The following is a 200,079-nucleotide window of genomic DNA, read 5'->3' as shown; positions in this document are numbered from 1 at the left end:
TTCCTGAGGTTTTCAAAACAAAACCCATTGTACCGGCATCTGTTCACAGCTTTAAATACAGCGTAACTCCGGCTGCGGATATAGAAGTAAACAGACTTATACTGTTTAAGCTTCTGAGTGCCAGCGGTTCTGAAACCACCGGTTCAAATATTAAATACAGCCGCGTTAATGCCGTGCCGACAACTATAGAAGACGGCACATTCTGGATCACAGATAATTCCGGCAAGGCAATGGTTTCCGGCGAAAGCTTGAAAGCAGGAACTGTTTATGCTGTAAACTTTGCCATCAAGGATGGCGGAAAATATGACCTTGATAAGACTGTAAACGGCGTGATTGAAGATCCTGCAGTTCTCGGAGCTTCTTCCGGTTCAGATGGATCATCCTCCGGTTGTGTGTTCAACCCTGCTCAGAGCATGAGTCTTGAATGGATTCTGCTGCTGCTCGTACCTATGCTTGCTTCTTTCAGAAGTCGTTTCAAAAGATAAGATAAAATAAAGCAACGGTTTATCTAAAGCCTCCTTCCTTCGGGAGGGAGGCTTTTCTTATTTATGATAGACTTTTCATATTCAAAAGTGTTCCATTGTCTTAAAAATGGTTGGGGAATGAAATATATGCGGGGATGAAGTGTCCTTACTGCTTTTTTGAAAGCCTGCAAGTTTTCTCTGTCTTGGGTTTAAGGGCGTTATCTTGACTTTTTTTTAGATTAACAATAGCTACCCTGATGCAGTAATATGCGTAATGCAATCAGTAGAGGAATATAGCAAGTGTCTGAAAATAAATTATTATCCCTAATTGTCCCGGTATATAATGAAGAAAGCGTTCTAAGCATGTTCATGCAACGTGTTTCCGGCGTAGTAGAAAATATAGCAGGTATTGAAGCTGAATATATTTTTATCAACGACGGCAGTACAGATAAAACGCTTATAAATCTGATTGCATTAAAAGAAACATATCCGCAGATCAAAATTATAGATTTCAGCCGCAATTTTGGTAAAGAGGCTGCTCTTACCGCTGGATTGCAATACGCCAAAGGGGATATAACCATTCCCATTGATGCGGATCTGCAGGACCCGCCTGAACTTATCGTCAATATGATTGAAAAATGGCAGCAGGGCTTTGATGTTGTGCTGGCCCATCGCAGCAACAGGGACAGTGACTCTTTCTGCAAACGCTTTTCTGCAAAATGCTTCTATCAGCTGAACAATAAAATTTCATCGCCGCCCATACCCGATAATGTGGGAGACTATAGATTAATGACCCGGCAGGTTGTGGAGGCTCTGAACACTCTTCCTGAATCCAAGCGGTTCATGAAAGGGCTTTTTGCATGGGTCGGGTTCAAAACCACGCAGATCGATTATGTGCGTGAAGAAAGGGTTGCCGGCGAATCGAAATTCAACGGCTGGAAATTATGGAATTTTGCTCTGGAAGGTATGACCAGTTTTGGAACCGTGCCGCTGCGTATCTGGACTTATGTCGGCGCACTGGTGGCCGGTGTGTCCTTTATTTTGACGCTTAAAATTTTGATTCAGGTTCTGTTCATGGGCATAGATGTGCCCGGTTATGCTTCGCTGATGGTGGTCGTATCATTTCTGGGCGGTTTGCAGCTTATCGGCATAGGTACTCTGGGAGAGTATCTGGGGCGTACCTATATGGAATCAAAGAACAGACCTGTTTTTATTGTGCGTGACATTCTATAAGGCTCTTTTCGGGAGATATGATGCGACTTTTTGATTTTACAGCTGAAGATAGAAAATTTTTACTGCTCTTTTCCGGCCTGACTTTATTGTACGTTTTGCCCATGCTTATAGCGAATTGTCCCTATAACGACGACTTCAGCAGACTTTTGATCGGGAATTCATGGGATGATGACGGGCGGCTGCTTCCTTCGCTGATAGTGCGGTTTCTGGTACATGCCACCACTGTTTATGATCCGGCTCCGCTGCCGCTGATATTGTCCGTACCCATTTTTGCATGGGGCGGTTTCATGATCAGGAAGTTGTTTATTGATGATATGAGCCCGTATATTTCTGCCGCAATTGCTATGGGGTTTATATTTAATCCGTATCTGTTGCGCCTTTTTATTTATCAGCTGGATAGTGTGGGGCTTGCTCTTAGTCTGGTACTGCTCATAGTTCCCTTTGCCCTTGATGTTCCTGAAAGCGGAAAGAAAGTTGTTTTGTATCACGCACTATGCGTTTTATGTATTTTCTTCAGTATGAATTCATATCAGGCTTCGCTGGGATTTTTTACATCTTTAGCTGTGATCGAGCTTGTACACAGTGTGTATAAAAAGAAATTTGACGTAATTTTTAAAACTCTACTGAGCCGTGTGATGCAGCTTGTGCTTGCTTTTATAGCTTACAAGCTGTTCTTAAAACTGTTTTTCATTGCCAATATTGCACGCCGGGCAACCAATGCAAAGATGGTCAGTTTGTCAGGTGACGGTCTGCAAGTATTTGTTGCCCATTTCAAGGAGATTCTTTCAGCGATAATTGCTTCATTGAGTCAGCAGCAGTTAATAATTTTTGCAGTGCTGTTTCTGATCAGCTTTGCATTCGGGGTCTACCTTTACAAAAAAAACGTTTTGGGGGCAGATATCAATTCAGCTTCCAAGGCTGCATTATTTCTGGTTGTTCTTGCTCCTCCGGTTATTTTTGCTTTTTCCTTCATTCATATAGCTGCCCTGAAAGATTCATATGATTCGTTGCAGATTTTAACTTCATTCAGCGGCCTTACAGCTTTTCTGCTGCTTGCAGCGGGCTGGGCTGTCAGAAATAAGAAAATATTGTCATGGCTGCTGGCTGTGGTGCTGCTGTCCAATTTCGGATTCAGCTATCTGATGGGTAATCTTATCAAGATAGAATCAGATTTCCACCAGCCCCTTATTACTTCCATTGTTACGGAGATAAATAATACTGATCCTGAAAAAGATACTACGCTGTATTACAGCGGAAGTATGCCTCACTCACCATATTTCTGGCGACTGATTGAAACATTTCCGGTGATAGGTTCTCTGGATACCAACGAGCCGTGGAGTTTTAAGTACAAGATGCCGTACTATGGCTGCGGTGTGCGCAATTATTATGATATTCAGTTCGATACGCAGAAAATGGATATCAGCACTGACGGGCTGCCGATCATTATTGATACTTATTACTACACAATTTATAAGTATAATTCCGACCTGCTGCTTACCTTTAAAGAGTTGTAGGAATTATGCGAAACATATTTGACCGCCATCTGGTTCTGTATATCCTGATCGGTATATGGGGCGCAGTTGTTGATTTCGGCTCGTTTTATATTATTAACTCTATTCTTGATGAACATTACATAGTTGCGAACACCATAAGTTCATGTCTTGGTATATTAAATAACTTTATTTTCAACTATAAATACAATTTCAAAGTAAATAATAACTTTATTAAACGCTGTATTGTTTTTTTCGCAATAGGGTTGTGCGGTATGGTTGTTTCAAATTTTGTCATGTTAATGCTGGTTGAGTACTGTTCTTTATCCAGTATGTTCGCAAAATGCACTGCTTTATGCATTGTCGTTGCTGCGCAATACACGATCAATCGTTTTGTTACATTTAAAAACGAGAGCGCAGTGTTTTCATAAAAAGATTATTTGCCATATGTCTTCATAAGTAAAAAAAGCCGGATTTCCGGCTTTTTTTGCTTTTTGGCTGCTTACACCATTCTTTATATTTGTTTTTCCGATCAATTCATCCTCAGTCGTAACTCAGAATTCTTCAAATTAAGGCCTGATTTCGTAAAATTTATCTGATTTTGTGTTGTAACAGGTATAATTACATTGCTTATAGTTATTTCTTGACAGTTGTATGTTTTATACAATAGTAACTAAATCGTGTTACTTATTTTAAAAATGTGTTTTATGTAAACGCCCAACTGTAAAGTTAACTATGGAGGATATCCTATGTCAGGGTGTACGCCCAAATCGGGCCCGGCGATGGTTCCAGCTGACCTTTCTGCTATTCATCCGCAAGCGGAGGGCAGTATGAGACTTGTCGAAGGTGTCATGTCACGGAATTACGCTCCTAAAGATGGTACCGATCCGGACAAAATCACTTTTGTTCAGGTTGATGCCGACAAATGTGAGGCTTGCGGAGCATGTGAAGAATTTTGTGCTACCGGTGCAATTCAGTCTATCAATGATGACGGAATTCATCAGGTTGTTGATCCTGCTGCCTGCATGAACTGCGGTCAGTGTCTGGTTAACTGTCCTTACGGTGCAATCTACGAAGGTGTTTCTTTTGTTGATGAGCTTTTTGCAAAGCTCAAAGATCCCGACACAGTAGTTGTTTCCATGCCTGCACCTTCTGTCCGTTACGGTCTCGGTGAATGCTTCGGAGCTTCGACCGGAACATATGTCGGTGGTAAAATGCATGCAGCTCTGCGTAAACTCGGATTTGATTATATCTGGGATACTGAATATGCAGCTGACCTTACCATTATGGAAGAGGGTACAGAACTGATTCAGCGTGTGAAAGAGCAGGGTCAGAAGGATGCACGTCCTCTGCCGCAGTTCACTTCCTGCTGTCCGGGCTGGATAAAATTTACTGAAACATTTTATCCTGATCTGATGCCCAATCTCTCCAGCTGTAAATCTCCCATCGGTATGCTTGGCCCGTTAGCTAAAACATACGGCGCAGAAGAAACCGATACCAAGCCTAAAAAGATTTACACCGTATCAATCATGCCTTGTATTGCAAAAAAATACGAAGGCATTCGTCCGGAATTAAATGACAGCGGTTTCAGCGACATCGATGCCACAATCAATACCAGAGAACTGGCATACATGATCAAAGCTGCAGGCATAGACTTTAACAGTCTTCCTGATCAGGACCCAGATCCTGTTTTAGGTGAATCAACCGGTGCTGCCACTATTTTCGGTAACAGCGGTGGGGTTATGGAAGCTGCGCTGCGACTTGCATACGAAGTTCTGTCCGGTGAAAAACTTAATAATCCAGATATCAAAGTTGTTCGTACCCACGAAGGTATTAATACTGCTGATGTCAATGTGCCTAATTTCGGCGTTGTTAAGGTTGCCGTGGCAAGCGGACTGAAAAATGCTGCAAAGCTGTGTGATGAAGTAAGAGCCGGAAAATCTCCGTATCACTTCATTGAAATCATGACCTGTCCCGGCGGCTGTGTGAATGGCGGTGGTCAGCCTCTTGATCCTGAAATTCAGGCTTCATTGTTCAGGAGTACTGTTGCTCAGATTAATAAGCGGTTCAGAGCCCGTAAAATCAAGGCATAAGGAGAACTGAAAATGATAATGAAAAGACGCAGTTTCTTGAAGGCTTGCGGTGTCATGGCCGGTTATGCAGTGCTTACTGTGAATGTTGCATCCGAAGCTTTTGCCGCAGCTATGAGTTTTGTAGCTTTGAGACAGAAGTCTGTTTATGCAGCAGATGCAAATCCTAAAATCTATACGTACAGGAAATCACAGGATAACCCGATGATTGTAAAAATCTACAACCATAAAGACGGTTTTCTGCATGATGGTCCTTGCGGGCATAAATCACATGAGTTGCTTCATACTCATTACATAGACCGCAGTGCAAAGCTGGCCGCCCTAAAAGCCAAAGGGTACAAGCTTAGTATTTAGTTCATATCAAAACAGCGTTTGCCTGCGGCTAGGGTTAATCTGCTCCAAGGGTCAGCGCTACAGCAATATCCTATAATGATATTGTATTCTTTGAATTTATAAAAAATTTCAGCCGAAGAGTCTGCCTGCGGAAAGGGTGTTTCACCTGATCCCGGGGTCGAGTCTTCTGGACTCTGCCTGCTTCAAGCAGTGCCTGTGCCCGGAAAACCCGTCTAACCTGACAATTGCAGATCACTCTTTCGAAAATTATCTACTCACGATTCGCTGATGAACCGGAGAAACTGCATGGATAAACGGTTAGGTATAATCGGGATAACAATTAAAAACAGATTCAAAGCCGCACCGAAAGTCAATCAGACTCTCAGTGAACATGGCGAGATCATTGTAGGGCGAATGGGGCTTCCTTTCCGTGAAAAAGATGTAAACGTCATCGGGCTTATCATAGAAGCCACTACCGATGAAGTCGGCGCTTTGACCGGAAAACTGGGCATGCTTGAAGGCGTTAAAGTTAAATCACTTCTCGTTTAAAAAAAGGACAGAGTCATGAATAAAATCATCAGTTCAGGAACCAGGCAGAAAACTTTTATTAACGAAGATCTTATCTGGTCAGAAATGGAAAAAGCAACCGACCCTGCACCGTCACTGGTTCAGGAAATCCTTCTGAAGGCAAGAGAAAGACAGGGCCTTACACCTTTCGAAGCTGCAGTTCTGCTTAAAAATACTGACAAAGAACTTGATAATGAGATTTTCAATACCGCTATGTATATCAAGAAAAAGATATACGGTAACCGTCTGGTCCTTTTTGCTCCGCTTTATATTTCCAATGAATGTGTAAACCAGTGTGCTTATTGCGGATTCAATGCAAAAAATGAAGATCTTGATCGCAGAACCCTGAGTTCTGATGAAATCCGCAAAGAAGTTGAAGTGCTGGAAGATCTCGGTCACAAACGTCTGCTGCTGGTATACGGCGAACATCCTAAATATAACGCTGAATGGATCGCTCAGACTGTGCGTGACGTTTATGCCGTGACATCCGAAAAAAGCGGCGAAATCCGCCGGGTGAACATCAACTGTGCTCCGCTTGATGTAGCAGGCTTTAAAACACTTCATGACGTAGGTATCGGAACATATCAGTGTTTCCATGAAACCTATCATCAGGAAACATATAATAAAGTTCATCTGGCAGGTAAAAAAACGGATTATGCATACAGACTTTATGCCATGCACCGTGCTCAGGAAGCAGGCATAGATGATGTAGGAATGGGCGCATTGTTCGGTCTGTTTGACCCTATCTTTGAGGTTATGGGACTTCTTTACCATGCGCAGCAGCTTGAAAAGGACTGTGGTGTCGGCCCGCATACTATTTCATTTCCAAGAATTGAGCCTGCACAGAATTCAGAGCTGGCTTTTAATCCTCCTTATCTGTCTTCCGACCATAATTTTAAAAAGATCGTAGCCGTACTTCGTCTTGCTGTGCCTTATACCGGTCTGATTCTGACAACCCGTGAAAATGCAGAGTTCCGTAAAGAACTGCTTGAAGTCGGTGTTTCACAGATTTCCGCAGGTTCCAGAACATACCCCGGAGCATACAGCGATCCAGAATTTGACCGTCCTGATGTTCAGCAGTTCTGTGTCGGTGACAGCCGCAGTCTTGATGAGGTTATCCACAGCCTTATCACTGCCGAGAAGAGTTATGTCCCTTCATGGTGTACGGCCTGTTATCGTCTTGGACGTACCGGTGAACATTTTATGGAGCTTGCAAAAACAGGTTTTATCCAGAAATTCTGCCTGCCTAACGGGCTGCTGACTTTTAAAGAATATCTGGAAGATTACGCTTCCGAAGAAACAAAAAAAGCTGGTAATGAACTTATCCGTAAGGAAATAGCCGGATATCCTGATGCAGACCGTAAGAATCTGCTCACTGAAAGGATGACCCGTATGGAAGCCGGCGAAAGAGACCTTTACCTGTAGAGTTTCGGAGCAGCTATGCCTTGCAAAGTGGCTGATAAAGTGCGCCGTGAAAGTGACGCACTGGGTAAAATGGATATTCCGTCTGATGTCTATTACGGCATTCATACTTTAAGAGCCGTGCGGAATTTTCCGTTTTCCGGTTATTCTATGCATCCGGTTTTCATCCGGTCTTTTGCCATGGTCAAAGAGGCCTGTGCAGTTACCAATGTTGAACTGGGATATATGGATGAAGAAATAGGTACTGCTGTTATCGCCGCCTGCAAGGACATAGCTTCCGGTAACCTGCATGATCAGATCGTTGTTGATCCGTTTCAGGGCGGGGCCGGAACTTCGACCAATATGAACTTTAATGAAGTTATCGCAAACCGTGCGATAGAACTCCTCCCCGTTGAGCGTGGGAATTGTTCACTGGTGCATCCTCTCAAGCATTCAAATATGCATCAGTCCACCAATGACGTTTACCCGACGGCTCTCAAGGTGGCCACGCTCACATTTTTAATTCAGCTGGAAGAGAAAATCACGAATCTTCAGCAGAGTCTGCAAAACAAAGAACATGAGTTCCGTGATGTTGTAAAAGTGGGGCGCACTGAATTAAATGATGCTGTGCCCATGACTTTAGGCATGACTTTCGGGGCCTTTGCCGATGCTGTTGCCCGTGACCGGTGGAGAATCTTCAAGAGCCGGGAACGCATTAAAAAAGTCAATCTCGGCGGAACAGCTATCGGAACCGGTCTCGGTGCTCCCCGGGATTACATTCTGCGCGTTGCTGACAGATTAAAGCAGATAACAGGACTGCCTGTTTCCCGTGCTGAAAATTTAATTGATGCCACCCAGAATATGGATACTTTTGTAGAAGTGTCCGGTCTTCTGAAATCATATGCCGCAAATTTGATGAAAATTTCATCTGATCTGCGTCTTCTTGCCAGCGGGCCGGAAACCGGAATCGGCGAGATAGTACTTCCCGCTCTACAGGTAGGTTCATCGATTATGGCCGGCAAGGTAAATCCGGTCATGCCCGAGGCTGTTACACAGGTTGCCCTCAAGGTTATGGGTAATGATCAGACCGTAACACTTGCTGCGGCCTGCGGACAGCTTGAGCTTAATCACCTGATGCCGTTAATTGCCCACTCCATTCTGGAGTCATTGACTCTGCTGATTAATGCAACCGGGGCATTCGATGAAAAATGCATTGCAGGCATCACCGCTGACCACGCCCGATGCAAAGCTCATGTGGAAAGAAGTTATGCTTTGGCGACTGTTCTGGTTTCCGTGCTTGGTTACGGGCGGGTTGAAGAAATTATTACTGCCGCACGCAAGTCAGGCAGAAGCGTCCGTGAAGAGTTGATTCATCAGAATATCGCTTCGCCAGAAGATATTGACGAGCTTTTGTCTCCCAACAGACTGTGCAAACTTGGTTTCACCCCTGATGACCTAAGCGGGATTAGATAAAAATGAATATTTATGCAGGTACTGACGAACTTAATATTCCTGATCTTTTTTCTGTTGCTTCACGCAGAATAATTCTTAACGCCGCTGTTTACGGTCCTTTTTCAAATTCTGATCAGCACCGGACCGGGCTTGATGCTGCTCTGAATAATCCCGGGTTTCGCCAGCTCGATATCATTGCCGTTGAACCTGAGCTTGATCTTAGTTGGAAGGAATCTTTCCTCGGTGCTCTCCGGTTCGGCATTTCACGTCAGGCCGTTGAGGATGAGCTTGAGTTTTCATATTCCTTTCTGACTGAGCTTACGGAGAAATATCCAGCTAAAGTCAGGCTGCATGCGGCCTGCAAACTGCCGTGTCTGCCTGTTGTTATTGTGGACGATGTAATCTGCTTCGGACAGTATGCGCATGCCGAGTCTCATGCCCCTGAAGGTTTTTGGGGCAGGGTGGAGGCAGATGTTGAAAAACTTATTCAATGGACTGAATCCGGTCGTCCTCCTTCTTCTGCATCCCGTAAGGAGATTGCCGCATTCAGATTGATAAACGAATGCGTGAGGGCAATGAGTTCCAATTTGTAACCGGGGTTAAGGATCACATCATGTATACACTTAGTGAGCAGAAAATTATTTCCTACCTTGAAGGCCGCAATGATGATGAACTCTTTTTACTTGCCGATCAGGTTAAAGAAGAAGTTTTTGACAAAGAGATTTTTCTTCGGGCTATTGTAGAGTTTTCAAATGTCTGCAACAAAAAATGTCTTTATTGCGGTCTTAGAGCTCCTAACTCTGGAATCAACCGCTATCGTCTTGGTATGCCCACAATATTGCAAGCTGCCGAGGCCGCAGCACTCAAAGGGGCACGGACAATTGTTTTACAATCCGGTGATGATTTCAGCTATTCAAAACAACTGATAGGTGAGCTGGTTAAAGAAATAAAAAATAGTCATGATGTGGCCGTAACCCTGTCAGTCGGTGATCGCGGAATTGACGAATATGCCCACTGGTTTGAGTGTGGAGCTGATCGCTGTCTGATTAAAATAGAAACATCAGATCCTGAATCATATCAGCGGATAAGATCAGGTGAGTCATTCAATGAAAGACTCAGCCGTATAAATTATCTGAAACAGATGGGCTACGAAATAGGGTCCGGCACGATTGTCGGGTTGCCCGGTTCAAGCACGCAGTCGATTTTGCAGGATATTCTTTTTCTTACAGATCTTAATCTGCATATGATTGCCGCCGGACCATTTGTGCCCCATCCCGATACTCCTTTTGCCCATGAAGAAGCCGGAGATTTAATGCAATCCTATCGGGTGACCGCCTTATTACGTATTTTAAATCCGCAAGCCAATATTCCGGCAACATCAGCCCTCGATGCCTTTGATCCCTGCGGCAGAGCACAAGGACTCAGCAGAGGATGCAATGTCATAATGCCATCTGTGACACCCTCCGCTCATCGGGCCGATTATAATATTTATCCCGGTAAAAACTCAGTGGCAATGGATGTTTCAGATTCACTCTCGCAGGCTGAAGAAACTATCAGATCACTGAACCTGACCCTCTCAGTATCAAAAGGATTTTCAAAAAGAGCCTGCTGCTCAGGATATATATAATTTAAAGAATATTATTGAATGATTTCGCCTTCGGCGGCTTAAGAATGGGATTGAATGATTTCGCCTCCGGCGGCTTAAGGGGATAATCCCCTTAAGAATCCTTAGTTATTTAGCTTGAAAACCACTTTTTTGTCAGACGGCTATGTGGTTTTGAGAATAGTATTTTTTCTGGCGAAGCCATTTCCAGCCCCCTAAAAGGGAGTGCAGAGGGCCGCGGGCCCTTTGCCCGCCGGAGGCATTTCTTCTGTTTTTTTAGCTTGAAAGCAGATTTTTTTGTCAGACGGCTATATGGCTTTGAGAATAGTATTTTTTCTGGCGAAGCCATTTCTAGCCCCTTAAAAGGGAGTGCAGAGGGCCGCGGGCCCTTTGTCCGCCGGAGGCATTTCTTCCCTCATAAGCTTGAGGCACTGCTTTCGTTATTGGTATTTATATCGTTATAAAGGAGTTTTGATGTCTAATAATGCACCACGCGGGGTACGGCTGGTTATTACTCTGGCAGGCAGGCGCAATGCCGGAAAGTCATCTTTGATCAATGCCATTGTTGATCAGGAGATTTCAATTGTCTCGGATCATCCTGGAACAACGACAGATGCAGTTGCCAAGCATTATGAGCTGCTTCCACTTGGTCCGGTCACATTTTATGATACAGCGGGTCTGGATGATTCCGGTGAGCTGGGTGAACTTCGCATAAAGGCCACCAGAAAAGTTCTTTGGCGTTCTGATGTGGCTGTGGTTGTTGTGGGTGAGGAGGGCATCACTGATTATGAAAAAGAGATCATAAGTTATGTAAAAGATCTTAAAATCCCATGCATGATTGTTTTTAACAAGAGCGATATCAGAGCACCTTTTGAAGAGGATATAACTTATTGCAGGGAAAACGACTTTCCGTTTCTGTCAGTATCTGCGCTTGATGGCTCCAATATTTATGAAACAAAGCAGGCTCTTATAGATCTGGCACCTGCTGAAATGAAATGTGAACCTGTGCTTGCTGGTGATCTTTTCAGTGAAGGGGACTGGGTTGTCTGCGTGGTCCCCATTGATCTGGCTGCTCCTAAAGGGCGGCTTATTTTACCACAGGTTCAGGTGCTGCGTGATGTTCTGGACCGTGACGCTGTGGCGATTACAGTTAAAGAACGTGAAATTGAAGAAACTTTGATGAACCTGAAACGCAAACCTGCACTGGTTATTACAGACTCTCAGGTTGTGCTCAGCGTGGCAGGTGATGTGCCTGATGATATTCCGCTGACCACATTTTCAACTCTGTTTGCAAGGTACAAAGGCGATCTACCCACCCTTGTGGCCGGAGCAGATGCAATTGACAGTCTGGAGGACGGCGATATTGTCCTGACTGGTGAGGCCTGCTCGCACCAGTGCGTTGCAGACGATATAGGACGGGTTAAAATTCCCCGCTGGATCAGTCAGTACACCGGAAAAAATATAAAGTTTGAAGTCTACTCAGGACACGATTTCCCATCAGATCTTGAAAAGTACAAGCTGGTCATTCACTGCGGCGGATGCATGCTTAACCGTACTGAAATGCTGCGCCGTATCAAAGAATGTAAACGCCGTAACGTACCTATCACCAACTACGGGGTAGCCATCTCAAAAGTTCAAGGCGTACTGGAAAGAGTGATAGCGCCATTTAACCTTTACTGAGAATCAGCAGGTCAGATCTTTTGGTATAGGAGTGGTTGCTATTAAAACAACATTAATACTTCGAAGCCTGTTCAATTTCATTGATATACTGATTAGAATACGATATTGAAACGTTCACTTCAGTATGGTTGGGTGAAAATCTTGTGAATATTGCATGATTTTTCAGCTCCTTGCCGGAAGAAGTGTAAGAGATTTAAAAAGCCGTTCTCAGTTAATCCTGTTTTGTTTTTAAGCAGAGACTTAAATTCTTTATGTCCCGCATGGCGAATTTATATGTCTTTCTGTTTAGAGCGCGCCATTTCAGAATTAAGAGGTAAGCGGCAGGTCCGATCTATTTTATTACCACGCCATTAAACCCTTCGGGGTTAAAATGTCTCATGGCCGATACAGTGAGCACCCCCTATTCTATTATAGATTGCAAGGCGTTGCTCCGGCCATAAATCCAGTTCTTCTGTTCTCATAGACGAAATGGGGATTATCCCGCGTAGGCCTTGTTTTATCCAGTACTTCAAGCCCTTGAGCGAAACATTTTAATGGTACAGCATAAAAATGACCGACGGTCAGTTTTTTTAAACTTAGGTGTCTCCTGGTGACGATTATCGCTGAAAATACATTGTATAGGCGATTTTACTTCAACATTTTAAAACGACAAATATATGAAAAAAACTCTCCCTGCTTATCTTGGTATTTCGTTTGTATGGTTCAGCGCGCATTTCGGTGGTGGATTCGCTTCAGGTCGCCAGATTGTGGCATTTTTCCTGAATCATCAGTGGACTTCACTTTTTATGCCTGCATTCTCCATGTTGATTATGGGGCTGACTTTTTATTTTTCAATGGTTATTGCAGCCAAGTTTAATACTTACGATTACAGCACATGGTCGAAAAAGGTCTATGGAAATCTTGCACCTGTTATGGCCCCTGTGTTTGAGATAATGTTCAATGCACTGCTTGTTCTGGTCACGGCGGTTGCCTTTGCCACAGGAGGATCGACTCTGGCTAAGGCTTTCGGCACACCGTATATGCTGAATACAGTTGTACTTGCAGCGGTCATTTTTGTGCTGACAATTTACGGAGCAGATCTGGTAAGGAAATCTGCTACGGTGGTGTCCCTGATTCTGATAGCATGCATATTTATTATATATGTTCCTAATATTATTTATTTCTTTCCGAAAATTATTCATAATTTTGCAGCTGTAAAGAGTGGCGAGATTGTTACCGGAACTCAGAATTCCTTTCTGGATACCATCTGGTGGGCAGCAAAGTACGGGGCACTTCAGTGTTGTGCCATCGGAGCGTACATAGTTCATGCTCAGGCCTGCCCGGATAAAGCCAGTCTCAAAAAGGCCGCAATCGTCGGTTTTTTCATCAATACCGTAGTCATGTACCTGAGTTATTTCGGAATTCTGGCTTTTGTCGATCAGGGAGTGCTTAAAGAAGCTGTCCCTTCTCTGTTTGTTGTTATGAACGGTGTCGGCGGAGCATGGATGACTGTACTTATTTCTCTATGCATTGTTATCGGAGCGGTATCGACCGGTGTTGCTCTGGTATATGGAACCACCAATCGTCTGGCCAACTTTTTCGGTCGCAATATGAGCGAGGAAGAGAGAGCAGCTAAACGCAAGATTCATTGTATCAGCTCTTCAGCTATGCTGGTTATAGCATGCTGGATGGTAGCTCAGCTGGGCCTTATTCCGCTTATCGGTAAAGGGTATGGAAATATCGGCTGGGTTTCTTTGCTGCTACTTACTGTGCCTATCCTCCTGCGTGGTCTGGGACTCTGGCGTTTTGCTGAAGATGTTCCCGGAAAAGTCGCTGCTGAATAAAACGGAGGCAACAGTACTCCAACTGCCTATAAAATAAGGCGGAAAGAAGTCCTTTCCGCCTTATAAACATTTAACTCTTACATCTAATGAAAAAAATAATTCCCGGTTATCTGGCCATTGCGCTTGTGTGGTTCAGTTCTCATTTCGGCGGCGGATTTGCGTCAGGCCGGCAGATTGTCGCCTTTTACCTGAATCACAACTGGACATCTTTGTTCATGCCCGCAGTGTCTATGTTTATCATGGGTATCTGCATGTATTATTCAATGGTTATTGCTGCCAGATTCAGGGCTTATGACTACAGTACATGGTCTAAAAAGCTGTATGGCGAGATCGGATTCTTCGCTGTTCCGGTTTATGAGATATTGGTGAACAGCGTTCTTCTGCTGGCTACAGCTGTGGCTTTTGCTACCGGAGGAACTATTCTGTCGAAGCTTTTCGGCACATCGTACATGATGAATACATTTTTCATTGCGGCGGTTATTTTCGTACTTACTATTTACGGCTCCGAGCTGGTCAGAAAGTCTGCCATTGTGGTTTCTTTTCTGCTGATCGTAAGTATGTTTATTATATACCTGCCCAATATTATACATTATTTCCCGAAAATAGTTCAAAATCTTGCGGCTATCAAAAGCGGTGAGATCGCAACCAGCGGACCGGATTCCTTCTGGGATGCTCTGTGGTGGGGAGTAAAATACGGCACTCTTCATTGTTGTGCAATCGGGGCTTACATTGTTCACGCACAGGTCTGTCCTGATAAATCATGCCTGAAAAAGGCAATTATTATCGGGGTTATTATCAACTCTCTGATTATGTACCTGACCTATTTCGGAATTCTTGCTTTTGTTGATCAGGGCATACTTAAAGAGGCTGTTCCGGCTTTGTTCGTCGTTATGCATGGCCTCGGCGGTTCATGGATGACCTCGCTTATTTCATTTTGCATTGTCATCGGCGCGGTCTCAACAGGGGTTGCACTGGTTTACGGGACTACAAACCGTCTGGTGACTTTTTTCGGGCGTAATCTTGATGATGCAGGCAGGCTTCGCAGGCAGCGTTTTCATTCTATGATTGCTTCCACAATTCTGGTTTCAGCCTGCTGGCTGGTGGCTCAGCTGGGCCTGATTCCGCTTATCGGAAAGGGTTACGGCAGCATGGGCTGGGTAACAATGTTTTTGATCACTATTCCTATTGTTCTTCGTGGTCTTGGAATTTGGCGTTTTCCTGAAGACAGGGTGAAAGGGGAGTCCTGAGGTGCAGAAGTTAATTAAAGATATGCAGGGTATTCTTCCTGCTGAACAGGTTCATGATCATCCGGCACTTGTAGCCACATATGCTGTTGATGCCAGTTATTTCGATCCGAAAGCCCTTCTGGTGGTGGATGTTACTACTCTGGATGAGGTCTGTGCAGTGCTCAGAGTCTGCACAGCTCATAAGATCGGAGTCACCTTTCGCGGAGCAGGAACGTCTGTAAGCGGTCAGGCCTGCGGTGAAGGTGTGCTCGTACGTCTTAAAGGGGCGCTGTGGAGAAGGATCGAAGTCCTTGATGAAGGTAAAATGTTCTGGTCCGGCAGTGCGGTTATCGGCATTGAAGTTAATGCTGCACTTGCACCATATCAGCGTAAAATGGGCGCTGACCCGGCATCCATCGCTTCTGCAACAATGGGCGGCATTATTGTCGACAACTCTGCCGGAATGTGCTGCATGGTTGATCAGAACTGTTACCATGCGGTCAAAGGGATGCGCATGATCCTTGCGGACGGAACATATCTGGATACTACAGACAAGGAAAGCGTTGCAGCTTTCAGAAGTTCACACGCTGCACTGCTTGAAGAGTTATGTGATTTGCGCCGCAATGTCCTTGCCGACCCTGCTGTGGTTGAACGCATTAAACGTAAGTATTCCATCAAGAACACAATCGGATATACCGTTAATTCCTTTGTGGATTATGAAGATCCGGTGGATATCCTCATGCACCTGATGGTCGGTTCCGAGGGAACTCTCGGCTTTTTTCATGAGGTTCTCATGGAAACTATTCCTACACCTCCCATTAGAGCTGTCGGGCTTATGTTTTTCCCCTCTTTAACTGTTGCTACCGATGCAGTTGTCGCCATGAAAGGGGCATGCAGCATCGATGCTGCTGAAATATTGAATTACCATTCACTGATAGCCATGCAGAATATCAAGAATATTCCTGATGTGATGAAAAATCTTCAGGAAGGGGCCTGTGCCATGCTTATTGAAACCAAAGCATGGAATTCAGACGAGCTTGATGAGAATGTCGATTCTATTCTTAAAGTACTCAGCTGTTATCCTTCTCTTTCAGATCAGTCGTTCACCGCTGATGAAGTTGAGTGTGAGAAATTATGGGACATCAGACGCGCACTTTATCCGGCAATTGCAACCTATCGTGAAGCGGATGAATACGTTCTGACTGAGGATATCAATATTCCTGTATCAAGGCTGGCTGAAGGGTGCGAAGCTTTTCAGGAGCTTTTTGACAAGCATGGATATCCGGCGGGTATTATGGGGCACGCTTTTCATGGCAACCTGCATTTTTCAGTTGCGGTAAAGATTGCCGATGCAAAGGAAGTGCAGAGGCTTAAAGATTTTATGGATGATCTGGTTGAACTGATTACCGGCAGGTTTGACGGATCATTGAAGGCCGAGCACGGTACAGGGCGTGCAATGGCACCTTTTGTACGTAGAGAATGGGGTGATTTCCTGTTCGAAGTGATGTGCAGCGTGAAAAAGGTTCTCGATCCTGAATCTATTCTTAATCCCGGGGTCGTTATCAGCGATGACAGCAATGCACACATCAACGGATTAAAAAGTCCTGTGGCGACACATCCCGATGTGGATCTTTGTGTTGAATGCGGTTTTTGTGAGCAGGTCTGCCCTTCACGGAATATAGGACTGACACCCCGGCAGAGGATCAGTCTTGCCAGAGCCATAGTAAAGTTTCGTATGGACGGTCAGGATGATGAGGCCGATGAGTGGGATAAAATTTTCCGTAAATACGGCGAACAGCTTTGTGCCACTGACGGACTGTGCAAACAAAGGTGTCCTTTAGGTGTTGATGTAGCAGGTTTTATCAGAGATATTCGCGGTAAAAATGTTTCGGATAAAACTTTGAAGCTCGCTGACTATGTGACCGGACATATGGGCTCTGTTTTGAAAAATGTTTCAACCGCTCTGAATGTAATGTCAGTTGCCCAGCGTATTGTCGGTGATGCCGCTATGGGCAGTCTGAGCAGTTCGGCGCGTAAATTGTCAAATGACCGTTTGCCGCTCTGGAATAAGGCCATGCCTGCCGGAGCAGTTAAAGCTCTGCCGGAACTTAAAACCGGAACCGGAGCACAGCGTGTTGTTTATTTTTCTTCCTGCGCAGTCCGCACAATGGGCCGGAGCAGGGGAGATAAATCCGAGCCGTTGATGGATGTAACTGTCAGACTGCTTGAAAGGGCCGGATATGAGGTTGTTTTTCCAAAGAACATGGAAAGTCTGTGCTGCGGTAAGGCCATGGAAACAAAAGGACTTGCTGCGCAGGCTGATGAACTTGCTCTTAAGCTCGGCAATGCTCTGCTGGAAGCCAGTGGAAACGGGAAGGATATTATTCTCTGTGATACCAGTCCCTGCCTTGCCCGCATGAAAAAGACTCTGGATAAGCGGCTGACCATGATGGACCCTATTGAGTTCACCATGAAATATGTTGCCGACCGTCTTGATTTCAAGAAGCTGCCCCGTACAGTGGCTCTGCATCCGACCTGTTCAACCCGCACGATGGGGCTGGAAGGTCAGTTCAGAGAACTGGCAGCAAAATGTGTGGAAAACGTAGTTATTCCCAAGGGTGTGAACTGCTGCGGCTTTTCCGGTGACAAGGGATTTCATAATCCTGAACTGAATGCTTCCGCTCTGGAGAATTTGAAAGGCCAGATTGAGCATTGCGATGAGGGGTACAGTGTTTCCAGAACATGCGAAATAGGTCTGACCCTGCACGGTGGAAAAAATTATCGCAATATTCTCTATCTGGTGGAGGAAGCCACCCGCTAGAGCTGTTTAAAAAAAGTAAATTCTCAGGGGTCCTTGTCTCCTTGGTATTCTGTTGTTGCAACATAATGGATGAAATAAGAAAAGGGCCCCTGATACAGTCATTCTAAATATATGCAGGGTACAGGTTTCCGGTGCAAATATGATCTGCCGGCAGTGATACTCCTCGTCAATATTTCAATTGATTATGCGCCCAAAGGGCGCATAATCATGCCTTTTTAAGCAGGCGCACGAGGAAGATCAGAATTATAGCACCGATTGTGGCTACAACAATTGATCCGACAAATCCACCTGCACTGATTCCGATGATTCCGATAAGGTAGCCGCCGATCACAGCCCCGACGATACCGATGACTATATCTCCGAGAATGCCGAACCCGCTGCCCTTCATAAATACTCCGGCAAGCCAGCCTGCAATCAGTCCAATAAAGACAAATACGATAAGTCCATTCATTATACACCCCTATTGGTTAACTGTATTTCTACTTTATTCGTCATATCATGTGTTTTATAAATATACAAAACAAATAAAATAAATATGTATTAAATATGATATTTTATGTTGATTTCTATTTAGTACCACTGGTTATCAGTTGATTTGGTGTTAAATACATAATAGATATTTTTAATGTGAATTAATCACTGGTCAGCTGTTCTCATAAATGGTGATAAATAGCACTTATTGCAATCTTTGCAGTAAAAAATTGGTTTAAGCGCATAAAAAAGTTTCTTTGAGCTGTAAAAATAGAATATTTTATTTGACTCTTAATAAATGACCTGTATAGTTCATTAAAAATTATAACAGGCTGTTAATTGTCGGTATCATTCATGGTTTGGAACATTTTATTTTAGGAGTATTGTTTTGAAGAAACTTCAGGTTGTTCTACTTGTTTTGATGGCGGTTATGGTCCTGGGCTGTTCTAATGAGCCTACTCTTGACGGTTCTTCTGAAGAAGCTTTTAAGGCTTCAGCAGAGAAAATGATAGCAAGTGTAGATGATGCCAAGAAGAAATCTTTGCAAGAAGCCGTTGCTGTAGTTGTCTTTGCACAGCTTAATCTCAAAAAGATGGTTCAGGATATGAGCGCAGGCATAGAACCTAAAGTAGATAAGATTTATAAAGAAATGGACGGCATGACCGCCGATGATATAATCAAGCGTTCCAAAGAAATTATTGCCGAGCGAAAAGCTAAGAAATAATTTTTCAGGATATTTTTTCAGACTGAATAATGGATTTTAGATCAACCTCCCGCAGATATCTATCTGAGGGAGGTTTTTTTTGTTTGGGTATCCTTATTTACTTGATTTTAATACTTAAATTATTACAGTATTGCTTGTATAATGTTGATATAAATATTTATGTCTTGACTTTTTAAATCTTGAAGGGGGCTAATTTGCAAATTGTTACAGGTAAGACAGAGTTACTACGAGTTATCAGGCAGTATCGTAAAAATATTGTTCAGGTTGCCCAGAAATATCCTTCCGCAATAATCGGCTGGCCTAGCGGGTCTGAGGAGAACGAATTGTTGGGGCTTCAGAATCATAATATATGGGCTTTGATCGGAAAAAAGCATGATGATAAAAAAATAATCACGCTTTATGGTCATGGTTCGGTAAACGAATCTGCTGCAAACAGCATTACAGTTCTTTTTTCTTTTTCTATTCTCGGACAGTTCACTACTCAGGCCAATATTCTTAAAAAAGGGGATGAGTACTATATTGCTCACACCGGTTATCTCAATAAGGGGCATGGTGAAAAATTGCAGGTTGAAAGTAGAATTTTTGAAAAAAAAGAATATGCAACCGCTGATGGCAAGACAAGAGAACTATTCCTCATAGCTAAAATACTGGATAAGAATCAGAAAACTAAGTCCGCAGAACTGAATAAACTGGCTCAATTTGTAAGGGAAGTAAGTGAGCTTAAAGGCAATATCGTTACAGAAACAGTAGAGTCTGTAGGTATTGTGGAGGATGAGGAAGGTGGAAAGACTCCTTCGGACAGCTGGGTTTATTCTCGCAGCGCAAAACTGGTAAAGGCAAGAAAAAAGCGCGATAACTATGAATGCCAGATTTGCGGCTTTAATTATGATGAAAAGGTTGTGCACGTTCATCATAAAAATCCGATAGCAAGTCGTAAAGAAGCAGCTATCACTAAAATTAATGATCTCATAACTCTTTGTCCGAACTGCCATGCCTTGGCACATCAGGTGATGCGTGACGGTGAAAGCGAATGGACTGAAATTCATAAGCAGATTTTAAAAATTAATAAGAACATCACAGTCCAATAGACAGTATTACAATTGGCACAGGACATCATAAAAATATTTACCCTGTTCATTGGTTTTTAAGGTCCATAGCCGTCAAGGTAAAAACTTTGCTTCCAATTAAACAACTCCGGTTTCCAAAGGGGATTATTCCCTTTGGCCGCCGGAGGCATTTTTTAATAAATTCTTTCTCCACCATGTCTTGCGCCAGTTAAGTTTTGATTCGTCTGTTCGCAGCGGCAGTACGCATGCTTCATCGATCTCCTGCAACTCTTCGGTATTTTGGTCTTTGAGCCATGCTTCGAATTTTCTTGTAGTATCGGCCTGTTCTTCTTTCTTCTTCCTTTCTTTCGCTACATTTTTAATCTCCAGCAATACTTCAGCTTCCCGTTTGGCATTGGCAAGAGCCTGTTCATTGGGCGTCATAAATCCTACGGGCCTGCGCCATGTCCCTTTGTTTTTCAGGGTGGCGAAAAGGTAGTTACAGATTCCTTTACGGGCCTTGGGAAAGGTTTTGTTTTCCAGTTCAAAATGGGCTGCGTGCAGTGAATTCTCAATATCGAGAATCGTCTCACCGAAACTGATACGGTGTTTAACAATCTGACGGAGCTGATCAGGACCGAAGTGTTCACGATGCAGGCAGGCCCATAGAATCTGAAATTCATCCACGCTGATACTGAGCAGACGGTTCGCCCACCTTTCTTCTTCCGAATTTTCATCAAAAGATAGATTCTTTATCTGTCTATCTAATATAGGCGGCTGCCGATACCGATCAGCATCCGGTGCCGGGCAGCCCGTTGATCCCTGCATATTGCCCGAAAATAAAGGGATTCCAGCTTCACTGTGTATACGCTCAGCATTGGTCACAGCATATCGCTCAGGAGCGGTTTCAGGATTGGTAACATTGCAGGTATGATACGTGTCAGGTCCGCTAACAGAAGCATAACAGCGTTCAGCATCAGTATCAGGCGCGGCTGGATATGCTTTTAAAAGTTCTCGCAAACGGGTTGACTGCGGCTTGTTTTCGGTCAGGATAATGCCGAACCGTGATCCACGGTCATGAGTCTTTTTAGTAAATATTCCAGCTTTATGAGCCTTGCTGATAACTCTTCGTGCGGTGACTTCACTGCACTTTGCCTGCCGTGCAATTGTCTGGATTACCAGCCCTGTTTCATTCTGCCCGCTCTCAGTGAATCTGTCACAGATGATACCGAAGATGCGTTTCCCCTGATCGGAAAGACACTGGAACATCCGGTCCGTTTCATTTTGAGGATTAAGCATAATGCCTGCAACAGCTGGGCTTGCAGCCTTTTTACTGCCCTCAGTGTACAGATACCGTTCAGTTTCAGTTGCATGCTCTTCATACCGACCGCTTTCGGTATCAGCATCATAACAGCTTTTAAATGCAATGCATTTGTCTTTGTGCAGGGTAATGACTGAACCGAACCTGTGACCGGAACGACTTATTCTGCGCTCTAACAGGCCGTATTGCTGTGCCTTTTTAAGGTTACGCAGTACGCTCAGTTTGCTGCAACGGGCTGTAGTTGCAAGGGTGGATATAACAAAAGGGAACGGTTCACCAAATGCCGGAGCACAGTTGATAAGTCCTACGATTATACGTCTGCCCGTATAAGAAAGTTTGTTATAAATTTTATTTTCTTGAGTCATTCTCTGTCACACCGTGGTCTAACGAGTTAAAATTACGTGCTAGCAGGTACTTACACCGCTACAGCTCACCAGTTTTACCGATTGTGGTTAGCTGCACGCCCGGACATGAAACAGGAGACTCGGGTCCGCTTACTAATTAAAATTCATGAATTATTTATTTATGAAAAACTTCTCACATTTTTTTGAACCAGCGTTTGCTATAGTCCTCAGTATGGATTATGATCATGAGTAAGTCTCTTTAGATATGCACCCGTGTCTAGTCGGCTAAGCTTTGCCGATAGCTGGAATTGTAATCTCTTTTCCCACTTTTTCGGGAGGATAAATGGAGCTTCTTGATCTTGGAAAAAAGCCTGTAAGTGATGCAAGCCCAGCCGGAAAAGATGCCCGGTATGAGCCTGAATATGATGAGTTGCAGCAGGAAGTTGATAAACTTACCAGTGTTACTGGCGGGATTATTGACTGGAAACATGTTGCAAAGCTTTGTTCTGCAATTCTTCTGAATAAATCCAAAGATATGAAAGTTGCTTCCTATCTGGGAGCGGCCCTGATTCAATTGAAGGGGGTAGAAGGTCTTTCTGTCAGCACACAGATTCTGCTCGATCTGGTCACTGAATACTGGGATACCATGTATCCTGCTAAAAAACGTATGCGCGGGCGTTTCAGTGCTGTAAAATGGTGGGCGGAAAATGCACAGAAATTTCTTCAAAATTATGATGGTCCTGACTTAAGCAAAGACGATGCTGAACTTCTTACTCAGCGTTTAGTAAATCTGGATCAGGCGTTATCCGAGACATCTGAAGAAGCGCCTGCGCTGCATAATCTGCTGGGTTATGTTGACCGCCTGCCTGTTGAAGCAGGACCGGAGGAAACAGCTGAACCTGACGAACAGTCCGGTTCAGGGGATGCTCCTTCAGGCTCCGTTACAACTTCTACACCATCCACCGGCCCTGCTGCTGTGGGGAATATCAATTCCGCTGACGAATGTTCAGCCGAGCTTAAAAGCGGCCTTTCCTATTTTTCTGCTGTTTCAGCCTATATGCTTGCCAACGATCTTCCTAATTTCGTGGGGTATCGGGTCAGAAGGCTCAGTTCATGGATGCTTATTTCCGTACCTCCTCCTGCGCAGGGTGGTAAAACTATGATTCCTCCTCCTGACAGCTCGGTAAAAAGTTCTATTGAAGCTCAGCTTGCGGCAGGGGATTTCTCCGGCGCAGTGCAGGCTGCCGAATCCAGAGTCGGAGAATTTCTTTTCTGGCTGGATTTAAGCCGTTTCACAGCCGAAGCTCTGGAGGGCATGGGCAGTGATTATGCCGATGCCAAAAAGAGCATTGAACTTGATATTTCACATTTTGTGGGCCGGTTAAACGGCCTTGAAGCTTTATCTTTTTCAGACGGAACGCCATTTGCGGATGCTAAAACAAAAAGCTGGCTGCGTTCTATGGGGAAATCTTCCGGGCAGGATTCTTCCGGCTCTTCAGCTCCTGATTCTGAGAGTGCAAAGGTGCTGTCCAAGGCATCCGAGCTGGTAAATAGTAAAAAATTATTTGACGCAGTCAGCCTTATTCAGGATAGTTATAATAGGACTCCCTCTTTGCGTGACAGCTTTTTATTGCGGCTTGGCCTGATCGGAATTCTTACAGATATGAATCAGAGCGGGCTTGCCCATGTGCATGTTATGGAGGTGCTTGATCATATTGAGCATTTCAACCTTGAAAATTGGGAGCCGGATTTGGCTTTAAATGGTCTGAAGGCTGTCTACGAGGCGCTTATTGCCGAAGGCAGCGAAGATTCTGCGGCTCTGGCAGTTAAGACATTACAGCGTTTAGGCAGGATCAGTCCTGCTGATGCGCTTAAAATAAACGGATTGAATTAAAGGCTACGGCAAGAAATTTCAGAACGATTTACCGGAGGTCGAAAACATGGCGAAAGAAGGCTCAGTAGCCCCTAAAGAAAGAGTGAACATAGTTTACAAACCGGAGACCGGAGATGCGAAAGAAGAAGTTGAACTTCCTCTCAAGCTCCTGGTCATGGGTGATTTCACTCAGAAAGAAGATGAAAGAATGGTTGAAGACCGTGATCCTGTGAACATTGATAAGGACAATTTCAATGATGTTCTTAAAGCGCAGGATCTGGAACTCAATATCGGTGTTGATAACAGGCTCACCGATGAAGCTGATGCTCAGATGGCAGTGAAGCTTAAATTCAACAGTCTCAAGGATTTTGACCCTGATCAGATTATTAATCAGGTTCCTGAACTGCAACAGCTCATGGAGCTTCGCGAAGCTCTCAAGGCCCTTAAGAGTCCTCTGTCAAATGTACCTGAATTCAGGAAAAAGGTGCAGAGTCTGGTGAAGGATACAGGCGCACGTGAACGGCTGCTTAAAGAACTCGGAATTGAGTAAGGGGGCATATAAATGGCTGAAGAAAAACTTGAACAACAGGAACAGGCCGCAGAGAGTACTGCTGAAGGTTCTCTGCTGGATGATATTGTAGAAGCTACTAAACTTAAGCCCAGTGATGAAGCTTATTCCGTTACCAAGGCAGGGTTGCAGGCTTTTCTTGAAGAAATGGTCAAGCCTGAACGTGAAGGAGCCAAGGTTTCCGGCAATCTGGTTGATGACATGCTGGCCCAGATCGACCAGAAGCTTTCTGCACAGATGGATTCTATCATTCATAACAAGGAATTCACGAAGCTTGAGTCTTCATGGCGCTCGCTCAAGTTTCTGGTGGACCGGACAAATTTTCGCGAAAATGTCCGTATCCAGCTCATGAATGTGTCTAAACAGGATCTGCTTGATGACTTTGACGATGCGCCGGAAATTACTAAATCCGGTCTCTACAAGCAGGCCTATACTGCCGAATACGGCCAGTTCGGCGGACAGCCTTTCGGGGCGCTTATCGGTAATTATGATTTCGGTCCCGGCCCGCAGGACATGAAGCTGTTGCAGTACTCCGCCTCGGTTGCAACCATGACTCATGCTCCGTTTATCGCGGCTGCCGGACCGGAGTTTTTCGGCATTGAAAAATGGAGCGAGCTTCCTAATCTCAAGGATCTGAAATCTATTTTTGAAATGCCGCAATATGCCAAGTGGAATTCTTTCCGCGATTCTGACGATGCACGCAATGTGGGCCTGACCCTGCCTAAATTCCTGCTCCGCCTTCCTTATGGTCAGGATACTCTCCCTGCAAAAAGCTTTAATTATCAGGAATCCGTTACAGATGGAGATGATGATTTCTGCTGGGGCAATACTGCTTTTGCCTTTGCATCCAAGCTTACAGATTCATTTGCCAAGTATCGCTGGTGCGCCAATATCATCGGTCCGCAGGGCGGCGGGGCTGTTGAAGATCTGCCTCTCTATCAGTACGAGGCTATGGGCGCAGTCCAGACTAAAATTCCTACTCAGGTGCTGCTCTCAGAACGCAGGGAATACGAACTTGCGGAAGAGGGATTCATCGGCCTGACCATGCGTAAAGGAAGTGATAACGCAGCCTTTTTCTCTGCCAACTCTACCCAGAAACCGAAATTTTTCGGAACCAGCAAGGAAGGAAAAGAAGCAGAGATGAACTACAAGCTGTCCACGCAGCTTCCGTACATGATGATCATGGATCGGCTGGCCCATTACATAAAGGTTATCCAGCGTGAAAACATCGGTACATGGAAAGAGCGTGGCGATCTTGAACGTGAACTCAACACATGGATATCGCAGTATGTGACTGAAATGGATAATCCTGCGCCAAGTGTCCGCAGCCGCAGACCGCTGCGCATGGCCAAGATCGAAGTAAGTGATGTGGAAGGTGATCCGGGCTGGTATTCTGTATCGCTGAAAGCTCGTCCCCATTTCAAGTACATGGGCGCAGCATTCACCCTGTCTCTGGTCGGTAAACTGGAGAAAGAATAGTTCCGTATCCCAATGCCGGCACTGTCTGTGACAGGTTTTCCGGCAGTGAATCAAGCAATTCTAACATGAAATTTGAAGGAGAAGGATCATGGCTTTAACTTCGTACATGAAAGTAACCGGCAAGACTCAGGGACAGATCAAAGGCGATTGCACGCAACTTGGCGATAAAAAAGATACCATGCTCGTTTATTCTATCGATCATAATGTTGAAATTCCAAAGGATACACATACCGGACTGCCCACCGGACAGCGTATTCATAAACCCTTTTCTGTAGTCAAACATGTTGATAACGCCTCACCGAAACTCGCTCAGGCATGCTGCAAAGGCGAACAGCTCACCGTTGAAATCGATCACTACCACATCGACCCCACTGGACTTGAAAAGAAATATTACACAATCAAAATGGAAGAAGCCATTATCGTTAACCTGCACAGCTTCAAACCAATGACCTTTCTAGAAGAAAATAAAGCGTATCACGATATGGAAGAAGTCAGCTTCACCTATTCAAAAATTACCTGGACCTACGCTGATGGAAATATCGAATACACCGACGATTGGAAATCAAGTTAAAGAACTCTCAGATCTCTCCGAGGTCCAGAGAACCCTTTTTAAAGGGTTCTCTGGCCTCTCCTAAACTTTTTATTAAGCTTCGCATTTTGTGATCGGGTAATTTTAAATTTCTAACCCAACTAAAAGTTTTTGGGATTCTCAAACCCTTTTTCCCAAAAGGGTTTAAGCCGCCGGAGGCATTCTTGAACGAGCAGCGGTTGTTGGAGCGTATCAGGTTTATGGAGCAGGACCCTGACAGGCGGGATGTCGCGGAGCCGGGTCAGGTGGTTAAGTCTATTCTGAATTACCTGCGTATGATTCTGAATACGAGGCAGGGCAACGCTCAGATTGCTCCTGATTTCGGTGTACCTGATTTTACGTCTATGATCGGTGCGACTGGTCTGGACGCTGTTCGTGACATTGAGGAATCGATGACGGAGGTCATTCTTAAATATGAGCCGAGACTTGAGAACGTGAAGATAGAGTTTATTCCTGACGAGGACATGCCCTTATCTCTGCAATTCAAGTTGCAGGCCAAGCTTGCGCTGGAGGGTCATGACATGCCTGTAGTTTTTGAGACTGTGCTGGACCCTGACGGCCGTATTAATATTATAGACAGCTGATATTATGATAGAAAAATATTACGAAAGAGAACTGACCCACCTGCGTGAGCTGGCGGTTGAATTTTCGCAGACTCACCCTGCACTGGCTCCTATGCTGACCGGTCCGGGCGCTGATCCTGATGTTGAGCGTCTTCTTGAGGGCTCGGCATTTATGTCCGGCATGATCAATCAGAAGCTTGATGATGAGTTTCCAGAGATCGTGCATGGTCTGGTTCAGCTTGTTTTTCCTCATTATTTAAGACCCATACCATCGACAACTATTATCAAGTTTACCCCTAAAGCGAGTTTGATGGAAACGGTCAAGATCCCCTCCGGTTCGCAGCTGGCATCTATTCCGGTGACTGGAACCCAGTGTACTTTTTCAACCACTTTTGATGTCGATCTGCATCCGCTGACTATCAGCCGGGTGGAGATGACGCAGCGTGCGGGAACATCTGGAACATTAATTATCGGTCTTGAGCTTAAGGGCATGACGCTTGATGAGTGGGATGTCTCAAGTCTCAGATTCCATTTAAGCGGTGATGCGGCGGCAGCTTCAGCACGGTATAAGGTCCTTTTTGACTGCATCAAGGGGATGTATGTGAGTTCTTCTTCCGGCTCGGTAGCCATGCTGGGCCCGGGAAATATTAAGGCTGTGGGTTTTGAAGATGAACAGGCTCTGCTGCCTTATCCTGCACAGTCCTTTCCGGGCTACCGTATTTTGCAGGAGTATTTTATCCTGCCGGAAAAATTTCTTTTTTTTGATGTAACAGGTCTTGAAAACTGGCGTGGACGTGGTGAAGGAGGCAGTTTTGAGATAGTTCTGGAATTCGATAACCTTCCTTCTGATCCTATTCGGGTGAGTAAAGAGCATCTCTGCCTTTTTGCAACTCCGGCGATCAATCTTTTCAAGCGTGATGCCGAACCTGTTTCGCTGGATCATAAGCGTCCTGAATATCAGGTGCGCCCGTCGGGTGAATCCGGCGGGGATTATCAGGTTTATTCCGTTGATTCTGTAGCCGGATATGTACAGGGTACGGTGGAGGAGAGGGCTTATAAACCTTTCCAGATGTTTAATCCGCAAGCCGGTGAAATGCCTGTGTATACGGTACATCACCGCCGTTCTCCTGTGCGGGACAAGACTGATCTTTTTGTTTCGGTGGCCTATCCTTCCAAGGGCAATGAGCCCCGGCTTGAGACTCTTTCCATGTCACTCACCTGCACTAATGGCAATCTGCCTGAAAAGCTTCGTTACGGTGATATTTCAAAGCCGACCGAGACTTCGCCGGAACTGGCTACATTTGAAAATATCCGGCAGCCCACTTCGCCTGTACAGCCTCCGCTCGGGCAGAATCTACTCTGGCGGCTGCTTTCTCATCTTTACATCAATTATCTTTCCGTTGCCGATGTGAACAGTCTGCGGGCAATGGTTAAGCTTTACGTTTTTACCGATACACGTGACCGGGCTTCAGTCGTTGCCAATACTAAACGGGTGGAGGCAATCATGGGTATGGAGGTGAGCGAAGGAGACCGTCTGGTGCGCGGACTGGTTATGCGCGGGCGGGAAATCAAGATGTCCCTGACCGGAGAGGGCTTTGCAAACAGCGGCGACATGTACCTTTTCAGTTCAGTGATGAATCGTTTTTTTGCAGGCTATTCATCGGTGAACTGCTTCACACGCCTCACTGTGGAAGATACTTTAAATAAGGAGATGTACCAGTGGAATGCGATGATCGGAGATCGCCCGCTTCTATAATCGGAAATCTGCTGGAAAACCCCGCAGAATTTTCTTTTTTTCAGGCTATCCGTTTGTTGCGCCTGCACTCCAAGGCGTGCACAGGCAAAGAACTGGAAGAATTTTTCAGCGATCATCTGCGTGTGCGCCCTCAGCTTTCGCTTGGATTTCCCGCAACTGACCTGACTGATATTGAGGAAACCGAGCGTGAAGACGGTGACCGCTACCGCCTTGAAACAACATTCATGGGGCTTTACGGGGCATCATCTCCTCTGCCGGTCTTCTATACGGAAGAGCTTCTAACCGAGGCTTCAGATGATAAAACGGTTACCCGTGATTTCATCGATATCATCAACAACGATGTCTATATTCAATTTTTCAGGGCATGGAGCCGCTCGCGGCTTATGCTTAAAGTTCTCGATGAAGAGGACTGGGCATGGATGGAGCGTCTAAACTGCCTGCTTGGTTTCGGGCACAGGGAATATCTGGATTATGTTCCGGAGGAATGCCGCCAGCATCGTCATATCGGGCTGTTCAGCCAGTATCCGCGAAGTGCGCTGGGCCTTAAAACACTGCTTAAAGATTCACTGAAACATGATGATGTACGGGTTGAACAATGCGTACTGCGAAAGGTCAAACTCCCTGAAGATCAGCGCTTCAGTCTTGGGCTTTCGTCAAATGTTCTGGGTGAATGCACATGGATAGGTGAAGAGGTTGAGGACCGTACCAGTAAATGCGCCATTGTCATTCGTGAACTGGGGGCCACATCGTTTCATCGCATGCTGCCCGGAGATGGTGACGGTGATAAACTTGACAATCTGGTGCGCGGTTATCTGGTGGAGCCTTTTATGTATGATCTTGTTCTGGAAATGCGTCCGGGCGAGGCCAATACCGCTATTTTAGGCGGTGAACAATGGTCTTCTCTGGGCTGTGATACATGGACTTTTTCCGGCGGACACCTTGAACATGCCAAAGCTGTTTTTCCAAATGACGGCGGGCGGGTTCATACGAAAGGTTAAACAATGCAGGGCTGAAAAACAATGAGAGGGTATAAGTTATGATAAATGTTGATATGAAAAATCTGCTTTCAAAACTAGGTACTTACAGCACAAACGCTTTGCACAATGCAGCCGGTTTATGCGTTTCACGCACTCATTATGAAGTTTCAGTCGAGCATTTTTTTCTGAAATGCCTTGAAGATGTGAACAGCGATCTACCTCTTATTCTTCGTCAGTACGGCGTGGAGCCTGCACGGCTCACCGCATCACTTTCCGATGTTCTGGAAGATTTCAAATCCGGTAATTCCGGCAAACCTGTATTTTCGCCCATGCTGATCGAGCTGTTTGAAGATGCATGGCTGATTTCATCGGTGGAACTGGGCGATACCCGTATCCGGTCCGGTGCGGTTCTGCTGGCCTTTCTTGCCAAGCCGAATTTTTATGCATCCGGTTCATATGCAAGCCTGCTTGCCGAGGTCAGCCGTGAATCGCTTTTAAAAGAATTCTGGACCATTACCAAACAAAGCGTTGAGTATAAACTTCCTGCCTCCGCTCCCGGCGCAGGGGCCGGTGTATCTTCCGGTCCTGCAAAAGGAGATGGCGGATTCATTGAACGGTTCTGCATAGATTTTACTGCCAAGGCTAAAGAAGGCGGTATTGATCCCGTCTTCGGGCGTGATCCTGAGATGCGTCAGATGGTCGATATTCTGGCCCGCCGCCGCAAAAATAATCCCATTTTAGTTGGTGAACCCGGCGTTGGTAAAACTGCCGTTATCGAAGGTATGGCCCTGCGTATAACCGAGGGCGATGTGCCTGAAGTTCTGAGCGGTGTAACTCTGCTGGGTCTTGATATGGGGCTTCTGGAAGCCGGAGCGGGTATGAAAGGGGAGTTTGAAAACAGACTTAAAGGGGTCATTGACGAAATCAAGTCCAGCGAAACTCCGATTATCCTTTTTATTGATGAAGCCCATACACTGGTGGGGGCCGGAGGTTCCGCCGGAGGTGCGGACGCAGCCAATCTGCTCAAGCCTGCACTTGCCAGAGGTGAACTTAAGACCTGCGCCGCCACAACATGGACGGAATACAAGAAATATTTTGAAAAAGATCCTGCGCTGGCCCGCCGTTTTCAACTGGTCAAGCTGGCAGAGCCTTCGGTTGATACTTCAACCATAATTCTGCGCGGCCTGCGGGACAGTTATGAAAAATCACATAAAGTAATTATCCGTGACGATGCCTGTGTTGCCGCCGCTGTTTTTTCAGACCGCTATATTGCGGGACGTTTTCTGCCGGATAAAGCAATTGATCTGCTGGATACGACCTGTGCAAGGGTGAAGGTCAATCTTTCGGCCAAACCGGCAGTGCTGGAAGATTGCGAGCGCACAGTTCAGGCGTTGCTGCGGGAGAAAAAGGCCGTTGATCGTGACCGCACCAACGGTGTTGCCGTTGATGAAGCACATTACAAGGAAACAGATGCTCTGATCGAATCCAAAACTAAAGAGGCCGATGCCATCCGTGAACACTGGCTGAAAGAAAAAGAAGCCGCGCACGTTGTCCTTGAAGCACGGGCAAAGCTTCAGGAGGCTGTCACCGGAGAGAGGGCTGCTGAAGCTGATATTGATGCAGCAGTTACCACTGAAGACAGTGCCGAAACATCAGCCGAAGCAACCGCTGAGAAAGGGAACGAAACCGGAAACAGAGCTCCGCTTGAGACTCTTCAGGAGCAACTTGATAAAGCGGATAAGGCTTTAGCTGAGTTGCAGGGCGAAAACCCCATGGTTCAGATTGAGGTTACACCCGACCTGGTGGGACGTGTAGTTTCCGACTGGACCGGAATTCCGGTTGGTAAAATGGCCCGTGATGAGGCTAAAACCGTTGTTGATCTTGATGTCCGGCTTAAAGAGCGGATCAAAGGTCAGGATCATGGACTTGCCGCTATTGCTGAAGTTATCCGTGCCTCCAAGGCCGGAATCAAAAATCCAGATCAGCCTATCGGTGTATTTCTGCTGGTTGGTCCGTCCGGTGTGGGTAAAACAGAGACAGGACTTTCACTGGCTGATCTGCTTTTCGGGGATGAACGATCGGTTGTAACAATCAATATGAGTGAATTTCAGGAAAAACATACCGTATCACGGCTTATCGGTTCGCCTCCGGGCTATGTGGGCTACGGTGAAGGCGGTATGCTTACCGAGGCTGTACGCCGCCAGCCATACAGTGTTGTGCTGCTTGATGAAGTTGAGAAGGCTCATCTGGATGTCATGAATACCTTCTATCAGGTTTTTGACAAAGGTCTGCTTACCGATGGTGAAGGCAAGGATATCAACTTCAAGAATACCATTATCATTCTGACTTCTAATCTGGCGACAGATGTGATTCAGGAAATGACCGGAGAGGGCGACGATATGCCGCTGGATGCCGTGGTTTCTGCGGTGCGGCCTATTTTGTCCCAGCATTTTAAACCGGCTCTGCTGGCCCGTATGAACGTTGTTCCCTACGTGAGCCTCAATCCGGAGGCCATGAAGATGATCACCCGGCTCAAGCTCGGTAAGCTCAGGAAAATGCTGCTGAACAATAATAAAATGACGCTGGAATATGATGAAGCTGTTGTGGATCAGATAGCGGCCCGCTGCACGGAAGTGGAGACCGGAGCCCGTAATATTGAATATATCCTTAACGGCAATGTTCTGCCGCAGATGTCTAAAAAGATTCTCGGACATATGACTGAAGGCGGCATGCCGACCTCGGTGCATTTAGGTGTTGCCGATGACGGTTCATTCAGTATGGAATTCTCCAACGATTAAGGTTCATAGAGGGTAATGATATGGCAGACAGCTCCAAGCCTAAATTCACATTTGAATCCAAAGCAGTAGATAAGAATACTTTCAGTGTCGTGAATTTCAAAGGCACGGAAGGACTTTCCTCCATCTACCGTTTCAGCATCATGCTTCTTTCGGAAAAGAGTGATCTGGACCTTGATTCTATCCTCCAGAATCCGGCCTCACTGACCATTAAACGCAGTGACGGAGATATTCCTTTTCACGGTATGCTTGCGTCATTTGAGCAGCTTCATAAAGCTTCGGGGGTGATTTTCTACCGTGCCGAGCTTGTTCCTAAATTATGGTGGACCACATTAAGTCACTGCAACCAGATTTTCCTTAATGAAACAGCGCAGGATTTTCTGGGGGACGCTCTTAAGAAAGCAGGTCTGAAGCAGGGGCTTAATTTTGATTTCAAGCTTCAGGGGTCCTATCCGTCATGGGAATATATCTGCCAGTATGATGAATCGTATTTCAATTTCATATCCCGCTGGATGGAGCGGGACGGTATGTATTATTATTTTGAACAGTCCGATCAGGGCGAGAAGATGATTATAACTGACACCCATATTTCGCATTCGACAATGCCTGAGGGAACATCATTAATCTATTCTCAGCCCAGTAATCTGGATTATACTAAACGTGAGGAGATAGTTAAAAACTTCATGCTCAAGCAGCAGCCGCTGCCTAAAAAGGTGGTGCTGAAGGATTATAATTACCGCAAACCCAGTCTGGAGATGAAATCCGAGGCCATGGTTTCCCAGCATGGTATGGGTGAGATTTATATTTACGGTGAACATTTTCTGACTCCGGGGGACGGTGATAAACTGGCTGAGATCAGAGCTCAGGAGTTTCTGTGCCGTGAAAAGGTTTTTCATGGAGTATCAACGGTTCCCTATGTGCGAACCGGATACATTTTTGAAATGAAGGATCATTACAGGCAGGATTTTAATCAACGTTATCTGACTACCGAAGTACAGCATGAAGGAAGTCAGGAAGCGTATCTTGTTTCCGGTCTGGGACTGCATCTGAATAAAGATGAGGACCGTCTTTACTACCGCAACTCATTTTCATGCATTCCGGCCCAGACCCAGTTCCGTCCCGAGCGTAAAGCTGTGAAACCGAAATTTTCAGGTTCCATGAATGCCAAGGTTGATGCCGCCGGCAGCGGTAAATATGCCGAGCTGGACAGTGACGGCCGTTACAAAGTGATCCTGCCTTTTGATGAATCAGGGCGTGACAAGGGTAAGGCCACCACATGGCTGCGTATGGCTCAGCCCTATGGAGGAGCTGATCATGGTATGCATTTTCCGCTGCATAAGGGTACGGAGGTTCTGCTTACCTGTGTGGACGGCGACCCAGACCGTCCGATTATTCAGTCCGCAGTGCCGAATCCTGAAACTCCCAGTCTGGTTACCGACAAAACCCAGACCATGTGCCTGCTGACCACCGGAGGGCAGAATCAGATTCATATGCAGGATATGAAGGGCAGTGAAAGCATAAAACTTTATACTCCCGGATCAAAGACAACCTTGCGTATGGGCTCACCGGCTAATGATGCACCCACTGCCACCCCGCCTCCCAAGAGTACTGACAGTGGCGGCGACAGTGGCGGCGACAGTGGCGGCGATAGCGGAGGGGACAGCGGTGGCGACAGCGGAGGGGATGACGAAAAGACCCTCTGGGGATTCAAGTTTGAAACAGCAAATGACTTTCACATTGAAGGCTATAATTCCAGAACTCTTTTTCTGGGTAACGAGTTTAAAACCGTAGCGGGTAGTTCCGAAGAAATTATTCTGGGCAACGATACCAAAGTTTTCGTACTTTTCAAGGATGACCTGCGCATCGGCGGAGCTCTCGGAATCAATGTCGGACCTGCTAAAGAGTTTTCAACCAGTAAGAGTGAACTTGAGCTTGAGGTGGAACATTTAAAAGGAGAACAGACAAAGATAATCGGCGAGCAGACCAGAATGTCCGGCGAAATGACCAATCTGAACGTCACCTGCGCAGATATGAATGAAAATCTGGCTACTGTTCAGGGTGAGTATGATGAGCTTTCCGCTTCTCACAATACCTTGAAGGGCGAAACCTCCAAACTTGCCGGACAGTCAAGCAAACTCGCCGGACAGGTTGACGCTGTCTGGGGTGAAATGGATACCGTGGCAGGTAATCTTACCCATCTGTGTGGAGAGGTCACCGAACTGTCAGGGGATAAATCCTCAGTTATAGGTGTTATGGCTAAAAGTATCGGAGACAGCACCAAGCTTATCGGAACCAGCTCCACCGTTACTGCCGAAACCAGTTCTATCTCAACAGAAATGAATAACATTGCCGGATTAATCAACAATATCTAGCCACGGATGATATGAAAATATTCAAGGAAAAACAGCATTCATTCTTTCCCCGTCCGCTTGGTATCGGCGATAAGTTTTATCTGAGCGTCGGGATCATGGTTTTTTACGACCTTAATGATCCCGATAATCTGCTGACTGAACAGGAGCTGTGGAAAACCGTTCCCGGAGAACTCGGCGCAAAACCTGTGATTGATCAGGGTGTACCCAAGCCCCGAAGCGAGTTTCTGGTGACCGGATCATGCCATGCCCCGCGAGGTACAAGCCGTCCGGCTTCGCAGGTGCGGGTACGGGTCGGGGATGTAGATAAAAAGCTCAATGTTTTCGGCGACAGGTATTGGAAAAACGGGTTGATTACCGAGGCAGAACCTTTTGTGGAGATGCCAGTGGTCTGGCCTAATGCCTACGGCGGTGACGGATTTGCAAAGAATCCGCAGGGCAAGGGCATTCATAAAGTTCCCATGCCCGACGGCGGGGACGCTGTTGTGCTGCCGAATATAGAACTGCCGGATCAGCAGATAGGTTCACCGGGGCAGAAACCTGATCCTGCCGGATTCGGGCCTCTGGACATGATGTGGCCCCAGCGGACCCGAAAGAACGGGACTTATGATGAGAAATGGAAAAATGAACGCTGGCCCTTTTTTCCCGATGACATGAATTATGAATATTTCAACATGGCCTGCGAAGATCAGTATGCACAGGACTTTTTCAAGGGCGGGGAAGCTGTAACTATTGAAAATATGAACGCCGACCTGCTCCGTATTGAAAGTTCATTGCCAACACATAGAATGCGCTGTTTCGTGACTCTGAACAGTAAGTTTAAACCTCATGTTTTTCCGGTGGGACCGCTTCCTTCACATCAATTGAGCGAGACTGATGAGTTTCGTGAAGTCTCAACCCGCCTTGAAACCGCATGGTTTTTCCCGTCCATTATGCGGGGGCTGCTCATTTATCGCGGTACAACTGAAATTGTTGATGAAGAGGGCGCTGATGTTATGCGGGTCCTGATCCGCCATGAAGAGCATGATGCAGATCCGAAATCAATTGAACATTACCGCGACCTTCAGATTCAGCTTCTTGACCGTGGCGTTGATATGGATATGTCCGCCGCTGATGAGGCTATGAAAAAGGCACAGAAAAATCTGCTCAAGGTTAAAAATATTCCTAAGTTCGCCGATGATATCCGCCAGAAAGCTCTGGGAAACAGACCCGTAATGCCTGCTTCAGAACCGGAAGAGATGATGGCGAAAGCAAATGCCATGATTGCCGAGCATAACGCCCTGCTGGATAAACTTGAGGTCATGGCAAAAAAAGCCCATGCCGAACACGGTCATCTGGTGCAGATCAATCTGGGTGTTTTTGATAAATTCCGTGGTAAGCTGACTGCCATAGGCAGTAAGATGGAAGAGACTACAGGTAAGCTTTCAGCCGCTAAAAAAAAACTTGAGGCAAGCCGCAAGGCCGCCATTAAGGATCTGTCCGGCAAGCTGAAAAAAATTAAGCCGGAACATCTCAAAAAGGCCGGACTCGATCCTGTTGAAGATATACCCGAGGATTTTCCTTTTAATAAAAAAGTCAATCCATGGCATGACCGTGGTTTTCCACTGGTGGCGCAGGGTCGCAGAAATCTGGAGAATGACCCGAAAACAGTTCGTAAATTAACGGATCTAGGCCTTGATCGTAAAACTCTGAAAAGAGCGTGGATCGGTGCTCTTGATGAGGAAACTGCTCATCTGCCCGCAGACTGGGGGCTGGAAGGTGATGATGAATTCCGCATTCCGGCCGGAGTAATCATTCCCCGTTTTGACGGTCCGGTCCTTAACCGTATCATGCGCTGCGACGTTGATCCTGATAATCTCAATGAATTTCTGGTTCCAGGATCAAACGAAGAACCATTGTTTCTGCCCAGTTCAACTCTTATTGACCTGCCGTCACTGCCTGCGGCTTCCGGTGCGCCTGTAATTGCCGTGGCTGATGAATTGCAGGCTTTGTTCATGGAGCAGGAGGCCGGGGACTGCTGCTCGGTGATCTGCCTTGCCTCGCCGAAGGATAAACCGGGCAAGGATGCGGCTGAGGCCCTTAAAAATGCACAGGCTTTTCTGATAGTTCAGCCTGAAAAGTGGGCTGAGGACCGTAAGCTTAAAGATGTCTGGGCGCAGTGGAAAGAGACGCACAAAACAGCTGAACCTATTGAACTTGAGCACGGTGTGAATGTTTTTCAGTCTCATAAAAAGGGCAGTGATATCCGGCAGTGGGTTCTTGATCATCTGCCGAAAGAATATGCCGGAGAACACGGCATTGATATGGCAGCCCCTGAAGAGGGCAAGTCTCCCGGAGATGATTTTCTAAAAGGAATTGTACCGCCTTTTCCAGATATAAAAGCCCTTGCTTCCGGCATCAAGGATGAAGTTAAAAAAAGTATGGAGGCCAGATTTGCACCGCTTAAGGCCAAGCGGGAATCCATGCTGGCAGAAGTAAATGAAAAGATTGCCAAGTACTCCAAGTACGATATCAATCCGTCGAAGATTTCAATGGAGACACGTGTCGGCAGTAAGAAATCTCCAACTGCAATCGCCTCTGAAGTTGCTGAAAAAATCAGGAGCAAGGCCGCCGATCTTAAAGCACGTAAAATGATCGACCCGCTCAAGGCGGAAGAGATGGAGGCAGAGGCCGCAAAACTTGACGCCCTCGGAGTAAAGTCCGAGGCAATGCAGGCTGATCTGCTTGGTAAATTCAAGATCAAAAAGCTTGAGCTTAAGGAGGGACTTAAAAAACTTAAAGACCGTGTACCGCCTGAAAAAGCTATTCAGAAACTCAAGGAGCACGGTCTTGATCCCGAGGCCATCCGGCCTTTGACCCGTGAACAGGTGCAGCATATGTATGATCAGGGCAGGCCGTTTGCCGGAGCAATTCTTTCAGGTGTGGACCTTTCCGGCCTTAATCTTTCCGGCGCAGATTTTACCGGCTGTCAGTTTAAAAAAACCAATTTCAAGGAAGCTGATCTTTCCGGCGCAAAGCTGGTGCAGGTCATGGCCGGCGGAGCGGATTTCAGCAAAGCGATACTCAAAGGAACCATTCTTGAGCGGGGGCATTTTGCCAAGGCCGTATTCAAGGGCAGCGATCTCAGTCAGGCGCAGGCCAGACAGGCAGCATTCAAAGGAGCCGACTTTTCAGGAGCCAGCCTTTGCAACGCTGATTTCGACATGTCTATTCTGGAAAAAACCGATTTCACCAAGGCCGATCTTTCCGGTGCCTGCATAAACATGAGCATGGTCAGCGGCAAAGCCGATGAAGCGGATTTCCGTAATGCCCGGATTAAGAAATGTATGTTCAAAGGCAGTTCTTTCAACAAAACTGATTTCAGCAAGGCATCAATAAATGAAACTCTTTTTAATGGTGCCACAGGTGAGAAAGTTAAATTTATTTCTGCCAATCTCGATAAAATAAGGACCGGACGTAATTGTGAATTCAAAGGAGCAGATTTCACCAATGCCAGCCTCAAAGGAGGCGCTTTGCGTGAAACGGACCTGACCGGAGCTGATTTTCGCGGCGCAGATTTTGAGAATGCCATGGTCGATAACAGCATGCTGGTCGAGGCGAACTTAAACGGAGCATCTGCCAAGGGCGCACGCTTTAATAAGAGTAATCTTGAGGGCGCAACCATGCGGGCTTTCAACCTGTTTCAGGGTGGATTTCGTAAAGCCCGGCTGGTTGATACAGATCTGCGCGGCTCCAATCTCTATGCCGTTGATTTTTATAAGGCCGTTGTAGGCAGAACCCGTTTCGAAGGAGCAAATTTGAAACGCAGCCAACTGGATGGAAAACTTGATCTGCTGGATGAAGAATAATGAGCACAATGAACCGTGAACAGATACTGGCAGCCATAGCCGATAATCAGACTTTGAAAGATGTTGATCTCTCAGGGGCGGATCTTTCCGGTGCGGACCTGACCGGAGGGCGTTTTCATTCCGTTGTCATGCAGGGTGTGAATCTATCCGGTGCAAACGTACTCAAGACCGGATTCAAGAACTGCGATTTCAGCGGGGCGGATTTTGAAAATACCGATCTCACCAAGGTAAATCTGCAAGGTATGAGTCTTGCCGGGGCTAATCTTAAAAACGCCAGAATGCACATGGCAACCCTGCAAAAAACCGATTTCTCCGGCGCTGATATGCAAGGGGCTGAGCTTAGCTGGTCCATGGCGCAGCATTCGAATTTTGAAGGAGCAGATATGCGCTCCATGAAAATTGTGAAGTCCGTCATGTCTCATTCAAATCTGGATAAGGTCGATATTCTCGGCTCCAGTCTCGACCGTGTTGTCTTTAACGGGTCAACCTTTAAAGGGGCAAAGTTAAAAGGTGCAACCTGTTTCAAAATCATGATGCGGGGCGCAGACCTTGAGGGGCAGGATATTTCGGGGCAGCTCTTTTCGCAGGTATTGCTGGACAGTGCCAATTTGAAAGGAGCCGATTTCTCCGGCGCTGACATGAGTATGTCCAATTTCATGGGCGCAGATCTCAGCGGTGCAAATTTCCGTGGTGCCACCATGCGCAGCTGCATGTTCAACGGTGCGGTTGTCCGGCAGGCTGATTTTTCCAACGCCGATCTGACCAAAAGCTATTTCGGCGGTGCTGATGCAACCATTGCGGATTTTTCCGGCGCAAATATGGTCCATGCAATTTTTGCCAAAGCCATATGTCAGGCCACTAAATTCAAAGGTGCTCATCTACAGCATTCTGATTTTTCTCACGCTGACCTTACTCACGCAGATTTCAGCAGAGCCTCCATGTATCGGGCCAGGCTGCACTGTATAATTGAAAAAGATACCAGATGGGACGGAGCTTCGCTCATCATGCTGCAAGGCACAGACAAAGATCTCGAAGAAGCTGAAAACTGGTTTCACAAAGCATAATAAAATCCGGAGGAAATATGAATAATCTCGCTAGGCAACAGGAAAATATCAGTCCGCAGCTGGAATATGCAAAAGTCGTGGCTGTCACCGAAACCGTCCGGGTCAGTACCTCTTTCAGCGAACTCGATGCAAGGCGCGCCGTCAGCTGTCTGGTCCGGCCCGAAGCCGGTGATACTGTACTTATATCTATTGATCAGCAGGGCGAAGCATGGGTGCTGTCCGTACTCATCCGTGAAGAACAGACACCTACCGCACTCGAAGTAGAAGGGGATACCCTGCTCAGAGTCAAAGGCGGAAGTCTGACCGTTGCACCGGATACCGGACTTAACTGCATCACCGCAAAAGCCGCCCTGCAATCAGACGACATAGAAGTTGCCGCCGGAAAAATTTCCCTGACCGCCAGGCTGTTCAGCAGCAATATCAGCCGTGTAAAAAAAGTGGCCGGAACCATTGACGATATCAGCCGTGAATTCACCCGTCGGACCATGAACTATTTTCGGTTCACCAAAGAAAACGAAGAGTGTCAGGCCCGGTCCAGCAGGCAGCTGGTCGAGGAAACCATGACCGTTCACAGTAAGAATACCGTCATAGTCTCAGAGGAACACGTAAAAATAGACGGTGAACTTATACATATGGGATAGCTGTATATAAATTGTGTCGGTTGTGTTTTGATTGAAATGAGTAGCCTCCGGCGGGCAAAGGACCCGCGGCCCTCTGCACTTCCGTATTTGATTGAAAGAGTAGCCTCCGGCGGGCAAAGGACCCGCGGCCCTCTGCACTCCCGTATTTGATTGAAAGAGTAGCCTCCGGCGGGCAAAGGGCCCGCGGCCCTCTGCACTCCCGATTAGGGGCTTTTAAAAAAGTAAAATATTCTGACAAAAAGTTGATAGTGTGTTATAAGGGGAATAGTCTGGTTCGCTGTTTTTTTAAAGTTCTTGAATTTTTCTGAGTTATTGAAGTGTTAGATGGTTCCGTCAGCTGTAAATTATTTAATAAAAAGTTTAATAACTGAAACAGCCCCAGTCAGGGATTCCAAAGGGGATTATCCCCTTTGGCCGCCGGAGGCTGAGTCTTACAAATGGTCGCCGGAGGCTGAGTCTTACAAATGGCTGCTGGAAGCTAAACCTTACAAGGACAATATATGTTTGCATTAACAATGGGTGCGGGTATGGACATGGGTTTTCCAGATGTTTGTTTAACGCCGGTTGGACCTGTTCCGGTTCCGGTTCCTTACCCGAACATAGCGGAATCGGCGACTACGGCTCCGGCTGCTTATAATGTTCTGATGGATTGTATGCCTACGTTGAATCAGGTTTCGCTTGGTCTGGTCAGTGAGGGAGATGAACCGGGTGTTGAGATGGGGGTTGTTTCGCATCTGGAATCGGGCCAGACGGAATATATTGTGGGCTGCATAACTATTATGGCGGATGGCCTTCCGGTTCAAAGGCTGACCAGCGTTACGGGCCAGAATTGTCTGGCCGTTTTGCCCAATGCGCCGGGTGTTTGTATCTGTCCCAGCCAGTGTACTGTTCTTACTTTGGGTTAAGTGAGGGTATTTCATGACAAAAAGTGTTTTCATATCCATCCTTGAGAAGGACGAGTCAAAGGGCAAGGGACTTTTTCAGACGGTGAGCAGATATGGTTTAGCGGTTAATGGTCATTTCTGGTCGGACAATCTGGAGAAAATGGAATGGGCCGGACCAGTTGCTGAGATGGAAAAGCCGGAAGTCGGGGTGTGGCTGATCAAAGGCAGTATGGCCAGCTATGAAAATCCTGATATCCGCTTCGGGCTTGGTATGCTGGCTGCTGCGGTTCAGGCTCGCCGTGGATATGGTTTCCCCGTTCTGTGCATCTGCGACGACGGTGAACTTGACGTGCAGACCCTGCCGACAATGCTGAGAAATGCGGAAGTTGTAGATGAGGGTAAGCTGGGAGCAAAGCTTGCGGCAAAGGCTAATATGCCGATTAAAAAGATTGAGCCGGAATATAGATTTGATCTTTATCCGCTGCCGAGTCTGGGACTTTGGCTTGAGGTAGGTCCTGCTCCGGGGCATTCATGGAACGGGGTTATGCTTGGGGTCAGCGGCGGCGAGGTGGTCGCACACGGTGCAGGTCCCGCGGGTATGCTGCCGGAAAAATGTGTGCTGAATTATCCTATGCAAGGTCTCAAGCTGGAGCTTGGCGGCAGGGAATATGTGGCATGGGCGGTGAAAAATGAGCTGGATGAGGGGTCGTCATATTTTGTTAAAATTTCCGGCAATCCGGACAGCCTGCTTTTCGGAGAGTTCTCCGAAGGTTCTGACGCGGAATTGTTTTCGCTTGCTTTAAAGTAGGCTAGTCGGTTTTAAATAAAGCCCCGTTTCGATTTAGAAGCGGGGCAATTTTTTTGCCTTTTAAGTATGTCTTACCAGTTGAATCCAAAGGAAAAACTGGATTGTCCTGATAAAATTTCGGAAGCGGCACTGAAACTTATTTCAAGGGGGATGAATGTTCCGGTGTCTTCTTTGGCTGAGACTTTCAGATCATCCGGCTCCGGCAGTCCCATATTCTGGATAAACAGGGATATTGCAGTCCTGAGGTCTGATTCCAGATTTTCGATTTCATCACGTTTGACGGTTGAGAGGTGGATGAGAAAGTTGATGAGCTGAGAGAGAAACAGCCTGAATCGCAAGGGGCCGCCGTCCATGGTGATATCTGCGGTTACAAATACCTGATCCCGTCCTTTTGTTCCTGCCAGCGCAATAATTCCGGCCTGTTTGAAATCTGCGAGTCTGTCTGTGCCGGGCAGCATTTCAAGGGGGGATGGCTCAGAACCAGCCGTCATGGGACGTTCTTCAAGCCGCACTGAACCTCGATCGGCAAAACGGGTGGGGCGTCTGTGCATTGCAATGCTGCGGACGCAAAGTGCGGCAATGGCCCAGGGAGCATTTATCCATAGCGGATCAGTTTCTGAAAAAGATCTGGGGCTGAATCCTGATTCCGGCTGGTACAGCGGGCGGGCCATAACGGAGTCTACACATGGAACGGTCCAGCCTGCGCCGGACATTTCTACTAATGTTTTCCAGCGTCCGTATTCGGCCCCTTCCAGCAGGCCGGGGATGAATCGCACTGATTTTAATTCCTGCCAGTCTGATATTTCAAAGAACTGCGGGCCGAGTGCAACTGCTGCCGGAGCCATCATGGATTCGGCAAAAGTCATGATCCTTTCCAGTTCGACCATTGAGCGCGGTGAGTTTGAAAGTGATCGGTCGATCACAATTAAATCCGGCGGAGTATCGGCAAGCAGGGTTTCCAGCTGGTCAAATACCGGCAGACAGTTTGCGTCAGATAAAGGAACAAGGATGAGGTTTACAGTGGGAATTGTGCCTGATGGAGCCTGCATGGCAAGAAGCTGAGCTCCACGCCAGGCTGATTCCATGCTTCTGAAAACCGGATTACTGAAAATGGTTTGTAATATTTTTGCGTGCAGTGAATCAATCTGGCTGATGACGCTCTGGTTACCTGATCTGCTGCCCGTTCCTGAGTCCGTACCTGAATCGACCATGGACAGGATATCCTCAATTGCACTTGTTTTGGCGGCTGCTGCGCCGGAAGGAGAAGCCGCAGGAATGTCTATCAGCTGTGCGATACGTGGAAATTTGGAATTAAGGTCTGTGGCAGCCCCTCCTTTCTTGATATAGTCAGCGGCCTTGGTAAGTTCTTTGAGAAAGGCTGTTTTCTTTGAAATGTTTTTGGGCTTGAAATCAGCCATGCTTTTGATGCTGATAGCAATGTTTGCGTCCGGGCAGATGGATTTATCAATCGGAATATCAATATTGGGGGAAAGCTGAGCCACGGCATCATTAAGAGAAAGAGTGTCGGCTCTGATTACCGGCGGGGTGTCTGTTTCAAGGGACGGTGAAAAAGGTGCAAGGGCCAGTACGCAAAAAGGAAGTTGGGTTATATTCATGGAAACTCCTCGGACTTGCCGTCTGATCTATAAAAGTTACACTTTTTTGTCACTTCTTCCTTATTACCGTATAAAATGAAATTTGGGAAACAGAGACCCTTATTTAGTCAATATTTTTTATCAAGCATCGACATTAATTTCTTTTGTGTGTAGATTAAGTAATAGGAGTAGTATTTTTTTATATTTGGGACCCAACTGCATCCGGAGGTCTGTTCATGCGCTTCAAGTACTCTGTATTTTTGATTGTTATGCTGCTGATTTTCGTTGCCGGTTGCGGTGGAAACAATAAACCTGTTGATCCGACTACTGTAACTACACCGGCATCAAGTCCTGATCAGATGAAATGGACCTATCAGGTTAATGCTATTACTTTCAAACTTGTCGCTGATAAGAAACTCAATGAATACAACGGGGTTCCCCATACATTGATGCTTTGCACGTATCAATTGTCCAATCTTAATAAATTCAATGCCCTGGTTTCCAATTCTGCAGGGCTGAGCAAGCTTTACAACTGCACCAGCTTTGATCCCTCTGTAACTCAGGTCCAGCGTACTTTTGTACAGCCGGGACAGAATGCAACCGTTGCCATGGACCGTGCCGAAGGTACCAGGTTTGTCGGCGTGGCGGCTGCTTATTATGATTTGCAGGGCGGCGGAGCTACACGCACATGGCAGATACCCATGAATGTTACCGAAACAGGAATGCTTTTCTGGTCTGATACTTGGTATGCTCCAGCTAAGCTGGATGCGATGATAATTCTTGGTCCACATGAGATTCAAAAAGTCGGAGAGTAATGAGTGCACGCTAATAAACCTCTTTTCTGGCATCAGGGACTGTTTTTACAGCCGCAGCATTTTCAACTGGCTGATCTTCATCAACTGCATCGTTTGCGGGCTATCCGTGAATTCGGGCAGCCTCATTTCTGGGGATTGAGCAGGCTTAAAATTCGTGAAGGCGCACTTGAAAGACGCAATTTTGAAGTCAGTGATGTGGAGATTTTGTTTGATAACGGCGCGTTCGTATCTTTTCCCGGAAACTCCAGATTGGAATCACGCTCTTTTGATAAAGCATGGGAAGACGGCGAAAAGCCTTTTATGGTCTACCTCGGGCTGCGGAGATGGAACCATGAGGGCGGAAATGTTTCCATAGTGGAAAATGACGGAGTTGCGGTCAATACCATGTTCGCAGTCACTCCCGATCCTGAGGAAATTCCTGATATGCTGGGCAGCGGGCCTGCGGCGCAGATCAAGCCCATGAAGTTTGTGCTCCGGTTGTTCTGGGAGACGGAAATCGAGGATCTGGGTTCATACACTATTATTCCTCTGGCCCGGCTGACACTTGATGTACAGAAAGTACGGCTGGATGAAACATTTATTCCTCCGGTAATGACCATGAGGGCTTCCGAACCGCTGACGAATATCTTCAAGGATATCAGCGATCAGGTTGCTTCACGCTGCCGCCGCCTTGAGCAGTACAAAAATCCTGCTGGACTGGGGGCCGGAGAGCTTGATTTTACTTCAACAGTTTTCCTGCTGGCTTTGCGCACATTGAACCGCTATGCGCCGAAACTCAAGCATCTGGCTGATGCACCTCATATCCATCCGTGGAAAGCTTTCGGGCTGCTGCGCCAGATTGTAGGTGAACTGTCTTCTTTCTCACGTGATATTTCCGCTCTTGGAGAAGGGGCAAACGGGGAAAAGCTTCTGCCTGATTATGATCATGAGAAGCTCGGTCCATGTTTTTCCGCAGCAAGGGATATTATAACTCATATTCTGGACAGCCTGACTGCCGGACCGGAATTCATGAGCCAGTTTGTTTTTGATGATCCGTATTATACCGCAGAACTGCCTAACCGTGCTTTTGCGCCGGGCAATACTTTCTGGCTGCTCGTACGCACTGACGAACCTGAAAAGGCCATTGATGAACTGCTCAAAATTGCCAAACTTTCAGCTACAACCGGAATGAGTGCGCTGCTGGCCAGAGCTGTACACGGTATTGCTCTGGAGTATGTGGATAATCCGCCTCCGGGACTGCCGAGGACCAAGGGCGCGCTCTGCTTCCGCATTGATACGGAATCAACTCTATGGGTGGATGTTGAAAGGTCAGGAAGTATGGCTTTGTACTGGGACAGCGCACCCAAAGAAATGACCGCTTATATTGCGGCTATGCGAGGGTAGGAGTCTATGCATCTGTCTGATTGCTTCATGGAAGTATTCACTTATGTCCGGTTGCTGGTCGATTCTCCGGAAATGGCCGATGCCGAGTATGCTGTTGTGCGTGAGGACATGAACAGGCTGATTGAGCGGATGGATGATAAATTTGATGAATCCCCGTTTTCTACGGAAAAGTTTGAACAGGCCAGATTTGCGGTTTTTGCATGGGTGGATGAAACAGTGCTTTGCTCTTCATGGAGCGGAACGAGGCAGTGGCTCGCTAAACCTTTGCAGCGCGAATATTATGGAACCACCAATGCCGGTGAGCAGTTTTTTGAAAGGCTGAGAATGTTGCTTGGCGAAAACATTGATCCTGTTGACGAATCCCTTTTTTCTGATTTCGAAGGGGATGGAGTTAATAATGCCAAGGACAGTTCCTCCGGCAGTGCAGGTGTAAATGATGTTATTGAGGTTTATGCACTGTGTCTGTCTCTTGGTTACACGGGCATGTACTTCAGTGATCAGGATTCAGAGAGGCTTGCAAAGCTCCGCACTGATTGTGTCGCCCGCATAATGGGCAGGCAGCAGAATGGAGAGGAACTTTCAGCTTTTCCTTTGTCATACGGCTCAGGAACCAAGGCGGCGCGTAAATCCGGTTACCGCAGGATTTTAGATCCGGTTTCTCTGATATTTTTTATTCTTCCGGTACTTGTGGTTACCGGTATTTTTTTCGCTTACAGGGGCCTGCTGGAGTACAGCCTTAATTTATGGCTGGGCTAGTTTATTTTTTTGATCGCCGAAGCAAACAAAACGAGACATGAAGAAATTAATTTTTCAAATACTTAAAATTATCTTTATCGTACTGGCCTGTGTCTTGGCTGCTGTAGGGTCTTACGCTCTGGTCACTTATATGAGCTGGCCGTGGTGGGCCGGGGCCTGTCTTTTCGGCGGAATAATGGGACTTGTTATTTCAGTGCTTTTTATCCGTAAATGGTTTTTGCGCCATCGGGAGAGAAAGTTTGTAAAACGTATTGTTGATCAGGATGATTCAGTCATTGCCGCCGCACCTACCCATGAACGGGCGCGCCTGCAGGAGCTTCAGGACCGCTGGATGGCTGCGGTGGAGCTGCTCAGCAATTCACAGCTTCGTAAGCGTGGAAATCCGCTTTATGTGCTGCCGTGGTACATGATTTTCGGTGAATCTGAATCTGGAAAGACTACAGCTGTCACTAACAGCAGGCTGACAACTATTCTGACCGATGTGGGACCGGTTCCGGGTGTTTCGGCAACCAAAAACTGCGACTGGTGGTTTTTTGAAGAAGCCGTCATTATTGATACTGCCGGGCGTTACGCCATTCCTCTGGACGAATCCCGTGATAAAGAGGAATGGGTTAAATTTTTAACTCTGCTTGGTAAATTCCGTAAGAAAGAACCTCTCAACGGTCTGATCATAACTGTTCCGGCTGACCGTCTGCTTGAAGGGGATGAGGATTCGCTGGGCAAATACGGACGCAGTTTAAGGCGGCGCATAAACGAACTTATGCGGATGCTTGGTGTGCGCTTTCCTGTTTATGTTCTGGTTACTAAAATAGATCTTGTTTTCGGGCTTAAAGGGCTGGTTGAAGTTCTGCCTGATTATACCCATTCACAGGCTATGGGGCTGGTTAATGAGGCAATGATTAACGATCCCGAAGCCTTTGTGGATAAGACAATAGAAAGTGTTACCGGAAGATTGCGTGAACTGCGTCTGTTGCTTCTGGACGATGCAGGCCGTTTTGATCCTGCTTTCCTGCTTTTTTCTGATGAACTGAACAGATTGCGTCCTAAATTCAAGGCTTTTGCAGCCGGAGCGTTTGAGGATAATCCGTATCAGGAACAGCCTCTTTTCCGGGGTATGTTCTTTTCCAGCGGTGAGCAGACAGGCGAGCAGAATTCATCTTTTATAAATGAACTTGAATCACTCAAAGTTGTGGCAAAGAAATTGCCCGAAACGAATGAAGGATTGTTTCTGCATGATTTTTTCTCCAAAGTCCTGCCTCGTGACCGCAATTTATTTACGCCTATTTTAGAGTTTTTGAAGTGGAAACTTTTCACCCGTAATCTGGGCATGGCCGTCTGGCTGGTGCTTCTTTTCTTTGTCAGCATCTTTTTCAGTATGTCTTATATTGGTAACCAGCGGGCTATGAATGAAATCTTTGCATCATTTCCGCATAAACCGGTTTTTTCAAAACACATTGATGAACATATTGTTGAAATGGATGCTTTCAGAGAAAAAATTGATCAGCTGCATGTGCTTAACAGCGACTGGTGGGTTCCGCGTGTGGGGCTTGATGTCAGCCGTGACGCTGAACAGGTGATAAAAAAATTTTATTGTGAAAGTTTTAAATCCTCCATTCTCGAACCCATGGATATGGAGCTTAATACCGCAATCAATAAGCTTGATACCAAATCTGCTGATCAGCTTACGAGTGATTTTATCAAACTGCTGGTCTGGCGCATTGATCTGCTCAACACTCGTTTGAATAATAAGAGTATGAAACAGTTCTCGGCTTTTGAGCTTCCGTCAGGAAAAGCCATGACTGACGCGGTGAAAGGATTTAACCCTGATTTGATGAAATATTGGGGAGCAACCTATAATTCATATCTTGAATGGACCAGTGACAGTGAAAGTCTCTATGAACAGAAACTTCTTTTACAGGCCCGGCTGGGCAGGGTTTTCAGTCTTAAAGGTGCAGACTTCAGATGGCTGGTTAACTGGGTGAATGATAATCCGGCACTGGTTCCTGTTACCTTGCAGGATTTCTGGGGTGGACCGCATCTGCAATATGAAAATGAAGTAAGTGTTGTACCTTCCTATACGGTTAAGGGGCGCGAAATGCTTCAGGCTTTTCTGGCTGAGCTTAAGCAGGCAATGCAGGATTCAGGTGAATTTGACAAACGTGAGAAGGCATTCTGGATCTGGTATGCAGGAGAATATTATAAAGAGTGGTTTAATTTTGCCGAGCATTATGCCGAGGGCGAAGGTCAGCTGCTGACCAAGGTTGATTATCAGGATATGGCAATGAAGATGTCGCTGCCGGATAATCCTTATTTTGCCTTGCTGACCCGCATGAAAGATGAATTCAATCCGATCAAGAATATTACCAAGAGGCCGGAGTGGGTTGATCAGGTCTTTCATTTTAATATTATTTTGTCACAATATAAGGCCAGTAAAGCTAAAGGTGTAGAAGAATCATCTGAAAAAGCTGAGGATTCCCTGCGTAAAGCAGTAGCTAATCTGGGTGGCAAAATGGCTTTAGATATTGAAAAGCGCATTGAAGTTGCCAAACACCTTGATGCTTATATCAGTGTCCTTGGTGATGTTGCAGCATATACTACCAGTCAGGAGACAGCTTTTAAGAGTGCAGCCGCATTGTTTCCTGCGACCAGTTCTATGACCGGTTCATCTCAGAGCGCAGCTTCAGGAGCTCCGGGAGTTAAGAAAGACCCTGTAAATGCTGCGGTCCAGGCCATGAAATCACTTAAAGCCCATATGGACAGTGAAGGACAGGGCTCAAACACGTTCTGGAACCTTTTAGCCGGACCGCTTGATTTTATCGTTTACGTGGTAATCAGAGAGGCTTCATGCGAATTGCAGGTTCTCTGGGAAGGTCAGGTACTGGCTGAAACTGCACATGTGCCAAGTGATAAACTGCGGACAACTCTTTTCGGGAAGACCGGTGTTGTTAAAAAATTTATCTCAGGTTCTGCCAAGCCTTTTCTTCTGCGTGATGTCAAAGGGTGGGGCAGCCGTAAATGGTTTGATATGCCGTTTCCGTTCAGAGAAGAGTTTTTTGCTTTTATTGATGACGGAGCGCAAGGCGGTCAGGAAATACAGCCGGAGTATAAGGTCAAGCTGAGCACAATTCCGACTTCCGTTAATGCAAATGCAACGGAAGAGCCTTACGCAACACTGCTTACGGTTGAGTGCGGCAGTGCGCAGCAGACTCTTTCCAATTACAATTATTCTGAAGAAGCTGTTTTCACATGGAAACCTGAAGAGTGCGGAACTACAACACTTAGAATTCAGTTTCCGGGGCTGGAACTTGTTAAAACCTATGAGGGGAAACTCGGTTTTGCCAAGTTTCTCGGTGAATTCAGAAACGGTGTTGTTAATTATACTCCTGCTGATTTTCCTGAACAGTCCAAAGGAATCAGTTCAATGGGAATCAGTACTATCAAGGTCGGCTATACTTTGAACGGAGCCACTCCGGTCATTAATCTGCTGAACCTTAAACCGATTAATATTCCTGATGTAATTACGGATTGCTGGCAGCATTGATGCTGTAATAAAAATGGAGTTATGAAGTGCTGAGCATATTCTACCGCAGATTCTACATTTTGCTTTTCCTGATCTGGATTTCGGGCATTGCAGGACTTTTTGTGTTTTCTGTATGGGGTGATTTCGGTACCTTTATTAATGATTTTAAATCTGTGGTTCAAGACGGCAGCATACCGCCCGTTGTCAACGGTACTGTCGCCGGTTCCGGATTCCGTGCAGCAGCTGCAATTGAAAACGCCACTGATTCAATTGAAGAAGACGCTGAGTCAGCTGAACACACCGTACGCCGTGAAGTTGTGCATGAGGTGAAAGCTGCGCGACGTGAAGCTGCCCATATATTTGAGGGGGAACCGGAAATTTCTGACCCTATAAGTAAGGAAATTGAAGCAGATAAAGCAGAAGAGAAGTCCGGGGCCGGACTTGTTAAAAATACTCAGCCCCCTGAACTGGGTAAGCTTACCGGATTCAGTGCTCTGGAAACTAAAGAAAGATTTATGGCCAGGCTGGTAACAAATAAGCAAACTGATGACGTTACTTATTTCTGGATGAATAAGCCTCTGCAACTGGTTGTAGACTTGCGGGGTAAGTGGATAAATATTACGCCTAATGTCTTCCGTTTTGCAGAAGGATTCATCTCTCATGTTGTTATGGGAATACATCCTGACCGCTTACGGCTGGTGTTTAAATTAAGAAGCCAGAATGGAACGCAGAAAATTCGCCCAGAGCTTTTACCTAATTCTACAGGACTTGATATTGTAATTGTGCGCCCGATGGTTAATCAATAAAATACAATGTGTTATCAAAATAGGCTACATTTCTGTCTGCAACTCGTTTACCAATTTTGTAAACTGAATAAATGGGATTAATTGCTATTTTAGTGCTAATTAGTAGAAAGTTTAACATTATTACTTTTTTTACGAATTTTATTCCGTGTTTTACAATTTTGTATATATAATGGTTTGTCAAAGTGCCTGTTTGTACAATTTTATGCATTCTTTCATGGAGTTATATCTTGTATAAGTACGTAAGTATCTCTGTTGTTGTCTTAACTGCTTGTATTTAAACATTATTATTCCTTATAATCTTTTCTGGCACATAAATTGATTTATGATCCTGCAACTATTTCGGCGGGGTGGATTTCCCACAATTTCATAATCTGCTCCGCCGCCTTTCAAGGGACTGTTCAATGTCCCTAAAAACCTTCACAAAACAATATTTTTATCACGGAGTTAATAACTATGTTTGAAGCACCATATTTACTTTTTCTCGGAGATGCTCCTGACGGATTGGCTGCAAAAATGGCTCAGGGTATTCATGATTGGAGACCTGAAGCAGTAGCAGGTCAGCTGCGTATGGAAAGCTGTAAAGCTGACCTCGGTATTAAAGACCTGACTATTAAAGAAGCCATAGACGCAGGTGTTAAAACATTAGTTATCGGTGTTGTTAACCGTGGTGGACTCATTTCTGAAGCATGGAAACCTTATCTGCTTGAAGCTCTTGAAGCAGGAATGGACATCGCTTCCGGTCTGCATAACCTGCTGCGTGATGAAGCCGACCTTGCTGAAGCTGCTGCTAAATATGGCAGAACTCTGCATGATGTCCGTGTTCCTTCAGTAAAGTACCCTGTTGCTAACGGTCAGAAACGTACCGGTAAAAGATGTCTTGCCGTTGGGACTGACTGCTCCGTAGGTAAAATGTACACCGCACTTGCTATGGACCGTGAAATGAAAAAGCAGGGTGGCAAATCAACTTTCCGTCCTACTGGACAGACCGGTATTCTTATTGAAGGTAACGGCGTTCCTCTTGATGCAGTTGTTGCCGACTTCATGGCCGGTGCTATCGAGTGGCTGACCCCTGATAATGATGCTGATCATTGGGATTTTATTGAAGGTCAGGGCAGTATTTTTCATGCTTCATACTCCGGCGTAACCATGGCTCTGATCCATGGTGGACAGCCCGATGCTCTGATTCTCTGCCACGAGCCTACCCGCGAATTCATGCGCGGTCTGCCCGGATACAAACTTCCTGCTCTTGAAGATCTGCGTGATCTGGCTCTCAGAATTGCTCAGGTTGTTAATCCTGCATGTAAAGTTGCTGCTGTTTCCGTTAACACTCAGCACATGGAAGAAGCAGATGCTCTTGCCTACCTCGCTGAAGTTGAAAAGAAAATGGGTATTCCAGCTGTTGATCCTTTCAGACAGGGCGCAGCCAGACTCGTAGAGGCTCTTGCATGAGAATAACTGTCACCAAAGACGTTTTTCCTTTAGCGCAGGTTTTTACCATTGCGCGTGGCTCCAGAACTGAAGCTGTGGTTCTGCGGGTTGAAATTGAACAGAACGGGTTTAGGGGATGCGGCGAATGCGTCCCCTACGCCCGCTATAATGAAACAGTTGAAAGCGTGACCGCCCAGATCGAAGAGCTGGAAACACCGCTGACCAGAGAGAGTTTGCAGAAGCTGCTGCCCGCAGGGGCTGCCCGTAATGCTGTTGACTGTGCTCTGTGGGACCTTGAGTCCAAGACTTCTGGTGTACCTGTATGGAAAATGGCCGGACTTTCCGAGCCCGGACCTGAAGTTACAGCTTACACTTTGTCACTTGATACTCCTGAAAAAATGGAAGCTCAGGCCGCAAAAAATGCCGGTCGTCCGCTGCTGAAGACAAAACTCGGTGGAGAGGGTGACATTGCCCGTATTGAAGCTGTACGCAGAGGTGCTCCTGATTCCCGTATCATCGTTGATGCAAATGAGGGCTGGACCGCTGAAATGTACAAGGAGATGGCTCCGGTACTGGTTCGTCTGGGAGTTGAAATGGTTGAGCAGCCTCTGCCTGCCGCTGATGACGATGCATTGCTCAGTATTGAGCGTGTCCTGCCTGTCTGTGCGGATGAATCCTGCCATGACCGCACTTCACTTGCCGGACTTAAAGGCAAGTACGATATGGTCAACATCAAGCTGGATAAAACAGGCGGATTGACCGAGGCTCTGGAGCTGCGTAAACAGGCACTTGAACTGGGCTATGATGTTATGGTCGGCTGTATGGTCGGTTCATCACTGGCTATGGCTCCGGCAGTTCTGGTTGCTCAGGGAGCATCCGTGGTTGATCTTGACGGTCCTTTGCTGCTTGCAACTGATCGGGATCACGCTTTGAAATATGATGATAAGAATGTTTATCCGCCTGCAAGTGAGTTGTGGGGATAAATTTCTATTAATATAATTTCTGTCGCATATTGCGGCAGGCCCACTTTAATTTAATGAAGGACTGACATGAGTCGCACAGTATATTTGAACGGTGCATACGTGCCCGAAGAAGAGGCTATGGTTTCTGTTTTTGACCGCGGATTTCTTTTTGCAGACGGTATTTACGAAGTAACTGCTGTTCTGGATGGAAAAATCTGTGAATTCGAAGGACATGTGAAACGTCTGGAGCGTTCTCTTGGTGTTCTTGATATGCCTATGCCCGTTGATAAAGACGAGCTGCTCGAAATCCATCGTGAACTGGTTAAGCGCAACAATCTTGATCAGGGTGCAATTTACCTGCAGGTAACACGCGGCGCAGCTGACCGTGACTTTGTTTACCCTAAGAATGTTAAGCAGACTCTGGTTCTTTTTACTCAGGCTAAAACTCTTACTGACGATAAAGCCGGTATCAAAGTTATTGCTGCTCCTGACATCCGCTGGGGCCGCAGAGACGTTAAGACCGTACAGCTCCTTGCTCCTTCCATGTGCAAAATGATGGCTAAAGCTGCCGGAAAAGATGATGCATGGATGGTTGAAGACGGTTTCGTTACCGAAGGTTCATCCAACAATGCCTACATTGTGACCAAAGAAGGTAAGATCGTTACCCGCAATCTTTCCAATTCCATCCTTCACGGTATCACCCGCTCATCTGTTCTGCGCATTGCTGCTGAAATGGACATGGAAATTGAAGAACGTGCCTTCACAATTGCAGAAGCACAGGATGCTGCGGAAGCATTTATCACTGCCGCAACCACTTTTGTCTGCCCGGTCCTTGAAATTGACGGTGCAACCATTGGCGACGGCAAACCGGGCCCTGTTGCTACACGCCTAAACACTGTATATATTGAAGAAGCACGCAAAGGCGCTATCTAAGGCATTTTTGCACAATCGCTTCCAGTTCTCATTTTCTACATGAGTAAATACAGGGAGTATCCGCTATGGATGCTCCCTTTTTTTGACCATTATGTATATAATGTGAAAAAAAGAATTAATCCATACCTATTGACGAAGTTATTTTTAGGTGTACTCTTAAGGTGACTTTTAAAAAAAAGGAGTGCCCCGTGTCAGTTGAACTGTATTTTGCTTTAGGTGTTTTCTTAATAGCCGCTTTGAAGATGTTTTTCGCCGCTGAAGAGCTGGTAGAGCACCATGTTTTGGGTGGTGTTGATAAATCTTATGAAGTTATACATAACTTTTGCAGCAACCATAAGAAAATTGAACATGACAGTAATGAATTTTACTGTTTCTTCAAGAAAAGTGCATTTGATATTAAATAGCATTTAAGCTGCTTTATTGATCCTGCAATAAAAAGTCCGCCCGGTAATAACCGGGCGGACTTTTTGGTTTTAAGGGCTGTTTTCTCAGCTTGTAGATATTTCCATATATAATGATGAAAGGGGTAAAGATTCTTTAGAGAGTGGATCAGTAGAAGTGAAGGTCAGCCGGAGCTGTGAGAATCTTTTGCGGTGGCCTTGTCCCGCTCTGGCAAGAAGTATGAACCAGAGCGGGCAAAGGCGATGTCTATATGGAGTGAAGCCGAGTATAATCTTATAAAAACAGGTCTACAGCGATAAGTCCGCTGATTGACATGGTGATGGTATAAGGCAGAGCCAGCATAACCATTCTGCCGTATGACAGTCTGATGACCGGAGCAAGGGCACTGGTCAGCAGGAACAGGAATGCAGCCTGGCCGTTCGGAGTTGCAACGGAAGGAATGTTGGTTCCTGTGTTGATAGCTACAGCAAGTTTATCAAACTGGTGCATGATGTTGTGAACCTGCTCACCTGCTGCCTGCGGCAGAGCGGCAATAACGTCTGCACGAGCCATATGTGGATCGGTCAGTTTGTCCATCAGTGCCTGTCCGGTCATGCTTATGCCGGGGATGGAATTCAGCAGATGTACAAAATGTATTTTGGTTTCTGAGATGTAGACTGTTGCAACAAATACGTTATCAGAGATTGAGGAGAGCAGTCCGTTGGCGATGTAATATGCCATGAGCTGATGCTGACCGTGCAGGCTGAGTACGTATTCAATGATTGGTGCAAACAACTGCTGAGAATGAATAACAGCTACAACAGCGAAGAAAACAACCAGCAGAGCAGTGAAGGGCAGAGCCTCTTCAAATGCAGGTCCAAGGCGGCTTTCTTCAATAACACCTGTGAATGATGTCAAAATGACAATAACTGAAAGCCCGATGATACCGACTGCTGCAAGGTGGAAAGCAAGTGCTGCAATGAGCCAGACTCCGGTCAGGGCCTGAATTATGAGTTTCAGTTTTCCGGCCTGTCCCTGTTTCTCTTCAAGGCGCATTGCTTCTTCAAAAAGGAAAGACCGGATGTTGCCAGGCAGGGTTGCGCCGTATCCGAATATTTTGAATTGTTCCACTGCAAGGCAGGTCAGCATGCCGACAAAAAAGACAGGCAGGGTAACCGGCATGACGTTAATCATGAAAGGTACAAAGTGCCAGCCCATTTCACTGCCGATGAGCAGGTTCTGAGGTTCACCCACCAGTGTACAGACTCCGCCGAGAGCGGTTCCAACTGCGCCGTGCATCATCAGGTTGCGCAGGAAGGCGCGGAATTCACGGAGTTCTTCACGATTCTGTTCTTTTAGATGCATGTCAGAACTGAGGTCATGGGATCCTTCCAGACCACCACCTGTGCTGGACACGTATTTATGATAGACACTGTAAAAACCCAGTGCCACTGCCATAATAACCGCTGTAACGGTTAACGCATCAAGAAAGGCTGACAGGAAAGCTCCTGCAAAACAGAACAGCAGGGCGATAATTTTTTTAGAGCGTACATTTACCAGAATACGGGTGAATGTGAACTGCAGAAAGTCCTTCATGAAATAAATACCTGCAACCATAAAGATCAGCAGCAGAATTACCTCAAAGTTTTTGTGTGCTTCGTGGTAAATTATTTCAGGTGTGGTCAGTCCTATGATGACTGCTTCCATTGCCAGCAGGCCGCCGACCGGAAGGGGATAGCATTTCAGTGCCATGGTCAGGGTGAATATGAATTCAGCAATCAGTGCCCATCCGGCAACAAACGGTCCTGCGGTCAGGAGCAGTATCGGGTTAATGATCAGGAAAGCGATAATGGTCAGTTTGTACCATTGGGGTGCTTGCCCAAGAAATGTGTCGACGAAAGTCTTTGCCATAGGTTTTGTCATTGATCTCTCCATTCATCGCAAAATTTGAAACGTTCAAAGTCTGGTAACTGGTTGAATATACGTCTGATTAAAATGTTTATCAGAGTAATTACTATTGAAAATACCACGCAAAACAGCCCGCGCATCCATCCCTGCACAGGCCAAAAAAAAGACCAAGATGGCGGCATGGTCGGTCATCGGACGCACTACTGCCTAAGTTTAAGCAGGAGTCATCAGCTGATAAAAGCGGTTAAAGGGGAACTCCATCCCCGGAGATTTTTTTATATTCCTCTACTGATTAGATGTCCAGTTATGAATTGTAAAATTATGTTTTTATGAGTAATTATCTTTAAAATAACCAGATGTTTCGGTCTGATTTTATGCTGTATGAAATGGGCATAATTCTTATGATTATATTTTTTGCGAATAAACGTAGAATAAAATATTGAATAATTTTATAATCAGCTGGTTTTTATTAATAATAACGAATTTGTTTCAATTTAAATATACGGTTGAATATTCCTAATATTGTATACTTTGTGAGAAGTACTTCCATGAAATTCTCTGCAAGCAGTTACTATTTTCTTGCGTTATTTATTATAGAGTAATCATGACAAGCCCTGTTTCTTCATGTAATAGTGAAGTAAGGATCATAATTTTTAATCTGGCAGGAGGCTTCATGTGCGCAAACAAATCTACTGAGGGCAATAAACCTGTTGAGCAGGTTTTGAGTGAACTGGATGCAACCCGAAAAGGATTGTCGACGCAGGAGGCTCAGAAGCGTCTGGATCAATACGGTCCAAATGCGCTGGTCACGCAGGAAAAAAGCATGCTCATGCGGTTTCTCAGCTTTTTCTGGGGACCGATTCCATGGATGATTGAGATGGCTGCACTTTTGTCTCTTGTAGTACAGGACTGGATGGATTTTTCAATCATCATGACTCTGCTGATTTTTAATGCATTGCTCGGTTTCTGGGAGGAGCACAAGGCGCAAAATGCGCTTGATGCTCTAAAGGGACAGCTTGCTCTGATGGCACGTGCTCTCAGGGATGGTGTGTTTAAAGAGATAGAAGCTGCTGATCTGGTTCCTGGTGATATTGTCCGCGTTCGGCTTGGCGATGTTGTCCCTGCAGATTGCGTGCTTATTGAAGGTGAGTATCTCAGCTGTGATCAGGCTGCACTTACCGGAGAATCTCTGCCTGTTACTAAAAAGATCAGCGACGAAGTTTATTCCGGCTCATCAGTCAAGCAGGGAGAAATGGTTGCAGTTGTTACTTCCACTGGCGAGAATACATTTTTCGGGCGTACTGCAAAACTGGTTGAATCAGCCGGAGCCGAGTCTCATTTTCAGAAAGCAGTCATGCGTGTGGGCGATTTTCTTATTATTATCGCTGTGGCGCTGGCTTTGCTGCTGGTTGTTACCGAAATTCTGCGTGGTCAGGACTGGATAAATCTGATCCAGTTCGTGCTTATTCTGGTTGTAGCCTCTATTCCTGTTGCCATGCCTGCGGTTTTGTCCGTAACCATGGCTCTTGGAGCACTTTCTCTGTCTAAACAGAAGGCAATTGTTTCAAGATTGCAGGCCATTGAAGAAATGGCCGGGATTGATGTGCTTTGTTCGGACAAGACCGGAACTCTGACTCAGAATAAATTGACTCTTGGTGATCCGGAACTTTTTGAAGCAGGGGATAATCAGGAGCTTATTCTCGGTGCAGCTCTGGCATCCAAGGCTGAGGACAAAGATGCCATTGATCTGGCTGTAATCGGCGGACTGGAGGATCAAAGCCTGCTGGAAAAATACGAACGTAAAAATTATATTCCTTTTGATCCAATTTCCAAACGTACTGAAGCAACTATGGCCGGACCAGACGGTGAACAGGTCTTTACCAAGGGCGCACCACAGGTCATTATTGAGCTTTCCGATATGAGTGATGAGCGTAAAAAACATGCTCTGGAAAGTGTTGATATTTTTGCGGCAAATGGATTCAGAGCACTTGGCGTTGCCCGCAAAGAAGGGGACGCATGGAAAATGCTCGGGCTGCTTTCTCTTTATGATCCTCCCCGTGAGGATTCGGCCGAGACTATCCGTAAAGCCAAAGAGCACGGAATCGATGTGAAAATGGTTACGGGTGACGATGTAGCCATAGGTCGGGAAATTGCCCGTGAACTGGGTATGGGGACCAATATTCAGGCCGCAGCTGATTTTTTTGCCAAGGATGTTGATCCTGACAGGCTTAGTGCCGTTCAGGAAGATGAAGTGGAAGAGGCCGAAGGTTTTGCCCGTGTTTTTCCCGAACACAAGTATGCAATTGTTAAGGCATTGCAAAACAAAGGGCATATCGTCGCCATGACCGGTGATGGAGTGAATGATGCTCCTGCGTTAAAACAGGCCGATGCAGGTGTTGCCGTCTCCGGCGCTACCGATGCAGCAAGGGCGGCGGCAGCGTTGATTCTCACTGCACCCGGATTATCTGTGATTATTCAGGCTGTAGAAGAGGCCCGCCGTATTTTCGAGCGGATGATGAGCTACACCATTTACCGTATTGCCATGACCATCGATATTATGGCCTTTGTGGTTCTTGCTATGCTTGTCTTTGATTTTTATCCGCTGACAGCAGTTATGATCATTATGCTTGCGCTTCTGGATGATATCCCCATTATGACTATTGCTTACGATAATACTTATCTTGACCCCAAACCGGTGCGCTGGAACATGCGCAGGGTGCTCTCGGTTTCAAGTCTGCTGGGAGTTCTGGCTGTGGCAGAAACTTTCGGTATGCTCTGGGTTGGTAAGGAAATATTGCATTACGCCGTGCCGCAGCTTCAATCAGCTCTTTTTCTGCAGCTTGTTGCCGGCGGGCATCTGATGCTTTTTGTAACCCGCACCCGTAAGCCTTTTTTTATGCGGCCGTATCCTTCATGGCAATTGTTCTGGGCCATTGTCGGTACTCAGGTTTTTGCCGTCTTTTTGGTCGGATTCGGTTTTCTGGTTCCTAAGCTTCCGGTTATGCACATAGTTTATGTCTGGATATATAATCTGGTCTGGATGTTCGTGCAGGATATATTCAAAATCATGGCTTACAGGCTAATTGATGACAAGGAAAGGCACCGCAAAAGGTTCCTGCATATGAGTAATTTAAGATTGACTCCGTTCGGATCTCTGTACCGCAGGAAAAAACGTTAACGACGGTTGTGTACAGTCTCTCAGTGAGTGAGACTGGAAAAGCCGTTCTTTGAGTGTAGCTGGTTAACTTATAGGCCGGGAGGAATTATGGATTTTGAAAGTCTGATTGGACTGTTGATAATTCTCGGATTCTTTTTTCTATTGATAAAATTTAATAGGAAAAAAAAGAAAAAAAAGGCAAAAGGCGGGTCTAGACGTCGTGACGATAATAGAAATGATGAGTATGAAGATTATGACGGTGACGACGATAGCGATGATAGCTCCGACGGTGGCGGAGATGATGATTAATTTTAATGTTTAAAAAATATTATGCCCGTGCTGCGGTGCGGGCATCTTTTTGGAGATTTATCAGTGTATAGGATTCTTGTTGTTTTATTGCTGACAGTGTTTTGCGCAGCTCCTGCGTACGCAACTTCTCTTGAGGATATATGGGGAGATGTACACCCGTTGCTTTCCAAGGCGGTTGCCGAGCTTGATTTGCGCGGCAATGTGCCTGATTCAACATGGAATCCTTTAAAACCGGATAAGAACAGTGTTGATAGCAAAATAAATGATCTGTTGGATGAATGCATAGAAATTCTGGGCATATCCAACATGTCAGTTACAAAGAAGGCTATCCAGAAGCTGCAGGCTGATTCAAAGGTCTGCCGTGAAAAGGTGGCTGAGCTTAAAACTGAAAGACTTGCCGCACCTAAAAAAGTTAAAAAATGGGAAGTCTGGAAAAATACGGTGGAAAGCATTGATGAAGATATTAAAAAGCTTGAGATCCGTGAAGAAGATAATGGAAATCGAGTAGATGTCCTGGTTGATGAACTGCTTGCCGAAATGAAAAAAATAGGCATGAAGGTTGATCGGGAACAGGTTGAAACTCTGGTCTACAGTGTGACCGGAAACGATGATGTTGAATTGGTTTCGGTTTTTAATAATGTAAAACTTATAACGACTGAACTGCAAAGGCTTACTTCCGAGGCCAATGAAAATATTGAGATGGCAAAGCGGTACTACGGAATGCACACGCTGCTTTTGCGTATTCTGATCAATCTATATCAGCATTACGAGCATAAAATAAATGATGTCTATATGGTCAGAATCAAGGATATCATCACCAAAGAAAATGAGCTTATTGAAAAGACCAAGACTAAGATTGCAGAAGAGCCTGCAAAGTATACGGTTATATACAAGACAAATCTCATTGCACAGGGACTGACTATCCGTACCGCACGTATGTATTCTGATTATCTTGAAAAAAACAGAGACCGCATCGTCCGTGCCCGGCAGGGTGTTGAAGATGAATATGATGTCGCACTTAATACATACGAAACAGTACAGGGAGCGCACAGCCTTATATCTCTGATGCGTAATGCAAACGCTATGCTGGAGAGGATGTCTGAATTGCAGACACCTGAGCTGATTGTATTTCAAAATATTGAGATGAAAAATGAGTTCAGGAAATTAACCGGCAAACTCACGGCAGATACTGATTAAAATGAGGAAAGGCTTCGCAGGATAAATTGCGAAGCCTTTTTTTACGGATTCTATTAATTGCTGATTAGAAGTCGTACTGCAAACGGACACGCACCTGCACTACATCTTTACCGCCCATTGAATTGTCGGCGTCCTGATATTCCCAGCGGTTTATCAGGGACAGTCCATCAAGATAGCCGTCAAAATATCCGTCAAACTTATAGGCCAGATTCAGATCGTATTCATTGCGGTCATATGAAGCGTTTTTGCCGGAGTCAGGAGTGGAGCCGAAGCCAGTTTTCACGTTGGCGGAAAAGCCTTTAACTCCCACGCGGGTGAAATCATACCCTGCAGCAAGGTAGAGAGCTTTTTCGCCGGCCCGGTTGAATCCGCAGGACATGAGGTTGTTAAAAAACGGGTTAACGCCCCATGAGTTGCGTACATCAGCAGAGTCATCAACTATGGTTCCACCCACATCAAAAGTCATACCGTTGTATTTTAATCCAAGGAGCAGCCCTGCTTCGTCGGCAGTATATGTTCCAAGCAGGTCACTGCCGGTATTTCTCTGGTCAACAGCTTGAAATTTTACATGAGTTTCAAGTGCTTCAGAAATATCGTAGCTGTAGTTTGCTTCGATGAAAAATGTATTATCCATGTCCGGTGTGTAGTAGTTCCATGCCCGGAAAGACATCTTGTCAGTTGGTTTCCAGTCCGCACCGAACATTACCAGACCGCCCTGATTACCGCTTACTCCGGCCGATTCAGTCATGCTGATAAACAGGTCCGAGTCCCTGTTTTTCATTTTATCGACCCATGCCACATGCAGTTTCAAGCCATCAATATCAGTTGACTCCACGCCGTATGCTTCAAATGTATTAGGAAGCAGGCGGGAATCATTACCGTTGATGTATGGGGTTTCTATTCTCTGACGCCAGATTTTGGCAATAGTTTTTTCGTAGCGGGCTTTAAAATATGCTTCACCTACGACAGCATATCCCTGGTTTTTATTATCAAGAACTCCTGTTCCTGCGTAGCGGACTTTATTCAGATCATCAAAAAGTGGAGCGGCTAAAAATCCGGTGACAACTCCTCCGAAATGATCAGCTATCCACGGGGTTTCATATTTAAGCTGCCCGCCGATGGCGAATGATTCTTTTGTCTTATCAAAAGACTGTCCGTTTGGGCGGTCTTCCTGCATGAAATAAAACATGCGTACCTGACCGGATATTTTACCGTATTTCCATTCTTCTTTTTTGTCTGTTGCGTTGGTGGCAGCCAGCACTGAACAGGCAGAAGTCAGGACGAATAGCAAGGCAAGCGGTAGTATGAGGTGATTTTTCAGTTTGCAGTTCATTCTCTCTCTCTTGTCAATTTTTAAAATATTGTGTTCGAATATATAATATTACTATCAACTTATTTCAAGAATTGAAGCTATAACTTTTATATTTATTTTTTGTTCTATAAGATTATATATTTAAAAATATAATAGATTTGTGTACCCTTTTATCTATAATTGCAGTGTATTAAACATTCACAAGTGTCATTATATGTAGTTTCCCCCATATTTGGATGTTTTTGTGATTATTTTTTTTAATCTATATTACCAATAAGGCTAACTGGAGTGTCAGAATATAATTTTTCAAGGCGTATGCTGAAGATCAACTCTGCAATAGGCAAAGTTGGCGAGCTTGTTTTTTTTAAAGCTTTGCAGCGCAGTATGTTACTGGCTTTTCCATTGATCATAATAGGTTCCATGAGCTTATGCGTTCTCAACATCCCTATAAATATTTTGCAGGAGTTTATATCACCTGAAATAAGAGAGTTTTTAAGTAATGTAGTCAGCGGAACTTACGGTATTTCTTCACTGGTTGTACTTTGTTGCATGAGTTACAATATGGGAAGCATGTACAACAGTTCAAGCTCGGAAGGTAACGCAAGTCCATGCCTTTACGTTGTAATTGCTCTATCCGGTTTTTTTATTCTGCATGGTGATGGTTCATTTTCTTCTTTTACGCAAGTTATCTCACTTACAAATGGCATGTTTCAGGCTATCTGCATTGCCGGAATTACAGGATTTATCTTTCATAAACTGCTCTTATATAATTTTAGAATCCCCGTATTCGGTGCAGGATATGATCTTTTTTCCATGGAAATTTTTTCGTTGCTTCCGGCAAGTGTTCTGGCGATTCTAACTTTTCCTTTAATACGTTTCGGTATGGAAGTGCTTGGATTCGATTCATTTAATGATCTGTTGTACCGTATCGTTTTATCAGTTGTAAATGTGCCCGGTGATGATTTTTCAACAGGGTTTATGTATGTCTTTATCAGTCAGATACTTTGGTTTTTCGGGGCACATGGGCCTAATGTACTTTATGCCGTTGATACAAATGTATTTGCACCCAATGTTGTTGAAAATGTATGCAACCTCAGTCTTGCCGTTCCTCCTGCTCATATTCTGACCAAAGGTTTTATTGATGCATATTCGGTTATTGGCGGGTCCGGTTTTACTACCAGCCTTTTGATTGCAATACTCTTTAAAAGTCGTGATGCCGGGACCAGACGTATTTCGCAGCTTGCTTTGCTGGCTTGTCTTTTTAATATTAATGAGCCACTTCTTTTCGGTATTCCTCTGATATTTAACCCTGTATATGCTCTTCCGTTTATTTTTGTCCCTGTGATTATGTATTGCATTTCATATGCAGCTACTTTCTTTCACATCATCCCATATACAACGGGATCATTTCACTGGACAACTCCTTTTCTTTTAAGCGGTTATTATGCTTCAGGAGGAATGTCCGGAGTTTTTATGCAAGTGTTTAATATCGCACTTGGTGTTGGGTTATATATGCCTTTTGTCCATCTTTCGGATCATATACTGAAGAACCAGTACGTGCGTGGAATGCAGGTTATTTTAAAGGAAGCAAGACGTAATAAGACATCAAGAGGCAGTAAACGTTTCAATCTTACAGGATTTGAAGGTTTTGTTGTAAGATCACTTGCCAACGATTTTATAAGAGATCTTAAATATGAGCAGCATTTATATATAGTATACCAGCCGCAGGTTAATACTATTGCTGGAAAATCAAGTGGAGCAGAAGCTTTGTTACGCTGGAATCATCCGGTCTTCGGACATATTCCACCTGAAATTACAGTGGCTCTTGCTGAGGATGTAGGGCGTATTGAAGATCTGAGTGTTTTTGTTCTGCGGGAAGCATGCCAGCAGTTTTGCGCATGGAAAACTCAGGTCGATGCTGATTATGTTTCAGTAAATTTTTCACCGTCCCTGCTTAGCGGTAAGATGACTGAAAGAGTCATGAAAACAGTTCGTGAATCAGGTATGCCACTCAATTGTCTTGAAATTGAAATTACCGAATCTGTGGCTATTTCATCGGGTATGAAAGCCATTGAAGTTCTTAAAAATCTGCGTGAAGCTGGAATACGAATTTCAATTGATGATTTCGGAATGGGGCATACATCTCTGCGTTATTTGCGTGAAATGCCGATTGATAAAGTTAAAATAGATCGCTCACTTACCCTTGGCTCAGCAAACGGACTGAATAAACAAATAGTTTCCAGCATTATCGATCTCTGCCGTAATATAAATGTTTCAGTGATTATTGAAGGTGTTGAAAATATTGAGCAGATGAAAAATTTTCAAAAGATGGGCGGGTTTAGCTTTCAGGGCTACTATTTCAGCAAGCCGGTTTCCGGCGAAGATTGCCTTGCATTTATGCAGAACTGGACCTGCTCTTGCGAAGTCTGTTTTATAGAGCTTTAAACTATTATTAAGTATATCTACCTGTTGAAGTCCATCTGCTCAATATATTAAGCTGTTTAATTTTATCAGCAGGGCATTTTCAAAAATTCATGGACACAAATTTCCCGTAATGGCAAAGTTATATGCAAAACCATATCAGCTTTATTAATAACGATAAACGGGAGAAGTTTCATGGCTCAGACAGTTATTCTGCATCTTCTTGAGCGGCTAAAGGAAATCGGCATTAAAGATATTTTCGGCGTGCCCGGTGATTATGCTTTTCCGGTCAATGATGCCATCTGCAATGATTCTGATTTGAAATGGATCGGCTGTTGTAATGAGCTGAACGCCGCATATGCTGCAGACGGATACGCCCGTATCAAAGGTAAATCCGCTCTCTGCACCACCTACGGAGTGGGGGAGCTGAGCGCGATAAACGGTATTGCCGGAAGTTATGCGGAAAATCTGCCTGTTTTTCATATTGTAGGTATGCCTAAATGCTCTTTGCTGCGCAACGGCAATCTCATTCATCACTCCCTTGGTAACGGTGAATTCGACCTTTTTCATAAAATGGTTCAGCCGGTGGTTTGCGCCAGTACTATTCTGACTCCTGAAAATACTGTTGGAGAAGTTGAACGGATTATAAACGCAGCTCTGACCAGAAAACAACCTGTCTATATCGCCATCCCCGCTGATTACGCACTTATGGAACTTGGCTGCACCAGGCCGCATAAACAGATCTCTTTGCAAAGTGATAAAGATACACTGCAAACTGTGCAGAAGCTGATTCTTGAAAAGTTGAATAGCGTTAAAACTGCAACAGTCATGGTCGGGGCTTTGATCGGGAGGTATGAGCTGCATGAACCCATGCGCAGTTTTATTGAGAAATCAGGGCTGCCTTTTACCTCTATGTTCATGGCTAAGGGAACTCTGTCTGAAACCCATCCTAATTTTATAGGCGTCTACAATGGCGGTATTCTGGATAAAGATGTTCAGGAAGTTGTGGAAACAAGTGATCTGGTCATAAGTTTCGGCGCCATCCGTTCAGATATCAATACCGGTGCCAATACAGTAACCATTGATCCGCAAAAAGAAATTAAAATTCATCCAGATCGTGTTTGTATCGGACACGCTGTGTATCACAATGTACAACTTGAAGATGTGCTTATGGGACTTTGTGAAAGGGTACAGAATCTTGGTATAAAAGTTCCTATAGGTCCACAGGGTCTCGGTGAACCAGTTGGTGTGCAGGACGCGGAAATTACTCCGAATTCGCTTTATCCCCGTATTGAAAATTTTATTGCTGAAGGCGATATCATAATGGCTGAAACCGGAACAGCGTCCATGGGACTGGTCAACGCAAAGCTTCCAGACAAGGCTGTATTTTTCAATCAGACTTTATGGGGCTCTATCGGCTGGGCTACTCCTGCATCTTTCGGCGCAGCAATGGCTGCTCCTGAAAGGCGGGTGCTGCTCATAACCGGTGAAGGGTCACACCAGATGACCGTTCAGGAAATCAGTCAGTTTGCACGGCACGGGCTTAAGCCTGTCATCATCTGCCTGAACAATGACGGTTACCTTATTGAACGTATGTTATGCGAAGATCCTTTCATATATTATAATGATCTGGCCCAGTGGAATTACAGCAGACTGCCGGATGCTCTGGGCATGACCGGATGGTTCAGTGCAAAAGTTATGAACAATGCTGAACTGGATGACGCTCTTGCAAAAGCTAAAGCCGCTGAATCCGGGGCTTATATTGAAGTTGTCACAGGAAAAATGGCGGCTTCGGAAATGGCACTTGCTTTGAACCGTATAGTTTTTAAGGGCAAAGGCTGGCAGAGTTAAGTAGATAAAATATGCAACAAAAAGGGGCCGGAGTGCTGAGTTCCGGTCCCTTCTTTTGCGCCGTTTGCCGGAAATAGAACTGGAGTGAGGGGTCTTTGGAGGAGTTCTTGTTTCCGGCAAATATATATGCTGTCTGTTCGAGAAATAAATATGCTTAAATTTCGGAGCTGTGGTAACAGCCGTGTTACAGTTTTGTTGAAAGAATGTGTTCGCTGCTTATTCGGGCAGCTCATCTTTTAATCCCTCAAGCCCGGCAGCCGTCATGGTCGGGATGAACTGGGTCATGCTGTACTCTGCGACTCCGTTAATGTTGAATGGATCTTCTGCAAGCACTGCATCCAGTTCTTCAAGAGAAATGGGCCTGACCAGAATAACACCGCCTGTGCGGGGGACCATGCGTCCAGATGCGATGAATATTCCTTTTTCATATTGTTTTTTAAGGAACTCAACGTGTGCTTCAATTAATGCATCAATTTCATCCAGCGGTTTTACATACTTAAGTGTGATAATGTACATTATTGTTAATCCTCTTTATGTTTTATTATTTTTGATATATGAGAACAGTGTTAACGGAATCTATTTTATTGACACTTATTTACATATGTCCACATTTTTTTACCGGATCAGGGAAAGCTGGGGAGGGTTTTTCCGGGCTGGTCAATGACAGGAGATATTTATGAATCTGATCCGGGAGAGGAATGAAGACTATCTGGTCGTTAAAGTTTGCGTTGACCGATTTATCGGTTCCAATTCCATCGAGTTGAAAGATTTTATTATTTCACTCGTTAAGGAAGGGGAAAATAGATTTGTTATAGACCTTTCCCTTGTTGATTTTATGGATTTCAGCGGTATTGCCGGACTGCTGCCTATTTCAAGATTTCTACCTACGGACAGTTTTTTTCTTTTTGCCGGACTCTCGCCAAAAGTCACCAAGCTTTTTAAATTGACTAAACTTGATGAATTTTTTGAAATTCTACCCTCTGTTGAAGATGCCCTGAGATACGAAAAAAGTGCAATTGCTTCTCCCTCTTGACTCTGCGGTACAGATTGTTAAATAACAGAGCGGGTTTGGATATTAATATTTTGATTGAAAATGATATGGAGGATATAATTTATGCCGTCTTTTGATATTGTAAGCCAGATTGATCCGCAGGAAGTGGACAACGCAGTTAACAACGTGGTCAAAGAAGTTGAAACCCGTTATGATTTCCGCGGTGTGAATACCGAGATTTCATTTAATAAAAAAGTGAACGCAGTAAATATTGTTACCGGTGATGATATGAAGATCAAAGCTGTCCGTGATATGCTGATCACTCATTTCACCCGCCGTAAGGTCGATCCACGGGTTCTGGATTTTGGTAAAGTTGAGCCTACTTCAAACGGTCAGCTTAAGCAGGAAGTCAAACTCAAAGAAGGGATTGATAAAGATACTGCCAAGAAAATTGTGAAAATGATTAAAGCCACCAAAATTAAAGTTCAGGCAGCAATTCAGGATGAACAGGTTCGCGTAACCGGTAAAAAACTTGATGATTTGCAGGAAGTAATTACGCTGATCAGGGAAGCAGACCTTGAGATGCCTTTCCAGTATGTAAATATGAAAAAATAATTTTTTCAGTTATGACGACTGAAAAAACCCGCTCTAAACTTTAGAGCGGGTTTTTTTTATGCTGATTATTCTCTGCACAATATCTTTCATAGCTGGTAACAGTTTCCATGATTTCACGGCAGGTATGCTCTCCCTGTCTTCTGACAATTGCAGGGGCGGCATTTGATGAAATCAGTCTGTCCAGTTCCACCTTTTCAGGATAATCATCCAGACATTCTTCTTCAACGGTGAGTTTGTCGGGAATAAATTCAGTTTTTTCTTGAATGCGGTAGTCTATTGAACTGCAAAGATGGTTAAGCGCTGCAACAACAAGTTCACGTTCCCCTGATTCATCAAGCATGGTAAATAAGAGGTGCAGGCGGTCCAGCGGGTTTCTCTGATGATCTTCATGAATCGGGGAGGAGCAGTAACGGTTGATCTGACTCTGACCTCTGGAAAAAATTTTCTGAAGAGAGGTTGCGCCGAGTGTTTCACGGCAGCTTTGCATCATCTCCCACGTTTCAGTGGCGGTGTTGGTTTTTCTGGATTTCATTGGTTTATTCTCTGCCTTTTCGCTGCTTATTTTTTATATTTATCAGGACAAATCTGATGCGTGGGGTGAAGTGGTTTTTATTTACCCTCGCTTTGCGTGACAAATAGTTCATTATAGAAACCGTAGACAATCATTGTTTGTATGAAAATATACATAAAACAATTTCTTTCTCAATAACAGCCTGATTTATAGAAAAAATTTGAATCGGGTAGGACGGGATAAGTTATGCGCAGAAATAAATATATCAGCTGGGATTGCTTTTATTTTTTAAAAGGAATTTGACCTCCGTTCTGATTAGGCATATCATGCTGAATTGCTTAACTTGTTTTGCCTTTTGGGGTGATAGAAATAAGGGCTTTATGAGATGTAGCAGTTTTTGTTGCTTAAGTTGTATAATATAGTATAAATATACTGATTGATTTGCTAAAAGGTTAAGAAGTTATTTGGGATAAGGCAATGTGCCTTCAATTAAATAACAAAGTAAAAAAATGTCAGGGCAGTTTGTTCTGTCTTTTCAGGGAACAATAAAATTTAAGGAGTTGGAAATGAAAAAAACTATTTTTCTTATGGTGGCTCTGGTCTGCCTGTTTGTGGCACCAACACTTGCAAAGGCCACTGATCTGCCCCGTCTTATGATTGTGGGTGAAGATGCTGATACTGATACTATTCCCCGTGACAGCCGAGTCTTTAAGCGTGTTCTTAATTCTATTTCAAATGAATTGGTCAACAGAGGCTTTGATGTAAAAGATGAAACCGCACTTACTCACCAGACTCATATACAGGGACGTAAACGCCGTAATGATGCAGAACTGATTCAGGTTGCTAAGGATGCCGGTATTGATGTTCTGGTTATTTTCAGTATTTATCCTAACGCAAAGACCAATGCGAACAGCGTACGTGTTACTGCTAGAATCGAAGGACGGCTTCTTTCCGTATGGGACGGCTCAAGACTTGGTAATTTTGAGTCCGAACCTCAGCAGGACCAGCTTGTTCCCAAACCTTACAGCAGAAATGATGTGCTTGAATCTGTAGGTAAACTTTCCAAAATTATCGGTTCCGATGTTGCCGCAGTTCTGGCTGACAGGCTCGAAGGCTACACTTCCGGCAATGATGGTGCCGGACGTCTTGTAGAATGGACTGTTATTTTTGACGGTTTTACTGATGATGATATGCTTGATGTTGAAGACTACATCACCATTTTCACCGGATACGAAAGTCACAGACCTAAAACCAACTCCCTTAATACTTCTTCTCATCACGAATTATGGTACAAATCTACAATTGACTCAGCACACCTGAAGCGCAACATGGTTCGCATGCTCAGAAAGATGAACATGAAAGGCCGTGTTTATGTTTCCGGTAATGAACTGAAGATTGTTAAGCAGCATAGCGTCAAGCAGAAGAGAAAGCAGAGCAATAACGATTGGTAGATCGATTGTTTAATGTTAAAAAAGAGGTCTGTATGTCCTTTTTGAAAGTATATTCTCAGGTGCTCGCAGTTTTCCTTCTAACAGTACTGACCGCCTCCGCAGCTTTTGCTGTAGAGGCTACAGGCGAAGGAATTGATCGCCATCAGGCTTTGAATTCCGCCCTGCGTTTAGCTGTCGAGATGGAAATAGGAACAGCCATTGCTTCTGATTCCATTGTGGAGTCCGGTGTTCTGGTGCGAGATGAGATTGTCAGCCATTCTAAAGGCTATGTCTCCAGTTATAAGGTTATCAGTGAAGGAGCCCTTCCTGATGGCTACACTATTACTGTTGATGCTGCAGTGAACCGTGATCTGCTTCTAAGCGATTATACCACCGTCAGCATTCTGCAGAAAATGTCTAACTCGCCCAGGTTGCTTATCTTTGCTTCAAGCAGTGAATTTAATTCTATTCCGCCAGAAGCAATGAAAAGCCTGATTACCGATGTGGCTAAAGTATTCGGGGAAAAGTTCCAGTTTGAAGTTATCGACTGGCCTGTGTCCCGTGCTTCCTTTCACTCCATTGAAGGGCAGATGAATCTCGATAAGGCTGTGAAATATAATAAGCTTCTGAAAGCTGACTATGTTCTCACTGTTGAGATTGATATGCCCAAAGCAGCCAATCCTGTTTTGAATATGTCCTGCGTTCGTATTTCCGACCGGTTTAAAGTCGGAGAGGTCCGCAGACCTGTAGAGAAGTATGTGGCTCCTGCCGGTGGAGATGTGAAAGGCGCTGGTAAATATGGACCTGCAGTTGAAGCTGCTAAGCCCGAAGTATACTGGGCTTCAGTAAATATTGCAGGCAAAATGCTTGAGTACATGGAAACTGAACTGGATCGCGGTAAAGGATTTCGTTACTCAGTGACTTTTACCGGTTTTCCTGAAGTGGACTCCATTGGAAGAAACCTTGAAGATATTCCCGGATTCGTACGTAAGGAAGTAAAGCGTAAAAACCAGAAGAATATTGAATTGGTTTACTGGTCAACACTTCGTCCTTCGGCTCTTCTCAAGAAAGTTGAAGGAACTTTGAAAGATATAGGTGTTGAAAAGTTTAAAAGCAAAATGGATGGACGTACTATGAAGTTCCGCTGGGAAAACCCTGACGGATTCTAAATATGGATACAAGCGGGCGAGGGGTTTGTTGTAAAACTTTTCCCCTCGCTTGTATTCCAGCATGGCTTATCTTTAAGGTAAATCATGATTGCGGCTGAAAACATCAGCGGCAAGGAGGAAGAACGGATGAAGATGAAAATGAAACAATCCTTAATATTTTTTACAGGCATGCTTTTGATCCTGTCTTTTGTCGGATGTGGAAAGAAAGTTACTCCTCAGTCCATCGAGGATAATCCGGCTCATCATTATCTGATGGGCATGGAGCTGATTGATCAGGGAATGCCGGACAAAGCGTTTGTGCGTTTTGAAAGAGCAGTCGCCCTTGATCCTGAATATGCTCCTGCTATTGCAGGCAAGGCTCTGGTCTATGCCATCCGTGCAGAAGCTGAAAGCGATGAAAAATACAGCGCTGCAGATGCCGAGCGGGCTGTCGATCAGTTTGACAAGGCTGTTTCTGAAGCAAGCAGTGACAGAACATATAAGTTCGGCGTGTATGTGACCGGAATAAGAATCTACACTCGCATTGCTTCCCGAGGATGGCTGGAAAGGGCTGAAGACCTTTATTCTGATGCCAAACTCATGGTCAAGGAAGTAAAGGAGGAAGACCTTCCTTATTATAGAAACATCGAAGCTCTTCATTACTTTATGGGTGAAGCCTACTTCAAGGGCGGAGAATTCCGTAAGGCTGAAGATATACTCGGAATCGTTCTGGCTGCTTCCCCCGGCAAATGGCATGATAAGTCCAACGCTTTATATACCCGTTGTCAGAAAATTCTGCGGGCCATGAGCAATTATACCCTTACCGACGTTGCTAAAAAAATTGCGGTAAAGGATAAGGTTGATCGTGCTGACGTTGCTGCTCTTCTTGTTGACGAGTTGCATATGGACAGACTTTTTGCCGGACGCATTCCTGTTCCCGGTAAGAATATGAAGGCCTCTTTTACTCCTGCCGATGTGGTTGGGCATATGTTTGAGCCTGAAATTATGACCGTGCTCAAATGGAATGTGCGTGGATTGCAACCTATCTACGATGAAACCACACGTGCTGAGCTGTTTTTTCCTAAAAAGCCTATGACCCGCAAGGAGCTGGCTTTTGTTCTGGAAGATGTGCTCATCAAGCTGACCGGAGATAAAACCATGTCCAGCCAGCATCTGGGACAGGACAAATCTCTTTACCCTGATGTGAATCCGACTGACGCATGGTATAATGCGATCGTGACAGTTGTTAACAGAAATCTGATGGAAACCGACCTTTCAGGTGCCTTCAGTCCTGATGGCAACATGGACGGTGCAGATTTGATTCTTTCCCTTATGCGTCTGCGTAATATAATGAATGTTTACTAGAGTGGAGGATAAAGTGAAGAAATTAATACTAGCCGTAACTGCGGTTATGATTTTTGCCGGTACAGCTTTTGCCGGTTCTGCCATGGCCGGAGATAGAATTGTTGAAATAGTCAATCCCGATCAGATTTTTGAAAAAGGATATATTCAGGTTATCGGTGAATCCGAAGCCGGACAGAGCCGTTATCGTGCTAAACGTGCAGCGGAAGTTGTTGCCCAGAGAAGACTGCTGGAAATTTTTCAGGGTCTCAGACTCAGCGGTGAAACCACTGTACGCGACGGAATGCTCAGCAGCGATAAAATTAAAACCCGTGTAGAAGGAACCTTGCGCGGTGCTGTTCCCTGCGGTGAAACATTTGACCGTACTGAAGGCTATGCCCGTGTCTGCCTTAGACTGAACCTGCACGGAAATGATTCTGTATACAGCTCTTTTGAAGATATTATTCTCAAATCACCTCAAGAGTTGAAAGTAAGAGAAATTCCGGCTTTCCAGCCTGTGAATCTTCCTGCTGTCGCTCCCGTTCCTGTAGTAAAACAGCCTGCTCCTAAAGTAGAAACCCCTGCGGCTACAGTAGAAACTCCAGCTGCACAGATTCCTGCTCCTGCGGTAGAAACTCCTGCTGTTAAAGCTCCGGCTGCTGCTGAAACACCTGCAGTTGAAACTCCTGCTGTCGAAGCTCCGGTAGTTGCAATGGCTCCTGAAGCTCCTGCACAGCCTGAAGTAACAGCTCCTACTGCTGAAAACGTAGCTGCTGTTGTTGCTCCTGCTCCGGTTGACGGCATCATCATCGATGTCCGTGACTTCGATTTCAAACCTGCACTGGTTAACCGTATCCTCTCTGCAGACGGTAAAGCCCTGTTTGATCCTTCCAAGGTTCTGAATCAGGTTCTGATTGAAAAGGGTTGCGGCGGTTACACTACTGATGAACAGAAGGCCAAGGCTCTTCTGGAATCATGGGGTTCCAAGTCTCCTCTGGTTATCAAGGGTAAGACTGTTGAGAACGTAACTGATGCGGTTATCAGCAACGAAGACGCAACTCTGGTTTTCGCCAACGACAAGCAGTTTAATATCTTTGCAAATGCAAGAGTTGTATTCGTACTTAAATAAGTAAATTAAAGGTGGTTTCGCGGTGTTACGTAAAAAGGGTATTCTTATTGCCGGACTTGCTGCAATTGTTCTCTTTATAGGATCAGCTGTACTGGTCAGGGTCTATTTTGCGGATGCCGCGCAGAAGCTGCTTTCAGAAATGACTGATATGGGGATAGTAATGGAGGATATAGAAATCCATTACTATCCCATTCCTTCCATACTTATTCATAATCTTGAGGTACAAAACGGTGTAGATACCGTGCGCGTGCCTCTGCTGGAAATCTATCCTGATCTCGGCAGTCTGCTGAGCGGAGATATCAAGTTGCGTCAGGTTATCCTGCAGGGTCCTGATGTTATGGCTGCTGCCCATCGGGATGATTCCGGATCTGATACGAATTTTATTGAACTTCCTGATTCCTTCCCGCAAAAGCTGGACGTTGTTTCCGGTAAATTGCAGCTGACCAACGGTTTTCAGGGAACTCCGCTTACTGTTTCCGCCAGTATGGAAAAAGCAAGCAGCGGATTCGCCTTTAATGTTCGCAGCGCCTCCATTGCAGAGCTTGGGTTTAAATTTTCCGGCAGGGTGGATATGATTTCCACTTCGCCGCTTAAGATGAATTTGCAAGCCGGCGAATGCGTTATTGATCCGGCAGCTTTTTTAGGATTTCTGACCGGATTCGGATATCTCGGGAATAATACGATTCCAGAACTTGCCGAGGCCGGAAAGTTTGAAACAAAAGACCTCGATTTCAGCGTGGACAGTGCTGCGGGAACTATGGCTGTTAAGGTCGGAGGGCTGGTTCTTGATTCCACCAGTGGCAAGAACATGTCCATGCAGCTGGGGCAGGGTGGTTCTTTTCAGGTTTCACTTGATGAAGCTATGGTTGATGCCGGTGAGCTTTTTGCCATGGCTCAGAAAAGTGAACGGGGCAGAAATGCTACAAAAAATCTTTGCGAATCAGCCAAGCTGAAATCCATCAAGCCTAAGGGGACTTTAATCTTTAAGGCTGTTAATCTGACATCTTCAGCCAGCGCAGTTGCTTCCAGCGGTCTTTCCGGTAAAATGACTGTTTCGGCCAAGGATCTTGTTCTGGTACTGGAATCTCTTGAGGGGAAGAAGCAGGAACTTAGTATTTCAGATATTGATGCTGATGTTGAGCTTAAAGACGGCAAACCGATCGTTTCTGTCAAAAGATTGAATGTAGCCTCTTCTGCCGGCGGCGATTGTAACTTGCAGGCATCATTTGCTTTTCCTTTAGATTTGCGGGATGTCCGGTTTAAGGCCAAAGCGGATGATTTTTCGCTTTTTGACTACGTAATTACCTGCGAGGCTGAAAAAAAAAATCCTTTGCAGACCGAGTTTGATACCCAGCTGTCCCATAAGCTGACTAAAATTTCTGCATCCGGCTATTTTAATACCCCCCGCCGTAAAGGGGCCGGGTATGAAGCCCGTCTTAAATCCTTAAGTATCCGCAGTCCTGAGCAGAAAAATGAAGTTGCTGAAAACACAAAGTTTGACTTCGGACCTCTGCTGGACCCCAATTTAAGCGGAAAAGCTTCCATCCGCCGTTTTTACTACAATGACTGGCCATTCAGTGATGTTGCAATCTTTTTGCAGAGCGGTGAATCACGTGCTCTGCTGAAAGCCAGCGGCAAACTTTTTCATCTTAATCTCAATGCTGATGTTGTTTTCGCAGGAGATCAACTTGCGGCGCAGTGTAATGTGAAAGGGCGGGGAACAAGTCTGCCCAGCCTTATTGCCTGCTTTGCCAAGGACCTTTCTGTTTCTTTGCGCGGGAAAATTTATCTAAACGCAAATGTCTTTGTACAGGGCAGTGATGCTGATGAACTTGCTGAATCTGTGCAAGGAGAAGCTACTGCCAAGATTGATAAATTTCATATTTTTAATCTGGCTAATCTTGACCAGCGGCTTGGTTTTTTCCTCGATATGCTGGACGCCGTTTCCATGAGTCCTACAGCCGGAGAGGGGCTTGTTTTTGATACTGCAACTCTTCGTGCGGACATTAGCGGTAAAGATGTTCTGATCAATTCATTTAATTTTAAGGGGCGCCTGTTGCAGGCGTGGGGTGGGGGAGCCTATTCGCTTGCGGATAAACATCTTAAGCTGGATGGGCAGGTGCGTTCCGTGCTTGGAACTGTGAATTCTTTTAATGTGGACAGAAAATTAAAGTCATAGCGTCATGAACAATAAAAATATTTCTCTACTCATCTCAATGTGTTTAGTTACACTGCTCCTTGGCGGTTGTTTTGGAAAAAAAGCACCGCAATCAGTGCAGTATACCGCAGAAGATGCCATCCCGTACCGCATTGCTGTTCTGCCTGCTGAATTTATGATTCATGCGGCAAACTCCACAGTCCATAAGTCTGTTATGGTAACGGACGATGATAAAGTCTTTGTATCCGATATCGCCCGCAGTGCAATTACCAACCAGCTGGCCGGTAAGGGATTTATGCCGTTACAGAAAAGTGTTGTAGATAACACCCTTACCGGACTTGGACCTGATAACGCCTGGAAATCTCTTAGTGATGCAGAGCTTTGTAAGGCTTTAAATGCCGATGGTATTGTAAAAGTGGATATTTCCAGTGCAGACATGATCACAGCTGTGGCTTTTGATTTATTCCAGCTTGATGCACAGGTAAGCATTACCAATTCAGATGGAGATCTTGTCGGTAAATGGAGCGACAGCGCTTCTAAACGAAAGGTCTCAGTACCTACCGGCCTTTTCGGGCTGGCCGGAACTATTGCGGAAGCGGTCTTTTCAGATCCCATCCGCCGCCAGATGCGTATGGTTGTTTACGATTGGGCATGGAATATGGCGCAGATGCTGCCGGACTGCCCAAAGGGACCTAAGCTTCCTGAAGTTATCGCTGTCGATACTAACGTTGATAATAAACTTTTTGGAGTGGGCCGCAGGATTAATGTTCGTGTTGACGCTGAGCCCGGTTTGAACTGTTCTTTTGATATTGGTGAATTTAAAACGAATATTCCACTTTCACAGACTTCACAGGGTGTTTATGAAGGTTTTTATGTAGTGCGCGAGGGTGATAAGGGGGTAGATGAACCTCTCAAGGTCAGAATGCGCAAGTCTAACGGCATAGACAGACTCTGGGTTGAATCAGGTTCACTGGTCACCATTGACGGTATTCTTCCGCCAGCTCCTGAATCTGTCCGGTTCAGAACCGGACGGGAAGGAGTGGAGCTGCGCTGGAATGTTCCCAAGGGTGAAGACCTCGAGGAATTTATTATTGAAAAAGGTGATGATCCGGTCGGTGAATTTGAGGCTGTCACCAAAACTAAGGAAGCAAGTTTTACTGATCCTGATATAATGCAGGGAAGCACTGTTTTTTACAGGGTCCGTTCTGTAGATAAATTCGGCAACCTCTCCCATACTGACGGACTGATTAAAGTCGTTATGCCTCAGTTCGACGAAAGGGAGCTTTTCGGCGAAATGAGCGGAAAGCTGGTTAAAGGTAATTATGTTTTATCCTTTCCCGTAACTGTGCCTGAAGGAGCCAAGTTCAGCCTTCAGCCGGGGACAAAGATCAGATTTAAGTCCGGAGCCAGAATTGATGTTCTGGGTGAATTTGAATCTCTTGGAGATATAAGTGCCCCGGTACGTTTTCTTTCAAACGGTACGGAAGGGGTCAGAGTCATGTTCGGCGGCAAGGCTGTGCTTTCACAGTGTGAATTCAATGGGTTCAGTAACGCTTTCACTGCCGATGGAGGATACTCGGAGATTCGTTCAACCGGATTTCGCGGCGGTAAAAAGTCAATCGTTGTCTCTAAAACAGGGAATTACGATTTCAAAGGATTGCGTATTGTAAATGCCGGAACAGGGATAGTACTCGGAGCCGGAAACGGTACTGTTGTGCGCAGCAGTATCAGTAATTGTACGCAGGGTATTGAATTCTCCGGCGGCAGTGCTGAAATTACGGATAATAATATTTTTAATAATGAAATTAATATCATTTCAAACACAAAGCTTGTTCTTTCCGGCAACTATCTGGGAACTTCATCAGCTGATGCATTCAGGCTGAAAGGTGATGTGCTGGTAAAATCCATTCTGGATGCGCCATATCCACATGGCCGGTTGATTGTGCTGGTGGATGATAAGACTATTACTCCTGAAGTTCTTGAGAAACAATTCAGTGAGCTCAAGGAAAAAGGTATCAGTTCTTTTCATGCTCAGCATTACGGAGATGCCTATGAATCTCTGAGTAAGGCACTTAAGATCAAGGATGATCGTGATATTTATCTTTATTTATCATATACCTTGCTGGCATTAAGTGATGATTTGGCTCTTTCAGAAACGCTTACTGAGGGTATTTCAAAGTATCCATATGATGTGCGGCTCCATCAGCTTTATGTCCGCTATCTGCTGAATAAAGGTGATATCAAACAGGCCCGTCAGGTGCTGAGCAAAGCATTAGCCCTGAGCCCGACTGACAGCACTCTATTGTATTTAAAAGATTATCTGGAACAGATTGCAGCTAAAACCGCACCTGTTATTAAGAGTGAACCTGCTGTAAATGGGACAACTGTTCTTGAAACAGTTAAGTCTTCAGCAACGGAACAGGAAAATTCTGAAACTGAAGCACCTGCTGATCAGGGTAAGGCTACTGAAGTGGCAAGCCCGGACAAAGTGGTAAGCCCTGCCGAAGTGGCAAGCCCTGACGAAGTGAAGAGTAGTGACGAAGTGAAAGATATAATTGAGGATAATGCTGCTGCTGATAATTCTTCAGTTGCTGCCGAGCCTGTTAAGGTTCAGCCTGCTGAGTAGTTTTGTCCTGACAGGAAAAGAGAGTGTTTTATGAGAAAGTCCATTTTGATTAGAAATATTTGCATCAGTACAATGCTTTGTTGCATGGTTCTGATTTCGACAAATGCTATGGCCCGCCAGTATTCCAGTGTCGAAGTGGAGAACCAGGCGCAGGCCCAGTGGCATATAAATTATGCCAGCTATCTCATTGATATCGGTAAATATTTTGAAGCTCTTGAGCAGTATGATACCGCCATTGATTTCTCTCCTGTGGCAAAAACCAAAGTTAATGCCATGTTCGGTAAAGCCATGGTGCTGTCCACTTTTCTTGATGCACCCGACAAAGCAGCTGACCTGTATAGAAAGGTCGGACGCCAATATCCGGATTATGCAGATACTGCTCTCTACCGTCTGGGATTTCTTTATTATCAGATGAATCAGTTTGATAAGTCCCGTGAGGCTTTTAAGCAGTATGCGAAATATTTTCCAGAAGGTAAGTTCAAGTATCAGGCTGAAGCAGTTGTCTCGGCAATGGCTGATAAAGCCGACCCTGCGCCGAAACCTGAGCCTAAACCGGTTCCGGTTCCAACGCCAAAGCCTGAGCCAAAACCGACTCCGGCTCCGAAACCGACTCCCGCACCGGAGGATAAAACTCCCGCTAAACTCGGTGATGAGCCTACGCTGCGTGTTTGTCTCAGTCGTAAAGTTACTTCCGTTATTGTTACCACCTCCTCCAAAAACGATAAAGTCTGCACGGATGATCTTGGTTGCGGCCGTAAATATACGGTCGGTATGTCCGGTAGTAAGCTGACTCTTGATGGTAAAAAGGTCTCCGCCGACAGGATTAAATTCACTTCAAAAGCTCCACTTAAAGTTTCTTACGGTTCTGAAAAGAAAACTGTCCGTGGCATTGTTGATGTAAGCATCCGGAAAGGCAAACTCTTGATTCTTAATCTGATAAATATTGAAGATTATTTACTTTCGGTTGTTCCTGCGGAATCTTATGCTTCATGGCCGGCCGATACACTCAAAGCACAGGCCGTTGCTGCCCGTACTTACGCATATTATCAGAAAAAGCATCGCACACATCTTTTTTATGATGTTTATGCTGATACTTATGACCAGATGTATGCCGGAGTTGAGCGTGAGGACAAACGGGCTGACAAGGCGGTAAAGGCTACACGCGGACAGGTTCTGCTTTATAAAAAGAAACCGATCCTTTCGCAGTACACAGCAAACAGCGGTGGATATACTGCCGATGCAAAAGCTATTTTCGGAGCAGGTAAGGCTTATCTTGTCGCCCACAAAGACCCCGCAAGTCTTAAGGGTAAGATGGCTACATGGACCCGTAAATTCAAGGTCAGCGATGTAGAAGCCAAGTTGAAGAAAATCGGTATTTCGGTTCCGGGGATCAAGTCAATCAAACCTCTTGAGACCGGACCTTCCGGTAGAATCACAAAGGTAAGAGTTAATTATAAAGATGGGCATAGAGATTTACGTACACGTACAACTCTCGGCAGTTCCCGTGTACTGAATCTGCCTGATATCCTTTTGCAGATAGAAAATAAAAATGGACAGTATATCTTCAAAGGTAACGGATGGGGGCATGGCGTAGGTTATTCCCAGTGGGGATCGGCTGAGCTTGGTAAAAAGAAAAAGTATGACTATATTTTAAAGTTTTATTATCCCGGCAGCGAACTTAAACAGCTCTGGTAGAAATAGGCCCAAAGATGAACAAAATAGAACGGATTATATGGATTGTCTGCGTACTTGTAACTCTGAGCTTGATGGTCGGAATTATTGAGTCCCGGGCAGAATCTGATCCACCGCAGGATATTGAGTCTGAACTCTATTGCGGAAGAATGGGACAGGAACTGATTTCTCTTGAAAAATATGATGAGGCTGTTTCAACTCTTGAAGCATGCTTGCGGGTACACCCTGATTCAGACTGGCTCTATAGTATGCTCGGCCGTGCTTATTTCAAGCTTGGCGATCTTGAGCAGGCTGAAGAGCAATTTCGCAAGGCCCTTAATATCAACAAGAATAATCAGGTAGCTAAGCGTCTTATTTATGAAATGCGCAAGACGCAGGATCTGCTGCAAGATCGTGATGTGTCCGAGTGGATTAATATAGCCAAGGAAAGGGTAGCCGATCTTATCACCCTTGTTGTGGGTGTCTGGCTCGGTCTGCTGCTTTCCAGTATATCTGGAAAATTCTATTCACATTTTGTAAAAACGAGTTTTCGAAAAGCATTGGCAAAAAAAGATTTCGATTATGCAACCGATATTCTCGAAGACCTGATCGTTAAGCGCGAGAAAGCACAGCTGAGAACACGGCTTAAAGAACTTTTAGCTGAATATAATGTGGAAGATGCGAAAGAGATGATTATTGAATACGTGGATGACCGTGAGGTTGAAGATAAGCTGGTGCATTTTCTGTTGCAGATTCATAAGAAGTCACAGAATAAGTAAGTCTCTGGCTGTATGAAAAGTATTTGATTGAGGCGTGTTGTTTATTATGAACAGCACGCCTTATTTTTTGAGGGAAAATTGGTTTGCTAGAATAAGTGATGGAGTGAATATTTTTCCTGAATCTATATAGTTAGCTGATAATTAAGTGCAGATTTACTGCTGGTCAGCTAAATGATATATTGAAAGTAATTTATGTATCTTATTGAAATTGCGTTATAATTATCAAAAATTTATTTTAGGTTGTATTTCAAAACGTTAAGGGTTGTTGTTGGAATAATACCTGCATTATGCATCCACATGGAATAACTTTCCTAATTCAGGAGTAAAAATGCAGATTCAATTAACTGCTTATACGCAATCTGTTAAAAATCAGTATTCAGCAAGCGCACAGCCTACAGCCGCCTCGACCACTGCATTACGTTCAGGGGATAAAGTAAGTTTTTCCCCGGAAGCAGAAAAAATGGCTCAGAAAATTAATTCTGAAAAGTCTAAGGATGATCTACCTCTGGAAGAATATCGTATTCCTGCGTGATTTTCTATTAAAGAGTAAAAATTATCCCAGTCCGGCTATAAAACGTGAAGCCTCTTCTGCAACCTGCTGGTGATCTTCAACCATGGGGTGATGCGTTGCAATGTGAGCTGTTACGTGCCCTATGGTGGCGAGAAGTTTTTGAATTTCCGCTTCACGTGCCTGACCGAATCTGGCCTCAATGAGATCTCCCTGACTTTTAACATCGAAACCTTGCGGTTTGAGAGCCATCTCAATAAATCTGATGCGTGAAAGTCGCTGCTGCGGGGTTCCGCTACCACCTTTGAAACGGAAATGGATATGGTTTTTCTCCGTTTCAGGGTCACATACCGCATCAACTTCGGTAAGGTCTTTTTCAGATTTCAGGGTGATGTTCATGTAGGTTCTGGACAGGATAGCATAACCGTCAATGGCATTATCTTCGTTCCAGCCCGATCTTTCTGCGCCGAGTCCGAACCACATGGCCCACATGGGCGCAGATTTAATATCATCAGGTGAAATATCTAGCTTTCCTGCTGCAGTTGTGAAAAGTGCATCGGCAAGGTTCAGCACAGTCAGAGATATAGGCTGGCGTGCCTTTAAGTGCTTGGAACCGTCAAGTCCCAGTCCTTTTTTGCTGACCAGTGAGAACATTTCCTCAATGCCTTTTTCATTGGCAAAACGTACAAGGTCGTAAATGGAACGACTCTTTTCGGGCAGAAACATTTCGTTATTGCGCGGTGAAATATTTAAGTTGGCAATAAAGGGGAGAGTCCGCTTTATGCGGTTAACTTCTTTTATGTTTTTGGGCGGGTGCGGGCTGACAGAAGTGACCATAACTCTGTTACGCATATCGGTTATCCAGCCGCATTTCTGTGGAGATCCGAAAAGTTCTTCTGCCTGTCTTCCCAGAGAGGCTATAGTTTTGACTGAATGTGAAGAAAGCACAGACGAATCCGGTTTGCTGAGCACCCGCTGCTGCTTTCTGCGTGAGATAAGAAATTCTGCTTTATTTTTGTTGCTGATAATTGCTGAACAGCCGATGTCCCGATCTTTCGGGGGTAACTCTGCATCGGTCTGATGCAGTGTCTCCATGAAACCGGAATCGTGAACATCCTTTACAGGCTGAATGAGAACGGCAACAGGTGATTCACGGTCGGCGTAGCCCATTTCAATACGTGCTTTAATTGATTCAGGAGTGAACTTGCAAAGGGCTGCTTTTTTCCATGCTTCAACAATATTCTGTGCGGGAACCGGAGTTATTATACATCTGTTCTCGGGCAGGGGGTAGCTGTTGCCCTCGGGGGTAACCCCTGAAGAAACAGTCAGATTACCACTGCCGCGTGAAGCTTCCAGAGCTGCGATTTCAACTTCGTTGGCAATTGCATCCGGCATTGTTCCACTCATGAAAATTTCTCTAAGCCGGGCAGAAGTAGCTCTGAGGTCAGTCATCTCCAGTGAAGTGACTGATTGAAGAATACTGTCTATTTCAATACGCAGATTATTGGCTTCAATGAAATAGTTATATACATCGGCCCCGATGATCATTGCATCCAGAACCGGAATACCGTCTTCTTTCAGGCGGGCCAGATTGGCTCCGTATGCTCCGGCCTTGGTTTCGAAGTCAACTGCGTCTTCAAGGGCGAAAGTGAACGGCTTGGAAATTTCAGGATCAGGAACTGTTACGGCCATGCGTACGTAAAAGTTGATCTTGTTATAATAGTCCATGATATCCATGAACCGTACAGGATTCATTTCCTGTAGCTGTTCAAGCATAGAGCGGACTTTCAATCCAAGCTCGGTGGAAAGATGTTCAAGATAGGCCCAGTCGGCTTGAACCTGCCCGAAACCTATATCCTCAATGCGGGAGATAATAGTAAGGCATTCCTCTTCCAGCCCTATAAGCGTTTGAAAGGAATTGTACCTGCGGCGCAGCAGTCTGCCCGGGGGAAAAGTTTCGTAAGTCCAATGACTGAACACATGTCTGAATTGCATTATTAATTATTTAGCATATTAAATAGAGTAAGGGGAAGAGTCTTCTTCATCTGAAATTTCATCTAGTGGTAAAACTACTTTAAACATGGTTCCGGGGCCGGAATTTTCAGGCAGGCCGTATTCCCGGAGCATGCATTTGGGCAGCGGACTGAGTGCTTCAATGGAACCTCCATGATCTTTAATAATTCCAAAAGATACGGAAAGTCCAAGTCCAGTTCCCTTGCCCACAGGTTTGGTCGAATAAAACGGGTCGAAGATGGTATTTATGTTTTTAGGCTCAATACCGTGTCCTGTATCGGCAAAAACAGCGGTAATGGTCATTGAATACGTGTCCAGCTTGGTGGTGATATGAATTCCGCCTTTTCCCTCAATAGCTTCCATAGCGTTTGAAAGCAGATTCAACCAGACTTGTTTAAGCTTTTCCGGTGCACCGTGAATAATAGGGAAACGGTCATCAAGTTCTGTAGAAATGTCCACATGTTCAAGCTTAAGAGTGTGGCTTACAAGCTGTACAACTTCCAGAATAGAGTTATTAAAGCACATAGGCATTTTTTCACTCTCGGTCTGGCGGGAGAATCCCAGCAGATCGGCCACAATCTTACGGCAGACTCTGGCCTGCTTTTCAATAATCGCCAGATCTTTTGCCACCTGATCATCAGCATCAAAATCGTCCTGCAGCAATTGGGCATAGCCGAGGATTATTCCAAGAGGGGTATTGATCTCATGCGCTACGCCTCCGGCAAGTTTACCCACAGATTCCATTTTCTGGGACTGGATAAGCTGAGCCTGATAACTTTTTAGCTCGGTAATGTCACGTGCTGTGGAGAGAACTCCGATAATTTTTTTACTTTCAGCATATACAGGAACACGGATAGTGTGAAACCAGCGTGCCGGTGAGTCCTTGTCGTAATCATCACGGTGTTCTTTGTTAATGGTACGGCCTGTTTCAAGCACTTGACGTGCTTCATCCATGCGTACTTTTGCTATCTCCGGTGGGAAAAACTCTTTATCTGTTTTGCCAATGATTTTCTCTTCAGTGCTTCCAAGGTAATTGTAAAGTGGCTGATTCACAGCCAGATAAGTTAACTGCGGCCCGAGCAGTGAAACAAAATCAGGTGAAACATTGATGATAGTTTTGAGCAGCTCTTTCTGCCTGGTCAAGTCCATCTCAGTAATTTGCAAGTCTTCAATATGGCATTCCAGAGACATGGCCATGGCATCAAACGTTTCAGTCAGTTCCTGAACTTCGTCACCGCGTTTTGTCTGCCTGAGGAAACCTATAAATCTGTCAGCACAGCTTTTCGGTTTTTCATCTTTAGTCAGCCCTGGGCCAAGGTACGTGGCTACTATATCCTCGGCGTGTTTCTGCAAGGCCCCAAGCTGTATGGTCATGCTTCGTGCAAAGTGGGTTGAGGCCACAACAGCAAGCAGCAGTACTGCTCCGGTCAAAGCGCATATTGCATAAATCAGGTTGCTGACAATGCTTTGTATACCAACTCGTGAAAGTCCGACCCGCACTGTCCCAAGTCTTTTATCGCTGATGAAAATAGGGGCTGCGAAATCGAAAATACGTTCTTTTCCGGTATCTACAGTTACTTCGTTTATGGCAGTTCCATTATCCGAGTTGACGTATTTCAGATTTACAGGAAAACCTTCGCCGAAAGTGTTGGCGATGACCCGTAACTTATCATCCATGATAAAAGCATAAACGATTTCATCATCGGCTTTTTTAAGTTCATTTACCATAGATTCAAGACGCAGCAGGTCAACGGATAAAAGTGGATCTTCCGCACGCAGAGCGAGATTTCCCGCAAGTACCTGTCCACGTTTACGAGACTGTTCAATCAGAGCGTCAGAGGCCATGCGGATAACAAAAAGAGCAATGATCAGAGAAGTAAAACCAACGATCAGGGTCAGTCCGATATTAATTTTCGTTCGGAAACGCAGTCGGTTGAACAGTCTCATCACTCTGTCCCCCCCTGTTTATTATACAGAGTTGAAAGGCCCAGTTCTTTACTTAATTCTCGGACTGAATCGTAGTCGTTGTCACGGGCTGGAATTATGCCTCGCATCCCTGCCTGAGATAATATCCGTGCCTGTTTAGGGTCGTCCATGGACATTTTAAACATGGCATTTGAAATTTTTTGTATGACTTCTGGGTCCAGACCTTTGCGTGCTGCATAAACCCATCCCGGGTATGGTTTGGTTTCAGCAATTATCCGTATTTTATTTATGTTTATTTTATCTTTTACAATTTCAAGGGTTCCTTCACGGATGGATGCAATATCATATTTTCCGGCATAAACAGCCAGAACTGCTTTTTCCTGTTTTCCGCCGGGACCGGGAGCAAAAGATATTTCCCTGAAATCTGAAGTTGTAATGCCGTTTTCGTAGAAAAGACCCAGCGGGTAGAGGTAGCCGCCGGCAGAGAGGGGATCTACGGCAATCCAGCTTTTACCGATGCAGTCTTTCAGGTTGCGTATTGAGCGGTTATCTTTGCGGGTTATGATCTGTCCTCTGAACGTAGGGCTGCCGGAAGGTTCTATTATGCGTGCAAAAGCTTTTGCCCCTGAATTTGCAATTCGAATGTAGGTCATGGGATTGGAAAATGAAATATCAATTTCACCTCGATCAACCATATTGCGGTGTTCCTCAAATGTGTCTGGAAATACCTGACGAATGCGAAGACCGGTTTCTTTTGCCAGATAGTCGATCAGTCTGCTGTGTCGCAGATAGGAAACTTTGTGGGAATATTGCGGAAGATATGCATAAGTAAGTGCCGGTTCAGGTTCGGGGACAATAAGCTCTTCCTGAACGGACATGTCGACACGCACTATTTTTTCATCATGCGTACCGCCGAAAAAAAATACTGCAACTCCAACAAGAAGCAGAGCAACGGGAAGGGTATATTTCAACCTGAGCATGCTTTCTCCGTAGGGAACGTCAGACACTTCCCTGCACGAGATCTTGCTCAGATAGGGGCTAAGCCTTGCTTTCAGCCGGAGTAATATCTGAAGAAACTTCTGGTTCAACATCTGGTTTGCCTTGCGGGGCAAGTTCGCTCCATGAAGTCATTTCGCCGGATTTTTCTGCGTCTTCCGCTCTCATTATATCAATCTTTTTCATGAATGGTATGAATCCTCTAACCTTAGAGAAGCCAAAGCGTACAATAATATATGATAAAATGAAAACAAAAGGATAGCCCAGTCCGAAATCGATAAATGGAACAGTGTGGATATCAAGTCCGCTGAATCTGCTTTGCATCCAGGCCATGGCAAATGGTACCGGCCAAAGAGATACCGCAAAAAGGGCTGCCTGAGAGAAAAAAACTTTACCGAAATATTCATTGGCCCATTTATTGGCAGACTTGAAAGTTTCTTTTTCCTGATGACGGACAGCTTCCACCGAAATATTATGCATGCGGGTCATTTCACGACTGAGATCAGTATAATAGTCTCTGTTCCATATGTAGACCAGAGACATGCTCAATTCTCCGGCAATAGTACACCAGAGAGCAATGAGAGCAGACCCGAACCAGAAAGCCGCCAATGTAGGCAGACCTATGCGGTAGGGTGCAATCAGCATGGTGTCGATTATCGGGTAAACTGAATCAAAATCAATCATATTATCTCCGCTTAGAGTTTCCTGCGTCCCTCCGCAATGGAGTGCGGGCGAAGGGACGCAGGAGGGTGGTGTCTTTGGTTATCCTGAAGCGGGGTGAGCTTTAAGATAACCCAGTGTGTTGTGTTTTTTTAGAACGGAGGCAGCAGGCTGTATCCGAGGAATCCTTTGGAAGAGTAACGGATACCTACGTAAAGAGCCAGTACTACGAAAAGGCGTTTGAGCCATACATCAGGGATGTATTTGGAAGTACGGGGTCCAATGAAGGAACCTACAAGAATACCGAGGAGTTCTACGCCGATGAGAGGCCAGAAAACCGGAGTATCTTTAACAACCATGTAGGTGAAAACAGATGTTGTCATACCGACCAGAACAGCCAGAGCAGATGTTCCTGCTACGAGGTACATAGGCAGACCTGCAACACTTGTCAGGAAAGGTACGAGCAGGAATCCACCGCCGACTCCGAGGAAAGAAGCCAGAGATGCGATGATAAAACCACCGACTACGGGGATCAGAGGGTTGAAAGAGAATTCAACGCCGTAGAAGGTGAATACACATTTGGTGAGGGAAAAGTTAACAACTTTAACACCAAGTGCAGCTGTATCGACGGTTGCGCCTTCTTTTTCACTCTTGATGGATGCTTCGAAAGCTTTAGCAGCTTCTTTAGCCTGTTTTTTACCAGCCTGACCTTTAGGTGTGGTTTCGTAAAAAAGGTAGCAACCGAGAGCAAGAACGAAAAGACCGAAGAAACCGATGTAGGATTTCAGGGAAATCTTACCAGCGGTGAGCCATGGAACAAGGTAGGAACCTGCAATGGATCCTGCTGCAAGGGAAAGCCCCAGAGGCAGAACCAGACGGCCCATCTTGTAGTAGTTGAAAGAAGACATTGCTGCAGATGTACCAACAAGCCACTGGTTGGATACACGGATGGAGTCAGTTACCAGCTTGTTCATTACAGGAGAGGTCTTCTTGAAAGAAGAAGCGTAGTTACCGAAACCGTAAATGGTGATGTGACCAACACCGGCCATGATTCCGCCGAATGCGCCGACTGTGGAGAAAATCCAACCAACCCAGATCGCCCATACGAAACCGAGAACAAGGTTGACGCTGGGAGCGCCGTTGATGCCCAGAAAACCGGTAGCGAGTTCAGTGTTGATTTCGCCTGCGCCGGCACCTTTAGGGGTTGTGTTGATTGCGTCAGAAAGTCTGTCAGCAAAGGCAGGCTCGAAGAATACTGCCACAGCTAACAACGCGAGAGCCATGATAAGCAGGCTTTTGCGTGATTTAAACATTTTATATCTCCTTAAGTGAAAGTTGGTTTTGCTAAATCTTGCTTTGCTTCCCTTCGGCATCTGAAATGCCAAGGACCCAAATAAGCATTAAGAAAGATTTCGCGCCTCATCCTTGTTAAAGGAGTCCTGTATTGCAGTACAGAACTCCATTTATTTACTATTTTTCTTTTTTGAAGATGATCAGAGGACAGTTCTTACAAACATCCTGTCCGGGGAAACCGTCACCTGGTTTGGTGATGGCGGAACTTGCAAGGTTGATGCGGTCAACCAGTCTCTGAACAACAGATTTAAATTTTTTACCGGGAATCATGACGTTGATTTCGCCGCGTTCGGTTTTACCTGCATTGTAGCTGCCGGAACATGCTGGAACCATGTTGAACTCGCCTTCCAAGTAGGAGAAAACGTTACCTGCACAAGCAGAGGAGTTCATGGTGATGTTCGGACGCAGAGGGTGAGTGTCGGTTGCTGCTGCATAGTCAACTGCAAGGTGGTATGCCTGCATGTTGTCGCAGTAGAAGTGAACTGTGTCCGGTTCGAAAATACCGTCAATGGAACCGAGAGGAGCAACCGCAATACCGATGAGTCCTTCAGGCAGACGTGGTTTGCTTTTAACAAATCTTTCAGCCTGATCAATATCTGTAACGTATTTGGAGTGGCCCTTGATTTCACCTTCATCAAGTTCTTTCCATGCGAATGCGTATTTAGCATTACCGCAGCCGAGACCGTTTACATCAGAGTAGATTGTCTGACCTTTCATACGTGCAGCGATTTCCCACTGGCAGAAAGTCATTGCTTTAATGGGAACGAGGTAATCAGCTTTTTCTTTGAACTGATCTACTTCAGCTTGATCATAAAAATATTTAACAGCTATAGGGTAATGATAGAGTCTCATTTCCTTCATCAGCAGTTCTTGCATTTCTTTGTAAGTCATCATTTCCTCCTCATTTTCCGTTTATTAATTTATTACCCGCCAAACGAGCCTTAACTTTTTTAACTGAGAGCTTTTTTATGCGTGTGTGAAAAAAGAAACAATTGAATTCGACATAAAGAAAAAAATAACTTTTTCACATTGTGAGTCCGTACTCGCGATGTGTATTTGTTAATATTTTGTGATTAATTTCACATAATATTGATTAATTCTAATAAATATAGTGCTTTATATTTATTTTTTAAAATTGAGTATAAAAGCTATTAAATGTTATTTTGAAATAAGTATTTCTAGTATAGCTTATATTGTTTATATTTTCACACATCTAAACAGGTTTTCTGTATTGAATAAATTTACATTTACCTCCTCATTGACCTAAGGTTTCGGTGTTAAACAGCTCTATACATCATTTAAAAGATTTAAGTCCAGTCAGGAGATAAAATGAGTACATATAAAATTCATCCTATTGTGATGGGGACTAAGCGATTTGATAAAGGCATGATGACTTACCAGCATGGATACGGAACTCCGTATATAATACCTATATATTGCTGGTATTTGGAAGGTGGTGATAAAAAGATTCTTGTTGATACCGGAGAAATGAGGCCGATTATTTCAGAGGATCGGGAAGCAGATCTGGGTGGCAGGATTTATACTTTTGAGGATGGTCTGTCCAAATACGGACTTAAACCTGAAGACATCGATATTGTCATTCATACCCATCTGCATAACGATCATTGTGAAAACGATTACAAGTGTACTAATGCTAAATTTTACGTGCATCGCAAGGAACTTGAGCATGTGCATGATCCGCATCCTCTGGATTTTCGCTATCTGGAAGATTACGTGGAGGATGTGGAGGAGAGTGGGCAGATTGAAATTCTGGACGGGGACAAAGAAATCGTACCCGGAATTAAAATGATGCATACGCCTGTCCATACCGAAGGCGGTATGACTGTTCTGGTCGATACTGAAGGCGGGCTGGCAGCGATTACCGGATTTTGCGTGATCATGGAGAATTTCTATCCTCCACTGGATGTTACCGGAATGGAGATGGAGGTTATTCCTCCCGGTACAAGTGTTAATACCTACAATTCATACGATATTATGCTCAAAGTTAAAGATATGGCAGATATTCTCATACCATTGCACGAGCCTATGTTTGCAAAAGTGGATGTTGTGGAAGGGACTTAAATATTAGATATGTGCGGTTTGCGAGTAGAAACTTTCATATTATATAGGATAACCAGATATGCGTTCAATATATTTTAAGGATGGCAACATCACATGGATAGACAGGGAAATGCCGGAACTTGAAAAGGGTGAGGCTTTGCTGCGGGTGGTTGTTGCGGGTATCTGCAATACTGATATTGAGCTTTTCCGTGGCTATTACGGGTTTGAAGGCGTACCGGGCCATGAGTTTGTAGCTGTGGTCGAGCATTGTGTGGAGCGGCCTGAACTTATCGGGAAAAGGGTGGTTGCTGATATTAATGCTCCTGTTGGCGAATATACAGGTGACCGCAGACATGTACCGGACCGTAAGGTGATCGGCATTGTAAATCATGATGGTGCGTTTGCACAGTATCTGAAGGCTCCGGCTGACAATTTATATGTTGTTCCCGACAGCGTTGCGGATAATGACGCTGTTTTTACTGAGCCGCTTGCAGCCGGACTGGAGGTCAGTCAGCAGGTTCATATTACCGGTGATATGCGGATTATGGTGCTTGGAGACGGTAAACTTGGATTGCTGACGGCGCTGGCATTGAAAATGTACAATCCGCAGGTGCTGCTTGTCGGTAAGCATAGGGATAAACTGGCTATTGCTTCTGAACAGGGAGTGAAAACACACTGCATCAAAGAACCAAAGGATCTTGGCCTATTAGCAGATGAATGGGAAAAATTTGATTTGGTTGTGGAAGCGACAGGCAGTGAGGACGGGCTGAATTATGCGATTGACTTTTTGCGGCCTGAAGGAACTGTCGTGGCAAAAACAACTTCTCACAAACCCACTTCGCTTAATCTTGCAAAGGTGGTTGTGGATGAAATTACAATTATAGGTTCCCGTTGCGGTGATATCGGACTGGCCCTTTCTGTGCTTGAACAGGGTCGGATCGATGTGACGGGATTGATCGAAGCAGAATATGATTTTGCCGATTTTGTTGATGCTTTTGATCATGCAATGAAGAAAGGCGCAAAGAAAGTGTTGGTGAAGATGCAGACTCCTGTTTAATTTTTAAAAGTCCTGAACAAATCTAAACTCCCTGTCAGCTGAGCTGGCGGGGAGTTTTTTTATGTCCGGTAAAAGTTTGAAAAAATGAGCAGACCGGACCTGAGTTTTCTGATTCAGGTCCGGTCTGCTCATTAGAGTTCTAAAAAAAGGAGGACAACTGATGAAAGAAATATCAACTGAGACACTGGCTGCGCTCTACCCATTGGAGAGTCGCAGAGTAATTAAAAATTATGCCTCGTTTATTGAGGATAATCCGGACTGGATGGAGCTGGGCAACTCTCTGCTTGATTACAAGAACAGCAAAGCACTGCCTGATTTTACAGTCTGTTCTGCGCCGGACGATAAAAATATGCAAAAGGGGCAGGCATGATCGGTTCAATTCTGGATCTGGGGTCGACCATTATCGACAAAATCTGGCCTGATGCCGGTGAGCGGGAAAAGGCTAAACTTAAACTGATGGAATTGCAGCAGAGCGGTCAACTGGCTGATCTGGAATCACGGGTTAAAATTATGATGGCAGAGATGTCCGGCAATTGGCTGCAACGGTCATGGCGGCCTGTTCTGATGCTGACCATTATTAGCATCGTAGCCAATAATTACCTTCTATATCCGTACCTTGCTCTGTTCTGGGATAAAGCTCCCCATCTGGAACTGCCGCAGCAGTTATGGTCGCTTATGGAGCTGGGGCTGGGTGGATATGTGGTCGGCCGAAGCGCCGAGAAGGTTGCAAAAACATGGAGAAAGGAAAGTGAATGAAGAGAAAAATGATCTGCATGATTTATTGATCCGCATTGATGAGCGGGTCAAATCCATTCAGGAGGATATTTCCGAAATTAACGCAGCCAGACGCTGCCACACCCATGCGGAGAAGTTTCGCAATCTGGAAAGGGCAGTCTGGGGAACCGCAGCGGTTGTGGCCGGAGTCACATCCCGCGCGATTTATGAGGTGTTCAAATGATTACGGCAATGCTGGCGGCTAAGGATTCTGCGTGGACTGGTGGAACATTTGATGGTGAAAGATGCCATTGCTGTGGTCAGATTGAGCAGCTTGGTTCATTTAAAATGGAGGCCGTTTCCTGCGGTAAAAAAATAGTCCATGAGTCCAGATTATGTTCTGAGTGCATGCAGAGTGCAGAAAATATTGTGAGCTTGTTTCTGGAAAGAAAACATGTCCAGTAATTGTAAATGTGAATCAGAGGAGAGTTTGGAGTTAATGAAATGACCAAAAGTGAAGTTGTGAAAAAACAGAAAGAGGAGCTTGACCGCTTCCGGGAGGTTTTTGCTCTGGCGGTGGAAGGGGATGATTCCGATATGGTCAAAGACCTGAAGGCCAAGCTCGATATTATGCATAAGCGCCATGATATGGAGAGAAAAGCATGGGGAATAGGAGAAGTAAAAAAGGAGGCAGGCACGGCAAAAGATAAAAAAATATCACGTACCATCAGTCCTGAACTCAGGGAGAAACTCAATGAAGTTTACGGATCTGGACAGCGCAAATAAATGGTATGCCGATATATTGCGCGCGGCTGAAGATAAAAATGAAGCCCTGCCGGTTATGGCGGAACTGGGCCGGAGCGATCTTTTTTTTCTGCTGACCCGTCTGCTGGGCCGTGCTGACGCAAACCAGAACTGGGTATTTGAGCGCTGCCGTGAAGTGCAGACAGCTCCTGACGGTCGTCTCGATCTGTGGAGCCGGGAGCATTACAAATCAACCATCATTACTTTTGCTCTGACTGTTCAGGATATTTTGCGTGATTCCGAGATTACTGTAGGTATTTTCAGCCATACCCGTCCTGTTGCCAAGGGTTTTCTGCGTCAGATTAAGCAGGAATTCGAACGCAATGAACTGCTCAAACAGTGCTATCCCGAAGTGCTCTGGTCTAATCCCCGCAAGGATTCTCCCAAGTGGTCGGAAGAGGACGGGATTATTGTAAAACGCAAATCAAATCCCAAAGAAGCCACGGTTGAGGCATGGGGACTGGTGGACGGACAGCCCACCGGAAAACATTTCTCTCGGCTTATTTATGATGATGTTGTGACCCGTGAATCAGTTTCATCACCGGATATGATTTTCAAGACTACCGAGGCATGGGCTTTATCCATCAATCTGGGGACCCGTGAGGGCATTAAACGCTACATCGGAACCCGCTATCATTTTAATGATACCTATCGTGACATCATGAAACGTCAGGCCGCTGTTGCAAGGATTTATCCGGCTACATCAGATGGAACCCTTGAAGGTGATCCCGTACTCTTAACCCGCAGCCAGCTTGAAACTAAACGGCGGGAAATGGGACCTTATGTGTTCGGTTGCCAGATGATGCAGGACCCACGGGCCGATGATGTACAGGGATTCAAAGAAGAATGGATCAGCCGCTGGGACCACTGTGACCGCAGTGGAAAACCACGCTGGCAGCAGTATAACCGCTATCTGCTGGTGGACCCTGCCAGCGAGAAAAAAGCCGGAAGCGACTACACTGTCATGCTGGTTATCGGGCTGGGACCGGATCGCAACTATTATCTTATTGATGGAATACGGGACCGCCTGAATCTTACCGAGCGGGCACGGGCTTTGTTCCGTCTGCACCGCATATATTCGCCGCTGGCCGTGGGCTATGAAAAGTATGGACAGCAGGCCGATGTTGAACACATGCAGTACGTCATGGGCGAACAGAACTACCGTTTTAATATTGATCCTCTGGGGGGGAGTATCCCCAAAACCGACCGCATCCGCAAAATGGTTCCGCTTTTTGAGCAGGGACGTTTCTACCTGCCGTGGCAGGCCAGATTTATGGATCATCAGGGACGGGAGCGTGATCTGGTTCGTGAGTTTATTGATGATGAATATCTGGCGTTTCCGGTTTCAGCACATGATGACATGCTGGATTGCATGGCCAGAATACTTGACCCCGCACTGGGAGCCGTTTTTCCGCATCCAACCAGTGTTTTTGAACAGCAGGAATCCATGCAGGGACTTATGGATTACGATATTTTCAGTGGAGGTAGATAGTGTACGGTTTTGAGGTCGAAGGTGGATTTACTTTCTATAAAGTCAGGGATTTTGACGGCACCCTTTCGCTTAGTGACGATCACCTGAAATGGTTCTGGGAAATTATGAAAAATGGCAGGCAGATTCCTGTAATTTTTTATGACGGATCAGTCGACCGTCCTGAAGATTTCATAGAGTTGGCGAAGATGACTGATCAGCACATGTTTTTAGGATTCAAAGATCAGAAACCGTCAGGAATGTTCTGGCTGAACGGTTTCAGTTCCCGATCCTGCTATGCTCATTTTTCTATCATGCCTGATTTTTATGGAAAACAGGCGGAGCAGATGGGAAGTGGGGTGGTGCGACATCTTTTGTCAGTCACTGACGCATCAGGATTATATATATTTGACTGTATAAAGGCACTGATACCTGTAAAGAATCCACTCGCCTGCCGTATGGCAGTCAAATCAGGATTTAATAAAATAGGTATTATGCCGCAGGCTGCCTACTGGGCGGCTGATGATCAAAGTGTGGATGCCGCAATTTTTTGTGCGGTCAGGAATAACGGATATGCACGTCAGGCGTGCCGCTGAAAATTTAATTTTTTAACAAAGGAGAACGTTATGGGAGGCGGAGGCGGAAAATCACCTTCAGCACCGGCAACACCACCACCGGCACCGCCGGTGACAGCAGTACCGGAGCCACCGAAAATTGATGAGGTTGCACAAAGTGAAGAGGCTGCAAAAGCAAAGCAGATGCGTGAAATGGAAAGACTTAAAAAAGGACGCAGCTCCACTGTGCTGACCAGTGGGCAGGGGGATACTGATCAGCTCGCAACAAAGACACAGAATTTGCAAGCCCAGAAAACCAAGCTTGGACAATAAGCGGAGTATTTATATGACAGAACATCGCTGCCCCGTATGCAAAAGGCTGCTCATGAAAGGAAATATTATCGAAGTTCAAGTTAAATGCCCTAAATGCAAAAAACTTGTGGAACTTAAAGCAGCAGCCAAATAACCAGCTATATTTTGTAAGGACCCTTCGGGGACCAGAGAGGGAAACTTTTGAAAAAGTTTCCCTCTCTGGACTCTCCCTTCAAAACTTTTTAACGGGCTTACGCTCTGAGTATAAAAAGATCGTCAAAATCTATAACAAATCTTGCAAAGAAAATTTTCCATAAACAAAGCGAAGCATAATAAAAAAGTTTCTCTGGACCCCGAAGGGAGCCGAAAGGCTTCTAAAATACAGCTGGAGTCATTTTAACAGAACTAATTTTATAACAGGGTAATATATGAATGATGTGAACAGGAATAAATATACATCCCGTTTGCAGTCGCTTCGTCAGGAGCGCAGCAGCTGGGAGGGGAATTGGCAGGAGATCAGTGATTATATTCTGCCCCGCAAGGGTGTTTATGATGGTCAGCGGCCTAATGACGGTCGCAGAAAAGGTTCTAAAATTATTGATTCAACGGCAACACGGGCATTGCGTATACTGGCTGCTGGTCTTCAGGGCGGTTTAACGTCTCCGGCCAGGCCTTGGTTCCGGCTGGGAATCACGGATCGGGACATGTCACGACATAAGGCTGTGCGTGAATGGATTTCGCAGGTGGAGAGCACTATGTACCGTGCTTTGGCCCGCAGTAATTTTTATTCGTGCGTTCATTCTCTTTATACGGAACTGTCCGGTTTCGGGACCGGTATTCTTTACTGTGAGCCTGATACTGATAGGGGTATCCGGTTCCGTACGCTGACGGCAGGGGAATATTGCCTTGCTACCGATGAGCAGGGACGGGTGGATACAGTCTACCGTGAATTCAAGATGACCGCACGACAGCTTGAAAAGAGATTCGGTATAGATGCTCTTCCTGCAAATGTAAGGACGAGCCTTAGTGTAAACAGGGATCACTGGTTTGATGTACTGCATGTGGTACAGCCTCGTGATGAGTTTGATTCACAGAAGATAGATAAACAGAATATGCCGTTTGAGTCTGTTTTTCTGCTCAGTGGACAGGGCGGGCATGTGCTTTCAGAAAGCGGATTTATGGAAAATCCGTATATGGTTCCGCGCTGGGATACATCCGCTATGGATGTTTATGGAAGGTCTCCGGCTATGGATGTGCTGGCTGATGTAAAGATGCTTATGGAGATGAGCAAAAGTCAGATTCAGGCAGTGCATTTGACCTTAAGGCCACCGATGAAAGTGCCTTCCATGTATTCAAGAAGATTGAATCTGCTGCCCGGTGGACAGAATCCGGTGGAGCAGAATCAGCAGGATTCCATTTCGCCTCTTTATCAGGTCCGTCCGGATCTGGCAGGAGTCAGTAATAAAATTTCAGATGTACGTACGGCTATCAGGGAAGGCTTTTATAACGATATCTTCATGATGATGGCCGGTAGTAATCGCAAAGTTATTACAGCAACGGAAGTTGCCGAGCGGCATGAAGAAAAACTGATTCAGCTCGGGCCGGTAATCGAGAGACAGCATACCGAACTTCTTGACCCGTTGATTGAGCGTGTTTTCGGGATTCTCTACCGCTCCGGCAAATTGCCTGAGGCTCCGTCTATGCTGGATGGTATTGATATTAAAGTTGATTATATATCTGTATTGGCGCAGGCCCAGAAAATGGTTGGTACGCAGTCCATACAGGCTTTATCCGAATTTGTGGGTAAGCTTGCTGCGGTTAATCCTGACGTTCTGGATAAGGTTGATATGGACCGTGCTGTTGATGATTTTGCCGAACTTACAGGAGTTCCAAGCGGTATTGTCCGGTCTAGTGAAGAAGTTGAAAAATTCAGGGATTTACGCAGGCAGTCAATATATGAGCAGCAGCAGATACAGCAGGGGTTTGAAGCGGCATCAAAAGGATCAACGATCATAAAAGATCTTGCACAATCCGGCTATAACCCGGCTCAGGTACAGGGGGTTATGAGAGATGCCGGACAGTTGGCGCAGAGTCTATAGCATGTCAGCTTATTATTTAAATGAAGCGGAGTCATAGCGGCTCCGCTTTTTTATTGCAGATTTTGAGATTGAGTGTTTTAAATACCATTCACAATTAGCCTGAAATATAATTTTATTATAGTGTATATATTATTCAGGGTAGTATCTGTTGCTAAAGTTGATATTTTAAGCTTATACGAAGTTTAAAGTTTCAATGAGGTTTATGGTGTAATCTTTATACATATTAAATTGTCAACTTGAATTCCGCTTTTTCGGGCAAAAGGATAGTTTCGATGCTTGTACTTACAGATCTAACTAGATTTAAAGATAGCGATAATGTTTGTATGGCTATGCTTGATGAAGATAATTGTACATGTTTTCGGCCGCTACCTTATGCAACTCGTACTTTTATAGCTGATAAAAAAATTATGCCCGGAATGATTGTTGACGCTACAATTATTCCTGCTGACGGTGCCAGCGTACCTCATATAGAGGATTGTCGTTTTGAAAATGATGTATGGATGAATCAGGTCGATGAGAAAACTTTTATAGATGTTTTGGAGCGAAGCGCAGTTGATTCTGTAAGTGATGCTTTTGAAGGGAAGGTTACCCCCCGGAACAGGTGTGTACCAGTCGATGATCCGTGCAATAGTTCCATCAGAACAATAAGAGTAGATCCTTTGTCATTAAGCCTTTCAGTTATTGATATAGGGGCTGAGCTTAAACTGCGTATAGGGTTTACTGATTTTTCCGGTGAGAGATATCGTCATACTCCCATTTCAGATTTGTATTTTCATACGTCTGCTATGAACTATGTTAAGCAGGACAGGCTTGATGAGCTTAATGCCCTGCTTGCCGGAGGGGAGGTTGTTTACATTCGGGCCGGCCTTAGCAGACTGTACGAAAGTAAAAGTGGCAAGCAGGGGTACTGGATGCAGGCTAACGGGATTTATACTTTTCCCGGTTGCTTTTTGATTTGATTACAGAATTCTTTTTTTCTTTCTCGCGGAAAAGTAAAGAGCGGCCAATGCTATATTGAAGAGAATACTGATCCCGAGAGCCGCACGCATTGTCTGCGACGATTGCAGCAGGCCTTTTTTCTCCAGCTCAGGTTTTTCTTTCCCTTTTTCGTCTATCGGTATTTCGAACATCAGTTTGTGACCGAGTCCTCCATATACTTCCACTTTCCATACTCCGGGACCGTCAGGCAGAAATGAGAACACTCCGTTCTTGTCTGTCCTGCCGTTCTGATATTCTACTTCTGAATTTTCAGGAGAATATATCAGTACTTCGCCATAAGCTATGGGGTCACCAGATGAGAATCCTGAGCGAAATGTAATGGAGGGGGAGTTTTCTATCATTTCGTATGAAACCCCGTGGGCCCACGATGTTCCGCTGAAGATTATAATTCCGGCCGCAACAAAAAGTGCGGCCGGTATGAATTTACTGAACATTTTTACTTCACTTCAAAAATCAGAGTGGTGCGGATAACGTTGCTGTCGTAGTCCGCAGTAGGATGAGGATCAGTATTATCTACGCGAACCATCCATACGCCGGGAGCGGTTATTTTAACTTTGGTGATCCCGTTACCGTAAGGTTCTGTGGAGTATGCATATGAATTAGGGTTAAGTGTGAAACCGTCATAAGTGGCGAGCATGTTTTTAACTGAAACAGGTTTGCCGTTAAGCAGGGTCTGGAATTCGATTTCATCGCCGACTTTTGCCTGAGTAGGATCGGTCAGAGGAACTATTTCGAGTTTATGACCTAAAACTTTATTAAAGCTTCCGTCAGGTTTGCCCACAGTAATGAGTGTCTTACAGAATTTTTCATATTTACCGCTTGAAATAACTCCCTTCAGACCTTTTTTAGAATGCTCTTTCCACCCCTGAGTGGTCTGGGTCCAGATAATACCTTCACGATGTCCGGCGAGGATAGCAGTTCCTTCAACAGAAGGTGTGATCTGACCGTCCAGAGTCATGAGCATTTTATTTTCATCAAGTTTGACCTTAGTGCTTTTATCCTTCTGGATGAGCTGAACATCAACTTTGTTGAGAGGTTCCATTTCTTCACTGATCATGAAAACATGGGCAGATACAACACTAAATGGAATAACATGACCTTTTTCAGCTGTAAGCTGTACAGGTTTGAGAATGAATTCGTGCGCAAATGCATTTCCGCAGCAAAGAACAGCAATAATACAAGATAGAATGAGAGTACTAACTTTGAAATTTTTCATTATGAACTCCTAATGAATAATTAATGAATGATTATTGAGATGTGCTACGTATTTTAAAAAATTGTGTCAATATTAAAATAAAAAATAAATAATGGTTAAAAAGTGGGCACTTAGTTTGAAAATGTACTTGGTCTGAAAAATAAAAATCCCTCCGAACCAAAGTTCAAAGGGCTTTCTAATCTATGCTTTCAGGGCGGAAATAGGCATGTTTCGGCGAAAAGTTTTTGGGACTCTTAAACTCTTTTTCAAAAAGGGGTTAAGCCCCGGAGGGCCGCGGGAGGCAGGATTTAATCCAGAGTACGGCGATAACGTTTAAGACCCACAACGATTACTACCAGCCAGAATACTGCGATGGGCCAGAGGTGGTGCAGCGACTGTTCCCAGCCTGCTCCTTTGAGCAGTACTCCTCTGATCAGCCGCAGATAATGAGTCAGGGGTAGAACTGAACCTATAGTCTGGGCCCATTGGGGCATTCCTCGAAACGGAAACATGAATCCTGATAGCAGTAGTGATGGTAGAAAGAAGAAAATTGACATCTGCACTGCCTGCAGCTGATTGCGGGCGATAGTCGATACTGTGACACCTACTGTGAGGTTGGCAGCAATAAAAACAGCCGAGTAGACGAAGACTATGAGCGGATTTCCGGTGATTGGTACATGGAAAAGAAAAATGGATGCGACCATAATCAGTATAACCTGAATATATCCTACCAGGACATAGGGCAGAATTTTACCCATCATTACTTCGAGCGGGCGTATGGGAGTGGTCAGCAGATTTTCCATGGTTCCGCGCTCGGTTTCACGGGTGATTGCCAGAGAGGTGATCATGACCAGTGTAAGGGTGAGGATAACCCCCATGAGACCGGGAACTATATTATACTGGCTGATGGCCTCCGGATTATAGTCGGCATGCACGCGCAGATCTACTGCGCTTTCTGTGGGCAGCAGATATTCAAGTGATCCTTTAAGCTCTCGTTCAAGAGCTCGGTTAACTATTTCACGCATAGAATTAACTGCATTACCGGTTGCCATTGGATCAGTTGCATCTGCTTCAAGTAATAGTACCGGCCGTTCCCCGCGCTCAATATTCTGTCCAAACTGCTGAGGAATAGTTAAAACAAACTGAACTTCACCAAGTTCAAGGAGTCTGTTGGCTTCAGTTCTTGAATCAATGAAGCGGTCTAAATTAAAATATGTGCTGGTCTGCATTCCGGCGACAATTGCTCTTGAATAGCGGCTGTTATCTCCTGACAGTACAGCCAGAGGCAGGTGCCTTGGATCGGAGTTTATGGCATAGCCGAAAAGGATGAGCTGGATTAGCGGAATGCCGATCATCATGGCAAAGGTGAGTCTGTCGCGGCGCATCTGCACGAATTCTTTGCCAGCCATAGCCATGAACCTACTGAATGAAAAGAAATGTAGCTTTATCATGGTGTTTTACCCCGCATGAGATCAATGAAAACCTCTTCAAGGCTGGTTTCAGACGGTTCAAATCTATTGTCAGGACCTGCCAGTCTGTTGATCACGCTCTTTATCAGATCATTATCACGACCACTGATGTGCAGGGTGTTACCGAAAGCAACCACCTGATCAATGCCGTCGGTTGCCCGAAGTTTTCCTGTAAGTACGCTAAGATCTGGACCTTTAAGGGTCCATGTATGCAGGCCGGAATCATCAATAAGTTCTTCAAGGGTTCCTTTTGCCAGCAGATCACCATAGGCAATATATGCCAGACGGTGACAGCGTTCGGCCTCGTCCATGTAATGGGTACTGATGAGTGCTGTTATGCCCTGAGCCGCCAGATTATGAACCTCGTCCCAGAAATCACGGCGGGCAGAAGGGTCAACTCCGGCGGTAGGTTCATCCAGCAGCAGAAGGCTGGGACTGTGCAGAGTGCATCCTGTGAGTGCCAGGCGTTGTTTCCAGCCGCCGGAAAGACTGTCGGCAAGTTGATTACTGAACCTGCCGAGGTCCATACGTTCAATGGCATCGGCAACCAGTTTTCTGCGGTTAGGAAGCTGATAGGCTTTGGATAGAAAATCGAGATTTTCTTTAACGGTCAGATCTCCGTACAGGCTGAATCTTTGAGCCATGTATCCTACTTTCGGCTTGATTTTATCAGCTTCAGTAATGATATTGTAGCCAAGGCAGGTTCCTGATCCTGAGTCGGGACTCAGCAGTCCGCAAAGCATGCGGATGAAAGTTGTTTTACCGGAACCGTTCGGACCGAGAAAACCGAATATCTCACCTTTGCGGACCTGCATATCCAGCCCGTTAACCACGGTTTTGGTTCCAAAGGTTTTGGTAACTCCCGAAACGTCTATGACGATCTGGTCATTCATTGCTGCTCCTGAAATATGCTTTTACTCTAGAAAGAAAACCGTCATTGTGTATGAAATTTTCAGCAGAACGGCTCACATCAACGGGTTGTCCCGGATTCAGCAGGATTGCTTTATCAAATGGAGGGTACGCCTCAAGCATGAAGACTAGTTTAGCACGGCTCTGGCTGGAATAAATTACCGGTGGCGTATATTCTGCCTGCGGTGATATATAGGTCAGTTTTACGGGGATAGGTTTAGCAATTCCATCAAAGTTGAGCAGTAGATTTTCACCTATGCTGAAGCTGCCGACGATGGTTTCAGGGACATAGAACCGTATTTTGCGATTTTCAGGAGGTAGTATGGAAACGACAGGTTTGCCTGCCGGAACCCATTCTCCTTCATAACGGATAGTATCGAATACCAGACCGGAGCGGGGAGCGGACTGGGCTTTTTGGTTATAATTCCATAGGGCCTGTTCAAGACGGGCTTTTGCAGCCTCAACTGCTGACTCGGCCGCAGCGATTTCATCTGAACGGGAGCCCAGATTTGCGGTTTTAAGTTCAGAGCTGATTTCGTGGACAAGTTGCTTTGCCTGCTCATAATCCGTCCGGGCCTGATCCCGTTCTTCTTCGGAAATTGTGCGTGATCGATATAGATTAGCTCTGCGTTTGTATTCAGTCGCAGCAAGGGTTTCAGCAGCCTTGGCTTTGCGCAGACGGGCCGTAATAGATGCTAACTCTGATGGTCTGCTGCCTTTGCGCTTATTGGCAAGATCACTTAAGGCTTTGGCAAGCTGTTCGTTTGCTTCATCAACTCCGGCTTTTTCATATTCACGTTCAAGAGTGAATAGTGGATTACCAGCAGTGATCTGATCACCTTTTTTCACATATATTTTATCAAGCTGACCGCCCAGCGGGGAGGCTGCGTATACAAACTCTCCCTCCACATAGCCCTGCCAGACTTCAAGTTCCTCATCGACACATCCGCTTAAAGATGTTGCGCAGAGCAGAAGTATTAAAAAAAATGATTTAACAGCACATGATGTACGGTGAGCTGATTGTGGTTTTAAAAATTTCATTATTTCTAAAAAAGATTGTTTCTTTGAAGTCCAAAGAGGGGAACTTATTTTGTAACTTTTTTTAATGTAAAATAAAGGACTGTTCATTTTGTTAATCCTCCGTTCCAGACCTGACTGCATCTTCGAAAAGTCTGAGATTTCGTTCAACCTGCTCACGCGGATCAAATTCACCGCTGGTGATATGGAAGAGGAATGAGGGGGGAACAACTGTACCCAGTAACATAAATACCACATCCACGGCAGAAATATCAGTTCTTATTTCTCCGATCTGCTGCCCTTTTTCAGCAATTACAGCTGCTGCTGCCCGGTATTCATTTATTATAGACTGTAATCCTTTGCGACGCAGCGAGTCTTTATCAAGAGATGCTTCAGAAAATAGAAAGCGCGGTATGCCCGGATGGTCACAAATCAGTTCAGCATGCCGCCTGGCCAGATTTTTCAGCGCAGCTAAAGGACTGCTTTCCTCAGATGCCGCAAGCTGTGCATTTTCAATAAGTTTCTTGCGTATTATCTCTTTAAGGCCGTGAATAATTTCATTTTTATTTTTATAGTGGCGGTACAGGGCAGAAGGAACAATCCCGCAGGCCTTTGAAACATTATCCATAGTAATTGCAGAAATTCCTCTTGCTGCCAGTTTTAAGGCTTCTTCAGCAATTTGTTCACGTCTTGAAATCCGATCCATTCTTTTGCTCAAAACATTCTCCTTCTTTGTGAAAGTGAATTCACATTAACTTCATAGGCTGGTTTGTGTCAACAAATCTCAATGTGAATTGCTTTGTTTATACTTTTCAGGAAGGCAATATTAAAACTTAGAAATCAAGTTCTGATTTTTTTGGGACCTGATTTAGTGTGTAGCAAAAACGGTGCTTTTGGATTTAATTCTTTGTAATCATAATAATAAAGTTTTATAATATTAATGACTTATGTTGTTGTGGTTGCATATATCTTAGTGGATAGACAGAAAATAGAGTGCTCACTTGACAAGATTTTTATTGCAGAATAAGTTTAGTTCAACATTTAGGAATGGAGTCCAGTATTTTGGAAAAAAATAAAATATCTACATTGCAAAGGTCTATGGTGATCTTGGAATACCTTGCCGATCATGGCACGGCTTCGGCATCAGAACTTATTGAAAACTCGGGTATCCCAAAAAGTACAGCATACCTGCTTCTTAAAGAAATGCTGCAATTGCGGCTTATTTCGCAGGACAACAGAGGGCATTACAGGCTTTGGGTAAGACTCATTGCTTTAGGTGAGCGAGCTTCTGAACAACTGGATATCAGGGAAACATCCCGTCCTCACCTTGAAAGACTGATGGAAACGACCGGATTACTATGTCATTTCGGCATATTTGATGGCGATACGGCTTATTATATTCTTAAAATAGAGTCGCAAGGTTCTATCAGTGTACGTTCATATGTAGGTAAAAGATTGTCCTTGTACCGATCCGGCCTGGGGAAATGTCTGCTGGCATGGCAGCCGGAAGATATGCGCGAAAATATTATTTCTAATACTGTTTTTGAGAGAGCTACACCAACCACAATTGTTACTCCCGAAGCACTGCGTGAAGAACTTACTTTGATCCGTACTCAGGGATGGGGTTTCGATAACAGTGAAGATGAACCTTCTGTGCGCTGTGTTGCAGCACCTGTTTTTGATGCAAGAGCACATATTGCAGGAGCAATTTCAGTTGTGGGGACATCAATGCAGGTTAGTGATGCAGTTGTTCCTGTTCTAAAAGAACAGGTAATGGCCTGTGCTCGTGAAATTTCGAGAGATTTGGGTTGGACTGAGCGGTAGGAGCTTTATGACGTATCTATTGTTCTCAGTCTGTAAGATTAATCTGTAACTTTGGAGAGAGGAAATGAATCTTCCTAAAATTAAAGAAATCAGGGCTTATTATTGCGGAGGAGCTACAGCTAAAGCCGCAGGAGGAGGCGGTGATTATCACGATCAGGCAGGCAGCCACTGGATTGATGATCATATTGCCACTCCTATGAGTAAGTACTCAAAATATGAACAATCCCGTCAGTCATTTGGTATCAATGTTCTGGGTACACTTATTGTTGAAGTTGAAGCAGACAATGGAGTTACCGGATTCGCTATCTCAACCGGCGGAGAAATGGGATGCTTTATTGTTGAAAACCATCTTAACAGATTCATCGAAGGACGTTGTGTAAGCGACATCAAATTGATTCACGATCAGATGATTAATTCCACAATGTACTATGCCGGGTCCGGCGGTCTGGTTATGAATACCATCTCATGCATTGATCTGGCATTGTGGGATTTGTACGGCAAAGTTCTTGATATGCCTGTCTTCAAACTGATGGGTGGTGCTGTCCGTGATGAAATCCAGTTCTATGCAACAGGCGCAAGGCCTGATGCAGCTAAGGAAATGGGCTTTATCGGTGGTAAAATGCCGACTCATTGGGGTCCTCACGACGGTGATGAAGGTGTTCGTAAAGATGCTGCAATGGTAGCTGAATACCGTGAGAAATGCGGTCCTGATTTCTGGCTGATGCTTGATTGCTGGATGAGTCAGGATGTAAATTATGCCATCAAACTTGCTCATGCCTGCGCACCTTACAATTTGAAATGGATTGAAGAGTGCTTCCCTCCTCAGCAGTATGACAGCTACCGTGAACTGAAGCGTAACGCTCCTGCCGGTATGATGGTTACAACAGGTGAGCATCACGGAACTATTCAGTCTTTTGCTACTTTGTCTGAAACAGGTGTGGATATCATGCAGCCTGATGTGGGCTGGTGCGGTGGTCTTACTACACTTACTGAAATAGCTGCGATTGCAAAATCACGTGGACAGCTTGTTGTTCCACATGGTTCATCAGTCTACTCTCATCATGCTGTCATTACCTTCACAAACACTCCGTTCAGTGAGTACCTGATGACCAGTCCTGATTGCCTTGAAGTACGTCCGCAGTTTCATCCTTTGTTATTAGGTGAACCTGTTCCTGAGAATGGACGTATTACTAAAGAGACTCTTGATAAACCGGGATTCGGCGTAGAGCTTAACCGTGATTGCGACATCGTCCGCCCGTATAAGCACTAGATGGCCCATGGATTCGTGGCAGGGACCGCTTTTGCGACAGCCTGAAACGAATATGGGCCACCGGGTGGCAGCCCGGCAGCCCTCTCTCCCATAGCTTATTAATGTATCACGCAACAGGAGATTTGTATGTCACCAAACATCGAGCAAGTTGTCAATAAAACTCGCTTACGTCTTATACCTTTTATGCTTACGCTATACATTTTAGCGTTCCTTGATCGCGCCAATATCGGATTTGCTAAAGTATCTTACCAGATGGACACAGGGTTAGGCGATGGAGCATTTGCGCTCGGCGCCGGAATATTCTTTGTTGCATATGCTTTTCTTGGCGTTCCGGCCAACCTGCTTATGCGCAAGTTCGGTGCAAGAGCATGGATTGGAAGCACAACTCTGGTCTGGGGTGTACTTTCCGCCTCAATGGGCTATGCAGATACTGAATGGAAATTTCTGCTGGTTCGCAGCTTACTTGGAGCTGCTGAAGCAGGTTTTTTTCCGGGTATGATTTATCTTACTTCACAGTGGTTTCCGCAAAAAAGCCGTGCCGGTATAATGGGGCTGTTCTATATGGGGGCTCCGCTTGCTCTGACACTGGGGTCACCTCTTTCCGGAGCACTGCTTGAGATGCATGGTTTTATGGGACATCCCGGCTGGTACTGGATGTTCATAATTGAAGGCGCATTGGCTCTTGTGGCCGGTGTTGCGACTTTCTGCTACCTCGATGACCGCCCGTCCGAAGCAAGATTTCTTTCACAGGTAGAGCGGGATTTATTGCAGAAAACCCTTGCAGCTGAGGAAAGTTCAAAATCTACGTCAAAGATAAGTGATGCGGCACGTAACTGGACAGTCTGGCACCTTGCTATCATTTACATGATTATTCAGATCAGTGTATACGGGCTTGTATTTTACCTGCCTTCACAGGTCGCAGCTCTCATGGGTACCAATGTAGGTTTCACGGCATCGCTGGTAACAGCAATTCCGTGGGTTGCCGCGCTTTTTGGTACTTATTATATTCCAAGATATTCTGATCGGACTGGTGAGCGCAGAAATATCGCTGCTCTCACATTGCTGGTGGCTGGTCTCGGTATCGGCATTTCTGCTTTTGCAAGTCCAGTCGTTGCTATTGTTGCACTTTGTTTTGCAGCAGCAGGTTTTATTGCTGTCCAGCCAGTTTTCTGGACTATGCCTACAGGACTTCTGTCCGGCACGGCTCTGGCGGCAGGTATTGGATTCACAAATATGTTTGGAGCATTCGGTGGATTCCTTGCTCCTAATATCAAGGCTCAGGCAGATCTCTTTTTCGGCAATCATTTAGCCGGACTGGTATCTCTTGCAATAATAACTGTTATCGGATCAATTACGATCATGATGCTACCTAAGAAAGAAGCTCCAAGAGTTGTCTTGAGTAACGCCTAACAGCGAAGATTAAGAATAAATAGAGAAAAGTATGATAATTAAAAACAAATTCAAAGAAGCTATTACTAAAGGAGAGGTGCAGATCGGTTTATGGCTGAGCACTGCATCATCTTATATGGCCGAAATGGCGGCGACTTCCGATTATGATTGGCTTCTGATTGACGGAGAACATGCTCCCAATAATGTGCAGAGTCTTCTTGGACAGTTGCAGGCAGTTGCACCTTATCCTGCACACCCAGTGGTTCGTCCTTTAAAAGGTGATACTGCTCTGCTCAAACAGGTTCTTGATATAGGAGCACAAACAGTTTTGGTTCCTATGGTTGATACCGCTGAAGATGCACGGAATATGGTTGCCGCTCTCCGCTATCCACCAAAAGGGAAGCGTGGAGTCGGGGCAAGTATCGCCAGAGCCTCCCGCTGGATGCGTGTGCCGGATTATATGGCGCATGCTGAAGAGAATCTCTGCCTGCTTGTACAGGCTGAGAGTTGTGAAGCACTTGAAAATCTGGATGAAATTCTTGATGTTGATGGTGTTGACGGTGTTTTTATAGGGCCTGCGGATCTTTCCGCTTCTATGGGACATCCTGATGATGCCGGACATCCTGAAGTTCAGGCAGCCATTGAGCATTGTATCCGTCGTATTCGTGAAAAAGGCAAAGCAGCCGGAACTCTGGCTGTAGATCCTGATATGGCGCATAAGTGCATCGAGTGGGGGGCTACTTTTGTTGCCGTTGCTGTAGATACTATGGCTTATATTGATGCTATAGATGCTGCATTGGTTCCGTTTAAAGGTGCCGGTATCGGCTCTGAGAAGAAAAAATCATATTAACCTGAGAAGTTCTCTTATTAAGGTTCCTCAGACTTTGCCGCTGTACATCTGTATGTCAGTGGAAGGCTGGGGAGCCTTTTGGGTTCGATTGAGCTCTCTTTATTATGCCTGAAGGTCTCCTTTTCCATTTTATTTATTTTCTCACCGCACATATTGAATAGAAAATATTACATATATCTATAGCAGGTATATTGTTTTTAATATAGTTAATACAATTTATTACTATTATGGTTTTTGTGCTGCTGTAAAACTGGTTTACAATTTCGCATACTACTGTATATTCTTACTTAAATTATCTAAGTTAAGTTTACAACAATGTTTATTGTTCACTTTTTCGATAATGGTGTTGGGGGGGACTAGCTAAAATTTACTTTTATAGGGGGAGGGGTTGATGTTTAAGAAACTTAAGATAGGGAGTAAGATTGCTCTCAGTATCAGTCTACTGATGGTACTGATATTTGTCGCATTTACAACTTTTGTGGTTACTAAAACCAGAGACTCATCTAGGATGCAGGCCACTCTCATGGCGGAGGAAATGGCAGGAAAGTATGGGACTCAGGTTAAAAACAGCATAGAAAAGGCCTTAGATGCTTCACAGGCCGGAGCTGCCGCTTTCATTGTTTTTTCCAATCATGGTCCGAAACTGGATCGCGAAATGTGTGACGATTTTGTCAAGCAGTTAACTCTTTCAGATCCCATGTTTTTTGGGACTCAGGCTGTGCTTGAACCTAACGCTCTTGACGGGCGCGATTCAGAATATAAAGGGATTGAAAAATATGGTCCTAACGGCGAGTACGGTCCTTATTACTGGCGCGAAGACGGTACACTTAAGGTTGAAGATCTTATCAAGCTTAACCCTGGAACCACCCGCACATGGTATATGGCTCCCCGTGATTCCATGAGGCCTATTCTTACCGAGCCTTACTACACTCAGGTTGCAAAAACCAATATGGCAACTGTCAGTGTTCCGATTATCAAAAATGGAAATTTTATCGGAATTGTCGGTATTGATTTTGTTCTCAGCTCTTTCCAGAAGATGGTGGATGGCATTAAACCAATGAATACCGGATATGCCTTTCTGGTTTCAAATAAAGGATATTGTGTTGCCCATCCTGACAAAGATCTGGTCGGCAAAAATATAAAAGAAGCTTTTTCAGAAGCCGACCGTGATGAAATTCTCAGTGGAATTGAAAAAGGTAAGTCGTTTCATACAGATATTGTTTCACCTCTTGACGGTAAAGAATACTTCTTCCTTTTTGAGCCTATTGTTATATCCGGAACCTCAACTCCGTGGTCTATCGGGCTGGCAATTCCGACAAGTAAAATTTTTGCTGAAGCAAACAGTTTTCTCAAGCTCAGTACTATTCTTTCAGCTTGTGCCATTGCTCTGGTTATTCTCGTTGTTCTTTTGATTGCCCGCAGTATTTCCAAGCCTATCGGCGCTATGGTCGGCTTTGCACAGGAAATAGCTTCAGGTAATCTGGATGCAAGTACTGATAAAAAACTTTTTGGCGGGGAACTTCTTGATCTTTATGATGCTCTTGCGTCGATGGTTAAAAGTCTTGTCGAGCTGATCGGTACAGCTGAAGAAAAAACCAGTGAAGCTGAGCAGCAGACAGAGGCTGCTAATTTGGCACTTGAAGAAGCCAGAGAGGCTAAGGAAGCTGCTGAGATGGCTAAAGCAGACGGCATGCTTCACGCTGCCAGTCAGCTTGAAGAAATTGTCATGCAGGTTACTTCGGCCTCCGATGAGCTTTCTGCCCAGATTCAGGAAGCAAGCCATGGGTCGGATGTACAGCGTGAGCGTACAACCGAGTCAGCAACCGCCATGGAGCAGATGAACGCTTCTGTTCTGGAAGTAGCTCATAATGCTTCCCAGGCTGCTGAAAGTGCTATGGCTGCAAAAGAAAATGCTGAAAATGGTGGAAGAATTGTTGCAAATGTTGTTTCTTCAATTGCTTCTGTCAGTGAAGCTTCATCCAAAATGGTTTCCGGTCTGAGCGAACTTGGTACACAGGCTGACGGTATTTCTCAGGTCATCACGGTAATTACAGATATTGCAGACCAGACAAACCTTCTGGCTCTCAACGCTGCAATTGAAGCAGCAAGAGCAGGTGAAGCAGGACGTGGATTTGCTGTTGTAGCTGATGAAGTCAGGAAACTGGCCGAAAAAACAATGCAGGCCACGCATGAAGTAGGGCAGGCAGTTCATTCAATTCAGTCTGAAACAAAACGAAATATTGATGAGATGAATAACGCCGCTACGATGGTGTCTGAAAGTACTGAATATGCAAATAGTGCAGGAGAAAGCCTGAATACCATTGTACAGATAGTTGAAGAGACAGCAGATCAGGTACGGGCAATAGCAACAGCAAGTGAAGAACAATCTGCCGCAAGTGAACAGATCAATCGCGGAACGGACGAAGTTAACAGGATTGCCGCTGACACTGCCGGAGCAATGTCTGAATCCATGATTGCCGTTTCAGATCTTGCCCGTCTTTCAGGGGAACTGCAAAAACTCATTGAGGAACTCAAAGACGTTTAAATCTGTTAAGTTATATATGAAAAAAGGGCGGAAAATTCCGTCCTTTTAATTTACATTCTATCCCCGTTTTTTAAAAGCGGGGTTTCTTTTTTAAACAATCTCATGTTCATAAATCCAGTAAGTTTTTCGAATTCATTTTGGGACAGTATACAGAAAGCTTTCGGATAACTTCATACTATTTATTGAGGACGTACTTGATAGGGCAGGATAGTAGCCTTAGTCAGTTAAGAAGAGTTACGGTTTATATGTGTGTATAGACAACGAGCATATTTTTATAACTTGAAGCGAGGAAATAGTGATGCCCAAGACAAATAAGTTGCAGGCGTGGAGTAAGACGGCTGATTATCTCTCTTGTGGACGGGATATTGATGAACAGGTTGAAACGATTAAGAAATATGGAAATCATGGCGTAAGTCAGGTTCTAAGGGCTGGAGTACTTGCTGCCCACGGAATTCCAAAGCCAAAGGATAATGCTGAAAATTGTATAATATTTGGATGTTATAGACCTTTCACAACACCTTTTCTTTTGCGTGACTATGTGCATCTTTTAGATTTGTTAAATATTGATTATACCTACCTTGATAATGAGCAGTGTTGTGGTTTTCCATTTGCTATGCAGACTTCTGAAGATCTTGTAGAAGTCTGTAAAGAATTTAATCAAGGCAATATAAATCTTTCCATAGAAAAGGGAGCAGACAGGCTGGTGTACTGCTGCATTGGATGTGTTCACTCTGCAAATAATTCATTTAGGGATAACGCTGATCAGCATGTTTACATAGTTGATCTTATTCTCGATGAATTAGAGAAACTTAAAATTAAGATTCCTGCAACTAAGATAGGTTATTTTGAAGGGTGTCATACCTTTTTCAAAAGTCAGTATCAGGGTGTTGAACTGGACTGGGGCAGATATCGCAGTAGTTTAGGTCAGATAGAAGGAGTCGAGATTATTGATCTGCCCTCTAAAATGTGCTGCAAAGTTGCCCCGGAAAAGATTATTGAGAAAGCAGAGAAAATGGGAATAGAAAAAATACTGTGTCCGTGTAATTTCTGCTATTCTTCTTTAAAAAATGTAGCTGATGGAAAAGTGCAATTAATAAGTATTCCCGAATTTCTTATAGAAAGTCTTGAAACCAATCTTTTGAGTGAATAAGGCAAATGTGAGGTTTTTTTTAGTTTAGATTACTTTCGGTTAATACGAATTAAAAAATCAACCTGATTGGTTGTGCCCCGACACGGCATCTTTTTTGTAGAAACACCATGTAAAGGGGCACAACCTGATTTAACTATGAACGATTATTATCGTCCAGCGTGTATTTTTTTATAAACAATATTTGATTGCAGCAGCCTTTTTTTCTGGAGGTGTTGTTGTTCCATCTAACCAGTCATCCCAGCTCTTAACAAATTTTGCAGCGAGTTTCTTTGCTGCATCTTTGTTCCAGATTGAGCCCTTAAAGGTCAACTCCATAACATTAACAGTTATCTCAGTTTTGTATTGATCCTTAGGTGCTCCTTTGTGGCTCTCATGGCTGCGTTCCATCATCATGAATGTCTGCTGTATTCCAACTACAATATCAGTACCGGTTGCATTCATCGTATTTTGGACGAATAGAGTTTTGGTATTTTTGGTATTTACACGGCTGGTGCAGGCTTTAGCCAGATTCACAATACTATTTTTGATGAGCGGTATGTCGGATTTAGTAATACCGTCATAAAGATCTACCACTTTATCAATGAGGTCGTTATAGTTAGTCTCTTCATAGTGAACAGTGGTTCTTTCTGACTGAGTCACATTAAAAAAAGGAACCTTTAAGATGCTTTTGATAAAATTTTGAAATCCTTCAGCATTTTTATCATTATTCGGGTCTAGAGGATTCCAGTCTGTCCTGCTTTGGGCCAGACCCAATATGCTGGAGACTGCATTACCAGTTGAATTAGTAAGCAATCTTACTATTGCTTCCTCATCGCCTTTACCTATAGCCTCATCTAGCTCTTTTCCTTGAGCTGACTCTTTTTGAGCATTTGACCCTGTTGCTGTTGAGTTTTGTCCTGAAACGTTGCTGTCCCCTGACTCCGGAATATAAAACATGAAAGCAGCGTCAGTCAGTCCCTTTTCCATTGTTATAAGTTGAGGGTTTTCCAGCCATTGGTCGAACTTAGCTTGCACAGTCATCTCATACTCCTGGTTAAGTGTTGTAGCAGCTTATTTAGTGTTACTAAAGTTAAGCAGCCGTGTTTTAACTGCATATGTCTGCAGCTTTATTATTTGTTATATTAAGTATCACGACATTCTAATTATAATCAAGATAAAATAATATTTCTTGAAGTTTTTGTGATAAATATTATAAATATATTAATAAAATTAGATTTACATATATTTTTAAATATAAAAATAGATAAAATTATATTTTAACTGCTAAGTTATATGAATATTTATGTATCTGATGATATGTATTATAGAATAATAGGTAATATGTGAGGCGGGTTAATTCAGCTTAAAAAATAAGATCTCTAAATATTTGCTGTTCAGTGATCAGCAATAATTTCCCTTTAGTCTTTACTTATCTAAATAACGATCTGAAATAGCAATATTTGTTATTTTAATAGAGAAAAGACATTAAATAAGCCCGTTGACATCAGTATAGTCAACGGGCTTTTTTGCTTTTTTATTCAGAAGGAGGCTAATTGGATACGGGCTTACCAATGAAGCGGACAGTTGCAAGTACTGCCAGAATACCAACTGGAAGAACGATGATAGACGGCATTCCAAGTCCGGCAGGAATGTAGCCGAAAACGATGGAAATAATTGCCACTGGTACAGCGTAGAAAAGCTGGGTTCTGGTATGGTCGATGTGGTCACATGCCGACCCCATGGATGACAGAATAGTTGTATCTGAAATAGGGGAGCAATGGTCTCCGAAAATAGCACCGGTCAGTACTGCACCGATGTTCAGGATGACAAAACCCTGTTCAGGGACGAGTGCGAATGCCAGCGGGATACACAGAGGCATAAGTATTCCCATGGTTCCGTATGATGTTCCTGTTGCAAATGATATAACTGATCCCATCATGAAAATAATGGAAGGCAGCAGGAAGGGCGGAATGGTGTCGGAAAGGACACTGACCAGATATGTTGCAGTTCCCAGTTCTTTGATAATTCCTGACAGAGACCATGCCAGCAGCAGAATAACTGCGGTGATGTTTAAAGATTTTACACCCTGCACCCAGGTACCTATTGCATCGTCTACTTTAAGAATCTTTTTACCTATAGCGATAGCAAGAGCTACAATTCCTGCAACAAGTGCTGCCTGAAAAAGAACAACAGAAGCATCAGAAGAACCGAATGCCAGACGGATGGCTGTGAAGCTCATGGGACTGCCTTCGAAAATAGCCTTGTTTGCAGCATCGCTACCGGCCATGATGGCGTGATATCCATTGAAGTAGAATCCTAGAAAAGCTGCGACAATCAGAGTTCCGATGGGAATAATTGCATACCAGATGCTTGGCTCAATACCTTCAACCGGCTCAAGTTCTGTTGCTTCTTCAGCAACCATCGGTTTTGCTGTATCGCTAAGGAGTTTTCCTGTCGTGCGTGCGCGTTGTTCAGCTGTGTACATAGGCCCGAATTCACGCATGAACCAGATTGTTGCAAGAATGAAAACAAGAATAAGGATATTGTAGAATCTGTAGGGGATGGTCTCAACAAAAACGCCGTATGCGTTCATTGTGTAGCCGATACCCTGAAGGCCGTCACGGATAAGACCTACTTCGTAGGCTACCCATGTAGAAATAAGTGCGATGCCTGCAATGGGCGCAGCAGTAGCATCAATAATAAAAGCGAGCTTTTCGCGGGAAACTTTCATTCTATCAGTAACAGGACGCATGATAGGACCGACTGTCAGGGAGTTTGCGTAGTCATCGAAAAAAATAAGAAGGCCGAGTACCCATGTGACAAACTGTGAACTTCTGGGGCTTTGAGCTTTTTTAGCCAGAGAATCGGCAATAGCTTTGGCTCCGCCCATTTTTGATACAAGTGCAATAAGTCCGCCGATGGCCAGACATTGCAGTATGATACCTGCATTCCACGGATCAGCAAGCGAGTTCAGAATTTCTGATGAAAGTCTGAGAAATCCGTCAACAAATGCATTATAGATGTTGAAACCTTTAAGCTCCAGCATGAAAGAACCGGAAAAAACACCGAGCAGCAGTGATAGAACGACGTTCTTTGTAATGAAAGCAAGTACAATTGCTACCAGCGGTGGAATAAGAGTGAGTAAGCCGAATTTTGCAGCATTGGTAATGCCTAGACTTGAATCAGCTGCAAAAGCCGGCTGACTAAATAATAAAACTGAGATTATCAGTAAAAATAATCCTCTCCAGATACGCATTTTAAATTTCCCCCTTGAAATATTGTATATATCGCAAAAATAATGACCTGACGATTTACGTGAATTTTAGCTCAAATGCAAACATGTCTTTGTATTTGCTTAATTTTCCATGAAAAAATTGTGAAATAAAAAAAATTAGCCAGATATTTAAGGTAAGTGTGTAAGTTATTATTGGTATGCTTTTATCTGTAAGAATACTTTTATTCTGTTATTTATGTGAAATGTGGCATTGTCCCTATCGGGAAATTGAGTTAAAGACTTTTGTTGTACAGACTCCATTGATAATACGAAAATGCACAAGCTCAATAAAAGTTAAAGGAAATTATATGTTTTCAAAAAATAAAGCTCTAAAAAGTATATTTGATTCCAGCATTGATGAACTTTGTAAGAGTGAAGGACTCTCCAAAGAAACAATAATTCAGGGTATCGAAAACGGGACTATGGTTCTTCTCGGAAACCCGAATCATAAAGATGTTACACCCACTCTTATCGGGCAGCCCGCTAAAGTTAAGGTTAATGCTAACATAGGAACCTCTCCTTTCAAGAGTGATCGTGAAAAAGAAATGAAAAAGCTGGACGCCGCATGGAAAGCCGGTGCTCATGCTGTCATGGATCTTTCAACTGACGGTGATCTCGACGGTATCAGAAAAGACATGCTTACCCAGTGCCCGCTTCCGCTCGGTACTGTGCCTATTTATGCAATGGCTCAGCAGTATGTAGCGCGTGATGAAGATCCAGCAGGTTTTTCTTTTGATGAACTTCTCAAAGAAATTGAGAAAGAAGCTGAGCAGGGCGTTGATTTTATGACTCTGCATTGTGGACTGACCCGTCGTGGAGCTGACTGGGCTCTTGGCGGAGACCGTCTGCTGGGTATTGTTTCCCGCGGTGGTTCAATTCTGGCTCGCTGGATGCGTGACCATGATGCAGAGAATCCTCTTCTTACAAACTATGACAGAATTCTTGAAGTCTGCCTCAAGCACAACGTGACACTCAGTCTCGGTGACGGCCTGCGCCCAGGTGCCGGTGCTGATGCCGGTGATGCTGCACAGTGGGAAGAAGTCCTCGTACTTGGTAAGCTTGCAAAACGTGCCCGTGAATACGGCGTACAGGCCATGATTGAAGGCCCCGGTCACGTTCCCATGAATCTCGTTGAAGCACAGATTCGCGGAATCAAGGCTGCAACATACAATGCTCCTCTCTACGTTCTTGGACCTCTGGTAACTGACTCTGCTCCCGGTTATGATCATATTGCCGGTGCAATCGGCGGTGCCATCGCAGTTATGAATGGCGTTGACTTTCTCTGCTACCTTACTCCAGCAGAACACCTGACCTTGCCTGAAATTGATGATGTATGGAACGGTGTTAAAGCTTCACTCGTTGCTGCGCAGTGCGGTGAAGTAGGACTTGGACGTGCTGATGCTGTCCAGCGTGACAGAGATATTTCAAAAGCCCGCATGGATCTTGATTGGGATCGTATTGCTGAACTTGCAATTGACCCGGCCCTTGCTTGTAAACGCAGAAAAGATCACAAAGACGAAAAAGAATGCGCTATGTGCGGAAAATTTTGCGCAGTTCGCATGCTTTCTGAGTAAACCTGCATTTTATTCCATAAGATTCTGTACTGAAATATAAATTACGGTCCGTAACACCAACTGGTGTTACGGACTTTTTTTGTGTATATTTAACTGAATGTATTTAAACGAACGTTTAATATGTAAAATTGCGTCCACTTCTTGCATACCTATATTAGTAGATAATTATGGATATGGTCGGGAATGCTGTGTGGGCGTCGTAATCCGTGCTGGCGGATGCGAAATTATTTGCTAAAGCGCGATAGCGCACTAAATACAACAGGTGGTTTGCCATGCTGCAATACGTAAAAGATCCTATGAGCGGACTGACTCATTTTATTGGTTTTTGTCTGGCAATTGCGGGGCTGGTGATGCTTCTTGCTGCTTCCCTTAATCCTGTTAAGGTAATGCACGTAGTCACTTTTTCAGTTTTCGGCGGCGGCATGATTCTGCTCTATCTTGCCAGCACACTTTACCACTGGCTGCCTCTTTCTGAACGAGGTACACTTAATCTGCGTAAATTTGATCACTCAATGATCTACATATACATAGCTGCTACCTATACCCCTATCTGCCTCATTGCGCTGAAGGGGGGATGGGGCTGGTCACTTTTTGCAGCAATCTGGACTATGGCTCTGGCAGGCATTATCTCCAAAATGTTCTGGCTGCATGCGCCGCGCTGGCTGTCTACCGGATTCTATCTCGCAATGGGCTGGTTGGTTATAATTGGTGTCTATCCGTTGGTTCAGGCTTTGCAGACCGGAGCTTTATTATGGTTGCTTATGGGGGGTGTTATGTATTCCATAGGAGCTATAATTTATGCTGTTAAAAAACCTGATCCGTGGCCTAACGTTTTCGGTTTTCATGAGATTTTTCATGTATTTGTTATGGCGGGAAGTTTTTGTCACTTCTGGGTAATGTATGAGTACATCACCCGGCTGGGCTGGTAGATATATTAAAAAATAAAATTCATATTGCATTGCTTTAAAGCCCCCCATTTTAAAAATGGGGGGCTTTTTTTTAAAAAAGCATATGCCGGACCTGACTTGTCTGACTGAGGTCCGGGCTGCCTACTATTATTCATTTTGTCGGAAGCGAGAGACACTTTGGATGTGCTGAATATGACGTTGATTCGTAGAGATCAGCTCTCCGGTTCTGGTTTTCGTAAAAATTGTAGTTGGCTTTGTTGTCAGGAAATTTCAGCACAATCTTACGAGTATGGAGGTCTTTTAGTAAATGATATTGGACTCCGGTTTTCTGGAGGAAGAGCAGCAGGAAGCGAAAGATATAAAGGAAGAGCAGCGCAGAGAGGCTGAGCAGTTTCTTTCTGATGTGCGCAAAACATTCGGCAGTGCGCATGGTAAAAGAATCTTTACATTTCTGCTGGAGCAGGGCGGCGTTAACGCACCTCTTTTTTCAAAAGAAACTGATATTTACCGTAATGTGGCGGTACATGATTTTGTGGTTGAGAATGTCTTATCGGCAGTCATTATGGCGGATGAAGATATTTATCTTTCAATAATCCGTGAACGGGCTGAAAAATTAAGAAATGAGGAGGAAATGAAAAATGAGTGATTTTGCAGGGCAAAATCAGCAGCCGGACGGCGAGGGGAAGCAGGCTGATTTCAAAGCTGATGAGACTCCTGCTGTTCTGGGCGGAGATGATTATTTAAACGGTGCAGATGAGCAAGTAAATGATGAGGATAAACGTTTTCAGGAAGCTGACAAGCTTGTTGAAACTCCTGTCCCGCATGCTCCCGAAGCGTATGAGATTGATTACGGGCAGCCCGGAATTGATCCCTACATTGATCAGCAGTTTAGAAATTTTGCTCATGAAAACGGTATATCGGGACAGCTTGCCCAGAAGCTTGTGGACTTTAATAACAGTCTTGAAGAAGGGCGAATGCAGGAGCATCAGATTCAAACTGATGCATGGGAAAAACAGACCAGATCACTACCGGGCTGGCAGGGAAAAAATTATCGTCAGAATATGGGCGTTGCCAATAAAGCTTTACAGACTTTCGCTTCGCCTGAACTTGCGGAAATGATCCGGGCATCCGGTTTCAGCTGTCATCCTGAAATCGTCAAAGCTTTTTACAATGTGGGTATGCGTCTTTCAGAAGATTCATACGTGGACAGTAAAAAAAATACGTCTCGTGAAAAAACAATTGGCGAGGTTCTTTACCCGAATCAGCCTATCTAAAGATAACAGCATCTTACTGCATAAAAAACTGTTCTGAACGCTTTAAAGTGTCAAAATATCCAGAGCTCCCAGAGAGCCTTATTTTTAAGGAGATTTAATTATGGGAACTCTCGGTACAACTGCACTTACTCTTTCTGAATGGTCCAACCGCACTGATCCGGGCGGACAGGTTGCTAAAATCACAGAAGTTCTGTCTCAGACCAATGAAATTCTTGATGATTCTGCATGGGTTGAAGGCAACCTTCCTACCGGTCACAGAACAACTGTCCGTACTGACCTGCCTTCCGTAAGCTGGCGTAAACTCAACTACGGTATCAAACCCAGCAAATCGCGTACTAAACAAATTGATGATACCTGCGGCATGCTGGAATCATATGCTGAGATGGATAAAGCTCTGGCTGAGCTGAACGGCAACTCTTCCAATTTCAGAACTTCCGAGGAAAGAGCATTTCTTGAAGCCATGAATAAGGAATTTGCAGATACCTTTATTTATGGTGACACTGCTCTTGAACCTGAAAGATATCTCGGTCTTGCACCGCGTTTTAACTCTCTTGAGCATAAGAACGTCATCAATTTCGGCGGAACAGGAAATAATTGTACTTCCATCTGGATCGTCTGCTGGTCTGATCAGACTGTGCACTTCACATTCCCCAAAGGAAGTTCCAGCGGTCTTGCTCATAACGACCTCGGCGAAGTAACCCTCGAAGATCCCAACGGCGGTAGATATCAGGGCGTGCGTACCCATTACAAATGGTCTCCCGGTCTGGTTGTGCGTGACTGGCGTTATGTTGTGCGTATTGCCTCCATTGATCCTGAGAATCTGGGTAATAAATCTCTGCGTCATGCCCTGATTACTGGTCTAAATATGATCCCCAATACCAACATGGGTAAGACCGCTATCTACTGCAATCAGACCATTAAAACCCAGCTGGATATTGAAGCATCAGATAAAGATAATGTCATGCTTAAAACTGAAAACTGGGAAGGCAAACCTGTGACCACCTTCTGGGGATGTCCGGTCCGCCGTGTGGATTCCATTCTCAATACCGAGGCCGCCATTACCGCATAGTTTTAAAGGACCGGCCTGACGTGACTTGTCCAGACGTGTGGACTTGATATTTTTCAGGACAGTAATCAATAAAATTTAAGGAGTAGAAATATGTTTTTGGATAAGGAACTTTGTTTTTGTGAGGAGCAGATTGTAACTGCAAGTGCGGTTTCCCGGGATGTTATCAATGTCGGTGAAGATTGCGGCAGTGGTTCCAGTGTAAAACTTAAGGTCATGGTTGACGGTGAGGATTTCGCAGGCCTGACCAGCCTTCGTGTCGGCGTGCAGGCTTCTTCGACAGAGGATTTCGGTTTTTATGATACTCTTTTTGAATCCGGCTCCATTGCAGTTGCGGATCTTAAGCAGGGCTACAGCTTTCCGCTTCCGGCTCTGCCTGTAAAGCACAAGGCATATATCCGGCTGTCTTTCACCGTTACCGGCGCCAATGCCACTGCAGGAAAACTCAGCGGTTACCTGATTATGGATGACCAGACTAACGTTTAGGGAAAATTGATGAAATATATTTGCAAACGTAATTGTTACGTAAGGAATCCGCAGGGCGTGCTTCAGTATTTTAAAGCTGAAGATGTTGTGGACTACAGTTCCGGCGCTGATGTGCCGGAGCATTTTGAAAGGGCCGGCGGTAAAAAAGATGAGCCGGATGAGCGTGAAATATTGAAAGGCAGATTGAGAGATCTTAAAATTAATTGCCCTGCAAATGCTTCCATTGAGACCATGCGTAAAAAAATCAATGAGGCTGAAGATAAAAATTAACTGGCAAAACAGTCACGTTTAGCCTTGATATTTAAACTGACCCCCGATCACGATCGGGGGTTTCTTTTTAGTAAACAGGCAATCTTACAATCGGTAGGACTGTAAATGCTCAGTCCTTTTGTTCGGCGGTGTCTGAATCACGGGAAAACCGGATATTTCATTTCATATCATACAAATCAAAGAAAATGCTCAACCGGACATGAGCTTGGTTACTCAGGTCCGGCCCGTTAATTATCCAGTTCTTTAAAACAGATGTGAAATGGTTCGCATCTGTAAAAGATACAGGAGAAGAAATGGCAGTTTCAGAAGTAAAAATATGCAACCTTGCACTTAGAAAGCTCGGTGCAAGGCTGATTGAATCGCTTAGTGACAGTTCGCAGGAGGCAGTAACCTGCAATCTTTTTTATGAACAGGTCAGGGACTCTGTGCTGCGGGAGCATCCGTGGAATTTTGCTGCGGCAAGGGGCCGGCTGGCAAAACTGATTGATACTCCTGCATTCGGCTATGCTTTTCAGTATCAGCGTCCGGTTGATTGTCTGCATTTGCGGCAGCTTAACAGCCCTGATGATGAATTCGTGGTTGAAGGGGACAAAATTCTTACCAACCGTGAAAATGCTTCCGCAGTCTACACAATGAAGGTGGTTAATCCGGTTCTATTTGATCCTTCGTTTGTAATGGCTTTGTCAGCCCGTCTGGCTGCTGAAATGGCAGATGACATCACGGGATCGACATCCAAGGCGCAGGAAATGTGGACATTGTATCTTAATGCGATGCAATCGGCCCGTCTGTCGGATTCTTCCGAAGGGCGGGAGGACGAAATTTTAAATGATCCATGGCTTGAGGCGCGTGGTATTCACAACAGCGATTCATTTATCCTGAGAGGTTGATTATGTCTGTATCAATGATCATGACCAACTTCAGCGCCGGTGAACTCTCACCGAGGCTTGGTGGCAGGGTTGACCTTGCAAAATATTCAAATGGACTGTCGCTGCTTGAAAATATGTTCACCCACCCTCATGGCGGAGCATCCAGACGGACTGGTTTCCGCTTCATACAGGAAGTTGTGGGACGGGATCTGATGCCTGCCGGAAGTTTAAATTCACAATCTGGATGGATTGCAGGCACAGGCTGGTCAGTTTCAGCATCTAAGGCCTTATGCAGCGGTGCTCAGAACGGTGAATCTATATTAAGCCGGGATATAGGGCTGGCTGAAGGTAAAGTTTATGAGATCAGTTTTAAGGTTTCAGACTTCAGCGCCGGATCAGTCACGGTAAGCGCTGGAAACGGCACTGTCAGCGAACCTGTGACTGCTGATGGCACATATACTTTCCGGTCAGAATCCGGAGCATCAAAACATATTAATATAATTGCTGATGCTGATTTTAAAGGCGCTGTTGAGAATTTCTATGTGCAGGAAACAAATCCGCAAGTACGGCTTTTCCCTTTTGAATTTTCTACAGAGCAGGCTTACGTGCTCGAATTTACAGATAAGAATATCCGCATTTTTAAAAATGGCGGAATTGTTGTGGACGGAGACGGAAACCCTGTAGAAATCAGCAGTCCCTACACTGAAAAGGATCTGGACCGGATAAGATATACCCAGTCGGCGGATGTCATGTATCTGGTTCATCCTGAAATTCAGCCATACAAGCTTTCCAGAACTTCCCATGTAGACTGGAAAATGGAGCTGATACCGTTTAGCTCACCGCCAAGTGATTGGAACAGCTCCAAGGGATATCCTTCCTGCATTACTTTTTTTGAAGAACGCCTGTGCTTTGCTGCCAGTCCTGAAAAACCTCAGACAGTATGGATGAGTAAAAGCGGATCATATGAAGACTTCGGTGTGTCTGATCCTGTGGTGGATGATGATGCCTGTACCTACACCCTGTCTGCTGATCAGGTAAATGCTATCCGCTGGATGGTAAGTTCCAAGAAACTAATCATGGGAACATCGGGCGGTGAATGGTGGCTTGCCGGTGGCAGTACTGCTGATTCAGTCACTCCTGAGTCTGTTATGGTCCGGCGTGAAACAACCCACGGATCATCCTCAATTTCACCTGTTGTAGTCGGCGGCATAATGATTTTTCTGCAACGGGAGGGCCGGACTATTCGTGAGCTTTCCTATTCTTTCGAGGCTGACGGCTACATTGCTCCTGATCTGACTATTCTTGCAGAACATCTGACCCGCACCAACTCTATTAAAGAATGGGCTTATCAGCAGTCGCCAGACTCTATTATCTGGATGGTACGTGACGACGGTATACTTTTAGGCCTCACCTACCAGCGGGAGCACGAAGTTGTAGGATTTCACAGGCATTTGACTGACGGAAAATTCTGCTCCGTCTGCACCATTCCAGGTCCTACACAGGAAGAGTTCTGGGCTGTTATAGAGCGGGAGGTCGGCGGTATTAAACGCAAGTATGTGGAGCGCATGGATAATCAGTTTTCCAGTGAGAATTCTGTGGATGCTTTTTTCGTTGATTCAGGTTTAAGCTATAATCAGAAGCTTGCAGACACTGTTTTCAGCGGTTTGGATCATCTGGAAGGAAAAACTGTCTCGATTCTGGCTGACGGAGCTGTGCGCCCTGATGTGGTGGTCAAAAACGGCAGCATTACACTGGCATCACCGGCAAAAACAGTTCATGCAGGACTTTCCTACGTTTCAAATCTTAAAACTCTCCGTCTTGAGGGCGGCTCCATGAACGGCGGCACTGCACAGGGACGTATGAAGCGTATTTCCCATGTTACTGTGCGCCTGTTTCAGTCTCTGGGGCTGCTGGTGGGCTATGATGGAGATCATCTGGAGCGTGCTCCGTTTCGAACTTCAGCAGATAAGGTCGGTGGTGCTCCGTCACTTTTCAGCGGGGATTATGAAGTGAAGTTTAATCGCGGTTATGACCGTGACGGGCAGATTTATATACGGCAGGACCAGCCGCTCCCCATGACAGTGCTGGCTCTTATACCTGAAGTTTCGGTGTATTCATGATCCTTCTGTCCAAAGGAGCAAAGCTTACGCTTGGAATTCCCACTCTGGAAGATATCAAAATTATTGCAGCTGAGATTCGTGACAGTGACCGAAAAGATATGGAGGGGCTGCACCCGGGAAGTCAGATTGAAGACATAATTCTGCATGATGTGCGGCATTCAAAGGTTGTTTACGGGCTCTATATGGATGGTGAAATTCGTGGAGCTCTGGGCGTTATCCCTTTGAATACAACAGGGACAGGTACTCCGTGGGTGGTAGGTACAAGTGATGTCGATAAAAGTCCTGTGCCGTTTGTCCGTGCGTCACGAAAAATTCTGAACATGCTGCAAAACAGTTTTCCGGTACTCGATACATGGGTCTGCGCTCAGAACAGCAAAAGTATAAACTGGCATCACTGGTGCGGGTTTACATTTGATAAAGAAAAAGTACGGATAGGCCGGGATGAATATTACCGTGCTGCCCGTTCAGCCGTGATGAAAATAAATAAGGAGATAATATAAATGGCGACAGGAATTTTGATGAATTACGGAACAAGTATGGTTACGGGAGCTTTAGGGAATATGGCAATGGGTTACGGGGCGCGTGCAATTTCCGGACAGGATACCAATGCTGGCGATATGGGAATGGATATGGGAGGTGGCGCATTAGGTATGGGGTCTTTTATGGGTGGTGGAGATCTTTTTTCGGGATCCGGAATGGTTTCATCCTTTGGAAATATGGCCGGTATGATGGGAGGTGGAACAGGAGGTTCAACAGGCTCCGCAACAGGTTCTAGCGGCAGCCTATTGACTGGTGGAACAGGTGGGGCTTCATCTATGGGGATGTTCAGTCAGTTCGGTCAGTCAATTTTTAATAACAGTTCAGAAATAGGTGATGCGCAGTACAATTCAAAAATGACTGAACTGCGTAACTATAACACTATGCAATATGGGGTATATAATCGTGATGTTAGTTATAAGGAGGCGGAACTTGTTAACAAAGAGGCTGAAGTCCGGCTGGCCGCTTTGCGGCGTGAAATGTATCGGCGTGAACATTCTGTAGGTTCACATAAAGGTGTGCGTCTTGATTCCGGTTCTGTTGTTGATGTGAAGGAGGATTTGATTAAGCAGGCAAATTATGATGCGGAAATAGTAAAGTATCAGGCTGAAGTTGATACCGGGCGTTATATGGATCAGGGTAATATGTCGGTCTGGACTGCTGAGAGTACGTCGGTAATGAATAAAAATGTTTCAGATAATGCAAACGAGAAAGTTTTAGGGTCGGCCGGTGATTCTATTATGAGTTCAGGGATGAATGCATTCGGGTCTCTTTTAGGTTCCTGACAGTAGTCTCTTTAAACAGATAATTTTTTAAAACAATTGCTTTTTAAGGGCGGACCTGAGTCGGGTTACTCAGGTCCGTTTTGCATTTTAAAAGTAAACCATAGGCAGGCGGTTTTATGTTTTAACAACCCTAGTTCAGGAGATATTTATGACCGTGGTTTCAAGCAGCAGTACTATTACCTTTGCAGGTGACGGTGTGCAGAATATGTTTGATTTCAATTTTCGCATTTTTAAAGAAAATGACCTCTCAGCAGTTGTCCGCAGCGGCGGTATAGATGAGATAAAACTGGCTCCGGGCAGCGATTTCAAGATTGTTTCCGGTATTGGCAATGAAGCCGGAGGCAGGGTGCAGTATCCTGTTTCCGGTGAACCTCTTCCTTCCGGTGAAAGCATAACCTTTTATCGTACAATTTCTTATTCTCAGGAGCTGGAGCTGGTTGATAATGACCCGTTTTCAGCTTCATTACTGAATGAAGCTTTCGATCGCGGGGTTATGCGTGATCAGCAACTGCAGGAACAGCTTGATCGAGCTCTCAAGTACGATATTTCAACTCCGGCAGAAGAAGTGCTTACTCCGCAGGTTTTTATGCAGAGAGTTACCGACTCCCGTGATTCAGCCGCCTCTGCATTATTCGGAGCTGTGCAGGCTAGAGATGATGCTCTTCTTGCCCAGACAGCAGCGCAAACCGCACAGGCAGGAGCTGAAGCCGCTCAAAATGCGGCAGAATCCGCACGTGATTCAGCTGCCAGAATTGCTTTTGAAGACCTTGCGGCCTTACGCAGCGTTACTCCGATCCTATCCGGTCCGGCTGAAGCTCCACACGGTACACTTGTTACGATTGAGATTACCGACCATATTAATGACGCAGAGACTTCTTATGATCTTAATGTGTCCGGTTTCGGTGAAGCTGCTGTTTCCAGTGGAAGTATAAAGTGGAAACTGGGGAGTCTTGATGCCGATGCTTTTCATATTCTTGAGGTGGTCAGGCGTAGACGGGGTGAAGTCTATTCTGAAACAGCGCAATATCAGATCAATGTAAGATATGTCCCCATTCAGGATGGTCCGACAGCCGTATTTGCTGACACTGCCGAAGGCTGGCCCCATGCTGTTGTTGATACTGATGGGGTACATGCTCCGGCATATTCAGTCGGGGCAGATAACGAAAAGCAGATTGTCAGTGCGCAGATGGAAATTGCACTGGCTGATGCAGAGCGGACCCTGCTTTCAGGCTCCACCGCGGCAGCTCTAAAGCTTGCCGAGGAAGTTCTGCCGGGAGACGTGTTGCTTACTGATCTTGGTGAGTGCGTTGTGGCAGGTGCGTCTGGCAGTGAGGGCAATTACACTGTTACGCTGGTAACTGCACTATCCGGTGTACCGACTGAGGTTTTTAAGAAACCGTCCGGTATTGAGCTGAAACTCGGAGTTGGCGCAGCCGGTGAATACGTTGGGCCTGAAGTCCCGTTAAAGTTTAAGGGAAGCAACATACTGCCTGTAATGACAGGTGAGACGACTGACGGGGTAACAATTACTGCTGAACCAACAGGTTACCCCAATGCTAATCTTGTTGGATGGAAAGTGTCAGACGGTAACATCGTTGGCCGTACCTCTCTTGAAGATTGGTATGATGCCGAGCCTGTGAGTGATACAGGTGTTATCACTTTTGATTTTAATGGAGTGGTGCAGGAAAATGTATTTAAATATGTAATCTACACTTTTACTGATCAGAACTATGTCGATAGTTACCAATTCAGAGACTGGACTCTCGAAGCCTATAATGAAGATGGTCAGTGGGTTACAGTAGATGAACATACAAATGTGAATTCATGGACTCCATCAGAATGTAAAGAGTTTGCAGCTTATTTCCCAAAATTTACCAAGCTGCGCCTGACAATCACGAATACGGCTGTAACAAATAATGCAGTCGGTCTGGTTGAAATTGAGTTTCACAAAGCCGGTAGTTCAACAGAAATCGAGTTAGTATCGGCAGAATCCATCAAAGATAAAATTTTTGTCGAGGGCGGGTTTTACAATAAACTTAATTTTGATGGGAATGAGGTTCCAGTTACGGGAGTGAGTGAGGAGTTTGTCGAGCATCCTGGTACTATTTGGGAGGGTACAGCTACTAGCGGTGTGAGCTCGGGGGTTAATAAAACTAACATACCTTATGAAGCATTATTACCAGTTGGGACTACATTTAACAAACTTGGGGTAATGATGACCTCTGACATGGTAGCCGCTGTGGGAGTAGTTAAACGCACAACTACTTCGTCCCCACCATCGTTCCAAGTTGTAGCTAAGTCAGCTCTAATTCCTCCCGCTGATGGAATGCAATATATTGATTGCAGTTACACTGTTATTGATGATTCTGCTGAGTACTATGCTTGTTGTTTTATTGAGTCTGGTAATATTCCCTATAGGGCTGCAACGTCCTGTTATATGGAAGCTGCGCCAGGTTTAGATGTCGATCTAGAAGTAGGGGATTCATTTAATACAACTATTAATAATGTTAGTGTACAATTGGCGTACAAGACAGAATTAAACTATTTTCAAACCACCGCCACCCTCGCCACCCCGCTTGCACAGGCTCCGATAACGGCCTCTATCCCTGACAGGTGTACTTTAAGTCCAGCTGTTTTAACTGCGCAGATAGACAGCGGAGAGCTTAAAATCACTGCTGATATGATTGAGCTGGCTGAAGAGCCGAATTTGAAACGGCTGGCAATGGCGGTGATCGGGGCGGAGGATATGCGTTTCAAGTCAGGTAAAATTTATATTAAGGAGAAACCGTAATGAGTGAAGTGAATCATATAGTCGTTCAGCAGCAAGGAGTTTCAATTCACAAAGAAGTTCCGGCAAAGCGTTCTTCAATTGAATTTGATATCAGTCAGATGAGCAACAGGACTAAAGATGCTTTTAAAAGAGTCTGCCTAGATGGCGGGGCTAGTCCTGCGGACTATTGCCATATATTTGAATCCATTCTGGGGCGTAAAGTTGTAGCTGAAATTATGAGATAACTATCTGTGATGCATACCTGTTTCAGGACGGGGCCAATTTAAAAAGAAAGGCTGTTCTACTTAGTAGAACAGCCTTTTTTTTTACAAGAGATAAGTTTGTCTTAATTATTCTTCTTCAGATAAGCGGCGCATCTTTCTTTCACATTTTCTTTTACGTTATAAAAGAAGAAGTCATAGTCATACCGGTGATAAACTTCTTTGCCCAGAGACATATTAAGAAGTTCAGCTATATCTTTGCGTGGAGTAGGTATTTCGAGAGCTCCATCTTTATTAATTCTTGCTGCGGTAAAGTTTTTAACCAAAAGTTGTTTTGTCGGATCAATGAAAATTTTTGCTTCGATGTTCATGGATGCCGGAAATTCTTTTGTCTGTGTAGACCATGATAGCGGGTTTACGCAGCGGGCTCCTTTCTTAATCGTTGGAGAAACACCGCCGGGGCCGATTGTATTCCATGTTATCAGGCATCCTGTCTGGTCAGGTCTTTCACTAAGCTTTAATCCCATTTTTGCAATATCATCATCAGTGAATGTCCAGCCTGGCATGTAGGCAGCAACCAGTTTGCTCTTATCAATCAGATCAGGATTATTCAGTATAATTTTCTGTAATACGTTTGACCCCTGACTATGGCTGGCAAGTATGAACGGGCGGCCGTTGTTTATGTTGCTGAGGTAATATTTGAAAGCAGCCAGAACATCACTTGTGCCAACCTTCATATACTCGTCTTTACGCTTATCATCCATTTTCATAACTTCAATGTTTACCTGACGGTATCTTGGAGCGAAAACATTGCATTGTTCAGAAAAGGCTGCAGTAATCCAGTCTACAGTGTTGTGGTCCGTAATTTCATTCAGTTCATTATTTTCAAGGTCGGCTATGAATTTGCCGTTTGCCGGAGGTCCGTATGTTGTCGGGTGTACAAAGAAAACATCGATGCCATGCTTAACATCATCCTTAATGGACCAGTATTTATCGTTTGAGTAGTCCGGTTTTGTAGAAGCCTCAATTGACTTGCTTGCATTACATCCTGCAATAATGAAAAGTAAAAATAAGGCTATAGTTTGAGTGAGATAAGGGAGTTTAGGCATAGAAAAATGGCTCCGGGTGTAATTGTTTTCTGTTTCGTGAAAAAGAAACAAATCGTACATCATGTATACCAATACTGTTGTTGCTTACAAGTAATAATATATGAGTCTTTCAATTATAATGAGAGTTACTGCTTATTTATTTAAAAACATGGTTGCTATTCTGAGGCATGGGCTTTATTTTTCTCGCTCAGTCACGCAGTTTTTACAAATAAATGTACGATTATCCTTTTTAATAAAACCGGGTTTTTATTTTTTATGGCTTCCAAAAGTATATATAATCTGATCGAAGGCGAACTTGCTGCACTAGAAGAGAAGTCTTTACTAAGGGGCATTCCTGATGTTGAAAATGGAGCTGCAAAAGAGCTCCTGTTTAGTGGAAGATTATTGCTTAATCTTGCTTCTAATGACTATCTGGGACTTGCATCTGATGATGGAATGAAGCAGGCAGCCATCGAAGCGGTTAAGAGGTATGGTTGCGGAGCTGCTGCTTCACGCCTTGTTACTGGAAATTTCAGTCTTTATGACCAGCTTGAAAAATCAGTGGCTGAGTTTAAAGGTCAGGATGATGCTATGCTGTTCAGTTCAGGGTATGCAGCTAATCTTGCAATCATGGATTCTTTTGCCGGCAGGCATAGTATTGTTTTCTCGGATAAACTTAACCATGCAAGTATTCTTGACGGCATAAAAATGTCTGGAGCACGGCATATCCGCTACCGCCATAATGATGTTTCTCTTCTTAAGGCTCGTATGGAAGCCTTCAAAGATGCTGCTTCAAAGATTCTTGTCACCGATACGATATTCAGTATGGATGGTGATTTAGCTCATATTGAAGAAATTGCTGATCTTTGCGATTTTTATGATGTGATGCTGGTCGTTGATGAAGCTCATGCTGAAGGAGTCTTCGGCAGGGGCAGAGGGCTTAGTTATGAGCGTAAAGTGGCTCAGCGTGTAGACCTTCATATGGGAGCGTTTTCAAAATCATTCGGTTCACTTGGAGGAGTTGTTTCTGGTAATCGGGAATTGATTTCATATCTGCGTAACAAGGGGCGGTCTTTTGTTTTTACAACAGCACTTCCGCCTGCTGTTATAGGGGCAAATCTTGCAGCTCTTGAACTCGTTAAAAATAATCATGTTCAGGGCGAAAAATTACTTGAACTTAGCGCGGAATTGAAAGAATTTCTTGTTGCTGCTGATTTTGATTGTGCCGATTCGCAGAGCCAGATTCTCCCGGTGATAGTCGGTGAGAATGATGCTGCATTATCTGCTCAGCGATTTTTAATGAATGAAGGCCTTTATGTTGCAGCAATCCGTCCGCCAACAGTGCCGCATGGTACTGCCCGTTTGCGGTTATCTTTGCGTGCTGATTTCACTAAGTATGACATGGATAAAATCAAAAAAGGATTTATGAATCTGAAACGGGAACTTTCACAGTGAGTATTCTTTTTGTCGGAGGCTGGGCTACAGAAGAAACTCAGTTTCCCCGACTTGCGTCAATCTCCCGTTTTTTAGTTCCGTTCAATGGATTCAGTTCCGAAGAACTTCCTGCATTAGTTGGCGGTGGCGGGAATATTTTGATCGGCTGGTCCACTGGGGCGCATATGCTGCTGAAAGAATGCAGTCATTTGTTTTCATCTTATGATCATGTGCTTTTGATTGCGCCGTTTTTATCTTTTATCGATTCATTTCCTGAGAGACTTGTGCGGCGCATGATTGCGGGTATGGATAAGAATCCCGCTGAGGTGGTTCAATCATTTCACAAGAATTGTGCAGAGGAAGCTGATTTAAATTTTGATCCTGCACAAGTTCCGGTTTTAATTGAAGGTCTGGAATATCTTATTAAATCCAGAGTGGATGTAAAGCCGGAGATTGCTGCTGATAATTTGATTTTGATCCATGCTGATGATGACAGGATTGTACGTCAAAAAGCCTTTGATCAGGTACTGGAAAAGATTCCGGGGGCTGAGGTCCGTTTAATCGATGGCGGGCATAAAATATCTGAGTCAACGTTGTTAAATATTATTGAAGGGCTTTAGTTTCGTGAAAAAAAGGATTCGTCAATGTTTTGGGAAGGCGGCCGCAAGTTATAGCGACGCTGCTGTTGTGCAGCGTGAAGTTGCGGTGCATTGCGCTGATTTATGTCCTGCAGGAAAATATGAAAATGTTCTTGATATAGGCTCCGGTGTTGGCTTTTTGTATGGCAGTCTTGCAGAACGTATTGAGTTCGATAATTATGTTTCGCTTGATCTGGTACAGCCTATGTTGCTGGAGCAGAAGAAGATTAATTCTGCCATGCTTGTTGCAGCGGATGGTGAAAATCTTCCGGTAAGAGATGACAGTATTGATCTTCTGGTGAGCTCTTCTGCCATGCAGTGGTTTGCCAATCCTGAAATATCAATACCCGATTGTTTCAGTGTTTTGAAAAAGGGGGGCCGGTTTGCCGTTGCTGTATTTACCAAAGGAACGTTATCCGAACTTGCTGATGTAAGTTCCAGAACGGGATTCGGTTCAGTTAAGGATTTGAAAGAAGCTTCTTTTTATCGTGATGTTTTCAGTTCAATAGACGGACTTAGCGCAAGTTTTTATACTTCGCGGCATGAAGTTTTTTTTCCGTCAGTTAAGCATTTTTTGAAGAATCATAAAATGACCGGAGCAGTAGCCTCCAGCGGGGATATTTCCTGGGGAAGAGAGAAGTATGTCCGGTTTGTAAATGAATATGAGAAATTATACAGGGGAGAAGCAGGGATTAAGGCTACTTATGAGGTCTTTTTAACTTGCGGTGAAAAGTCATAGCTGGATGCAGAGAGAAGTTAATACTGTGTTTTGACTTTTTATTTGTCATTATGAATGTTCTTGAAAGAATTAAGATGATGAATTTCAGGAGTTTTGTATGTTAGTAGGGGATTGGATGACAGAAGAGGTGCTTACTCTTTTTCCTAAAGCACCTGTTTTAGAAGCCGTGGAGATGATGCGTGACGCTGGGATCAGACAGATTCCGGTTACTGAAGCTTCAGGGTTGGTTGTGGGTATTGTTTCTGACAGGGATGTGCGTGATGCTATGCCTTCAAAGTTTTTACCCGGTGATAATGTTGCAGTTGGAGAAGGGCTTAAGGGACTTAGAATTAAGGATATTATGACCCATGATCCGATTATTGTCTCTCCTGATACATGCATGGAAGTTGCGGCTGAATTATTGTTGAATAATAAAATAGGCGGCCTGCCCGTCGTTGATGAATTCGGCTTGGCTGGAATTGTCACTGAAGTGGATATTTATCGCTTCCTGACTACTGTTACCGGAGTCAGCAAGGGAAGTTCACAGTTTGCATTTGTTCTTGAAGACAGTGCATCGGCTCTTGAAGAGTTGCTGGATGATATTTGGGCAAGAGGAGTAAGGCTTTCAACCGTTTTTACTTCGTATGAGAGAGTTGAGCAGGGCCAGCGCCGTGTTTTTATATGGGTTCAAAGACTTGATGACAGTACTGTTGATTCTTTAGTCATGCATCTCAAGAAGACTTATAATCTGACTTATCACGTCCATCGTGGTGAAACATATAAGGCTGATTTTTAATAGAAGCAGACAATAGATATAATTTGCTGTATAAACAGGAGTAGCTTTTTTGCAGGGCTGCTCCTGTTTTTTTTATATGCTTAGTACAATTACATTTTTATCGAATGTAAAACGTATTTCGATCAGTTTTCGGTCAGTCCCTGCCTTTTTTAGTGGCGTGATCTGAGATGCAAAATACAGCTGAGAGAATATTATGGATATTGCAGAACTGATTGCTGTTTTACAAGGCTCTATTGCTCCGGTAATTCTTATTTCCAGTGTAGGCCTGCTTTTATTGTCTATGACAAACAGGTTGGCGCGTCCGCTGGATCAGATCCGAAGGCTTCTCCCTCATATGCGGGAAAGTGAGAGTTCTCATGCTGATTATCTGCATCTGGAATTGCAGATTCTCATGAAGCGTTGCCGTATTCTGCGCGGAGCAATTGCTTTGTGTGTTTTGAGTATATTTTTTGTAAGTCTAGTTATTTTATTACTTTTTTCAACATTTCTGTTTGAAATAGGAATTGGGGTAGCGATTAAGACCTGTTTTGGACTTTGTATCGTAAGTCTCGTTCTTTCGTTGTTATTGTTTTTGTGGGATATCAGTCTGACTTTACACAGTATCAATATTGAGGTGGAGGAGCATTACTCGAACAGATTAAAAAAATAGTTATTTTTTAAAAAAAGACTCCGTGTCGGTCGTGCCGATACGGAGTCTTTTGTCTTTATCATTTAAATTTATTTAAGTTTCATTTTCTTTACGCTTTCATATGTATCAACAGTGATCATATTCAGGGTAAGCAGGGCGGAGATAAGTTCCAGATTTTTTTCATCAGCGTATTTTTCAGCTCTCTTTATCTGCGGAAAATCAAGAATTCCGCTATCCACCAACCAGTCTTTTAATCCTTTAGGAGCTGATTGTATCGGGGAGACTTCTTTCTCTTGGTTTTTCTGGGCAATTTTCACTTCTTCAAGTTCTTTTTTTAATTCTTTGCGCCTTCTGCGCAGTTCATTTTGATCCATGATAATGAGCTGTTCTTTTTCTTTTAAAAGTGCAGCTTTGCTTTCAAAACCTGTTGCAATAGATTTACAAATAAGAATAGTTCCTATTGCTCCAAGTGTAATTAAGATAAGTATATATATCATTTTATTTTTTGTTGCTTAAGTGTATATTGTAGACATGTGTAGAGCGAGTTATACTTTGAATTTAATTAAATTTAGATTTAGTATTTTGAATTTCTGTCTCGATTAATTGTATTTCAGAACGGAGCATTTCCATTGATTTATTCATATGAGCCTGTTTCAACTCAAAAGCTTTTTTCTTTTGTGCAAATTTTGAATTTCGTGCAGAAAAAGTTGAATAAATTATGAAGGCAAAAACAATAAAAGAAATAAGTATTGTAACTAATTCGAGCATAACCCCACCCCTTGATATAAAAACTTGTGAGAATCTATGATAACTCTGGGAATTATTCAAGGAAAAACAGCATTTACTATTATTAATTAAATGTTATTGTCTCAAAAATTGTATTACAGTCCACGGGGAATTTAAACTAAAAAAGTTATATTTTTGTTGAAGAGGTTTGTTGTGTATTCTACTATGTAATAAATAAAGATTATGTTTTAGAAAGGGAGACTCATGCAGGATACTGAACTCTTTAAAGATGACGAATTAATGTTTTTAGGTGAGGATAGTGATGAGTCTCCTGAAATTCTGCACGAGCCTTGGCGTGTGCTGATTGTTGATGACGAGCCTGATATACATTCCATGACCACAATGGTTCTTGGTGATTTTATTTTTGAAAATCGGAATCTGGAATTTTTAAGTGCTTTTTCAGGAGAAGAGTCGCTTTCTATTTTAAACTCTGAAAAAGATATTGCTGTTGTGTTGCTTGATGTCGTCATGGAGAGCAACACCGCAGGACTTACTGTTGCGGCGAGTATCCGCGATACAATCAATAATCCGTTTATCAGGATCATTCTCCGTACTGGACAACCCGGTTTTGCGCCGGAACACAAAGTTATTACCGAGCTTGATATCAATGATTACTGGCAGAAAGCTGAGTTGACTTCTCAGAGACTGTCCACCTCCCTCACATCCGCACTCCGCTCATACCGTGATCTGTTGAAAATTGAGCGGAACAGGACCAGTCTTTCTCAGCTGGCCGTTTCTGTTGCTCACCAGATAAGAAACCGCACAATGACTATACATGGGTTTGCTAACATCGCCGCCAGGAAGCTTGAGCCAGACTCTGATGTTCAGCAATATCTCAAGACTATTTCTGAAGAAACATTGCGCCTTGAAATGATTGTGGACAGTGTTTCAGAATTTACAGCTATAGAAAATTGTGAACACGATAATGTGGAAGTTGAAACCGCTTGCAATGAAGTTCTTGCTGACATTAAAGAGTATGCCGAATCTTTAGAAAAAAACGTAAAGTTTGATGTTGAACTGCAAAATGTAGTTATTGACGCAAAACCTGATCTTTTTAAAAAAGTGCTTGAAGAATTGTTAAAAAATGCAGTAGTTTTTAGCAGCACGGAAAATCCTCATGTTGAAATTGCTGTTCGTTCTGGTTTCAAAACATGTATTATAGAGATATCCGACAATGGGACGGGAGTTGCTGAGAAGGATATCCCTTATGTTTTTGATCCATTTTTCACTTTAAGACCCGAGGCTGTAGGCATGGGATTGAGTATAGTTAACCGGATTATCAGTGGTTATAATTGGGATATCAATGTCTTACGTTCACAGGATGGCGGTGCAATGTTTTCACTGAGAATTTCTTTATGATAGTTGTGTGTTGCGTGAAGAGAGGTCGTAATGGTTGATGCAGACAGAAATGTAGAGAATGACGAGCTTCTTTTTGCTGATGAATTAAGTGATGATGAACTGAATTCTAAAGCTAATACTAAGAAGTGGAAAATTCTGATTGTTGATGATGAAGTTGATGTACACAGTACCACTCGTCTTGTTCTGGATGATTTTGAATTTGAAGGCTCACAACTGAAGTTTCTCAGCGCTTACACCGCTGAGCAGGCTTTGGATATAATGAAAGAAAACAGTGATATAGCTGTTATACTTCTTGATGTGGTTATGGAGACAAATCATGCAGGTCTTGAGCTTGTTAAAATAATCAGAGAAGAGCTTAAAAACAGGATGGTCAGGATAATTTTACGGACAGGACAGCCGGGACAGGCTCCTGAACGTAAAGTTATCCTTGAATATGATATTAATGATTATAAGCATAAGGCAGAGCTTACCTCTCAGCGTCTTTTTACTTCTGTTCTTTCTGCACTGCGTTCATACCGGGATATACTTATTATTGAGCAGAACCGTTTGGGTCTTAAACATATTATAGATGCTTCACGAAATCTTTTTCAGCAGAAATCAATTACCCGTTTGGCACAGGGGGTGTTGACTCAGGTTATTTCGCTTATGGGATTGCGTGATTCTGTTTATATGGAAGGTAATGGCGTTGCCATATCCAGTTCCGATGATAATATGAATATTATTGCATCTACCGGAAAATATGCAGTATGTCAGGCCTCTGTCGATGAATGCATCGAAATATCAGATGAAACCAGAGAAAGATTTAGTGAGATATGCAAGATCGGGCATGGATGTTTTATGGGCAACGATTATATCGGCTATCTGCCTACCCGTTTGAAAGGCTCTCATCTTCTTTATGTAGAAGGAGAGAGAAGGGGGAGTTTCAGCGAACAGGACGAAGATCTTCTGCGTATTTTTTCCGATAACGTGGGCGTTGCTTTTGACAATATTTATCTTAATCAGGAAATTCTTGATACGCAGAAAGAAATCGTGCGTATGCTTGGTGAAGTTGTTGAGTTCCGGTCTAAAGAAACCGCCTTTCATGTTATCAGAGTTTCAGAGATAGCTCGTATTTTAGGTATTGCAGTAGGATTGGATCAACATGACGTTGATGAACTTTATTATGCATCCCCAATGCATGATGTTGGTAAAATAGGTATTCCAGATTCTATTTTACTAAAGCCCGGAAAGCTTAATGAAGATGAAATGAGGGTTATGAAAACCCATACTGAAATAGGGTACAATATTTTGCGTGCAAGCAACCGTAAATTATTAAAAAAAGCTGCGACTATTGCCCACGAGCACCATGAGTACTGGGATGGTTCAGGATATCCACAGGGCCTTAAAGGTGATGAAATAAATATTGCCGGCCGTATTATATGTATTACTGATGTCTTTGATGCCCTTTGCAGTAAAAGGGTATATAAAGATGCATGGAATGTGGATATTGCTCTTGAATATCTTACAAAGCACCGTGAAACCATGTTTGATCCTGATCTGGTTGATCTGTTTTTTGAAAATCTGGACAAAATTATGGAAATCAGGAAAAAATATCAGGATTAACCAGTTCTTAAAATTTATGTCCCTGATTAAATTTATTTTGATGGAATAAAAAAGTCCCTGCAATTTCGTACGAAGTTGCAGGGACTTTTCAGTTAGTCTTAATTTGAGTTATTTCTTCTTCCAGGAGATCTCTTCACCTTTTGCAAGACGCTGAATATTGGCGCGGTGGGTCCAGAATAAAAGCAGAGTCATACAGCACGCAAGTGGAACCATGCCGATGGAGCCGGTAATCAACGTGAAGACAGGTAAAAGTATTGCGAAAGTAAGTGAGCCCATTGAAACGAATCCTGACAGGATAATTACGGCAATGAGTGCAATTACAGACCAGATGACCGCCGCAGGTGCAACGGCAAGAAATACACCTATGGTTGTAGCAACAGCTTTTCCGCCTTTCATATCAAGAAACATGGAAAATACGTGTCCCAGTACTGCTGCGGCTCCTACCAGAGAAATGAAAGCCCAGTTGTGACTGTACTGCGAAGCCATAATCACTGGAACGAATCCTTTTCCAAGGTCAAGGATCAGAGCTGCCACGCCATATTTAAATCCACAAAGACGGGCCACGTTTGTGGCGCCTGTACTTTTGCTGCCTTCATGGCGGACATCAATGCTGCAACAGATTTTACCAATGAAAAGTCCGTAGGGAATAGATCCCATAAAATATGCGAAAACCAGCCAGAATATCCAGAGCATGAGTTAACTCCTTAATGTCTTTTCAGTTTGCAGAGCAGGCCTTTAAAGGGATTCTCCAAAATAAATTTTCAAGGAGAAGATCAGGGAACCGCCTGTAAAAAAACTTTATCAGGGTTGGTTGAAAGGGTGCATGACGAATATTAATTGTCACTGCCTTTAAAACCGTTTTACATATATTCTAATTTCAGCCAAAAAAACAGTCTGAAATTGTATCCTAAGTAACTGGAAGATTATTCTTCCATGGCTTCAACAACCCGCAATTCATTTGTAAGCGGATCGATTTTATTGAATCTGATCTGAAACATCTGGCCCGGATAAAGTTTATCACCGAGCATGGGGCGCGGTACCCTCACGTTGATCTGGATATCAGGCATGGCAAGAGTTGCCAGCGGTCCTGTATCATCAACGACCACTGCATGCTGCCATTGCTTCTTATTCTGGAGCAGATAGAGAAGTTTCCAGTATCGGGGGCGATACCTCTGGATTTTGAGGACAGACTGCAGGCGGATCTGCAGGGCTGCTGCCATTGCCGTCAATTCTTCGCCATCCCATTTGGGCTGACCTTCCATAAGGTAATGGCAGAGTTGCGCCATATTAATAAAATCAGCGTAACGGCGAAGTGGTGAAGTAATCGGACTATATCCACTGACAGCCAGTGTGGCATGTTTTTTCGGTAGAATATCCATCTGAGGCGGAATCATCTGACGCACTCTCATGAAAATTTCATGAGGTTCGGTCACAATGCCGCTGAGATCGGAAGGAAGTACTATATCCTGCGTGCGGTAAAGCAATGGAAATCCGTGCTCTCCGGCAAATTTTCCCAGACCTGAGTTCGCAAGAATCATAAATTCACTGATGATCTGGTCAGCGCGGGTTGTGTCCTCTTTCTGAGACATTATGACTTTAGGCTGTTCAGGCCATCCTTCAAGATCAAGCTCCGGTTCCGGTCTGCGTATTACTACTGCACCGTTTTTAATGCGGAGCTTCAGAAGTTTTTCAGACAGTTCAAAAGCCAGAGCCATTTCATCATCGCTTCCGTTCTCAATCATCTGCTCAACAGCAATATATGTTGAGTTGTCAGCAAGTTTTACCCAGCCTGTTCTGGGCGAAATTGAGTCGACATTACCATTTTGATCCAGCTCGAAAGTTGTGATCATGGCAGGACGGACTTCACCCGCAAAAAGACTTAATGCTCCTATCCCGAGCGATTCCGGTAACATGTGGCTGGTTCCTTCGGGCAGATATAAACTGGTCCCGCGATTCATGACCGCCTGATCAAGATCACTTCCGAATTCCCAGTCCATGCATGGACGTGCAAGGGCAATAGTCAGAGTGTAGGTCCCGTCATCGTGTTTAACCAGATTAAATGCATCATCAATGTCTTTGGTCGTAGCTGCGTCCACGCTGCGCATAGGCAGTGGACATGTATCTCCGGCCTTGGTTTCAACTGCACTTATCTGTTTGTCGATCTCGGCCTGATGTTTTTCAGTCCAGCTGTCATTGAATACATAATCTGCTTCATCAAGTAGAAAATTATAATGCGGATGAACAATTCCCCATCCTTGCGCAAGCAGAAGAGGGAGATGGTTGTGGTCAGGAAGTCCCTTGCGCAGGGCAGACCACATTTTATTTGATTTATCTTCGTTCAGGCCGGAAATACGGTCCATGAGAAAAGATTTTAAACCGTTCTCGATTTCTTCGGACATATTCGGAATCTGATCCGGTCTGATTTTACTGCCTGCTTCACGGGCAGCCCATATCTTTTTGAAAAGTTCCTGCCCGGCTGTCATAATCTCTTCGCGTGCTTTTTCTTCGGCTTCTAAGCGTAAGCGCTCATCGACCTTGTCTTGCGTGTAGATTACGAATTCTGGGGGCTGAAATTTAAAATGACTCTTGGCGGCAATCATGGCCCTGCCCAGTGCGGATATCTGATCTGGATCAGGATTTTCCCATAGAAGGTCGGCAAACCATTCAAGAGGAGCTTTTTCCAGCTCACCTTCTGCAAGTTCCCAGATTTCCATTATATCAAGTCCTGCTTGATGCTCACCACGTTTTTCCTGATGGAAAGTCATGTAATCAAGCATTTGCTGTCTCGAAGCTGAAGAGGAATACTGGGGGCCGATCCATGGAAGCACCCGCGTTGCAGGCATTTTCATTTCACGTTTATTAATTGTGTAGAGTTTAAGTTTGCCAGCCTGTTCTTCCATTACAAATGCAAGCTGCGGCTGGTTGCCGTGCATGAACTCTACAATATTTCCGGACGCAACATAGCGTCCTTCCGTGAATAGGGACATGTATATCCTTCCGGGAAAAACTGCGTTTACTTATACTGCAAACGATTCCCGTACTGCTCTGCCGTTAAGCTCCGGGCAGAGAAAAGTTCTGACAGGTGTGTCTGGACTGGAGACTGCAATCAAATGGACTGCCAATCATCCTGTAAATATAAAATTGCTGATGCCGTAAAAAACATTAGCGAGTTCTTATCATAAATAGCCGAATCTCAAAAGCCCCTTATATGGCGCAACAGAGTATTCAGTCCATAAGCCAGGAAGCCTTAATCCGTTTTTTAACGGATTTGCGAGCATAGTTTGGGCGGCAGCAGGGCGGTTCTTAGATAAAATAAAAAAGAGAGTCCATAGAGGAAACTTATTTAGAATTTCCTCTATGGACTTCTGAGCTGATTTTAATGTTTGAACGAACGCTGACCGGTAAATACCATGGCTACCTGCGGCGTGGCTTCGTTGGTGGCCTGAATGATTTCATGGTCACGGATAGAGCCGCCAGGCTGGGCTATGGCAGTAATTCCCTGAGCCATGCACAGGTCAACCCCGTCACGGAACGGGAAGAAACCGTCTGATACCAGTACAGATCCTTTGAGACCTGCTTGCGCATCAACAGCTGCTTTTTCGATTTCAGCGAGATCTTTAGCAGCCTGCTCATCTTTGAGTGCTTTGAGCTTAAGCTCGAAGAGAGACATATTGAATTTTTCAAAGCAAAGGCCGTCAGCATATTTGGTGCGGGCCTTGGTTACGGCAAGTTCAACACATCCTACACGGTCCTGTTCGCCAGTGCCGATGGCTGTGGTAACGCCGTCTTTAGCAAAGATGACGGAGTTGGAGGTAACACCTGCTTCAACAGCCCATGCGAAAAGCAGATCGTCTGCTTCCTGTTTGGTCGGGGTACGTGAAGAGTAGCTGGAACCGTCTTTTTCTGCTGTTGCAGGAATGAAATCTTCGGAATCGAGGATGCGGTTACGGAAAGAGAACTGGATAACCATGCCGCCGTCCATGAGGGACTTAACATCAAGGAAAGGCTGCCCTAGGAGTTTTTCCAGATTGTTGATACCGGGAATCTGGAGAATACGCAGATTTTTGCGTTTCTTGAGGACTTCCAGAGTTCCTTCTTCGAATGCAGGGGCGGCAACAACTTCAAAGTATGCGCTGTCAATGACTTCAGCAGCTTCCATGGTCAGGGGACGGTTAACAACGATTGCTCCACCGAATGCTGCAATACGGTCAGCCTGAAAAGCATTCAGAAGAGCAGCTCCAACGCCTTTTTCAGACCATGCTGCACCGCAGGGGTTGTTATGTTTGAGAATAACAGCTGCCGGTTTGGCGGTCAGGTACTGGAGTATGTTGAGTGCATTATCTACATCGGTAAGGTTCGTCTTGCCGGGATGTTTACCGGCCTGAATCATGTTTTCTTCAGTCAGCGCAGAGACAAGTCCCTGTCCTTCGCCGCGAAATTTTATTCCATCATATTCAAGACCGCCGGAAACCAGTTCATAGAGAGCTGCGGGCTGATCTGGGTTTTCACCATAACGCAGTCCTTTGGTTTCTCCGTCGATCTCCCAGGTTCTTTTTTTAAAGGTGAGTTTCTGGTCGCCGAGGGTAACAGTCATGTCAGCAGGAAAGGGGTCCTGCTGCAGGGTTTTGTACATTTGTTTAAGATCGCTCATTGTATTCTCCGTAAATTGTTGCCTTGTGGATGACCGCTAATAGCACAGGCTTTCCCGGTGGGCAATTTTGAATTGCGGTACCAGCAACCTTTTTGCTAGGGTCAACCACATGGAAGGGATGAGAAAGTTATAATCTTTTTTAATACTTCCGATCATTACTCACTTTAGGAGATTTTATGTCAGAAGGATATATGGAAAAGGCCTTGCTTAAATTAGCGAAGCAACTAAATGCTTATGATGAAGCATCATTGACCGAACTTTGGAACAAGTACGAAGCAGAAGTTGCTGATTTTCAGCCCACCAGAAAATGGGAGGAAGCCGCAGTTGTGTTTGGAATGATACAGGCTGTAAGGCTTAAAAACCAGCTTTTTAATTATCACTGGGCAGATTCATGCGGTCCTGAAGCCATGTCGCCTCGTCCGGATTTTATTCCTGCTAAAAGTGAGGATGATCTTTTTGCAGGAGGGGTGAAAAGCCGTTCCACCGGATCATCAATTGGAAACAGTTCCGTTGACAAGCGGAACAAGGTAATTCGCCTCAAGCCCCGGGAGGATGGCTAGTCCATTCATAATATAGTAATAGTACCGGATACTGTCGACATAATCCACGGCTTCATACCCACGTGTGTAGCCGTGTTTTGTATTTGAATGATATTTAGTGCGGGTCAGAAGCGGAAAAACCTGTTTAAGAGAACGCCATGTTTCCGGATTTTTATTGGTGTATTTAGCTACATTAATAGCATCATAAACATGTCCGAGTCCTTGATTATATGCCGCCAGTGTGAAAAACCAGCGATTCCAGCCTGTAACATCTCTATTTTTCAGCCTGTTCCATAAAAATTTTAAATAGTGTGCTCCTCCGTAAATAGCCTGTTTGGGGTCAAGTCTACTGCTCAGGTTCAGAAGTTCTGCTGTGTCATTTGTCAGCTGCATCAGGCCGCGCACACCTGTCTTGCTGCGTGCAAGCGGGTTGAACTGAGATTCCTGATACATTACCGCAGTCAGGAGTATAGGATCTATATCGTATTTTTCTGCTGCACCTTTAATATATTTACTGTAACGCGGAAGTTTTTCGCGAATATTTTTGCGCAGGCTGTAAAGATCATAAAAATCAGTTTCTTCTGGAATGAAACCGAAATATTTTTCCCGTTTATCGGCAACAGTTCCATTGGTTGTTACCTGATTCCAGTAATCTTCGACCTGCTGGTTTAAACCGTAAATATCATTACGTAGATACCAGCGGTACTCAAGATCATCTCCAAATTGATCTGTCACACGTAATCTATGGAGAAAAGGTTGTATGGGCTTGAAAGCTCCTGCTTCCACCAGATGAAACCGGATATTTTTGTCATCGTTGTATTTAAGCAGCGAGTCGAGATGACTGGAATTGCTGCTCGTCAGTAAATTGGGACTGCAGTCAAGCTGTTCCTGAAGGTTCCTGAAAGTCTGAAGAAGGTTTGAATGGTGCGGGACAAATATATCCTGTCCGCACAGTTCAAAGGGTGTTCTAAGCTCAAATCTACGGATATTATGCAGCATTATAGCTGGATTTTGTTCATAGATCGGTCCTGCAGCAATTGGAATTGAGGGGGGGATCTCTTGCGGGTTGTAACCTGTGGCCAGCATAAGGTCAGCTTTGCCTTTAAGCAGAGCTGAAAAGGCTTCTTCATGCGTCGGGTAGGCTGTTACTGCAAGCTGTACTCCTGCGTAGTCAGCAAACCCATTAAGAAGCTCACGGTCAAAACCGGGGCCCCACGGTGAAAGTCTTGGAAAAACTCTTTCTATATCGACTGCTGCAACTCTGATTCGAGTCGGCAATGGAATGTCACGTTTTATTGAATATAAGTATGTAAAAAAAATAAAAACAGCTAACCACACAACAATATTGAATAAATGTTGTGAAATAAGTAGCATGTCGCCCTTCTTGAGGCGATTTAATTTGAATAGATGTATTGACATTTCCCCGAAACTTTTTTTACCCATTAAAACCCGTCTGCCGTGCGAAGTACTAGCAGACCCTCGCTATGTGAGGTATCAAAATGAACGGCCAAAGGGAATGGGTTTATTTGTGTTAACATAAAATGACCCCTTCATTATATACGTCAGACGCAGTGCCGCTATCAAGTAATCAAATTACAGAAAAAAATTCCCGGTCCGGAAAGTGACCTGAGGAAATACTGTAGAAGGAGCACTTTAGAAATGTCGAATACCGTAATTGTAGGAACCCAGTGGGGGGACGAAGGTAAAGGTAAAATCGTTGATATGCTTGCTGAAAAAGCAGGAGCGATTGTACGCTTTCAGGGCGGTAACAATGCAGGGCATACCCTTGTTGTTGATGGTGAACAGTGTATACTGCACCTTATCCCGTCTGGAATCCTCCATCCCGGTAAAAAATGTCTTATCGGCAACGGAGTCGTACTTGATCCTGAAGTTTTCCTGAAGGAAATTGACGGTCTTGCAGCCAAAGGCGTTGACGTTTCTCCCGAGCGTATGATGATCAGTAAAAAAGCTCAGATCATTATGCCTTACCACAAACAATTGGACAACTGCCGCGAATCAATGAAGTCCGCTGAAAGCAAAATCGGTACTACAGGACGCGGAATCGGCCCCTGCTACGAGGATAAAATGAGTCGTGTGGGTATCCGTGCTTCAGACTTAGCTGATCCTGAGCTGCTGCGCAGCAAGATTGAAGTAGGTTTGCAGGAAAAAAATGTCCTTTTTGAAAAACTTTTTAATGCAGAGCCTCTTGACGCTGAGAAAGTGTATCAGGACATGCTGCCCATCGCTGAAAGAGTAAAACCTTACCTCGGCGATGTTTCCAGCGTAATTCAGGATGAAAACAAGAACGGCAGGTCAGTTCTTTTTGAGGGCGCACAGGGTGTGCATCTTGATATCGACCATGGAACCTATCCGTTTGTAACTTCTTCTAACGTTGTTTCAGGTAATGCTGCTGCAGGCGCAGGATGCGGACCCCGTCATCTTGAACGTATCACCGGTATCTGTAAGGCATACACCACCCGCGTCGGTTCCGGACCTTTTCCAACCGAACTGCAGGACGAGATTGGTGATACTTTGCAGAGTAACGGTCATGAATTCGGTGCAACTACAGGCCGTAAACGCCGTTGTGGCTGGCTGGATATGGTTGTTCTGCGTGAAACAGCAAGACTTTGTGATCTCACTGATTTTGCGCTTACCAAGCTGGATGTCCTTTCCGGACTCAAAGAAATCAAAATCTGTGTTTCGTACAAGTATCGCGGCGAAACAGTTGAGTATCCTCCACAGGAACAGAATTCCATGGCTGAAGTAACTCCGGTTTACGAATCCATGCCCGGCTGGGATGAAGATATCACCACAGCACGCAACTACGAAGATCTTCCTGAAGCAGCACGTAATTACATTTCACGCATTGAAGAACTGTCCGGTGTGAAAGTGGCTATCGTTTCTGTCGGACCGGATCGTGCTCAGACTATAGTAAGATAAGTTGTATTAATTATGTTTACAGGTATCAAAGAGACTGCATCGCGGCAGAATCTGGTTCTGCCCCGTTTTGCCAGACTGGCAGAGCAGCCTCCGCAGTGCCTGTTGATCGAAGGCGGCAGCACTCAGGACAGGCTTGATATGGCCCGTTACTGGGCTTGCGTTCTAAATTGTGAGAACGGTGATGTCCCTTGCGGGAGCTGTCAGTCATGCCTGCAGATTGCAGACAATGCCTTTAATGATTTCCTCCTGATCGACCGTGAAGAAAATGATAGCGGTACACTTAAGCAGGATATCTCTGTAGAATCTATTCGCGAACTTCTCCCGGTCTGGGGCCAGCCGCCCCATGGCCGGGGGACACGCGTTACCGTTGTTGTAGAAGCGCAGCATCTTAACGGTAATTCAGCAAATGCACTCCTGAAAACACTGGAAGAACCGCGCCCGGGTAATGTTTTTGTCCTTACAGCGCCGCAGCGTGAGCGATTGCTGGAGACTCTTGTCTCCCGTAGCTGGGTTATGACTCTTGCCTGGCCTACTGATGCCCGTAATACGCCTGAAGTAGAAGAGTGGGTACGAGGTATGGTTGAATTCTGGCGGTCCGGTCAAGGCTGGTTTTCCCGCACATCAGCAAAAGGAGCTCTGGACAGGGAACTTGGTTTGAAGGTGGTTGCAGGATGTCAGCGTGAACTTAAAAATGCACTTATAGATCCTAGATCAACCCGCTCTGCAGATGCTCTTTCAGGTCTTTTTGATCCTAAAGGTTTACGCCGTCTTGATCTGGTTCTTAGCAAGGCTCAGGAATCATTAAATTACAACGTAAATCCTGCTCTTGTTCTTGACTGGGTATGCACTGCTGCTATGCCTAAGAAACGTCGTTGATTTCTGGTGCCTGGGGTATCAGGACCATTTCGCTGAATCTCCATCCCTGCTATCAAAATGCTATGATTGCATTCAACCTTGCTTGCTTTGATTGATCTGTGATTAGAAGGGATGTTGTAATGACTTTTCTACTGTAGCGGGTTAGAATTCTTCAATCTGCTTCGTTCAAAATTTCTTCTATAGCTCTATTTATTTTATTTACAACTTGTTTGCTGACTGTATTTGAAAATATTAAATATCTTGAGTTTCCTGCTGGTACGTCTTCTAACGGAATTAGCATAAAGTCATTTACATCGTACCCACAACTTTCTATGAGCGAAGAGGATATTTCAGGGGCAATAAAAAAAATATCAAATCTTTCTGCTGCAATCATGGGGAGCAGTTGCTTTTTTTTCCCGGAAATATAAAATGTTTTATCAGGGTAAAGGCTAGTTACTTGGTCTATGTATTTCCCTTTAAAGTGCCCATCAATTATAGCTACTTTCAAATCAGGAATTTTCATAATCTCTTTTAAGTTAGTTAGATCATGTAATTTATTTATATTTTTTTTCAGTATTACCGCTACAGTCGGTTTGTTTTTAAATATGGGCAATGAATATTGAACGAATTCTTCTCTTTCTTTTGTCTTAAACCAACCGACCGAGCCCATATATCTGCCTGATTTCATTTGTTTCAGAATACGCTTTACTGGAACTTTTTCGTATCTGAAATCAATACCTGCTCTGTTTAAAATTCTGCTAGTCAACTTGATAAGAAATCCGTCAGCTTTTCCACTGGTACTGTTTGTATAGAAGTATGGTGGATATTCAATGTATGCCATATCAAGTTTTTTTGCATATAAGACGTTGGGAAATAATAAATAAAAAAACATAGAGAACGCTAATAATGAATATATTTGATATTTTCTATTAGCATTCATGGTTTTCATCTGAATCCTCCTACACCGGCTTGTTTTCTGAAATAACAGTATTTCATTACTATAAAAATACATGAACACAGGTGCATGTCTATCTTTTTCAGTCTTAAAAACATTAAAATAAAAAACCCCGCCCAATACAAAAGTATTGGGCGGGGGCTTTAAGGACATGTTGTTAACTTACTTCGTTAAACGCGTTTTTTACACCGGTTAGTGGTTGATAATCAGGTCACCACTTTAACGCATTTTGACCATGTTAAAGGTTGTTTTCAAATTACTTTTGTAACGCTTCCTAACCAAGTTATTGGTTTTTCTTTCAATTACCAAGTAACGCTCTTTCAACCTGTTATCGGATGTGTTTATTTATTTCTAAACTACGCGTTTCAACCATGATTAGCGGTTGTTTACAAGTTATATATAAACGCGTTTCAACCGATGTTAATGGTTAATTACAAGTTAAACTGATACTTAAACTCTTAACGCTTTCGAGGGGGTCCTTGTTCGCTGTGCCGGAATAACCGGCTGTTTCCAGTCTCTCCATGGGCCCTAGGAGGTCACAAAGAACTCTCGCGTTTGGCTCCCCTCACGTTGAGCCTCTATGGAAGGCTCTCTGTTAGAAAGTGATTTCAAATCGAATATCACTCCCACTTTGAGGGTTAATGAATAGCTACTTTCGTAACTACCTCTGCCATTGACTTAAAGATAACGCTGCAAAGTTTATTCGTCAATAGGAAAAATATATTTTCTGGCAAACTTCTTATAGATATTTAAAAATAAATAAAAAAATCCGGAATCAGGACTATTAAAAACCTGATTCCGGATGAGTCTGTATCTTTGGCTGACGTATTTTTATGTAATAATAAAAATTGGTTACACCAACCTTGTGTCTTCTGGAAATCCGAGAGATTGCAGAAGAATCTGATTTATGAAGTTTATTAACGATATAAAATATTTATATCAACTGAACTTGCTTTTTCAGTTCCGGTAAGAACCATAGCCTGAGTCAGTTCTGATTTGAGCTGATCAATATATTTTTCAGCCCCTTCCTGCAAGCCGCCGACAGTAGCTACTGAGAATGGGCGTCCGATCATTACTGCGTCAGCACCCAGTGCAAGCATTTTGAGAACATCAAGACCTGTGCGTACGCCTCCGTCAACCATGACACAGCACTGTCCGGCAACAGCTTTTGATATTTCTTGCAGAACTTCGGCAGTGCCGGGGCAGGAATCAAGTACACGTCCACCATGGTTGGAGACAACAATACCTTTGGCTCCGGCATCGATAGCCATACGGGCTTCATCAGGAGTCATAATTCCTTTTAGAATGAAATCAGCGTTAACGGATTTGATGATCTCACGCAGTTTTGTCATTGGTTTAGGAGTAACAGGGCGGCCCATTTTTTTAAGGGTGATAAGTCCTGCAGCGTCAATATCCATTCCGATAATTTTACAGCCTGTTTCTTCTGCTTTTTTAAGCTTCATATGCAGCTCTTCTTCTTCCCACGGCTTGATAAAAGGAATACCGTGGCCGTCGCATTCCTTGATTGCAGCATAGCCGCTTTCATGAATAAACGCAGGCACTCCGTCACCTGTACAGCCGATAACTCCTTTGGCAGCGCAGGCTTTTAATTTGGAGGAGATGTAATCAAGCTCGCTTACTTTACCACCCATGTTGAATTCAACACCACCGATAGGCGCTGCGATAACGGGGATATCCAGCTTGAGCCCCATGATGCTGACAGAGGTGTCAGGTTCGCTGGCTTCATGAATGGTGCGCATGTTCAGCTTAATGTCTTCGAGTGCTTTGATATTGTTTTTGAAACTTGCAGCAGTGCCGAGTCCGCCCATTCCCGGGACTTCGCCAACGCATGCCTTGCCGTTACATACGGGACAGACTTTGCAGTATCCTTTCATCAAATCACGTGCATTATTCCGTACTTCTTTCATCTTAAAATCTCCTGAAATGTTAATTTATTACTGGAATAGTTTTAGAAAATAGTGAGAAGCATTCTGGTTGCCACTACAATAAGCAGAATTGCGAATATTTTTTTCAGCTTATCTACCGGCAGGCTGTGAGCCAGACGTACTCCGATTGGTGCGGTCAGCATGCTGGCTGACACGATACCGATTAAAGCGGGTAGGTAGACGTAGCCGATGCAGTAGTCAGGTAGTCCAGCTACACCGATTCCTGTCCATAAATATCCGGCAGTACCGGCCAGTGCAATAGGCAGCCCGATTGCTGCAGCAGTCCCGATTGCAGTGTGAATGACGATGTTACACATAGTCAGGAATGGAACAGACAAAGTACCGCCGCCGATACCTACAAGACTGGAGAAAATACCAATCACTCCGCCTGCTGTGAACATGCCTTTTGGGCCGGGAACCTGTCTGGATGCTTTTGGTTTCAGACCGAACAGCATCTGAGAAGCAACGTAGTAAAGGAATATAACAAAAATTCCTTTTAATATGTTGGTATTCATGAATGATGTTGAGATAGAACCAAGAAATGTTCCTACCAGAATACCCGGGGTTATGGCTTTAAAAATGTCCCAGCGTACAGCGCCTCGTTTATTGTGCGAACGCATACTGGATATGGATGTAAAAATGATACTGGCCAGTGAAGTTCCAAGTGCGATGTGCATCAGATGAACTTCCGGTATGCCCAGAGGGGGCAGGGTAAAGACCAGAATCGGTACAATTACAAGTCCTCCGCCTATGCCGAGCAATCCCGCAAGAATCCCGGCAAAAATACCTAAAACGATGAAAATCAGAAGAGTTGAAAACATTGATCAGTCCTCGCTGTGCGAACAGTTTTATTTTAAATCCGAGTTTGTTGTTACGGATTCAATTTCTTTAATATGTTGCATCATAATTTCACGGGCTTTGGCTGCGTCGCGCTTTTCAAATGCTTCGAGAAGATTGAAATGTGCGGCAAGAGATTTTTCCTGTCGCTCAGGGCTTTGCAGCATTTTGGAACGGCTTTCTTCGACAATGCGGTTTAGTGCCGTCATCATCTCTGGAAAGATACTGTTTCCGGTAGACTTAGCTATTTCAAGATGCAAACGGGTATCAAGGTCGCTGCAATCCTCGCCATTACGCATTCTGGTCTGCTGGTCGAAAATAATGACCTTCAAACGATTTAAGGTTTCGTCATCCATTGCCATAGCTGCAAGGGCCGCAATTTGCGGTTCTACAACCATGCGGAATTGAAATATGTCGGAAAGTCTTTTTTTCTGGTCTGAGAAGGCTGAAGTAAAGGCTTCGAAAATATCTGCATCTATGTCAGTCAATATATACGTTCCGTCACCACGGCGGCTTTCCACCAGATTTTTCTGGGCCAGACATTTGATAGCTTCACGTACAGAGCTGCGTGAAACCTGAAATTTTTCAGCTAACGTCCGTTCAGGAGGGAGCTTATCCCCTTGTTTGAATTCACCTGATTCAATCAGTTCCGCAATCTGCTTGGCTACGGACAGGTAAACAGAATCAGTTTTGTTTTGAGCAATCACTATGGGACCTACCAATTTTCTATTTTGTTTAATTGGTCAGACCAATATCACCAATTCCAACATGCTGGCAAGCAAATATTTTGATATGACAGGTAATTCTGTCTGCCTTAAACTATGTATAGAAATTACTGAACTTAGCTGTTAGAACCGCTTGCACATGGCATTGAGCCGTACTTATGCGGAAATGTTCTGCAATAATTCTTAATGAAGGTGAATATATTGAGAGTCGGGTACTATCTTTCAGATTTGAATCTTACCGGTGGAACCAAGGTAATCAATCAGCATTTGAAGCAGCTTGAGGATCTTGGACATGAACCGAAACTATTCGTTAAACGTATTGCGACCACATATCCTTTTCATGTGCCATGTACAGTAGTTGCTGATCCTCAGGACATTTCCGGACAGGTCGATGTGCTGGTTGTGACCAGACTCACTGACCTTAAGACATGCTTAAAGCCGGAAATGCCGCATCTGGTTATGTTTTATCAGCGTATGGAATTAAATGACTTGAATAGTTATTATGCTGGTAAAATGAAATTACCGAAGTATTCATCTTTAGCAGGGCGGTTGTTTCTCAAAGCTAAATTCAAGTTGCAGACAATCGGTATTGAACGTTTTTACCGATCGGAAGTTACAGCATGGACGCCTTGTCATCCTATGGCACATTCTCTTGAGAACCAATATGGTAAGATTCCATATTTTATCAGGAATACAGTGGATCATTCATTGTTCACTACGGATTATGAATTTGTTAATGCTACACCTACTGTACTCAGCATCGGGGATTACCGTTTAGGAATTAAGAATATTCCAAGAGTTTTTGATGCAGTTAGAGAAATTAAAAAAACAACCCCCATTAATTTTATAAGGATTTCACCTACTAAGATTTATCCTGAGGAAGAAGAGTCCGGCGTAGTAGATGAATTTTTTGTTCAGCAGAATGATAAAGAAATGGCCGGGCTTTATAATCGTTCTGATATTGTTGTTTCAGCCTCTACTTCGGAAGGGTTTGGAATGCCTGCTCTTGAGGGAATGGCTTCAGGATGTGTATGCGTTCTTTCAAATATTCCGGCGCACAACATGTTTGATAAAATCTGTGAAGAAAAGGTCGGGGCTTATGCTCTTTATTTTGACCCGCAATCAACTGCTGATCTGGTAACAGCTTTGCACAAAGCGCTGGATGCCGAAGTTTGCGCTGAACTGAAAAGGAACGGCAGGACTGTTTCACAGGCATATTCATCTGAATTGCAGAAGCAGGATTTGTGTAAGGCTTTGAAAAAGTTTGAAGATTAGTTAATCTAGATTGTTTTCCTGAGCTGCCAGTTCCTTCAGGAAATTAATTTTCTGAGCAGCACGTTTTTGTTTTACCGCATATTCAGCCCGATAGGCAGAGCGTTTGTCAGGGAATTTTTCAAATGTTTCCATTGTGACCGGAAGCCTTGCGCGGGTATATTTTGCGCCTGTTCCGCTATTGTGTTCTTCAAGTCTGCGTGCCGGATCAGTCGTTACTCCGCAGTACAGTGAATTATCTTTGCATCTGAGCAGATATACGTACCATGTGTTCATGAAGCCCAGATAGCTTTTTGCCGGACTTTGGTCAAAAAATTATTCCGTATGAGTTTATAGTCAACGGGAAGTAGCTGCAGTGTATGCGGAAAGCTGCATGCCTTTTAACCCGGTTGGCAGCCATCTGTGGAGAAATAGCCCTGACACACTGGGCAACAGAGGATGTTTGCAAGGAAAGCGATGAGTTTTATTGCTTCTTCAAAAAAGTAGATTCGATGTAAAATAAATCAGTATAGTTTTGTACTATAAAAGCCCCGCCTTGAGTTTAAGGCGGGGCTTTTGTGGTAGGTATATTCAGTTGTATTTAACCTCTTTGCTTGAAATATTTTCTAAGCATCAGAGTTACAACGACAAGCCCCATAAACAGCCATTCAATGAAAAAATCTGCATTGGGATTAAGGGTGCAGCCGGTGCAGGAAGAGATACTTACCGCAACCGGGTCGGTTATCACACCTAATGTGTCATTTTCATCGTATATGCCATTATCTTTAACTACGAAGTATATAAAGTATTCAGAGCCAGGAGTGGTGGTATCATTTGGAGCCATATGAATTCCGTTGGAGTCGGTAATCCACCAGCTTCCATCAACACTGTACTCCGGTCCGGATGCTGCGTAGGAGGCAGACTGTCTGGAGATCCCTTTTGAATCGTAGAATTTTATGAGCTGAAAATCAGAGACCCTACCGCTAGGAATTTTAGTTGAATTTAATACAAATGTTCCGTGTCCGCCGCTAATGTTAATGGTGGCATTGAAGGATCTAACTGTGTAACTGTTGGCATAGCCTGTAAAGGAATATTTTTTTTTCAGTTCTGTTAGAGTAATTGCTTTTTCGCAGCAGTTTGAAACTCCGACTATAATTCCTGTGTCCTGGGTCAAGCTGCTTGCAACTCCATATCCGATATATCTTCCCGAATTTTTAGTGTTCTGGTGGAATTTAGGCCAGGGAGAACATGCCAGCCCCCCTGAGTCTCCCTCTAAGGCATAGAGGTTGTTATCCGATGATCCAACATAAACAGTTCCATCGCTATCGATTGTGGGAGAGGAACTTCCAATAAAACCTGATGCTCTAAATGCCCATTTCTGGCTGCCATCGGGGTTCAAGGCATACAGTCTTTTATCGAATGATCCAATATAGATAGTTCCGTCTTTGCCTATGGCGGGTGAGGAGCGTACATCGTCACCTGTAGTAAATTTCCATTTCAGGGTTCCATCAGTATTCAGTGCATACAAATTGTTGTCATCCGACCCTACATAAATAGTCCCATCACAGGCGATGGCGGGTGAGGAGCGTACATCGTCACCTGTAGTAAATTTCCATTTCAGGGTCCCATCAGTATTCAGTGCATACAAATTTTTGTCAGCCGACCCTGCATAAATAGTTCCGTCACTACCTATAGCTGGTGAAGAGCGCACCATTCCACCTGTAGTATAGGCCCACTTTTGAGTTCCATTCGGATTTAAAGCGTATATATTGGAGTCGTGTGATCCAAAGTAGAAGGTTCCATCATGGCTGATAGCGGGAGATCCCATTATGGAGCCAGTTGCAGTAAATGCCCATTTCTGAGTTCCGTCCGGATTTATTGCGTATAAATTATTGTCGTGTGATCCAATATAAATGGTTCCGTTGCAATCTATAGCCGGTGTGCAATATATCATATCACCTGTAGTAAATGCCCATTTTTGAGTCCCATCCGGGTTAATTGCATATAGTTTTTTATCAAGTGATCCTACATAGATGGTTCCGTCACAGCCGATAACTGGTGAAGAATGGAGGAAGTCGTCTGTGCTAAATGCCCATTTCTTAGTTCCGTCAGTGTTCAGCGCATATAGTTTGCCGTCATATGATCCTACATAAATTGTGCCATCGTATCCGATAGCCGGACAAGTGGCAATGGTATCTCCTGTTGCAAATGCCCATTTCTTGTCTCCCGGGGCGGCTTGCGCTATGGCAGAAGATAATAGCAGAATAAAGAGAGTAATGAGATAGGTTGAGAACTTAATATTCTTACATTTGGAAGGGTGATTTATGTATTTCATTGAATTATATTTCTCTCTACATTTTATGCGCATGTTAATGTAATGGTGCTTATATAAGTTTTATGCTTATGTATATTTACTATTGTATCTTGTAGTGTGTCTTGTGATTTTGTTAGTTTCATTGCGGTCTGTCCTGGGTGAGACATACATATAAATTAATTAATAGATTATATATTTAATTGGTTTTAATGTAATATAAATATTAGTCTAATTTATAATTTGTTTATCATTATGCTGTTGTTTTGTCAAAGGTCTTATGTGAACATCCGTACTGTGAATTTTGATGCGAAATTCTAAATCATCCTATTTCCCTTGCTTTCTGCGCTTCTTACCTATACTTTGATTGGCTTACTTCGCATATGTCACTTGCTGCCTTTATGCGCAGCCTGAATTTTTCATATATCAAATTTCATTGAATATTTTGCCCTTTCGGGAGCAGCGCCTACAGCTTCCGCAGTTTGGAGTTTTTAATGCCAAGAGTTACTATTACGTCCCTTGAAAAATCATACAACGGAGAAGATCTTTTTTCCGATCTTTCGTTCGAAGTAATCGCGGGAATGCGTCTTGCCGTTGCCGGACCTAACGGCTGCGGTAAATCCACCCTGCTTAAGCTCGTCGCCGGAATCATTGAACCGGACGCCGGTGTTCTCTCTATCTCCAAAGGAGCACGTATAGGTTACGTGGCGCAGGAGCTTACCGGAGAAATCCTTGAGCACTCTTTACTGAGCTGGGTTCTATCTGCGCTTCCGTCGTGGAATACTCTTTGGGAACAGTGGGAGGAGGCCGGACAGAGCAATGATCAGGCTCTCATGACCAGGCTTTCTGAAAAGCAGGCCGAGCTTGAACATCAGTTCGGATACAATCCCGAGCACAAAGCCAGAACAATTCTTACCGGACTTGGTTTTTCCGAGCACGATATGCTCAGTAAAATTAAAGAACTGTCCGGCGGTTGGCGTGAACGTGCCAAGCTGGGGCGCGTGCTTTTGCAGGGAGCAGATCTGCTGCTGCTTGATGAACCTACCAACCACCTTGATCTTGAAGCTGTAGAGTGGCTTGAAAATTACCTGCTGGCTTTTCGCGGGGCGGTAATTTATGTAGCTCATGACCGTATTTTTCTGGATAAGGTCGGAACTCATGTTCTCTTTCTGGGGGCGGGCCGTCCATCCATGCGTCGTGGTTCGTTTACTGAATTTCTTGAATGGCAGGCTGAAAATGCCATACAGCGCAGCCGTGAAGCAGCAAAGCTTTCAGCTCGTATTGAAGCTGAAAATGACTATATCCGGCGTTTCAGGGCTAAAGCTCGCAAAGCTGCTCAGGCTCAGTCCAAAATGAAGAAGGTGGGCAAGCTGGAAAAAGAACTGTCCAAGATTAAGGAAGAGACCAGCCTCAATCGTTCAGGTAGAACTCTCAGTTTCCGCCTGCCTCCCACCAAACGTGGTGATAAAGCTGCAATCAGCGTGGTTGATCTGAAATTTTCCTATGATGGTAAGCCTCCGTCCATGTGGCCAGATCTTAATTTTCAGTTGTTTCGCGGTAAAAAAGTTGCTCTTGCAGCTCCCAACGGCGCAGGTAAGTCAACATTGCTCAAAGTTATAATGGGCAAGCTGACTCCTAATTCCGGTTATGCAAAAATCGGCCAGAATACTTCATTGGCCTATTTCAGTCAGCATCAGAGCGATATTCTACGTGATGAAGCTACTGCATTGTCAGAAATTCGCCGTCTGTGCGATCCTGATACAACTGAAGAGCAGCTCAAAAGTGTTCTAGGTTTATTTCTTCTGGGCGAATCATATTTTGAACGCAGAATTTCAGCACTGTCCGGTGGTGAGAAAAACAGGCTCATCCTTGCGTCATTGTTTTTGTCACGGGCCAACCTGTTTATTCTTGACGAACCTACCAACCATCTTGATCTTGAAAGTCGTGAAGGTTTAATTCGTGCGCTTAAAGATTATGACGGATCACTCTTTTTTGTAGCGCATGACCGTTATCTGCTTGGTGAGGTTGCTGAGGAAATCTGGGCCTTGACTGATTCGGGAATCGAAACATTTTTTTCGTTTAAAGAATACGATAAATATCGTAAAGAGAAGTTAGCTGGAATTACTCGTGAGCCGCAGGTTGACGAGCTGGGCGAGAGTTACAAACCTGCAACTCGCAAACTTTCTAAAGAAGATAAGCGACGTCAGGCTGAAATACGTAATTCATTGTATAAAGAGCTTAAACCGCGTGTTGCCGAGTATGAAAAGCTTGAGAAAAGTCTTGAAAAGGTCCTTGAAGAACAGGCTGAAATGGAAGTAAAGCTTAATGATCCCGAGCTTTATAACGACGGAGGTGCTGCTGTTGAATTAAATTCCAGATATACTGAGACAAGCGCATGGGCTGATGAACTGATGGAAAAAATGGCCGTGCTTGAAGAAGAAATAGCCGAACTGGAAGAACGGAAGAAGCAGCTTCTGGAAGATGATTAGTTTTTTTAATGGGCTAAAACAGCATAAGGCTTTATTTTGGTTGAGTTAACCCCCATATGTGTTGTTGCCGGAATTATCTGGAAAGATGGATTGTTTCTTTCGGCTGAACGTCCAGCGGGTAAAGATTACGCTGGATGGTGGGAGTTTCCCGGCGGGAAGGTTGAATCTGGTGAATCTTTGCCGGACGCACTTATCCGTGAATTGCAGGAAGAGCTTGGTGTTACCCCTGTGAAATATGATTTTTGGATGGACAGAGTTGTTGAGTATCCTGAATATACTGTCCACCTAAATTTTTTTGATGTCTGGGAGTTTACGGGCAATGTTGCATCACTTGAGAATCAGAAATTTGACTGGTTTGATCTTAAAAGTATGCGCGATGTTAATTTCCTGCCTGTTAATTACGAGATACTGAAAATGCTTAAAGAACGTGAACTTTGCAGCCGGTAATATCTGTATCAGGGTGACGGTTTTCTAAGTATTTAAAAATAATATTTTGTTTTTTTAATAATAAAATTAAGCCCCTGTGGATTTATCTGAAGACGTTGAAATTCATTTGGAATCTGTCAGTTCCCGAATTTTTATGTAAAACCAAAGTGTTTTTACACTTAGTCCGCCGGAGGCAACCTAGGAGATATATATGAAAATTGTTGATTTGATTAAAGAAAATAAACCTTTTTTGTCACTTGAATTTTTCCCTCCTAAGGATCGCGATTCATGGCCCAAATTTTTTGAGGTTGTGGATAAGCTTAAAGTTTTAAATCCTCTGTTTGCTTCAGTTACATATGGAGCAGGTGGTGGAGCACAAGACAATTCACTTGAAATTGTTAAAAGAATGAAGCAGGATGCGGGCATTGAGCCACTTGCTCACTTGACCTGTGTTGGTGCCAGTCCGGAGAATATCAGTAAATTCGTCTCAGCCCTGAGGGAAGCGGGTGTTGAGAATATTCTGGCCCTGCGCGGTGATGCGCCTGCCGATGATGAAGATTTCGATTTCAACACCCAAGCTTTCAAACACGGTTCCGACCTCGCTAAATATGTAAAAAATGAGCATCCAGGAACCGGGATTGCCGTTGCCGGTTATCCTGAAGCACATCTTGAGTCTCCCTCCATTAAGGAAGATTTTAAATGGATGAAGTTTAAAATTGATGAGGGTGGTGAATTTATTATCACCCAGCTCTTTTTTGATAACCGCGTCTATTTTGATTTTTGCGAACGTCTGGCTGAAATGGGTATCAATGTTCCGGTAGTTCCCGGCGTATTGCCTATTATGAGCCTTAAGTCTGCCAAATTTATTTTATCATTGTGCGGTGCAGCAATTCCCGGAAAATTTTTAAGTGCTCTTGAGAAAGCACATGAAGAGGGCGGAGATGATGCTGTGTACAGACTTGGTATTGAATTCGCTACCAGACAGGCGCAGGAGCTTCTTGATGGCGGTGCTCCCGGAGTCCATCTTTATACTTTGAACAGAGCAAAAGCATGTCTTGAAATAGGGCAGGCTCTTAAATTTAAATAAGGCTGATGTGAGAACTGCGAACATGCAGTTCGGGTGATTGGGGTTGCCTAAAGTGATTTAACTATAAAAACTGAATTATCATGATAGTTCAGCTCAAGCATACGGAGGTTTAGTTATGAGTACAAAGAATCCTAGAGTTGCTGTTGTTGGTGCAACCGGTGCAGTCGGTCGTGAAATGCTCAAAGTTCTTGAGCAGAGAAATTTTCCTGCATCTGAAGTCGTACCTTTTTCATCTTCACGTTCTGCTGGTACCAAGGTGCCTTACAAAGATGAAGAGTTGACTGTTATTGAACTGAAAGAAGATTCTTTTGAAGGTTTTGATATAGCTCTTTTTTCCGCTGGCGGCAGTACCTCCGAGAAGTTTGCTCCTCTTGCAGCCAAGGCTGGTTGTGTAGTCGTCGATAACTCCAGCGCCTGGAGAATGGACCCCAAGGTTCCTCTCGTAGTGCCTGAAGTTAACCCTGAAGATCTGGACTGGCATCCCGGTATTATCGCTAATCCCAACTGTTCTACTATTCAGATGGTTGTTGCGCTCAAACCTATCCACGATGCAGCAAAGATCAAACGTATTATTGTTTCCACTTATCAGGCTGTATCCGGTACCGGACAGAAAGCCATCACAGAGTTGGAAACTCAGGTCAGCAGACTTTTCAATAATCGTGACGTTGTAGCTGATGTATACCCGCACCAGATTGCATTTAACTGCCTGCCTCATATCGATGTTTTCATGGATAATGGCTATACCAAAGAAGAAATGAAAATGGTCAATGAGACCAGAAAAATCATGGGCGATGATTCAATCAAAGTCACCGCAACAGCCGTACGTGTTCCTGTTTTCTATAGCCATTCCGAGTCTGTTAACATCGAAACTGAAGAAAAAGTTACAGTTGAAGAATGCCGTAACATGCTCGCTAACTTCCCCGGAATTACTGTTATCGATTTTCCTGAAAAACATCATTACCCTATGGCTATTGATTGTGCAGGTGAAGATGATGTTTATGTTGGTCGTATCCGTGAAGATGAAACCATTGAAAATGGTCTCAATATGTGGATTGTTTCCGATAACATCCGTAAGGGTGCAGCACTCAACACTGTTCAGATTGCTGAAACTCTCATTGCACGTGATTTAGTTCGGGTGAAATAATTCTGTCTCGACAGAATTTTATTGAAATATAAAAACGGGGTAACCATTGAAATTCATTTCAAAGGTTACCCCGTTTCTTTTTTGAACTGTATAGAATCAAATGTGTTCAATCTATCCTGATTTCAAGATGCTTAAGCATAACTTGGGTAAAGTTATTCAATAAATTTTTCCGGGTTTTCGCACATTTCAGTGAATTTTTTAAAAAATTCAGCCGTGTGCTGTCCGTCAGCCAGACTGTGCAGCATTTCAAGTGAAACCGGAAGTATCTTTCTGCCTGAATCCGAGTTTGAAATCTGTCCGAAAAGTACACGGGGTACGGTATCAGTGTTACAGTCACCCCAGGGGTTTGAAGCTGAGCTGAAGTGGACTCCGCTGACGATGCTGAAATAAAGCAGGTTTTGCTTATCACCACCTTTCGGTGTTAATGTCGGGTTTCTGTCGGATTGCATACGGGCTGAATCGAAATTTTTTGACTGCGTAGAGTAGTCTTCGGCGTAGCCAGCCAGCACGTTGGCGTGCAGCTTACGTCCATTAGGGATGTAAGTGAAAGCTGGATGTACCACATCAAATATTACGGGCTTGCCGTCGACAATGCGAGTTCTGAATTCAGGAATGGCATTGGCTGTTTTGGTAGCAAAGTAATACAGAATGTCGGATAAACGCAGTCCCCGGCCGGATTTATTTGCCTGTTTACGAAAATTATATAGATTCGTAACATCAACCTGCACAGTCAAACCGAATTGACAGGAGCGGCTGGCCTGAAAAAAGTTAAAATGCTCAGTCCTTTCCCATGTTTCAAGATCAATTACAGTCATATTGCTTTCAGGAATAAGTGAATTGTCTAAGGTCTTAATATTACTATTCATATTGATACGCTTCGGTTAAAATTAGGAATCATAAATCATTAAATTTATGTGACATATTAATTTTCTTATGCTTCTCAATAATCTTTTGAGCATGCACAGACCGATTTATTAAAGATTGCCGCGTAAAAGTAAACCGTTGCAGGGCGTAAAAAAATGCTTTTCAGGCATTGTCACTGGTGGCTGAAATGACTTACATAACCAGTATGCAAAAACGAGCTTATACAGTCGAACCTATTTTCGAGCAAAACATTGTTACCGATGTGCGTATATTTATTGATGGCAAGAAATGGCATCTATGGGGCCGCAAAGGAGCAGAGCGCGAAACCCTGCTTGCAGATGCCGTGCAACCGGGTGTTATACCTGTTGTTGTCGGCGCAGGGCTTGGTGTGTGTATTAAAAAACTGGCCGAGCGTGGACCGGTTATTGTCGTTGATAATGATCCGCTCATTGCTAGAGCAAGCGGCGCAGATAAACTTAAAAGTCACGCACAGGTCACCTGGGTTGATGGTACTGCCGTTGATGCTCTGGATAAAGTCCGTAAGTGGTGGTCTGGAAATGGTGGAGGACTTCTTGAAATAATTAAAGTACCGCTCTATCTGAGACTTGATCGGGACTGGTATGCAGCTCTTGCTGAAACTTTAGAGGCTGAAAAAAGTAATGCTCCTGTGGATTTTTGGGCGCAGGCTGATTATCCTAAATTTCAAAATACTAAGCCGAAAGTTCTGTTTTTTAACCGTCCTTATTTCTTAACCGGAGAAATAACGGCAGCGATGGAGCGGCTTGGACTCAGTTATTGCAGTATCGATATTGGTCTGGGGGACACAGTTCGTGATGGTTTTGTAGAGGATTTACTTAAAGCTGTCGTGGATTTTAAACCTGACTTTGCGTTGACTGTGAATCATTTCGGTGTGGACCGTGAGGGAAAACTTACTGAACTTCTGCTGAAATTAAAGCTCCCATTGGCTTCATGGTTTGTAGATAATCCGCAACTTATTCTTTATCGTTATAAAGATGTACTACCTGATTTGACTGCTATTTTTACGTATGATGCCGGAAATCTTGATATTATGCGTGAAAAAGGCTTTCAGAATATTTTTTATCTGCCACTGGCAACTGATCCAAAGCGGTTCAGGCCGGATCTTGCAGGCAAATCTATGTGGCGTGCCGACGTCTCATTTGTCGGTAATTCAATGGTCTGCGCCGTGGAGAAAACCATACGTGAATCAGGCATTTCAGGTTCACTTTTGTCTGGTTATTCCGTTCTTGCTGAGGAGTTCGGTGCGTCAGATGAACTTTCTGTGGAAAAGTTTTTACAGAATTTGCATCCAGAACTGCTGGATGAAATGGAAAAATTTCCAAGTGACGAGCACCGATTATCGTTTGAAGCTTTGATCACATGGGAGGCAACACGCCAGTATCGCCTGTCTTGTATTAAAGCTGTTTTGCCTTTTAATCCGCTTATTGTCGGTGATGACGGCTGGGATTCGTTACTGGAAAGAGGGGACTGGCGTTATTTGAGCTCTCTTGATTATTACGCTGATCTTCCTGCATTTTATCCCATGTCCAAGGTCAGTTTTAACTGTACCAGCCGGCAGATGAAGGGAGCGGTTAATCAGCGAATTTTTGATGTTCCGGCCTGTGGCGGATTTGTACTTACTGATTACCGCGAACAGATGGAAGATTTATTTGAGCCGGACAAAGAAATAATTTCATACGATGATGTTAGCGAAATTCCACAGTTGCTTAAAAAATGGCTGGCAGATGAAAGCGGGCGAAAGCGCATCAGTAATGCCGCCCGTAAACGTATTCTGGCCAGTCATACTTATGAGCATAGGCTGCAGGACTTGATTGAAAAAATGCGAGTAACCTTCGGGTAGGGAGAATTTATGACCGGTTTATTCTGGCGGCAGCTTGATACCGCCTCCCGTTACAGGCTTCTTGTCTCCGGGCACGGTAAAATGCATCTTATGGAAACGGCCAACCTCATTATTAACAGTGCTGAGGGCAGTAATGAGAAAGGCGCATTAATTGATGTCGGGGTGGATATGTTTCTGGCTGCATGGGAGACAAGTCCTCTTGATGGTCAGCTTGCATCAAATCTGCTTGCAATAAATCAGCAGCTTCAGTTTTTATCCGACAAACTTGTTGAAACTCTTTCGCTTATAGCAGGTAACAGCTCGATACCTGAGAGCTTAGGCTATCTGCAACGACTTGTAGCTAAAGACGATAAAGAAAAATTGCTGGAATATCTCTCAAAACAGACTGAGAGGCAGCCTGAAAATTTATTTTGGTTGTCACACCTTATGGATTTGACTTTTTTTATGGGGCGCCACGAAGTTGCCAGTGAAGCGCTGGCAAGAGACTGGCCTTCATCAATGAATATTGTTGTTAATAAATATGCCGGTGATATAGCATTTTGCTCTGGAGATTATGAAAAGGCAGAGAAAATTTATTCCGATACATCAGGCGGATCGCTTATTACAGGTGAAAGCCTACTTCATCTTGCTGAAGCCTTAGATCGGATGGGACGTAGAGAGGAAGCTATGATTCTCTGGCGGGACCGTATGAATGCACGTCCCTGGCAGGTGAATACATGGTTTAAAGTTTATGATCGTATTCTGGATGGCCACAGCAGTAAATTCCTTAAAGGTAAGGTTGCCGTATGCCTTTACACATACAACAAGGGTCCGGACTTTAATGAGACAATGAAATCACTGGCAGCTACGCCTTTGGATAATATTCATATTTTTGCGCTCAATAACGGAAGCAGTGATTCAACCAGCAAGATTATGGCTCAGTGGCAGGATAAGCTGGGAGATAAATTTAAATACATAGAGCTACCTGTAAATATTGGTGCTCCAGCAGCCCGTAACTGGCTAAAAAATTTATCTGAAATTAAGAATTATGATTATGTTGCGTACTTGGATGACGACGCTTTTGTTCCTGATGACTGGCAGGCGCAGTTCAGTGCTGCGGTAGAATCATATCCTGATGCAGGGGTATGGGGTTGCCGGGTTGTTAATGCCGGGCAGGAAGAAGTTATTCAGCATGCTGATATTCATCTGCGTGAAACTCCTCATGGATTTGAAGATACCGTTCGCAGTTTTGAATTTTCATATATGGACCCGTATAATCAGGATCTGGATTATGGTCAGTTTGATTTTTGCAGACCGTGCGTATCCGTAACCGGATGTTTTCATCTGTTCCGGCAGTCGGTGTTGCAGGAGATCGGAGATTTTGATCTGCGCTTCGCTCCAACTCAATATGACGATATTGACCATGATTTTATGCTCGCTAAAGCCGGGAAAACAGCAGTTTACCAAGGTAATCTTAAAGTTAAACATAAACGGAAATCAGGATCTGCTGTTGCTTTAAGCCGGGCAGCGCGGGGTAGCGGGGCAGGAAATGTGATCAAGCTGGAGTCAAAGTACTCCGCCAGCGAGGTTGCCGGAATTATTGACCGTGATGTTAAGCGGCTTGAAAATGATTTTACTGAAAAATCACTGAAACTCGGGCAGATGATGAGAAGTATGGATTGATTGTTATAGGGTTTATATTTTGTTATGCTCTTATAAAATATTATAAGGAGTAGAATATGAAAAAAATTCTTATTACAGCTGTTTTGTGTGCTTTGCCTATGCTTTTGGTTGGTTGCGGTAGCAAGCATTACACCATCACTAAAGCTGACGGCTCTACTGTTACAAGTGCAGGGGAGCCTGAGTTTGTTAAGGCTTCAAATACCTATAAATTTGAAAATCTTGATGGGCAGGATGTCATTCTCAAGCGCGAAGATATAAAAGAGATTATTAAGAATAAAGAGTAGTCTTTTTATTTTTACGGATGATCAAAGCTTCTTAGTTTCAGACAGTTAAGATTAAACGGTTAGACGCTGATATTAAAATGTATCTTTTCCGAAAGGATTGAATGTGCCGGGATAGATCAATGATTTTGTCGTAACAGTGGGTGATAGAAGGCAGGGGCTTTAGTGTTCTGGGGCCTCTTGCACAGCTTGTAGAAATGTTTGAATGAATATCCGGAAAGTAGATTTAATTGCAGTTTACTTTAAGAATAAACGCCTCGAAAGTTGGTTCCGAGGCGTTTTTTTGTGGGCTGAATATATTAGATACTGTAAGTTGAAAGTGTGCCGTATTTTTATTATAATAATTAATATTGAAAAGGAGAATTGTCCGAGATAAAAGAGAATAGCCATGGCAAATGGAAAATATGAAGTTGAGCATTTTATTAATACGAAAGTTTATTCGCAACTGACTCCATGGGACCCTGAAAGGAAAAGAAAAGGACCGAGTAAGAAAGTCCGCCGAAAGTGGAATGGACACTTTATTGGTGTCAACAGGTTCAGTGATATTTCAATTAAAATGTTCCGTGAGATTGAAGAGCATTTGAGGTTGAACAAAGGTTGGAGTCCTTATGGTTGGGCGGCTAAAAGTGAAAAGATAGCGAGAAGGCTTTACCATAACGGAGTCACTAGTAAAGAATACACTGTATTTCCAAGAGATCAAAGACATTGGAATGCATTCTATTGTACTAGAGACCTCCGTGTAGCTCTTGGTTATTACACTGGGAATAGCATTTTAATGCGTATTTACATAAAAAATGATAGAATTGATAACATTTGGAGTACAGGTGAAATGCATCTCGGAAGAAGTAGGGCGTCAGCAATTATGCTTGCAGCTAAATTACGAGAGCCTAGATTAAAGTTTTTTGGTATAACGGGACCTCAATCTAGGAGTCTACGCGAACCTGAAACTGCTCTATTTGGTTCTGAAATAAAACAAAATACTCTATGTATACCTGTACCGAAGTCAATAGATATAAATGAATTAGAACAAGACCGTTATTTTGGAGGAATAAAAACAGTTCCAATACATTATTATCATTATATTAATGAATATTTGTGTGGTTTGAATTGAACTAATACAAATTAAAATATCAGCGTCTATCCGTTTTGTTATGTTCAATCCTGTTGTCTCTCTTCATGTAAAATTTATAGAGAATACTGTGTACTGCTATTCAGATAATATTTCGTAATAAGGCCGGACTGCATCAACATCTTCTTTGGGAGCTTTCATCATTATTTCTGCAGTGTTAAATGTAGATTGAATATGTTGCTTCATCATTTTTTTCTGTTCAGGTGTCATAGATTGATCTGCATCAATCTGAGTAAGTGCTTTTTGCATTTCTTCAGCTCCCGACTGACCTTCCTCCTGCATGGATAGAAATGCCATGGCTTTCATCACGCGTCCTGCTGCTTCGGGCCAAGTTTTGTATGTAAAACCGTTGGCTTCTATTATTCTCTTAGTCTGGGAATTGTACCCGTAGATCAAAGCGCATTCTCGGTTGAACATTTCTGGATCAAGAACATCAGAATCAAATTCACCGTTTTTTTCACGTTCGGCATCCATCTGATCAGAATATGGCTCAAGAGCCTGAAGAGTATCGAGGACCCGTTCAATTTCACTTCCAGTCAATGGTGATTGAGCATTGGCTACAGCAGTAAAAATAAAAAAGAAGCACATAAGCAGTATACTTTTTTTGATCATGAAGCTCTCCATTTTATTCAGTTCTATTTATGCAATAAATATATTGAAAAAAGAAAATTTGTCTATTTAAAAATCTATAAATAAATGCGTGGTGATGAGGATTTTATAAAGTTAACATTGCTACTGCATGCTAAATTTATTCTGTATGAATCGGCAGGGTGTTTTTAGATTTGATTAAGAAAAAGAAGAAGCCCCGCTTTTGCAAGCGAGGCTTTATCTTTAAGAGGATATGGTCGGTGATTGCTATTTAATAAAAAGCATTTCGGAGTAGCTGGGCAGGCACCAGAGGTCATCTGCAACAACTTCTTCGAGAGAGTCTGCATATTTACGAACTTCGAGCATAGCTGGCAGTGCGGTGCAGCAAAGGTATTTTGCTTCTTCTTCAACACCGTCAGAAGGCTTGGCGTCCATAATTTTTTCCAGTTCAACAACTGCTGCCTGCATTGATCTGAGTTTATCAGTCACTTCGGTCAGAACGTCAGTTGTGAAAGGAACACCAATTGTTTTCATGTTTGCACATGTTTCAGCAAGCTCTTTCTGATAGCGGACTGCGCCTGGGAAGATGTGGGTCTTAGCGAGTTTAACTACAAGAGCTGCTTCGGTAACGATAGCCTGATTGTACTGTTCAAGGTATATTTCAGTACGGCTGTCCAGTTCTTCTTTAGTGAAAACACTGTACTTGGTGAAAAGCTCAACAACTTCAGGTGAGGAGATTTCAGGAATAGCATCAGCTGAAGTGCGCAGGTTGGGGAGACCGCGTTTTTCGACAGCTTCTTTGTGCCATGCGTCAGAGTAACCGTCACCGTTGAAAACGATCTGGCCATGAGTATCCATGATGTCTTTGATGACTTTGTTTACAGCATCATTGAGTTTGGATTCATCGCCACCCATGAATGCTTCAAGTTCATCAGCGATGTAGTCGAGAGAGTCGGCAATCATGGTATTGATGGCAACCTGAGGACCGGCAATAGATGAGTTGGAACCTACTGCGCGGAATTCAAAACGGTTACCGGTGAATGCAAATGGGCTTGTGCGGTTACGGTCACCAGCATCTCTTGGAAGCGGAGGCAGAGTGTCAACGCCTGCTTTAAGGAATCCTGTGGATGTGGGGGTAGGTGAGTTGCCTTCCTGGATCTTGCTGAAAATTTCAGACAGGTGGTCACCGAGGAAGATGGACAGGATTGCAGGAGGTGCTTCGTTAGCACCAAGACGGTGATCGTTGCTTGCTGTTGCAACAACTGCACGCAGAAGTTTGCTGTACTTGTGTACTGAACGGATAACCGCAGCGCAGAAGATCAGGAACTGAGCGTTTTCAGTCGGGTTTTCGCCTGGATCGAAAAGGCTGCCGTGACCGCTGCAACTCAGTGAGTAGTTAAGATGTTTACCTGATCCGTTGATTCCTGCGAAAGGTTTTTCGTGCAGCAGGCAAGCCATTCCATGCTTTTTAGCTACGCTTTTGAGAGTAGTCATAACCATCTGGTTATGGTCGGTTGCAATATTGGACTGTTCGTAAACGGGTGCAATTTCGAACTGACCGGGTGCAACTTCATTATGGCGTGTTTTTACAGGCACACCAAGTTTGTAGAGCTGATGTTCAACGTCCATCATGAAAGAAAGAACACGGCGGGGAATTGCGCCGAAGTAATGGTCATCGAGTTCCTGACCTTTAGCCGGTTTAGCACCGAACAGGGTTCTGCCTGCCATCTGAAGGTCTGGACGGGCAAAGAAAAAGTTTCTGTCGATGAGGAAATATTCCTGTTCAGGACCGGCGTTTGAAACAACGCGTTTACCGGAATCATCACCGAAGATTTTCAGAATGCGCTGTGCTGATTTATTGACAGCCTGATTTGCTCTGAGCAGGGGAGTCTTTTTATCCAGAGCTTCACCTTTCCATGAGATAAATGCAGTAGGAATGCACAGGAAGGTTCCGTTAGGATTTTCAAGGATGTATGCAGGGCTTGTAACGTCCCAAGCTGTGTAACCACGTGCTTCAAATGTTGCACGGAGGCCACCGTTAGGGAAGCTGGATGCATCAGGTTCACCCTGAATAAGGAGTTTACCTTCAAATTCTGCAATAGCGTTACCTTTTCCGTCAGGAGAAAGGAAACCGTCATGTTTTTCAGCAGTGAGGCCTGTCAGAGGATAGAAAACGTGGGTATAGTGTGTAGCACCTTTTTCCATGGCCCATTCTTTCATTGCGTTTGCAACTGCATCAGCAACGGTCGGGTCAAGTACAGCACCTTCTTCGATGGTTTTCTTAACGGATTTATAGACCTTTTTAGGAAGTCTATCTTTCATAACGTTGTCATTAAATACGTTACAACCGAAAAGTTCAGTAGGCTTAGTGTCTGCAAAGCTGAAAGATGCTTCTGGGGCTGTGTAGTTAGTTATCGCGGTGATTGCGCTCTGGCGGGACAAGTTTGCACTCATTTGAAAAAACTCCTTGAGTCAATTTAATTGTGATCTCCGACCCGGCGGAGAGTAATGGGCTTATTTGCAAAACTGATTTTCAAATAAGCACGTGGTGTGCCTAAAACATATTTATTAATAAATTAAGCTATTTATACATGTTTAGCTGTACTGGCTAGGGTGAATAGCTTACAAAAATGTAGAATAATGTAGTTGTTTCTGAAAAACATATTACGTTTTTGTAATTGATTTCAATTAAACATGTCTATGCTATGTGTTTTGTGACAAAAATGTGGATAACTCTTAGGTTTTGTCTGAGAGATATGTATAAAATGTAGTCATTTTTGTCAAAGCTTACGAATGTGAAGTTTTGTACTTATCGTTTTTTATGAGCTTGACCCTACATTAATATATATAGGTTGTCAGTCCAAAATTGGGTTAAAGTTCAGCTTCATGGTGATGCTTTTAATTTATACTTAAATTATGAATTCAGCATAGTTTTCAATTTTTTTTTGTTTCATATTCAGCCTCATTTCCTGATATTTAAATTGATTATTATTCGATAAACATATTTCTCAAATTTTTATTTCAGTTAAAAACATTAGTTTATATTTTCAATAACTTGAGCGAGTGGTTGTAGTTATTTTATTAATTAGTGTCGTTTCGGGGTTATTTATCTTGTCTATAACGAATTTGTTTTGAGTTTTATTAGGTTATGAACGCGTAGTTATTAAGTTTTTAATTAAAAATGTAAAAGCTGAAATTCTTGAAATGAGAAGAAAAAAGTGCTAATATTTACCAGTTAAGTAAATTTAAGATGGAAAATTTCCCAGTTGAGCGGTCAATCTTCATTATTACCTTATGGAGATGTTTTAAAAATTTCTCGTTAGTCTTGGAGGACTCATGAAAAAATTGCTGTCACTCGTTGTAGCTGTGCTGATTACTGTGGCTATGGTTGGATCTGCTTTCGCAAGTAAACTTACTGTTGCCTGTGACACCAGCTTTCCTCCTTTTGAATTCAAAGATCCCAAAACAGGTGTTCATACCGGTTTTGACGTTGAACTCTGGAAAGCTATTGCTGATAAATGCGGTGTTGAGTACGAATTGCAGCCAATGGACTTCAATGGCATTATCCCCGGTCTCCAGTCTAATCAGATCGATGTAGGTATTGCTGGTATTACCATCAAACCTGAACGTGCTAAAGTTGTTGATTTTTCTGATGGTTATTACAACTCAGGCCTTCTTCTTCTTGTCAAAAGTGATGACAATTCTATTAATGATATTAAAGACCTCAAAGGCAAAATTATTGCTACCAAGCTGAATACAACTTCAGCTGAATTCGCTAAAACAGCTGATCCTAAAGAAGTTAAACTTTATCCTAACAGCGATGCTATGTTCATGGAACTTATGAGCGGCGGTGCTGATGCTGTACTTTTTGACTCTCCTGTTATCGGAGATTTCATGCGTAAAGCAGGTAAAGGTCAGGTTAAAGTTGTTGGTCCTCTTTACAATGGTCAGCAGTACGGCATTGCCTTTCCTAAGGGCAGCAAGCTTGTATCCAAAGTTAATGCAGCTCTCAAAGAACTTCGGAAAGATGGCACTTACCGTGAGCTTTACATCAAATGGTTTGGTAGTGAACCAAAATAGAGTAGCAGTTTAAGTAAATTAATGCAGAGAGCTGGGAACATTTTATGTTTCTGTTTTCTGAAGGGCGGCCGTCTGGCCGCCCTGACTATTTTTTAAGACAGGGGTCGTAATGGCATTCGCATTTGAAACATCAGTTTTCTGGGATACTTTTCCCATGCTCATGCGTGGACTTAAGCTCACAATTGAGATTACTCTTGGCGGTTTATTTTTAGGTTTTATCCTCGGTAGTACAGCTGGCCTGATGAAGCTTTCTCGTTCTTTTTTTGTTCGCAAAATTGCCGGGGTTTATGTTGAAGCCATCAGGGGAACTCCCATGCTGGTTCAAGCCATGTTTCTTTATTATGGTGTTCCTATGGCAATCGGAATGCGCATTCCTCCTATGACCGCCGGGATTGTTATTATTGCTGTAAATTCTGGTGCGTATATTGCCGAAATCGTGCGTGGTGCTGTTCAGTCAATTAATCCGGGACAGGTAGAAGCCGGACGTTCCATAGGCCTTACCAGTGCACAGACAATGCGCTATATTATTTGGCCTCAGGCTTTAAAACGCATGATACCGCCTCTTGGAAACCAGTTTATTATCAGCCTTAAAGATACCTCTCTGCTTATGGTTATCGGTGTTGGCGAACTTATGAGAACAGGTCAGGAAATTACCTCCGTAAACTTCCGTGCATTTGAAGTTTATCTTGCTGTTGCCTGTGTTTATCTTGTTATGACTCTGTCTATCGCAAATGGTATGCGTATGGTTGAGAAAAAGCTCAATACTTCCCGGAGGTAATTTTATGATTCAAATTAAAAATCTTTACAAAAGTTTCGGGCAGCTCGACGTCATCAAAGGTATTGATCTGCATGTTAAATCAGGTGAAGTAGTCTGTATTATCGGTCCTTCAGGGTCCGGTAAATCTACTGTTTTGCGCTGTATCAACAAACTTGAAGAGCCAACTTCCGGTACTATTATTGTGGACGGGCATGATATTATGCAAAAGTCTACCAATATTAATGAAGTTCGGGCTGAAGCCGGAATGGTTTTTCAGCAGTTTAATCTTTTTCCACACATGACAATTCTGGAGAATGTTACTCTTGGACCTGTCAAAGTTCGTAATGTAAGCAAAAGTGATGCTAATGAGCTTGGATTGAAATTACTGGAAAAAGTTGGACTTAAAGATAAAGCCCGTAACTATCCAGATCAACTTTCAGGTGGGCAGAAACAGCGTGTAGCTATTGCCCGTTCACTGGCTTTGCAGCCCAAGGTTATTCTTTTTGATGAGCCTACTTCTGCGCTGGACCCCGAGCTTGTAGGGGAAGTTCTGGAAGTTATGCAGCAGCTCGCAAAAGAGGGTATGACAATGGTAGTTGTTACTCACGAAATGGGGTTTGCCAAAGAAGTTGCTGATCGTTTGATCTTCATTGACGAGGGAATTATTCAGGAAGAAGGCGTACCTGCTGAGGTTTTTGCTAATCCTAAAAATCCACGTCTCAAAGATTTTCTAGGCAAAGTTGTTTCACATCTTTAGGTGTATCTGCTGATATTATTACATAAATTTTATGTGAAAAAGTTTAGAAAACAAAGTTTTTCGAATTACTAAAAAGCTCATATTAATCTTTTTGTCGGTTTATTATAACTGGCTGTAAGAGTAAAAAATGCCATAATACTAGTGTATTGTGGCATTTTTTATTTTTTTTTACATAAATTGTATTATATAAAATAGTTGACTGTGCTTAGTATTTACACAATAAAATATTGTTGAATGTAATTTTTAATATGGAGAAAACGATATGAAAAAAGTTTTTGGCTGTTCTATGGTAGTTTTGGCTTTAACCTTGATGTGTTCTCTGGCTATTGCTGCTGACTATCCTGAGATACGCGGTACTTGGGTTGGTAAGGTCAGAATGATCAAAAGTGATGGTTCAATCATCACATCAAAATCTGCCATGGTTATCAACAAGCAGGATGGAGAGCTTTTTTCAGGCTATAAAGCGTGGTTTGCTGAGAATAAGGATAACCTGATTACTGAGAATTTTAAGGGTATTATCGGCGCAGATGGTAAATCACTGTATTTAGCTGAAGCCGGAGAAGGATATACTCAGGGATTTATTACCGGTAAGCAGAGTATGTCACTTTATTATCTCGAAGATGGACGTAAATGCAAAGCTATTTCTTACAGTATGGAAAGAATTCATTTCTCTCGTGCTTTTATTGATATTGATAAAGACGGAAATAAAACTGTTATCCGATCTGAAATAGTCAGAGTTTATCCTCTTAACGCTGAACGTATTATGAAAGAGGCTGATCTCAACAAAGACGGTAAGTTGAGCAAACAAGAGTGGGAAGCCTGGAAGAAAAACAAATAAAAAGCAAAGGCACGATCCATATGATCGTGCCTTTTTAATGGATTTATTGCCTTACGAGGGTATCGGTTCTTTTTAATAATCTTAAACAGATCTTGTTATACCGCCGTCTACGCGCAGATTTTGTCCCGTTATGTAGCTTGATTTTTCAGAAGCAAGAAAATAAATAGCATCTGCTATTTCCTCAACTTTACCATAACGGCCCATTGGAATGCGCGCGCGACGTTCATCTTTTTCCGGCAGGCTATCAATAAATCCGGGAAGAATATTATTAATACGAATTCCTTTATCTGCATATTTATCAGCATAAAGCTTACTGAACGCTGCAAGACTTGAGCGGAACATGCCGGATGTGGGAAAGAGTTCTTCAGGCTCGAAGCAGGCATAAGTTGAAATGTTGACAATTGAGCCGCAGCCCTGTTTCAGCATAACAGGTGTCACGAGGCGGGCAATGCGAATGACGTTTAGCAGATATACTTCCATACCCTTGATGTAATCCTCATCAGTCATTTCAAGAATATCACCTTTCGGACCGTGTCCTGCACTATTGACAACGACATCAATTCTTCCCCATTTTTCTAGAACCTTACTGATAAATTCACTCAGATCATCAGGGTTGAGGTTAGAACCTGTGTAACCGAATCCGCTAAGTTCATTTGCAAGGTCTTCACCTTTACCTGATGATGAAAGAACAGCTACTTTGTAACCCTCAGCAGCTAATTTCCGGGCTGCTCCTGCGCCCATTCCACTTCCGCCGGCTGTAATGACAGCCACTTTATCCTGGCTCATATCTTCTCCAATTTATAGTGATACTTACATTGAATTGTATAATAAATTTATGGTATATTGAAAAAGTATAATATAAATACACTCCGTCTGGCTTGCAATTAATATGTAAAATATATTATATTCTTTATAATTTGGCTTTATCTATACTGTCCATTTGCCTTATATGCTTAAAATTTTAACAGGGTGAGGAATTGTGTCAGCTTCTCTTTTAAAATTTTCTTTTGCTGCTGTGAAAGTTTTCAGCATTACATTGTTTACTTTTTTTATATTATCGTATTCAACAAGTTATGCTAAAAATATAGTAGTGGGCGGGACGGCATACTGGAGCCCTTTTTGCTATACACTTCCTGATGCTCCTCATAAATTACGCGGTTTTACAGTAGATGTCGTGAAGCATATTTTTAAAGATGAAGTGCAGAATATTCAATTTTTGGAATTGCCGTGGAAAAGATGTTTACTAGCTCTTGAAAACAACAAGATTAATTTGTTGCTTGATGGCACTAATAGTTCAAAAAGACTGCAAAAATTTATTTTTTCTGACACCATTTATTATCTTGATAATGTCTTTTTTTATAGCAAGAAAAAGTACCATACTCCACCTGTAGTAAAATACGTCATAGATGTAGCTGATTATACTCTAGGTGGACTTTCTGGATCTAATTACGATTTATATCCATTTGATGTTTCTCAAGCTCAAGTTACCTCTCCAGATTATAAATCATTACTGGCAATGGTTGATAGAGAGCGTTTTGATTTTGCTATGGGGTTCAAACAAGTGATCGTATCATATGCAAAAATGAATAATATCAGTATGAATACAATAGGGTGGATTCCCATGCCTGAGGTTGAACCATTAAAGTTTTATATTCTTGCAACTAAAAGTCCTGAAGGTGAAAAACTTATTAAGCTCATTAATAGCGGGCTGAAGAAAATGAAAGAAGATGGTACGTTTAAAAAAATTGCAAAGCAGTACGGACTAGAGGATCTTCTGTTTTAAATTACTCCTTTGTTGCTAATTGGCTGAAAAAAAACCTTTCTTGTTCTGTGAGCTTGTGACGAGGCTTTTTTTGTCCCTTAAATATATTATACGCCATGAAGTGTATTTGGAAATTATTTGATTTATTATTTAGAGAATACATAGATGTATTCCATTCATTTGGTCTTACTCCTGAGTACATACTGAATAGTGATGTGTGTTTACGTATAATATTTGCAATGCTATTAAGTACCTTTCTGAAAAGAAACTCATTTTTATTGAATATTATGAAATTTACTTTGCAATTATTCCATGTTGGAGTTGCCAGAATATTATTAAGAGCATATGTCATACCATCTATGCACTTCCAGATAAGACATTTGCATATGTGTACCTCTTTTCCTCCAATATTTACATTGAATTTAGCTTGCCCTGATTTTTGAAACAAGCGTCTATTTTGCATTTCTGAAATTCTGGAATTTAAAGTTGAAATAATTATTTTCATCAATTCTTCATCACTATGAATATTGAATATACCAGGAGTTCTTTCAAACATGCGGCATGTTTCGCGTATTATTTTTGAAATTTCAAAAAAATCTTTATTTGATATTGCAGGCTCATGCTCTGGTTCTGCCTGTTCTGCCTGATGCAGAGTCGGAAAGATATTACTGATGCGAGACAGCTTTTGGTTATGTTTCTTACTTTCTTCCTTCGCAAGTATAGCTTCATTTTCTTTGTATAATTTCTGCAAACGGTAGTGTATTGTCTTAGCGGCTATTTTTTTGACCTTTGCTTCATAAAGTCTAAGATCATTTTCCTGCCACTTCAGATACTGCTTAATCATAGCTAAGGCATGTGCGAACCTTTCTTGCATTTCTGACTGGTTGTTATCATTCTTTTGAGCATAGTTTTTTACTATACAATCTGATTTTATAGTGAACCTTGGCCCACCATTCATATAGTGTATACTTGGATAGCTTACCCACAGCCTTCTGTCTCCTGAATATGGTATTTCAACTGAGACCTCACTTCCATCTACAATACATAAATTTATTGACGTAGCAGCACCATATATTTTGTTTTCAGAATCAAGCTTGCATTTAATAGGTTGATGCATCCTTATTTTATCTTCATGCAGTACTAATTTTTTGACACAGTTTTCGCTTAATATACGTTCTACTATTTCTTTTTGAGGAGTGTTAATCAATTCTTCTTCTGGAATAGAATTAACATGAGATATTATATTTGTATAATTATTACGAAGTATTATTTCTAAACTACAATCTTTAAATAAATGATTGTGATTGTGATTCTTCATGGCGGAGCTCCTGCCAATGCTTTACTCTGTATTTCAATATATATTTATAGTTTAAATCATGCACTATTTATTCCAATTTGTATATTTTTGTTATGCCTTTATAAAATATAATAATAATTATTGCTCGTACATAGTAGTAAAGAATAAAAGTGAAGCAGGATAATATCTTATGGTGAGAGTATTGCTTGCATTTTCTTCATAAAAATACAAAAAAAGCCGGATTGCAATAATCCGGCTTAAAGTAAAATGACGTTTTTTTGACTTTTATATGATTCCGTAAAGTGGCATTCCCGATACACCTAATGCATCAACTCTTTTTTCAATTTCAGGATCATCTTCCAGCGGGGGAGCTTGAAAACTTTTAAGTCGTGCATCAATAATGAACGATTTCTCAGTTCCCCAGTGCTTGGCATGTGTGAACGCACCTACACCATAAATATCAGTTGCCGGATCAGAGCGGGTAAATGTTACCCATAGGAAGTTATCCCAGTTCCGGCCGGTAAAATTTTCATCGTCAGCTACTACAATCATGGGGAAGCCTTCAATGCCTCTGGTCTGCTGTAAATATATAGCTAATTTATCAATTTCAGGGGCTTGCATACCACGTTCAGTTTCGCTTTTACATCCTTTGATGATCAATATTCCCGGCGCAAATACTTTTACATTACTGAATCCGTCCGGAAGATTTATCTGTGTGGGCAGATCTGTATTAAGTTCGCGTTTTTTGGCTCCTGCTGCGGCAAATATCAATTTTGATCCTTCATTTAAACCTGTGCCAGAGTAGTCAAGTGTATCAATTGTGGTTCTGGTTATGAAATGAAGATCTCGTTTTAAGTCTACGCACTGAAGCATATGATTAAAAAATTGCGGGATGTTATGGCAGCTCTCTCCTTTTCGCATATCTTCCTTGGCAGCGATGAAGAGGTATTTAGCAAGGGAGGTCTGAGTGTTACCAAGCAGACCCATGGCATTAGTCAGCAGCTCCTGAGGCTGGCGTTCATCAGCATATGGAACATATCGTTCACTGCCAACGGCGAGCAAAAGTGGATGAACTCCGGCGACATCAACTGCATGTACTTCATGTACTCCTGAAAATACGGATGGAACCAGTTCGGATGTCATTTCGTGGATAAAATCTCCGAACATTGTATCTTCCTGCGGTGGGCGTCCAACTGTTGTGAAAGGCCAGATTGCGTCATTGCGATGGTATACTTTATCTACTTTCAGCACTGGAAAATCATGAGCAAGACTGTAGTAACCTATATGATCTCCGAAGGGACCTTCGGCTTTTTTATAGTTACTGATGGTTCCGCAAATACAGAAATCTGCTTCGGATGGAATGGGCAGGCCGTTATTTTTATGAATTATCGGAATTCTATGACCGCCCAGTGCTCCTGCAAAGAAAATCTCAGCCAGTCCTTCAGGTAGCGGCATGACTGCGGCGAGGGTCATAGACGGGGCTCCGCCCACAAAAATATTTACCTTCAGTGGTTGTCCTTTTTTAAGAGCCTGTGCGTGGTGATGTCCGATACCTCTGTGGATCTGGTAGTGCAGGCCCGCCTCTGTATTCGTGTAGTCATTGCCGGATATCTGTACCCGATACATGCCCATATTAGAACTTGAAATGCCGGGAGAATCCGGGCTCTCTGAGTATACCTGCGGCAGGGTTATGAATGCCCCGCCGTCCATAGGCCATGAAATAAGCTGAGGCAACTGTGAAAGGGTGGTTTCATTCTCCATAACAGGGCCGCTTGAAAGTTTTTTGGGCATGGTGTGAAAAGCAGTACGTGGAGCGCCAAGGTATTTCCAAGGACGTTTAAGCAGCTCCATGGGCGAGAGCTTGAGCTTCATAAGGCGTTCAACGGTCTCAATTGTATCGCGGAAGATATAATGCATACGTTCTTTGGTGCCATAAATATTGGCGGCCATGGGAAATCTGCAGCCTTTCACATTAGTGAACAGCAGGGCCGGTCCGCCAGCCTGGAACACTCTGCGCTGAATTGCGCCCATTTCAAGATTAGGATCAATTTCCTGCTCTATTCGGATCATCTCGCCGCGTTCTTCAAGGGCGGTGAGGCATTCACGTGTATTTTTGTAACCCATAACTTTTCCTTTTCGTATTCAAATATTGTGCGGCTGAGTGTATGGATTACTGGCTGTGGAATCAAGCTTATTAGCCATGAAAAAAGCCTGCATTTTATAGCAGGCTTTTACTTTCAGAAAGGGACAGGTGTTGAATATAATTTAACGTAGAATTTTATTTGCCAACAGTTTTTGGATGCCAACGACATCGCTTCCTTTTTTTAGCTCTTTGAAAACAGGTTCATGTCTTCCTGAAATCCACATAGTAAGTTCTGAGTCCAGATCAAAATGACCTGCCGTTTCAACCGAGAAACTGGTAATAGACTTATAGGGGATTGATAGATACTCAACTTTTTTACCGGTCAAGCCTTGTTTATCAATCATGATTAGACGGCCAGTCGTAAAAACATACATATCGCGAATGACTTTAAAAGCCCGTTCTACCTGTTCATTGTCGCCAAGAATAGGAGCAAGCTCTTCCTGCACATCTTCAACACTTATTTCACTTGCATTACCCATAAGTCCGTCAAGGAATCCCATATAATCTCCAATGTATTTTTAAATTAATGTTTATAGTGTACTTTATATTACCGAGTATTTTATGTCGAGCAGGGAATTAATTATATTGCGTTAATAAAGTTTAAATACGACAGAAATGGATTATCTTAAATCCAAATCAGTTCTTTTGTTATTCGGTATTTGACCATTTTGACTGATATTTTCGAAAAATTGTGTAACATATTCGTCGTGCCGGGCAATTTCTTCTTTTGGAATGAATTTTTGATAGCGGCGCTTGTATTCCTCGTTACATTTGCCGTCTATGATAGCGTTTATCTTTTTGATAACCTTTTTCCCCCATTCATTTTTACTGCAACCTGCATAAATAGGAGTATATTTAGGGATTTCCAGTACCGGGATGAATGTGAATTTATCTTCAATTTTTCCTTTGGAAACCAGCCATAACATTTCGCTGGCAAATCCTAATGTGCAGTCTACGGCTTTTTGTGACTGCACGCTCTTCATAAGATGTTCTAATAAATCTCTTTTATAGTGAATAATAATTTTGTTAGAACCTGTGTATTGGTCAATCAGCTTGTCTGCTGAGCCTCCGTAGCGTCGTCCTTTGGAAATACCAATCTTCATATTAGAATTTTTGAGTATTTTTTCAATTGAAATGAATCCGCCATCAGTCATAAACCTTTCAAATTCTGGTAGCCTAGATTTGAGAATTAAAAGTCCTGCCGAAAGGAACAGCATCACAGGATTACTATATTCTATAAATTTTTCACGCTCAGGGGTTTTTATCAAAGTTACACAGCAGCCATTTGTTTCAGCCAGCTGTTTTAAAATACGCCCATAGTTTCCGGAGCGATCACTGTGATTGTATTCAGGCATTCTTTTCTTTAAGTATCTCTCAAGATAATTTGAATGACCTTGGCCTGCATATACTCCTGTTAGTATTGAGCCTGGAGGGAAATCAGCATGATACCAATAAATATTATCGTCTTCAGCGTAAGCTGACTGTATAAAAAAACATGTGATAATTAAGATGAAGATGTTTAAGTGTCTCATAATAAATGTTTTTTTTGATATTTAAAAGTTCGATAGTAATGCTTTGTTTTTTCTTATAACACTATAGTTTTTTTACGCTGTTGTGTATGTTATTTTTTTTCTAATTTTTAAAATTTGTTGTTGCATAAATTAGAAAATAGTTTTTTATTTATGAAAGATTTACCTATGTCTTTGTATTAAAGCTATTAGTTTTATTTATGAGTGTCTCATGGGCAAAAAATTTTAACTAGTTGTTTGTATGATATTTTTTAAAATACTGCTATTGTATAATTTAAAATAGTGATGAATATTTATTGATGGAATTATTAATCAACTTTGGATTTTTAGGACTATTTACTGCAGCTTTTCTTGCCGCAACTATTCTTCCTTTCAGTTCAGAAATTGTGCTTAGCGCTCTTATTTTAAGCGGGATGAACCCTTTTATACTTGTTACTGTTGCTACCCTTGGTAACGTACTTGGCTCTATCGTTAATTATGGGCTTGGCTACGGTGGGGGAGAAATTTTTAAACGAAAATTTTCAACGGCATCGGAAAGAGAAGTTAATGCATCGCTGGCCAGGTTTGAAAAATATGGTATGTATTCGCTGCTGCTTGCATGGGTTCCTGTTATTGGTGATCCACTAACCGTTGCAGCCGGGCTTTTGCGGATTAATTTCTTAATATTTTTAGTTCTGGTTACAATTGGAAAATTAGGCCGTTATATAGTTATCTCAGTAATACTCTGCGCTGGGGGATAGTGTTGAAGGATCTATAAAAAAATATGCAGCTCTTAGCTCTTTTAATCCGTTTTGATTGGTGTTAATTACGCAAGTCGATCTTTTGAGGAACAAAAATGCATTTTAGAAATGTGTAATTAGTATAACTATCAATAATTAAAGGTGAAAGAGTTGTCTCAGCCTACTGAAAAGAGCCTTGCTCTAATTAATAACTACGTTAAAAAATATTGTGCACGTACCGGACTCAATATTCATCCTATGGCAGATGTTTCAGATGCCGTTATAACCGGGCTGGCCATGCATATGGATGACCTCAAACGTCCTCTTTGCCCTTGTCGTTTTTATCCTGATAAAAAGGAAGCTGTGAAGGAAAGAGACTGGCTTTGTCCATGCAATGATATGAAAAATTATAAATACTGTCACTGCATGCTGTTCGTAAACCCAGAAGGTATGCCTGTTACCGAGAATCTACCAAATGACCATGATGGCAGGACCACCTACGGATTCGTTGCTGATCCGGCACCGGAAAAAGGCAACAAGAAATAGCTGTAGCTGAAATTATTCGTTTGAGAATAATTGATTTTTAGAAAATCAAAAGTTTAAGGGGCGCTAACTGTACGGTTAGCGCCCCTTTGCTATGGACTTTGGTCGTGAGTATTTCGTGGTTATTCAATCAGGTCAAATTCATTTGCTGAGAATTAGTCAAATGATCTGATTGTTGAAATGTGAAGTATAAAAAAATATTTTCCAATTATTTTAGATGCTAAGTGTTTGGTACAGACTGAATCATTCGTGGAAATCGAGAGTAGTGCATGAAAGTTTCTTGTCATAGTGGTGTGGGAATGGAGTTTTTTGAAGTCAGATCACCTATAAAATTACCTATTGAAGATAATTTAAATAACTAAGGGGTTTAAGCATTACTGCCTAAACCCCTTAAATTATGGCGGAAAGGGTGGGATTCGAACCCACGTATGGTTTGACCCATAACTCGATTTCGAGTCGAGCGCGTTACGGCCGGACTTCGCTACCTTTCCTAAATATATATAGTGGCTGAAAAAGGACTTCCAGCCTTGTGGAAGAAGTTTGTATAGCTACTCTTGCTTTATTTCGCAAGCTTAAATGAAGCTCTATCTGGTATAATTTGTAAAATTTTATCGTGATGACAGGTGGTTGAGATTAAAAAGATTTATAGTTTGAAGCATGTGATGAATGATGCTGCGAAGTAAATATCTTGTGAGTCTTTAGTGGTTTCACATAATGAATAACTGAAGACGTCAGAAGCTTATAACTTATGCTGTGCGGATTGTTGTAGCCCAGGATCGAATCTGCTCAATTCGTTTTCTACAATATTTTGTAGATTTTCACTGAACATAGCCTTGCCATATCCTGTAATACGAGAATTTACATGTGCTTTTGAAGGTCCGGTTGACATATTCTTTGAATCAAAGGACCAGTTTTCAATAATATTTTGATATTTATCAACGTCAGAATGAGGATGTATGAATTGAACAATTTTTGAAAAATATTTTATAGGATCAGATTTAATATTTTCATATTTAAGTGCTAAGACACTCTGATTATTTGATTTGTATTTTTCAAATTTTATATTCATGCACTTCCAATCGTTAATGAATTTTTTAAGAGTTTTAGCTGTGATAATATCACCTTGCTCATTTTTCTGGTAAGAATCGATCATTAAAAAATCGTTTATTGTAAATCTGCACATTTCTGCATCAGCTCTGTTTGTCTTAGTAGATCTATAGAAATGCATTATGTAGGAAGCTAGAAAATCGTATAAATTACGATGCAAAAAAATAATTTTTGCTTCAGGAAAAACTCTCTGAATACGCGAAAAAACTTCAGCAGAGAGAGCTGTCGTCTTATCTCCAATAGCCGTATTTTCTGCTAGCCGCCGTAAAAAACAGTTAAGCACAATTTCACGGGTAGCTTGGTCAGCCATTTTCTGGGTGATGTTGATTTTACTGTCCTCAGAAACAAAATTACGCTTTTCAACTGTTTTTATTTCAACCAGATCATCAAGCCAATTTTGTTTTCGCTCGCATACATAATCACCCCATTGGTAAACTGATTTATAGATTGAATCATAAAGTGATGGTGTATTTTTTAAACCAGACGCAAAGAAAAGTCCCTCTCCGATACAGCAAATGCCTTTAACGTCATTAAGCATATTCTTAATCCACGTAGATCATGTCTTCGGAAGTCCGGTTATAAAAAATATTTTTTCCATCTTCACTCCTGTCTCAAAGTAATATCAAGTCTATCCATAAGCCAATAGATTAGAATATATTTTTTGCCTCAGATTTTGCTGTACCAGACAATAATACTATTCTCTAATGGAATTAGTATCTGTATATTAATTAGATAGAAATTGGAATGGATGATGGATTAAAGATATAATGGGAGGCTTTATTTTCTGCGTTGTAGAAAAAAACTTTGCAGCATGGTTTTGCACTCTTCTTCGCTGACCCCGCCTATTGTCCAGAATTTGTGATTGGCAAAGGGGAGTTCTGTTCCTTCCAGATTTGAGACAACAGCCCCTGCTCTGGGGTCCGGTGCTCCGAAGACTACTCCTGCAACTCTGGAGTGAATTATTGCTCCTAGGCACATAATGCATGGTTCCAGAGTAACAACCAGAATCGTTCCTCTGGGTAATCGGTAATTACTAAGCGTGTTACAGGCATTGCGGATACATCTTACTTCTGCATGTGCGGTGGGGTCGTTATCGGTGACGGGAGAATTATTTCCAGTGGCAAGCAGCTCTCCTTCGGCAGTAAATAATGCTGCTCCTATTGGAACTTCATCGTTTTGACGGGCTTTGAATCCAGCCCGTATGGCAATATCCATCATTGACCGCCAGGTTTGACCTTGCGGCGGCTCTACTGGAGGATTTCCCCTGATGATGATTTTATTGCTGCTCATAAAAAATAAAAAGGAGAAGGAAGTATTCTCCCTCCTCCTGTTTGTTAAGTTTTTTCTAAGCTAAGAAATCAGTCCGCGTTTAAGGACTGTCAGATACTTTATAAGTCGATGCGAATCGTCGTTAAAAAGTACTTTGGCACATGTAATCTATAATGATTTAATGTAGTTTACGCCACCTTCAAGCAAAGTCAGACCCAGCACGGGAATATCACCTCTGGTCCACTTGGGGTGATTGGTGGGGTGGTTGTATGCTTCAGGATGCGGCATGAGTCCAAGAATGCGTCCGCTCGGGTCGGTAAGACCTGCAATACCAAGGGGAGAACCGTTGGGGTTAGCGGGGTATTCCTGAGTAACGTCACCAGATTCAGCATCAATGTACTGCAGAGCGATGAGATTGTTCTCCACGATTTTATCCATCATGGCATCATCAGCAGGAACAATTTTACCTTCACCGTGGCGAACAGGAACATTAAGGGTGTCAATTTCTTTAGTGAAAACACAAGGAGACGCGGGGTTGGCTTTGAGGTGAACCCAGCGATCTTCGTATTTTGCGGAGTCATTATGACTCAGGGAAACCTGACGTGTAAAATATTCGCCACCGACAGCGGGAAGCAGTCCTAGTTTAACCAGCAGCTGAAATCCATTACAGATGCCGAGAATAATTCCGCCATCGTCAAAGAATTTTTTTATCTGATCTACCAGCGGATGACCGTCGGCAGTCTGGGCATGTTTCCAGCGAAGCGCCGCAGCCTGAGCTGATCCAAGGTCATCTCCATCAAGGAATCCACCTGGAAAAATCAAGAAATTATAACCTTCTAGGGTCTTTTTACCTGCAGTAAGGTCAGAGAAGTAGGTAATGTCTACTTCGTCTGCTCCTGCTTTCTTAGCGGCATGAGCAGATTCGTTTTCACAGTTGGTTCCGTAACCGGTAATGACTAAAACTTTAACGCGAGCCATATATTTTTGTCCTCCAGATGTTGACAATAGAAATATTCAAAGACTATCTAGTCCTTGTTTGAAGAGAGGAACATAATTGCGGGTCAGCTTCCCGTCAACAGTCTATATTCCTCAGGACGTACCGCTAACACATATTTTTTAAGTGGGAAACGCCTGAATAGAGATTGTTTACGGGGTGGGTCTCGTTTTGTGTTTTTTTTGTGATACTGACTTTATTCGCTGTACTTTTTGTATTATGTAGCAGCGATAATTTTAAATAAATAATCCGCCATGGGACGGGAGCATTATGAAAACCAAATTTATTTTCATCACCGGGGGCGTGTTGTCCTCACTGGGTAAAGGTCTGGCAGCCGCATCTATCGGCGCACTTTTGAAAGCAAGAGGTCTGACCGCAACAATTCAGAAGCTTGATCCTTATATTAATGTTGATCCAGGTACAATGAATCCATTTCAGCATGGAGAAGTTTACGTAACTGATGACGGGGCAGAAACCGATCTCGACCTCGGGCATTATGAACGTTATTTAAATGTGCCGCTCAGTCAGAACAATAACTTCACATCCGGCCGCATCTACCATACCGTTATTAATAAAGAACGTCGCGGTGATTATCTCGGTGGTACTGTACAGGTTATCCCCCACATTACGGATGAGATTAAAAATGCTGTTAAAGGTGTTGCTAATGGTGAAGACGTAGCTCTCATTGAGATCGGCGGAACTGTAGGTGATATCGAAGGTCTTCCTTTTCTGGAAGCAATCCGCCAGCTTCGCTCCGAGCTGGGCAGTGAAAATGTCCTTTATATTCATTTGACACTTGTTCCTTACCTGAAAGCTGCCGGTGAAGTAAAAACCAAGCCTACACAGCACAGCGTAAAAGAACTGCGCAGCATCGGTATTCATCCCGACATTATCCTTTGCCGCAGTGAAGTTGAACTGGATGAAGATATCAAACGCAAGATTGCACTTTTCTGTGACGTTGATCGTGATGCAGTTTTTACTGCCGTTGATGTTGCATCCATTTACGAAGTTCCACTAAGTTTTTATCAGGAAGGACTGGATCAGAAGATTGCTATTATGCTTAATCTTCCTGCTAAGAATTGTAACCTTGAGCCATGGAAAAGACTTAACTATAAGCTCCAGAATCCTAAAGGTGAAACCACAATTGCTATTGTAGGTAAATATGTGGATTTGAAAGAAGCTTATAAAAGTCTGCATGAAGCACTTATTCATGGCGGCGTTGCAAATGATGTTAAAGTTAAACTGCGTTACGTTAACTCCGAAGAGATCACCCGTGAAAATGTGAAAGAAAAAATGGCCGGCATTGACGGCGTTCTGGTTCCGGGCGGTTTCGGTTCTCGGGGTGTGGAAGGCAAGATTGCAGCAATTGAATATGCTCGTGTGAACAAAGTGCCTTTCTTCGGTATTTGTCTTGGTATGCAGTGTGCAGTTATTGAATATGCACGTAATGTACTTGGTCTTACTGATGCGAACTCTGAAGAATTCGACAAGCACGGTAAAAATTCAGTTATCTATCTGATGAAAGAATGGTTTGATTACCGCACTGAAAAAACTGAAAGTCGCTGTGAAGAAAGTGATAAGGGCGGAACAATGCGTCTTGGCGCTTACCCCTGTAAAATTGTTGAAGGTACTAAAGCAATGGATGCTTACAGTAAAACAGCAATTCAGGAACGTCATCGTCATCGCTACGAATTTAATAAAGAAAAATTCGCTGACCAGCTTGTTGAAGCAGGTCTGGTACTCAGCGGTCTTTCTCCTGATGAAACTTTGGTTGAAATCGTGGAAGTACCCGATCATCCATGGTTCCTCGGCTGTCAGTTCCATCCGGAATTCAAGTCTACTCCAATGAACGCACATCCTTTGTTCAGGGATTTCATCAAAGCTGCCCGTGACAATAAATAATTTATAAAAATTACAGGCTGCCTGAAAGTATTGTTTATGGTACTTTCAGGCATCCTTTATATTTGGAGGGCAGCATATGACTCCCGATGAATTATATCAGAAAAGTTTACATGGTCCTTTTATTTTAGCCGGGCCGTGTGCTTTGGAAAACATGGACGTTGCCTTGCGGTCTGCAGAAGTGCTGGCAGGTATTGCTGAACGTCTTGATGTTACAGTTATTTTTAAAAGCTCTTTCGACAAAGCTAATCGTACCTCTATCAAATCGTTCAGAGGTCCGGGCATGGAGGAAGGGCTTAAATGGTTGCAGCGTATAAAAGATGAGACCGGTTTACCTGTTGTAACTGATATCCATACCCCGGATCAGGCTGCGCCTGTCGGCGAAGTTGCCGATGTTATACAGATTCCGGCATTCCTGTGCAGACAGACCGATCTGCTGGTTGCCGCAGCTGAAACTGGACGGGTTATTAACGTAAAAAAAGGCCAGTTTCTCGCTCCTCACGAAATGAGCCATGTTGTTGGTAAACTGCGTGAGGCAGGAACAGAGCGTATCTGGCTCACTGAGCGTGGATCAAGTTTCGGCTACAATAATCTTGTTGTGGATATGCGCTCTATGGCAATTATGAAAGAGTTCGGTTGCCCGATCGTTTTTGATGCTACGCACTCTGTACAGCTTCCCGGTGGTCTGGACGGTAAATCCGGCGGACAGCGTGAATTTGTACCTGTTTTGTCGCGTGCAGCAATTGCAGCAGGTGCTTCAGGCGTGTTTATGGAAGTTCATCCTGATCCTGAATGTGCTTTATGCGACGGCCCTAACAGCTGGCCTCTTGAGCGGACTGAAGATTTAATTAAAGATCTGCTTGCCGGATGGAGTGTGAACTATGCCTGCTAAAGAAAATGCTCGCAGAGTTAAATTACTTATTCTCGATGTTGACGGTGTGCTGACTGATGGCGGACTTTATTATGATAAAGACGGTAATGTGAGCAAACGTTTCAACGTGCAGGACGGGCTGGGGATTAAGTTTGCACAGCAGGCAGGAATTGAAGTTGCAGTTATTACCGGACTTAATCATGGCGCTGTTGAAAAGCGGGTGAGCGAGCTTGGGATTACTGAGTATTATCCCGGGCAAAGGGAGAAACTTCCGTTTTATGAGAAGCTGTTGGCAAAAAAAGGTTTGACTGACGAAGAAGTCGCATACATCGGGGATGACTGGATTGATGTTCCGGTTATGAAGCGGGTTGGTCTGCCTATGGCTGTTAAAAATTCTCAACCTGAGCTTTTTGGTGTCAGTAAGTGGATCTCCAGTAAGAAGGGCGGTCATGGAGCTGTAAGAGAAGCTATTTCGTACATTCTGGATGCACAAGGGAAGCTTAGTGAAATCTGGAAAGAGTGGGCAGGCTAAATGGCCCGATTCGGTGCTGTTTTATATTTTATACTAGCCGTGTTTCTCGGACTTGCTGCCGGGACTATTCTTGGCAAGAAGTATGCTTCGTATCCGCATATGGCTCGTGCTCTGGTTGAAAATCCTATTGTGGCAAATCAGAAGAAATCTGATATTTCCGCTGAGGAGATTGAACTTATTCAGGGTACAGGCGGAGATGTGGAGTGGATTCTGAGGGCCGGAAGTGCTGACTATGATCAGGAAAATGGATTGGTCATAGCGGATAAGCCTCGCGTAACATACTATCTGGGGCGTGACCGTAAAGAAGTTTTTGTACGTGCTCTGCATGGTGAAGTCAGTCAGAAAGGTGAGGGGCTGAAACTCTGGGATACCGTGCAAGGCCACTATGGAGACATGCAGCTTAAGTCTGATCGCCTTAATTTTAAGCCTAAAGATAATATGCTTTTTCTGGAAGGTAATGTAAAAGTGCAGAGTCCTTCCGTATACATAATGTCCAAAAGGGTGAAGGTTAATCTTGTCACCCGTGAAATAATGATTGAAGATGGAATGGAAGCACTTATTTCTCCGAATATGGTGGCAATGCCTGAATAAATCATTATGAAAAGAGCATTAAGAAATATAATAGAAGCGAGTAATCATTTGATTAGCACATCTGAAAGAAGTTCATTGTTCCGCAGTCGTTCATTTTCTGTATTTCTACTCCATACATTTGCCTGTATGGTGTTTTTTTTCGCACTTGCCGTAGGCTCTAAGGCTCATGCATATGATAAATCTAAACTTAATGTTACGAAATATATTGCTAATATAAGGGAAACTCCCTCTTTGAAAGCACCTGTCGTATGGGTTCTTTCTCCTGCCGAGGGTTTTTTAGTTGGTAAGGAAAAAAAAGGCTGGCTTCCTGTCTATCCGGCTGCTGATGGAGAATTGAAAAATCCTGTAGGTTATATTTCTAAAAAAGTAGTAATTCCTGTTTCATCAGACTGTCCCCTCGTAGACTGGGGTGATGTCCGTTATCTGGGCAAAGATTTAAAATATTATCTTGAGCGCACAGTAAAATCCTCCACAGGAGGAATGTTTAAAACCGGTGATAAAATTAAGGTCGGTTTTCTTAGGGACGGCTGGTACGCAGTTTTTAAAGCAGACGGAAAAGTTACTTCTGAAGCGGGAGCTTTGGGTTATGTAAAAAAAGAGCAGGTTGACATTGCTCTCGATGATGCCCGCATCCGTTATGCTGTGCGAAAAATTAATGTAATAGAAAAGCCTGTTTCAACTTCTAAGACTGTAGGCATTCTCAGTCCTGGTCATCGAGCTCAGGTTGGAGCTGAAAAGGGTGGAATGTACGCTCTTTATCGTATCGATACTCTTGTAAAGAAAGATACTCCTGTCTGGGGTTATGCATGGGGACCTTTTTTAGCCGCTTATCCTAAAAATCTTGAACAGCAGCAAATGGCCGGTATTGATGCCCGTAAAGCTGAGATTGCAGCCGTTAAACAGAAAAAGATTACGGATGAGGCTATACGTAAAGATAAGCTTGATGCGATGGAAGATGCTATGCAGGAGATTCTCGATGCTCCTGTTGTAACTAAAACCATGTATTCCATGGCGGTACTCAATGTCCGGTCGCAACCCGATGCAAAATCTCTCATAGTTGACAAGTTGGAGCAAGGTGATGCTGTTACTGTAGGTGCTCAGGAAGGTAAATGGTACCCTGTATTTAAAACTGTAAAAGGGCAGGAGGCTAAACGCATAGGTTATGTTTATGGAACATATCTGCAATCCCAGGCTCCTGCGGAAAAGAAAAAAGATACTCCGGTAAAGAGAAAGCCCGCAGGCGGTCCTGATGATGTGCCTATCAAAATTACTTCTACTAAAATGACTTTCAGCGAGAACAATAACAGCATTATTTTTGCCGGTAATGTGAAAGTTGTTCGCCTTGATGTTACCCTTACATCTGATACTTTGACCGCTCACCTGCGACCTGATGGTGATTCCCTTGCCGATACACAGGAAAAGATAAAAAGAATTGTTGCTCAGGGCAATGTTAAGGTTGTCATGAACAAGCGCAAAGGCGATTGTGACAAACTTACTTATATTGTGGCAGATTCCATTATTCTCATGGAAGGTAATGCCAGACTGGAGGATGGTCCTAACCTTGTACAGGGTAACCTTATCAAGTTTTATCTTAAAGAAAACCGCTCTGAAGTTGTTGGTGGCAAGAAGCCTATTGAGGCGATTTTCTATACTCCAAAAAACGTAGGCCCCTAAGCCCCGATCTGTAATATATGGGAATATTATGAATTCAATTGTCGCCAAGAAACTGGTCAAATGTTACGGACCGAAAGAAGTTGTACGCGGTATCAATCTTACCGTGCGTGAAGGCGAAGTTGTGGGATTGCTTGGTCCTAACGGGGCAGGTAAAACTACTACATTTTATATGCTGGTCGGTGTTGTTAAACCTACTTCCGGTGAGGTTTATTACAATAAAAAAACGATTACCAGACTGCCTCTGCATGAGAGAGCCCGTCAGGGAATCAGTTACCTGCCACAGGAAAGTTCTATTTTTAAAAAGCTTTCTGTGCGTAAAAATCTGGAAATTATTATCGAGCATACCGGACTTTCAGGTAAAGCCGTCGGTAAGAGAGCTGATGAATTGCTTGACCAGCTTAATATTCTTCGCCTGGCTGACCAGAAAGCCATGTATCTGTCAGGTGGCGAAAGGAGACGTTTGGAAATAGCTCGGGCTATGATCAACAATCCCAAGTTCATCCTTCTCGATGAACCATTTGCTGGGATCGACCCTATCGCGGTAATTGATATTCAGGATATTATTTCCAGCCTTAAAGATATGGGGCTGGGTATTCTTATTTCTGACCATAACGTCCGTGAGACACTCTCCATTTGTGATCGGGCCTATCTGGTATACGAGGGTAGGGTTATTCTCAACGGTTCACCTGAGAGTATTGTGAAGAATACCAAAGCCAGACGTCTTTATCTGGGTGACAGTTTCAGTTTATAAGCTACACTGCTATAGAAATGTGGATATTTTTAATGCCGGATTCCTGTTGGAATTCGGCATTTTTTTGCTAGTTTTTATTAATTTTGTCATTGCTGATTTACAGTTTTGAAGAACATTGGTACACTTTTTTCATATGTCTTAATGTAAATTAAAAAAGTCAGTAATTACAGATAAATCTGTACAACTTGTTGCAAGCTGCAAAGTAGTGTGGCATACTTTAGATAAGCCCATAGAGTAGTGAAGAGCAAATTTATAAAGGGCTGACTTAGTTTTTTTTGCCGAAAATTATTTCTAATTGAATATATTGTATTAAATTACGAAGGTGGCGGACATTTATGGGGTTGGAACTTAGACAACAATTAAAGCTTACTCAGCAACTGGTGATGACTCCTCAGTTGCAGCAGGCAATCAAGTTGTTGCAGCTTTCCAGATTGGAGTTAGTTGATTCCGTTCATCAGGAACTAATGGAAAATCCGATCCTTGAGGAAGCAGAGGCAGCTGAAAGAACTGATTCTCCTGATGCTGATGCCGGAACAGCAACAGCTGAAGATGCTCAGATTTCCAAAGATGCTGACTGGGAAAATTATCTCGGTGAGTTTTCAAGTACTTCCAAGCAGTCATCATCACGTGAATCAGAAGCATTTGAAGACGGAATGTCTTTTGAGTCACGATTGACCAAGTCAACTTCTCTTGATGGACATTTGAGCTGGCAGATGTGTTTATCTGATTTTACTGAAAAGGAAGTGGCCATTGGCGACTGCATTATTGGTAATCTTAGCTCAGGTGGCTTTTTAAGGATTGAGTTGGAAGAAGTCTGTGAAACGTGTTATGCTGAAATCGAAGAAGTTGAAGAGGTTCTGCATAGGATACAAAGATTCGACCCTGTGGGGGTGGCTGCACGTACTCCTCAGGAATGTTTACTGATTCAAATGGAAGTGCTTAAGCTTGATGATGATCCTATTCTGGTCTCACTTGTACGGGATCATCTGGATGATCTGGAAAAGAAGCGGTATAAGCCTCTGGCCCGTAAATTCAAGCTTAGTATGGAAGATTTAAAGAGTTATCTTGACTTGATGCAGATACTTGATCCTTTACCCGGAGCAAGTTTTTCAGGCGGAGACTCTTTCTATGTCAGCCCTGATGCTTATGTTTATGAATATGATGGTGATTTTGTCATAGTTTTAAACGAAGACGGTCTTCCAAAGTTGCAGATGAATGCATTTTATGTGGAGACACTGGCATCCACTAAGGGAGAGGATAAGGAATATTTTCAGGAAAAGATGCGCTCGGCGCAGTGGCTCATGAAGAGCCTGTATCAGAGGCAGAGAACCCTGTATAAGGTCCTGGAATCCATAGTAAGATTTCAACGAGGTTTTTTTTCAGAAGGTGTTACAAAGTTAAAACCGCTTATTTTGAAGGAGGTTGCCGAAGATATTGAGATGCATGAATCTACGGTGAGCCGCATCACTACAAATAAGTATGTGTCGACACCTCACGGGATCTTTGAACTTAAATTTTTCTTTAACAGTGCTCTCGGTCTTGATGATGGTTCTCAGGTCGGTTCTGAATCTGTAAAAGCAACGATCAAAAAATTGATCAGTGAAGAAAACAGTAAGAAACCCATCAGTGACGAAAAAATTGCTGAATTGCTTAAACAGCAGCTTGAAGTCAACATCGCGAGAAGGACTGTAGCCAAGTACAGGACTGCAATGGGAATCCTGTCCTCGTCCAAGAGGAAAAAGGTTTTCTAATGTAAGTCCGGAGAACAAGCATATTCACCCATTACGAAGGAGGCTCTTTATGAACATTGTATTTACCTTTAAGAACTTCGACGCATCTGAACATCTGAAGGAATATGCAAACACTCGATTCTCCAAGCTTGTCAAGTTTGTAACAAACCCTGATAACACTGAAATGCAGGTGAATCTTTCAGTGGAGAAGTTCAGGCATGTTGCAGAAGTTGTGTTGAGCTCTGATCATTTGCAGATCTCTGCATATGAGGTGTCCGAGGACATGTATTCCACCGTGGATATGGTTCTGGACAAGCTCGAAGCCCAGCTTCGCCGCGCACGTGAAAAGATGAGGAGTCATAGACGTAAGGAAGATATTCCTGCTCGTATGGACGTTTTGAGCTATGCGGAAGAAGACGTTTACAGAGAACCTGTAATTGTTGAATCAGATTCCTTTGTGCCTAAGCCCATGAGTATTGATGAAGCTGCTGAGCAGCTCCAGTCTCTTGATCATGAGTTCCTTGTTTTCAGAAATGCGGATAACGAAGCTATTAATGTAATATACCGTCGTAATAACGGCGACTTCGGTTTGATTGACCCGGGATACTAACTGATGAATATAAGTGATAATCTGGTAAAGGATCTGGTTATTTATGAACTGCAAAGCTCTGAAAAGGCTGAAGTTCTAAAGGAAATGGTTTCCGCTCTTGAAGGCACAGGTCTTGAAATTGACGTGGATGAAGCCATGCGGGTCCTGATTGATCGTGAAAAACTTGGAACAACCGGTATAGGGGATGGCATAGCCATCCCCCACGGAAAACTGGAATGTCTTGAAGAAATTGTTGTAATTGTCGGCAGATCTGCTGATGGTGTCGATTTTGACTCGTTGGACATGAAACAGTGCAAAATATTTTTTATGGTTCTGGCTCCTGAACAGGGAGCCGGAACTCATTTAAAAGTATTGGCACAAATATCACGGCAGCTTAAAGATGAAGCATTTCGGCAGGCATTTATAAATACCAATGATAAAGATGAATTGCTGAAGCTGCTAGGCCTCAACTGATTCCAGTGAATAAGTTTTAATATAATTAGCAATGAACGAAAGTCATTGCTAATTTACTTTGCGGGCTTATAAACTTCTTTACAAAAGCTGGGAAATGTAAGCAACTGCTTATTTAGTTTCTATACGGATGATTGACTTAAGCTGGATCAAAATACAAATATCATGACTATGTTGAGGAGTAATTTAGGTGGAAAATATTGATTCATTTCCAGTCATAGTTGTAAGTGGACTTTCTGGGGCCGGTAAGTCGACTGTTCTTAAAGTTTTTGAAGATCTCCGTTTTTTCTGTGTTGATGGTCTGCCGGGCAGCATGCTTCCCAGAATGGTAAAAATGTTTTCATGCCAGGGTGGTTTGTATAAAGGTTTAGTACTGGGCATGGATCTACGGCAGATGGAGTTTACAGAAGAATGGCATACAGCATGTGAAGAACTGGCACGCGACGGTATTAAGCCAAGTCTTCTATTTCTTGAAGCAAGACTTCCGGAACTGGTCCGGAGGTATGCAACTACACGTCGCCTGCATCCTCTTGAGTCAAAGCAGATAGGTCTTGAACAGGCTCTTGAAGAAGAGAAAAGACTGCTTGAGCCTCTCCGCACCCAGGCTGATGTAGTTTTAGACACAACTACGTATTCTATCCACGATCTGCGTCGTAGAATTCAGGAAAAATGGTCAACTCTGACTGAAAAATCATTTGGACTGCGTGTGCATGTAATGTCTTTCGGCTTTAAGCATGATGTCCCGACGGCTGCAGATATGGTAATGGATCTTCGCTTTTTGCCTAACCCGTATTTCGACTTGAATCTCCGGCCTTTGTCCGGTCAGGATAAAGCTATTGCGGATTATGTTCTCGACACGGAACCCGGTTCAATTTTTATTGAGAAATATCTCGATTTCCTTCAATATGTGCTTCCTCTGTATGAGGAAGAGGGAAGGTACAGACTGACTATTGCAGTTGGCTGTACAGGGGGCAGACACCGTTCCGTGGCAACCGCTGAAAGGATATTTGCCACACTTAAAGATAACGGGTACTCTGTTTCTCTTGAACATAAGCATATTCATTTAAAGTAATCTGTCATTTTTGACTTCGCACTATATTGGGATATTTGATGGGCAAAGAATCTAGTAAAATCGGAATAGTACTGGTTACTCATGGTAACTTTGGAAAATCGCTGATCGAAGCCGCTGAACTTATTGTCGGGCCTCAGGATTTTATACTGTCACTGAGTGTTGATGTCTCGCAAGGCATTGATGCAGCTGTGGAGTCTCTTAAATCCAATATTGCAGAGGTTTCAAACGGTGTCGGTGTATTGATTTTGACTGATATGTTCGGCGGAACCCCAACCAATCTGAGTCTTTCGCTGCTGCATGATGATGTCGAGGTGGTGACGGGCGTAAGTCTGCCTATGCTGCTTAAGGCATTGCAGAAACGTAATGAGTCTTTGCAGGTTATGGCCGAAGAAGTCAGTAAAGCCGGAACCAAGGGTATTGTCATTGCAGGTGAAATGCTGCGAAAACGAACTTCGAAGGGTTAGTTATGCAGTGGGTGCGAATAGATAATAGACTTGTCCACGGACAAATTATTGAAACATGGCTGCCCTATACACATGCCAAGAATATTATTGTGGCAAACGATGCAGTTGCGGAGGATACATTGCAGCAGCAGATTATGTCTCTGGCAATTCCACAATCCATAAATTGTTCGTTTTCTACGGTTGAAGGGCTTCAAGATAAACTTATGACTGTTGGTGACTGTTCTGGTGGCATGATAGTTCTTTTTTCCTCTTGTGCCGATGTCCGCAGAGCTCTTGATCACGGATTTCACTTCAACTCTATTAATATCGGTAATATTCATTACGGTCCCGGAAAAAAACAAATCTCCCCAAGCGTAGCTCTCAGTTCAGATGACGAGTCCTGCCTGCATTATTTTAAAGGACGCGGGATTGAACTTGATTTTCGCTGCGTACCTAATGATCCTGTTCAGGTGAGGTTTTTATGATTTTTCTGCAAGGACTGGCATTACCTTTTTCTGCGTGGGTTGCGTTAATCGGTTTTTTTTTGCTGTTTTTTCACTTTTCCGTTTTACAATAAATCCCGGTCTGCTTGAACGGCCTCTGGTTGTTGGAGCCTTATGGGGTGCGGTAACCGGAGACGTGGCTACAAGTCTTAAGATTGCTGTCTTCTTTGAGCTTTTCTGGTTGGATAATATTCCTGCCGGAACTTACATTCCACCACATATACTTGCTTCTACTTTTGCAGCACTAGCTCTCACTACTTCTTTTGCTTTTACCGAAGCCAGACAGGTTATGATTATTATTCTTGCCTGCTTGCCATTAGCAAGAATTGGCGCATGGCTCGACTCCTCTCTAAGGTCTTGGCATAACAGGGGGTACCATAGATTACTCAACTGGGCGCGCCGCGGAAAAACCGGAGAATCAGTACCTGCCAATCTGGTTTTACAATCTATTTTAAGAACATTTGCAACTTCTTGGCTTTTTTTCTGGACAAGTACCATAATCCTTCATTATATGCTTTGTATATTTTTTCACAAATGGGGCCCTGTGGTCGCCGGTGTGGATATGAAATGGTCTTTTTTATGGATTGCTGCCAGTCTTGGAGGCCTTTTGGGGCTGAGATTGCGTAAAGCATACGCTACATTCGTCTTCGGCGTTGTTTTTTTCGGCTTTATCATCCTTGCTGGGATCGTATGACTTGGCATCGAAAGAAGATTGTGATAGAAGACACAAGCTCATTTAAGCTACCATATTTTGAGGAGGAATTTAATTATGGCTATTATTGCTGTTGGACACAAAAACCCTGATACCGATACAATTGCATCTGCAATTGCAATCGCAGACCTCTGGTCCAAGGTCAAAGAAGAAACTAAAGCTGTTGCACAGGGCGAAATCGCTCCTGAAACTGCTTTTGTACTGGAAAAATTCGGTTGCGCTGCTCCCGAAATCATGACCGACGCTACTGATCAGAAAGTCATCCTTGTTGACCATTCTGACCTGTCTCAGTCCATGGACAACCTTGGTAAGGGTGAAGTTGTAGCAGTTGTTGACCATCACAAACTTGGTGATGTAACTACTCCCAATCCCCTCGAAATGTGGGTATGGCCTGTTGGTTGCACCGGTACTGTTATCACTGCAATGTACAAATTCTACAATGTAGAAGTTCCTAAAAACATTGCTGGCATACTTCTCTGTGCTATCCTGTCCGATACCGTAATGTTTAAGTCCGTTACCTGCACAGAAGCTGATAAAGCTGCTGTTGCTGATCTGGCTAAAATTGCAGGTGTTGCAGATGTTATGGCTCTCGGAATGGAAATGTTCAATGTTAAGTCTGCTGTTGCAGGTGCTTCCATGAACGACCTCATCTTCCGTGATTACAAAGATTTCGATATGTCCGGCAAAAAAGTCGGTATTGGCCAGCTTGAAGTTGTTGACCTCTCTGTTTTCGACACAATCAAAGGTGACCTGTACGCTGAACTTGAAAAAGTTAAAGCTGACGGTCGTCACAGCTGTTTTCTGCTGCTTACCGACATCATGAAAGAAGGTTCCGAAATGCTTATCGTTTCTGACGATCCTTCTGTTGTTGAAAAAGCATTCGGTGTTGCTCCTGAAGGTACCAAAGTATACCTCGAAGGCGTAATGTCCCGCAAAAAACAAGTTGTACCTAACTTCGAGAAAGCTTTCTCCGCATAGTTAAGTATAATTAAGGCTTATTTAAATCCGGCAGAGTTACTTCTGCCGGATTTTTTTTGTCAAAAAATTGAATTATAATTTAATTTCGCTGGTTGATTTTATCCAAGATATTTTTTACGATAATAATTACTGTTTATGAATATGTCAGTTAGCTTGCAATAAAGTCATGGAATAAAAATTGCTAGTTTTATAATGATATTGGGAGCATATTTATTTGTCTGGTACTGTCAGAGGTTTTAATGTAAAGATACAAAGGATATTATGAATATTACTTTACTTTGTTACGCAACTTTTGCTGCTAAGAGCCCTGAAAATTCAGATAATTTTCCTGTAAATGCAGGTGAGACAGTAGGTGATGTACTTGAAAGAATAGGTATTCCTATTGATGAAGTTAAAATAGTATTTATTAATGGTAGATCTTCAAGTTTTGATGCGCCACTAGCAGCCGGCGATAGGGTCGGTGTTTTTCCAGCTGTTGGTGGTGGTTGATTTTATTTGTTAATTATGGGGAGGGGTTTAATATGACAAGGTTAATTAAGGTTTTTATTCTGAGCACAGTTATTTGTTTGTTTGTGGCTTCTATTGCCAGTGCTTCAACTATAAAATCTGATACTCTAGCGAATGAACTTTCCAGTGTTCACACAATGCAGTTTTGGGTAAATGATCAGAACGTTGATTTCAAGAGCATCAAGTTCGATAAGCATTCTGCGAAAGGATGGACATGGAAGTTTGCTGATGATTCTAAGACCAGTGTGCTGTTTACTGGGCCCGAAGCAGGCGTTAAGGATGTTTTCTCTTCTATTCAGTTTACCGCTCCAAGTTCCAGGACAAAGTTCGATGTTGAGTGGGCTGAAATCAGTAAGCTTTCAACTATAACCGGTACTATGTCTTATAATACTTTCAACAAGAAGAATTGGACATACTCTACAGGTGAGATCAGTCACGCTCCGACTCCTATACCGGGCGCAGTGTTGATTTTCGGATGTGGACTTTCACTTCTGGCATTTGTCAGACGCAGGTTTTCAATTAGTTAAATTCTGTTTTTTAAATTGATAATAAAAGGTCGGAAAATTCCGGCCTTTTTTGTTTTCTTAGTACCTGAATTTTGACAAAAAAAATTTAAATATTATTTATGATATTGCTAAGCAAAAAATTGCATGATATCGGCTTAGCCGTTCAGGTATCCATATAAATAGCCTGAAGGAGGAAATCATGGGCAGTCGTTGCCTTTTAAAATCAAAAATACATAGAGCCACCATTACCGATGCAAATGTCGATTATGAGGGGTCTATTTCTATTGATGTAGATCTTTTGGAACAGGCGGGGATTCTCCCGTATGAAAGAGTAGATGTTCTTAACGTCAACAACGGAGAGAGACTTACCACCTACGCTATTGAAGGTGGGCCGGGTGAGTTCTGTCTTAACGGTGCTGCCGCCCATAAAGGGGAGGTGGGGCAGAAAATTATCATATGCACTTACAGCTGGCTCGATGAAGATGAGCTTGCGTTGCATAAGCCGAAGGTTATCCTGCTGGGCGATGGTAACAAGGTCAAGAAAGCTTAATTGCTCAATTTAAAAGGCGCGGAATTCCGCGCCTTTTTTTTATTTCAGTATTACTATATATTGTATGCTACCAAGGGAGGTAAGATGAAAAACAAATTATTAGTAGGTATTATCGGACTTGCTTTTGCCGCAGGGTGTACCCCTGCTGTTAAAATGCAGTCTATACCTGTTTCAACGAATCCTATGGGGGCAACAGTGTATGCTGACGGTAAAGTTGCATGTACTGCTCCATGTACAGTCGATTTGCCGCGTAATGCAGACCATATCCTTACAATTACTAAAGATCAGTTTCAGCAGCAGGATGTGGTTATTAAGCGTGTTTATCAGCAGGAGAAGGTTATGATGAATGCAGTGTCTCAAGGCATGCAGTCATCATCAACTGCTTTTGGGGATAAAGCGGCCTGGGGCGTGATGCAGGGTGTTAATTCAATAGATTCACAAGAGCAGAGTGGAGATGCCTACGTTTTGTCGCCGTCAGCTGTGTCAGTGCGCCTTATACCTTTATCTGGTAGGGCAGATTATCTTACAGGATCAGTTTCACCTGATATCCGGAGTCTGACAGATACAGATCGCTCTGAAATCAGCTATATACTGGAAAATATGAAACCGGACGCTCGGTTTAACTGGACTAATGCTCAGACTAAAATAAAATATGTAGTCAGAGCAGGAAAATCACTTCCCGGATATAACAAACCGACCCGTTCTTTCCTCCTGAAAATGACTGCTAATGGTGAAACTACTAATTATGATGCCAAAGCCAGTCGCGTTGCGGACGGTAAGTGGCAGATTTTAGGAAATGGTGCTTCTACATCAATGATAACAGGAGAAGATTCCAATATAGACGCTGCTGCTCCTGCCAAAATGAAATCTGAAGATTTTCTGAAAGACGCAGTAGAAGCCGGTGCCATGGCGATTCCGACTGTTCATGGCGGTGTGACCGGGAAGAGTGGGTCTTCCAGTGAGTCGTTTAATGATGGTACTTACACGAAGAAGTCTTCTGAAACGAAAGTAAAAGCTGGAGTAAGTATAAATCCGGAGAAAGCAGTAGAAGCTTTGGATACATTATTAGGTGACTAGTTTTTTTGATAGAATTCCTTAATGCTCGGATAATAAATCTGAGCCTTATGTGTTATTCTAATAGATATTGCTGTCGGCCCTAGTGTATATATAAGAGGTAAAGAATCACCTTTGCCTCTTATATAATTTTGATTCTTAGGTTCCTTGAAAACATCAACCCCTGTAATTAAGCCATTTTCACTTCCAATGTTGCAGATATATAACAAATAATTCAAAAAGCAGTTGACGTGGCGGTGTGTTTTATCTAGAACCTCTTTCTCGGCTGAGTGCGGCCTTAAGTGGCACAGCGCAGCTGAGATTTTTTTTGACTGACCGGTCATAAAACGGTTGACTTCTGGATCGGGTTCACATAGTTTCCCAATCCGCACTGAGCGAAAACGCAAGGTGTTGAGATCATTGAATAAAAGTTTAATTGAGCAGCAGGCTGAGCGGATATCTTGAATAGATGACGCGAGCTGGTTTCGGAAGGTTTTGCTGGACGGAGCTCGGAAAAAAAAACTTTTAAAAAGTGA

General features: G+C 43.7%; 177 protein-coding genes, 1 tRNA gene, 1 pseudogene and 1 riboswitch. Of the genes and pseudogenes, 133 read left to right on the top strand and 46 right to left on the bottom strand.

Annotated features, from left to right (window positions below):
• From H589_RS20920 to H589_RS0110950, 15 genes and pseudogenes are all read left to right on the top strand, one after another.
• Window positions 1-485 (top strand): annotated as a pseudogene (locus H589_RS20920) (hypothetical protein); the annotation flags it as partial.
• 279 nt (window positions 486-764) lie between these two features.
• Window positions 765-1,697 (top strand): glycosyltransferase family 2 protein, encoded by a 933-nt coding sequence (locus H589_RS0111025; protein WP_027722060.1) that lies wholly within the window; start codon window positions 765-767, stop codon window positions 1,695-1,697.
• 20 nt (window positions 1,698-1,717) lie between these two features.
• Window positions 1,718-3,211 carry a glucosyltransferase domain-containing protein gene (locus tag H589_RS0111020; protein WP_027722059.1) on the top strand — a complete coding sequence of 498 codons (1,494 nt, stop codon included), beginning with the start codon at window positions 1,718-1,720 and terminating at the stop codon, window positions 3,209-3,211.
• A 5-nt stretch (window positions 3,212-3,216) separates the two neighbouring features.
• A complete protein-coding gene (locus H589_RS20435; RefSeq protein WP_051249727.1) occupies window positions 3,217-3,618 on the top strand; it encodes a GtrA family protein in 402 nt (133 codons plus the stop codon).
• A gap of 351 nt (window positions 3,619-3,969) precedes the next feature.
• Window positions 3,970-5,280, top strand: a complete 1,311-nt coding sequence (locus H589_RS0111005) for a [FeFe] hydrogenase, group A (RefSeq protein ID WP_425411459.1) — start codon at window positions 3,970-3,972, stop codon at window positions 5,278-5,280.
• Between the two features lie 12 nt (window positions 5,281-5,292).
• Window positions 5,293-5,631 (top strand): iron hydrogenase small subunit, encoded by a 339-nt coding sequence (locus H589_RS0111000; RefSeq protein ID WP_027722057.1) that lies wholly within the window; start codon window positions 5,293-5,295, stop codon window positions 5,629-5,631.
• 285 nt (window positions 5,632-5,916) lie between these two features.
• On the top strand, window positions 5,917-6,159 hold the full coding sequence (locus H589_RS0110995; RefSeq protein WP_027722056.1) for a TM1266 family iron-only hydrogenase system putative regulator: 243 nt from the start codon (window positions 5,917-5,919) through the stop codon (window positions 6,157-6,159).
• A gap of 15 nt (window positions 6,160-6,174) precedes the next feature.
• Window positions 6,175-7,602: a [FeFe] hydrogenase H-cluster radical SAM maturase HydG gene (gene hydG, locus H589_RS0110990; protein ID WP_051249726.1), complete on the top strand. Its 1,428-nt coding sequence runs from the start codon at window positions 6,175-6,177 to the stop codon at window positions 7,600-7,602.
• A 15-nt stretch (window positions 7,603-7,617) separates the two neighbouring features.
• Window positions 7,618-9,051 carry an aspartate ammonia-lyase gene (locus tag H589_RS0110985; protein WP_051249725.1) on the top strand — a complete coding sequence of 478 codons (1,434 nt, stop codon included), beginning with the start codon at window positions 7,618-7,620 and terminating at the stop codon, window positions 9,049-9,051.
• A 2-nt stretch (window positions 9,052-9,053) separates the two neighbouring features.
• Window positions 9,054-9,623, top strand: coding sequence for a hypothetical protein (locus H589_RS0110980; protein WP_027722053.1), 570 nt, complete (start codon window positions 9,054-9,056; stop codon window positions 9,621-9,623).
• Between the two features lie 20 nt (window positions 9,624-9,643).
• Entirely contained in the window at window positions 9,644-10,657 is a 1,014-nt protein-coding gene (hydE, locus tag H589_RS19695; RefSeq protein WP_035075902.1) for a [FeFe] hydrogenase H-cluster radical SAM maturase HydE, read from the top strand.
• Between the two features lie 450 nt (window positions 10,658-11,107).
• Window positions 11,108-12,313 (top strand): [FeFe] hydrogenase H-cluster maturation GTPase HydF, encoded by a 1,206-nt coding sequence (gene hydF, locus H589_RS0110965; protein ID WP_027722051.1) that lies wholly within the window; start codon window positions 11,108-11,110, stop codon window positions 12,311-12,313.
• A 656-nt stretch (window positions 12,314-12,969) separates the two neighbouring features.
• Entirely contained in the window at window positions 12,970-14,136 is a 1,167-nt protein-coding gene (locus H589_RS19690) for a YkvI family membrane protein (RefSeq protein WP_051249724.1), read from the top strand.
• Between the two features lie 86 nt (window positions 14,137-14,222).
• Window positions 14,223-15,383 (top strand): YkvI family membrane protein, encoded by a 1,161-nt coding sequence (locus tag H589_RS0110955; RefSeq protein ID WP_027722050.1) that lies wholly within the window; start codon window positions 14,223-14,225, stop codon window positions 15,381-15,383.
• Window position 15,384: 1 nt separating this feature from the next.
• Window positions 15,385-18,183 (top strand): FAD-binding and (Fe-S)-binding domain-containing protein, encoded by a 2,799-nt coding sequence (locus H589_RS0110950; RefSeq protein WP_027722049.1) that lies wholly within the window; start codon window positions 15,385-15,387, stop codon window positions 18,181-18,183.
• 205 nt (window positions 18,184-18,388) lie between these two features.
• Here the strand turns inward: H589_RS0110950 and H589_RS0110945 are convergent, their stop codons facing one another.
• Window positions 18,389-18,634, bottom strand: coding sequence for a GlsB/YeaQ/YmgE family stress response membrane protein (locus tag H589_RS0110945; protein ID WP_035075853.1), 246 nt, complete (start codon window positions 18,632-18,634; stop codon window positions 18,389-18,391).
• 408 nt (window positions 18,635-19,042) lie between these two features.
• Between H589_RS0110945 and H589_RS0110940 the strand changes: the two genes are divergently transcribed.
• Both H589_RS0110940 and H589_RS0110935 read left to right on the top strand, forming a co-directional pair.
• Window positions 19,043-19,378: a DUF6694 family lipoprotein gene (locus H589_RS0110940; RefSeq protein ID WP_027722047.1), complete on the top strand. Its 336-nt coding sequence runs from the start codon at window positions 19,043-19,045 to the stop codon at window positions 19,376-19,378.
• A gap of 194 nt (window positions 19,379-19,572) precedes the next feature.
• Window positions 19,573-20,466, top strand: a complete 894-nt coding sequence (locus H589_RS0110935; RefSeq protein WP_027722046.1) for an HNH endonuclease — start codon at window positions 19,573-19,575, stop codon at window positions 20,464-20,466.
• 123 nt (window positions 20,467-20,589) lie between these two features.
• Here H589_RS0110935 and H589_RS19685 read toward each other — a convergent pair whose 3' ends face one another.
• Entirely contained in the window at window positions 20,590-22,110 is a 1,521-nt protein-coding gene (locus H589_RS19685; protein ID WP_051249723.1) for a hypothetical protein, read from the bottom strand.
• 322 nt (window positions 22,111-22,432) lie between these two features.
• On the opposite strand from H589_RS19685, the gene tssA reads away from it, so the two are divergent.
• The 14 genes from tssA (at window position 22,433) to H589_RS0110855 (ending at window position 42,303) form a co-directional block, all read left to right on the top strand.
• The gene (tssA, locus tag H589_RS0110925; RefSeq protein WP_027722045.1) at window positions 22,433-23,983 is read left to right on the top strand and encodes a type VI secretion system protein TssA; all 1,551 of its coding nucleotides are present in this window, start codon (window positions 22,433-22,435) and stop codon (window positions 23,981-23,983) included.
• Between the two features lie 46 nt (window positions 23,984-24,029).
• Complete coding sequence (gene tssB, locus H589_RS0110920) at window positions 24,030-24,512, top strand: type VI secretion system contractile sheath small subunit (protein WP_027722044.1); 483 nt, start codon at window positions 24,030-24,032, stop codon at window positions 24,510-24,512.
• A 12-nt stretch (window positions 24,513-24,524) separates the two neighbouring features.
• Window positions 24,525-26,009 (top strand): type VI secretion system contractile sheath large subunit, encoded by a 1,485-nt coding sequence (gene tssC / locus H589_RS0110915; protein ID WP_027722043.1) that lies wholly within the window; start codon window positions 24,525-24,527, stop codon window positions 26,007-26,009.
• Between the two features lie 88 nt (window positions 26,010-26,097).
• Window positions 26,098-26,580, top strand: a complete 483-nt coding sequence (tssD, locus tag H589_RS0110910) for a type VI secretion system tube protein TssD (RefSeq protein ID WP_027722042.1) — start codon at window positions 26,098-26,100, stop codon at window positions 26,578-26,580.
• Between the two features lie 182 nt (window positions 26,581-26,762).
• The gene (tssE, locus tag H589_RS0110905) at window positions 26,763-27,182 is read left to right on the top strand and encodes a type VI secretion system baseplate subunit TssE (RefSeq protein WP_027722041.1); all 420 of its coding nucleotides are present in this window, start codon (window positions 26,763-26,765) and stop codon (window positions 27,180-27,182) included.
• A 4-nt stretch (window positions 27,183-27,186) separates the two neighbouring features.
• Window positions 27,187-28,917, top strand: coding sequence for a type VI secretion system baseplate subunit TssF (gene tssF, locus H589_RS0110900; protein WP_027722040.1), 1,731 nt, complete (start codon window positions 27,187-27,189; stop codon window positions 28,915-28,917).
• Window positions 28,881-29,915: a type VI secretion system baseplate subunit TssG gene (gene tssG, locus H589_RS0110895; protein WP_027722039.1), complete on the top strand. Its 1,035-nt coding sequence runs from the start codon at window positions 28,881-28,883 to the stop codon at window positions 29,913-29,915. Before tssF ends, tssG begins: the two co-directional genes overlap by 37 nt.
• 38 nt (window positions 29,916-29,953) lie before the next feature.
• Complete coding sequence (gene tssH / locus H589_RS0110890) at window positions 29,954-32,692, top strand: type VI secretion system ATPase TssH (protein ID WP_027722038.1); 2,739 nt, start codon at window positions 29,954-29,956, stop codon at window positions 32,690-32,692.
• A gap of 20 nt (window positions 32,693-32,712) precedes the next feature.
• Window positions 32,713-35,061, top strand: coding sequence for a type VI secretion system Vgr family protein (locus H589_RS0110885; protein WP_027722037.1), 2,349 nt, complete (start codon window positions 32,713-32,715; stop codon window positions 35,059-35,061).
• 11 nt (window positions 35,062-35,072) lie between these two features.
• Window positions 35,073-38,906: a DUF2169 family type VI secretion system accessory protein gene (locus H589_RS0110880; protein WP_027722036.1), complete on the top strand. Its 3,834-nt coding sequence runs from the start codon at window positions 35,073-35,075 to the stop codon at window positions 38,904-38,906.
• The gene (locus H589_RS0110875; protein ID WP_027722035.1) at window positions 38,906-39,970 is read left to right on the top strand and encodes a pentapeptide repeat-containing protein; all 1,065 of its coding nucleotides are present in this window, start codon (window positions 38,906-38,908) and stop codon (window positions 39,968-39,970) included. The genes H589_RS0110880 and H589_RS0110875 overlap by 1 nt, the downstream gene beginning before the upstream one ends.
• A 17-nt stretch (window positions 39,971-39,987) precedes the next feature.
• On the top strand, window positions 39,988-40,611 hold the full coding sequence (locus tag H589_RS0110870; RefSeq protein ID WP_027722034.1) for a DUF3540 domain-containing protein: 624 nt from the start codon (window positions 39,988-39,990) through the stop codon (window positions 40,609-40,611).
• Between the two features lie 500 nt (window positions 40,612-41,111).
• Window positions 41,112-41,516, top strand: coding sequence for a DUF4150 domain-containing protein (locus H589_RS0110860; protein WP_027722032.1), 405 nt, complete (start codon window positions 41,112-41,114; stop codon window positions 41,514-41,516).
• Between the two features lie 13 nt (window positions 41,517-41,529).
• Complete coding sequence (locus tag H589_RS0110855) at window positions 41,530-42,303, top strand: hypothetical protein (RefSeq protein ID WP_027722031.1); 774 nt, start codon at window positions 41,530-41,532, stop codon at window positions 42,301-42,303.
• Between the two features lie 71 nt (window positions 42,304-42,374).
• Here the strand turns inward: H589_RS0110855 and H589_RS0110850 are convergent, their stop codons facing one another.
• Window positions 42,375-43,919, bottom strand: coding sequence for a type VI secretion system contractile sheath domain-containing protein (locus H589_RS0110850; protein ID WP_027722030.1), 1,545 nt, complete (start codon window positions 43,917-43,919; stop codon window positions 42,375-42,377).
• Window positions 43,920-44,134: 215 nt separating this feature from the next.
• Between H589_RS0110850 and tssJ the strand changes: the two genes are divergently transcribed.
• The 9 genes from tssJ to H589_RS0110800 all read left to right on the top strand — a co-directional run bounded on the left by tssJ (window position 44,135) and on the right by H589_RS0110800 (window position 54,905).
• A complete protein-coding gene (tssJ, locus tag H589_RS0110845) occupies window positions 44,135-44,713 on the top strand; it encodes a type VI secretion system lipoprotein TssJ (RefSeq protein WP_027722029.1) in 579 nt (192 codons plus the stop codon).
• A gap of 3 nt (window positions 44,714-44,716) precedes the next feature.
• Entirely contained in the window at window positions 44,717-46,096 is a 1,380-nt protein-coding gene (gene tssK, locus H589_RS0110840) for a type VI secretion system baseplate subunit TssK (RefSeq protein ID WP_027722028.1), read from the top strand.
• A gap of 6 nt (window positions 46,097-46,102) precedes the next feature.
• A complete protein-coding gene (locus H589_RS0110835) occupies window positions 46,103-46,852 on the top strand; it encodes a DotU family type IV/VI secretion system protein (RefSeq protein ID WP_027722027.1) in 750 nt (249 codons plus the stop codon).
• 37 nt (window positions 46,853-46,889) lie between these two features.
• On the top strand, window positions 46,890-50,393 hold the full coding sequence (locus tag H589_RS0110830) for a type VI secretion protein IcmF/TssM N-terminal domain-containing protein (RefSeq protein ID WP_027722026.1): 3,504 nt from the start codon (window positions 46,890-46,892) through the stop codon (window positions 50,391-50,393).
• A 26-nt stretch (window positions 50,394-50,419) separates the two neighbouring features.
• Window positions 50,420-51,178, top strand: a complete 759-nt coding sequence (locus tag H589_RS0110825; protein ID WP_027722025.1) for an AMIN domain-containing protein — start codon at window positions 50,420-50,422, stop codon at window positions 51,176-51,178.
• Window positions 51,179-51,631: 453 nt separating this feature from the next.
• Window positions 51,632-52,627, top strand: a complete 996-nt coding sequence (gene dgcN / locus H589_RS0110815) for an N-acetyltransferase DgcN (RefSeq protein WP_027722023.1) — start codon at window positions 51,632-51,634, stop codon at window positions 52,625-52,627.
• Window positions 52,624-53,589: an N-acetyl-D-Glu racemase DgcA gene (gene dgcA / locus H589_RS0110810; protein ID WP_027722022.1), complete on the top strand. Its 966-nt coding sequence runs from the start codon at window positions 52,624-52,626 to the stop codon at window positions 53,587-53,589. Before dgcN ends, dgcA begins: the two co-directional genes overlap by 4 nt.
• Window positions 53,590-53,655: 66 nt before the next feature.
• Window positions 53,656-54,501 (top strand): D-amino-acid transaminase, encoded by an 846-nt coding sequence (locus H589_RS0110805; RefSeq protein WP_027722021.1) that lies wholly within the window; start codon window positions 53,656-53,658, stop codon window positions 54,499-54,501.
• A gap of 188 nt (window positions 54,502-54,689) precedes the next feature.
• Window positions 54,690-54,905: a hypothetical protein gene (locus H589_RS0110800; protein WP_027722020.1), complete on the top strand. Its 216-nt coding sequence runs from the start codon at window positions 54,690-54,692 to the stop codon at window positions 54,903-54,905.
• 271 nt (window positions 54,906-55,176) lie between these two features.
• Here the strand turns inward: H589_RS0110800 and nhaB are convergent, their stop codons facing one another.
• Window positions 55,177-56,805, bottom strand: a complete 1,629-nt coding sequence (gene nhaB, locus H589_RS0110795; protein ID WP_027722019.1) for a sodium/proton antiporter NhaB — start codon at window positions 56,803-56,805, stop codon at window positions 55,177-55,179.
• 196 nt (window positions 56,806-57,001) lie between these two features.
• Window positions 57,002-57,064, bottom strand: a riboswitch (Fluoride riboswitch).
• A 399-nt stretch (window positions 57,065-57,463) separates the two neighbouring features.
• Between nhaB and H589_RS19680 the strand changes: the two genes are divergently transcribed.
• From H589_RS19680 to H589_RS0110780, 3 genes are all read left to right on the top strand, one after another.
• Window positions 57,464-59,968: a plasma-membrane proton-efflux P-type ATPase gene (locus tag H589_RS19680; protein ID WP_051249722.1), complete on the top strand. Its 2,505-nt coding sequence runs from the start codon at window positions 57,464-57,466 to the stop codon at window positions 59,966-59,968.
• 87 nt (window positions 59,969-60,055) lie between these two features.
• Entirely contained in the window at window positions 60,056-60,256 is a 201-nt protein-coding gene (locus tag H589_RS0110785; protein WP_027722018.1) for a hypothetical protein, read from the top strand.
• 63 nt (window positions 60,257-60,319) lie between these two features.
• Window positions 60,320-61,453 (top strand): hypothetical protein, encoded by a 1,134-nt coding sequence (locus H589_RS0110780; RefSeq protein ID WP_156891715.1) that lies wholly within the window; start codon window positions 60,320-60,322, stop codon window positions 61,451-61,453.
• A gap of 64 nt (window positions 61,454-61,517) precedes the next feature.
• On the opposite strand, the gene H589_RS0110775 is transcribed toward H589_RS0110780, so the two are convergent.
• Window positions 61,518-62,786 carry an OprD family outer membrane porin gene (locus H589_RS0110775; RefSeq protein WP_027722016.1) on the bottom strand — a complete coding sequence of 423 codons (1,269 nt, stop codon included), beginning with the start codon at window positions 62,784-62,786 and terminating at the stop codon, window positions 61,518-61,520.
• Between the two features lie 267 nt (window positions 62,787-63,053).
• On the opposite strand from H589_RS0110775, the gene H589_RS0110770 reads away from it, so the two are divergent.
• Entirely contained in the window at window positions 63,054-65,210 is a 2,157-nt protein-coding gene (locus H589_RS0110770) for an EAL domain-containing protein (protein ID WP_169433115.1), read from the top strand.
• A 171-nt stretch (window positions 65,211-65,381) separates the two neighbouring features.
• Window positions 65,382-67,037 (top strand): alpha-keto acid decarboxylase family protein, encoded by a 1,656-nt coding sequence (locus H589_RS0110765; RefSeq protein ID WP_027722014.1) that lies wholly within the window; start codon window positions 65,382-65,384, stop codon window positions 67,035-67,037.
• A 216-nt stretch (window positions 67,038-67,253) separates the two neighbouring features.
• On the opposite strand, the gene H589_RS0110760 is transcribed toward H589_RS0110765, so the two are convergent.
• On the bottom strand, window positions 67,254-67,553 hold the full coding sequence (locus tag H589_RS0110760; RefSeq protein WP_027722013.1) for a YciI family protein: 300 nt from the start codon (window positions 67,551-67,553) through the stop codon (window positions 67,254-67,256).
• Between the two features lie 160 nt (window positions 67,554-67,713).
• Between H589_RS0110760 and H589_RS0110755 the strand changes: the two genes are divergently transcribed.
• Window positions 67,714-68,070, top strand: a complete 357-nt coding sequence (locus H589_RS0110755; RefSeq protein ID WP_027722012.1) for an STAS domain-containing protein — start codon at window positions 67,714-67,716, stop codon at window positions 68,068-68,070.
• A gap of 81 nt (window positions 68,071-68,151) precedes the next feature.
• Complete coding sequence (locus tag H589_RS0110750) at window positions 68,152-68,643, top strand: YajQ family cyclic di-GMP-binding protein (RefSeq protein WP_027722011.1); 492 nt, start codon at window positions 68,152-68,154, stop codon at window positions 68,641-68,643.
• Window positions 68,644-68,683: 40 nt separating this feature from the next.
• Here the strand turns inward: H589_RS0110750 and H589_RS19675 are convergent, their stop codons facing one another.
• Window positions 68,684-69,175, bottom strand: coding sequence for a hypothetical protein (locus H589_RS19675; protein ID WP_051249721.1), 492 nt, complete (start codon window positions 69,173-69,175; stop codon window positions 68,684-68,686).
• Window positions 69,176-69,720: 545 nt separating this feature from the next.
• On the opposite strand from H589_RS19675, the gene H589_RS0110740 reads away from it, so the two are divergent.
• The 9 genes from H589_RS0110740 (at window position 69,721) to H589_RS0110700 (ending at window position 81,968) form a co-directional block, all read left to right on the top strand.
• Window positions 69,721-70,605: a hypothetical protein gene (locus tag H589_RS0110740; RefSeq protein ID WP_027722010.1), complete on the top strand. Its 885-nt coding sequence runs from the start codon at window positions 69,721-69,723 to the stop codon at window positions 70,603-70,605.
• Between the two features lie 32 nt (window positions 70,606-70,637).
• Window positions 70,638-71,753: a hypothetical protein gene (locus H589_RS0110735; RefSeq protein ID WP_027722009.1), complete on the top strand. Its 1,116-nt coding sequence runs from the start codon at window positions 70,638-70,640 to the stop codon at window positions 71,751-71,753.
• A 126-nt stretch (window positions 71,754-71,879) separates the two neighbouring features.
• Complete coding sequence (locus H589_RS0110730; RefSeq protein WP_245577120.1) at window positions 71,880-73,097, top strand: S-layer homology domain-containing protein; 1,218 nt, start codon at window positions 71,880-71,882, stop codon at window positions 73,095-73,097.
• A 13-nt stretch (window positions 73,098-73,110) separates the two neighbouring features.
• Window positions 73,111-74,202, top strand: a complete 1,092-nt coding sequence (locus H589_RS0110725; RefSeq protein WP_245577118.1) for a hypothetical protein — start codon at window positions 73,111-73,113, stop codon at window positions 74,200-74,202.
• Window positions 74,203-74,224: 22 nt separating this feature from the next.
• Window positions 74,225-76,381 (top strand): AsmA family protein, encoded by a 2,157-nt coding sequence (locus tag H589_RS0110720; RefSeq protein ID WP_027722006.1) that lies wholly within the window; start codon window positions 74,225-74,227, stop codon window positions 76,379-76,381.
• A 4-nt stretch (window positions 76,382-76,385) separates the two neighbouring features.
• Complete coding sequence (locus H589_RS0110715; protein ID WP_027722005.1) at window positions 76,386-78,986, top strand: tetratricopeptide repeat protein; 2,601 nt, start codon at window positions 76,386-76,388, stop codon at window positions 78,984-78,986.
• 30 nt (window positions 78,987-79,016) lie between these two features.
• On the top strand, window positions 79,017-80,681 hold the full coding sequence (locus H589_RS0110710) for a SpoIID/LytB domain-containing protein (protein WP_027722004.1): 1,665 nt from the start codon (window positions 79,017-79,019) through the stop codon (window positions 80,679-80,681).
• A 14-nt stretch (window positions 80,682-80,695) separates the two neighbouring features.
• Window positions 80,696-81,436 carry a tetratricopeptide repeat protein gene (locus tag H589_RS0110705; RefSeq protein ID WP_084146970.1) on the top strand — a complete coding sequence of 247 codons (741 nt, stop codon included), beginning with the start codon at window positions 80,696-80,698 and terminating at the stop codon, window positions 81,434-81,436.
• 328 nt (window positions 81,437-81,764) lie between these two features.
• Window positions 81,765-81,968 carry a hypothetical protein gene (locus H589_RS0110700; protein WP_027722002.1) on the top strand — a complete coding sequence of 68 codons (204 nt, stop codon included), beginning with the start codon at window positions 81,765-81,767 and terminating at the stop codon, window positions 81,966-81,968.
• Between the two features lie 21 nt (window positions 81,969-81,989).
• Here the strand turns inward: H589_RS0110700 and H589_RS0110695 are convergent, their stop codons facing one another.
• From H589_RS0110695 to H589_RS0110670, 6 genes are all read right to left on the bottom strand, one after another.
• Entirely contained in the window at window positions 81,990-83,924 is a 1,935-nt protein-coding gene (locus H589_RS0110695) for a PEP/pyruvate-binding domain-containing protein (RefSeq protein WP_245577116.1), read from the bottom strand.
• A 33-nt stretch (window positions 83,925-83,957) separates the two neighbouring features.
• Complete coding sequence (locus tag H589_RS0110690) at window positions 83,958-85,904, bottom strand: ATP-binding protein (RefSeq protein ID WP_051249720.1); 1,947 nt, start codon at window positions 85,902-85,904, stop codon at window positions 83,958-83,960.
• On the bottom strand, window positions 85,904-86,863 hold the full coding sequence (locus H589_RS19670) for a phosphate/phosphite/phosphonate ABC transporter substrate-binding protein (protein WP_035075842.1): 960 nt from the start codon (window positions 86,861-86,863) through the stop codon (window positions 85,904-85,906). Before H589_RS19670 ends, H589_RS0110690 begins: the two co-directional genes overlap by 1 nt.
• 58 nt (window positions 86,864-86,921) lie before the next feature.
• Window positions 86,922-87,563 (bottom strand): hypothetical protein, encoded by a 642-nt coding sequence (locus H589_RS0110680; protein WP_027721999.1) that lies wholly within the window; start codon window positions 87,561-87,563, stop codon window positions 86,922-86,924.
• A gap of 128 nt (window positions 87,564-87,691) precedes the next feature.
• Window positions 87,692-88,852 carry a sulfite exporter TauE/SafE family protein gene (locus H589_RS0110675; RefSeq protein ID WP_027721998.1) on the bottom strand — a complete coding sequence of 387 codons (1,161 nt, stop codon included), beginning with the start codon at window positions 88,850-88,852 and terminating at the stop codon, window positions 87,692-87,694.
• A 157-nt stretch (window positions 88,853-89,009) separates the two neighbouring features.
• Window positions 89,010-89,783 (bottom strand): DUF169 domain-containing protein, encoded by a 774-nt coding sequence (locus H589_RS0110670; protein ID WP_027721997.1) that lies wholly within the window; start codon window positions 89,781-89,783, stop codon window positions 89,010-89,012.
• 438 nt (window positions 89,784-90,221) lie between these two features.
• Here H589_RS0110670 and H589_RS0110665 point away from each other — a divergent pair, with 438 nt between their 5' ends.
• From H589_RS0110665 to H589_RS0110605, 13 genes are all read left to right on the top strand, one after another.
• Window positions 90,222-90,974 carry an N-acyl homoserine lactonase family protein gene (locus tag H589_RS0110665; protein ID WP_027721996.1) on the top strand — a complete coding sequence of 251 codons (753 nt, stop codon included), beginning with the start codon at window positions 90,222-90,224 and terminating at the stop codon, window positions 90,972-90,974.
• Window positions 90,975-91,032: 58 nt separating this feature from the next.
• On the top strand, window positions 91,033-92,010 hold the full coding sequence (locus tag H589_RS0110660) for an MDR/zinc-dependent alcohol dehydrogenase-like family protein (protein WP_027721995.1): 978 nt from the start codon (window positions 91,033-91,035) through the stop codon (window positions 92,008-92,010).
• 160 nt (window positions 92,011-92,170) lie between these two features.
• Window positions 92,171-92,380, top strand: a complete 210-nt coding sequence (locus H589_RS19665; protein WP_035075839.1) for a hypothetical protein — start codon at window positions 92,171-92,173, stop codon at window positions 92,378-92,380.
• On the top strand, window positions 92,377-92,766 hold the full coding sequence (locus H589_RS0110650; RefSeq protein ID WP_027721994.1) for a holin family protein: 390 nt from the start codon (window positions 92,377-92,379) through the stop codon (window positions 92,764-92,766). Before H589_RS19665 ends, H589_RS0110650 begins: the two co-directional genes overlap by 4 nt.
• Window positions 92,759-92,968: a hypothetical protein gene (locus H589_RS0110645; RefSeq protein ID WP_027721993.1), complete on the top strand. Its 210-nt coding sequence runs from the start codon at window positions 92,759-92,761 to the stop codon at window positions 92,966-92,968. Before H589_RS0110650 ends, H589_RS0110645 begins: the two co-directional genes overlap by 8 nt.
• Window positions 92,965-93,189 carry a hypothetical protein gene (locus tag H589_RS0110640; RefSeq protein ID WP_027721992.1) on the top strand — a complete coding sequence of 75 codons (225 nt, stop codon included), beginning with the start codon at window positions 92,965-92,967 and terminating at the stop codon, window positions 93,187-93,189. Before H589_RS0110645 ends, H589_RS0110640 begins: the two co-directional genes overlap by 4 nt.
• Before the next feature lie 39 nt (window positions 93,190-93,228).
• Window positions 93,229-93,510, top strand: coding sequence for a hypothetical protein (locus H589_RS0110635; RefSeq protein ID WP_027721991.1), 282 nt, complete (start codon window positions 93,229-93,231; stop codon window positions 93,508-93,510).
• Window positions 93,479-95,020, top strand: coding sequence for a phage terminase large subunit (gene terL, locus H589_RS0110630; RefSeq protein ID WP_027721990.1), 1,542 nt, complete (start codon window positions 93,479-93,481; stop codon window positions 95,018-95,020). Before H589_RS0110635 ends, terL begins: the two co-directional genes overlap by 32 nt.
• Window positions 95,020-95,592 carry a hypothetical protein gene (locus H589_RS0110625; protein ID WP_027721989.1) on the top strand — a complete coding sequence of 191 codons (573 nt, stop codon included), beginning with the start codon at window positions 95,020-95,022 and terminating at the stop codon, window positions 95,590-95,592. Before terL ends, H589_RS0110625 begins: the two co-directional genes overlap by 1 nt.
• A 30-nt stretch (window positions 95,593-95,622) precedes the next feature.
• Window positions 95,623-95,883 (top strand): hypothetical protein, encoded by a 261-nt coding sequence (locus H589_RS0110620; protein WP_027721988.1) that lies wholly within the window; start codon window positions 95,623-95,625, stop codon window positions 95,881-95,883.
• A 13-nt stretch (window positions 95,884-95,896) separates the two neighbouring features.
• Entirely contained in the window at window positions 95,897-96,016 is a 120-nt protein-coding gene (locus H589_RS20655) for a Com family DNA-binding transcriptional regulator (protein ID WP_084146968.1), read from the top strand.
• Between the two features lie 274 nt (window positions 96,017-96,290).
• On the top strand, window positions 96,291-97,961 hold the full coding sequence (locus H589_RS0110610) for a portal protein (RefSeq protein WP_027721987.1): 1,671 nt from the start codon (window positions 96,291-96,293) through the stop codon (window positions 97,959-97,961).
• Between the two features lie 272 nt (window positions 97,962-98,233).
• Window positions 98,234-98,920: a hypothetical protein gene (locus H589_RS0110605; protein WP_027721986.1), complete on the top strand. Its 687-nt coding sequence runs from the start codon at window positions 98,234-98,236 to the stop codon at window positions 98,918-98,920.
• Here H589_RS0110605 and H589_RS0110600 read toward each other — a convergent pair whose 3' ends face one another.
• From H589_RS0110600 to H589_RS0110575, 6 genes are all read right to left on the bottom strand, one after another.
• Window positions 98,921-99,394 carry a hypothetical protein gene (locus H589_RS0110600; protein WP_027721985.1) on the bottom strand — a complete coding sequence of 158 codons (474 nt, stop codon included), beginning with the start codon at window positions 99,392-99,394 and terminating at the stop codon, window positions 98,921-98,923.
• 2 nt (window positions 99,395-99,396) lie between these two features.
• On the bottom strand, window positions 99,397-100,176 hold the full coding sequence (locus tag H589_RS0110595) for a DUF4198 domain-containing protein (protein ID WP_027721984.1): 780 nt from the start codon (window positions 100,174-100,176) through the stop codon (window positions 99,397-99,399).
• Window positions 100,177-100,463: 287 nt separating this feature from the next.
• Entirely contained in the window at window positions 100,464-101,606 is a 1,143-nt protein-coding gene (locus H589_RS0110590) for an ABC transporter permease (RefSeq protein WP_027721983.1), read from the bottom strand.
• Window positions 101,603-102,517 carry an ABC transporter ATP-binding protein gene (locus H589_RS0110585; RefSeq protein WP_027721982.1) on the bottom strand — a complete coding sequence of 305 codons (915 nt, stop codon included), beginning with the start codon at window positions 102,515-102,517 and terminating at the stop codon, window positions 101,603-101,605. Before H589_RS0110585 ends, H589_RS0110590 begins: the two co-directional genes overlap by 4 nt.
• Window positions 102,510-103,661, bottom strand: a complete 1,152-nt coding sequence (locus H589_RS19660) for an HlyD family secretion protein (protein WP_245577113.1) — start codon at window positions 103,659-103,661, stop codon at window positions 102,510-102,512. Before H589_RS19660 ends, H589_RS0110585 begins: the two co-directional genes overlap by 8 nt.
• Window positions 103,662-103,665: 4 nt before the next feature.
• On the bottom strand, window positions 103,666-104,268 hold the full coding sequence (locus tag H589_RS0110575) for a TetR/AcrR family transcriptional regulator (RefSeq protein WP_027721981.1): 603 nt from the start codon (window positions 104,266-104,268) through the stop codon (window positions 103,666-103,668).
• Between the two features lie 344 nt (window positions 104,269-104,612).
• Between H589_RS0110575 and H589_RS0110570 the strand changes: the two genes are divergently transcribed.
• The 6 genes from H589_RS0110570 to H589_RS0110545 all read left to right on the top strand — a co-directional run bounded on the left by H589_RS0110570 (window position 104,613) and on the right by H589_RS0110545 (window position 112,578).
• The gene (locus tag H589_RS0110570) at window positions 104,613-105,374 is read left to right on the top strand and encodes an IclR family transcriptional regulator (protein ID WP_211225339.1); all 762 of its coding nucleotides are present in this window, start codon (window positions 104,613-104,615) and stop codon (window positions 105,372-105,374) included.
• 64 nt (window positions 105,375-105,438) lie between these two features.
• Complete coding sequence (gene rhmD / locus H589_RS0110565; protein ID WP_027721979.1) at window positions 105,439-106,644, top strand: L-rhamnonate dehydratase; 1,206 nt, start codon at window positions 105,439-105,441, stop codon at window positions 106,642-106,644.
• Window positions 106,645-106,770: 126 nt separating this feature from the next.
• Complete coding sequence (locus H589_RS19655) at window positions 106,771-108,054, top strand: MFS transporter (RefSeq protein ID WP_051249719.1); 1,284 nt, start codon at window positions 106,771-106,773, stop codon at window positions 108,052-108,054.
• Window positions 108,055-108,085: 31 nt separating this feature from the next.
• Window positions 108,086-108,883, top strand: a complete 798-nt coding sequence (gene yfaU, locus H589_RS0110555; RefSeq protein ID WP_035075834.1) for a 2-keto-3-deoxy-L-rhamnonate aldolase — start codon at window positions 108,086-108,088, stop codon at window positions 108,881-108,883.
• A gap of 391 nt (window positions 108,884-109,274) precedes the next feature.
• Window positions 109,275-111,428 carry a methyl-accepting chemotaxis protein gene (locus tag H589_RS0110550; RefSeq protein WP_027721977.1) on the top strand — a complete coding sequence of 718 codons (2,154 nt, stop codon included), beginning with the start codon at window positions 109,275-109,277 and terminating at the stop codon, window positions 111,426-111,428.
• Window positions 111,429-111,726: 298 nt separating this feature from the next.
• On the top strand, window positions 111,727-112,578 hold the full coding sequence (locus H589_RS0110545; protein WP_027721976.1) for a heterodisulfide reductase-related iron-sulfur binding cluster: 852 nt from the start codon (window positions 111,727-111,729) through the stop codon (window positions 112,576-112,578).
• Window positions 112,579-112,746: 168 nt separating this feature from the next.
• Here H589_RS0110545 and H589_RS0110540 read toward each other — a convergent pair whose 3' ends face one another.
• Both H589_RS0110540 and H589_RS0110535 read right to left on the bottom strand, forming a co-directional pair.
• The gene (locus H589_RS0110540) at window positions 112,747-113,598 is read right to left on the bottom strand and encodes a hypothetical protein (RefSeq protein ID WP_027721975.1); all 852 of its coding nucleotides are present in this window, start codon (window positions 113,596-113,598) and stop codon (window positions 112,747-112,749) included.
• Between the two features lie 508 nt (window positions 113,599-114,106).
• Window positions 114,107-115,813 (bottom strand): Na+/H+ antiporter NhaC family protein, encoded by a 1,707-nt coding sequence (locus tag H589_RS0110535; protein WP_027721974.1) that lies wholly within the window; start codon window positions 115,811-115,813, stop codon window positions 114,107-114,109.
• Between the two features lie 326 nt (window positions 115,814-116,139).
• Here H589_RS0110535 and thiC point away from each other — a divergent pair, with 326 nt between their 5' ends.
• The 13 genes from thiC (at window position 116,140) to H589_RS0110470 (ending at window position 128,732) form a co-directional block, all read left to right on the top strand.
• Window positions 116,140-117,405, top strand: a complete 1,266-nt coding sequence (thiC, locus tag H589_RS0110530; protein ID WP_027721973.1) for a phosphomethylpyrimidine synthase ThiC — start codon at window positions 116,140-116,142, stop codon at window positions 117,403-117,405.
• 272 nt (window positions 117,406-117,677) lie between these two features.
• Complete coding sequence (gene trhA / locus H589_RS0110525; protein ID WP_027721972.1) at window positions 117,678-118,334, top strand: PAQR family membrane homeostasis protein TrhA; 657 nt, start codon at window positions 117,678-117,680, stop codon at window positions 118,332-118,334.
• Between the two features lie 286 nt (window positions 118,335-118,620).
• Window positions 118,621-118,959 carry a hypothetical protein gene (locus H589_RS0110520; protein WP_027721971.1) on the top strand — a complete coding sequence of 113 codons (339 nt, stop codon included), beginning with the start codon at window positions 118,621-118,623 and terminating at the stop codon, window positions 118,957-118,959.
• On the top strand, window positions 118,952-119,587 hold the full coding sequence (locus tag H589_RS0110515; protein ID WP_027721970.1) for an endoprotease: 636 nt from the start codon (window positions 118,952-118,954) through the stop codon (window positions 119,585-119,587). The genes H589_RS0110520 and H589_RS0110515 overlap by 8 nt, the downstream gene beginning before the upstream one ends.
• 100 nt (window positions 119,588-119,687) lie before the next feature.
• Window positions 119,688-120,656: a major capsid protein gene (locus H589_RS0110510; protein WP_027721969.1), complete on the top strand. Its 969-nt coding sequence runs from the start codon at window positions 119,688-119,690 to the stop codon at window positions 120,654-120,656.
• A 90-nt stretch (window positions 120,657-120,746) separates the two neighbouring features.
• Window positions 120,747-121,139: a Bbp16 family capsid cement protein gene (locus tag H589_RS0110505; protein WP_027721968.1), complete on the top strand. Its 393-nt coding sequence runs from the start codon at window positions 120,747-120,749 to the stop codon at window positions 121,137-121,139.
• 9 nt (window positions 121,140-121,148) lie between these two features.
• Window positions 121,149-121,409, top strand: coding sequence for a hypothetical protein (locus tag H589_RS0110500; protein ID WP_156891713.1), 261 nt, complete (start codon window positions 121,149-121,151; stop codon window positions 121,407-121,409).
• Window positions 121,410-121,702: 293 nt separating this feature from the next.
• Entirely contained in the window at window positions 121,703-122,296 is a 594-nt protein-coding gene (locus H589_RS0110495; RefSeq protein ID WP_027721966.1) for a phage connector family protein, read from the top strand.
• A 2-nt stretch (window positions 122,297-122,298) separates the two neighbouring features.
• Window positions 122,299-124,395 carry a hypothetical protein gene (locus H589_RS0110490; protein WP_027721965.1) on the top strand — a complete coding sequence of 699 codons (2,097 nt, stop codon included), beginning with the start codon at window positions 122,299-122,301 and terminating at the stop codon, window positions 124,393-124,395.
• Window positions 124,392-124,895, top strand: coding sequence for a hypothetical protein (locus H589_RS0110485; RefSeq protein WP_027721964.1), 504 nt, complete (start codon window positions 124,392-124,394; stop codon window positions 124,893-124,895). The genes H589_RS0110490 and H589_RS0110485 overlap by 4 nt, the downstream gene beginning before the upstream one ends.
• A complete protein-coding gene (locus H589_RS0110480; RefSeq protein ID WP_027721963.1) occupies window positions 124,896-125,717 on the top strand; it encodes a hypothetical protein in 822 nt (273 codons plus the stop codon).
• A 148-nt stretch (window positions 125,718-125,865) separates the two neighbouring features.
• Window positions 125,866-128,508, top strand: coding sequence for a hypothetical protein (locus H589_RS0110475; RefSeq protein WP_027721962.1), 2,643 nt, complete (start codon window positions 125,866-125,868; stop codon window positions 128,506-128,508).
• Window positions 128,508-128,732 (top strand): hypothetical protein, encoded by a 225-nt coding sequence (locus H589_RS0110470; protein WP_027721961.1) that lies wholly within the window; start codon window positions 128,508-128,510, stop codon window positions 128,730-128,732. Before H589_RS0110475 ends, H589_RS0110470 begins: the two co-directional genes overlap by 1 nt.
• 101 nt (window positions 128,733-128,833) lie before the next feature.
• On the opposite strand, the gene H589_RS19650 is transcribed toward H589_RS0110470, so the two are convergent.
• On the bottom strand, window positions 128,834-129,817 hold the full coding sequence (locus tag H589_RS19650; RefSeq protein WP_051249718.1) for a DUF3089 domain-containing protein: 984 nt from the start codon (window positions 129,815-129,817) through the stop codon (window positions 128,834-128,836).
• Between the two features lie 255 nt (window positions 129,818-130,072).
• Here H589_RS19650 and H589_RS0110460 point away from each other — a divergent pair, with 255 nt between their 5' ends.
• From H589_RS0110460 to H589_RS0110440, 5 genes are all read left to right on the top strand, one after another.
• Window positions 130,073-131,251 carry an aminotransferase class I/II-fold pyridoxal phosphate-dependent enzyme gene (locus H589_RS0110460; protein ID WP_027721960.1) on the top strand — a complete coding sequence of 393 codons (1,179 nt, stop codon included), beginning with the start codon at window positions 130,073-130,075 and terminating at the stop codon, window positions 131,249-131,251.
• Window positions 131,248-131,850 (top strand): alpha/beta hydrolase, encoded by a 603-nt coding sequence (locus tag H589_RS0110455; RefSeq protein WP_027721959.1) that lies wholly within the window; start codon window positions 131,248-131,250, stop codon window positions 131,848-131,850. The genes H589_RS0110460 and H589_RS0110455 overlap by 4 nt, the downstream gene beginning before the upstream one ends.
• 4 nt (window positions 131,851-131,854) lie before the next feature.
• A complete protein-coding gene (locus H589_RS0110450) occupies window positions 131,855-132,607 on the top strand; it encodes a methyltransferase domain-containing protein (protein ID WP_027721958.1) in 753 nt (250 codons plus the stop codon).
• A 97-nt stretch (window positions 132,608-132,704) separates the two neighbouring features.
• Window positions 132,705-133,382 carry a CBS and ACT domain-containing protein gene (locus tag H589_RS0110445; RefSeq protein WP_027721957.1) on the top strand — a complete coding sequence of 226 codons (678 nt, stop codon included), beginning with the start codon at window positions 132,705-132,707 and terminating at the stop codon, window positions 133,380-133,382.
• A gap of 193 nt (window positions 133,383-133,575) precedes the next feature.
• Complete coding sequence (locus H589_RS0110440) at window positions 133,576-134,031, top strand: DUF2721 domain-containing protein (RefSeq protein WP_027721956.1); 456 nt, start codon at window positions 133,576-133,578, stop codon at window positions 134,029-134,031.
• A 68-nt stretch (window positions 134,032-134,099) separates the two neighbouring features.
• Here the strand turns inward: H589_RS0110440 and H589_RS0110435 are convergent, their stop codons facing one another.
• Both H589_RS0110435 and H589_RS0110430 read right to left on the bottom strand, forming a co-directional pair.
• A complete protein-coding gene (locus H589_RS0110435) occupies window positions 134,100-134,507 on the bottom strand; it encodes a hypothetical protein (protein WP_027721955.1) in 408 nt (135 codons plus the stop codon).
• Window positions 134,508-134,568: 61 nt separating this feature from the next.
• Window positions 134,569-134,778 (bottom strand): hypothetical protein, encoded by a 210-nt coding sequence (locus H589_RS0110430; protein ID WP_035075826.1) that lies wholly within the window; start codon window positions 134,776-134,778, stop codon window positions 134,569-134,571.
• A gap of 222 nt (window positions 134,779-135,000) precedes the next feature.
• Here H589_RS0110430 and H589_RS0110425 point away from each other — a divergent pair, with 222 nt between their 5' ends.
• Window positions 135,001-136,155 (top strand): sensor histidine kinase, encoded by a 1,155-nt coding sequence (locus H589_RS0110425; protein WP_027721953.1) that lies wholly within the window; start codon window positions 135,001-135,003, stop codon window positions 136,153-136,155.
• Window positions 136,156-136,185: 30 nt separating this feature from the next.
• Window positions 136,186-137,757 (top strand): response regulator, encoded by a 1,572-nt coding sequence (locus H589_RS0110420; RefSeq protein WP_027721952.1) that lies wholly within the window; start codon window positions 136,186-136,188, stop codon window positions 137,755-137,757.
• 108 nt (window positions 137,758-137,865) lie between these two features.
• Here the strand turns inward: H589_RS0110420 and plsY are convergent, their stop codons facing one another.
• Both plsY and H589_RS0110410 read right to left on the bottom strand, forming a co-directional pair.
• Entirely contained in the window at window positions 137,866-138,450 is a 585-nt protein-coding gene (plsY, locus tag H589_RS0110415; RefSeq protein WP_027721951.1) for a glycerol-3-phosphate 1-O-acyltransferase PlsY, read from the bottom strand.
• 230 nt (window positions 138,451-138,680) lie between these two features.
• On the bottom strand, window positions 138,681-140,744 hold the full coding sequence (locus tag H589_RS0110410; RefSeq protein WP_027721950.1) for a ribonuclease catalytic domain-containing protein: 2,064 nt from the start codon (window positions 140,742-140,744) through the stop codon (window positions 138,681-138,683).
• Here H589_RS0110410 and H589_RS20800 point away from each other — a divergent pair.
• Window positions 140,743-140,913 (top strand): hypothetical protein, encoded by a 171-nt coding sequence (locus tag H589_RS20800; protein ID WP_156891711.1) that lies wholly within the window; start codon window positions 140,743-140,745, stop codon window positions 140,911-140,913. The genes H589_RS0110410 and H589_RS20800 overlap by 2 nt on opposite strands.
• A 220-nt stretch (window positions 140,914-141,133) precedes the next feature.
• Here H589_RS20800 and H589_RS0110400 read toward each other — a convergent pair whose 3' ends face one another.
• The gene (locus tag H589_RS0110400) at window positions 141,134-142,408 is read right to left on the bottom strand and encodes an IMP cyclohydrolase (RefSeq protein WP_027721949.1); all 1,275 of its coding nucleotides are present in this window, start codon (window positions 142,406-142,408) and stop codon (window positions 141,134-141,136) included.
• 176 nt (window positions 142,409-142,584) lie between these two features.
• Between H589_RS0110400 and H589_RS0110395 the strand changes: the two genes are divergently transcribed.
• On the top strand, window positions 142,585-142,968 hold the full coding sequence (locus tag H589_RS0110395) for a hypothetical protein (RefSeq protein ID WP_027721948.1): 384 nt from the start codon (window positions 142,585-142,587) through the stop codon (window positions 142,966-142,968).
• Here the strand turns inward: H589_RS0110395 and H589_RS0110390 are convergent.
• Window positions 142,900-144,225, bottom strand: coding sequence for a transglycosylase SLT domain-containing protein (locus H589_RS0110390; protein ID WP_245577111.1), 1,326 nt, complete (start codon window positions 144,223-144,225; stop codon window positions 142,900-142,902). The genes H589_RS0110395 and H589_RS0110390 overlap by 69 nt on opposite strands.
• Before the next feature lie 381 nt (window positions 144,226-144,606).
• Between H589_RS0110390 and H589_RS0110385 the strand changes: the two genes are divergently transcribed.
• Window positions 144,607-145,887 (top strand): adenylosuccinate synthase, encoded by a 1,281-nt coding sequence (locus tag H589_RS0110385; protein WP_027721946.1) that lies wholly within the window; start codon window positions 144,607-144,609, stop codon window positions 145,885-145,887.
• Window positions 145,888-145,899: 12 nt separating this feature from the next.
• On the top strand, window positions 145,900-146,763 hold the full coding sequence (locus H589_RS0110380) for a DNA polymerase III subunit delta' (protein WP_027721945.1): 864 nt from the start codon (window positions 145,900-145,902) through the stop codon (window positions 146,761-146,763).
• Window positions 146,764-146,914: 151 nt separating this feature from the next.
• Here the strand turns inward: H589_RS0110380 and H589_RS19645 are convergent, their stop codons facing one another.
• The 4 genes from H589_RS19645 to H589_RS0110360 form a co-directional block, all read right to left on the bottom strand.
• Window positions 146,915-147,691 (bottom strand): substrate-binding periplasmic protein, encoded by a 777-nt coding sequence (locus tag H589_RS19645; RefSeq protein WP_035075824.1) that lies wholly within the window; start codon window positions 147,689-147,691, stop codon window positions 146,915-146,917.
• Between the two features lie 923 nt (window positions 147,692-148,614).
• Window positions 148,615-149,625: an alpha-hydroxy-acid oxidizing protein gene (locus tag H589_RS0110370; RefSeq protein ID WP_027721944.1), complete on the bottom strand. Its 1,011-nt coding sequence runs from the start codon at window positions 149,623-149,625 to the stop codon at window positions 148,615-148,617.
• 41 nt (window positions 149,626-149,666) lie between these two features.
• Complete coding sequence (locus tag H589_RS0110365; RefSeq protein WP_027721943.1) at window positions 149,667-150,464, bottom strand: sulfite exporter TauE/SafE family protein; 798 nt, start codon at window positions 150,462-150,464, stop codon at window positions 149,667-149,669.
• Window positions 150,465-150,491: 27 nt separating this feature from the next.
• Entirely contained in the window at window positions 150,492-151,187 is a 696-nt protein-coding gene (locus H589_RS0110360; protein ID WP_027721942.1) for a FadR/GntR family transcriptional regulator, read from the bottom strand.
• Window positions 151,188-151,406: 219 nt separating this feature from the next.
• Here H589_RS0110360 and H589_RS0110355 point away from each other — a divergent pair, with 219 nt between their 5' ends.
• Window positions 151,407-152,480 carry a glycosyltransferase gene (locus tag H589_RS0110355; protein WP_027721941.1) on the top strand — a complete coding sequence of 358 codons (1,074 nt, stop codon included), beginning with the start codon at window positions 151,407-151,409 and terminating at the stop codon, window positions 152,478-152,480.
• On the opposite strand, the gene H589_RS0110350 is transcribed toward H589_RS0110355, so the two are convergent.
• The gene (locus H589_RS0110350; protein ID WP_027721940.1) at window positions 152,481-152,753 is read right to left on the bottom strand and encodes a GIY-YIG nuclease family protein; all 273 of its coding nucleotides are present in this window, start codon (window positions 152,751-152,753) and stop codon (window positions 152,481-152,483) included. It lies immediately after the preceding gene.
• Between the two features lie 304 nt (window positions 152,754-153,057).
• Complete coding sequence (locus H589_RS20650) at window positions 153,058-154,791, bottom strand: outer membrane protein assembly factor BamB family protein (RefSeq protein WP_084146960.1); 1,734 nt, start codon at window positions 154,789-154,791, stop codon at window positions 153,058-153,060.
• A gap of 470 nt (window positions 154,792-155,261) precedes the next feature.
• Between H589_RS20650 and H589_RS0110340 the strand changes: the two genes are divergently transcribed.
• The 4 genes from H589_RS0110340 to H589_RS0110325 all read left to right on the top strand — a co-directional run bounded on the left by H589_RS0110340 (window position 155,262) and on the right by H589_RS0110325 (window position 159,913).
• A complete protein-coding gene (locus H589_RS0110340; protein WP_027721939.1) occupies window positions 155,262-157,256 on the top strand; it encodes an ABC-F family ATP-binding cassette domain-containing protein in 1,995 nt (664 codons plus the stop codon).
• Between the two features lie 36 nt (window positions 157,257-157,292).
• Complete coding sequence (locus H589_RS0110335; protein WP_084146958.1) at window positions 157,293-157,703, top strand: (deoxy)nucleoside triphosphate pyrophosphohydrolase; 411 nt, start codon at window positions 157,293-157,295, stop codon at window positions 157,701-157,703.
• 190 nt (window positions 157,704-157,893) lie between these two features.
• The gene (locus H589_RS0110330; RefSeq protein WP_027721937.1) at window positions 157,894-158,769 is read left to right on the top strand and encodes a methylenetetrahydrofolate reductase; all 876 of its coding nucleotides are present in this window, start codon (window positions 157,894-157,896) and stop codon (window positions 158,767-158,769) included.
• A gap of 115 nt (window positions 158,770-158,884) precedes the next feature.
• Window positions 158,885-159,913, top strand: coding sequence for an aspartate-semialdehyde dehydrogenase (locus tag H589_RS0110325; protein WP_027721936.1), 1,029 nt, complete (start codon window positions 158,885-158,887; stop codon window positions 159,911-159,913).
• Window positions 159,914-160,065: 152 nt separating this feature from the next.
• Here the strand turns inward: H589_RS0110325 and H589_RS0110320 are convergent, their stop codons facing one another.
• A complete protein-coding gene (locus H589_RS0110320; protein WP_051249717.1) occupies window positions 160,066-160,779 on the bottom strand; it encodes a CatA-like O-acetyltransferase in 714 nt (237 codons plus the stop codon).
• Between the two features lie 185 nt (window positions 160,780-160,964).
• Here H589_RS0110320 and H589_RS0110315 point away from each other — a divergent pair, with 185 nt between their 5' ends.
• From H589_RS0110315 to H589_RS0110300, 4 genes are all read left to right on the top strand, one after another.
• Entirely contained in the window at window positions 160,965-162,656 is a 1,692-nt protein-coding gene (locus tag H589_RS0110315; RefSeq protein ID WP_027721934.1) for a CgeB family protein, read from the top strand.
• 9 nt (window positions 162,657-162,665) lie between these two features.
• Window positions 162,666-164,318, top strand: coding sequence for a glycosyltransferase (locus tag H589_RS0110310; RefSeq protein WP_027721933.1), 1,653 nt, complete (start codon window positions 162,666-162,668; stop codon window positions 164,316-164,318).
• Between the two features lie 56 nt (window positions 164,319-164,374).
• Complete coding sequence (locus tag H589_RS0110305) at window positions 164,375-164,602, top strand: YgdI/YgdR family lipoprotein (RefSeq protein WP_027721932.1); 228 nt, start codon at window positions 164,375-164,377, stop codon at window positions 164,600-164,602.
• A gap of 385 nt (window positions 164,603-164,987) precedes the next feature.
• On the top strand, window positions 164,988-165,710 hold the full coding sequence (locus H589_RS0110300; protein ID WP_027721931.1) for a hypothetical protein: 723 nt from the start codon (window positions 164,988-164,990) through the stop codon (window positions 165,708-165,710).
• A 96-nt stretch (window positions 165,711-165,806) separates the two neighbouring features.
• Here the strand turns inward: H589_RS0110300 and H589_RS0110295 are convergent, their stop codons facing one another.
• Window positions 165,807-166,340 (bottom strand): hypothetical protein, encoded by a 534-nt coding sequence (locus H589_RS0110295; RefSeq protein WP_027721930.1) that lies wholly within the window; start codon window positions 166,338-166,340, stop codon window positions 165,807-165,809.
• A gap of 243 nt (window positions 166,341-166,583) precedes the next feature.
• On the bottom strand, window positions 166,584-168,770 hold the full coding sequence (locus H589_RS0110290; protein WP_027721929.1) for a glutamine synthetase III family protein: 2,187 nt from the start codon (window positions 168,768-168,770) through the stop codon (window positions 166,584-166,586).
• 882 nt (window positions 168,771-169,652) lie between these two features.
• Between H589_RS0110290 and glnH the strand changes: the two genes are divergently transcribed.
• The 4 genes from glnH to H589_RS0110270 all read left to right on the top strand — a co-directional run bounded on the left by glnH (window position 169,653) and on the right by H589_RS0110270 (window position 172,748).
• A complete protein-coding gene (gene glnH / locus H589_RS0110285; protein ID WP_027721928.1) occupies window positions 169,653-170,396 on the top strand; it encodes a glutamine ABC transporter substrate-binding protein GlnH in 744 nt (247 codons plus the stop codon).
• A 109-nt stretch (window positions 170,397-170,505) separates the two neighbouring features.
• Window positions 170,506-171,174, top strand: coding sequence for an amino acid ABC transporter permease (locus H589_RS0110280; protein ID WP_027721927.1), 669 nt, complete (start codon window positions 170,506-170,508; stop codon window positions 171,172-171,174).
• Between the two features lie 4 nt (window positions 171,175-171,178).
• Window positions 171,179-171,910: an amino acid ABC transporter ATP-binding protein gene (locus H589_RS0110275; RefSeq protein WP_027721926.1), complete on the top strand. Its 732-nt coding sequence runs from the start codon at window positions 171,179-171,181 to the stop codon at window positions 171,908-171,910.
• Between the two features lie 262 nt (window positions 171,911-172,172).
• Window positions 172,173-172,748: an EF-hand domain-containing protein gene (locus H589_RS0110270; protein ID WP_027721925.1), complete on the top strand. Its 576-nt coding sequence runs from the start codon at window positions 172,173-172,175 to the stop codon at window positions 172,746-172,748.
• Between the two features lie 81 nt (window positions 172,749-172,829).
• Here the strand turns inward: H589_RS0110270 and H589_RS0110265 are convergent, their stop codons facing one another.
• The gene (locus tag H589_RS0110265) at window positions 172,830-173,534 is read right to left on the bottom strand and encodes an SDR family oxidoreductase (protein WP_027721924.1); all 705 of its coding nucleotides are present in this window, start codon (window positions 173,532-173,534) and stop codon (window positions 172,830-172,832) included.
• A gap of 193 nt (window positions 173,535-173,727) precedes the next feature.
• On the opposite strand from H589_RS0110265, the gene H589_RS0110260 reads away from it, so the two are divergent.
• A complete protein-coding gene (locus H589_RS0110260; RefSeq protein WP_027721923.1) occupies window positions 173,728-174,531 on the top strand; it encodes a substrate-binding periplasmic protein in 804 nt (267 codons plus the stop codon).
• Between the two features lies 1 nt (window position 174,532).
• Here H589_RS0110260 and H589_RS0110255 read toward each other — a convergent pair whose 3' ends face one another.
• From H589_RS0110255 to H589_RS0110240, 4 genes are all read right to left on the bottom strand, one after another.
• Window positions 174,533-175,828: a hypothetical protein gene (locus H589_RS0110255; RefSeq protein WP_027721922.1), complete on the bottom strand. Its 1,296-nt coding sequence runs from the start codon at window positions 175,826-175,828 to the stop codon at window positions 174,533-174,535.
• 264 nt (window positions 175,829-176,092) lie between these two features.
• Entirely contained in the window at window positions 176,093-177,931 is a 1,839-nt protein-coding gene (locus H589_RS0110250; RefSeq protein WP_027721921.1) for a UbiD family decarboxylase, read from the bottom strand.
• 141 nt (window positions 177,932-178,072) lie between these two features.
• The gene (locus tag H589_RS0110245) at window positions 178,073-178,450 is read right to left on the bottom strand and encodes a PH domain-containing protein (protein ID WP_027721920.1); all 378 of its coding nucleotides are present in this window, start codon (window positions 178,448-178,450) and stop codon (window positions 178,073-178,075) included.
• 120 nt (window positions 178,451-178,570) lie between these two features.
• On the bottom strand, window positions 178,571-179,482 hold the full coding sequence (locus H589_RS0110240; RefSeq protein ID WP_027721919.1) for a TIGR02285 family protein: 912 nt from the start codon (window positions 179,480-179,482) through the stop codon (window positions 178,571-178,573).
• A gap of 296 nt (window positions 179,483-179,778) precedes the next feature.
• Here H589_RS0110240 and H589_RS0110235 point away from each other — a divergent pair, with 296 nt between their 5' ends.
• Window positions 179,779-180,219, top strand: coding sequence for a YqaA family protein (locus H589_RS0110235; protein ID WP_027721918.1), 441 nt, complete (start codon window positions 179,779-179,781; stop codon window positions 180,217-180,219).
• Window positions 180,220-180,360: 141 nt separating this feature from the next.
• On the top strand, window positions 180,361-180,744 hold the full coding sequence (locus H589_RS0110230) for a ferredoxin-thioredoxin reductase catalytic domain-containing protein (protein ID WP_245577109.1): 384 nt from the start codon (window positions 180,361-180,363) through the stop codon (window positions 180,742-180,744).
• Between the two features lie 395 nt (window positions 180,745-181,139).
• Here H589_RS0110230 and H589_RS0110225 read toward each other — a convergent pair.
• From H589_RS0110225 to H589_RS0110210, 4 genes are all read right to left on the bottom strand, one after another.
• Window positions 181,140-181,232, bottom strand: a tRNA-Ser gene (locus tag H589_RS0110225).
• A 248-nt stretch (window positions 181,233-181,480) separates the two neighbouring features.
• Entirely contained in the window at window positions 181,481-182,395 is a 915-nt protein-coding gene (locus H589_RS0110220) for a sulfotransferase (protein ID WP_281168143.1), read from the bottom strand.
• A gap of 230 nt (window positions 182,396-182,625) precedes the next feature.
• Window positions 182,626-183,063 carry a nucleoside deaminase gene (locus H589_RS0110215; RefSeq protein WP_425411458.1) on the bottom strand — a complete coding sequence of 146 codons (438 nt, stop codon included), beginning with the start codon at window positions 183,061-183,063 and terminating at the stop codon, window positions 182,626-182,628.
• Window positions 183,064-183,285: 222 nt separating this feature from the next.
• Complete coding sequence (locus tag H589_RS0110210) at window positions 183,286-184,095, bottom strand: phosphoribosylformylglycinamidine synthase subunit PurQ (RefSeq protein WP_027721914.1); 810 nt, start codon at window positions 184,093-184,095, stop codon at window positions 183,286-183,288.
• Between the two features lie 286 nt (window positions 184,096-184,381).
• On the opposite strand from H589_RS0110210, the gene H589_RS0110205 reads away from it, so the two are divergent.
• The 18 genes from H589_RS0110205 to H589_RS0110120 all read left to right on the top strand — a co-directional run bounded on the left by H589_RS0110205 (window position 184,382) and on the right by H589_RS0110120 (window position 199,567).
• Window positions 184,382-186,013: a CTP synthase gene (locus H589_RS0110205; protein WP_027721913.1), complete on the top strand. Its 1,632-nt coding sequence runs from the start codon at window positions 184,382-184,384 to the stop codon at window positions 186,011-186,013.
• Between the two features lie 76 nt (window positions 186,014-186,089).
• Window positions 186,090-186,902 carry a 3-deoxy-8-phosphooctulonate synthase gene (kdsA, locus tag H589_RS0110200; protein ID WP_027721912.1) on the top strand — a complete coding sequence of 271 codons (813 nt, stop codon included), beginning with the start codon at window positions 186,090-186,092 and terminating at the stop codon, window positions 186,900-186,902.
• Entirely contained in the window at window positions 186,892-187,413 is a 522-nt protein-coding gene (locus H589_RS0110195; protein ID WP_027721911.1) for a KdsC family phosphatase, read from the top strand. Before kdsA ends, H589_RS0110195 begins: the two co-directional genes overlap by 11 nt.
• Entirely contained in the window at window positions 187,414-188,004 is a 591-nt protein-coding gene (gene lptC / locus H589_RS0110190; RefSeq protein ID WP_027721910.1) for an LPS export ABC transporter periplasmic protein LptC, read from the top strand.
• Window positions 188,005-188,052: 48 nt separating this feature from the next.
• On the top strand, window positions 188,053-189,678 hold the full coding sequence (locus H589_RS0110185; RefSeq protein WP_027721909.1) for an LptA/OstA family protein: 1,626 nt from the start codon (window positions 188,053-188,055) through the stop codon (window positions 189,676-189,678).
• Between the two features lie 28 nt (window positions 189,679-189,706).
• Window positions 189,707-190,429, top strand: a complete 723-nt coding sequence (gene lptB / locus H589_RS0110180) for an LPS export ABC transporter ATP-binding protein (protein ID WP_027721908.1) — start codon at window positions 189,707-189,709, stop codon at window positions 190,427-190,429.
• Window positions 190,430-190,764: 335 nt separating this feature from the next.
• Entirely contained in the window at window positions 190,765-192,180 is a 1,416-nt protein-coding gene (gene rpoN, locus H589_RS0110175) for an RNA polymerase factor sigma-54 (RefSeq protein ID WP_027721907.1), read from the top strand.
• A 49-nt stretch (window positions 192,181-192,229) separates the two neighbouring features.
• Complete coding sequence (hpf, locus tag H589_RS0110170; protein ID WP_027721906.1) at window positions 192,230-192,769, top strand: ribosome hibernation-promoting factor, HPF/YfiA family; 540 nt, start codon at window positions 192,230-192,232, stop codon at window positions 192,767-192,769.
• 3 nt (window positions 192,770-192,772) lie between these two features.
• A complete protein-coding gene (locus H589_RS0110165; RefSeq protein ID WP_027721905.1) occupies window positions 192,773-193,222 on the top strand; it encodes a PTS sugar transporter subunit IIA in 450 nt (149 codons plus the stop codon).
• A 187-nt stretch (window positions 193,223-193,409) separates the two neighbouring features.
• Complete coding sequence (rapZ, locus tag H589_RS0110160) at window positions 193,410-194,291, top strand: RNase adapter RapZ (RefSeq protein ID WP_027721904.1); 882 nt, start codon at window positions 193,410-193,412, stop codon at window positions 194,289-194,291.
• Between the two features lie 38 nt (window positions 194,292-194,329).
• Window positions 194,330-194,755: a PTS sugar transporter subunit IIA gene (locus tag H589_RS0110155; protein WP_027721903.1), complete on the top strand. Its 426-nt coding sequence runs from the start codon at window positions 194,330-194,332 to the stop codon at window positions 194,753-194,755.
• A gap of 2 nt (window positions 194,756-194,757) precedes the next feature.
• The gene (locus tag H589_RS0110150) at window positions 194,758-195,219 is read left to right on the top strand and encodes a PTS sugar transporter subunit IIB (RefSeq protein WP_027721902.1); all 462 of its coding nucleotides are present in this window, start codon (window positions 194,758-194,760) and stop codon (window positions 195,217-195,219) included.
• A 34-nt stretch (window positions 195,220-195,253) separates the two neighbouring features.
• On the top strand, window positions 195,254-195,931 hold the full coding sequence (locus H589_RS0110145) for a PTS sugar transporter subunit IIC (RefSeq protein ID WP_027721901.1): 678 nt from the start codon (window positions 195,254-195,256) through the stop codon (window positions 195,929-195,931).
• Window positions 195,932-196,006: 75 nt separating this feature from the next.
• A complete protein-coding gene (locus H589_RS0110140; RefSeq protein WP_027721900.1) occupies window positions 196,007-196,927 on the top strand; it encodes a manganese-dependent inorganic pyrophosphatase in 921 nt (306 codons plus the stop codon).
• A 261-nt stretch (window positions 196,928-197,188) separates the two neighbouring features.
• A complete protein-coding gene (locus H589_RS0110135) occupies window positions 197,189-197,416 on the top strand; it encodes a MoaD/ThiS family protein (protein WP_027721899.1) in 228 nt (75 codons plus the stop codon).
• 32 nt (window positions 197,417-197,448) lie between these two features.
• Window positions 197,449-197,961, top strand: coding sequence for a PEP-CTERM domain protein (locus H589_RS0110130; RefSeq protein WP_027721898.1), 513 nt, complete (start codon window positions 197,449-197,451; stop codon window positions 197,959-197,961).
• Window positions 197,962-198,139: 178 nt separating this feature from the next.
• Window positions 198,140-198,490 (top strand): aspartate 1-decarboxylase, encoded by a 351-nt coding sequence (panD, locus tag H589_RS0110125; protein ID WP_027721897.1) that lies wholly within the window; start codon window positions 198,140-198,142, stop codon window positions 198,488-198,490.
• Between the two features lie 84 nt (window positions 198,491-198,574).
• Window positions 198,575-199,567 (top strand): PEGA domain-containing protein, encoded by a 993-nt coding sequence (locus tag H589_RS0110120; protein WP_027721896.1) that lies wholly within the window; start codon window positions 198,575-198,577, stop codon window positions 199,565-199,567.
• Window positions 199,568-200,079: the final 512 nt, after the last annotated feature.

This window comes from Maridesulfovibrio zosterae DSM 11974 (assembly GCF_000425265.1).
Classification (GTDB): Bacteria; Desulfobacterota; Desulfovibrionia; order Desulfovibrionales; family Desulfovibrionaceae; genus Maridesulfovibrio; species Maridesulfovibrio zosterae.
This window is presented reverse-complemented; position numbering and strand designations above follow the sequence as displayed.

Excerpts from the sequence above, each read along its gene's own strand:
- H589_RS0111020 (WP_027722059.1), top strand. The coding sequence starts at position 1,718 with ATGCGACTTTTTGATTTTACAGCTGAAGATAGAAAATTTTTACTGCTC.
- H589_RS20435 (WP_051249727.1), top strand. The coding sequence starts at position 3,217 with ATGCGAAACATATTTGACCGCCATCTGGTTCTGTATATCCTGATCGGT.
- H589_RS0111005 (WP_425411459.1), top strand. The coding sequence starts at position 3,970 with ATGGTTCCAGCTGACCTTTCTGCTATTCATCCGCAAGCGGAGGGCAGT.
- H589_RS0111000 (WP_027722057.1), top strand. The coding sequence starts at position 5,293 with ATGATAATGAAAAGACGCAGTTTCTTGAAGGCTTGCGGTGTCATGGCC.
- H589_RS0110995 (WP_027722056.1), top strand. The coding sequence starts at position 5,917 with ATGGATAAACGGTTAGGTATAATCGGGATAACAATTAAAAACAGATTC.
- hydG (WP_051249726.1), top strand. The coding sequence starts at position 6,175 with ATGAATAAAATCATCAGTTCAGGAACCAGGCAGAAAACTTTTATTAAC.
- H589_RS0110985 (WP_051249725.1), top strand. The coding sequence starts at position 7,618 with ATGCCTTGCAAAGTGGCTGATAAAGTGCGCCGTGAAAGTGACGCACTG.
- H589_RS0110980 (WP_027722053.1), top strand. The coding sequence starts at position 9,054 with ATGAATATTTATGCAGGTACTGACGAACTTAATATTCCTGATCTTTTT.
- hydE (WP_035075902.1), top strand. The coding sequence starts at position 9,644 with ATGTATACACTTAGTGAGCAGAAAATTATTTCCTACCTTGAAGGCCGC.
- hydF (WP_027722051.1), top strand. The coding sequence starts at position 11,108 with ATGTCTAATAATGCACCACGCGGGGTACGGCTGGTTATTACTCTGGCA.
- H589_RS19690 (WP_051249724.1), top strand. The coding sequence starts at position 12,970 with ATGAAAAAAACTCTCCCTGCTTATCTTGGTATTTCGTTTGTATGGTTC.
- H589_RS0110955 (WP_027722050.1), top strand. The coding sequence starts at position 14,223 with ATGAAAAAAATAATTCCCGGTTATCTGGCCATTGCGCTTGTGTGGTTC.
- H589_RS0110945 (WP_035075853.1), bottom strand. The coding sequence starts at position 18,634 with ATGAATGGACTTATCGTATTTGTCTTTATTGGACTGATTGCAGGCTGG.
- H589_RS19685 (WP_051249723.1), bottom strand. The coding sequence starts at position 22,110 with ATGACTCAAGAAAATAAAATTTATAACAAACTTTCTTATACGGGCAGA.
- tssA (WP_027722045.1), top strand. The coding sequence starts at position 22,433 with ATGGAGCTTCTTGATCTTGGAAAAAAGCCTGTAAGTGATGCAAGCCCA.
- tssB (WP_027722044.1), top strand. The coding sequence starts at position 24,030 with ATGGCGAAAGAAGGCTCAGTAGCCCCTAAAGAAAGAGTGAACATAGTT.
- tssC (WP_027722043.1), top strand. The coding sequence starts at position 24,525 with ATGGCTGAAGAAAAACTTGAACAACAGGAACAGGCCGCAGAGAGTACT.
- tssD (WP_027722042.1), top strand. The coding sequence starts at position 26,098 with ATGGCTTTAACTTCGTACATGAAAGTAACCGGCAAGACTCAGGGACAG.
- tssF (WP_027722040.1), top strand. The coding sequence starts at position 27,187 with ATGATAGAAAAATATTACGAAAGAGAACTGACCCACCTGCGTGAGCTG.
- tssH (WP_027722038.1), top strand. The coding sequence starts at position 29,954 with ATGATAAATGTTGATATGAAAAATCTGCTTTCAAAACTAGGTACTTAC.
- H589_RS0110885 (WP_027722037.1), top strand. The coding sequence starts at position 32,713 with ATGGCAGACAGCTCCAAGCCTAAATTCACATTTGAATCCAAAGCAGTA.
- H589_RS0110880 (WP_027722036.1), top strand. The coding sequence starts at position 35,073 with ATGAAAATATTCAAGGAAAAACAGCATTCATTCTTTCCCCGTCCGCTT.
- H589_RS0110875 (WP_027722035.1), top strand. The coding sequence starts at position 38,906 with ATGAGCACAATGAACCGTGAACAGATACTGGCAGCCATAGCCGATAAT.
- H589_RS0110870 (WP_027722034.1), top strand. The coding sequence starts at position 39,988 with ATGAATAATCTCGCTAGGCAACAGGAAAATATCAGTCCGCAGCTGGAA.
- H589_RS0110860 (WP_027722032.1), top strand. The coding sequence starts at position 41,112 with ATGTTTGCATTAACAATGGGTGCGGGTATGGACATGGGTTTTCCAGAT.
- H589_RS0110855 (WP_027722031.1), top strand. The coding sequence starts at position 41,530 with ATGACAAAAAGTGTTTTCATATCCATCCTTGAGAAGGACGAGTCAAAG.
- H589_RS0110850 (WP_027722030.1), bottom strand. The coding sequence starts at position 43,919 with ATGAATATAACCCAACTTCCTTTTTGCGTACTGGCCCTTGCACCTTTT.
- tssJ (WP_027722029.1), top strand. The coding sequence starts at position 44,135 with ATGCGCTTCAAGTACTCTGTATTTTTGATTGTTATGCTGCTGATTTTC.
- H589_RS0110835 (WP_027722027.1), top strand. The coding sequence starts at position 46,103 with ATGCATCTGTCTGATTGCTTCATGGAAGTATTCACTTATGTCCGGTTG.
- H589_RS0110830 (WP_027722026.1), top strand. The coding sequence starts at position 46,890 with ATGAAGAAATTAATTTTTCAAATACTTAAAATTATCTTTATCGTACTG.
- dgcN (WP_027722023.1), top strand. The coding sequence starts at position 51,632 with ATGTTTGAAGCACCATATTTACTTTTTCTCGGAGATGCTCCTGACGGA.
- dgcA (WP_027722022.1), top strand. The coding sequence starts at position 52,624 with ATGAGAATAACTGTCACCAAAGACGTTTTTCCTTTAGCGCAGGTTTTT.
- H589_RS0110805 (WP_027722021.1), top strand. The coding sequence starts at position 53,656 with ATGAGTCGCACAGTATATTTGAACGGTGCATACGTGCCCGAAGAAGAG.
- nhaB (WP_027722019.1), bottom strand. The coding sequence starts at position 56,805 with ATGACAAAACCTATGGCAAAGACTTTCGTCGACACATTTCTTGGGCAA.
- H589_RS19680 (WP_051249722.1), top strand. The coding sequence starts at position 57,464 with ATGTGCGCAAACAAATCTACTGAGGGCAATAAACCTGTTGAGCAGGTT.
- H589_RS0110785 (WP_027722018.1), top strand. The coding sequence starts at position 60,056 with ATGGATTTTGAAAGTCTGATTGGACTGTTGATAATTCTCGGATTCTTT.
- H589_RS0110775 (WP_027722016.1), bottom strand. The coding sequence starts at position 62,786 with ATGAACTGCAAACTGAAAAATCACCTCATACTACCGCTTGCCTTGCTA.
- H589_RS0110765 (WP_027722014.1), top strand. The coding sequence starts at position 65,382 with ATGGCTCAGACAGTTATTCTGCATCTTCTTGAGCGGCTAAAGGAAATC.
- H589_RS0110760 (WP_027722013.1), bottom strand. The coding sequence starts at position 67,553 with ATGTACATTATCACACTTAAGTATGTAAAACCGCTGGATGAAATTGAT.
- H589_RS0110755 (WP_027722012.1), top strand. The coding sequence starts at position 67,714 with ATGAATCTGATCCGGGAGAGGAATGAAGACTATCTGGTCGTTAAAGTT.
- H589_RS0110750 (WP_027722011.1), top strand. The coding sequence starts at position 68,152 with ATGCCGTCTTTTGATATTGTAAGCCAGATTGATCCGCAGGAAGTGGAC.
- H589_RS19675 (WP_051249721.1), bottom strand. The coding sequence starts at position 69,175 with ATGAAATCCAGAAAAACCAACACCGCCACTGAAACGTGGGAGATGATG.
- H589_RS0110740 (WP_027722010.1), top strand. The coding sequence starts at position 69,721 with ATGAAAAAAACTATTTTTCTTATGGTGGCTCTGGTCTGCCTGTTTGTG.
- H589_RS0110735 (WP_027722009.1), top strand. The coding sequence starts at position 70,638 with ATGTCCTTTTTGAAAGTATATTCTCAGGTGCTCGCAGTTTTCCTTCTA.
- H589_RS0110730 (WP_245577120.1), top strand. The coding sequence starts at position 71,880 with ATGAAGATGAAAATGAAACAATCCTTAATATTTTTTACAGGCATGCTT.
- H589_RS0110715 (WP_027722005.1), top strand. The coding sequence starts at position 76,386 with ATGAACAATAAAAATATTTCTCTACTCATCTCAATGTGTTTAGTTACA.
- H589_RS0110710 (WP_027722004.1), top strand. The coding sequence starts at position 79,017 with ATGAGAAAGTCCATTTTGATTAGAAATATTTGCATCAGTACAATGCTT.
- H589_RS0110705 (WP_084146970.1), top strand. The coding sequence starts at position 80,696 with ATGAACAAAATAGAACGGATTATATGGATTGTCTGCGTACTTGTAACT.
- H589_RS0110700 (WP_027722002.1), top strand. The coding sequence starts at position 81,765 with ATGCAGATTCAATTAACTGCTTATACGCAATCTGTTAAAAATCAGTAT.
- H589_RS0110690 (WP_051249720.1), bottom strand. The coding sequence starts at position 85,904 with ATGAGACTGTTCAACCGACTGCGTTTCCGAACGAAAATTAATATCGGA.
- H589_RS19670 (WP_035075842.1), bottom strand. The coding sequence starts at position 86,863 with ATGCTCAGGTTGAAATATACCCTTCCCGTTGCTCTGCTTCTTGTTGGA.
- H589_RS0110680 (WP_027721999.1), bottom strand. The coding sequence starts at position 87,563 with ATGATTGATTTTGATTCAGTTTACCCGATAATCGACACCATGCTGATT.
- H589_RS0110675 (WP_027721998.1), bottom strand. The coding sequence starts at position 88,852 with ATGTTTAAATCACGCAAAAGCCTGCTTATCATGGCTCTCGCGTTGTTA.
- H589_RS0110670 (WP_027721997.1), bottom strand. The coding sequence starts at position 89,783 with ATGACTTACAAAGAAATGCAAGAACTGCTGATGAAGGAAATGAGACTC.
- H589_RS0110665 (WP_027721996.1), top strand. The coding sequence starts at position 90,222 with ATGAGTACATATAAAATTCATCCTATTGTGATGGGGACTAAGCGATTT.
- H589_RS0110660 (WP_027721995.1), top strand. The coding sequence starts at position 91,033 with ATGCGTTCAATATATTTTAAGGATGGCAACATCACATGGATAGACAGG.
- H589_RS19665 (WP_035075839.1), top strand. The coding sequence starts at position 92,171 with ATGAAAGAAATATCAACTGAGACACTGGCTGCGCTCTACCCATTGGAG.
- H589_RS0110650 (WP_027721994.1), top strand. The coding sequence starts at position 92,377 with ATGATCGGTTCAATTCTGGATCTGGGGTCGACCATTATCGACAAAATC.
- H589_RS0110640 (WP_027721992.1), top strand. The coding sequence starts at position 92,965 with ATGATTACGGCAATGCTGGCGGCTAAGGATTCTGCGTGGACTGGTGGA.
- H589_RS0110635 (WP_027721991.1), top strand. The coding sequence starts at position 93,229 with ATGACCAAAAGTGAAGTTGTGAAAAAACAGAAAGAGGAGCTTGACCGC.
- terL (WP_027721990.1), top strand. The coding sequence starts at position 93,479 with ATGAAGTTTACGGATCTGGACAGCGCAAATAAATGGTATGCCGATATA.
- H589_RS0110620 (WP_027721988.1), top strand. The coding sequence starts at position 95,623 with ATGGGAGGCGGAGGCGGAAAATCACCTTCAGCACCGGCAACACCACCA.
- H589_RS20655 (WP_084146968.1), top strand. The coding sequence starts at position 95,897 with ATGACAGAACATCGCTGCCCCGTATGCAAAAGGCTGCTCATGAAAGGA.
- H589_RS0110610 (WP_027721987.1), top strand. The coding sequence starts at position 96,291 with ATGAATGATGTGAACAGGAATAAATATACATCCCGTTTGCAGTCGCTT.
- H589_RS0110605 (WP_027721986.1), top strand. The coding sequence starts at position 98,234 with ATGCTTGTACTTACAGATCTAACTAGATTTAAAGATAGCGATAATGTT.
- H589_RS0110600 (WP_027721985.1), bottom strand. The coding sequence starts at position 99,394 with ATGTTCAGTAAATTCATACCGGCCGCACTTTTTGTTGCGGCCGGAATT.
- H589_RS0110595 (WP_027721984.1), bottom strand. The coding sequence starts at position 100,176 with ATGAAAAATTTCAAAGTTAGTACTCTCATTCTATCTTGTATTATTGCT.
- H589_RS0110590 (WP_027721983.1), bottom strand. The coding sequence starts at position 101,606 with ATGATAAAGCTACATTTCTTTTCATTCAGTAGGTTCATGGCTATGGCT.
- H589_RS0110585 (WP_027721982.1), bottom strand. The coding sequence starts at position 102,517 with ATGAATGACCAGATCGTCATAGACGTTTCGGGAGTTACCAAAACCTTT.
- H589_RS19660 (WP_245577113.1), bottom strand. The coding sequence starts at position 103,661 with ATGAACAGTCCTTTATTTTACATTAAAAAAAGTTACAAAATAAGTTCC.
- rhmD (WP_027721979.1), top strand. The coding sequence starts at position 105,439 with ATGAATCTTCCTAAAATTAAAGAAATCAGGGCTTATTATTGCGGAGGA.
- H589_RS19655 (WP_051249719.1), top strand. The coding sequence starts at position 106,771 with ATGTCACCAAACATCGAGCAAGTTGTCAATAAAACTCGCTTACGTCTT.
- yfaU (WP_035075834.1), top strand. The coding sequence starts at position 108,086 with ATGATAATTAAAAACAAATTCAAAGAAGCTATTACTAAAGGAGAGGTG.
- H589_RS0110550 (WP_027721977.1), top strand. The coding sequence starts at position 109,275 with ATGTTTAAGAAACTTAAGATAGGGAGTAAGATTGCTCTCAGTATCAGT.
- H589_RS0110545 (WP_027721976.1), top strand. The coding sequence starts at position 111,727 with ATGCCCAAGACAAATAAGTTGCAGGCGTGGAGTAAGACGGCTGATTAT.
- H589_RS0110540 (WP_027721975.1), bottom strand. The coding sequence starts at position 113,598 with ATGACTGTGCAAGCTAAGTTCGACCAATGGCTGGAAAACCCTCAACTT.
- H589_RS0110535 (WP_027721974.1), bottom strand. The coding sequence starts at position 115,813 with ATGCGTATCTGGAGAGGATTATTTTTACTGATAATCTCAGTTTTATTA.
- thiC (WP_027721973.1), top strand. The coding sequence starts at position 116,140 with ATGTTTTCAAAAAATAAAGCTCTAAAAAGTATATTTGATTCCAGCATT.
- trhA (WP_027721972.1), top strand. The coding sequence starts at position 117,678 with ATGCTGCAATACGTAAAAGATCCTATGAGCGGACTGACTCATTTTATT.
- H589_RS0110520 (WP_027721971.1), top strand. The coding sequence starts at position 118,621 with ATGATATTGGACTCCGGTTTTCTGGAGGAAGAGCAGCAGGAAGCGAAA.
- H589_RS0110515 (WP_027721970.1), top strand. The coding sequence starts at position 118,952 with ATGAGTGATTTTGCAGGGCAAAATCAGCAGCCGGACGGCGAGGGGAAG.
- H589_RS0110510 (WP_027721969.1), top strand. The coding sequence starts at position 119,688 with ATGGGAACTCTCGGTACAACTGCACTTACTCTTTCTGAATGGTCCAAC.
- H589_RS0110505 (WP_027721968.1), top strand. The coding sequence starts at position 120,747 with ATGTTTTTGGATAAGGAACTTTGTTTTTGTGAGGAGCAGATTGTAACT.
- H589_RS0110500 (WP_156891713.1), top strand. The coding sequence starts at position 121,149 with ATGAAATATATTTGCAAACGTAATTGTTACGTAAGGAATCCGCAGGGC.
- H589_RS0110495 (WP_027721966.1), top strand. The coding sequence starts at position 121,703 with ATGGCAGTTTCAGAAGTAAAAATATGCAACCTTGCACTTAGAAAGCTC.
- H589_RS0110490 (WP_027721965.1), top strand. The coding sequence starts at position 122,299 with ATGTCTGTATCAATGATCATGACCAACTTCAGCGCCGGTGAACTCTCA.
- H589_RS0110485 (WP_027721964.1), top strand. The coding sequence starts at position 124,392 with ATGATCCTTCTGTCCAAAGGAGCAAAGCTTACGCTTGGAATTCCCACT.
- H589_RS0110480 (WP_027721963.1), top strand. The coding sequence starts at position 124,896 with ATGGCGACAGGAATTTTGATGAATTACGGAACAAGTATGGTTACGGGA.
- H589_RS0110475 (WP_027721962.1), top strand. The coding sequence starts at position 125,866 with ATGACCGTGGTTTCAAGCAGCAGTACTATTACCTTTGCAGGTGACGGT.
- H589_RS0110470 (WP_027721961.1), top strand. The coding sequence starts at position 128,508 with ATGAGTGAAGTGAATCATATAGTCGTTCAGCAGCAAGGAGTTTCAATT.
- H589_RS19650 (WP_051249718.1), bottom strand. The coding sequence starts at position 129,817 with ATGCCTAAACTCCCTTATCTCACTCAAACTATAGCCTTATTTTTACTT.
- H589_RS0110460 (WP_027721960.1), top strand. The coding sequence starts at position 130,073 with ATGGCTTCCAAAAGTATATATAATCTGATCGAAGGCGAACTTGCTGCA.
- H589_RS0110445 (WP_027721957.1), top strand. The coding sequence starts at position 132,705 with ATGTTAGTAGGGGATTGGATGACAGAAGAGGTGCTTACTCTTTTTCCT.
- H589_RS0110440 (WP_027721956.1), top strand. The coding sequence starts at position 133,576 with ATGGATATTGCAGAACTGATTGCTGTTTTACAAGGCTCTATTGCTCCG.
- H589_RS0110435 (WP_027721955.1), bottom strand. The coding sequence starts at position 134,507 with ATGATATATATACTTATCTTAATTACACTTGGAGCAATAGGAACTATT.
- H589_RS0110430 (WP_035075826.1), bottom strand. The coding sequence starts at position 134,778 with ATGCTCGAATTAGTTACAATACTTATTTCTTTTATTGTTTTTGCCTTC.
- H589_RS0110425 (WP_027721953.1), top strand. The coding sequence starts at position 135,001 with ATGCAGGATACTGAACTCTTTAAAGATGACGAATTAATGTTTTTAGGT.
- H589_RS0110420 (WP_027721952.1), top strand. The coding sequence starts at position 136,186 with ATGGTTGATGCAGACAGAAATGTAGAGAATGACGAGCTTCTTTTTGCT.
- plsY (WP_027721951.1), bottom strand. The coding sequence starts at position 138,450 with ATGCTCTGGATATTCTGGCTGGTTTTCGCATATTTTATGGGATCTATT.
- H589_RS20800 (WP_156891711.1), top strand. The coding sequence starts at position 140,743 with ATGTATATCCTTCCGGGAAAAACTGCGTTTACTTATACTGCAAACGAT.
- H589_RS0110410 (WP_027721950.1), bottom strand. The coding sequence starts at position 140,744 with ATGTCCCTATTCACGGAAGGACGCTATGTTGCGTCCGGAAATATTGTA.
- H589_RS0110400 (WP_027721949.1), bottom strand. The coding sequence starts at position 142,408 with ATGAGCGATCTTAAACAAATGTACAAAACCCTGCAGCAGGACCCCTTT.
- H589_RS0110395 (WP_027721948.1), top strand. The coding sequence starts at position 142,585 with ATGTCAGAAGGATATATGGAAAAGGCCTTGCTTAAATTAGCGAAGCAA.
- H589_RS0110385 (WP_027721946.1), top strand. The coding sequence starts at position 144,607 with ATGTCGAATACCGTAATTGTAGGAACCCAGTGGGGGGACGAAGGTAAA.
- H589_RS0110380 (WP_027721945.1), top strand. The coding sequence starts at position 145,900 with ATGTTTACAGGTATCAAAGAGACTGCATCGCGGCAGAATCTGGTTCTG.
- H589_RS19645 (WP_035075824.1), bottom strand. The coding sequence starts at position 147,691 with ATGAAAACCATGAATGCTAATAGAAAATATCAAATATATTCATTATTA.
- H589_RS0110370 (WP_027721944.1), bottom strand. The coding sequence starts at position 149,625 with ATGAAAGAAGTACGGAATAATGCACGTGATTTGATGAAAGGATACTGC.
- H589_RS0110365 (WP_027721943.1), bottom strand. The coding sequence starts at position 150,464 with ATGTTTTCAACTCTTCTGATTTTCATCGTTTTAGGTATTTTTGCCGGG.
- H589_RS0110350 (WP_027721940.1), bottom strand. The coding sequence starts at position 152,753 with ATGAACACATGGTACGTATATCTGCTCAGATGCAAAGATAATTCACTG.
- H589_RS20650 (WP_084146960.1), bottom strand. The coding sequence starts at position 154,791 with ATGAAATACATAAATCACCCTTCCAAATGTAAGAATATTAAGTTCTCA.
- H589_RS0110340 (WP_027721939.1), top strand. The coding sequence starts at position 155,262 with ATGCCAAGAGTTACTATTACGTCCCTTGAAAAATCATACAACGGAGAA.
- H589_RS0110330 (WP_027721937.1), top strand. The coding sequence starts at position 157,894 with ATGAAAATTGTTGATTTGATTAAAGAAAATAAACCTTTTTTGTCACTT.
- H589_RS0110325 (WP_027721936.1), top strand. The coding sequence starts at position 158,885 with ATGAGTACAAAGAATCCTAGAGTTGCTGTTGTTGGTGCAACCGGTGCA.
- H589_RS0110320 (WP_051249717.1), bottom strand. The coding sequence starts at position 160,779 with ATGAATAGTAATATTAAGACCTTAGACAATTCACTTATTCCTGAAAGC.
- H589_RS0110315 (WP_027721934.1), top strand. The coding sequence starts at position 160,965 with ATGACTTACATAACCAGTATGCAAAAACGAGCTTATACAGTCGAACCT.
- H589_RS0110310 (WP_027721933.1), top strand. The coding sequence starts at position 162,666 with ATGACCGGTTTATTCTGGCGGCAGCTTGATACCGCCTCCCGTTACAGG.
- H589_RS0110305 (WP_027721932.1), top strand. The coding sequence starts at position 164,375 with ATGAAAAAAATTCTTATTACAGCTGTTTTGTGTGCTTTGCCTATGCTT.
- H589_RS0110300 (WP_027721931.1), top strand. The coding sequence starts at position 164,988 with ATGGCAAATGGAAAATATGAAGTTGAGCATTTTATTAATACGAAAGTT.
- H589_RS0110295 (WP_027721930.1), bottom strand. The coding sequence starts at position 166,340 with ATGATCAAAAAAAGTATACTGCTTATGTGCTTCTTTTTTATTTTTACT.
- H589_RS0110290 (WP_027721929.1), bottom strand. The coding sequence starts at position 168,770 with ATGAGTGCAAACTTGTCCCGCCAGAGCGCAATCACCGCGATAACTAAC.
- glnH (WP_027721928.1), top strand. The coding sequence starts at position 169,653 with ATGAAAAAATTGCTGTCACTCGTTGTAGCTGTGCTGATTACTGTGGCT.
- H589_RS0110280 (WP_027721927.1), top strand. The coding sequence starts at position 170,506 with ATGGCATTCGCATTTGAAACATCAGTTTTCTGGGATACTTTTCCCATG.
- H589_RS0110275 (WP_027721926.1), top strand. The coding sequence starts at position 171,179 with ATGATTCAAATTAAAAATCTTTACAAAAGTTTCGGGCAGCTCGACGTC.
- H589_RS0110270 (WP_027721925.1), top strand. The coding sequence starts at position 172,173 with ATGAAAAAAGTTTTTGGCTGTTCTATGGTAGTTTTGGCTTTAACCTTG.
- H589_RS0110265 (WP_027721924.1), bottom strand. The coding sequence starts at position 173,534 with ATGAGCCAGGATAAAGTGGCTGTCATTACAGCCGGCGGAAGTGGAATG.
- H589_RS0110255 (WP_027721922.1), bottom strand. The coding sequence starts at position 175,828 with ATGAAGAATCACAATCACAATCATTTATTTAAAGATTGTAGTTTAGAA.
- H589_RS0110250 (WP_027721921.1), bottom strand. The coding sequence starts at position 177,931 with ATGGGTTACAAAAATACACGTGAATGCCTCACCGCCCTTGAAGAACGC.
- H589_RS0110245 (WP_027721920.1), bottom strand. The coding sequence starts at position 178,450 with ATGGGATTCCTTGACGGACTTATGGGTAATGCAAGTGAAATAAGTGTT.
- H589_RS0110240 (WP_027721919.1), bottom strand. The coding sequence starts at position 179,482 with ATGAGACACTTAAACATCTTCATCTTAATTATCACATGTTTTTTTATA.
- H589_RS0110235 (WP_027721918.1), top strand. The coding sequence starts at position 179,779 with ATGGAATTATTAATCAACTTTGGATTTTTAGGACTATTTACTGCAGCT.
- H589_RS0110215 (WP_425411458.1), bottom strand. The coding sequence starts at position 183,063 with ATGGATATTGCCATACGGGCTGGATTCAAAGCCCGTCAAAACGATGAA.
- H589_RS0110210 (WP_027721914.1), bottom strand. The coding sequence starts at position 184,095 with ATGGCTCGCGTTAAAGTTTTAGTCATTACCGGTTACGGAACCAACTGT.
- H589_RS0110205 (WP_027721913.1), top strand. The coding sequence starts at position 184,382 with ATGAAAACCAAATTTATTTTCATCACCGGGGGCGTGTTGTCCTCACTG.
- kdsA (WP_027721912.1), top strand. The coding sequence starts at position 186,090 with ATGACTCCCGATGAATTATATCAGAAAAGTTTACATGGTCCTTTTATT.
- H589_RS0110195 (WP_027721911.1), top strand. The coding sequence starts at position 186,892 with ATGCCTGCTAAAGAAAATGCTCGCAGAGTTAAATTACTTATTCTCGAT.
- lptC (WP_027721910.1), top strand. The coding sequence starts at position 187,414 with ATGGCCCGATTCGGTGCTGTTTTATATTTTATACTAGCCGTGTTTCTC.
- lptB (WP_027721908.1), top strand. The coding sequence starts at position 189,707 with ATGAATTCAATTGTCGCCAAGAAACTGGTCAAATGTTACGGACCGAAA.
- rpoN (WP_027721907.1), top strand. The coding sequence starts at position 190,765 with ATGGGGTTGGAACTTAGACAACAATTAAAGCTTACTCAGCAACTGGTG.
- hpf (WP_027721906.1), top strand. The coding sequence starts at position 192,230 with ATGAACATTGTATTTACCTTTAAGAACTTCGACGCATCTGAACATCTG.
- H589_RS0110165 (WP_027721905.1), top strand. The coding sequence starts at position 192,773 with ATGAATATAAGTGATAATCTGGTAAAGGATCTGGTTATTTATGAACTG.
- H589_RS0110155 (WP_027721903.1), top strand. The coding sequence starts at position 194,330 with ATGGGCAAAGAATCTAGTAAAATCGGAATAGTACTGGTTACTCATGGT.
- H589_RS0110150 (WP_027721902.1), top strand. The coding sequence starts at position 194,758 with ATGCAGTGGGTGCGAATAGATAATAGACTTGTCCACGGACAAATTATT.
- H589_RS0110140 (WP_027721900.1), top strand. The coding sequence starts at position 196,007 with ATGGCTATTATTGCTGTTGGACACAAAAACCCTGATACCGATACAATT.
- H589_RS0110135 (WP_027721899.1), top strand. The coding sequence starts at position 197,189 with ATGAATATTACTTTACTTTGTTACGCAACTTTTGCTGCTAAGAGCCCT.
- H589_RS0110130 (WP_027721898.1), top strand. The coding sequence starts at position 197,449 with ATGACAAGGTTAATTAAGGTTTTTATTCTGAGCACAGTTATTTGTTTG.
- panD (WP_027721897.1), top strand. The coding sequence starts at position 198,140 with ATGGGCAGTCGTTGCCTTTTAAAATCAAAAATACATAGAGCCACCATT.
- H589_RS0110120 (WP_027721896.1), top strand. The coding sequence starts at position 198,575 with ATGAAAAACAAATTATTAGTAGGTATTATCGGACTTGCTTTTGCCGCA.